Raw genomic sequence first — 228602 nt, 5'->3', positions numbered from 1 at the left:
GCATTGGAGCCTTTCCATGGTCAGCATTACTTCAGTTTCGATCAATCAGACCGTCACGACACCCACCAGTAAAACCGCAATCAGCGACGTCGGTGACGAGACCTCGACCACGGCAGCCGCCAGCACTGGCGTGAAAGCGGACACCAGCAAAGTGGCTGCGGGCGGTGGTGCGGCACCCGCGGGTGACAGCGATTCCAGCAGTGAAGAATCGGATTCGGTGAAGGAACTGCGCAAGCAGATTGCCGAACTGCAGAAGCAATTGCAGGAGGAGCAGCAAGCGTTGCAAGCGGCGCAGGCGAAGCAGGAAAGTTCTGATGCCAAGGCTGCCGAAGTAGCCGCTGCGCAAGCGCAGATCACCGCTACCTCGGCGTCCCTGTCAACCGCTACCGCCTCACTGTTGCAGGCGTTGCAGGATTCCGATTCGAGCACCTCGGGTTCGCTGGTCAGCACCTCGGCGTGATGCCCTTTTCCCTCACCCTAGCCCTCTCCCAAGGGAGAGGGAACTGACCGTGGTGACTATTTGAGGTACGCCGACCTGAAATATCGAGGCGCATTCAGGTCTTGAGTAACCCCCGATCGGCTCCCTTTCCCCCTCGCCCCCTTTGGGGGCGGTCCGACGTTTCGGGAGGGCTGGGGTGAGGGGGAGAAAATCTCACTGGCAACACATCAACCAAGCCAAACACCAGACACAAAAAAAGCCGCACGATCTTTCAATCGTGCGGCTTTTGGTGGTGCGTTCAATCAAGTGTCTTGCTTGTTGCTCAGCACTTTGCCGGTAGTTGCATCAAAGTCCACATCGAACTCTTTGCCATCAGCAGTTTTCAATTCAACTTCATACTCATAACCGTTGAAGTGGTTATCCAGGTCGGTGTCAGTAATCGTCGCACCCGGATGCAGTTTCAGCGCTTCGGCGTTCATCGACTCCAGCGCCTTGATTTTGCCCGACTTAACCAGTTCAGGAATCTGGTCAACGCGAACATCAGCCTGGGCCAGGCCAGCGGTAAGAGTCAGGGCAGCGGCGGTAAACAGGGCAGTCAAAGTTTTCATCGGTTCGTTCCTTGGGGTGATTCGTTTAAGTGGCTTCAGGTTAACCAGTGCAACTTAACTCACCCTTAAAATCCCAAAGCCAAACAAAACGGGCAAGCCATGCACCTGCACAGAACCTGTGGGAGCGTGGCTTGCCCGCGATGAAAACGCCTTGATTTAAGATCAGAAGCCGTTGTTCTTCAGCACCTGATCAACACTGCCGGCCGCCGGGCGTTTATAGAACTTCAACAGTTCGCTGGCACGGTTGGTGAAGATGCCGTCGACACCGGCCGCCATGACTTTCTCGAAGTCCACCGGCTCGTCGACGGTGTAGACGTGCACCAGCATGCCCTGGTCGTGGGTGTATTTATTCATCCACGGTTGCACCAGATCCGAATAGCTCTGATCGCCACCCTTGGTCAGCTTCGCCGACGGGCCGGTACCGATTGCGCCTTGGGCCTTGGCGTAATCCACCCATTGTTTGAATTCGGCTTCGGACTTCGGCTCTTGTTTGCCGTAGAAAACGTTTTTGTCTTTCTCGCCGGATTCGGCAAACGTCACTTTCGATTTTGGCTCGATGCTGCCTTCGCCCACCCACAACAGGAGGATTTTCGGCACTTGCGGCATCTCTTTTTCCAGCAGTTCGAGGCTGTTTTTCTCGAACGTTTGCAGGATCACTTTGCCCCTGCCTTGACCCACACCCAGCGCACTTTTTGCCAGTTTCGAACCGGCCGGGCTCAGCCAGCCGCGATCCTGCAGTTTCTCTTTCAGGTCTTTCTCGATCCCGGGAAACAGTTGCGGCTCTTTGGTCTCGATGTACAGGCCCGGCTTGTGTTGCGGATTGGCTTGGGCGATGTCGATGATTTCATCAAGGGTCAGAATTTTCAGCCCGGCGTAAGTCGGGCGCGCGCGATCCGGGTACTTGGTGTTGAACCAGCTGCCGGCGTCGAGTGTTTTCAGTTCGGCCATGGTGAACGCGGTGGCCGAGGCGTCTTTGCGCTCCGGAAATTTGGTCGCAACGTCAGTGGTGCGTTGCAGGTTGTCGTCGTGCAGGGCGAACAGCACGCCGTCCTTGCTGCGCTGCAGGTCCATTTCCAGGTAATCGGCGCCAAGATCGCGGGCCAGTTTGTAGGACGCCGCAGTGGATTCCGGTGCATCGAAAGACGCGCCACGGTGGGCGATCACCGCCGGGTGCGGGATGCCGTTGGTGGCAGCGATCGCTTTCGGATCAGTCTGGCTGGCGGCGTGCGCCTGACCGAGGCCGAGCAGCAGGCTCAGGACCAGGGCGCTTTTGGTGAAAGTGGCGGGCATGTTCGAGTTCCTTTCGCAGGGCAATTTCAAAGACGTACCTTTTAACAACTGAATCGCTCGGGTGCTATCGCAGGACCGACATAAACGTATTAAAAGCGATTTTTCCTGCACTTTTGTGGCGCGGTTTGCAGTACGCTTGCCCTCGGCAGACGTCCCGGCAGAGGGCGCGCCGCTCAGTTGCCCTGCGTGTAAACCATCGATCAACTTTCGTGAGGTTTACCATGCGCATCACCTCCCAACTCATCTGCCAGGCCGCCGACGATCTCAAGGGCTTTGTCGGCCTCAATCGCAAAACCGGTCAGTACATCGTCAGATTCAGCGAAGATTCGTTCGGTATGGACGTGGCCGATGACGGCATTATTCCTGTGAGCGAATTCGTCTGGGCGCCGGCGACAGCGCAGACCATGACGCTTAAACGCGAGTTGATTCAGTTGTTGCTGGATCAGAATATTGATGAGCGGATCAACATCACCGAGCCGTTGCGCGTTTATATGAGCAAGGTTGAAGTGCCGGAGATTGTTGCGGTGCGCAGTCTGGTGCGCGGCTGATATTTTTTAGTGGCTGTACCGGCCCCATCGCTGGCAAACCAGCTCCCACAAATACGGTGTGATCTTCAGAACAGCGCATAACCTGTGGGAGCTGGCTTGCCAGCGATGGGGCCGGTGAGCTCACCACCAACATCACAGTCTGAACCGATACTCGCGTTCGACTTTGCACACCCGCGTCTGAAACGACGAATACCATTCCGAGCGCCCACGCACTTGAATCAGCCGATGCTCAGGGTTCTGCCGCCACGCCAGAATCGCCGCTTCGCTCTGCCAATACGACACCGTAATCCCGACGCCATCCGCTCCTCGAACCGACTCCACCCCGAGAAACCCCGGCTGTTCACGCACCAACAAATCCATGCGCTCAGCCGCCTCGGCATAGCCGTTGTCACCCTCGGTGCGAGTCGAGGTGAAAATCACCGCAAAGCAGGCCGTCATCAACGTGCCTCCGCGCAAGCTTCAACAAACGCGTGCACCAGCGGCGGCATCTGCCCTTTGAGCGCGGCACGTTCTGGCTGGAACAGCGTCGCCACAAAGAATGGATGATCCTTGAGTTCAATCGCGCGCAAATCCCCTGACGAATCATGACCGACAGCTTGTAGCCGATCGTTCAACAGTTGCCGTTCGAACAGCGGATTCACACCGAAGCGGCAGCGATAACCTTCACGAATTTGCGACGTTTCGTACGCACTGGCGATCAACGAGCCGGGCACCAGGTGAATGCTGTCCACCGCTTCGACCAGCGAACAGGTCAACGGCGTGAGCACCGCGCATTCAGAGTCGGGCGATGTCTCGCCATGCTCGGCATCGGTCCAGCCCAACACGTTGCGGGAAAATTCCAGCACCGCATGCTGAAAACCGCCGCAGGTGCCAAGGAAAGGGCGCTGTTGTTCACGGGCAAAACGGATCGCTCGCAGTGCGCCGGCTTCACTTTTGTAAGGGCTGCCGGGGACGCACCAAAAACCGTTGAACTCGCCGAGTCGCGTATCGGCGTGGATCTGCTCGGTGGGCAACCATTCGAATTGCACGTTGCGGTCGAGGTGTTCGGCGACCAGACCGAGGGCGACGGGAATGGCTTGGTGGGCGGTGACTTGCGGGTCGTGATCGCCAATCAGGGCGATACGGATGGCGCTGTTTTCCATGGGGGTTCCCTGCGCTTGTTGATTGATGGCACTCACTATAGATTGGCGTTCACGCACTCAATATGGGCGTTTAGCCAAGTGATTAATGCAGCGACGCACTATCAACTCGACTATCCCGATCTGGCCCTGATCCTCGCCTTGGTGCGTGGCGGCTCGCTGGCCCGGGCCGCGCAGTTGTTGAAAGTCGACGTGTCGACGGTATTCCGCGCCGTGCGTCGTCTCGAAGCCGCACTGGGTCAGCAGTTGTTCGAAAAAAGCCGCTCCGGCTATTTACCGACAACTCTCGCGCAGACGTTGGCCGAGCAAGCCGAACGCGCCGAACAGGCACTGGAAGCCGCACGTATCGGCGTGGAGCAGGGCGGGGAAGTGGTCAGCGGTACGGTGCGCCTGACCTGCACCGATTCGGTATTGCAGGGTTTGCTGCTGCCGGCGCTGGCGCAGTTCATGCCCAATTACCCAGCGCTGACCATAGAACTGAGCACCTCCAACGATTTCGCCAACCTCAGCCGCCGCGATGCCGACATCGCCCTGCGCCTGACGCGTACACCTCCGGAGCATCTGGTCGGACGGCAACTGGCGAAGATTTCCTACCGGGTCTGCGCCAGTGCGCGCTATCTGCAAAACGTCGATGCGACGGATCTGGCCGCGCTGAACTGGATCGCCCCGGATGACTTTTTGCCCGATCATCCGACCATCGCCTGGCGTCGCCAGCACTTGCCCGGCGTCACTCCGGGATATCGCTGCAACAGTATGTTGTCGGTGACGGAGTTGGTTCGTGCTGGCCTCGGCGTGGCGGCGTTACCGGACTTTCTGATCACCGACGGTTTGCAACCATTGAGCGAGCCGTTGCACGGTTACGACACCGCGTTATGGCTGCTGACTCGCCCGGATTGCCGAGCTTTGCGCTCGGTGGTGACGTTGTTCGATGAGCTCGGGCGGGCGTTACGGTTGCCGTGATCAGCGCTGCGGATTCTGGCGCATGTGATCGTGCAGCTCGCTGGTCAGGCTGGCGATGCGTTCGGTGAGGTTTTTGGTCATCTCGGTGAGGCGGGTGTTCTGCTCCAGCAGTTCAAGCAGTTGCGCGGTGTTCTTCGCGGCTTGGGCCTGACGCTCGGTATTGGCCTGTGCCAGCGCTTCACGGTGTAGCGCATCGGCATCGGCTTGTGCCTTGTCGCGCGCGGCCTGGCGTGTTTGTGCGAGCAGAATCAGCGGCGCGGCGTAGGCCGATTGCAGACTGAAGGCGAGGTTCAACAGGATGAACGGGTAAACGTCGAAAGTGGTCACGCCAAACACGTTCAGGCAGACCCACAACAGCACAATCAGGGTTTGCGCGCCGAGGAACATTGGCGTGCCGAAGAACCGCGCAAACGCCTCGGCGCGCAGGGCGAAGGTGTCGTTGCCGAAAGTCGTGTTGAGGTGGGCGTTGGGGCGGTGGAAGCGCAGGTGATCGACGGGAGCTGTATCAGGTGTGGCGGGTTTTTCAGTGGTCATGATGCACTCGGCAGGACTTGAGACTGAAGCTCACTATAGTCCTGCATTGCGGCTCATGACCTCTTCGCGAGCAGGCTCGCTCCCACATTGGAATGCATTTTCCCTGTGGGAGCGAGCTTGCTCGCGAAGGCAACGACGCGGTCTACCTGCCTTTAACCCGGCACCCGCTCATTGGCAAACATGCTCACCGCATCCACCGCCTCACTGGCGCCATCACGAATCTGCAAGATCACCGTGCCCGCCTGATTCGCCAACTCGACCCCTTCAGCCGCGCGACCCCGGGTGCCTTCCATGCTCTTGATGGCCTGGCGAGTTTCGCTCTGGATCAAACCGATCATGGTGGATATCTCCGCCGTTGAGCCACTGGTACGTGCCGCCAGTTGGCGTACTTCATCGGCAACCACGGCAAATCCGCGACCCTGCTCACCGGCGCGCGCGGCCTCAATGGCGGCATTGAGCGCCAGCAGATTGGTCTGGTCGGCAATCGCGCGGATCGTGTTGACGATGGCGGTGATCTGCTCAGAGCGCTCGCCCAGTTGCGCAATCAACGTCGACGATTGGGCAATGTCTTCGGCGATTTCACGCATTTCACTGGCGGCCTGCTGGATCACCTGCGTACCTTGCTCGGCGACTTTTCGCGTCGCCACCGAGATGTGATACGCCGCACTGGCACTGCGCGCATCCTGTTCGTGTTGCTCGACCCGGGCGGTGACGTCGGAGGCGAATTTCACCACTTTGCACAAGCGCCCGGCAGCGTCATAAACCGGGTTGTAATTGGCTTCGAGCCAGACGATTTGCCCGCGTTTATCCACGCGTTCGAACTGCCCCTGGAAAAGCTCGCCCTGATTCAAGCGCCGCCAGAAATCCTCATAGGCGCTGCTGTTGACCAGTTCCGGCGTGCAGAACAAACGGTGATGTTTGCCTTTCAGCTCGGCGAGGGTGTAACCCATGCGCGTCAGAAAATTCTGATTGGCCGTAAGAATGCTGCCGTCGAGGTTGAATTCGATGACCGCCATTGCCCGGTCAATCGCCTGCAACTTGGCGTTGGCCTCACTTTCCTGCTGCACCTTGGCGGTCACGTCCATGGCGTACTTGACCACTTTCACCACGCGACCCGAGGCATCCTTGATCGGGTTGTAGCTGGCTTCAAGCCAGATAGGCTGACCTTTGCTGTTGACGCGTTCAAATGTACCGGACTGAAACTGGCCGTTTTTCAGGCGTGACCACAAATCAGTGTATTGAGCGCTACGCCCGAATTCTGCTGTGCAAAAGCGCCGGTGCGGTTGGCCGATCGCTTGTTCGGCGGTGTAACCCATGGTCTGGAGAAAGTTGTCATTGGCACGCAACACCACGCCATCGAGGTCGAACTCGATCACCGCCATCGAGCGATTGATCGCATCGAGCAGGCCGGCTTGTTCGGTGAGGGTGCGCTGAAGATCGTCGACGACGGCTTTGTGGCGATTGAAGAACATGTTCGCAGTACTCTGGAAGTGGGGAAGATCGAGGATTCAGTCCCTATTTCCGCGCCGGCAGACCGAATGCGCGGACGGCATTCGGCGATGACTGCTCAATGCCAGCATTCCATAGCTGGCAGATGGCTACTTATACAAAACTTCATAAAGTTGTACAAGGAAGTAATTATTTGTAAGTTTGTATAACTTTTTAGGCGCTGGCGTTGTCTGTCGCGGCACGGCTCAAGGCCACGCTAATGGTGTTGCGACCCGTGTGTTTAGCGGTGTAGAGCGCTTTGTCGGCATCGTCCAGCCAGTCCAGTGGATCCTTGTACAAGGATTGATAGCGCGCCAAACCGATACTCAGGCCCACTCGCAACTCTGGCACGTGCGGATGACGATACTGCTGCAATGCCTCGCGCAATTGCTCCATCAGGGCTTCGGCCTTGTGCAGTGGCAGGGTCGGCAGGATTACGCAGAACTCGTCACCGCCGTAGCGCCCGGCCAATTCGTACTGATCCAGCAGGCGCTTGAGCTCTTTACTCAATTGCCGCAGCACCTCATCGCCGACGATGTGCCCGAAGCTGTCGTTGATCTCCTTGAAATGGTCGATGTCGATCAATGCCAGCGTGGCTTGGGAGTTGTGTTGGCGGCACTGTTTGAATTTCAGGTGCAGCAGGTCTTTCCAGGCCCCGTGGTTGAGCAGGCCGGTGAGGCTGTCAGTACGGCTGAGGGCGCTCAGTGCGCGTTTGTGTTGGGAGAGTTTGATCGCCAGGCGATAACAGACCATGCCCAGCGCCAACGGATACAGGGTGAGCATTGGCAGGCAGGCCCAGACCTGAGGCTGCGTCATCGTCAGACTGAATTTGACGCCGAAAATCGCCCAGCCCAGCAGAACACCGGCGAGTTGCGCGAGGGCGCCGAACACGAACAGACGTTGGCCGCCGGCGGCAACATTGTTCATGGTCATCATCGACAGGATGGTCACGGTGGTTAGCGGGTTGAACTGAAAGCACGCCGCCCAGAAACCGCCGAACATCGAGTCGTATAACAAATTGCGCCGTTCAGCCTGATACGGGAACGCCGAGCGCGTGGAGATCTGGTAAGCGAAGTGCGGCCAGGCGAAGCCGTTGAATAACAACAGCGCCCACAGCCAGCCGGGTATGTTCAGCGGATACAGCGCCGCAGCGACGCTGAAGAATCCCACGCCCAGACCAATGGCCCTGGGCAGGTAAATGCGCCGGGCGAATGACAAGCCTTTGCCGCGTTGGTTTTCCATGATGCCCTGCGCGAAATTCATCCTGAAATACTTTGCAGTATTTTCTCAGGCTAACCGTTCGTCGGTCGATTGTCGGACATTGTCATTTATTCCAACGGGAATAATCAGTGTCCTTCCGAGCCATTTAATCAGTGACTCGCGCAGGAGAAGGGCGATTTAGAGCTGATAGCAGGCCAGAAACATCTCCAGCGCCGATTCGGCGACGGTGTTCTGCATGTCGACATCGAGGGCGGCGCGGCCCATCGACATCTGCGGCCAGAAGCCGAAGGTCTTGAGCAAGCCTTGTACTTGATGGGCGGCAAACTCCGGGTCGACCGGTTTCAATCGGCCGTCGGCCTGCGCGGCGCGAATCCATACGGTCAGGCCTTCCTCGCGCTCGCCCATGCGCTCGATCATGTTCTGCGCGCGCTCCGGCGAGTGAATGGTGGCGGCAATCGCCACCCGAGCCAAGGTCAGGAAATTCTCGTCAGCCATCAACTGCACCTTGGCCTGGAGCATCTGCCGTAATTGCTCGCGCAACGGCTGATCACGGTTATACACGACCGATTGTTCTGCGCTGATTCGTGCCCACAACTGGTTGAGAATTTCGGCGAACAACTCTTCTTTGCTGGGGAAATGGTTGTACACCGTACGCTTCGACACACCGGCGGTGGCAGCAATCTTGTCCATGCTGGTGATCTCGAAACCGTTCGCGCGGAATTCGGCAATTGCCGCCTGAATAATGGCTTCGCGTTTACGGTCGGTGAGGCGCTGTGGAGCTGTCATAAGTACGCTTCGGCAGAGAAAAGATGAAATTACACTTGGCAGTTTACTTGTCATCCGCTTTGATGCAACCTAGAAACTACACCGAGCAGTGTAATGTTGCGTTAATCCTCGCAACCTAAAAAACAGCAGTTCGGCCTATGCGTGCAGCTTTGGCCATTTATCGTCCCACCGTGGAAAAACCGCGAATTGCGCGGTTTTTCTGGAGTCACTCAGTCATGGCCAATCCAGTTTCGATCCCGGATCACACATCCACGCCTGAAGCCTCGCGGCAGCATCAGGGGCTGTTTCGCAATCACGCACCCGTGCAACGCGAAGGTGTGCGCAAAATGCTGCGGATCATGTGGAACATGATTTTCCACAAACCGCGCAACACCCGGCCCGCAGCGCCGATCCCGGTGCAAGCGTTGACCCGGGAAGAACTGCTGGCAGCGCCCAATCACAGCGTCTATCGCCTCGGTCACTCGACCCTTTTGCTGAAGCTGCGCGACAAATTCTTCATCACCGACCCGGTCTTCGCCGAGCGCGCATCGCCGGTGCAGTGGGCCGGGCCGAAACGCTTCCATCAGCCACCGATCAGCATCGACCAGTTGCCGCCGATCGAAGCGGTGATTCTGTCGCACAACCATTACGACCACCTCGATTACCAGGCCGTGCTTAGACTGGCCGCCAAGACCAACCTGTTCCTGACCCCGCTCGGCGTCGGCGACACGCTGATCAAATGGGGCATCGATGCCAGCAAAGTCCGCCAGTACGATTGGTGGCAGGGCGCCGAGATTGCCGGCATCCGTTTCGTCGCCACACCGTCTCAGCACTTTTCCGGCCGTGGCCTGTTCGATGGCAACAGCTCCCTGTGGGCGTCCTGGGTGATGATCGACGGTGACACGCGGATCTTCTTCAGCGGCGACAGCGGCTACTTCGACGGCTTCAAACGCATCGGCGAACAGTACGGCCCGTTCGACCTGACCCTGATGGAAACCGGCGCCTACAACGTCGAATGGCCGCATGTGCACATGCAGCCCGAAGAAACCCTGCAAGCGCACATCGACCTCAAGGGCCGCTGGCTCTTCCCGATCCACAACGGCACCTTCGACCTGGCCATGCACGCCTGGCACGAACCATTTGACCGGATTCTGGCACTGGCGTGGGAACGCAGTATTTCCATTACCACGCCGCAGATGGGCGAGGCGTTTAACATCGCTCAACCGCAACGCGGGGAGGCGTGGTGGTTGACGGTTGAAGGGGAGAGTGAGGCGGTGGTGCAAAGCGCTTGATAGCTCGCCCAGTTCGCCCCTTCGGGGGCGATTGTCTTACTCAGCCATCGCAAAATCCCCACGCCCCGCCGATTCCAATGGCGCACCCTGAAAACTCGCACTACGCCCCGGCGTAAACCCGGGAAAGAACACCAGCCCCTGCGCCTCGAACCGGTAAGCCAACGCCAGTCGCGCCGCATCCGCGACATCCTGCTGCGCTTCAAAGCGTTGAATGTCTTCAACCGAAACCTCTGCCTCCCGCGATAGCTGGTCCACGCTCCAGCCCAGCATCGCTCGGGCCTGGACGCAGTGCGTCGGGGTGAACTGGAAAAGGGCAATGCGTTCGAGGATGTGGTTCATCGCAAGAGAGGCCATGGTGTGCTCCGGGCTCAAGAGTGCTGATTGAAAATGTACTGTGTTTTTGTACAGTTGTTTTCGGCCGGGATCAAACGCATTTTTTGATTTGCGCTAATTCGCCGCCTCCAACCAGACGGACGGTGCCTGCCCGAGGATCCGCCGGAACATCGTCGAGAACGCCGCCGGGCTTTCATAACCGAAGTCCAGGGCGATGCGTGTCACCGCTTCACCCGAGGCCAAGCGCGCCAGCGCCAGGACCACGCATGCCTGCTGCCGCCATTGTCTGAAGCTCAGCCCGGTTTGTTGGCGAAACAGTCTGTTGAAGGTACGCAAGCTTATGTGTAATTGGTCAGCCCAATGCTGTGGCGATTGGTGGGCGTACGGCTGATGCAGAAAGTTCTGACACAGAGAGAGGAGCTTTCCGTCAGTCGGTAGCGGGATGTGCAACGGCAGCGGCGCACTGCGCGTCAATTCATGCAGCAACAGATCAATCAACACGCCGTCGCGGCCGACCAAGTCATAGGCCAGCGGCACCTCCACCGCCTCCATCAGCAAATGCCGCATCAACGGCGACACACTGATCACCTGACAGCGCTCCCCCAAATCCACCGCACCGGGTTCGATGTACAAGCTGCGAGTGCTGACCCCAAGCATCAACACCTCATGCGCCACCCCCGGTGGAATCCACACCGCCCGCTGCGGCGGCACCACCCAGTTGCCATCATAGGTGCTGACCTGCATCACGCCGGTCGCGCCGTACAACAACTGCGCCCGTCGATGCGTATGAAAAGGCAGCAAGTGACCGTGGGAATAATCCGTACCGATCGCCACCACCGCGCGCGACGTGTCATCCAGCAGATTGATCGAAACATTGCGCATCAGGCGTTTTCCAGTGGTTGGCGTAAACGCAAACATTATTGGCTGACTTGCTGAAGCAGGCCAAGCGCTGCCGCTCTATCGTCGACCGCTCTCCTACCACGGAAGCCTCGACATGTTCTATTTACTGCTGACCCTCTTCGGCTGCCTGACCGGCATCACCGCCGTGCTGTTCGGCTTCGGCGGCGGCTTCGTCGTGGTGCCGCTGCTGTATCGCCTGCTCACCGCCAGCCACGGCGCCGACGACCCGATCGGCCCGATCGGCCAATCGGCGATGCACATCGCCGTCGCCACCTCGACCTGCGTGATGATCGTCAACGCCCTGATAGCCACCGACAAACATCGCCGCGCCGGCAACCTGATCCGTCATTACCTGTGGCCGTTGGGTGGGTTTATCGGGATGGGTGCGGTCGTTGGCGCAATAGCGGCGGTGTGGGTCAGCGGCGACGTGATTCGCTACGCATTCATCGGCTACCTCGGCGTGACCATTGTCGATTGCCTGCTGCGACGCGGCTTTCTCACTCAGAACGCAGACGTCATCCCACGCCGACTTGGCGCTACGGAAACTTCCGCAGGTGGTGTAGGCATTGGCGCCATCGCGACGTTTCTCGGTGTAGGAGGCAGCGTCATGACCGTGCCGCTGCTGCGCCGTTGTGGATTGAGCATGTCGCAAGCGACGTCCATGGCCAATCCGTTGAGTGTGCCGGTGGCATTGGCCGGGACGCTGACGTACATGGCGTTAGCCGGTTTCAGTCAGGCTGACATGGGCGCGTGGTTTGTCGGGTATGTGGATTTGCTGGCGTTTGCGCTGCTGACGGTTGGCTCGCTCATCGGGATTCGCTTGGCCGCGCCATGGATTGGGCGGATACCGGATCGGGTGCATGCGCGTGTGTACATCGGGCTGTTGCTGATGGTGATGATCAGCATGTGTTTGAGCTGAGCGCGACGGCGCTCGATTCCCCCGCGCAACCTCGACATAATCCGCAACGTTTTCTCATGGGCAAAAGCCCAGTCACTCAAGGATGAAAGATGTATCGCGGACTGTTGCGAATCTCCGGCATGTTGATGCTCGCCGGTTTAGTGCTCTCAACCCGGATATGGGCCGAAGACAACAAACAGGTGTACGCCGGCACCCTGGGCAAAGCCGCGATCGTTGTGGAAATCGACACTCGCTACAGCGAGGGTCGTTACTTCTACAAAAAATACCGAAAAGACTTGGCGCTGGACATCAGCAAAGAAGACGATGCGCTGGTGATGGCCGAAGGCGCGGCGATGGATGGCCATTCGCGCCCGACTCTGCGCTTGCAGCCAAAACTCGACGGCTGGAGCGGCGAATGGAGCAACCCGGACGGGAAGATCCTGAAGGTCGAATTACAGCCCACCAAGCTCCCCGATGTTCCCGTCGGTGCCTTGCCGTATTTCACCGAACTGCATGACAAGAACCCGTACGAGTACCTACGGTTGCAGGGTCTGCAACTTGTAAAAGGCAAAACCGAAACCTTCATGGGCTACACGCTGCAATGGTGGAGCGAGGCGAAGTCGGGGGCTTCGCTGTTTGAAGTGGTATCGGGTTATTCGCCGCAAGCGCGGGAGCGCATCAATCAATATTTAATGGCACGCTTGTGGGGCGAGGTAGACGCACACTTCAGCTGTGCGGGGAGTTACTCGCAATCCAGTCAGCCGCTATGGTTGTCGTCTTCGGTTATGAGTGCGCGCATTTCTACCGAATATTATTGTGGCGGTGCCTATCCGGATCAGAACAATGAATCGCTCAACTTTGATGCGCAAACAGGGAAGTTGCTGACCCTTGAGGATGTTCTGTGGGTGGGGCAGGGCAAGCCCTTTCATTATGTGGAGGGATTGGAAGGCGCCTCTACTGTGTCCTCCGCTGACTATTACAACTACCGCTCCAAAGAATTCTCACCCTGGCTCGTCGCGCAGCTACTAAAGCTTTATTCCAGGGAAATGACCGTCGTTGCGGAAGGCGAAAACGAATGCGGGTACGACGAGCAAGAACCTTGGGCATTCCCATCGTGGTACTTCAGCGCAAACGGCATCACTGTCACGCCGTCGTATCCACATGTCGCCGCCGTGTGCGGATACGTCGAATGGGGCGTGCTGCCTTATGACCTGATCAAACAGCACCCCGGCGGCGTTCCATTGCAATTGCCCTGAGTAAAACTGGATTAGTGCGTCGAAGGGGGTTGGAATCAGTCAGCGTGTTCGCAAGAATATGTTTCTTTTCTGTAGAAATCACATGGGGCCTAGCATGCTGATCTTTAACTGCACCGAAGCCGCCAGCAAATTCTTCAGCCGTGTCCACAAGGGCAAAAAGATCACGCCGGTGGATGCTAAACCGCCGTCCCCAATCATTGAAGATGATGAGTCGAACGGCGCTGACGAGCAGTGGCTGGTGCACGCGATAACGGTACAACGCAAGCATGTGTTGCTGGTCATTCACGTTCAAACCCGCTATTGCCTGATTTTCGCTGATGCGAAAAAGGCTGACACAGAAGACTTTGTTGATCGATTCGTGGATCGTTGGGTCAAGGGGATAGTGATCAACGCACATCATCATGACCTCGGGCAGTGGCTTAACCCTGAGTTGATGTTGGCGCGGCTGAAACAGACTTGTGAGCATCAACGGTTCTATCGACGTAGTCATCGCAGCGCGCAAAAACACATTGATGAGATTGCATGGATGTTTCAGGACAAGGTCGCCCATACGGGATCTTTGCCGCCGGATGAAATCACAGCGATGGTTTTTGACGAGCAAATGAATGACACGCCCAGGAACAGCAAGGGCGCCAAGTCTTACTACTTTCCGGATGAGGAAATGGCGCTTCACTGGCTGCGTCACTACTGCTTTCTCGATGACGTCCAGCTTCATGCTGCCAAGGAACGTCGCCAACAGATGGCTCGGGAAATTGCGGCCCTTGAGCACGAAGCCTGGCTTAAAAAGTACGAGCAAGAAAACTCGAATAGTTAAGTGGCCCCCGCCATAATCCGCAGCGTATTTTTCAGCGCCGGCGCCTGTGTGCCGACGCGTTCTCCGACTCCTTCAAGGATTGATTCATGCTCAAGGGACTGATGCGCCTGGCGCCATATGCCGCGGCGCTGTTCACACTGATTTCCACTGCCCATGCCGAAGATGGCCGGCGCGTATTTACCGGTACGCTGGGTAAGACACCGATTGTCGTGGAGCTCAACACCACGCAGCCGGACGAAGTGACTGGTCGCTATTTCTACGAGAAGTATCATCGCGATTTACCTCTCAGCGGTTTGTTTCAGGGCAGCACACTGAGCCTGACCGAGGGCAACAATCGTTACGGTGATGAAAAGCCGCTGCCTACGCTGAAGCTGGAAGAGACCGGCGATGGCTGGCAGGGCGAGTGGCAAAGTCCGAAGGGCAAGAAGTTGCCGGTGAAACTTGCCGAAGCCAAAACTCCGACGCCCACCGCTAACACGCTGCCAATCATCGCCGCGCTGCCGAGCGGTGAGTTGTACGAATACTTGCGAGTGCAGGGGCTCAATCTCAAAGCCACGAAGAAAGAGACCTTCATGGGCTACACCCTGCAATGGTGGACGGAGCCCGACTCGAAAATTGCCCTGTTCAGTGTGGAATCCGGTTTGCCGAAAGATGATCTGCAGCGGGTCAATCAACAATTGCTGGGGCGGCTCTGGCTTGAAGTGATCCGCTATCACAGTTGCCAATTGAGTGGCGGAGAGAACGTCGACTTCATGCAGCAGGCAGAACCGAAAATGATCTCGCCAGCGGTAGTCAGCCTGAACATCTCGACCAGCTATTACTGCGGCGGCGCGCATCCTGATTTTGGCGATTCACCCCTCAACATTGATGTAAAAACCGGCCACCCATTGTCACTCGAAGATGTCTTTTGGGTAGGTAAGGGCACGCCGATTTTGCATGCCGAGCGCGACAGCCTGGGCGACAAACCGCTGAGCGAGGCCGAAAGTAACGCGCGCTATCAGTACGTAAGCAAAGAGTTGGTACCTTGGGTAATCAAGCAATTCACCGCCCTGTACCCCACAGAAATGAAGACACCGACGGGAGATGACGACTGCAACTTCCAGGATGAGAGCATCTGGGGCACTTCACCTTGGTACTTCACCGAGAAGGGCTTGTACCTCGGCGCCTACTTCGCTCGCGTGCAACGCTCTTGCGATAGACCCGACTGGTCGATCCTGCCGTACTCACTCGTCAAACAACACCCCGGCGCCGTCAACCTGCAACTACCCCAAGGCTAACCGTCACTCCAGCCCCGGCGCTTCACGAATAATGAAGTGATCCAGGTTCTCGATATTGGCATTGAAGACCTCGAAAGGCTTTTCGGGGTTCTTCTTGCCGGGCACCTGCTTCAACTCCGGCGTCACCCCATAGAAGAAACAGAACAACGCCTTGTCGCTATCCACCGCGTGCTTGATCTCTTCCAGAAACGCCTTGCGCTTGCGGTAGTTGTCGATCAGCTTCTTGTTCAGATAAACGCTGACCGGATACGGCTTCTTCTTACTGTCCTCGGGCTTCTTGAACCAGACCTTGTCTTCGAAATCGATACGAAAACTGGCACTGTGGAAGTCCTCGATCTTCTTGATCCGCCCCCAGTAAATCAGCCCCTTGTTGTCCGTCAGATACTCAACCTTCTTGAAGAACGAACTGTACGGCGCCGTATGCTCACCAACCTTCAACGGCATCCGCTTAAGCAACTCCTTGTCGGCGAAGTTGGAAACAAAACACTCCACCGGATGCGCAAACACACTGGTCTTGTCCGGCGCCGACTCGCGCCCCGCCGACTCTTTACCACTGTCCGCCGCCGCCCGCACCGGATCATCGCGCAACACATCCTCCGCCCCTGCTGGCGCGACAGGCTTGCGCACATACTCACGCCGGGTCAGTAACAACTCCGATGGAAAGTGTTCCTCACGCCCGTCATCCACCTCGCCATCCGCCGTCTCAACGCCAGATGCTGAAGCCTTCAAACTCACATACGGACAACCCGCCACATGCTGCGTGGTGGGCAGATTCTTGAAGTGCGGCGTGCGCACGTAATTCACGTTCTTGGCGTTGAACGTGCCCAACTCGTTGGAAGCCTCGAACGCCGAACGACAGGCATCGTTGGGGCACTGGAAGTGCTCCTTCGCAGAGTCAAACGCCACCGTCTCATCGAAATTGAGATCGCGAACATCATAGATCGACAACTTGTCGTCGAGGCTGAGGCAGTAGGCGAGATCGAATTTCATGGTGGGGCTCGGATCCTTGAGTGGGGGAGGGGTATTAATAGCGGGAGGCGGCGCGGGTTGCACTGATTGTTTTCAGGATGATGCGGGATTTGTGGGAGCCAGAGTGCTGGCGATTTTCGGCATCAACCAGATTTCAATATTCACACCGACATTGCAGGCCACGCATCACCCTGTGGCGAGGGAGCTTGCTCCCGCTTGGCTGCGGAGCAGCCCCAAGTATTTTGAGGCACAAAAAATCCGCTGCTTGGAAACTCAAACAGCGGATTCTGAAACCATCAGCTTCCACGCAACAATCGTGAAGCCTTGCGCCACCAGGACTCATGACGATTAAACGGATCATTCGCCAACAAACAAGGCATATCCCGCAAGCGAATCCACGGCTCATCCTGCCAGTGCAACGTACTCAGCGACATCTGCGGCCAACTCAAAACACTCAACGTCGGACGCTCCACAGATCGCGACGGTCGAGCATCACGCAGCGTTGGCACAACCTGAAGCGTCACCCACTCACGAAGCTGTCGGTACTCAGGACAGTAGTGATAGATCAGCAAGGCGTACACGCCGGACTCACTCACCATCCACTGTTCTTCGGTTTCGCCGAAAAGCTCCACCCACATCAACTGACGCTGATCAGCATCGAGTTTGCGTAGCTGGCGCTCATCAAGATGTTTGCCCATCAATCGGCCCAGCTCATGGACACAGAACCACGCCTGGTTCTCCACCAGAACGGCATGCAGGTGTGTTTTGTTGCGAGTAAATCGAGTCGGTAAAAGTGGCTCAGACATGACAGGCCTCCGGAGTCGGAAGCGGCGAGGGCGTTCTATGGGTACAGCGATTCACCTTCATCATGAAGGTTTGATATCCAGGCATTTCCATTTACCTCTGGCTGCTTTCTTAGGGCATTCGTTAGGGTGTCGGGAGCTAAGAAACCCACCAGAGACGGGCCGGACATATTTCCCTTTCGGGTCTTGTATTCGCCCACTCCCGACATAACGGGATTTTTCGCAGGCGTAGGGAAACCGCAGACGAAAAAAAGCCGCATGACTGTCGGGTGCGGAGTACCGCTCTGGTTTAAGGCGTTTCTTAGGCGCCGAGTTGTGAGCCTAGGGGCTCAGCGCTGCATGGTCAAGCCCTCAAAAACGCCAATTATTTTGAGGTGAAGAGGCATGTAGTCCTTAGGCTTCAATGTTGAATGCGTTTTGGATTTCAACGCGTAGGAGATCTCTGTTTTTTGTGTGGCACTCCCAGATAGTTACCACCCGCCATCCCAGATCGATCAGAGCCTGTTGGGCATGGAGATCCCTTTCAACATTTTTCGTAAATTTGGTTTGCCAAAAATCGACCCTGCTCTTTGGCATATATGCATATTTACACTCGGGATGGCGGTGCCAAAAACAGCCGTGAACGAACATACATAAGCGATATTTCGGGAACACCAGATCAGGTGTTCCCGGCAGGTCTCTTCTGTGCAGGCGGAATCGGAGCCCCATCTGGTGACATAGTGAACGCACGACCATTTCTGGTTTTGTGTTCTTTCCCCGAATCTTGGACATGATCCTGGAGCGGTGCTCTGGAGGAACAATGTCAGCATTCATTTGATGATTGTCTTCCGAATGTAATTTAAAGCTCTTAAGAGTTTAGGCCAGATAAACTATCCCGGGCCGGGACTGATGACCCCTAAGTTTGAAAAGTAGGTCGTTCAGTATTTGCTCTCGCATTCTGTAAAGAACTCCGTTTGTGGGTAGCCTGCTGTAAGGCAATACAATCATAGCGCCGGAGTTGAATAGAAGCTTTTTTATTTGCCCATTTATGAAGAATTCAGGAGATTGCCAAAGAGAGTCGGGAACATCCATATCTCCATCGGCGGGATTTCTAATGGCAGATGGGCACGCTTCTAGACCTAAGAAAAAAGTGAGGGTTTGCGGTTTTCTTTGTGCGTAATCACAAGCAGCTTGCCCTTGGAGTAAAACCCATCTTGATCCCTCAAACTGCTTTAAACTTTTAATCGCAAAACATCTTGTGATAATTTCACCAATTCTGAGATCGAAAAGGTCTTGAAGAAATGCATCGATGTTTGCTTCTACCAACTCAAGCGGTGTGATTGCGCCTCTATCTCTGGGTAGTGTGTTTCCTACAGATTCGGATATATTAATAAAACGATTGATTCTAGAGCGCTGAGTAGGGTCGATTCCTTCAGCATCCCTTACGGAAAAAGCCTGGTCCCATATGTCTCTTTCATCGTCTGTATCACTTGTTAGTGATAACCGATCAGATAGTATGGGTAGTAATACTTCGTTCAAGGCATAGGACTTATCTTGGTCTACGTTTTTTCGTCCAACTGCTGCCATTGACAGAGATGCCATGACACTTTTAAGTTGTTCTGGACGTCCACCTGAAAGATCAATAACTTGGGAAACTGTACTGGAGGCGGCCGATAGTATGCTCTTTTCCCAGGTGAGTAGAGCCTTGGCTTGCGCGTGTCCTGAAAGTAGTGTTTCTATTTCTCGACGCAATTTGTCAGGATCTGTTACACAAAGCCCATTGTCAGTTCGAGTTATATGCTCTACCTTATTTAGCTTCAAAACTCCATATGGTCGTGGGATGTTAGCGGCTAAGCGCTGAGTGAGGTACTCTTGTAGTCCTTCCCCCTCATCGCTTGCATCGGCTTCGTGAGCCTGTTGGCTCCATACAATAATTACATATGGGCCTTGTGGGCCAATTTGTTCAAGGCAGGTTAAAATTTGATTGAAGTGAGAGCTTTTTGATCCTATCGCATCCCCTAATAAATGCAGGTCAAAAAATATCACCCGTACATCTGGAAAGGACGCAGTAAATCCTTCCTCTACATCATATTTTATACCTAAACAAGAAACGCCTATTTTTGCTAAGGATCCCGTAAGAGCATCCAGTTCTGGCTGTTTGTCATCGATGGCTATAATACGTGGTGTTGGTAGCATTATTTTACTTCCTTGAAAATAAGGGCAACAACAGCCCCATCGATCTCTTTCGGCAATTCTATTTCACCTTTATCCGGGAATGCTAAAAGTCCACCGTTTAGTTCCATTGCTAGATTGGCGTAATATAACCCTAAGCCCATCCCGGAAGGCCTTCTGGTAAAAAACGGGCGAACCATGTTCTCCGGGTCGTCCTGAAAGCCTGGGCCGTTATCCCCAATTATTATTGCGGGGCCCAACTCAAAGTCGTAAGAAATGCCGATGTAAAGTTTTCGTTGCTTTGCATCAGTTTCAGGCCAACGTACCTGTAGCCAGTAAAGCGCATTGTCAATGATGTTGACTAAAGCATTAAGCACTAGTCCGAAAGAAAAAAAGGAGTTGAATCCCTTCTCACCTGTTTCTAGGAAAGGACACATTAATGCAGCTTGATGAAAGCGCAGTCGGGAGGAAGTTAGTTCGCGAGCACGAAGGATGAGTTTCCTGGCCTCGTGTGCTTTCTGGTCGTCACGTCGAAGCAGGCCTGAAAAACCATCTAGTAATTTAGTCAAATCTCTAGCTTGAAGTGCGGCATTTTTTATATCTGCACCATCTTCGATTGCTCGATGAAGTGTTCTTACTCCGCGCTCAACTTCATGAAATATTACAGCAAGGTTTAAACCCGACATCCCAGCAGTGAGGAGGGTTTCTTGCATGGATTGATAATCCTCCTCTAGTTTTTTGATGTATGGTTCAAATGTTTCTAAAACACCATGCTTTCGCATAGCGCTTTTAAGCGACTCTATTGGTCGCTGAATGTTGGCGGCAACTGGGTCTATACTTTGCTGGATTATTTTTCTGATTCTATCTTTGTCGAGATCTCGCTCGGTCTCAAATATAGCAAGGCCTGACAGTACTAGATTTTTTAAGCGTTCCAGTGCGTCATTGTCCACAAAGCCTTCTCGGCTTGTTTTTTCAATAAGATTGTTTGAGAGTTCAAGAGATAAATGGATGACGCCAATTATTAAGTTGTTACTTATTTTTCTCGTTGGTCTATTGACCCTGCGAAGGTCTAGTCCTAGCCAGTCAACACCCGGTTCACCATAATTATAAACCCTGATACCATCACGATATATCCGTATGCCGCCGTTCTCATCAAGATATTCAGTGAGCATTTGCACGTCGGACATGAGTTTTAATATTTCCCTGTCTCGATCGTAAACGTAAAACTCACCTACGATTTCGCCAATTCCTGATAGGTAATTTGCGTCTGCCAGTAACCTCTTGCTGTTCCCCTCTTTGGGTAAGAGAAGACCGCCTCCTTTTTTTTCTACTCGACGCCCTTCGAGTTTTACTCCAGGGACTGGAGTAAATTTATAATCCCAAGAGATGGTGCCATTGGTGTCGATTGTAAATTTATACCGCCAGGGAGCTCTATCCAGTATAGATTGTGGACTTAATAAATCGTTGATCCAATTTTCATGCCCAGGTACAAGCATTGTTGCATAAAAAGATTCTGGGGCGTCAAAAGGCGAACAAATGGATGTGATCTGCTTATGGAGGCTTCTAACTTCGCGGCGTGTCCATGACTTGTTTCGGAGATCGAAGATTTCTACTAGAGTACCCGTCTGATCTCCAAGGAATATTTCCGGCTTCCGTTCTTTTATAGTAATTGGCGCGTCATCTAGGAATGGCTTGTTTATAAGCTCTGACCAGTCAATTTCAACAACGCATTCAAGTTGATTATCTGCTCGAGTGGTGAGGCGTATTTTTTCGCCGAGTTTATGGACAGCAAAGCGCCCCAGACCTTTTTCCCCCAAAGGAAGTCTGAGGTGCTTCTTCGTTCTTATTTTTTTTTCGCGCTGCTCCTTCCTATGGTCGTTGCCAGGGACGAGCCAGATCTCTTGTATAGTTTTAAGTGACATTCCATCGCCGTCATCTATTACTATAATTTCAGGAGCATTTGGATTCGAGAGATCGAGAGTTACTGAAACTTCATTTGCGTCCGCATCATAGGCGTTTTTGACTAATTCAAAAACAGCTAATCTAGGGCTGCCAATAAGTTCGTCGCCCAGTAGCTGAAGTATACGAGCCCGAGGGCGAAAAGATTGTTTGTGCTCTATTTCAGAATTGGTCACTCGTATTCACCTGTTTTAAAAGTTGAAAGAGTGGGTGGGTGGATTTAAGCGCTTTTCGGTTGGAAATGTCATAAAGAAACATCCTTGTAGTGGCCAAATGAAATTAGGCTGCCTCGTTCGAGTGCTTGGTGTCAAGCTGCCTTTTTTTCAGCATCTTAACGATGGCCTCCATAACCGGAGAACAGACCGCATTTCCCATGAGCTTGACGCGTTCTCTTCTTGAAACGTCAGGAAATCTATAGTGATCTGGAAACCCCATAGCCTTACGAAGCTCTTCGGGTTGGAGCATTCGCATCATATGGCCATTTTCAGTCGGCGTTACGAAGGCGAAACGGTCTACCGTTGTAATTGTTCGAAGGGGGCATCCATGCGTTGCCAACCTCCGCTTCCATCGCTGCCGTAATAAACAATGATGAATGACTCATTAGGCCCAAGTTCTTTGATTGCCCGATCAGCTCTCGCTAGAGTTCCTGCAGCCCGGCGAGGGGTGCGCAGAGGGGTCATTTTGTATTTTCCTGAACGATCTAGAATGCTCCATACCGTTTTTATCTCTACATCCGGAGGTAGGATAAGTGGTGGTTCTTCGATCAGATCAGCGATCATGAACAATCGTTTCCGCCGCTGTGCTACGCCATAATATGAGGCGTCAATAATTTGCTCGCGAACTTTGTAGTTTAGGCGTGCTAATTCAGCTTTAAGCTCCCCGTAACGCGCCCAAGGCTTCATGTGAACAACATTTTCTAGAGTGATCCAGCGAGGCTTCATGACTTCGGCGTACCGGATGACCTGAAAAGCAGTGTCTTTGCTTTCCTCCGAACGTGGCTTGCTACCACGAGCGCAAGTGTGGTGCGTACATTCTGGAGAGGAAATCAAGAGGTCAATTTTTCCAGTTTTAGCTATGACCTCTTCAGGGGTAAGCGCTCGAAGATCTTGTTCAAATACATGGGCATCAGGGAAGTTGAGCCGAAAAGAGTCGACTGCCGGCCCCCATAAATCTACCCCTCCAACGATTGTGGCTCCGCCCTCTCTGGCCCCCAGGCTAGCGCCGCCAGCCCCGCAGAACATGTCAAAAGCACGTATAGAATCCATCTGAAAATTCCGTTAAACGATGCGGCCAGGTTACTAGCTTCGCGGTTCTATTCAAGTTCTGGGGACAAAAATATGCAGATATTTGATGGTTGCCTAACTCCCGAAGGCCGCCTTTGCTGAATCTCCTCGAATTCTTTTGTTTGGCAATCTGCTCTCGCCGAGCAAAAATGAGTCGAGGTAGCGACTGAAGGTGGTTTAGGAGAGGAAGTATCCATCTATCGATCCGATCCTCTGTCGAGCTTTTTGGGTAAGTAAAAATGCATAAAGCCACCAAATGGTGGCTTTATGTGAGTGCTGGATGAAATATTAATCCCAGCTCAGAGCACCACCAGTCTGATACTCAATAACTCTCGTCTCAAAGAAATTCTTCTCTTTCTTCAAGTCCATAATCTCGCTCATCCAAGGGAACGGGTTAGTCGTCCCTGGATATTCCTCTTTAAGGCCAATCTGCGACAACCGACGGTTAGCGATGAACTTCAGGTAGTCCTCCATCATCGCCGCGTTCATACCCAACACCCCGCGAGGCATGGTGTCACGTGCGTATTCGATCTCCAGCTGCGTACCCTGCAGAATCATCTGGGTCGCTTCTTCCTTCATTTCGGCATCCCACAGGTGTGGGTTTTCGATTTTGATCTGGTTGATCACGTCGATGCCGAAGTTCAGGTGCATGGATTCGTCGCGCAGGATGTATTGGAACTGCTCGGCGACGCCGGTCATTTTGTTGCGGCGGCCCATGGAGAGGATTTGGGTGAAGCCGCAGTAGAAGAAGATGCCTTCCAGAACGCAGTAGTAGGCGATCAGGTTGCGCAGCAACTCTTTGTCGGTGTCCGGGGTGCCGGTTTCGAACTTCGGATCGGAGATCGAACGGGTGTACTTCAGGCCCCAGGCTGCTTTTTTCGCGACCGATGGGATCTCGTGGTACATGTTGAAGATTTCGCCTTCATCCATGGCCAGCGATTCGATGCAGTACTGGTAGGCGTGGGTGTGGATCGCCTCTTCGAACGCCTGGCGCAGGATGTACTGGCGGCATTCCGGGTTGGTGATCAGGCGGTACACGGCCAGGACCAGGTTGTTGGCAACCAGGGAGTCGGCGGTGGAGAAGAAGCCGAGGTTGCGCATGACGATGCGGCGCTCGTCGTCGGTCAGGCCTTCCGGGTTTTTCCAGAGGGCGATGTCGGCGGTCATGTTGACTTCTTGCGGCATCCAGTGGTTTGCGCAACCGTCCAGGTACTTCTGCCAGGCCCAGTCGTACTTGAATGGCACGAGTTGGTTGAGGTCGGCGCGGCAGTTGATCATGCGCTTTTCGTCAACGGCGACACGGGCGGAGGCGCCTTCGAGTTCGGCGAGGCCTTCGGCGACGTCGAGGGAGTTCAGTGCAGCCTTGGCGCGAGCGACAGCGGCCGAGTCGTCGGCGGTAACGGCGCGGGCTTCCAGCGCTGCGGCGCCGCCGGCGTTGTCCAGGCGGTCCATGTTGGCTTCAGTAGCGTGGCCGGCGTTGGCGCCTTTCACTGCTGCTACTTCACTGTCTTCTTTGTCGAATTCGTCCCAGCTCAGCATGACGTGTCGTCTCCTGCGTGAGGGCCTGTCGCCCGTGTGAAACCTGATTGGTTGGTTTTTCACACGGTCGTACAGACCGCGTTGGATCTTAAGGAATCGTTTTTTGCAGCAGCTAAGGCAGGCAATAAAACAGAATTTTGTACGGGTTTCCGAGAGCCTCTGACGGGCGCAGATCACGTTGAACGCGACTGCGGGGCTTCAGAATGGCTTTGATCCCTGTAAGGGAATATTGCTGACCCGATTAGGGCGGCATTATAGGGAAAAAAACACGCGCGTGGGGGAGGCGAATCAGCACAGGGCGGTCGATCAGGAGGGGTATTTCAGTCGGAGCGAGGGTTTACAGGGCTTTCGCGGATGTTGGCCGGTGAGAATTTTTTTTGATTAATTTTTTCGTCGGGCTTTGGTTGCTCAAGAAATGAGCAAAAAACCGCGTTTTTCACTATATCTTGTGTTTTGCAACCATTTTCAACGACTCCAGACACAACTGAGCCCGACCGAAGTCGGGCTGGAATCGACCCTCAATGAAGCGCTGAGAGATCCAATTCGGTGCAGTCTCAAATCATCAATTGGTGCAGCCGTTGCCCATGATGCTGTAACGCAGGATGTGACGCTGACCTTTGGAGTCGTCGTATTCCATTTTGGCCGGAACCACTTCGCAGACATTCGGAACTTCGCTCATGGAAACAACTTTGGCGATGTCCAGGTGCGTGGAGTAAGTGTATTCCTCGATAACCGGTTGTTGCTGCGCGACATCAGTCGGAACCTCATCTGCCATGGCGGTTGCGCACAGACTGCTGAGGGCCAGAACCAATAAAGCTTTCATTCGGATTTACCTTTTTGAGGTCGAGTGGGGTCACGCAACCTTTTTAGGGTTGCGTGTGGAACTTCATCATTTGCGGTTGTTACTTGAGAGCTGGATTAACGGCCTTCGTGGGGGCTGTAACGTTGTTAATCGCGTTTGCCTTGTCGGCGAGGTGAATTTTAGGGAGATGGGGCGGGGGTAAACAGAGCGGGTTTTGATAAACACCTTTGGCAGATTTGGTAACAATCCCTTGAAATGGGGTAGAGGCTGGATTGGTAACCGGGTGTTTTGTCTGTGGGACCGAGTTGTCTGAATCGCTGGCAAGCCAGCTCCCACAGGGTTTGGGGGTGTTTTAGAGGTTGGTGTCTGGCTTGCAAACGGGGTAGGTGGAGGATTTGTAGGGGCTTGTTACTACCATCGTCGAATGGTTCTATGGCCCCCGCCCCGTTACAACAGGGTCATACAAAAACAACTATTACACCGAGGTAGGAAAGATGAGTGCGGCTTCTCTGTATCCCGTTCGTCCCGAGGTTCTGGCTAACACGCTGACTGACGAGGCGACCTACAAAGCCATGTACCAGCAGTCGGTCGTCAACCCTGACGGCTTCTGGCGCGAGCAAGCCAAGCGTCTCGACTGGATCAAGCCTTTCACCACGGTGAAGCAGACGTCGTTCGACGATCACCATGTCGATATCAAGTGGTTTGCCGACGGCACCCTGAACGTTTCCTACAACTGCCTCGACCGTCACCTGGCCGAGCGCGGCGATCAAGTCGCGATCATCTGGGAAGGCGACGATCCTTCCGAGAGCCGCAACATCACCTACCGCGAACTGCACGAACAAGTGTGCAAACTGGCCAACGCCCTGCGTGGTCAGGACGTGCACCGTGGCGACGTGGTGACCATTTACATGCCGATGATTCCCGAAGCCGTGGTCGCCATGCTGGCCTGCACCCGGATCGGCGCGATTCACTCGGTGGTGTTCGGCGGTTTCTCGCCGGAAGCCCTGGCCGGTCGCATCATCGACTGCAAATCGAAAGTGGTGATCACCGCTGACGAAGGCATCCGTGCCGGCAAGAAGATTTCCCTGAAAGCCAACGTCGACGACGCGCTGACCAACCCGGAAACCAGCAGCATCCAGAAAGTCATCGTGTGCAAGCGCACCGGCGGCGACATCAAGTGGAACCAGCATCGCGACATCTGGTACGAAGACCTGATGAAAGTGGCGGGCACTGTTTGCGCGCCGAAAGAGATGGGCGCGGAAGAAGCGCTGTTCATCCTTTATACCTCCGGCTCGACCGGCAAGCCGAAGGGCGTGCAACACACCACTGGCGGTTACTTGCTGTATGCGGCGATGACCCACGAGCGCGTATTCGATTACCGTCCGGGCGAAGTCTACTGGTGCACCGCCGACGTCGGCTGGGTCACCGGCCACAGCTACATCGTCTACGGCCCGCTGGCTAATGGCGCGACCACGCTGCTGTTCGAAGGCGTGCCGAACTATCCGGACATCACCCGGGTGGCGAAGATCGTCGACAAGCACAAGGTCAACATCCTCTACACCGCACCGACCGCGATTCGCGCGATGATGGCCTCGGGTCAGGCTGCGGTTGAGGGCGCTGATGGCAGCAGTCTGCGTCTGCTTGGTTCGGTCGGCGAGCCGATCAACCCGGAAGCGTGGGACTGGTACTACAAGAATGTCGGCAAGTCGCGTTGCCCGATCGTTGATACCTGGTGGCAGACCGAAACCGGCGGCAACATGATGAGCCCGTTGCCGGGTGCTCACGCGCTGAAGCCGGGTTCGGCAGCACGTCCGTTCTTTGGTGTGGTGCCGGCGCTGGTCGACAACCTCGGTAACATCATCGAGGGCGAGGCTGAGGGCAATCTGGTGATTCTTGATTCGTGGCCAGGTCAGGCGCGCACGCTGTACGGCGATCACGATCGTTTCGTTGATACCTACTTCAAGACCTTCCGTGGCATGTACTTCACCGGTGACGGTGCGCGTCGTGATGCCGACGGTTACTACTGGATCACCGGGCGTGTCGATGACGTGCTCAATGTGTCCGGCCACCGTATGGGTACGGCCGAAATCGAGAGCGCGATGGTTGCGCATCCGAAAGTCGCTGAAGCAGCGGTGGTCGGTGTGCCGCATGACATCAAGGGGCAAGGCATTTATGTCTATGTCACGTTGAAAAATGGCGAGGAGCCGACCGAGCAATTGCGTCTGGAACTGAAGAACTGGGTGCGTAAAGAGATCGGCCCGATCGCTTCGCCGGATGTGATTCAGTGGGCGCCGGGGCTGCCGAAGACGCGTTCGGGCAAGATCATGCGCCGCATTCTGCGCAAGATTGCCACGGCGGAATATGACGGGTTGGGGGATATCTCGACGCTGGCGGATCCGGGTGTGGTGCAGCATTTGATTGATACGCACAAGACGATGAATGTTGCTTAAGTAGTAGATTGATGTGCTGAAAAGCCCTGTTCGGTGTAGGCCGGACAGGGCTTTTTTGTGTCTGAGGTTTTGTGATGGTAGGACTGGCCTAATCGCTGGCAAGCCAGCTCCCACAGGTTTTGTGGTGCGTTGGAGATTTTGGTTCCAGCGCATATTGGGGTGGCTGCTCTGGCCTAATCGCTGGCAAGCCAGCTCCCACAGGTTTTGTGGTGCGTTGGAGATTTTGGTTCCAGCGCATATTGGGGTGGCTGCTCTGGCCTAATCGCTGGCAAGCCAGCTCCCACAGGTTTTGTGGTGTGTTGGATATTTTGGTTCCAGCGCATATTGGGGGTGGCTGCTCTGGCCTAATCGCTGGCAAGCCAGCTCCCACAGGTTTTGTGGTGTGTTGGATATTTTGGTTCCAGCGCATATTGGGGGTGGCTGCTCTGGCCTAATCGCTGGCAAGCCAGCTCCCACAGGTTTTGTGGTGTGTTGGATATTTTGGTTCCAGCGCATATTGGGGGTGGCTGCTCTGGCCTAATCGCTGGCAAGCCAGCTCCCACAGGTTTTGTGGTGTGTTGGATATTTTGGTTCCAGCGCATATTGGGGGTGGCTGCTCTGGCCTCATCGCTGGCAAGCCAGCTCCCACAGAGTTTGTGGTGTGTCGGAAATTTCAGCTTCGCCGCATATCCCTGTGGGAGCTGGCTTGCCAGCGATAGCAATCTGTCAGGCAACTGTGTAGTCGACTGTCGGAACACAAGAACACCCAACCAATAATTATCGATCTGCGCCGTAAGACATTTCCCGCTGTTACCCGCCGCCTTCCACGTAACCGAATGTGTAACCGCCCGCCCCGGAGCGGGGCAAAGGGAAACGCATCGCCCCGTTTTAGAGCCTCGAAACCCCCGGTGAAAAATAAGACACAACGCTGCGCTTGCCGGATTAGAAGGGTTTGCGAATAATAGGCCCGCAATTTGCAGCATAGATCGGTTCACTGTCTTTCGCTCTTGCATGAAATTGCAGGGCTGTCAATGTGCCAAAGTCGCTTTCTCTGTGCATCTGTAATTAGTTGTCGCATTGAAGAAATATCGGCTTCGGGCCTGTCGTTAGAATGCCGATCACTCGCTCATCGTGGCTGACGTTGAAATCTCTGACGGTTTCAATGGGAAATTTCCCACCGATGCAGCAACCGATTTCCCGATTCACCCATTCGCATATTGGGCTGTCGCTCACTCTGCCGTTTTTGCCCTTTACCGATGGAGTCCCAAGATGAAGAAACTTGTGCTGCTTGGCGCCCTGGCACTGTCCGTGCTGTCGATGAACGCCTTCGCTGACGAAAAACCTCTGAAGATCGGTATCGAAGCGGCTTACCCTCCGTTCGCCTCGAAAGCACCGGATGGCAGCATCGTCGGTTTCGACTACGACATCGGCAACGCTCTGTGCGAGCAGATGCAGGTCAAGTGTGTGTGGGTCGAGCAAGAGTTCGACGGTCTGATCCCGGCACTGAAAGTGCGCAAGATCGACGCGATTCTGTCGTCGATGTCGATCACTGAAGATCGCAAGAAGTCGGTCGACTTCACCAACAAGTACTACAACACCCCGGCACGTCTGGTCATGAAGTCCGGTACTCAGGTCAGCGAAGGTCTGGCTGAGCTGAAGGGCAAGAACATCGGCGTACAACGTGGTTCGATCCACGAGCGTTTTGCTCGTGAAGTCCTGGCGCCACTGGGTGCCGAGATCAAGCCGTACGGCTCGCAGAACGAAATCTACCTCGACGTGGCTGCCGGTCGCCTCGACGGTACCGTGGCTGACGCCACCCTGCTGCAAGATGGCTTCCTCAACACCGACGCCGGCAAAGGCTTCGCGTTCGCAGGCCCGGCGTTCACCGACGTCAAATACTTCGGCGACGGCGTAGGCATCGCAGTTCGTAAGGGCGACGCCCTGAAAGACAAGATCAACGCTGCCATCGCGGCCATCCGCGAAAACGGTAAATACAAAGCAATCCAGGACAAGTACTTCGCCTTCGATATCTACGGCAAGTAACACGTCTCTGCGACAAGTCCGAAATGGCGCAAGCAACAGGATCTCTGCGGTTTGCGCCATTTTTTCATCCCAACTTTCGAGGACCTGAATCATGTTGAAAGGCTACGGGGCTGTCATCCTCGATGGCGCATGGCTGACGCTTCAGCTCGCCTTGTCGTCCATGGCTCTGGCCATCGTTCTCGGGCTGATCGGTGTCGCGTTGCGCCTGTCGCCGGTGCGCTGGCTGGCCTGGCTGGGCGATCTGTATTCCACGGTGATCCGCGGGATTCCCGATCTGGTGCTGATCCTGCTGATCTTCTACGGCGGCCAGGATTTGCTCAACCGCGTCGCACCGATGCTCGGTTATGACGACTACATCGACCTGAATCCGCTGGCCGCCGGTATCGGCACCCTCGGTTTCATTTTCGGTGCGTACCTGTCGGAAACCTTCCGTGGCGCGTTCATGGCCATTCCCAAAGGTCAGGCCGAAGCGGGCATGGCGTACGGCATGAGCAGTTTTCAGGTGTTCTTCCGGGTGATGGTGCCGCAGATGATTCGCCTGGCGATTCCGGGCTTCACCAACAACTGGCTGGTATTGACCAAGGCTACCGCGCTGATCTCCGTGGTCGGTCTGCAAGACATGATGTTCAAGGCCAAGCAGGCGGCAGATGCCACCCGTGAGCCTTTCACCTTCTTCCTCGCAGTGGCAGCGATGTACCTGGTGATCACCAGTGTTTCGTTGCTGATCCTGCGTCAACTTGAGAAGCGCTACTCGGTAGGCGTAAGGGCGGCTGATCTATGATCTTCGACTACAACGTCATTTGGGAGGCCATGCCGCTGTACCTCGGCGGCCTGCTGACCACCCTCAAACTGCTCGCGCTGTCGCTGTTTTTCGGTCTGCTCGCGGCCCTGCCGCTGGGGCTGATGCGCGTCTCGAAGAACCCGGTCGTCAACGGCGCCGCGTGGCTGTACACCTACGTGATCCGGGGCACGCCGATGCTGGTGCAACTGTTCCTGATCTACTACGGTCTGGCGCAGTTTGAAGCGGTCCGCGAAAGCTTCCTCTGGCCGTGGCTGTCCAGTGCAACGTTCTGCGCGTGTCTGGCCTTTGCGGTCAACACCAGCGCCTACACCGCTGAAATCATTGCTGGCAGCCTCAAGGCTACGCCAAACGGTGAAATCGAAGCGGCCAAGGCCATGGGCATGTCGCGCTTTAAACTGTACAAGCGCATCCTGCTGCCATCGGCCCTGCGCCGGGCACTGCCGCAGTACAGCAACGAAGTGATCATGATGCTGCAGACCACCAGTCTGGCCTCCATCGTGACCTTGATCGACATCACTGGCGCGGCGCGTACCGTCAACGCGCAGTTCTATCTGCCGTTCGAGGCGTACATCACCGCCGGCGTGTTCTACCTGTGCCTGACGTTCATTCTGGTCAAGCTGTTCAAACTGGCCGAGCGTCGCTGGTTGAGCTACCTGGCCCCGCGGAAGCACTGATATGGAACGCATCGACCACGTATTGCCGTGGAGCCATTTGGGCAGCGAGCGCAAGATTTCGGTTTTCCGCTTCGGCCACGGCGAGCGCAAGGCCTACATTCAGGCCAGCCTCCATGCTGATGAATTGCCGGGAATGCGCACCGCTTGGGAGCTGAAAAAGCGCCTCGGCGAACTCGAAGCCAAAGGCTTGCTCAACGGTGTCATCGAGCTGGTGCCGGTCGCTAACCCGTTGGGTCTTGGTCAGTTGCTGCAAGGCAATCACCAAGGCCGTTTCGAGGCCGGTAGCGGCAAGAATTTCAACCGTGATTTCGTCGAGCTCAGCGCGCCGGTTGCGGCCGCTTTGGCTGAAAGCCTCGGTGATGATCCGCACGCCAATGTGCGTCTGATCCGTCAGGCCATGGCCGATCATCTGGCGGCATTGCCAGAGGCGAGCAGCCAGTTGCAAGGCATGCAGCGGGTGTTGCTCAGCCACGCTTGCACCGCTGATGTGGTGCTTGATTTGCACTGCGATGCTGAAGCCGCGCTGCACATGTACGCGTTGCCGCAACACTGGCCGCAGTGGCGTTCGCTGGCCGCGCACCTGAATGTGAAGGTCGGATTGCTGGCGGAAGATTCCGGCGGCAGCTCGTTCGATGAAGCCTGTTCGTTGCCATGGTTGCGTCTGTCGCGGCAGTTCCCTGATGCGCAGATTCCGCTGGCGTGTCTGGCGACGACCATTGAGCTGGGCGGTCAGGCCGATACCGGTCGCGCCGAAGCGCAGGCGTATGCTGAAGGCATTCTTGCGTTCCTCGCCGAGCAAGGCCTGATCACCGGCGAGTGGCCGAACCCAGCACACGAAGCCTGTGAAGGCATGCCGTTCGAAGGCACCGAGTTGCTGTTCGCACCGCATCCGGGCGTGGTGAGTTTTCTGCGCAAGCCCGGCGAATGGGTCGAGGCCGGCGACGAGATTTTTGAAGTGATTGATCCTCTGTCCGATCGGGTCAGCACGGTATGTGCTGGTACCTCCGGGGTGCTGTTTGCCATTGAACGGCTGCGTTATGCCCAACCCGGTTTCTGGCTGGCCAAGGTGGCGGGGCGCGAAGCGCTACGTCACGGGCGCTTGCTCAACGACTGACTGACTGTTTTTGTGAGAACCGACCGCATGTACAAACTTGAAGTCCAAGACCTGCATAAACGCTATGGCAGTCACGAAGTGCTCAAGGGCGTGTCCCTGAAAGCGGCAGCCGGCGATGTGATCAGCATCATCGGCTCCAGTGGCTCCGGCAAAAGTACTTTCCTGCGCTGCATCAACCTGCTCGAGCAGCCGCACGCGGGCAAGATTCTGCTCAACAACGAAGAGCTGAAACTGGTGGCGAACAAGGACGGCGCGCTGAAAGCCGCTGATCCGAAGCAGCTGCAACGCATGCGTTCGCGCCTGTCGATGGTGTTCCAGCATTTCAACCTGTGGTCGCACATGACCGCGATTGAAAACATCATGGAAGCGCCGGTTCACGTGCTCGGCGTACCCAAGTACGAAGCGCGCGAAAAAGCCGAGTACTACCTGAACAAGGTCGGCGTGGCCCATCGTAAAGATGCGTTTCCGGGGCACATGTCCGGTGGCGAGCAGCAGCGCGTGGCGATTGCCCGTGCGCTGGCGATGGAGCCAGAGGTGATGCTGTTCGACGAACCGACTTCGGCCCTCGACCCGGAACTGGTGGGCGACGTGCTGAAAGTCATGCAAGCGCTGGCGCAGGAAGGTCGCACCATGGTTGTGGTTACGCACGAAATGGGTTTTGCCCGTGAAGTGTCGAACCAGTTGGTGTTCCTGCACAAAGGTGTGGTGGAAGAGAGCGGCAACCCGCGCGAAGTGCTGGTGAATCCGCAATCGGAACGTTTGCAGCAATTCCTCTCGGGCAGCCTCAAGTAATCGCTGCCGTTATGCACCAAATCAGGTCATGCTTCGCGACCTGAAGGTTGGCTCCAATCCACTGTAGGAGCTGCCGAAGGCTGCGATCTTTTGATCTGTTTTTGAAGATCAAAAGATCGCAGCCTCGTTCCACTCGACAGCTCCTACATGGGAATGGAATTCCAGTCCCGATGGTGGATCTGCGTCAGGCTCAAGATTTGTGTTCATTTACGGGCTAGCATTGGCCCATGCCTTCATCACTGTTCCTCGTTTCGGATTGCCCGCCCATGACTGCCCATCGAATTGGTTTCCTGATTTGGCCCAGCACTAAAGCGTTGACGCTGGCGCTGGCGGAGGAAGCCTTGCGTGTTGCTCAGCGGGTGCACCCGGATGTGGTTTACGAACTGTCGTTCCTGCAAGCCGAGCCACCCGCCGAAGGTGCCTGGCAATTACCCGGCGAAGCGTGGGCCGGCAAACTCGAAAATTTCCAGAAACTGTTCCTGCTCGCTGACGAGCCACCGACCACGTTGGCGCCGGCTCTCAGCAGTGCACTGAAGCAATTGGTGCGTGCCGGCACGGTCATCGGCGGTCTGTCCGCGGGTGTGTACCCGCTGGCGCAACTCGGTTTGCTCGACGGTTATCGCGCTGCCGTGCACTGGCGCTGGCAGGACGATTTCGCCGAGCGTTTTCCGAAAGTCATCGCCACCAGTCACTTGTTCGACTGGGATCGCGATCGCCTGACCGCCTGCGGTGGCATGTCCGTGCTCGATCTGTTGCTGGCGGTGCTGGCCCGCGATCACGGTGCGGAATTGGCCGGTGCAGTCTCGGAAGAACTGGTGGTTGAACGCATTCGTGAAGGCGGCGAGCGTCAGCGCATCCCGCTGCAGAACCGTCTCGGCTCCAGCCATCCGAAGCTCACTCAAGCGGTGTTGCTGATGGAAGCCAACATCGAAGAGCCACTGACCACCGACGAAATCGCCCAACACGTGTGCGTGTCGCGTCGCCAACTGGAGCGCATCTTCAAGCAATACCTCAACCGTGTGCCGAGCCAGTACTACCTGGAATTGCGCCTGAACAAGGCCCGGCAGATGTTGATGCAAACCAGCAAGTCGATCATCCAGATCGGCCTTTCGTGTGGCTTCTCCTCGGGGCCGCATTTCTCCAGCGCCTATCGCAACTTCTTCGGCGCCACGCCGCGGGAAGATCGCAACCAGCGGCGCAGCAGCAGTCCGTTCGAATTGTCGTCAGTGCCGCCAGAGCGCGGTTAGGTCTCGGCGTACGTCTGGCTCAATCGGAAAACGACATATCCCTGAAGTTGTCCAGCGCTTGGTAAGCGCTGGCCAGCCATTCTCGCTCCTCCTGCAGTCGCGTTTCATTGGTCGCATTGTAAATAGTCAAACGCTGCTGACTCTCCAGGCTTAGTGGATTGTTGCTGAAGTCATAGGTGGCACCTCTACCGTCAGCAGGAGAGGGCAGTGGGTCGGGGAGTTCGATGATGGCGTTGGCGGAAAGATCTGCATACGTCAGCTGCGGCATCGCAAAAAGGCCGGCCGGTACGTCGGTCAGTCCCGTGTTGCTCAATCGCAGAGAGCGACACGCGTTGAAGTTTCTCAGGTCCGGTGTCAGCCCCAACGGATTGTGGCTCAAGTCAAGAATGCGCAGGTTTTCCATCGCCGCCAGTGCATTCACGGTTTGCTCAGTCAGTACGATGCGGCAATGGGGCAGTTCCAGGCTGGTCAGATTGCTCATGCGCAAGATTGAGGCGGGAATCTCGTTGAGTTGATAGGCGCGAATATCCAGTTTTTTGAGTGACGGGAACAGCTCAAGCAATCGGTCAACCCGAGGGTGCACGTTGGCAGTACTTGTCAGTGTCAGTTTGCTGGTCTGCTCGAAACGCCCGCTCAGTTTCGGCAACTCGCCATGGAAAGACAGATCAAGGGCTACCTCAGAAGAGGCCAGGCCTCCCGGCGCTACGCGCAAGCTTTGTTCCAGGCCATCCCTGAACCAGCTGCGTCTGGCGTTTTCCTGGCGTAGCGCTTCGTCGCCCATGTTAGCGCCTGTGAGCGGATCACGCGGAACCTCCCGCGCCCACACCTCAAGCTCGCGCAGTAGCGTGGCGAGGTCGCTCTGGCGACGCAGCAATTCGATGCGTCCTTCGGCCATTGTCCCGGGCAGGCCATAGACCAGATGATTGGCATCGGCTTCACTGATGGCGGGATACAGGTCTCGCGCCAGGGCAATGTCAGCCTGCTCAGCCAAAACACCCAAGTTCTGATAACTGAGTTGGTAGAAGGCCTTTATCCGGTTTTTTGAGGCTGTGGACAGTGGATTGGCCCTCAGGACAACCCCGTTGGTGCCAAAGCCAGTCAAGTCTTCCGGCAATTCGACAATGGCGTTTTCGCTGAGGAACGTGTCACGCAGGCGAGGTAACTGCCCCACGCCGGCGGGCACCTGAGTAATACCGGTGCGGGAAAGATCCAGGGCCGACAGCGCGCGTAATGCTCGGACATCCGGCGCAGTGCCCAGAGGGTTGTTGTACAAGTCCAGTCCTTTCAACCCGCTCATCGCGCTAAGCGTGGCCTGGCCCATGGCGTCGAGTACCACACCACAACTGTTCAGCATCAGTGTTTCGAGGGACGGCATGAGTGCCAGCGCCCGTGGCATGCGGCCCAGCTTGAAGCCGCGCAGCTCCATGGCTTGCAATCCCTTGAAGCACATCAGGAAACTGTCCGGGGCATTTAGCGTTTCATTACCCTGAATGGACAAGCGGACGACGTGGCTGAAGTCGGCAGACAGCGACGGCAGTTCCCCCGCAAAGTGAGCAACGATATCTAGCGTATTGAGCCTCAGTTCGGGCTTGTCGGTGTTTCTGGCGCGCCAGAACTGTTCCAGATTTTGACTGAACTCTCTCCTCTTGAATTGTTCTTCCACGCGCTCAGGTACGCTCAGGATTTCGCCGGTTATGGGATTGCGCAACGGTATGCGTTCGGACCAAGCGCTCAAGTCGCTGATCATCTGTCTGATTTCCGCTTCCCAGCGCAGCAGTTGCTCAGTGCCCGCCCGCAGCGTGCCGGGCAAGTGATAGATCATGTGACTGGCATCGTCGATGTCCATCCATGGATACAACCTTTGTGCGCTGGCCAGGTCGCCGACATCCGGCATCACGTCAAAATGGCGTCCGTGCTCGACATAGTAGGTTTTGATGCGCTCGCGAGTGGGCAGGGACAGTGGATTGCTGGCCAGATTGGTGCCGTCGGCGAGGTCCAGATCGAGGCTGAAAAAAGTTTCGGGCAGATTGGTGATGCGGTTGCCGTTCAACAAGGCGTTTTTCAGGTTCGGGTGATCGGCGAAGCCATTGGGCAGTGCCGTAATGCCGGAGTTCGAAAGCAGAATGTCACGCATGGCAGGCAGCGGCTGCAGGTCGGGTATCGCCGCCAGTGGATTGTGACTCAGGTCCAGCAGTTCAAGGTCGCTCAGTGTCGCGAGGGTGTTCTGGTCGGCGGGGCTGAGTGTCACGCCGCAGTCTCTCAATGTCAGTTCCGTGAGCTTCGGCAGGTGGGTCACGGACTGCGGTATTTCACCCAGTGGAAACTGTTGCAGGTCCAGCTCGCGTGTGTTGACGAACAAATCGATGAACGCGTCGGGGGCACCGATAGCGGCATTGCCCTTGAGCTTCACACCAACGACATGAGAGAAGTCCGTTGTCAGTTGCGGCGGGTCACCGATGAACCTCAAGTCGGACTCAAAAAAATCCGCACGCATGCCTGATTCGACCGACCGGCGACGCCAGAAGCGTTCCAGCTGTTGGCCAAATTCGGCGCGGGCGGCGTATTGGTCAAACAGTTCAATGGCCGTGAGAACTTCACCCGTCAAGGGATGAACGCTGGGAACTTGCGGTGCCCAAGCGGTCAGGTCCGAAGTCAGCTGATTAAGCTCGGCCCGCCACCTGACGAGCTGAATCCTGCTATCGGCCAGGGTTCCGGGCAAGTCGTAGATCACATCGCTGGCCTCCTGTTCATCCAGGGACGGAAACAGATCTCGCATGAGGGCGATATCGCTGGTCTCTGCGCGCACATCGAAGTCTTGTCCGGTGCGTCTGTAATAGGTTTTCACTTTATTGCGTGTGGCCACCGACAGCGGGTTGTCGGAAAAGTCGAAGCCGTCACTCTGATTGGCCGACAGCTCGAACACTGCATCGGGGATTTCGCTGATGCGGTTACCGCTGATAATTGCAGTGCGCAGATTCGGATGACTGGCCAGCCCGTCAGGCGTCACGTTGAGGCCGCAGTTGGACAAGTCGAGGTAGGTCAGTTCGGGGAGCAGGTTCAGCTCGGGGAAAGTCCCCAGGGGATTGTTGCTCAGGTCCAGCGTATGCAGGTTGTTCAGGGAAACCAGTGTCGCCTGATTTTCAGGGGTCAGCACCACGCCGCAATCGTTGAGTTCCAATACGCTGAGGCGAGGCATCCTGATCTGCGAAAGGGCAATCGGCTCCAGGTCGAAGGCGTGCAATTCCAGTGTGGTCAGATTCTCAAAGCGCTGAATGAACGGCAGTACTGCCGTGAGGTTTTTATTGCCCGTCAGTGTCAGTCGCGAGACATGCTCGAAATTGGCACTCAAGGCCGGCAGGTCGCCCATGAAATCAAGCGTTGCGGTCAGCTCGCTTTCTCTGAGAGACGCTGATCGGGTGCGCCAGAAACGCTCCAGTTTTTGCCGAAACTCATCCCGTGCACTGCGCTCCAGTGCTTGCTCATCCAGCGTCAAAGGTCGATTGAAAACGGGGTCGAGCGCAGGTGTCTGGTTGGCCCATTCGCCGAGTTCAGTCTTCAACGTTGCGAGCTCGGCCTCCCAACTGGCGAGCTGAGCCTGGCTGTCAGTCAATGTGCCGGGAAGCCGATACAACAATTCACTGGCCTGGTCGGCGTTCAGATCAGGAAACAACGTGGTGGTGCGCAAAATATCGGCTGGATCCGGGCGTACTCCGAAATGTTTGCCTGTGTGGTTATAGTACGTTTTCACTTTCTCTCGGGTGGCGGCCGACAGCGGGTTGTCGGCAAAACCGAAGCCGTCACTGAGTGAGCTGGTCAGGTTGAAAAAAACGTCCGGTATGTCGCTGATCTGGTTGCCATCGAAATTGCCGGTGATCAGTCTCGGGTGATCGAGCAGGTTGGCCGGCAGTGAGGAGATGTCTGTCTTGGTCAGATTGAGATAACGCAACGAAGGCATCGCGCTGACGTCGGGAGGCGTGCCCAATGGATTGCCCCGCAGATCCAGCAGCGAAAGGTTGGGTAACGATGCAAGCACTGCCTGATTGGTTGCCGAGTGGGTGATGCCGCAGTCGCGCAAGATCAGCTGGCGCAGGTTGGGCATTGCGGTGAACGATTGGGGCAGGCTCGGCAGATCGAGGTTTTGCGCATCCAGATACAGCAGACCTGTGAAGCGTTGCATAAAGGTGTCCACTGCCCTGGTATTGGCGCTGCCATTGATGGAGAGCATGACGACGTGGCTGAAGTCCGCTTCCAGTGCGGGTAGTTCCCCCAGTACGGGTTGCGCAATCTGCAACATGTACCCAGCGGGACCCCGGGTTTGCCTGCGCCAGCAACGCAGTAGCGCTTCTCGGAACTGCGCGCGATTCTGCAGGGCTGCCCGGCGTTCGATATAGGTCAACGGCAGGCCGCTGACAGGGTCATTGGCGGGGACGTCGATTTCCCAGTTACGCAGGTCATTACTGAGCTTGAAGTATTCGTTGCGGCGCCTGGCCAGTTCCGCGTTGAACTCAACCGAGTTGTTCTGGAAAACCGCAACGAAATTACGCGCCTCTTCGTTGGACATGCCTCGATAGATCGCCTGCACGCGCTCCTCGGGACTAACGATTCGCTGGCCTGTGGTCACCAGGTTGTCCTGGTTTTCGATGCCGATCGCACCGAGTTCACCCGCTTCAAAAAAATCGGCATTTTCAAGGCTTCTGGGTGCGTTCAGTCGATCATTGCCGAAGCCTGCCAGGCGCAGCGTGTCCACGGCCGGTTGGCTGATCGGCGCTTCGAACAGCACGGTGCGTAGCTCCTCGCGTTCAAGTGATCGCTGACGAACTGCGGCACTCAACGCGTCGCCCTGGCCGATCTGCAGGTTCAGATTCTGACGTTCGCCGTCCGGTAATGCGTACAACAGACTGGAGTAAAAATCCGTGGCCGAATGCAGCTCCTGGCCGCGGTCGTCGTAAGGTTGATAGCGGCCGTCCTGTTGGCGAACCAGTACTTTCCGAGCGGGCGCATCTTCGCGTCCGATGCTGTCGAGTACCGCGCCTTCGTAACGTCCGTCGCGGATTTCGAGGCGCACATCGCCGCTCCAGCCTGGCAGCAGCTTGAGGCTGTGCAGCGCAAGGGAATCGGAATCGGCATTGCTCAAGGCGTTCAGTTCCAGGCCTTCGTAAGCGCGGGTAACACGCACTTCCTGATTGGCCAGTTGCATGAATTCCTGTTGGCGCGGCGGCAGTTCTCCGTTGCTTATCTGTATCAATTCACTACCGCTGGCGCTGTCGAGCAGTTCACGGACGAGGCTGGCCGGCAGTGTCGGATCGTGGTCGATGATTGTTTGGGCCAATGGATCGTCAATGTGCTGAAGGACCTGATAGCGCGATTCGAACAGCGAGCTTCGCTGGCGTCGGGCGAGATGGGCCAGTTGCTTGCGCAGCATCTGACTGCGAACTTCCAGCGAGGGCGTCGGCCCGCTGAAAGGTTCTGCGAGCAACGCTTTGATTTGCTGCTCGTCGAGAGAAGCCAGCAGGGTCTTGAGCAGGTCGCCATCGATCAGGCTGTCCTGGCGAAGCTCGGTCATTGGCAAGGTTGCGTCCGCCGAGGATTGCCAGAGCAGTTCGCCTCGTTGATCAACCAGACGCAGGCGTTGGTTGCTCGGCCAGCGGCCGTGTTGCGTCAGCAGTTGCAGTTGTGTCGCCGGATCGGCACGCAGGTATTGCTCAGCCACGTTGCTGTCGAGTTGATCGATAAAGCGTTGCAGTTGTTGATCGATCTTGAACCGCTGAATGCTGTCGGCCAACAGGGGAGGTGGAGTTTGTTGATCGACATGCATCTTGCGTACGGCATCTTCATTGACGCCACTGACACGCAGGATCGTCTCGCGCTCTGGAGGCGAGAATGTCTCGATGGAAGGATTGATTCGCCGCAGCGCCGTGTCGGTGTCCCATTCCAGTGGTTGTTCCAGTTCGGTGTGCCAGGCACCGGCGCCATTGTGGCGCACCGTCGGTTGGTAGGCGTCGGGCCGAGTGGGATGTTCGATCGTGTATTGGCCGGGAATCGCACCTTCGCTCACGGCAAAATGAGCGTCTTCCAGTGGCAGCAGTTGCTTGCCTTGATGCGGGTACAGGCCCAGTTCATTGGGCGTTGAACCGGCATCGGGCACTGCCGTGTGCTGGTAGCGGGCCAGATCGGGATCCCAGTAGCGGGTTTTGCCATTGGCCAGTTGTACAGGCTTGAAGCGGTCGATGAAGGCGACCACTTCCTTGGGCAAGACCTTGCGAAACTCGCCGGCACCAATCGCGCCGCCCATGCCGAAGATACCCAGTTGGATCAGCGATTCGACGGTGCCCATCAGGTGTTCGAACGCTTCGCTCGTGCGTCCCTGTCCCCATTCGATGATGCCCTCGAAAGCTTCATCGAGCATTTGATACGCCATGTACGCCATCATCGCTTCACCCAGGACCGGCACGAACGGCGCGACGATCAGCGCGGCGGCCTGGACGATGCTCGAGATGATGTTGCTCACCGAATCCCAGAAAGCCCAGCGTGCTTTTTGGTCCACCATGGCGGTGGGCACGGCGATCACCCGGGCATCGTTGAAGATCTTGTTCAGTTTCGATTGATAGAGGTGTTGCCACAGATCGACCTGGAACGGTGTCAGTGTGGTTTGCAGATCCGGTCGTTCTACGGGTGTTTCGCGCCAAGCGGGCAGTGAGCTGCCGGACTCCGGCGGATGCCATGTCATTTGGCTCAAGCGGCTGTTGAGGGTGCTGAAGAAAAAGCCGCGATGTTCGTGGTTCACGAAGCGGCTGAAAAACTGCTGATAGTCTTTCGAACGCAGCTGGCGCGTCAGTTCGACAAACAGTTCGTAGGTCGATGCGTATTCCTTGAAAGGGTGCTCGGGATCATCCGGGACGTAGGCCACCACCCGCGCTGGGGTGCGCGATGCATACAGGTCGGGGGCAAAGACGACGATACCGGTGAGCGGCGCGCACAGCATCCCCATGTCATGGCACCGCACGGGCGCGCCACCGATATACAGCCCTCTCATGCCGTCGAGCACGGCGTCGATCAAGCGAAAATAACTTTCCGACACATCGCGGTTCATCCGCGCCCATTGCAGGGCCGCTTTCATCGCGGCCTTCTGACTGTCGTCCAGTTTGCTGCGCAGTACGGACGCCACCATCGGATCGGTATAGCCGAGGTTGTCTTCGAGATGGGCTTTGTACTGAGCACCGAGATCCAGCCTTCGGCACAGCTGGGTGAAGGCGGCAATGCTCAGTTTGGCCTTGATCGACGGCAGGGTCATGAACTGGCCGGTGGTGGAGGGCCGGGTGACGAAGGTCGAGTCAACGTCGAAGGCGTCGTCACGGGTTTCCGCTTCCTCGAAGTTGTGCAGCGCGGCTTCCAGTAACGAGACCGTCCAGGCGCGCGTGCCCGTTCTGATCGGGAGCCACGGGGTGGTTGCGGGGATGTACAGGCGCACAAAGGTATTGCGCACATCCAGATCCAGTCCGAAGGATTTGTTCAGTTCCTGTTTGAGCAAGGGCTCGGCAAAAGCGCTGGCGTCTTGCAGGTGTTCGAGGCTTTGATCGACTTGGCTTTGCGCGGCCCAGTGCGCGGCGTTGAGGGTTTTCATCTGTTGATGCTGTTCGGCGGGGACCGATTGGAGTGAAGTGGACAGACGGGGCAGGCTGTCCTGGAGCGCCTGGCGGCGGGTCGATGAAGCGTTGCCGAGCCAGTCGGGTACGGCGTTTTTCAGTGGCAGGTAGTGGTCGTCGTGATGCTGCGCGTCGCTCGCGGCAGTCGAGACTGGCGGTGGTGGCTGAGTCAGGTGCATGGGCCAATCCTTGGCGTTGAAAAGAACGCGCAGCAAATCAGGAAGAGACCCCTCTTGTGCGGAACATATTTATATCTTTGTCGCGGGGTGGAGTTGGTATTCTCTGCAGCCTGCCGCAAATCGGCGGCGCCCGTTAAACTGCGCCTTTGCGACGCTATATGTCGCATTGCCGTAAACCCGTGAAAATCCGGGGTTTGCGCTATAAGAAGTTGTCGCTTGGCGACAAGGCCGGGCTGAAAACTGTCCTTACAATCCTCACCAAGCTCGCCAGTTTCAGGCGAGTGTTTCTCATCAGGAGACTCCGATGTCCGTTGAGCACGCTGCGGTACAACGCGCCGATTTCGACCAGGTAATGGTTCCCAACTACGCGCCTGCCGCTTTCATTCCAGTGCGTGGCGCCGGTTCCCGCGTCTGGGATCAGGCCGGCCGCGAGCTGATCGACTTCGCCGGCGGCATCGCCGTCAACGTATTGGGCCACGCGCACCCGGCGCTGGTCGGTGCACTGACCGAGCAAGCGAACAAGCTGTGGCACGTGTCCAACGTGTTCACCAACGAGCCAGCCCTGCGCCTGGCGCACAAGCTGATCGATGCCACGTTCGCCGAGCGCGTGTTCTTCTGCAACTCCGGTGCCGAGGCCAACGAAGCCGCCTTCAAGCTGGCCCGTCGTGTGGCGTTCGACCGTTTCGGCACTGAGAAGTACGAAATCATCGCCGCGCTGAACAGCTTCCACGGCCGTACCCTGTTCACCGTCAACGTCGGTGGCCAGTCGAAGTACTCCGACGGTTTCGGCCCGAAAATCACCGGCATTACCCACGTCCCTTACAACGATCTGGCCGCGCTGAAAGCGGCGGTGTCCGACAAGACCTGTGCGGTCGTGCTGGAACCGATCCAGGGCGAAGGCGGCGTGCTGCCGGCCGAACTGGCTTACCTGCAAGGTGCCCGCGAACTGTGCGACGCGAACAACGCGCTGCTGGTGTTCGACGAAGTGCAGACCGGCATGGGCCGCAGCGGCAAGCTGTTCGCCTACCAGCATTACGGCGTGACTCCGGACATCCTCACCAGCGCCAAGAGCCTGGGCGGCGGTTTCCCGATCGCGGCCATGCTGACCACCGAAGCGCTGGCCAAGCATCTGGTCGTCGGTACTCACGGCACCACTTACGGCGGCAACCCGCTGGCGTGCGCGGTCGCGGAAGCGGTGATCGACGTGATCAACACGCCAGAAGTGCTGAACGGCGTGAACGCCAAGCACGACAAATTCAAGGCGCGCCTTGAGCAGATCGGCGAGAAGTACGGCCTGTTCACTCAGGTGCGTGGCCTCGGTCTGTTGATCGGTTGCGTGCTGAGCGATGCCTGGAAAGGCAAGGCCAAAGACATCTTCAACGCCGCTGAAAAAGAAGGCCTGATGATTCTGCAAGCCGGCCCGGACGTGATCCGTTTCGCGCCGAGCCTGGTGGTGGAAGACGCCGATATCGATGCCGGTCTCGACCGCTTCGAACGCGCTGCCGCAGCACTGACGCAAGCCTGATAGACCCTTCGACGCCTGGAGCTTTTCAGGCGTCGATCAAAATTTTATGCCGGACCAGATCAACTGTAGGAGTGAGCCTGCTCGCGATTGCGGTCTGTCAGTCGACTCATTGGTTTCTGACAGACCGCAATCGCGAGCAGGCTCACTCCTACATTGATCTCCATGTAGGCCCGGTTATTTTTTCTGTGAATTTATAAGAGAAAGGAGTGACACCATGCTGGTGATGCGCCCCGCGCAAATGGCTGATCTGGGCGAGGTACAGCGTCTGGCTGCGGACAGCCCGATTGGTGTCACTTCCTTGCCGGATGACGTGGAACGTCTGAGCGACAAGATCGCCGCGAGCGAAGCTTCGTTCGCTGCCGAAGTGAGCTTCAACGGTGAAGAAAGCTATTTCTTCGTCCTCGAAGATTCCACCACCGGCAAGCTGGTCGGCTGCTCGGCCATCGTCGCTTCGGCCGGTTATTCGGAGCCGTTCTACAGCTTCCGTAACGAGACCTTCGTGCACGCCTCGCGCGAGTTGAAGATCCACAACAAGATCCACGTGCTCTCGCAGTGCCACGACCTGACCGGCAACAGTTTGTTGACCAGTTTCTACGTGCAGCGCGAGCTGGTCGGTTCACCGTGGTCCGAGCTCAACTCCCGCGGCCGTCTGTTGTTCGTTGCCAGCCACCCGGAGCGTTTCGCCGATTCGGTGGTGACCGAGATCGTCGGGTACAGCGACGAGAACGGCGACTCGCCATTCTGGGATGCGATCGGTCGCAACTTCTTCGACCTCAACTACGCCGAAGCCGAGCGTCTGTGCGGGCTGAAAAGCCGCACGTTCCTCGCCGAACTGATGCCGCATTACCCGATCTACGTGCCGCTGCTGCCGGACTCCGCCCAAGAGGCGATGGGCCAGGTTCACCCGCGTGCGCAGATCACCTTCGACATCCTGATGCGCGAAGGCTTCGAGACCGATCACTACATCGACATTTTCGACGGTGGCCCGACCCTGCATGCGCGTGTTTCGGGGATCCGTTCGATCGCCCAGAGCCGCGTGGTGCCGGTGAAGATCGGCGAGCCGGTGAAAGGTGCCGGGCGCCAGTATCTGGTGGCCAACGCGCAGTTGCAGGATTACCGCGCGGTGCTGCTGGAACTGGATTACGCGCCGGGCAAACCGGTGACTCTGGATCTGGAAGCAGCCGAAGCCCTGGGCGTCGGTGAAGGTGCCAGCGTGCGCCTGGTGGCGGTTTAACGCCTTAGCGAGTTTCACGGGTGGCGAAGGCGGCCCGTTTGAGGAGATAGCATGATTGTTCGTCCCGTACGCAGCAGCGATTTATCCGCTCTGATCGACCTGGCCCGCAGCACCGGCACCGGCCTCACCACGTTGCCGGCCAACGAAGAGCGTCTGGCCCACCGGGTCGGCTGGGCCGAGAAGACCTTTCGCGGTGAAGCCGGTCGTGGTGATGCGGACTACCTGTTCGTGCTCGAAGACGATGACGGCCGCGTGGTGGGGATTTCCGCCATTGCCGGTGCGGTCGGTATGCGTGAGCCTTGGTACAACTTCCGTGTCGGCCTGACCGTCAGTGCTTCGCAAGAGCTGAACATCTATCGCGAGATTCCGACGCTGTTTCTGGCTAACGACCTGACCGGCAATTCCGAGCTGTGCTCGTTGTTCCTGCACGCCGATTACCGCAGCGGTCTTAACGGTCGCATGCTGTCGAAGGCGCGGATGCTGTTCATCGCTGAGTTCCCGGAACTGTTCGGCAACAAGATCATCGCCGAAATGCGCGGTGTCTCCGATGACGCCGGTCGTTCGCCATTCTGGGAAAGCCTCGGTCGGCACTTCTTCAAAATGGAATTCAGCCAGGCCGATTACCTGACTGGTGTCGGCAATAAAGCTTTCATCGCCGAGCTGATGCCGAAATTTCCGCTGTACACCTGCTTTCTGTCCGAAGGCGCACGTAACGTCATCGGTCAGGTGCACCCGGACACCGAGCCGGCCCTGGCGATGCTCAAGGGCGAAGGGTTCAGCTATCAGGGTTACGTCGACATCTTCGACGCCGGCCCGGCCATCGAATGCGAAACCGGCAAGATCCGCGCGGTGCGTGACAGTGAAGCGCTGGTGCTGGCTGTTGGCACACCGGGCGAAGACGCCACGCCGTTCATCATCCATAACCGCAAACGCGAAGACTGCCGCATCACTGCTGCGCCGGCGCGTCTGGCTGCCGGCACCCTGGTGGTCGATCCGCAGACCGCCAAACGTCTTCAACTCAACGCTGGCGATCAAGTGCGCGCCGTGGCGTTGTCCGCTGCACGGGAGTCGAAATAATGAATTCGCTATACATCGCAGGTGAGTGGCTGGCCGGTCAGGGCGAAGCTTTTCAATCGCTGAACCCGGTGACTCAGCAAGTGCTGTGGTCGGGGGAGGGCGCAACCACCGCTCAAGTCGAGTCGGCGGTGCAGGCTGCACGTCAGGCGTTTCCGGGCTGGGCGCGGCGTTCGCTGGACGAGCGCATCACTGTGCTGGAGGCGTTCGCCGCCGCGCTGAAAAGCCACGCTGACGAACTGGCCCGCACCATCGGTGAGGAAACCGGTAAGCCGTTGTGGGAAGCCGCGACCGAAGTCACCAGCATGGTCAACAAGATCGCGATCTCGGTGCAGAGCTACCGCGAGCGTACCGGCGAGAAGAGCGGCCCGTTGGGCGACGCCACCGCCGTACTGCGCCACAAGCCGCACGGTGTGGTCGCGGTGTTCGGTCCTTACAACTTCCCCGGTCACCTGCCGAACGGTCACATCGTTCCGGCGCTGCTGGCGGGTAACAGCGTGCTGTTCAAGCCAAGCGAACTGACCCCGAAAGTCGCCGAGCTGACAGTCAAGTGCTGGATCGAAGCCGGCCTGCCGGCAGGCGTTTTGAACCTGCTGCAAGGCGCTCGCGAAACCGGTATCGCGCTGGCGGCGAATCCGGGCATCGATGGTCTGTTTTTCACCGGTTCGAGCCGCACCGGCAATCATCTGCATCAGCAATTTGCCGGGCGTCCGGACAAGATTCTGGCGTTGGAAATGGGCGGCAACAACCCGTTGGTGGTCGACCAGGTCGCCGATCTCGATGCGGCTGTTTACACGATCATTCAGTCGGCGTTCATTTCTGCCGGTCAGCGTTGCACGTGTGCGCGCCGCTTGCTGGTACCGCAAGGCGCCTGGGGCGACAGCCTGCTCAAGCGTTTGGTTGAAGTCAGCTCGACGATTGAGGTCGGTGCATTCGATCAGCAACCGGCGCCGTTCATGGGCTCAGTGATTTCCCTCGGCGCGGCGAAAGCGCTGATGGACGCTCAAGAACATCTGTTGGCTAACGGCGCCGTGTCGTTGCTGGCAATGACGCAGCCGCAGGCACAAGCCGCGCTGCTGACCCCGGGCATTCTCGATGTGAGCGCTGTTGCCGAGCGTCCGGACGAAGAATTGTTCGGCCCGTTGTTGCAAGTGATTCGCTACGTTGATTTTGAAGCGGCGATCGCTGAGGCGAATGACACTGCTTATGGTCTGGCCGCCGGTTTGCTGTCGGATTCCGAAGCACGTTATCAGCAGTTCTGGCTGGAAAGCCGTGCCGGTATCGTCAACTGGAACAAACAACTGACCGGTGCGGCGAGCAGCGCGCCGTTTGGCGGTGTCGGTGCCTCGGGCAACCATCGCGCCAGCGCCTATTACGCAGCGGATTACTGCGCGTATCCGGTGGCGTCGCTGGAAACCCCAAGTCTGGTGTTGCCTGCCGCCCTGACGCCTGGCGTGAAAATGGCGTGATGCCCAATCGCTGGCAAGCCAGCTCCCACAGGGGCGGAGGCGTCCACACATTTTGTGTACGACGCGGTCACTGTGGGAGCTGGCTTGCCAGCGATGGCCGCACCGCGGTGTTAAAGAATAGTTACTGAAGCCTATAACAACAGATTCTCGTGGAGCCTCGCTGATGAAATCCTATGAAGTCAATTTTGACGGTCTAGTGGGGCCGACCCATAACTACGGTGGTCTGTCCTACGGCAACGTTGCCTCCCAGAGCAACAGCCAGCAATCTTCGAACCCGAAGGAAGCGGCGCTGCAAGGTCTGGCGAAGATGAAAGCGCTGATGGAAATGGGCTTTCAGCAAGGCGTGCTGGCGCCACAGGAACGTCCGGACGTGGCCGCTTTGCGCCGTCTGGGTTTCAGCGGCACTGACGCGCAAGTGATCGAGCGCGCCGCCAAGGAAGCCATGCCGCTGCTGGTCGCCAGTTGCTCGGCATCGAGCATGTGGGTGGCCAACGCTGCCACCGTCAGCCCGAGCGCCGACACCGCAGACGGTCGCGTGCATTTCACCGCCGCCAACCTCAACTGCAAATACCACCGCAGCATCGAGCACCCGACCACCAGCCGCGTGCTCGGTGCGATGTTCGCCAATCAGCAGCACTTCGCTCATCACGCCGCTCTGCCGGCGGTGGCACAGTTCGGTGACGAGGGCGCGGCCAACCACACGCGTTTCTGCCGTGAGTATGGCGAGGCCGGCGTCGAGTTCTTCGTATTCGGTCGCAGCGCGTTCGACAACCGTTTCCCGGCGCCGCAGAAGTACCCGGCCCGTCAAACCCTCGAAGCGTCGCAAGCGGTTGCGCGTCTGCACGGGCTGCGTGACGAAGGTGTGGTCTACGCCCAACAGAACCCGAACGTGATCGATCAGGGCGTGTTCCATAACGACGTGATCGCGGTGGGTAACGGCGAGGTGCTGTTCTATCACGAGGACGCGTTCCTCGACACCGACTCGATGCTGGCCGAGCTGCAAAGCAAATTCGCCAAAGCCGGCGGCAACTTCCAGTCTGTGTGTGTGCCGCGTTCGGCGGTCACCGTAGATGACGCGGTGCGCTCGTACCTGTTCAACAGCCAGTTGCTGTCGCGTCCTGATGGCTCGATGTTGCTGATCGTGCCGCAAGAGTGCCAGGCCAACGAACGCGTCTGGACTTACCTGCAAGAACTGACCAGTTCCGGCGGCCTGATCCGCGAAGTGAAAGTCTTCGATCTCAAGCAAAGCATGCAGAACGGCGGTGGCCCGGCGTGCCTGCGTCTGCGCGTCGCGCTTAACGAAACCGAACTGGCGGCGGTCAATCCAGGGGTTATCATGACGCCACCGTTGTACGGTTCGTTGACCGCATGGGTTGAAAAGCACTACCGCGACCGCCTGAGCGAAACCGATCTGGCGGATCCGCAATTGCTGCTTGAATGCCGGACGGCACTGGATGAACTGACGCAAATCCTTAAACTGGGCGCGGTTTATCCATTCCAGATCAATTGATGGCCAGCGCGTCGCCTGAACGCGGCGCCCGGCTTGTCTCACCTAGAGAGTAAAAACATGAGCGATTCCCTGCAGCTGATCCTTGAAGACACCGACGGCACGCAACTGGAGACCTCCTGCACCCGCGTCGCGGTCATGTGGCAAGGCAAAGAGCTGTGGATCCAGCAGGACGGCCGTGGCCAACTGCTGATCGGCGTGGACGTTGAAGAAGGTGACGCCGAGTACGCCAACCTGCTGCTGCGCCCATTGGCGACTAATCTGGTAAGTCTGCAACTGGAAATGGAACCGGCCGACGTCGGCGACGACGAAGACCACGTGCACGGCCCGGATTGCAACCACGACCACTAAGGAAACCGCTCTATGCTCGCCCTCGGCAAACTGCTTGAACTGACCCTCGCCGGCCGCGAACCGGCGGAGAAGACTCAACTGACTGTCGAAGGCGTGCGTATGCGCTGGTTGAGCGAAGGTGCGCTGGAAGTCCGGCCACCCGAAGCGCGCGACAATGGCCTGGATCTGCTGCTTTCGGCAGGCATCCACGGCAACGAAACAGCGCCGATCGAGCTGCTTGATCGGTTGCTGCACGACATCGCTCGCGGCGATTTGAAGCCGCGCGCACGCATTCTGTTCCTGTTCGGCAACCCGGAAGCGATTCGCAAAGGCGAGCGTTTCGTCGAGCAGGACGTCAATCGGCTGTTCAACGGCCGCCATGAACAAAGCAGTGGTTCGGAAGCGCTGCGAGCTTGTGAGCTGGAACGTCTGGCGGCGAGTTTCTTCAGCCTGCCGGATCGCCAGCGCCTGCACTACGACCTGCACACGGCGATTCGCGGTTCGAAGATCGAACAGTTCGCACTCTATCCGTGGAAAGAAGGTCGCCAGCATTCGCGTCTGGAGCTGGCACGTCTGCGTGCTGCCGGGATGGAAGCGGTGCTGTTGCAGAACAAACCGTCGATCGTCTTCAGCTCCTACACCTACGACAAGCTCGGTGCCGAGGCGTTTACGCTGGAACTGGGCAAGGCGCGGCCATTCGGGCAGAACGACGGGGTTAACGTCTCGCTGCTGGAAACCCGTCTGAAGCAGATCATCGAAGGCACTGAGCCGGAGATGGCTGAACCAGGGCTGGATGGTTTGCAACTGTTCAGCGTCGCGCGAGAAATCATCAAGCACAGCGATGCGTTCCGCCTGAACCTGCCGCAGGACATCGAAAACTTTTCAGAGTTGGAGGTGGGTTACGTGCTGGCCGAGGATCTGGCCAATACCCGCTGGATCATTGAGGAGGAGGGCGCACGCATCATCTTCCCTAATCCCAAGGTCAAGAACGGCTTGCGCGCAGGCATCCTGATCGTCCCGACCACCGACGAAAACCTCGCCTGACGTGATGATCGTTCCCACGCTCCGCGTGGGAATGCAGCCCGGGACGCTCCGCGTCCCAAAGCGGACGCAGAGCGGTCCATTGAGGCATTCCCACGCAGAGCATGGGAACGATCGTTGGAGGCTTAGACGGCTACAGCATGCGGCTCTGTACGGCGCAGTGCGCGAACCTTGCGCAGCGTATCCGCGCAAGTCCGCGCTGCTTCCTGACCCTTGTGCACAAAGTGCTCGAAGAAGAACTTCTGATGCTCGTCGCCGGCATGGAAGTGATGCGGGGTCAGCGACACCGAGAATACCGGCACTTCGGTTTCCAGTTGCACCTGCATCAGGCCGCTGACCACCGACTGGGCGACGAACTCGTGACGGTAGATGCCGCCGTCAACCACCAGAGCAGCGGCGACGATGCCGGCATAACGGCCGGTTTTGGCCAGCAACTTGGCGTGCAGGGGCATTTCAAAGGCGCCGCCGACTTCGAAGATATCGATGTCCGACTCCTGATAACCCAGGGCAATCATTTCGGCGACGAAGCCTTTTCGGCTCTGGTCGACGATTTCCTTGTGCCAGCAGGCCTGGATGAACGCGACGCGCTCGCCGTGAGGGTGTTTGCTTTTGCTGTCGATAGCGGTGGGTTGCATGTTCTGACTCCTGTTTGTGTGAAAAACAGGGCGTTATGAATCGAAAGGGATTCAAGGGTGCGCACACGCACAACATCATCGCGCGGACGGCCCTTTGGCGTTAATCCCGTTCTCTCTTCATCCGGACTATGACCGTCGGCCCCGGAATCACACCGGGTCTGCTGACCTTGCCGCCGATCTCAACCGAAGTCGTGTTCGTCGCCAAGCGCTCGCGGGCTATGCGCATTGCGCGCAATTACCGCCGGTGGGGAATTGCACCCCGCCCTGAGAACGTTTTTGCCGCCCTTTCTGGGGCGGCGCAGCGTTTTTAACACAGATTGTGTGTCTGTGCATTGCGCCTTTCTGATGATTGTCATCGAATTTTTTGCAGGCTCGAAACGACTTTTCCTTGCCCAAGGCTTGATTAATCCACGCGATGACCGCAGTAATTCCACTTCGTAAAGGGATTTCCCCTGCTGATTTGAGGCCAGGTTCATGAGCGTTATCGATCTTCGCAGCGACACTGTCACCCAACCGACTCCCGCCATGCTCGACGCGATGACTGCGGCGGACACCGGTGATGACGTGTACGGCGAAGATCCGACGGTCAATCGCCTGGAAGCCGAATTGGCCCAACGCTTGGGTTTTGCCGCCGCTTTATTTGTGCCGACCGGCACCATGAGCAACCTGCTGGGTTTGATGGCGCACTGCGAGCGCGGCGACGAATACGTCGTTGGCCAGCAGGCGCACACCTACAAATACGAGGGCGGTGGCGCGGCGGTGCTCGGTTCGATCCAGCCGCAGCCGCTGGAAGTGCAAGCCGATGGTTCACTGGATCTGGATCAAGTCGCCGCCGCGATCAAACCGGACGACTTCCATTTCGCCCGGACTCGTTTGCTGGCGCTGGAAAACACCATGCAGGGCAAAGTGCTGCCGCTGGAGTACCTGGCCCGCGCACGCCGCTTCACTCAGGAAAAAGGCTTGCAACTGCACCTCGACGGCGCGCGCCTGTACAACGCGGCGGTCAAGCTGGGTGTTGATGCCCGGGAAATCACCCAGCATTTCGACTCAGTGTCGGTGTGCTTGTCCAAAGGGCTCGGCGCGCCGGTGGGTTCGGTGTTGTGCGGTTCGGCCGAGTTGATCGGCAAGGCTCGCCGTCTGCGCAAAATGGTCGGCGGTGGCATGCGTCAGTCCGGGTTGCTGGCAGCGGCGGGGCTGTACGCGCTGGATCACAACGTCGAGCGTCTGGCCGACGACCACGCCAATGCGCAACTGCTGGCCGACGGTCTGCGTGAAGCAGGTTTCATCGTCGAACCGGTGCAAACCAACATGGTTTATGTGCAAATGGGCGACAAAGCCGAAGCGATCAAGGCCTTTGCTGCCGAACGCGGGATCAAGTTGAGCGCCGCCGCACGCCTGCGTATGGTCACGCACATGGACGTCAATCGCTCGCAAATCGAGCAAGTGATCGCGACATTCGTCGAGTTTTCGCGCAAGTGACAGCGTTAGCCGTCCAATTGACCGTTTCTATCGTATAAACACGCTGTACCCCGCGCGCAGGGCCGATATAATGCGGCCCTTTGCCGTCGCTTCGTCTGTTGACGTTTCGAACAGGCCTTTGGCCGCAGCCTCCGTGGAAGAACCTAATGAAAAGCGCAGAAATCCGTGAAGCCTTCCTTCGCTTCTTCGAAGAGCAAGGCCACACCCGTGTAGCCTCCAGCTCTTTGATTCCGGGCAACGACCCAACCCTGCTGTTCACTAACGCGGGGATGAACCAGTTCAAGGACTGCTTCCTGGGCCAGGAAAAACGTGCGTACACCCGTGCGACCAGCAGCCAGAAGTGCGTGCGTGCCGGTGGCAAGAACAGCGACCTGGAAAACGTCGGTTATACCGCTCGTCACCACACATTCTTTGAAATGCTCGGTAACTTCAGCTTCGGTGACTATTTCAAGAAGGACGCGATTACCTACGCGTGGACCTTCCTGACCGGCGTTCTGCAACTGCCGAAGGAAAAACTCTGGGTCACCGTCTACGCCTCCGACGACGAAGCGTATGACATCTGGACCAAAGAAATCGGTGTGCCGGTCGAGCGCATGATCCGCATCGGCGACAACAAAGGCGCGCCGTACGCTTCCGACAACTTCTGGACCATGGGCGATACCGGCCCGTGCGGCCCGTGCACCGAGATTTTCTACGATCACGGCGACCACATCTGGGGCGGCCCACCGGGCTCGCCGGAAGAAGACGGTGACCGTTACATCGAAATCTGGAACAACGTGTTCATGCAGTTCAACCGCACCGCCGATGGCGTGTTGCATCCGTTGCCAGCGCCGTCGGTCGACACCGGCATGGGTCTGGAGCGGATCAGTGCGGTGATGCAGCACGTCAATTCCAACTACGACATTGACCTGTTCAAGAACCTGCTGAAGGCCTCGGCTGAAGCGATCGGTTGCGAAAACGGCGATCAGTCGTCGCTGAAAGTAGTGTCCGACCACATTCGTTCGTGCGGCTTCCTGATCGCCGACGGCGTGCTGCCGTCCAACGAGGGTCGCGGTTATGTGCTGCGCCGGATCATCCGTCGCGCCTGCCGTCACGGTAACAAGCTGGGCGCCACCGGCAGCTTCTTCTACAAGATCGTCGCGGCGCTGGTTGCCGAGATGGGCGAAGCCTTCCCGGAACTGAAGAAGCAGCAGAGCAACATTGAGCGCGTGCTCAAGGCCGAGGAAGAGCAGTTCTCCAAGACGCTTGAGCACGGCCTGAAGATTCTCGAGCAGGATCTGCTGGAACTCAAAGGCACCGTGGTGCCGGGCGACGTAGTCTTCAAACTCTACGACACCTACGGTTTCCCGATGGACCTGACCGCCGACATCGCCCGCGAGCGCAGCCTGACAGTCGACGAAGCCGGTTTTGAGCGTGAGATGGAAGCCCAGCGTGTTCGTGCGCGTTCGGCCAGCTCGTTCGGTCTGGACTACAACACCTTGGTCAAGGTTGATGTGGCCACCGAGTTCACCGGTTACAAAGACACCAGCGGTTCGGCAAAAATCGTTGCTATCTATAAAGATGGCCAGTCGGTCGACGTCTTGAATGAAGGCGAAGAGGCGGTGATCGTGCTGAACCAGACGCCGTTCTACGCTGAATCCGGCGGCCAGATCGGCGACTGCGGTTATCTGCAGGCGGGCAGCGCACGTTTCGACGTTCGCGACACCACCAAGACTGGCGGCGCATTCCTGCACCACGGTGTACTGGATTCGGGCAGCCTGACCATCGGCGCGCCAGTGGAAACTCATGTCGATGCCGAGGTGCGTCACGCTACCTCGCTGAACCACTCGGCCACGCACTTGCTGCACGCTGCTTTGCGTCAGGTGCTGGGCGAGCACGTTCAGCAGAAAGGTTCGTTGGTGGATAGCCAGCGTCTGCGTTTCGACTTCAGCCACTTTGAAGCGATCAAGCCTGAGCAAATTAAAGCGCTGGAAGACATCGTCAACGCCGAAATTCGCAAGAACTCAGCCGTTGAAACCGAAGAAACCGACATCGAAACCGCGAAGAACAAAGGCGCCATGGCGCTGTTTGGCGAGAAGTACGGCGACAACGTGCGTGTGCTGAGCATGGGCGGCGATTTCTCCGTCGAGCTGTGCGGCGGTATCCACGCCAACCGTACCGGCGACATCGGCCTGCTGAAAATCATCAGCGAAGGCGGTGTGGCTTCGGGTGTACGTCGTATCGAGGCAGTTACCGGTGCGCAAGCACTGGCTTACTTGAACGCGGCAGAAGAACAACTCAAGGAAGCGGCCAGCCTGGTCAAGGGCAGCCGCGACAACCTGATCGACAAGCTGTCGGCTGTGCTGGAGCGCAATCGCCAACTGGAGAAGCAACTCGAGCAGTTGCAAGCCAAGGCTGCCAGTGCTGCGGGCGACGATCTGTCTTCCTCGGCGCTGGACGTCAAAGGCGTGAAGGTTCTGGCTGCACGTCTGGATGGTCAGGACGCCAAGGCGCTGCTGGCGCTGGTTGATCAGTTGAAGAACAAACTCGGTCGCGCAGTGATCCTGCTCGGCAGTGTCCATGAGGAAAAGGTCGTACTGGTTGCAGGTGTAACCAAGGACCTGACTGGCCAACTCAAAGCCGGTGATTTGATGAAGCAGGCTGCTGCGGCAGTGGGCGGGAAGGGCGGTGGTCGTCCGGATATGGCGCAGGGCGGCGGTGTCGACGCCGGCGCACTGGATGGCGCACTGGCGCTGACCGTTCCATTCGTCGAGCAGGGTTTATAAGACGGCCCGTCGGGCCCGCAGTCTAGTGGCGGGCCCGGCGGCTGTTCGAGTGATTATTGGGCGCCCTTCATGGGCAGAGGCGGCTTTGAAATGGCTTTGATCGTACAGAAATTTGGAGGCACCTCGGTCGGTACCGTCGAGAGAATCGAGCAGGTCGCCGACAAGGTTAAGAAATTCCGCGATGCCGGCGATGACCTGGTGGTTGTGCTGTCTGCAATGAGCGGCGAAACCAACCGTCTGATCGATCTGGCCAAGCAAATCAGTGGCGACACTCAACCGGTTCCGCGTGAGCTGGACGTGATTGTTTCCACCGGTGAGCAGGTGACGATTGCTCTGCTGGCGATGGCGCTGATCAAGCGCGGTGTGCCGGCGGTGTCGTACACCGGTAATCAGGTGCGGATCCTGACCGACAGTGCGCACAATAAAGCGCGTATCTTGCAGATTGATGACCAAAAGATTCGCGGTGATCTGAAAGCAGGTCGCGTGGTGGTTGTCGCCGGTTTCCAGGGCGTCGACGAGCACGGCAACATCACCACCCTTGGTCGTGGCGGTTCCGACACGACCGGCGTGGCTTTGGCTGCCGCGTTGAAGGCTGACGAGTGCCAGATCTACACCGACGTGGATGGTGTCTACACCACCGACCCGCGCGTTGTGCCGGTCGCTCAGCGCCTGGACAAGATCACCTTTGAAGAGATGCTGGAAATGGCCAGCCTCGGTTCCAAGGTGTTGCAGATCCGTGCGGTGGAATTCGCCGGCAAGTACAACGTTCCGCTGCGCGTACTGCACAGCTTCAAGGAGGGTCCGGGCACCCTCATTACTATTGATGAAGAGGAAACCATGGAACAGCCGATCATTTCCGGCATCGCTTTCAACCGCGATGAAGCCAAGCTGACCATCCGTGGCGTGCCAGACACCCCGGGCGTGGCGTTCAAGATTCTCGGCCCGATCAGTGCCGCGAACATCGAAGTCGACATGATCGTGCAGAACGTTGCGCACGATAACACCACCGACTTCACCTTCACCGTGCACCGCAACGACTACCAGGCCGCACAGACCGTGCTGGAAAACACCGCTCGTGAGATCGGTGCCCGTGAAGTGGTTGGCGACACCAAGATTGCCAAGGTCTCTATCGTCGGCGTCGGCATGCGTTCCCACGCAGGCGTGGCCAGCCGCATGTTCGAATCCCTGGCGAAAGAAAGCATCAACATCCAGATGATCTCGACTTCGGAAATCAAGGTTTCCGTGGTGATTGAAGAGAAGTACCTGGAACTGGCTGTGCGCGCCCTGCACACGGCTTTCGAACTGGATGCTCCGGCCCGTCAAGGCGAGTAATTCCGTTTCTTGAAGGGCGCGGTCTGACCGCGCCCTTTATTTTTTGAATGGCGCGAGCCCTGAACTGTTCTTTTGCTCGCGCTGGTCAATACTCAGGCATGTAGGGCTACGATCGCTCCGGTTGTAGGTCGGGTGCCTTTTTTTTGCAGACTGTTGTCCCTGAACTGAATTGCGTAAGGAGAAAGGTATGCTGATTCTGACTCGTCGGTGCGCAGAAAGCCTGATTATCGGTGATGGCGAAATCACCGTGACCGTGCTCGGCGTTAAAGGAAATCAAGTGCGTATCGGCGTCAATGCCCCGAAAGAGGTTGCCGTGCACCGTGAGGAAATTTACCTGCGTATAAAGAAAGAGAAGGACGAAGAACCAAGCCATTAATTTTTATCGATTTTTATGTTTGCAAACGGGGAAAAGGTTGGTTAAGATACGCCCCGTGTTGCGGAGAGCTGGCCGAGTGGCCGAAGGCGCTCCCCTGCTAAGGGAGTACACCTCAAAAGGGTGTCGGGGGTTCGAATCCCCCGTTCTCCGCCATTATTTGCTTAGTACGTCGTAATCTGGCTTTTTCTGTAAGTTGTTGAAATTAATAGAAAAAGTGGTTGGAATAGAGATTAGACGGGCTATAATGCGGCGCAACAAATGCACTCGTAGCTCAGCTGGATAGAGTACTCGGCTACGAACCGAGCGGTCACAGGTTCGAATCCTGTCGAGTGCACCATTTAAGAGTTAGTTACAGCAATGTAAATAGCTCGGCTTCAACCAGATGTGATCTGGTCTAAAAACACAAATGCACTCGTAGCTCAGCTGGATAGAGTACTCGGCTACGAACCGAGCGGTCACAGGTTCGAATCCTGTCGAGTGCACCATTTAAGAGTTAGTTGCAGCAATGTGAATAACTTGGTTTCAGCCAGTTGTGGTCTGGTCTAAAAACACAAATTGCACTCGTAGCTCAGCTGGATAGAGTACTCGGCTACGAACCGAGCGGTCACAGGTTCGAATCCTGTCGAGTGCACCATATACCGAAAAGCCCGCGTTTAACGCGGGCTTTTTGCTGTCCGGGATTTGGTTTTTGCCTTCACGCATCCCCTCTCATCAAAATCTATTTGAGCCGAACGGCCTCGCTTGAGGTCATAGCGATAGCTGGTCGCCGATGTTCGAATATTCACCTTGTCCGGTTTGCCTAACGCGCTTTCGACGTCTTGCTGACTCATGCCGGCAATGACTCGGCGATTGATGATCGCTTCGCGACGTTGTCTCGCGTCGATCAGATTTCCGCATTTGTCTTCAGTGTGGCCAACGATGCCCGGTTCTCGGCCTGCGGTTGTCATGCCGAAAGTTTCTTTATGGTTGTGTTCTGGCATCACGGCCACAACTGATCCGGGCGAGTAGGGGTGAACTTCCTGTGCCGAGCGCCGTTCACCTTGCGCACAGCTCATCGAGGTGAAGGTGATGCTGCCATCGGCGGCTTCGCAGCGATGGAGGGTGAGGGCGGCCCCGGTCGGCGGCAGGCAGAACAGGCTGGTGAGTACAAGGTGGGATGGTTTCAATGGCATTCGACGTCCTCCATGACGATCTACGCTCAAGGGTAGTCGCTACATTTTCCAGTGCCGGTGTGTTTTCTTTTCAGGATGAGTCGTCGCATGTGCAGGGATCAGGACAGTGCTCAGGATTGTTTCGCAAGCGCTTGTTTCGACCGCGATTTTTTAACGTTTTAAACCGTCAGGCGGTGTATCATTGCGCCCGTCAGCCCCGCCGGGGCTTGTGGAAAACCTCCATGGACTTACCCAGTAGTTACTCAGTACCCCGTTTCACCAATCATGAACTGACTGATTGATCCTTCCGGCGTGCCCCGCTGCTGGGAGTGGAGTTCGCCTATGTCTGAAATCGAAGTAAAGAAAACACAAGAAAGCCTGCAGGATCGCCTGGCTCAGGTTGTCGAGTTGCTGCAGCGTCAGCGCGTCGTCGAAGACCTGACTCATCGCCAGGAAGGCGCGCATCACGATCGCGTCGAAAACCTGGTTCATCGACAAAATCTCGTCGAGCTGCAACGCAAGCTTGATGATCTGCACTCTGCCGACGTCGCCTACATCCTTGAAGCCTTGCCGCTGGACGATCGTCTGACGCTCTGGCAATTGGTCAAGGCTGATCGCGACGGCGATATCCTTCTCGAAGTATCCGACTCTGTTCGTGAAACGCTGATCGCCGACATGGACGATCACGAGCTCCTGGCCGCGGCCAAGGACATGGACGCCGACGAACTTGCTGACCTGGCTTCCGAGCTGCCGCGAGACGTCGTCCACGAGCTGATGGAGAGTCTGGATAACCAGCAACGTGAATGCGTGCGGTCGGCCCTGTCTTACGACGAGGAGCAGGTCGGTGCGTTGATGGACTTCGAGATGGTGACTATCCGTGAGGATGTCAGTCTCGAAGTGGTTCTGCGCTATCTGCGTCGCCTCAAAGAGCTTCCAGGTCATACCGACAAGCTCTTTGTCGTTGATTACGATGGTGTGCTCAAGGGTGTACTGCCGATCAAGCGCCTTTTGGTCAATGACCCGGACAAACAAGTTGCCGAGGTGATGGCCAGTGATCCGGTGAGCTTCCACCCGGACGAAGATGCCTACGACGCCGCACAGGCCTTCGAGCGTTACGACTTGATCTCCGCCCCGGTAGTCGATAAGAACGGCAAGTTGATCGGCCGTCTGACGATCGACGAAATGGTCGATCTGATTCGTGAGGAAAGCGAGAACGAAGTCCTCAACATGGCCGGTCTGCGTGAAGAGGAGGATATCTTCGCTTCGGTATGGAAGTCTCTGCGTAACCGTTGGGCGTGGCTGGCGATCAACTTGATCACTGCGTTTGTCGCGTCGCGAGTGATCGGTCTGTTCGAGGGTTCGATTGAGAAGCTGGTAGCACTGGCGGCACTCATGCCGATCGTGGCGGGTATTGGTGGTAATTCCGGTAACCAGACGATCACCATGATCGTTCGCGCCATGGCGCTCGATCAGGTCAGTACCGGTAATACTTCGCGCCTGATGCGCAAGGAGTTGGCGGTAGGCTTGATCAATGGCTTGGTCTGGGGAGGTGTGATCGGTGTTGTTGCCTATCTGCTCTACGGGAGTTGGTCCCTGGGCGTGGTAATGACCGCGGCAATGACACTTAACCTGTTACTGGCTGCATTGATGGGCGTTTTGATCCCTATGACCCTGGCGAAGATGGGGCGAGATCCGGCAATGGGAGCCAGCGTGATGATCACTGCGATGACCGACAGTGGTGGCTTCTTCATATTCCTGGGGTTGGCGACAATCTTCCTGCTCTAACCGGCAGCATTGAAACAGCCCGCCAATTGGCGGGCTTTTTTGTGCCTGCGATTACCCAAAATCCGCGCGAAAAAAAGCCAGCAATTAAGCTGGCTTGAGATGTTCGGTATGGCTCAGGACGCGTCTGCTGCCATTTCTGCATCGTGGGCAATCAAGGACACCAGAGCATTTTGTTGACGGTGAGACAGCTGGCGGAAACGTTGCAACAGCTCGCGCTCGTGCAACGACAGCTCCGGGCTGTCCAGGCGCATGCTCAGCTCTTCGCCCAGTGCACCTTCCTGAATAAGACTCTGCTCAAGGCGCGCAATGATTTCGGAGTTCATGCTGCGATGATGATTGCGAGCCACCTCGGCAATGCGTTCCCGCATTCCGTCTGGCAGACGTACGACGAACTTGTCAGCCGTACGGCTGGAATAAATTGCCTGTTTCAATGGGCGCATATATTTAACCGGTTAGTTCAGGGGAGCGGTTCTCGGGATTGGCCGCAGGATGTGTGGTAGGACAAGCATCCGCGCCAAATGGTTCAACCTGAATTGTTAAGAGGCCCGCATCATGCCTCAAAATTGCCAGATCATTGGCGTCAATTCTGTGACAAATATTGAGCTGGGTAAAGGCGTAATGCCAGCACCAATTATCAGAAATGCGGACTGGTTTGAAATCTTCGCCACTGTCCGCATCCTTGTTCGGTTCCTGCCGCACATCAATTGATGTCCGAAGGCATCAGAACGTGCATTCTATGCGGGTTCTAAATCCTTGTTCCTTACCTGTACAGGATAGTGGCAAATTGCCGATTTACTAGTGGCATACCCTGCTGGAGGGTGTTTTCAGGATGGATGGCAAGCTAATTTATTTGATGGGGCCGTCCGGTTCGGGAAAGGACAGTTTGATTGAAGCTGCGCGGGTGCCATTGCGTGCGTTGAACTGCGAGGTGATGCGTCGGGTGATCACGCGATCCGCTGAATCGGTAGGAGAGGATGCCATTGGGGTGACACCGGAGGAGTTCGAGCGACGCGAGCGCGCTGGCGACTTCTCGCTGGCCTGGCGCGCCAATGGTCTTGCCTATGGAATTACGGTGGAAATGGATCAGCGACTGAAAGCTGGTCAGCATGTGTTGGTCAACGGTTCCCGCGCCAATCTGCGCCAGGCATTGGAGCGCTATCCGGCGCTGCTGCCGGTTTTGCTTACGGTCAGGAATGAAGTTTTGCGAGAACGTCTGCTCAGACGTGGTCGAGAGACGCTTGAGCAGATTGAAGAACGACTGGCTCGCAATGCGTTGTTCAAGGATCGCAGGTCAAGTGATGGGCCGGTATATCACATCGATAATTCCGGAAATCTGGCGGAGGCCGTCAATGATCTTCTGCGCCTGATCGGGATCAACGTAAAACCGGATCAAATTTGATTTTCCGTCCGGCAGCCATTGCAAGCACAAACAGCACTGTAAACACACCGCAGCCAACCAGTGGCAGGGTGATTTCGGTACCCTCGAACAACGATAAATGCACAACGCCGCTCAATAAAGCGAGGATCAGAAATCCTGCAGCTGATTTGGACATTTTGTACTCCTGAAGATATTTCAAAAAACCAGATGTTCTGAAGTCAGTGCTGGCAGCGTCTGCCCGGAAATACTGACGGCTTGTGAGGGGGGGTTGACCTGATCGCTCAGCACCGCCAGTTGCGGCGTTCTCTGTACCTGCAGGTAATGTGGTATACGCTGAACCAATGGCTCTGGTGCGGAACTCTCGGGGATAAATTGGGAGCTCACCAAAACCACTAGAGCAATTGCGTTCGCAAGCAAAAGAGTGCTGTTCATGGGGCGTGGCTCCGAATGTTCTTCTATAGAACAGATAAAGCAGCCGTCGTGCCAACAGTTTAACCTCTGTTAAGTCCTTTAAAAACAAGCATTTGAGAGGCTTTTTCGGCTTGCTTGGATTGCAATCTGCAATGAAGGCGTTAGGGAGGGGTGCAAAATGCACGGTAATTCTTCCCGCGATATGGCAGGGCGGCTACCTACACTTAAAAAGCCCTACGGACGACATGACAAATCCGGGTGCGGTGGTTAACATGCACGCCGTCCGTCATGCAGCGTCTGCTGCGACAAGCGTGTGTCCCAGTAGCTCAATTGGATAGAGCATCCCCCTCCTGAAGGGGAAGGTTGGCAGTTCGAACCTGCCCTGGGACACCATCTATTTGTTGAAACTCCTCTCCTTTGATATTCGCTGACCTCGTGCTCAAGCTTTGCTACGAGCCAGGGTGGGTTTGCCTATGCTTTCTGGCTGAAGGCTTGATTCCAGGTAAGGCTTAGGTGAGCGCCTCTATATAGAAGGCTTTTCCTTGCTTCGATAGAAAAGCGCAATTAACGCTTGACGACAGATTTCAGATGTCTATAATTCGCCCCACTTCCGGCGCAGTCGAAACGGAAAACTCCTTGAGATTCAATGAGTTATGTAGGTTTCGGCAGTGAGTTGCTTCAGTTTATCGAAGCCGAAAGGAAGTTGAAAAAGAGGTGTTGACAGCAGCGTGTAACGCTGTAGAATTCGCCTCCCGCTGACGAGAGATCTGAAGCGCAAGTGGTTGAAGTTGTTGAAGAATTCTTCGAAAACTTCTGAAAATAATCACTTGACAGCAAATGAGGCTGCTGTAGAATGCGCGCCTCGGTTGAGACGAAAGATCTTAACCAACCGCTCTTTAACAACTGAATCAAGCAATTCGTGTGGGTGCTTGTGGAGTCAGACTGATAGTCAACAAGATTATCAGCATCACAAGTTACTCCGCGAGAAATCAAAGATGTAACCAACGATTGCTGAGCCAAGTTTAGGGTTTCTTAAAAACCCAAAGATGTTTGAACTGAAGAGTTTGATCATGGCTCAGATTGAACGCTGGCGGCAGGCCTAACACATGCAAGTCGAGCGGATGAGAGGAGCTTGCTCCTGGATTCAGCGGCGGACGGGTGAGTAATGCCTAGGAATCTGCCTGGTAGTGGGGGACAACGTTTCGAAAGGAACGCTAATACCGCATACGTCCTACGGGAGAAAGCAGGGGACCTTCGGGCCTTGCGCTATCAGATGAGCCTAGGTCGGATTAGCTAGTTGGTGAGGTAATGGCTCACCAAGGCGACGATCCGTAACTGGTCTGAGAGGATGATCAGTCACACTGGAACTGAGACACGGTCCAGACTCCTACGGGAGGCAGCAGTGGGGAATATTGGACAATGGGCGAAAGCCTGATCCAGCCATGCCGCGTGTGTGAAGAAGGTCTTCGGATTGTAAAGCACTTTAAGTTGGGAGGAAGGGCAGTAAATTAATACTTTGCTGTTTTGACGTTACCGACAGAATAAGCACCGGCTAACTCTGTGCCAGCAGCCGCGGTAATACAGAGGGTGCAAGCGTTAATCGGAATTACTGGGCGTAAAGCGCGCGTAGGTGGTTCGTTAAGTTGGATGTGAAATCCCCGGGCTCAACCTGGGAACTGCATTCAAAACTGTCGAGCTAGAGTATGGTAGAGGGTGGTGGAATTTCCTGTGTAGCGGTGAAATGCGTAGATATAGGAAGGAACACCAGTGGCGAAGGCGACCACCTGGACTGATACTGACACTGAGGTGCGAAAGCGTGGGGAGCAAACAGGATTAGATACCCTGGTAGTCCACGCCGTAAACGATGTCAACTAGCCGTTGGGAGCCTTGAGCTCTTAGTGGCGCAGCTAACGCATTAAGTTGACCGCCTGGGGAGTACGGCCGCAAGGTTAAAACTCAAATGAATTGACGGGGGCCCGCACAAGCGGTGGAGCATGTGGTTTAATTCGAAGCAACGCGAAGAACCTTACCAGGCCTTGACATCCAATGAACTTTCCAGAGATGGATTGGTGCCTTCGGGAACATTGAGACAGGTGCTGCATGGCTGTCGTCAGCTCGTGTCGTGAGATGTTGGGTTAAGTCCCGTAACGAGCGCAACCCTTGTCCTTAGTTACCAGCACGTTATGGTGGGCACTCTAAGGAGACTGCCGGTGACAAACCGGAGGAAGGTGGGGATGACGTCAAGTCATCATGGCCCTTACGGCCTGGGCTACACACGTGCTACAATGGTCGGTACAAAGGGTTGCCAAGCCGCGAGGTGGAGCTAATCCCATAAAACCGATCGTAGTCCGGATCGCAGTCTGCAACTCGACTGCGTGAAGTCGGAATCGCTAGTAATCGTGAATCAGAATGTCACGGTGAATACGTTCCCGGGCCTTGTACACACCGCCCGTCACACCATGGGAGTGGGTTGCACCAGAAGTAGCTAGTCTAACCTTCGGGAGGACGGTTACCACGGTGTGATTCATGACTGGGGTGAAGTCGTAACAAGGTAGCCGTAGGGGAACCTGCGGCTGGATCACCTCCTTAATCGACGACATCAGCTGCTCCATAAGTTCCCACACGAATTGCTTGATTCATTGAAGAAGACGAAAGAAGCAGCCTGTATCGGTTTGTAGCTGAGTTGGTTAGAGCGTACCCCATGCTTTGTGGTTAAGAGCAGGGTGAGGTCGGCCTTAGTAGCTCGAAATTGGGTCTGTAGCTCAGTTGGTTAGAGCGCACCCCTGATAAGGGTGAGGTCGGCAGTTCGAATCTGCCCAGACCCACCAATTTTGTGTGGGAAACGCCTGTAGAAATACGGGGCCATAGCTCAGCTGGGAGAGCGCCTGCCTTGCACGCAGGAGGTCAGCGGTTCGATCCCGCTTGGCTCCACCATATAACTGCTTCTGAAAGCTTAGAAATGAGTATTCCTTGAGAATATTGATTTCTAGTCTTTTGATTAGATCGTTCTTTAAAAATTTGGGTATGTGATAGAAAGATAGACTGAACGTTACTTTCACTGGTAACGGATCAGGCTAAGGTAAAATTTGTGAGTTCTCTTAGTTGAGAAATTCGAATTTTCGGCGAATGTCGTCTTCACAGTATAACCAGATTGCTTGGGGTTATATGGTCAAGTGAAGAAGCGCATACGGTGGATGCCTTCGGCAGTCAGAGGCGATGAAAGACGTGGTAGCCTGCGAAAAGCTTCGGGGAGTCGGCAAACAGACTTTGATCCGGAGATGTCTGAATGGGGGAACCCAGCCATCATAAGATGGTTATCTTGTACTGAATACATAGGTGCAAGAGGCGAACCAGGGGAACTGAAACATCTAAGTACCCTGAGGAAAAGAAATCAACCGAGATTCCCTTAGTAGTGGCGAGCGAACGGGGACTAGCCCTTAAGTGGCTTTGAGATTAGCGGAACGCTCTGGAAAGTGCGGCCATAGTGGGTGATAGCCCTGTACGCGAAAATCTCTTAGTCATGAAATCGAGTAGGACGGAGCACGAGAAACTTTGTCTGAATATGGGGGGACCATCCTCCAAGGCTAAATACTACTGACTGACCGATAGTGAACTAGTACCGTGAGGGAAAGGCGAAAAGAACCCCGGAGAGGGGAGTGAAATAGATCCTGAAACCGTATGCGTACAAGCAGTGGGAGCCCACTTTGTTGGGTGACTGCGTACCTTTTGTATAATGGGTCAGCGACTTATTTTCAGTGGCGAGCTTAACCGAATAGGGGAGGCGTAGCGAAAGCGAGTCTTAATAGGGCGTCTAGTCGCTGGGAATAGACCCGAAACCGGGCGATCTATCCATGGGCAGGTTGAAGGTTGGGTAACACTAACTGGAGGACCGAACCGACTACCGTTGAAAAGTTAGCGGATGACCTGTGGATCGGAGTGAAAGGCTAATCAAGCTCGGAGATAGCTGGTTCTCCTCGAAAGCTATTTAGGTAGCGCCTCATGTATCACTGTAGGGGGTAGAGCACTGTTTCGGCTAGGGGGTCATCCCGACTTACCAAACCGATGCAAACTCCGAATACCTACAAGTGCCGAGCATGGGAGACACACGGCGGGTGCTAACGTCCGTCGTGAAAAGGGAAACAACCCAGACCGTCAGCTAAGGTCCCAAAGTTATGGTTAAGTGGGAAGCGATGTGGGAAGGCTTAGACAGCTAGGAGGTTGGCTTAGAAGCAGCCACCCTTTAAAGAAAGCGTAATAGCTCACTAGTCGAGTCGGCCTGCGCGGAAGATGTAACGGGGCTCAAACCATACACCGAAGCTACGGGTATCACCTTCGGGTGATGCGGTAGAGGAGCGTTCTGTAAGCCTGTGAAGGTGAGTTGAGAAGCTGCTGGAGGTATCAGAAGTGCGAATGCTGACATGAGTAACGACAATGGGTGTGAAAAACACCCACGCCGAAAGACCAAGGTTTCCTGCGCAACGTTAATCGACGCAGGGTTAGTCGGTCCCTAAGGCGAGGCTGAAAAGCGTAGTCGATGGAAAACAGGTTAATATTCCTGTACTTTCTGGTTATTGCGATGGAGGGACGGAGAAGGCTAGGCCAGCTTGGCGTTGGTTGTCCAAGTTTAAGGTGGATAGGCTGAGATCTTAGGTAAATCCGGGATCTTAAGGCCGAGAGCTGATGACGAGTGTTTGCTTTTAGAACACGAAGTGGTTGATGCCATGCTTCCAAGAAAAGCTTCTAAGCTTCAGGTAACGAGGAACCGTACCCCAAACCGACACAGGTGGTTGGGTCAGAGAATGCCAAGGCGCTTGAGAGAACCTCGGGTGAAGGAACTAGGCAAAATGGCACCGTAACTTCGGGAGAAGGTGCGCCGGTGAGGGTGAGAGGACTTGCTACCGTAAGCTCATGCCGGTCGAAGATACCAGGCCGCTGCGACTGTTTACTAAAAACACGGCGCTCTGCAAACACGAAAGTGGACGTATAGGGTGTGACGCCTGCCCGGTGCCGGAAGGTTTAATTGATGGGGTTAGCTAACGCGAAGCTCTTGATCGAAGCCCCGGTAAACGGCGGCCGTAACTATAACGGTCCTAAGGTAGCGAAGTTCGGCTCGTCGGGTAAGTTCCGACCTGCACGAATGGCGTAACGATGGCGGCGCTGTCTCCGCCCGAGACTCAGTGAAATTGAGATCGCTGTGAAGATGCAGTGTATCCGCGGCTTAGACGGAAAGACCCCGTGAACCTTTACTATAGCTTTGCACTGGACTTTGAATTTGCTTGTGTACGAGATAGGTGGGAGGCTTTGAAGCGTGGACGCCAGTTCGCGTGGAGCCATCCTTGAAATACCACCCTGGCAACTTTGAGGTTCTAACTCAGGTCCGTTATCCGGATCGAGGACAGTGTATCGTCGGTAGTTTCGACTGGGGCTGGTCTCCTCCTAGAGAGTAACGAGGAAGAAACCGAAGGTGCACGCTCAAGCAGGTCGGCAACTGAGCTCGTAGAGTATAAAGGCGAAAGCGCGCTTGACTGCGAGACAGACACGTCGAGCAGGTACGAAAGTAGGTCTTAGTGATCCGGTGGTTCTGTATGGAAGGGCCATCGCTCAACGGATAAAAGGTACTCCGGGGATAACAGGCTGATACCGCCCAAGAGTTCATATCGACGGCGGTGTTTGGCACCTCGATGTCGGCTCATCACATCCTGGGGCTGAAGCCGGTCCCAAGGGTATGGCTGTTCGCCATTTAAAGTGGTACGCGAGCTGGGTTTAGAACGTCGTGAGACAGTTCGGTCCCTATCTGCCGTGGACGTTTGAGATTTGAGAGGGGCTGCTCCTAGTACGAGAGGACCGGAGTGGACGAACCTCTCGGTGTTCCGGTTGTCACGCCAGTGGCATTGCCGGGTAGCTATGTTCGGGAAAGATAACCGCTGAAAGCATCTAAGCGGGAAACTTGCCTCAAGATGAGATCTCACTGGAACCTTGAGTTCCCTGAAGGGCCGTCGAAGACTACGACGTTGATAGGTTGGGTGTGTAAGCGCTGTGAGGCGTTGAGCTAACCAATACTAATTGCCCGTGAGGCTTGACCATATAACACCCAAGCAATTTGCGTCGAAGAGACCAGATTGCGGTGTGTGAAGACGAAACGAACCGAAAGTTCGAAAGACTCACAAAACACCAGCTGTCACATACCCAATTTGCTGAAGCGAGGCCATCAGGCCACGACTCAGTACCCCGAATTTCTTGACGACCATAGAGCGTTGGAACCACCTGATCCCATCCCGAACTCAGCAGTGAAACGATGCATCGCCGATGGTAGTGTGGGGTTTCCCCATGTGAGAGTAGGTCATCGTCAAGATTAAATTCCGAAACCCCAATTGCGAAAGCAGTTGGGGTTTTGTTTTGCCTGTAGAAAAGTTTATCCGGGATAAAAGTTCGGGCAGACTATGAAGTTCAAATTCAAAGCCCCGTCGCAATGGAAATTGCGACGGGGCTTTTGCAGTACCGTCAGCCGACGAATTGCCACGGCGAGCCGCGACTACATCATTGATTGTGAACATTAGACGGGGTGCGCGGTTAACCTTCGTTCAGCTCAATTTTACCCATTGAGGTACTGACTTCGGTTATGTGTCGGCGACCGTAGACTTCGTATGTGCGGCTGCCGTCATCGCTTTCCGGTTTACGCAATGCCAGTTGCGCGAACAAACCATTCTTTTCGCTGTAACTGCCGAACCAGTCGATCAAAGCACCGATGTAACAATCATTGCCAATGAAGACCGGCAGGTCGGCGACTTTTTCAATGCTGTAATGCGCCGGGCCAAAGCTGTAGTAATCGTTTTCACCGGCGCCGGTAGCCGGAATAGGGCAGAGCGGTTCTTTTGAAGGGATAGCGGCGGTTTCATTTACTTTCGCCACTGCCAGATTGAGCGCTCGGTGCAGATCGGGTTCGAGTTCAAACGTGCTGTTGCCGTCATCTTTGTGTTGAAGAACGGGCACTTCGAGGTCGTAGCGATAACGGATCGTCATCGTAGGCACCTGGACGTTGATTTTCAGCGGGTTGAGCAAGTAGATCCGATCAGCGCCGTACTCGCTGTTTCGATAAGCCGCGTAAGTTTTGCCACGCAGGCTTATCCAGTCCACTGACTGATTGGCGCCGCGATCATTGGTGTAGAACAGCGAACTTTCAGGCTCAACAGAACGTTTGACGAACCGTTCTCCGTCGCGACGCCAGGTTTCCACATAGGTGAACAGACCGGTGCCCCCGGCGTAGGTATTCACAATTAGATCACGCTGCCCGTCGCCATCCAGATCCTGCAAGGTGTAAGAGGTCAGGCCGGTTTCGGCAGCGTCAGTGATCCGCGAAGCGGTCAACGCTCGCCATTCATTGGCAGTAACGCCTTTGGGCTGCGCTGTCGGAAAGTACGTTATCGAAGAGTCATCTTCATTGGCATCGCCATGAAAACCGACGGCAGTCGTTTTGACGGCGAGCGCGGCGAGTGCCCGGTCCAGCGCAAATTCGGGATCATCTTTACTGGCGGCTTGAATGCGTTTTTGCAGATCGTCCAGCGCCTGTTCATCGAGGTCATCCGGTTGATAGGCAACCGCTGCCTGCCACTGCGCGCGTAACGCTTGCAGGCGCTCTTGATAGTGCTGGCTCAGGCACGAAACGTCTTCGGCGCATTCATTGCGGGCTTTTAACCACAGCCTTTGAGTGCGCTTGAGTTCAGCTTGTGCGGGAGCAGAGGCTTTGAATAAATCCCGATAAACCACACCCATCTGCGCATCCAGTTCATACAACTGATTGTTCGCGCAAACAGTGTTTTCGACGGCATTCGCCGCTTTTGTGCAATCCATTCCAGCCGCCATTGCCTGCTGAACAAACAGCAGAGCGCAGGCGGAAGCGATGTAGCGTCCTTTGATGTACACGATCTAAGCCTTGTAGTGGGAGGGTGTCCTAGTGCGCAGGGTAAAGGCTGGGTGAGGAATCTTGAAGCATCCGCTTCAGGGAACCGCACTTCTGGCCGATAACCCATTCGGTGACTTCAAAGTCGCGCGAAATCACTTGATAGCATTTGGCCGCCAGCTATCATCTGCGCGCCTGAAATTGCCCTCACTTCAATTGCCTGGAAATCTTCGATGCTGTCGTATCACCAAAAGAGTTTTCTGATCGTCGATGATTTCTCCGATTTCCGCAGTTCCGTTCGTTCGATGTTGCGTGAGCTCGGGGTCAAGGACGTCGATACCGCCGACACCGGTGAGCAGGCGCTGAAGATGTGCGCGCAGAAGTCTTACGATTTCATTCTGCAGGATTTCCATCTTGGCGACGGTAAGAAAAACGGCCAGCAGGTACTCGAAGACCTGATGCTGGAAAAGCTCATCAGCCATGAAGCGGTGTTTGTCATGGTCACCGCCGAAACCAGCCAGGCGATGGTACTCAGTGCCCTGGAGCACGAGCCGGATGCGTACCTGACCAAACCGTTCAACCGTTCCGGCCTCGCCCAGCGCCTGGAGCGTCTGGAGCAGCGCAAGACGTTGCTCAAACCGATTCTGCAGGCCCTCGACCGTGGCAAACCGGTCGAGGTGCTAAACGCTTGTATCGCCTTGTGTAAGCAGGACATCCGTTATTCGCCACTGTGCCTGCGCTACCGCGCTGATGCGCTGCGCGACCTGAACCAGAACGAAGCGCTGGAGCGCCTCTACGACAGCATCATTGCTGACCGCCCATTGCCGTGGGCATTTGCCGGATTGGGCAAGTTGCTGTTCAAGCGAGGTCAGGTCGCACAGGCTAAAGGCGTTTATGAGAAAGCGCTCAAGGTGTTCCCGATGATGCCGTCGCTGTATGACGGTATGGCCGATGTGCTGGTATCGGAGGGCGATACCAAAGGCGCGCAGCAGGTGCTCGAAGAGGCCATTCGTCTTTCGCCATTGGCGGTGCGCCGACAGGCATTGCTGGGCAAACTGGCGATGGCCAACGAGGATTTCGACACCGCTTCGCGTGCTTATCGTCAGGCAGTGTCGCAAGGTGCGCAATCGCGGTTCAAGGACCCGGAAAGTAACCTAGGTCTCGCTCACGCGTTGATCAGCAAGGGCAGCGAGCGCGGTCTCGACACGCGCACGCGTCTTGAGATCAACACCACCCTCAGCGCCGTGGCCAAAGAAAACCCGACCGATCCGGGCCTGCAGATTCGTGCACGTCTGATGAAAGCCACCAGCCTGCTCCTCAACGATGCCGAAACCGCCGACAAACTCACCGAGCAAGCGCTGATGCGTCTCGACGGCATGGAGCAGTTCATGAGTCCGGAAGCGGCGCTGCTGGTCGCCAAGCAATTGCAGATGCTCGGTCAGGCCGAGGCGGGCACCTCGATGCTCAAAAGCTGTGCGGAGATCTACGGTGACGACCCGGCGGTAATGAAAGACATCGCCAAGCTGACCGATGACCCGACTATTCTCAACTCCAGTAACGCTGCTGCCGACCTCAATCGTCAGGGCGTGCGAGTGTACAAGACCGGTAATCTGGTGGAGGCCCGCGAGGTCTTCCGCAAGGCGCTGAAGATGCAACCGAAGAACATCAGTATCGCCCTGAACATGGCCCAGTCGCTGCTCCACGGCACCGACACCAGTGTGCCGTCGGCGGAGCTGGAAGAATGTCGGGCCTGCCTGAAAATGGTCGGCCTGATGCCCGACACCGACGCGCGTTTTGCGCGTTATCAGAAGCTGAAAAGCAAGGCGTTTGGCGAATGAACCAAGACGAGCAGGCTCTGGATTTTTCCACGGTGATCGCCTCCACCGTCCACGACATGAAGAACTCGCTGGCCATGCTCATGCAGGCCCATAGCCAATGGCTGGCGCGCTTGCCTGAGGCGCAGCGCCAAGGCTCGGAGCAGGGTGTGATCGACTTCGAGTTCGCCCACCTCAATGGCATGCTGGTGCAGTTGCTCGGGCTGTATAAGCTCGGCGTCAACCAGATGCCGCTGCAACCGGCGTATCACGAACTGGACGACTTCATCGAGGCACAACTGGCGGCGCATCAAGAGGTGTTTGCCAGTCGCGGCATTATCGCCACCTATGAAGTCGACCCGCTAAGCCCGTTGGGTTTCTTCGACCGCGAACTGGTTGCCTCGGTGCTGGGTAACTGCATCAACAATGCGATTCGTTATGCCCGGGAATCCCTGCTGATTACCGTCAGCGACGAGGCCGGGCAACTGGTGCTGAGCATCAACGACGACGGCCACGGTTACCCGGTCGAGATGCTCGAGCGTCAGGCCGATTATGTGCAAGGCATCAACCACAGCAGCGGCAGCACCGGCCTCGGGTTGTATTTCGCCAATCGCATCGCGGCGCTGCATCAGCGCAACGGTGTCGAAGGTCGCACCGAAATCCGCAATGGCGGGCCATTGGGCGGCGGCGTCTTCAGCCTCTACCTACCCTGAACGCAAATCCCCTTGCAGGTGCTGCCGAAGGGAGCATTCGCGTTGTCTGTTTTTTTGTTTGACGCTGCTTGATATTCCGAACAGCCGAAGCCTATTTTGTACGGGTCGCCGTTCGCGGCTCGCACAATAACAAGGATTGCGTCATGACAACCGATGGCCAGCGTTCACTCGCGCAGCGATTGACGGGCATTGATGAGATTGAATGTGTCACGCCGGATTTGAACGGCGTACCACGGGGTAAAGTGATGACCGCCGAGGGTTTCCTCGAAGGGCGGCGTTTGCAGCTGGCGCGGGGAGTGCTGCTGCAATGCATCATGGGCGGTTACCCGGCAGCGCGTTTTTATGGCAGCGATGACGGAGACTTGGCGCTGGTCGCCGAGCCGACCCAGATCCATCGTTTGCCATGGAGCGACGACCCGCGAGCCCTGGCTATTTGCGACGCCGATGAACTGACCGGCGAAAGCTCCAATCTGTCGACCCGTGGCCAGTTGAAAAAAGTCATTGCCCGTTACGCCGAGCGCGGCCTGGCGCCGGTGGTGGCGACCGAGCTGGAATTCTTTGTCTTCGCGCCGAACACCGATCCGACCCAACCATTCCGGCCTCCCGTCGGTCTCGACGGTCGCCGCGAGGATGGCCAATCCGCGTTCAGCATCAGCTCCAATAACGGTCTGCGGCCATTCTTCAACGAAGTCTATAAATGCATGGCCGCCCTCGGTCTGCCGCGCGATACCTTCATGCACGAGATGGGCGTCAGCCAGTTCGAGATCAATCTGCTGCACGGCGATCCGCTGTTACTCGCCGACCAGACGTTCCTGTTCAAGCACCTGCTCAAGGAAGTCGCGCTCAAGCATGGCCTGACCGTGGTCTGCATGGCCAAACCGCTGGCCCACACGCCGGGCAGTTCGATGCACATTCATCAGAGCATCGTCGAGATCGCCAGCGGCAAGAATGTCTTCAGTGATGCGCACGGTGAACCGACCGCGATGTTCCGCCACTTCATCGGCGGTCAACAGGCGGGCATGGCCGATTTCACCGCACTGTTTGCACCCAATGTGAATTCCTATCAGCGCCTTTGCCATCCCTATGCATCGCCGAACAACGCGTGCTGGTCCCACGACAACCGTGCGGCCGGCCTGCGGATTCCGGCGAGTGCGGCGGTCGCTCGTCGGGTGGAAAATCGTTTGCCGGGAGCCGATGCCAATCCGTATCTGGCGATCGCCGCCAGTCTGGCTGCCGGTTTGCATGGTATCGAGCACGAGCTGGAACCGAGCGAAGCCATTCAGGGCGAGTTCGAGGTGCCGGATAATCTCTCGCTGCCGTGTACTTTGCATGCCGCACTCGAACGTCTGAAACGTAGCCAATTGGCGAGGGAACTGTTCGGACAGGAGTTCATCGAAGGCTACATCGCTTCGAAGACCATGGAGTTGACCAGCTTCTTTGATGAAATCACTCCCTGGGAACGGCGTGTTCTAGCAGCCCAGGCCTGACGAACTGTCGCCACCGGGCTATCGTTTTGATAGTCCGGTCTTTACTGCAAGGAGCCGCTCGGAACGCCGATGCGCCAAATCTGGAAATCCTTTCGAGCGTTGTATTTCGCCTCGCTGATGATGTTGATCGGCTCGGGCCTTCTATCCACTTATCTGGCCTTGCGTCTGGCCGCTGACAATGTCGATGGGCTGTGGGTCGGTGCGCTGATGGCGGCCAACTATTTCGGTCTGGTGCTGGGCGGCAAGATCGGTCACCGACTGATTGCCCGGGTCGGGCATATCCGCGCTTATTCTGCGTGTGCCGGGATTGTCGGGGCGGCGGTGCTGGGCCATGGGCTGGTCGATTGGCTGCCGGCGTGGCTGGTGCTGCGGACCATCGTCGGTCTGGGCATGATGTGCCAGTACATGGTGATCGAGAGCTGGCTCAACGAGCAGGCGGATGCCAATCAGCGAGGTCTGGTGTTCAGCGGTTACATGATCGCTTCGTACCTGGGCCTGGTGCTCGGTCAACTGATTCTGGTCATGCATCCGGGCTTGGGCCTGGAACTGCTGATGCTGGTCGCGCTGTGCTTTGCGCTGTGTCTGGTACCGGTGACGTTGACTCGGCGGATTCACCCGGCGCCCCTGCATCCGGCACCGATGGAACCGCGCTTCTTTATCAAGCGCGTGCCGCAGTCGTTGAGTACGGTCCTGGGTGCCGGTTTGATCATCGGTTCGTTCTATGGTCTGGCGCCGCTGTATGCCTCGCAACAAGGCCTGTCGACCGAGCAAGTCGGTCTGTTCATGGGTAGCTGCATTTTTGCTGGTTTGTTGGTGCAGTGGCCGTTGGGCTGGTTGTCCGATCGTTATGACCGGGCGCTGCTGATTCGCTGCTTTGCCGGGTTCCTGGCGGTGGCGGCGTTGCCGTTGGCGGTGCTGCCGCAGGTGCCGCTGGAGGTGCTGTTCGGGGTTGGCTTCCTGTGCTCACTGGTGCAGTTCTGCCTGTATCCGCTGGCGGTGGCGTTCTCCAATGACCATGTGGAAGGTGATCGGCGGGTGTCGCTGACGGCGATGCTGTTGGTGACTTACGGTGTTGGTGCGAGCATCGGACCGTTGCTGGCGGGCGTGCTGATGAAACTGTTCGGCAGTCAGAGCCTGTATGCGTTCTTCAGCTTTTTCGCGCTGGTGCTGGTGTGGCGGATCCGGCCGAAAGCCGTGACCAATCTGCATCAGGTCGACGACGCGCCGCTGCATCACGTGGCCATGCCCGACAGTATGTCCAGCTCGCCGCTGGTGGCGGCCCTCGACCCTCGAGTAGACGAGCAGGTGGTGCAGGAGCAGATGGTGCAGGACCCTTTGCAGGCGCCGACAACGCCTGAGCCTGAGCCTGAGCCTGAAGCCGATGCGCAGCCAGAGCTTGCAGCAGAAGCGGAGCCTGATAGTGGCAGTGACAAGCCTGCTCCGGATCTCAGTGGCGGCAGACCTTGAACTGAACAAAACGCATGGCGCATAAAAAAGGGCAGCCCTGGGCTGCCCTTTTTATTGGCCGGACGAATCAGAGATCGTCTTTGTCGAAACGGCGTGCCTCACGTTGCAGCTGATACACAAAACGCTCAACGTTGCGCGCGGCCTGACCACTGATGTTGTGGAAACGCAGGCCGGCGAAGGTGATGTTGAGTTTTTCTTCGAAGTGCAGATAACGCAGTTCAACGGAGGTCGGCTGGTTGCCGAACAGCGGCGGGGCAATCAGGCGGTCATAGACCTGGCCCAGTTGCAGGCGATCAGTGATATCGCCTTCGAAACGCAGCTTGCAGCCGGTCGCGGAGATATCCAGCAGTTTGCCGTTGATCGGCGCCTTGAGCTTTTCACCGCCCAATTCAACGCTGACCAGATCAGTCAGTTTCAGTGCGGCGCGGAAAGCATTGCGGCGCTGGTGGTAAACCACTTCGGTCGGTAGCTCGCCGGTGTAGAAGCGATCACCGTCGGATTCCTCGATATTCAACGTGCCGGTGCATTCCCAGGCAATGCGCACACCGTCATGAAAGCCTTCGACCTTGAACGGCTCGCCGGCCAGCAGGAAGCGTTCGCCGTCACGCGGGATCATCTCGTCCAGCGCGATCGAAGCGCTGTCGCGGTCGACTTTGATCAGATAGCTCTGGAAGCGCTGGCTGCGCTCATGAAAGGTAATGATCAGCGGATCGTGGCTTTCTTGCAGTTGGCGCAGGTTGCTGGAGATTTCCAGTGGCGTGGTGAGCACCTTAGGGGGCTGCGGAGCATCATCCGCGCTGAGGGCGTTGGACACGGTTAATCAATCTCCAGACAAAATATGACGACTAGCCAGCGATTTTGCCAGCATGTTCCGCGGGTTGATAGAGCTGGCGCATCAACGGCTCATGCCTGGCTGAGCGGACGCGGTATGGCGGGTTTGGCAAAGGTGCCACTGGCGTTATAAAGCGCTGGCGCTTCACCGCCGGTGAGGATCTTCAGCTGATTGGCCGTGGCGGCCTGCTGGATCTGAATGGACTGGCCATTCTTGACGTTGGCGGCCTGGCATTGAGCGATCAGATCGGTCAATGCATCGCCTTGCGTCAACAGCTGCTCGCCAATGCTCGACTGGCTGGCCAGTTGCACAAGGCCTGTACGATCAGTCGGCAGGTTGAGGCTGGCGAGGATTTCGCTGCGTTTGCGGCCATGCTGTTCAAGCAGAATGATCAATGCCTGTTTGTGCGCCAGAATTTCTTCCAGCAGTGGCATGTCGCGACCGTGCAACGCGAGAGATTCGGTTTGCAGCAACTCCAGCAATTGTTGAGCTGGAGCAAAGTCGTCGTTGATCAGTTGCAATAAATTAGTGTCGTGCATGGCTGGCCTTGGGTATTAAGCGTCCAAAAGCCTCGCGCCGGCAAAGGCCTAGCGCTGGGCTTCGAAGTTGAGCAGTTTGCTGGCTACACGGTTGCTGTCGACTTTATAGCTGCCATCGGCAATCGCGGCTTTCAACTCGGCCACACGGGCTTTGTCGACAGCAGGTTGATCGCGCAGCTTGTCAGTGACCTTCTGCAACTGTTGAGCCTCATTACTGAGGTGTACCGATTCCCCGCTTTTTGCGGTACTGGCCGTTTCGGCCTGGGTATTCAGCGGCGCGGAGGTGCCGGTTTCGGCGGTTTCCTTGGCGTTGCTGGTACGTGTACTGCCCGTAAGTGACGAGGAGCTGTTCAAACGGCTGAAATCGATGACCATGATAAAAAACCTCTGGGAATTTGGACGCTTGCCATGTTTTCGGCCATCCCCTGGAAAACTTTAGGCACATTTACAATGAGCCTTGCATGCGCCGGCGCGTGTCCTGCTGCGGCACAGTTTAGGGAACAGCCGGGGCTAGCGCCAGTTTTCTACATCGCCACTTCCACTTGGCCCGGCGCGGTGACTTGCGCCTTGATGACCCGTTGCGAGTTGAGGTTTTTCACCCGGATCTGTTCTTTCAAACCGCCATTGGCCAGCGCTTCACCGGGCATGCGCACGGCGAGCGTGCCGCTGCGCGCAGTGATGACCACTTGATCGCCCTTGCGAATGACTTCGGCCTGTTCCAGATGAACCAGGGTAATGACCTGATCGGCTACCGTTGGTCGGGTCAATTTCTGCCCGATCGCTTCGTCTACCGAGGTCAGAAAGCCTTGGTTGATCGTGCTCACGTCGCGCTCTCGCAGGGTCACGTCCTGTGGCTCGATAATCCCTGCGCGTTTCAGCGGCCGCGTGGTGGTCACAATCTCGCGAAACAGGCGGACTTGAGCGGGCACGAACACGGTCCAGGGCGAGGCGCCCTCACAGCGGACCTTCACGGTAACCCGGCCCAACGGACGTGCCGGGCTCTCCAGAGTCGCTGTCAATTCCTTGTCGCACATAGGCATGCGCATACGCGGGTCGAGCTTGTTGACTTCGATTTCATAGCGGCCTTCCGTTTGACTGGTAGCCAGATAGTCTTCTACGGTGAATTCAAGAAAGCCCTGAGTGACGCCGATAAGCATGTCAGGCAAGGTAACCGCATCAGCAATGGCAGGGCTGCCAGCAAAAGAGCAGCAAATGGCGCACGCGACACAAAGCCCTCTGCGAAGAGGTGATGTCAGGCGTCGGAAAAATGTCGTTTGAGCGTTCATACGAGTTAAAAAGCAAGCGCCGTGCCGTTTAGCAATGAATGTGCGTCGCAACAACACTTGGCGTTGGTGTAGGAGTCTGGGCATGGCTGGTGTAATGGATTCGGTGAACCAGCGCACGCAACTGGTAGGGCAGAATCGCCTGGAGCTGTTGTTGTTCCGTCTCGACGGTCAGCAGCTCTATGGAATCAACGTGTTCAAGGTGCGGGAAGTGTTGCAGTGCCCGTCGCTGACGTTGATGCCCAAGTCCAGTCCTGTCGTGTGCGGGGTGGCAAATATCCGGGGGGCGACCATTCCGATCCTTGATCTGGCAATGGCCACCGGTTCCGGAGCGTTGAAAGACAAGAACAACCCGTTCGTGATCATCACGGAGTACAACACCAAGACCCAGGGTTTCCTGGTCCGCTCGGTGGAGCGCATCGTCAACATGAACTGGGAAGAGATTCATCCACCACCCAAGGGCACGGGTCGCGATCATTACTTGACCGCTGTGACTCGGGTGGACAATCAGTTAGTCGAAATCATCGACGTCGAGAAAGTGCTGGCGGAAGTTGCGCCGACACCGGAAGCGATTTCGGTGGGCGTGGTCGATGTCGAGACCCAGACCAAAGCACTGTCGTTGCGTGTCTTGACGGTCGATGACTCGTCGGTGGCGCGCAAGCAGGTCACGCGTTGTCTGCAGACCATCGGTGTCGAAGTGGTGGCGCTGAACGACGGCAAGCAGGCGCTGGATTACCTGCGCAAGCTGGTCGATGAGGGCAAGAAGCCGGAAGAAGAGTTCCTGATGATGATTTCCGACATCGAGATGCCGGAGATGGACGGGTACACCCTGACGGCGGAAATCCGCGGCGACGCACGCATGCAAAAGCTTCATATCATCCTGCATACTTCGTTGTCGGGGGTATTCAATCAGGCGATGGTCAAGAAAGTCGGTGCCGATGACTTTTTGGCCAAATTCCGCCCTGATGACCTCGCATCCCGGGTAGTCGACCGGATCAAAGCAGCAGATATCAGCTAGGGGCGTTTTGTCCCTGGCGGTCAACACGATTTAAGAGGCGGCATCATTGTCTACGGGTAATTTGGATTTCGAACAGTTCCGGGTCTTCCTGGAAAAAGCCTGTGGCATTCTGCTCGGTGAAAACAAGCAGTACCTGGTCTCGAGCCGTCTCAACAAACTGATGGAGCAGCAAGGCATCAAATCCCTGGGTGAGCTGGTTCAGCGCATCCAGACCCAGCCGCGCAGCGGTTTGCGCGAGCAAGTGGTCGATGCCATGACGACTAACGAAACCCTGTGGTTTCGTGACACCTATCCGTTTGAAGTCTTGAAGAACAAGGTGCTGCCTGAAGCAATCAAGGCCAGCCCCAACCAGCGTCTGCGGATCTGGTCGGCAGCGTGCTCGTCGGGTCAGGAACCGTACTCGCTGTCGATGTCGATCGACGAGTTCGAGCGGTCCAACCTTGGCCAGTTGAAGATGGGCGTGCAGATTGTTGCGACCGACCTGTCCGGCCTCATGCTGACCAACTGCAAGACTGGCGAGTACGACAGCCTGGCCATCGGTCGCGGTTTGTCGCCGGAACGTCTGCAGCGTTACTTCGACCCGAAAGGGCCGGGGCGCTGGGTAATCAAGGCGCCGATCAAGAACCGCGTGGAGTTCCGCTCGTTCAACCTGCTCGACAGCTATGCCGCGCTGGGCAAGTTCGACATCGTGTTCTGCCGCAACGTGTTGATCTACTTCTCTGCCGAAGTGAAGAAAGACATTCTGTTGCGCATTCACAGCACGTTGAAGCCGGGTGGTTATCTGTTCCTTGGCGCTTCCGAAGCGCTGAACGGTTTGCCGGACCATTACCAGATGGTGCAGTGCAGCCCGGGGATCATTTACCAGGCGAAGTGAAGCATGCGGAAAAAAGGGAGCCCTCAAGGGCTCCTTTTTTTTGCCGCATGCTTCACGTAGGAGCTGCCGAAGGCTGCGATCTTTTGATTTTGTTTTTTAAGAACAAGATCAAAAGATCGTCCGATCGCGGCCCGAGCCTTCGGCAGCTCCTACAGGGGGAGGTGTTAACAGGAAGAAGCGGCAGAAAAGCGGCATCCGGCGGAAACCGGTTGCCGCTTTTCTGGCATTGCCGCTTTGCCGACTCCCGGCAAAGCCCCGGTTTATGTGGGTTTTGTGGTTTGGCACGGCGCTTGCTAAAGCTCAGTTACGAAAAACCGGTCACCTGAAGGTTCCCGACATGAGCATCAGCTTCGATAAAGCGCTCGGCATTCACGAAAAGGCATTGGGCTTCCGCGCCCAGCGTGCCGAAGTGCTGGCCAACAACATCGCCAACGCCGATACCCCGAACTACAAGGCGCGGGATCTGGACTTCTCCAAAGTGCTTGAAGCACAGACCCAGAAAAATGCGAACGGCACCATCGCCCTGAACATGACCAACAGCCGTCACATCGAAGCTGAAGGCCTGGGCAACGGCGACGAATCGCTGATGTATCGCACGCCGATGCAACCGTCGATCGACCAGAACACCGTGGACGCCCAACTGGAACAGTCGAACTACGCGGAAAACGCCGTCGGCTTCCAGGCCAGCTTCACCCTGCTCAACAGCAAATTCAAAGGGCTGGTGTCAGCCCTGCGCGGAGAGTAATCCATGTCCCTGTCCAGCGTTTTCAACATTGCCGGCAGCGGCATGAGCGCACAGACCACGCGTCTGAACACCGTGGCCTCGAACATCGCCAACGCCGAAACCGTCTCCTCGAGCATCGATCAGACCTATCGCGCCCGTCACCCGGTGTTCGCCACCATGTTCCAGGGCGGCCAGAACAGCGGCAGCAACTCGCTGTTCCAGAGCCAGGACGCGGCCGGTCAAGGCGTACAGGTGCTCGGCGTGGTCGAAGACCAGAGCAACCTCGAAGCGCGCTACGAGCCGAATCATCCGGCAGCCGACGCCAAAGGCTACGTCTACTACCCGAACGTCAACGTGGTGGAAGAAATGGCTGACATGATTTCCGCGAGCCGGTCCTTCCAGACCAACGCCGAAATGATGAACACCGCCAAAACCATGATGCAGAAAGTACTGACCCTCGGTCAGTAATAAGGGGCGACGGCCATGAGTGTTTCCGATACCACCAGCAGCTTGAGCATGAATGACATCCTGGCGAACTCGTCGAAAAAGACCAGTTCGACCACCGGTGGCATTGCTTCGGCCACTAACAGCGCCACCGGCGGCCAGGCCCTGGGCAAGGACGCGTTCCTGCAATTGCTGGTCACCCAGCTGAAAAACCAGAACCCGCTTGATCCGCAGGACAACAGCGCCTTCGTTGCGCAGTTGGCGCAGTTCAGCAGCCTGGAAGGCATCACCACGCTGAACAGCACGGTCAGTTCGCTGGCCGGCAACTACAACTCCTCGCAAGCCTTGCAGGCTTCGTCGCTGGTGGGTCGCAATGTGATCGTGCAGACCAACTCGGTTCAGCTCGACGATCCGAGCAAAGGCATGACCGGTTCGGTCACCGTTCCGTCGTCGATTGCCGGCGGCACCGTGAGCATCACCGACAGCAGCGGCGCGGTGGTTCGCACCATCGATCTGGGCAGTCGCGCCGCAGGCGCCGCGAGCTTCACTTGGGACGGCAAGGATAAGGACGGCAATCTGGTCAAGACCGGTACCTATACCGTCAAGGCCAACGCATCGATCAATGGTACCTCGACCGATATGGCGACCTACCTGCCGGCCACCGTCACCAGCGTGACGATCAGCCAGACCGGCGGCGAGCTGATGCTCAACCTGTCCGGCAAGGGCACCGTTGCCCTGTCCAAAGTACAAACCATTGGTATATAGAGCCGATTAACCCGGCACAAAGGAGTGGAATATGTCTTTCAATATCGGCCTTAGCGGTCTCTATGCAGCCAACAAACAACTGGACGTGACCGGCAACAACATCGCCAACGTTGCGACCGCCGGTTTCAAATCGTCCCGTGCAGAATTCGAAGACGTCTACTCGGCCACTCGCCTGGGTAGCGGCAGCAAAGTGATCGGCAACGGCGTGCGCCTGGCCAACGTTTCCCAGCAGTTCACCCAGGGTGACATCAACAACACCGGTAACGTGCTGGACATGGGCATCAACGGTTCGGGCTTCTTCACCATGAGCAACAACGGCTCGGTGTCCTACACCCGTGCCGGTACGTTCAAGGTCGACAACGCCGGTTACATCACCAACACCGACTACACCTCGCGCCTGCAGGGTTACGGTGTGGACGCCAACGGCAAGATCATCAACGGCGTTTTGACCGACCTGAAGATCGATACGTCGAACCTGGCGCCGAAATCGACTTCGTTGGTGACGTCGAGCATCAACTTGAACTCGACTGCGTCGGTGATCGTTGATACCGGCACCAACGCCGTCAAGTTCGACCCAAGCAAGCTTGAGACGTACACGAAGAGCTTTAGCACTCCGATCTATGACACGCAGGGCAACTCGCATGTTATGGACCAGTACGTGGTTAAAACTGGCGAGAACACCTGGAAGGTGTACACTCTGGTCGATGGCCGTAACCCGGATGCAGCCGGTAGCGATCCAACCAAGGTCGATCCGGTTGCTTCGACGCTGACGTTTGACAGCTCTGGCAATTTGACTCAGGTCAGCACGCCGAGCACTCTGCCGCCACCGAACCCGAACCCGATCATCAGCAGCGACTTGAAACTGACCGGCTGGAAGCCGGGCACAGTGGTCAACGGTACGTTCACGCCTAACGGTGCGTCTGCCAACCCGGCCGGTATTACCATTTCGATGGCCAAGACCACTCAGTACAACGCTGACACCGCGCGTTCGATTCCGACTCAGGACGGTTACGCCACTGGCCAGATCACCAACCTGACCATCGACGGCACCGGTACGCTGTTTGCCAACTTCAGCAACAACCAGAGCAAGGCCATCGGCCAGGTTGCACTGGCCAGCTTCACCAACGAACAAGGCCTGCAGGCTATCGGTGGCACCAGCTGGAAAGAGACGTTTGCTTCGGGTATCCCGGGCTACGATGCACCGGAAACCGGTACCTTGGGTTCGGTTGTTTCCAACTCGCTGGAAGAGTCGAACGTTAACCTGACCAACGAGCTGGTAGACCTGATCAAAGGCCAGAGCAACTATCAGGCGAACGCCAAGACTATTTCCACTCAGAGCACCATCATGCAGACCATCATTCAGATGACTTGATGTGATTCGATAGCTGCATTGAAAACCGACGCCTTGAGCGTCGGTTTTTTTATGCGTGTCACTAAATTTACATTCACCAATTAACCGTTTGTCTGAATTTATGGTGTGGAAGTTGCAGTCCTGCCTGGCAAAGGACCTTGGCGTCAAAACTTCGCACGACCTGCTTCATTGGGCCATGACACTGGATGGCGATATGGAAGTCAGGAAGCTTCTACCTGGTTTTTCAACCGTAGTTTCCAACACAAAAACACAAGGACGATGTAATGGCGATAATCAACGGGACCGCTGGTGCCGATAATCTGCTCGGTACTGCGGGCGATGATCAGATACGCGGTTTGGCGGGTAATGATGTCTTGAATGGTGGGGCAGGTAATGATCTGTTGATCGGCGGCGATGGCGCCGATCAACTGATTGGCGGTGCCGGCTTCGACACCGTCAGCTATGAAGATGTACCCAACAGCGTGGCGGTGTCCCTGAACCTGAAAACCGGTGTGCATACCGGGTATGCAGCGGGCGATACCTTTGTCGGGATTGAGAGTTTCCGTGGTTCAAATTATGACGATACGTTCTATGCCAGCGCTGCTGCCGACAACCTTGATGGTTACAACGGTAATGACCGACTGAGCTACGCGCAGTCGGAGCAAGGCGTCAACATCACCATGACCGCCGCGCGTGTGGGCACCGGTCTGGGCGGCGACGCGCAAGGTGACACGTTCTCGGATTTCGAAACCATTATTGGCTCGAACTACAACGACGTATTCACCGCCTCGCTGGGTACCACGACCTTCTACGGCGGTGCCGGCAATGACGTGTACATCATCAACGGTTCGGCCAGCCAGAATGTGGTGGAAATGGCCGGCGGCGGTGATGATGAAGTGCGCACCACACTGAACACCATCACCCTGGCCAGTGAAGTCGAGCGTCTGACCTTTACCGGTACCGGCAACTTCATTGCTCGTGGCAATGCCTCGGACAACGTCATTACCGGCGGTGCCGGCAATGACATCCTGATGGGAGGCGCAGGTGCCGACCAACTGATTGGCGGCGCAGGTTTCGATATCGTCAGCTATGAAGACGTACCCAGCAGCGTGGCGGTGTCCCTGAACCTGAAAACCGGTGTGCATACCGGGTATGCAGCGGGCGATACCTTTGTCGGGATTGAGAGTTTCCGTGGTTCAAATTATGACGATACGTTCTATGCCAGCGCTGCTGCCGACAACCTTGATGGTTACAACGGTAACGACCGGCTGAGCTATGCGCAGTCGGAGCAAGGCGTCAACATCACCATGACCGCCGCGCGTGTGGGCACCGGTCTGGGCGGCGACGCGCAAGGTGACACGTTCTCGGATTTCGAAACCATCATTGGCTCGAACTACAACGACGTATTCACCGCCTCGCTGGGTACCACGACCTTCTACGGCGGTGCCGGCAATGACGTGTACATCATCAACGGTTCGGCTAGCCAGAATGTGGTGGAAATGGCCGGCGGCGGTGATGATGAAGTGCGCACCACACTGAACACCATCACCCTGGCCAGTGAAGTCGAGCGTCTGACCTTTACCGGTACCGGCAACTTCATTGCTCGTGGCAATGCCTCGGACAACGTCATTACCGGCGGTGCCGGCAATGACATCCTGATGGGAGGCGCAGGCGCCGACCAACTGATTGGCGGCGCAGGTTTCGATATCGTCAGCTATGAAGACGTACCCAACAGCGTGGCGGTGTCCCTGAACCTGAAAACCGGTGTGCATACCGGGTATGCAGCGGGCGATACCTTTGTCGGGATTGAGAGTTTCCGTGGTTCAAATTATGACGATACATTCTATGCCAGCGCTGCTGCCGACAACCTTGATGGTTACAACGGTAACGACCGGCTGAGCTATGCGCAGTCGGAGCAAGGCGTCAACATCACCATGACCGCCGCGCGTGTGGGCACCGGTCTGGGCGGCGACGCGCAAGGTGACACGTTCTCGGATTTCGAAACCATTATTGGCTCGAACTACAACGACGTATTCACCGCCTCGCTGGGTACCACGACCTTCTACGGCGGTGCCGGCAATGACGTGTACATCATCAACGGTTCGGCCAGCCAGAATGTGGTGGAAATGGCCGGCGGCGGTGATGATGAAGTGCGCACCACACTGAACACCATCACCCTGGCCAGTGAAGTCGAGCGTCTGACCTTTACCGGTACCGGCAACTTCATTGCTCGTGGCAATGCCTCGGACAACGTCATTACCGGCGGTGCCGGCAATGACATCCTGATGGGAGGCGCAGGTGCCGACCAACTGATTGGCGGCGCAGGTTTCGATATCGTCAGCTATGAAGACGTACCCAGCAGCGTGGCGGTGTCCCTGAACCTGAAAACCGGTGTGCATACCGGGTATGCAGCGGGCGATACCTTTGTCGGGATTGAGAGTTTCCGTGGTTCAAATTATGACGATACGTTCTATGCCAGCGCTGCTGCCGACAACCTTGATGGTTACAACGGTAACGACCGGCTGAGCTATGCGCAGTCGGAGCAAGGCGTCAACATCACCATGACCGCCGCGCGTGTGGGCACCGGTCTGGGCGGCGACGCGCAAGGTGACACGTTCTCGGATTTCGAAACCATCATTGGCTCGAACTACAACGACGTATTCACCGCCTCGCTGGGTACCACGACCTTCTACGGCGGTGCCGGCAATGACGTGTACATCATCAACGGTTCGGCTAGCCAGAATGTGGTGGAAATGGCCGGCGGCGGTGATGATGAAGTGCGCACCACACTGAACACCATCACCCTGGCCAGTGAAGTCGAGCGTCTGACCTTTACCGGTACCGGCAACTTCATTGCTCGTGGCAATGCCTCGGACAACGTCATTACCGGCGGTGCCGGCAATGACATCCTGATGGGAGGCGCAGGTGCCGACCAACTGATTGGCGGCGCAGGTTTCGATATCGTCAGCTATGAAGACGTACCCAGCAGCGTGGCGGTGTCCCTGAACCTGAAAACCGGTGTGCATACCGGGTATGCAGCGGGCGATACCTTTGTCGGGATTGAGAGTTTCCGTGGTTCAAATTATGACGATACGTTCTATGCCAGCGCTGCTGCCGACAATCTTGATGGTTACAACGGTAACGACCGGCTGAGCTATGCGCAGTCGGAGCAAGGCGTCAACATCACCATGACCGCCGCGCGTGTGGGCACCGGTCTGGGCGGCGACGCGCAAGGTGACACGTTCTCGGATTTCGAAACCATCATTGGCTCGAACTACAACGACGTATTCACCGCCTCGCTGGGTACCACGACCTTCTACGGCGGTGCCGGCAATGACGTGTACATCATCAACGGTTCGGCTAGCCAGAATGTGGTGGAAATGGCCGGCGGCGGTGATGATGAAGTGCGCACCACACTGAACACCATCACCCTGGCCAGTGAAGTCGAGCGTCTGACCTTTACCGGTACCGGCAACTTCATTGCTCGTGGCAATGCCTCGGACAACGTCATCACGGGTGGGGCTGGTAATGACACGCTGTTCGGTGGCGCAGGGGCAGACCAACTCAACGGTGGAGAGGGTTTTGATACGGTCAGTTATGGCGATGCCGACAAGGGCGTGACCCTCAATACCAAAACCGGGATACACACCGGAATTGCCGCCGGCGATGTTTACAGCAGTATCGAAGCGATCTTGGGTTCTGACTTCAGTGATGCGTTTGTCGGGGATGCGGGCATCAACCGATTCGACGGTGGTTTCGGTATGGATATGGTGAGCTTTGCCGACGAAGCTGGCGGTGTCACCCTGGATCTGGGCGCACCTGTTTTGACTGGCGCGGCCGCCGGCGATATCTATACGTCGATCGAAGTATTCCAGGGTACGACACAGGCCGACAGCTTTACGGGCAGTGGCGCTGCGGCGGAGAATTTTGTCGGTGGCGCTGGCGCCGATCTGCTGACGGGTGTTGGTCGAGGTGATGGCGCCTGGTACTTGACCAGCACTGGCAGCGTTCAGATCAATTTGCTGGAGGGCACTGCCGCAGGCGGCGACGCTCAAGGTGACGTGCTGATTAACATCGATAACCTGATGGGATCGGCATTCAATGACATGCTGACTGGCAACGCCTACTCGAACAAGCTTGAGGGCGGGGCGGGTAACGACCTCATCTATGGTGGTGAGGGGGATGACTTTATCTATGGCGGCACCGCCACTGATACCGGTGCATTCGGACCACTGACTATTAGCGGCGTCCAGGCCGATACGCTTTACGGTGGTAACGGCAATGACACCATGCGCAGTGCCGATGACGATGCCGGCAGCATTCTTTATGGTGAATCTGGCAACGACAACATCACCGTGTCGGCAGGAATTGCCTATGGTGGTGACGGTAACGATACCTTGACGGGTACCGGTTACGGCTATGAACTCCAGGGTGGTGCAGGTGTTGATACGTTGAACTTGCGCGGATCGGGTGATGCCTTGGGCGGAGAGAGCGGTGACGCCTATATTGTGTTCTCGAAAACCATGGTAGGCATCCAGGACACAGGCACATCCGGGATCGACACTGTCACCCTCAAGAACATTCAGAGTGTCAGTGATGTGCGGATTGTCCAGAACGACCTTGGCGCCTACATCTTCAATGCTGCCGATCTGCAAAGCGGCAACCTGGATTCCGGTGTGTTCCTGAAGGACTGGTACAAGGGCGGGAATACCATCGAAACGTTCTACACCAACAACGGTCAATCCTTCACCATTCCTGTCGTAGGGCAGGCAATGACCGAGTCATTCGCGGTCTGACAAAAGCCGTTGTACGAATAAAAACGGCGAAGCCTGCATTCAGGTTTCGCCGTTTTTTTTTACTTCGATTTTTACTCCAGACAAAAGAAAACCCCCGACAACCAGAAGTCTGTCGGGGGTTTCTTTTGCCCGGAGAGTATCAGGCGTCTCGCAACGCCTGATTCAGCTCAGCTTATTGGCAAGCTTCGCAATCCGGCTCGTCGATCGCGCAAGCCTTTGGCACTGGAGCAGGACCGGCAGGTGCTGCCAGAACCGAATCGTCGCCGTGGTTGCCGCCGCTGGAAACAGCGTTCAGCTTGCCGGTGTTGATGGTCGACTTCTCGGTGCTGGTCGCGGCCAGGGCACGGAGGTAGTAAGTGGTTTTCAGACCACGGTACCAGGCCATGCGGTAGGTCACGTCGAGCTTCTTGCCCGATGCGCCGGCGATGTACAGGTTCAGCGACTGGGCCTGGTCGATCCACTTCTGACGACGGCTGGCGGCGTCAACGATCCACTTGGTGTCCACTTCGAACGCGGTCGCGTAGAGCTCTTTGAGTTCTTGCGGGATGCGCTCGATCTGCTGAACCGAACCGTCGTAGTACTTCAGGTCGTTGATCATGACCGAGTCCCACAGACCGCGAGCCTTGAGGTCGCGAACCAGGTACGGGTTGATCACGGTGAATTCGCCCGACAGGTTCGATTTCACATACAGGTTCTGGTAGGTCGGTTCGATCGACTGCGATACGCCAGTGATGTTGGCGATGGTCGCGGTCGGTGCGATGGCCATGATGTTGGAGTTACGAATGCCTTTCTGTACACGGGCGCGAACCGGTGCCCAGTCGAGGGTTTCGTTCAGGTCGACATCGATGTACTTCTGGCCACGGGCTTCGATCAGGATCTGTTGCGAATCCAGTGGCAGGATGCCTTTGGACCACAGCGAACCCTGGAACGTCTCGTATGCGCCGCGCTCGTCAGCCAGGTCGCAGGAAGCCTGGATCGCGTAGTAGCTGACCGCTTCCATCGACTTGTCGGCGAACTCGACGGCAGCGTCGGAACCGTAAGGAATGTGCTGCAGGTACAAAGCGTCCTGGAAGCCCATGATGCCCAGACCGACCGGACGGTGCTTGAAGTTGGAGTTCTTCGCTTGTGGCACCGAGTAGTAGTTGATGTCGATAACGTTATCGAGCATGCGTACAGCGGTGTTCACGGTGCGTTCCAGCTTGGCGGTGTCCAGCTTGCCGTTGACGATGTGGTTCGGCAGGTTGATCGAGCCCAGGTTGCAAACGGCGATCTCGTCCTTGTTGGTGTTCAAGGTGATCTCGGTGCACAGGTTCGAGCTGTGAACCACGCCGACGTGCTGCTGCGGGCTACGCAGGTTGCACGGGTCTTTGAAAGTCAGCCATGGGTGGCCGGTTTCAAACAGCATGGAGAGCATTTTGCGCCACAGGTCTTTGGCCTGGATGGTCTTGAACAGTTTGACCTTGCCTGGGTATTCGGTCAGCGCTTCGTAGTACTCGTAGCGCTCTTCGAAGGCTTTACCGGTCAGGTCGTGCAGGTCCGGCACTTCGGATGGCGAGAACAGGGTCCACTTGCCGTCATCGAAGACACGCTTCATGAACAGGTCAGGGATCCAGTTGGCGGTATTCATGTCGTGGGTACGACGACGATCATCACCGGTGTTCTTGCGCAGTTCGATGAACTCTTCGATGTCCATGTGCCAGGTTTCCAGGTAGGCACACACAGCGCCTTTGCGCTTGCCACCCTGGTTAACGGCCACAGCGGTGTCGTTCACCACTTTCAGGAACGGAACCACGCCTTGCGACTTGCCGTTGGTGCCCTTGATGTACGAACCCAGTGCACGCACCGGCGTCCAGTCGTTGCCCAGGCCGCCAGCAAATTTCGACAACATGGCGTTGTCGTGGATCGCGTGGTAGATGCCCGACAAGTCATCCGGCACGGTGGTCAGGTAGCAGCTCGACAGCTGTGGACGCAGGGTACCGGCGTTGAACAGGGTCGGGGTCGACGACATGTAGTCGAAGGACGACAGCAGGTTGTAGAACTCGATCGCACGGTCTTCTTTCTGCTTCTCTTCGATCGCCAGGCCCATGGCCACGCGCATGAAGAAGATCTGCGGCAGTTCGAAACGCACGCCATCCTTGTGGATGAAGTAACGGTCGTACAGGGTTTGCAGGCCCAGGTAGGTGAATTGCTGATCACGCTCGTGGTTGATCGCCTTGCCCAGTTTTTCCAGGTCGAAGGAGGCCAGCACAGGGTTCAGCAGTTCGAACTCGATACCTTTGGCGATGTAAGCCGGCAGTGCCTTGGCGTACAGGTCGACCATTTCGTGGTGAGTGGCGCTTTCGGCCACACCGAGGAACCCCAGGCCTTCGGCACGCAGGGTGTCCATCAGCAGGCGGGCGGTGACGAACGAGTAGTTCGGCTCACGCTCGACCAGGGTACGGGCGGTCATCACCAGCGCGGTGTTGACGTCGGTCAGGGCCACGCCGTCGTAGAGGTTTTTCAGGGTTTCGCGCTGGATCAGGTCGCCGTCGACTTCTTCCAGACCTTCGCAGGCTTCGGTGACGATGGTGTTCAGACGACCCATGTCCAGCGGCGCCAGGCTACCGTCGGCACGGGTGATGCGGATCGACGGGTGAGCGTTGACCGCTTCTTCGGCCGGTGCGTGGGCAGCGCGCTCTTTCGAACGACCGTCACGGTAGATCACGTAGTCGCGAGCGACTTTCTGCTCGCCGGCACGCATCAGGGCCAGTTCGACCTGGTCCTGGATTTCTTCGATGTGGATGGTGCCGCCCGATGGCATGCGACGCTTGAAGGTTGCAGTGACCTGTTCGGTCAGGCGCGCAACAGTGTCGTGGATTCGCGACGAAGCGGCAGCGGTGCCGCCTTCAACTGCGAGGAACGCTTTGGTGATAGCGACGGTGATCTTGTCATCGGTGTAAGGAACGACAGTGCCATTGCGCTTGATCACGCGCAGTTGACCAGGCGCGGTGGCTGCCAGATCCGAATTCGAATCGGCGGCCTGCGGCAAGGTGCCCTGCGGGTTCTCGCGAGTTGTGTCGGTTTGCATGGGTGTCTCCACGTTCTCTATGTTTGTTTGGGCACCATCACGGTGCCCACCGTTCCGTCCTGAAGCACTACAACCGGCACGCGCCGGGCATAACGACTTCGGGACAGTTCAGGAAGAGGGCCTTGTGAGCGCCGCTTCCATGCCGAAGTCTTCGGTTCACGCGATACGCGTATCACCGCATTCCTTTCGGGGAGCAGTTTCGCCACTGCAACACCCGTACCGTAAACACCGTGATCGGCGCAAAAACGGTAGCCATCCGCAGGCGCGGTTTGGGCTTTCGAAAATACGTTTGGTTCAACCAGACAATGGCAATAAAAAGCCTTGAATTCACTGCCGGGTTTGTGTTTGGTTTTTTAGCGTCAAACCCTACATGTAGGGTTTTTTTGCGCTCGGGCTACAAGATAATGCGTTTCAGGGGGGGATTGCAACGTACTACCTGTGGATAAGCCTGTGCGTAAATTGTGTAAGAAACTTCGAAAATGCGTGTAGGCCGCGAACCTGCTGAGCTAGACCGTCTGTCACTGTTTTTTCACCGGGAAAAACGCTTCAGCGGATTTTTAAGGGCGCGAACCCTATCACAAAAAACCGCCTTGTCCGAACGCATTTACCGACTTGTGTTCTGGCTGTACGCCGTTTATACAATCGGCTCATGCGCAGGCATTGTTATCCTCCAGAAACATGACAAAAGGACGGGAGGATCACGCTGAATATCGCGTACCCCTGTAGGAGCTGCCGAAGGCTGCGATCTTTTGATCCTGATCTTGAAAAGCAAGATCAAAAGATCGCAGCCTCGTTTCACTCGACAGCTCCTACAGGGGATTGTGTGTCCGGGCAATCGCCTTCCTTTTATTAATAACAATAGAAAGTAGAGGTCACCGGTGGAGCAACAAGCCTTTCAGGTATTGATCGTCGAGGATGACCAGCGATTGGCCGAACTGACGCGCGACTACCTGCAAGCCAATGGACTGCGCGTGGACATCGAAGGTAACGGTGCGTTGGCGGCGGCGCGGATCATCAAGGAGCAGCCGGATCTGGTGATCCTCGACCTGATGCTGCCCGGCGAAGATGGCCTGAGCATTTGCCGCAAGGTGCGTAATCAGTATGACGGGCCGATTCTGATGCTCACTGCGCGCACCGACGATGCCGATCAGATCCAGGGGCTTGACCTCGGTGCCGACGATTACGTGTGCAAACCGGTGCGCCCACGGCTGTTGCTGGCGCGAATCCAGGCGTTGCTGCGCCGCAGCGACACACCCGAACCGGTCGCCGAGAAATCCCGTCGTCTGCAATTTGGTCCGTTGGTGGTCGACGACGCCTTGCGCGAGGCGTGGCTTAGCGACAATGGCATCGAACTGACCAGCGCCGAATTCGATCTGCTCTGGCTGCTGGTGTCCAACGCCGGGCGCATTCTGTCGCGCGAAGAAATTTTCACCGCACTGCGCGGCATCGGCTATGACGGTCAGGACCGTTCGATCGATGTGCGCATTTCGCGCATTCGCCCGAAAATCGGTGACGACCCCGACCATCCGCGCCTGATCAAGACCATCCGCAGCAAAGGTTATCTGTTCGTGCCTGAAGCCTGCGTAGATCTGCCGCTGTGAACTCGATCTTCCTGCGCATCTACGGCGGCATGTGCGCAGCGATCATTCTGGTGGCGGTGCTCGGCGTGCTGGCGCTCAACCTGCTTAATCAGGTGCGCAGCGAGCAATATCGCGAGCGGCTGGCCCACGGCACGTTCTCGCTGATGGCCGGCAATCTGCAACCGATGAACGAAACCGAGCGCCATCGCGCGTTGCTGGTGTGGGAGCGGTTGCTGGGGATTCCGCTGGCGCTGAAGAAGTTTGCCGAGACCGATCTCGATCTGTCCCAGCGCACCCGCGTACAGCGTGGTCAGGCGCTGGTCGAGCAGACCGGGCCGCACGCGGCGAAAGTCTATCGAATGGTCAGCGACAAAGAGCAACTGGTGCTGGTGGGGGAAGTGCAGCAGATCAGCGAACAACTGGCCCGCGCGACCATTTACCTGCTGGCCGATGAATTGGTGCGCGTGCCGGTCGCCGAACAGCCCAAGCGCCTCGCGCAGATAAAGGAAGAAAAGGGTTTCGGTTTCGATCTGCGCCTGGTCACGGTGAATGATGCCGACATGGACGAAGACCAGAGCCGCCGCGTGGCCGAAGGCGACACCGTCATGGCGCTGGGCAAGGGCGGCGATTCGATCCGCGTCTTTGCCGGCATGGTCGGCACGCCGTGGGTGCTGGAGATCGGCCCGCTGTATCAGATGAACCCGTATCCGCCGGAATGGCTGGTGCTGATTGCTGCACTCGGCCTGACCCTGATCGGTCTTATCGTTTATTTGTTGGTGCGTCAGCTCGAACGCCGTTTGCGTGGCCTCGAAGCGGCGGCCACGCGGATTGCCAAGGGCAGCCTGGAAACCCGTGTGCCAGCGCGCGGTGCTGACTCGGTCGGGCGTCTGGCGTCGGCGTTTAATGGCATGGCTGAGCACTTGCAACAGCTGCTGGCGATTCAGCGCGAACTGGTGCGCGCGGTGTCCCATGAATTGCGCACACCGGTGGCACGCCTGCGTTTCGGCCTGGAGATGATCGGTTCGGCAACCACGCCGCAAGCGCTGGAAAAGTACCGTGAAGGCATGGATCACGACATCGAAGACCTCGATAAGCTGGTCGATGAAATGCTCACCTATGCGCGGCTGGAACAGGGTTCGCCGGCGCTGACCTTCCAGCGCATCGATCTCGATGCACTGGTCAATCAGGTGATTGAGGAACTGGCGCCGTTACGCGCCGAGGTCACGGTGCAGCGTGGTTTGTGCCTGTCTGCTGCGGATAACGATGATGCCTGGGTCGAAGCCGAGCCGCGCTATCTGCACCGGGCGCTGCAGAATCTGGTGAGCAACGCGATGCGCCACGCCCGTTCGAACGTGACGGTGAGTTATCAGGTCGGGCAATTGCGCTGTCGCGTCGACGTCGAGGACGACGGCCCGGGTGTGCCGGAGGTCGCGTGGGAGCGGATTTTTACCCCGTTTCTGCGTCTGGACGACAGCCGTACGCGGGCGTCGGGCGGGCATGGTCTGGGCTTGTCGATTGTGCGGCGGATCATTCACTGGCATGACGGCCGGGCGATCATTGGCAAGAGCAAGAGTCTGGGTGGGGCGTGTTTCAGCCTGAGTTGGCCGAGGAATCAGGAGCGCCGCTAGGTATTTGCGGTGATTGTGCTGGCCCCATCGCTGGCAAGCCAGCTCCCACAGTGAACGTGGTGAGCACGGATTTAAGGTCCACTCAGAAACCCGTGGGAGCTGGCTTGCCAGCGATGAGGCCCGGACAGGCGCTAAAGATTTCAGGCGTGGATACTGACCAGACTCAACAACTGCCCATCCTGCACCCCGAACTGCGCCTCCAGTTCAGTGCCGTTGCGCCACTCGGCAGACAAGTCCGTCAACAACCGCAACCGGACTTCACCGGCCTCAGTCCACTCCAGCACTTCAGCATGCTCGAAATAAAAGCGCTGCTGCACGATCGGATACAGCGCCTTGAACAGACTTTCTTTCACCGAAAACGTCAGTGTCACCAGCAACGCCAACTGATCTCGCGAGGCGGCCGTCATGCGCTGCATTTCAGGTGGCGTCAGAATCTCCCCGGCCAGACGCTCGGCACGTTCGGTACTCAGCAGATTTTCCAGATCCATTCCCAGCCCGCGCCAGTGTCGTTTGTTGGCAACAATTGCCGCCGCACGACCGGTGCTGTGGGTGATCGAGCCGCAGATATGTGCCGGCCATATCGGCGCGCGGTCTTCACCAATCGCTGGGACAACGCTGCTGCCTTCCAATTGTCGCAACGCCGCGCGGGCGCAAATACGCCCGGCGAGGAATTCCGCCTGCCGCTTGGCCACCGAACGCTGAATGCTCGGCGGTGCTACCACGGCACTGCGCTGAAAGTCATCGCCGAGCAGTCGGGCCGGATCGAAGTGGGTGCTGAGCAGCACGGTGTCGGCCAATACCGTCGGCAACGGCCAGTGGCTGTCGAGTGCGGTGCAGCAGGCGGGCAGGGCGGGGGTGAGATTCATGGCGGGCATTTTGCCGGTTAGTCGCGGCAAGGTCGAGATCGGTGGTGCGGCTTTCGCGAGCAGGCTCGCTCCCACACTGGATCTATGCCGCCCAGAAGATCCTCTGTGGGAGCGAGCCTGCTCGCGAAGGCCGCGCCGCGGTGTTCCTGTTCAGCTAAAGATTTTCTGCAAGAACGCTTTCATGTCCGCCCAGGATTTTTCATCCGCTGCCTTGTTGTACCCGATGTCCGGGCCACCGTGCTCGCCATGGCTGAGGCGATCGGCATCCGGATTGGTAAAACCGTGCTTGGCGCCGTCGAGGCTGACAAATTTATAGTCAGCACCGGCCTTGTCCATTTCCGCTTTGAACGCCGTGACATTGTCGGCAGTGACCATGCTGTCCAGCGCACCGTGCTCGACCAGAATCTTCGCTTTCACACTGCCGGGCGTCGCCGGGGTTTTGGTCGCCAGCGCGCCGTGGAAACTCACCACGCCCGCCAACGGTTCACCTTGCCGCGCGGCGTTGAGCACCACGCCACCGCCGAAGCTGTAACCGATAGCGGCGATTTTGTTGGCGTCGGTCTGCGGCTGCTGCTTCAGCAAATTCAGCCCGGCCTCAAAGCGCTTGCTGGAAGCCGCCGCATCCTGAGTCGCTGCCTGCATGAACGCCATCGCGTCTTTTGGATGTTCGGTGTTCTTGCCTTCGCCGTACATATCGATCGCCAACGCGCTGTAGCCGAGTGCGGCGAGATCGCGTGCGCGGCGTTTGGCGTAATCGTTCAGGCCCCACCATTCGTGCACCACGACGACACCCGGACGTTTGCCTTTGATGGCGTCGTCATAGGCGTAGTAGCCGATCAGCTTTGTGCCATCGGCGCTTTGATAGGGGATTTCCTCGGTCTTGATCGCTGCCTGAGTGAGGCTGCTGACGGCCAGCAAAATGAGGGCAAGGAACAGGCGCATGGTCGGATCTCCTGACAATAAACGGTCAAATCAGCCTAGTTCATTTGGTTCAGGTCGGGTTCAGAGACGGTTCAGGGGCGGTACAGGGGAAGGTCAGTAACCTTGCGCCATACCCAAACAGCACTGTGAAAGAGGAAATACCCATGACTTTTAACAAACTGTTGCTGGCATTGACCGTAATGAGCGCCAGTATCGCGGCCCAGGCCGACACCACTTCGAACTTCGCCGGCCTGTCCTTCGGCCAGACCAGTGACAAGATCAACAAATCCAACTCGCTGAACAACAACCTCGACCACCCGAACGCCACTGGCGCCATCGACGGCAACAACACCTACGGCGTCCGCCTCGGTCAGCAAAACAGCCAGGGTCGCTACTACGCCACCTACGACAACGTGTCCGGTTCGCACAATGGCATTAAACTGCGTCAGGAAAACCTGCTGGGCAGCTACGATCTGTTCTACCCGGTGGGTGGCAGCACCAAGCTGTTCGGTGGCGCGACGGCGGGTTTGACCAAGCTGACTCAGGATTCGCCGAGCTACAGCCGCGACAGTGACATCGGTTATGCGGTTGGCGGCCAGTTCGGTGTGTTGCAGCAAGTCTCGCAGAACACCTCGGTCGAACTTGGTTACCGTTACCTGCGCAGCAACGCCAGCACTGAAATGAAAGAGAGCGGCGGCAGCAAGCAAGGCTCGCTGGATTTGACCAGCAGCGCCCAGACTTACCTGTCGGCCAACTATAATTTCTAAGGAGTTGCCAGCAGGTTCAATGTGGGAGCGAGCCTGCTCGCGAAAGCGCCGGTTCAGTCGATCAGAGGTCGACTGAGCCATTGCCTTCGCGAGCAGGCTCGCTCCCACAGGTGTGTGACTGGAGATTCTGATTTGCCCGGGAGAGTGTTATGAAACTGTTGGTCGTCGAAGATGAAGCGCTCTTGCGCCATCACCTGCAAACCCGCCTGACGGAAAGTGGCCACGTGGTCGAGTCCGTGGCCAATGCCGAGGAGGCGCTGTACCAGACCGGACAGTTCAACTTTGACCTGGCGGTGATCGATCTCGGCCTGCCGGGCATGGGCGGTCTCGACCTGATTCGCCAGTTGCGCGCGGGCGGCAAGACCTTCCCGATCCTGATCCTCACCGCGCGCGGCAACTGGCAGGACAAGGTCGAAGGCCTCGCCGCCGGCGCCGACGATTACGTGGTCAAGCCGTTCCAGTTCGAAGAACTCGACGCGCGTTTGAATGCCTTGCTGCGCCGTTCCAGCGGGTTCACTCAGTCGACCATCGTTGCCGGCCCGCTGCTGCTCGACCTCAATCGCAAACAGGCGAGCCTCGACGAACAACCTTTGGCGCTGACCGCCTACGAGTACCGCATCCTCGAATACCTCATGCGTCATCACCAGCAAGTGGTGCCCAAGGATCGCTTGATGGAGCAGCTCTATCCGGATGACGACGAGCGCGATCCGAATGTCATCGAAGTGCTGGTCGGCCGGCTGCGGCGCAAACTCGAAGGGCCGGCCGGGTTCAAGCCGATCGACACCGTGCGCGGCCTCGGCTACCTGTTCAATGAGCGCTGCACTTGATTCGTTCTCTTCGCGTTCGCTTGATGCTCGCCGCCACGACGTTGGCGGTGTTGTTCATGCTCGCTTTGCTGCCGGCGATGCAAGGCGCGTTCAGCCTGGCGCTGCAAGACTCGATCGAGCAGCGGCTGGCCTCGGACGTCACTACGCTGATTTCTGCCGCGCGCATTGAAAACGGTCGGTTGGTGATGCCGACGCAACTGCCGGATGAGCGTTTCAACCTCACCGATTTCCGTTTGCTCGGCTATATCTACGATCGCGAGGGGCATCTGGTCTGGCGCTCGAAGGCGACTCAGGAAGAGCAGATCAACTACAAACCGCGCTACGACGGACTCGGTAATGAGTTCGCGCGGATCCGCGAAAGCAATGGCCAGGAATTCTTCGTCTATGACGTCGAAGTCAAACTGCTCGGCGGCAAAAGCGCGGCGTTCAGCATCGTCGCCCTGCAACCGGTGCGCGAGTACGAAACCACCCTCGAAGGCCTGCGCGAAAATCTCTATCTAGGCTTCGGCGCGGCATTACTGGTATTGCTGGCGCTGTTGTGGATCGGCCTGACCTGGGGCCTCAAAGCGCTGCGCCGGCTCAGTCAGGAACTCGACGAAATCGAAGGCGGCACCCGTGAAAGCCTCACCGAACAACACCCGCGTGAACTGCTGCGCCTGACCGGCTCGCTTAACCGTTTGCTGCACAGCGAGCGCCAGCAGCGCAGTCGTTATCGCGATTCCCTCGATGATCTGGCGCACAGCCTGAAAACGCCGTTGGCGGTGTTGCAAGGGGTTAGCGAGGACATGGCCCAACGTCCCGAAGAACGCGATCAAGCGTGGGTGCTGCAGAGTCAGATCGAACGCATGAGCCAGCAGATCAGCTATCAACTGCAACGGGCCAGTTTGCGCAAAAGCGGACTGGTGCGACATCAGGTGCGCTTGCAACCGGTGCTGAAAAGCCTGTGCGACACCCTCGACAAGGTGTACCGCGACAAGCATGTGCGCGTGGCCTTTGATCTGCCTGAGCACTGCTATGTGCCGATCGAGCAGGGTGCCTTGCTGGAGATGATGGGCAACTTGCTGGAAAACGCTTATCGCCTGTGTCTGGGCGAAGTGCGTATCAGCGTGCGTGAGACTCTGGCCGGGATTGAACTGTGCGTCGAAGATGACGGCCCCGGTGTGCCGCCGGATCAGCGTGCGCGGATCCTCGAGCGTGGTGAACGCCTGGATGCCCAGCATCCGGGGCAAGGGATCGGGTTGGCGGTGGTCAAGGATATTATCGAAAGCTACAACGCCAAACTCGCGCTGGGGGATTCGCCGATGGGTGGGGCGGCGTTCAGGATTCATTTTCCGGCGGTGTGATTGGGAGTTGCCCTCTCCCAGAGGGAGAGGGGACTGACCGAAGTGTCTTTGGAAAATTATCGACCTGAGCGATTTGCAGCGAATATGGATTCAATAGAGAGCTTGCAGGTCGGCGTATTTACCGAGCATCCCCCAATCAGTCCCCTCTCCCCCCGGGCGGTCCGACGTTTCGGGAGGGTTAGGGTGAGGGGCTTTTGATTTGGCGCCTCACTGCTCCTGCGCCCGATACGCCCCCGGCGTCAAACCCGTCCACTTCTTGAACGCCCGATGAAACGCCGACGGTTCGGAAAACCCCAACTGCTCGGCAATCTGTTGCAACGACAGATCCGCCCGCCCCAAATGATAAATGGCGATATCCCGCCGCAACTGATCCTTCAACTCCTGAAAACTCGTGCCTTCCTCACGCAAGTGCCGGCGCAAGGTCTGCGGGCTGATGTACAAGTGCGCCGCCACCGCGTCCAGATCCGGCCAATTTGCAGTGTCACGGCTGAGCAAGCGGCGCAAACGGCTACTCAGACTGTCGCCGTCGTCCGGGCGCGAGAGCAGGTCGGCGGGGGAGCGTTCGAGGAAGTGTTTGAGCGTGCGTTCGTCCTGCAACAGCGGCATAGACAGATAGCGGCTGTGGAATAAAAGGCTGCTTTGCTCGGTGCCGAAGGTTAGCGGGCAGGGGAACAACAGGTCATATTCGGCCCCATGCTCGGGGCGCGGATAGCTGAAGCTCGCCTGTTCGAGGCGAATCCGCTGGCCGATCAGCCAACTGCCGAGGCGATGCCAGATCACCAGCAGGCTCTCGGTGAGAAAGTGATCGGGATCCCACAATTGTGAATCGTCGAGGCTCAGGCGCACCCATTCGTCTTCGCGCGCCAGGCTCAGGCGCGGGGCTTCGGGGAATAGGCTATAAAACAATAAGCCGCGTTGCAGGGCTTTTTCCAGATTGCGGCAGTGAATCGAGGCGTGGCACATCATGGCGAAACTGCCGGGTTTGCTTGGTGCGTTGCCGAAACCCAGGTATTCGTCGTCCAGCGCCAGCCACAGGTCCTGAATCAACCGGGTGAATTGTTCCGGAGCAATGCGCGCGCGAGGTTCGTCGAGCAATTCCGGGCTGATGCCCAGTTGCAGCAGCAGGCCCGAGTAATCGAAACCCACGCGGCGTGCGCCACCGAGAGCGGCACGGGCAAAATGACTGGCGATGGTGCGTTCGCGCATAAGCGGCAGATCCTTCTTCAGGCGCCGGATGGTAGCGGCGGGCTGGACGCATCGACAAGGCGGATTTCCGCCAAATTGTAGGACGAGAAGCGGTGAGTTGGCGGAAATCCGCCACGCCTGAGTCACGGGATGGTGACATCCGTAGACCCGTTACCCCTGATATCAAAAGGCTTGCTGGCAATCGCACCAAAGTGGCACGAGGTTTGCGATACAAGCCACAGAAGCGTGCGTTTGGCCCAGATGGAAAATGCTGCTCCAACAACAAATCCCTCCAGTGCAGGAGGGTTCGCAATTAAGGTTTCGCGGCCAACAGATGGATGTTGCCACGCGGGACGCTTGAGGAAACCTGCAATGACGACTCGTCAGCCACTGTACAAATCCCTGTATTTCCAGGTGATCGTTGCCATCGCCATCGGCATCCTGCTTGGTCACTTCTACCCTCAGACCGGTGTGGCCCTCAAGCCGCTGGGTGACGGGTTCATCAAACTGATCAAAATGGTCATCGCCCCGATCATCTTCTGTACCGTTGTCAGCGGCATCGCCGGCATGCAGAACATGAAATCCGTGGGCAAGACCGGCGGCTACGCGCTGCTGTACTTCGAAATCGTTTCCACCATTGCCCTGCTGATCGGTCTGATCGTGGTCAACGTTGTGCAACCGGGCGCCGGTATGCACATCGACGTCACCACCCTGGACGCCTCGAAAATCGCCACTTATGTGACGGCCAGTAAAGACCAGAGCATTGTCGGTTTCCTCCTCAATGTAATCCCGAACACCATCGTCGGCGCGTTCGCCACCGGTGACATCCTGCAAGTGCTGATGTTCTCGGTGATCTTCGGCTACGCCCTGCATCGCTTGGGTTCGTACGGTCGTCCGCTGCTGGACATGATCGATCGCTTCGCCCACGTCATGTTCAACATCATCAACATGATCATGAAACTGGCGCCGCTGGGTGCTTTCGGCGCGATGGCCTTCACCATCGGTGCCTACGGCGTCGGCTCTCTGGTGCAACTGGGCCAGTTGATGATCTGCTTCTACATCACCTGCATCCTGTTCGTGGTGGTGGTGCTGGGTGCGATCTGCCGTGCTCACGGTTTCAGCGTGTTTAAACTGGTGCGTTACATCCGTGAAGAGCTGTTGATCGTACTGGGCACGTCCTCGTCGGAATCGGCACTGCCACGCATGCTGATCAAGATGGAGCGTCTGGGCGCGAAGAAATCCGTAGTAGGTCTGGTGATCCCGACCGGTTACTCGTTCAACCTCGACGGTACTTCGATCTACCTGACCATGGCGGCCGTGTTCATCGCTCAGGCGACTGATACCCACATGGACATCACCCACCAGATCACTCTGCTGCTGGTATTGCTGCTGTCCTCCAAAGGCGCAGCCGGTGTGACCGGCTCGGGCTTCATCGTACTGGCCGCGACCCTGTCGGCGGTCGGTCACCTGCCGGTGGCCGGTCTGGCGCTGATCCTCGGTATCGACCGCTTCATGTCCGAAGCCCGCGCACTGACCAACCTGGTCGGTAACGCAGTAGCCACCATCGTGGTTGCCAAGTGGGTCAAGGAACTGGATACCGATCAGCTGCAAACCGAGCTGGCCTCGGGCGGTCGCGGTATCTCCGACGAGCGTGAAGAAGATGACTTGGGTGTGGCTGAAGGCCCAACCCCAAGCAATGTGAAGTAAGCACTGCTTGAATTGAAGAAACCCGCTTCGGCGGGTTTTTTCTTGCCTGCGATTTGAGCGTAACGGTCATACCCGCTGACATTTCCGGTGATTGCCGTACACGGCATCGCTGCCTAGGCTGAGTGCATCGCCCAAGGAGTTCGCCCATGTCCGCACCGCTGGCCTCACTGAAAATCCTCGATTTCTCGACATTGTTGCCGGGGCCGTTCGCCTCGTTGTTGCTGGCGGACATGGGTGCTGAAGTGCTGCGCATCGAATCACCAACGCGCATGGACCTGCTGCGCGTTTTGCCGCCGCATGATGGCGGAGTATCAGCGAGCCACGCTTACCTGAACCGCAACAAGCGCAGCTTGGCGCTGGATCTGAAACAGCCTGAAGCCGTGGAAGTGATCAAGCAGTTGCTGGCCGATTACGACATCGTCCTCGAGCAGTTTCGCCCGGGTGTGATGGAGCGCCTGGGTCTGGGCTATGAAGCGCTGAAGGCGATCAACCCGAAGCTTATTTACGTGTCGATTACCGGTTACGGCCAGACCGGGCCATACAAGGACCGCGCCGGGCATGACATCAACTATCTGGCGCTGGCGGGGCTGGCCAGCTACACCGGCCGCGCCGACAGCGGGCCGTTGCCGCTGGGCATGCAGGTGGCGGATGTGGCCGGAGGCTCATTACACGGAGTGATCGGCTTGTTGGCCGCGGTGATTGCGCGTCAGCAGAGCGGGCAGGGCACGCATCTGGATGTGAGCATGACCGATTGCGCGTTCAGCCTGAATGCCATGGCCGGTGCCGGCTATCTGGCTTGCGGCGAAGAACCTGCGTGGGAAGACCAGATGCTCAACGGCGGCAGCTTTTACGATTATTACCGTTCTCGCGATGGCCGCTGGATGTCGGTGGGCAGTCTGGAACCGGGGTTCATGCAGCAACTGTGTACGGCGTTGGGGCGGCCGGAGTTGGCGGCGCAGGGCTTGTCCTCAAAGCCCGAGCAGCAGCGGGCATTGAAGTACGCGCTGACGGTCGAGTTCGAAAAACACGACTTTGCTGAGTTGTGCGAGCTGTTTGCCGGGATCGATGCGTGTGTCGAGCCGGTATTGAGTCTGGGTGAGGCGGTGCGCCATCCGCAGTTGCAGGCGCGGGAACTGGTGACGCAGGTGCCGCGCGGGGATGGTTCGACGCAGGCGCAGATGGCCTGTCCGTTGAAGTTTTCCCAAGCGTTGCCGGCGCCGCGGCATGTTGGCGCGGTGTTGGGGCAGCATACGGATCAGGTGTTGGCGGAGTTGGGGTTGAGTCCTTCGAAAATTGAAGAGCTGCGCCGGGCCAAAGTCATTCTTTAGTGCCTGTTCTGGCCTCATCGCTGGCAAGCCAGCTCCCACAGTTATCGAGGTGTCCACAGATTCTGTGTAAGACACCTAAACCTGTGGGAGCTGGCTTGCCAGCGATGGGGTCAGTCAGGGCGACACAAACTGACTATTCGACGCGCATCTCACCACTGAACACCAACGTGTTGCGGCAGCGGCGACACAGGTAACGCCGCCCCTGCCGCACCAGGCTATGGCGCTGCGCCGAAAACGGGAAATCACTGTCGGCGCACGGGCATTTATAGATATAGCGGGTCACGCTGCGGCGCTTGATTGCATAGGTGTGGCAGCGATCCGGCGGCAGTTCGTAAACGCCGCGCATGATCAGTTGCCATTCCTCGCCGTGGGGCTGAATGCGCTCGCCAAACAACTGATGGGCGATCAGGTGCGCAACTTCGTGGGCCACGGTCTGCTTGAGGAAGTGCTCGGTGTTTTCCCGGTATAACTGCGGGTTGAAGCGCAGCAGGTTCTCGTGCAGATGCGCGACACCGGCCTTTTGCCCGCGCAGCTTGAGGCTGACGACAGGGCGTGGGAAGGAACGTTTGAAAAAGGATTCTGCGAGTTGGTAACAGTCTTCGACGCGGGTATTGAGTTGCTCGGGCATGCTTGATGGATCTCCAGAGACGTCGAGTATGCCGTAACGCCCCGGACTTGCGAATCGCCGAGCTGCCGAATGGTCATCCGGCAAACGACAAGGCCGCCTTGCGGCGGCCTCTGATTGGTTTGGCGAGTCAGTTCGTATAGACGGGACCAACGCCCAGCCCCCAGACGATCACGGTGAACGCCATGATGGCAACCAGCACCACCAGACCCACCGCCAGCACCGAGCTGGAAAACAGGAAGCCTTCATCCGACGGAATATTCATGAACGTCGGCAGCCCCACGTACAACAGATACACCGTGTAGCAGATGGCCGCCGTGCCGACGATCATCCCCAGCCACATGTGCGGATACAACGCCGCCAGCCCGCCGACAAACAACGGTGTTGCGGTGTAGGTGGCGAAGGCCACACAACGGGCCAGACTTGGATTGGCGTCGTAGGTGCGAGCCATCCAGTGCACAAAGGCGCCCATGACCGCGACCCCGCCGAGCATGGCCAGGTACGACATGACGGTCATCCAGATCGCGCTTTCGACGGTGAGCATGACCGGCGCGCGATTGCCGATTACCCAGCCGACCTGTGTGGTGCCGATAAAGGCCGAGACAGCGGGGATAGCCGCCAGAATCAGCGTGTGTGTCAGGTACATGTGGCTGATGCTTTCCTCTTGGTCGCCACGGATTTCCTTCCATTCCTGATCGGGGTGGGTAAAAAGTCCCACTACGTGATGGATCATGCCAGTCACTCCTCTTGTTATTGCCATCGCCCCCCAGCGGAGCGCCTACGGGCCAAGGTGGCCGAGCAAATACAGGTCTTCAGATTGTGTGCGACCTTATGTCGCAGTATAGAAAGGTCTTAACCGCACAGGTATTAGGGGCTTAGAGCAAATCGCGCTGTAAAAACAGGGCGTAATCGCCTCGGGGTCTGTAAACGTTCCATCTCCGGGCTACGACAACCTGTGCCCACAACACCGGGGTTTTTGCGTAAAATGCCGGCCTTTCGTCACACCTCACGGATTTCGCGTCATGGGCACTCTTACGGTCAACCAGAACAAACTGCAAAAGCGCCTGCGCCGCCTGGCCGGCGAAGCGGTCGCCGATTTCAACATGATTGAAGATGGCGACAAGGTCATGGTCTGCCTGTCCGGGGGCAAAGACAGCTACACCATGCTCGACGTGCTGCTGCACCTGCAGAAGGTTGCCCCGATCAAGTTCGAGATCGTCGCGGTGAACATGGACCAGAAACAGCCGGGCTTCCCCGAGCATGTGCTGCCGGCCTATTTGAAAGAACTGGGCGTTGAGTACCACATCGTCGAGAAAGACACCTACTCGGTGGTCAAGGAGCTGATCCCGGAGGGCAAGACCACCTGCTCGCTGTGCTCGCGTCTGCGTCGCGGCACGCTGTACACCTTCGCCGACGAAATCGGCGCGACCAAGATGGCCCTCGGTCACCACCGTGACGACATCGTCGAGACGTTTTTCCTCAACATGTTCTTCAACGGCAGCCTCAAGGCGATGCCGCCGAAGCTGCGCGCCGATGACGGTCGCAACGTAGTGATCCGTCCACTGGCGTACTGCAACGAGAAAGACATTCAGGCTTACTCGGATTTGAAAGAATTCCCGATCATCCCGTGCAACCTCTGCGGTTCGCAGGAAAACCTGCAGCGTCAGGTGGTCAAGGAAATGCTGCAGGACTGGGAACGCAAGACCCCGGGCCGAACCGAAAGCATCTTCCGCAGTCTGCAGAACGTGATCCCGTCGCAACTGGCCGACCGCAACCTGTTCGACTTCACCAGCCTGAAGATCGACGAGACCGCCGCTTCGCGCTTCGTCAACGTCGTCAACTTGTAAACACATTTCAAATGTGGGAGCGAGCCTGCTCGCGAAAGCGGTGTGTCATTCAACTGATTTGTTGACTGAGACTCCCACTTCGCGAGCAGGCTCGCTCCCACATTGGTTTCTTCGCTTCATTCAATAGGAGAGGGCATGCGCGATTACAAGTGGCTGCACGAATACTGTCTGAACCGCTTCGGTTCGGCGGCTGAACTGGAAGCCCATCTGCCCGTTCCCAAGACCCCGGCGCAACTGCGCAAGATCAGCGACGACCGCTACCTCTCGACCATGGCCCTGCGTGTGTTCCGCGCCGGCCTCAAGCACAGTCTGGTCGACGCCAAGTGGCCAGCCTTCGAAGAAGTGTTCTTCAAGTTCGACCCGGAAAAAGTCGTGCTGATGAGCGCCGAACACCTTGAGCGTTTAATGCAGGATGCGCGGATCATCCGTCACCTGGGCAAGCTCAAGAGCGTGCCGCGCAATGCGCAGTTCATTCTTGATGTAGAGAAAGACAAGGGCAGTTTCGGTGCGTTGATCGCCGACTGGCCGGTGACCGATATCGTCGGTCTGTGGACCTACCTGAAAAAGCACGGTCATCAACTGGGTGGGCTGTCGGCGCCACGGTTTTTGCGCATGGTCGGCAAGGACACGTTTGTACCGAGCTACGACGTGGTCGCCGCGCTGAATGCACAGAAGATCGTCGACAAGGTGCCGACCAGTCTGCGCGATCTGGCGATTGTGCAGGATGCGTTCAATCAATGGCACGAGCAGAGCGGCGGGCGGGCGATGAGCCAGATTTCGATGATGCTCGCGTACACAGTGAATCATTGATACCGAGTTGCCCCAATCGCTGGCAAGCCAGCTCCCACAGTTTTTTGTATTGATCACAATATTGTGTTTCAACACAGACCCTGTGGTAGCTGGCTTGCCAGCGATGGCGATCTGTCAGGCGACGGAGATCTCGCCCTCGCCAGCCAGCTTGCGATTCAACTGATACCGCCACCGCACATACAGCAGCGCCGAGCAGAACACCGCCAGACTCGCGACCATCTCCAGCACACCAAACAACTGCCGGTTCGGGTCATACGCCGCCAGTGCGCCCTTGATGAAATACAGATTCACCACAAAACACATCCACGAATGCCCGCGGGCGCTGCCCATGATCATTGCCGGGGCGAGCACGATCCATGGGATCAACTCGACCAGCAGAATCACCCACGGCCGCGCGCCGTGCAGATCGGCGAACAGCAGATAGTAGGCCGCCAGCAGGCCGGCGAGGGCGAAGAAGCTCAGCAGGCTAATCACCCGCATCGCCTTCACTCGTGGCTCCAGCCACTCGACACTCGGCAGAATCTTCGGCTTCTTCGCCATATCAGCCCACCAGTTTCTGAGCGGTTTTCGCCAGCCGCAGACCCAGCGCGCGACACAACGTCACTTCATGCTGATCGAGAGCACTTTTGCCGTCAGCCCCAGCGTGATGACTGGCACCGTAAGGCGTACCGCCGCCCTGGGTTTCGAGCAACGCCGATTCGCTGTACGGCAGGCCGGTGATGAGCATGCCGTGGTGCAGCAGTGGCAACATCATCGACAGCAAGGTGGTTTCCTGACCGCCGTGCAGGCTGGCGGTGGAGGTGAATACACCCGCCGGTTTGCCGACGAGGGCGCCGGTCAGCCAGAGGTTGCTGGTGCCATCGAGGAAGTATTTCAGCGGCGCGGCCATGTTGCCAAAGCGTGTCGGACTGCCGAGGGCCAGACCTGCGCAGTTCTTCAGGTCATCGAGCGTGGCATACAACGCGCCTTCGTCCGGGATGTCCGGCGACACCGCTTCGCACTCGGTGGAAATGGCTGGCACCGTACGCAGGCGTGCTTCGAGGCCGGCCTGCTCGACACCGCGGGCAATCTGCCGGGCCATCTCATTGGTCGAGCCGTTGCGGCTGTAATACAGCACCAGAATGTACGGCGCGCTCACGGCAACAACTCCAGCACATTTTCCGGCGGACGACCGATCACGGCTTTGTCGCCGACTTCGAGAATCGGCCGCTCCATCAGTTTCGGGTGCTGAGCGATGGCGTCGATCAATTGCGCTTCGCTGAGGCTTTCGTCAGCCAGCTGAAGCATTTTGTATTCATCTTCCCCGGTGCGCAGCAACTGACGCGCGCTGATCCCGAGCTTGCCGAGCAGGGCCTTGATTTGCGCGGCATTCAGCGGGGTTTCGAGGTAACGCACGACGTTCGGGGTCAGGCCGCGGGCTTCAAGAAGCTCCAGCGCGCCGCGGGATTTCGAGCAGCGCGGATTGTGATAAAGCGTCAGATCGGTCATGGCGGGTCGCTTCTGGCGTAAAGTGGCGGCTATTCTAACTGTGCAGCGCGCAATCCAGAACCTTCGGAGGCAATGGGTCGCAGGCGCCTTCAAATTTTCACAAGGAACACGACATGACACGGCGATTGGCAGCGGCATTGACGATAATCGGGGCGTTGATGCTGGGGGGCTGCGGCAATGATTACGGTATCGACCAGAACGGCCAGAAGGTTGCGTCGGAGCGTCTGGACAAACAATGGGTAGTGCTGAACTACTGGGCCGAATGGTGTGGTCCGTGCCGGACCGAGATCCCGGAACTCAATCATTTGGCGGATGAGCTGAAGAGCAAGAACGTTGGCGTGTTCGGGGTAAACTTCGACAATGTGCAGGGCGTGGAGCTGAAAGACGCCAGCGAAAAGCTGGGCATCAAGTTCACCGTGCTGGCGCAGGATCCGGCGGAACTGTTCGAGTTGCCGCGCAGTGAAGCGCTGCCGGTGACGTACATCATCGACAACAAGGGTAAGGTGCGGGAACAGTTGATGGGCGAGCAGACGGCGGCGGGGGTGATGGCCAAGCTTGAGGCGTTGCAGGCGACCAAGTGAGTTGCCGCTAAAGAGCAATCCTCACCCCAGCCCTCTCCCAGAGGGAGAGGGGGCCGACCGAGGTGTCTGGCGAGGTACATCGACCTGAGAGATCGAGTCGATTGTAGATTCGCCAAAGCAAGACCCAGTCGATTATGGATTCAGTTGCACTCGTTCAAGTCGGCGTACCTCTCCAATATCCCCCAATCAGTCCCCTCTCCCTCTGGGAGAGGGCTAGGCGGGCGGCGTTCCGATGAGGGTATCGGCGGTCTAGCCAATCAACCCTCTTCCAGCCACCAACGCAACGGCTTGCCTTCCGCCGGCCAGAAGCGCATCTGCTCGATCGGCGAAATGTCCCAGCGCTCGACATGCTCCAGCGCCTGCAGGAAGCGTTGTTCCTGCTCCATCAGCGCTGGTGCACAAAGCTTGCGGGTCTTGCCGATCTTGCCGAAAGTCAGCTTGTCACCGTCCAGCGTGTACGGCGCGAACCAATGGTTGCAGCCACCGTTTCCGTAGGCGCGGCCATCATCGCCAAGGGTCACGGTCAGATGGCTGTAATCCATCAACGGCCGCTCACCGATCCACTCCAGAATGTAGCTGCGGTTCTGTTGCAGTTGCACAGGTTCTGCGGCACAGCCCACCAGGCCGGCACCGACCAGCGCGGTCAGGGCAAGGCGTTTGATCATGCCGACACCTGGCATTTCGGGCACAAATGCTTGTCGCCAACGGCTTTCCAGCCCAGCTCGGCGATGCGCGCGGTGGCTGCCGGTTTTTCTGCGGTTTTACCGAGTTTGGCGTCCACGGCGAATTCGAAGCTCAGCTCTTTGGCGCAGTTGTCGCAGTTGACCTGCCAGGTGTGGATCGCCAGTTCACCGAACACCGGGCCCGTGGTCATCGCGGTCCATTGGCCCGGCGGATTGATCAGGTGGCGGACGGTTTCAACGGTCAGGCGCATGGACAAGTCCTTGCTGCCTTTGAGGGTGACCAACAGCGCGTCACCGATGCGAATCGAGCCACCATTGCCGGTGACCTGATAGCGGCCCGGAACGAGGGCGCGGCATTCGGTGAGAGTGTGTTGCGGGTTCATCAGGGTGTAGCGGAAATCGTGTTCGACCATGGGTCCTCCAAATATGCGCGACATGCTAGCACGGGCTTGATTGCAGAATGATGCGCGCGTGCGACCTTCGATCCGGTTCAAATGCCGCGACACTCATGGCAAACTGCCGGCCTCGAATCTGAAGGAACGGAACATGGCGCTGATCGAATGTTATGAATGCAAGAAGAGCATCAGCTCCGAAGCCAACGCGTGCATTCATTGCGGGGCTCCAATGGCGGAGCAAGCAGTACACGCGCAAACCGTAGCCGCGCCTGTTCAGGCTGCGACAATCTCGTTCGGCAGTCTGCCGCGTAACAAGGCTGTGCCCGAAGTCAGTGCTCCAGCGCCTGAGCCGCAACCTTTGCCGAAAGTGATGCCGGCCGCTGCGCGGCGTCGGCGCCAGCAGCCCACCGAGCAACCGGCCACTGAGCAGACCAATGCCGACGGCAGTCGCCCGGTGGAAGGCTGGCTGAAGATCATGATCTTCCTGCTGCCGATGTTTTTCGTCTGGTTCCTGCTGCGCTACGGCCACTCGATGAAACAGCGCTTTTTTGGCTTCGGCTGGCTGGCGATGCTGATTCTGGCGACTTCGCTTTCACCCAAGTAAGCGGGAAAAATTTCAACCCTCGACCTGGTTCTGTGGCGTTCCCGCCACCCAGGTCGCGATGTTGTGCAGGGTGGTTGCAGCAATCGCACCCAGTGCTTCGCGGGTCAGAAACGCCTGATGCGCGGTGATGATCACGTTGGGAAAGGTCAGCAGGCGCGCCAGCACATCGTCCTGCAGGGGCAGGTCGGAGCGATCCTCGAAAAACAGTTGTGCCTCTTCCTCATAAACATCCAGCCCCAGATAGCCGAGCTGGCCGTCCTTCAATGCATCGATCAGTGCCGGTGTGTCGACCAGACCACCACGGCCGGTATTGATCAGCATGGCGCCGGCCTGCATGTGCGCCAGCGAGTCGCGGTTGATCAGGTGTTTGCTCTGCTCGTTGAGCGGGCAGTGCAGGCTGATGATCCGCGACTGCGCGAGCAATTCCGGCAGGCTCAGATAACGCGCACCCAACGCCAGCACCTCCGGGTTGGGGAAAGGATCGTAAGCCAGCAGCTCACAGCCGAAGCCGTGCATGATTTTGGCGAACGTGGCGCCGATCTGGCCGGTGCCGACAATTCCCACGGTTTTGCCGACCAGGTCGAAACCGGTCAGGCCATGCAGGCTGAAATCGCCTTCACGGGTGCGGTTATAGGCACGGTGCAGACGACGGTTGAGGGCCAGGATCAGCGCCACGGCGTGTTCGGCCACCGCATGCGGCGAGTAGGCCGGCACGCGCACCACGGCCAGTCCGAGACGTTTCGCCGCGGCCAGATCAACATGGTTGTAACCCGCCGAGCGTAGGGCAATCAGGCGCGTGCCGCCCGCGGCCAGACGTTCCAGCACTGCAGCGCTGAGATCATCATTGATGAACGCACAGACCACTTGGTGTTTGTCGGCCAGTGCTGCCGTATCGAGGCTGAGCCGGGCCGGTTGAAAGTGCAGCTCGATACCCGCCGGGCAATCGGCGGCGAGGAAGCTGTCGCGGTCGTAGGTCTGGCTACTGAAAACGAGCGTGCGCATGAAATCCTCCTGGAACATCGACACGGATTGAATCACCCGATCCCACTTTAGCGCTGCCGGTGTTGGCCGGCATTGCTGTGGATCAGGCGCTGATCTTCGCTTGCGCCGCTAGCCGGTTGATCGCGCGCTCCAGTTCTTCCAGCGCAGCCACAGCCTTGGGGTCGTCCTGCTTGAGCAGGGTTTCGCTGCGCTGGCAGGCCGCGCGCAATTGCGGTACGCCGCAATAACGGGTGGCACCGTGCAGGCGATGGACGCGCTCGATCAATGCGTTCTGGTCGCGGTTTTCGCACGCCGCGCGGATGGCTTCGCGGTCGGCTTCCAGTGAGGCGAGCAACATGGCCAGCATGTCCGCCGCCAAGTCAGCCTTGCCGGCAGCCAGGCGCAAGCCTTCCTCGTGATCAAGCACCGGCAGTTCGTTATTGCCCGCCGCGCTGTCGCTGATCCGTTCCGGCCCTTGATTGCGCAAGGCCAGGCCGGTCCACTTCAGCACCACCTGCGCCAGTTGCCGCTCGCTGATCGGCTTGGTCAGGTAGTCATCCATGCCGCTTTGCAGCAGCGCGCGTTTTTCGTTGGCCATGGCGTGGGCGGTGAGGGCGACGATCGGCAGCGGCGTGCAATGTCGCTCGCTTTCCCACTGGCGAATGGTTTCGGTGCTCTGGCGGCCGTCCATGCCTGGCATCTGCACGTCCATCAACACCAGATCGAACGATTCGCTCTGCACCGCTTTGACCGCCGCGTAGCCGCTTTCCACCGCAAGTACCTTGGCGCCCATGTCTTCGAGCAGGGTTTGCACCAGCAGCAGGTTGGCCGGGTTGTCGTCGACACAGAGCACTTTCGGCGCGCGGCTCGACAGCGGTTCGCCTGGCTCATTGCGCGGCTGGCGCGGGTTGACCAGATCGGCCAGTGCTCGCCGCAATTTACGTGTGCAGGCCGGTTTCGCTTGCAGTTGGCTGTGCGGGTTCGGCACCGACAGATGGAACAGCGTCTGTTCGGTGGTCGGGCACAGCACCAGCACTTTGCAGCCGAGGTGTTCGAGGTCCCAGATGTGCTGATTCAAACGCTCGGGCAGCATGTCGTTGCTGGTGATGCCGATGACCGCCAGATCGATCGCCTGATCGGTCTGGTGCGCGCCGGTGACGCCGTTGGTCAAACTTTCGAGGGTGTTGAACGGCGTGACATCGAGGCCACAGTCTTCCAGTTGGTGCTGCAAGGCCTGACGTGCCAGTTCGTGATTTTCCAGCACCGCCACGCGGCGCCCGAGCAACGGCGCGGCCGGCAAATCTTCGGCGTCGTCACGGGTTTTCGGCAGGCTCAGGCTGATCCAGAATTCCGAGCCTTCGCCCGGCGTGCTGTCGACGCCGATTTCGCCGCCCATCTGTTCGATCAGGCGTTTGGAAATCACCAGCCCCAGACCGGTGCCACCCGGTTGCCGCGACAGCGAGTTGTCGGCCTGACTGAACGCCTGGAACAACGCGCGCACATCCTGATTCGACAGGCCGATGCCAGTGTCCTGGATGCTGATGCGCAGTTGCACGCTGTCTTCGTGTTCCTCTTCAAGCATCGCCCTGGCGACGATGGTGCCTTCGCGGGTGAACTTGATGGCGTTGCTGACCAGGTTGGTGAGGATCTGCTTCAGACGCAGCGGGTCACCGACCAGCGACAGCGGCGTGTCGCGATAGACCAGACTGACCAGCTCCAACTGCTTGGCGTGTGCGGCCGGGGCGAGGATGGTCAGGGTGTCCTGTAGCAGGTCGCGCAGGTTGAACGGAATGTGGTCGAGTACCAGTTTGCCGGCCTCGATTTTCGAGAAGTCGAGGATCTCGTTGATGATCCCCAGCAGGCTGTCGGCAGACTTTTCGATGGTGCCCAGATAATCGAGCTGGCGCGGGGTCAGTTCACTTTTCTGCAACAGGTGGGTGAAGCCGAGAATGCCATTGAGCGGCGTGCGGATCTCGTGGCTCATGTTGGCGAGGAATTCGGATTTGATCCGGCTGGCTTCCAGCGCTTCTTTGCGCGCCAGGTCCAGTTCGATGTTCTGGATCTCGATGGTTTCCAGATTCTGCCGGACGTCTTCGGTGGCCTGATCGACACTGTGCTGCAGTTCTTCGCGGGCGTTTTGCAGGGTGCCGGCCATGCGGTTGATGCCCGACGCCAGTTCGTCCAGCTCCTGACTGCCGAGCGGCGGCAAACGCGTTTCCAGATGGCCGTCCTTGAGTTGCGCGACGGCTTGCTTGATCTGGCTCAGCGGACGGTTGATGGTGCGGCCCATGCGTAACGCCAGCAATGCCGCGCCCGCCAGACCGGCGGCAATCAGCAACAGGCTGGCGAACAGGCTGCGATAACCGCGCAGCAGCATGCCGTTGTGCGACAGCTCCAATTCGACCCAGCCGAGCAGTCGGTCGGATTCGTCCGGGATCAGTTCACCGGCGAGGTTGCGGTGTTTGCCGAACACCGGCATCAGGTAACGCGTCGCGTCATTGCCGCTGCGCCGTTGCAAATGCGAGCTGTCGCCGCTCGGCGCCTGATTGAGCATGGTCGGCCCGGCATGGGCCAGCGGCGAGCGGTCCGGGGCGAGGAAGGTCACCGCGCGCACGTCCGGTTGTTCAAGAGACTGGGTGGCGATGCGTTCAAGCAGATCGCTATTGCCGTGCCCCATGGCGGGTGCCACCAGCGGCGCCAGTTGCTCGGCGATCATTTCGCCGCGTTGCATCAATTGGCTCTGCAAGTCGGACTGCTGCGTCCAGGTGAAATAACCACCCAGCACCAGCGCCATCAGGCTGGTCGGCAACAAGGTCAGCAACAACACGCGACCTTTGATTCCCAGTTTCTTGAGCACGCCTATCTCCTGCATCCCGCTGATCTGTTGACTCATGCGTGCATCCGGCACGCGGCATGGGCGCAGTGTAGCGATTTGCTCGCAGGCAATCTCCGGAAAAATGCTGTCAGGGTGGGTCAGGGCGCCGGTGCTCGTTTGTCAGAAAGGGCAGCCTTGTGTTGCCCGCTGTCCGACAATCTTGAATAATCGCGCTCAACTGAGAATTACTTGCAGATACTCATGACTCCTGTTTCCGCTGGCCAGCCACGCATTCTCTCCATCGAAGACGATCCGGTGCTCGGCGCCTATGTTCACGAACATCTGGGCCGCAGCGGCTTTCAGGTGACCTGGTGTCAGAACGGTCAGGAAGGCCTGAGCATCGCCAAACGCCAGCCGTTCGACGTGGTGCTGATGGATATCCTGTTGCCAGGCATGGACGGTTTGAATGTGTTGACGCAATTGCGCCAGAGCCATTCGACGCCGGTGCTGCTGATGTCGGCCCTCGGCGCCGAGGCGGATCGTATCAGTGGTTTCCGTCTGGGGGCCGACGACTATTTGCCCAAACCGTTCAGCATGGCCGAGTTGCATGTGCGCATCGAAGCGATCCTGCGCCGGGTTGCCCTGGATCGGCGCCCGGCCGCCCCCGCGGTGCCCGTGGCGGCCGGTACGCTGCGGTTCGACGACGAACAGTGCGATGTGTTTTTCCGCGAGCAAGCCGCCGGGCTGACCCGCAGCGAATACCGTTTGCTGGAAACCCTCAACCGCAATGACGAGGAAGTGCTGAGCAAAGCCTTCCTTTATCAGCACGTTTTGCAACGCGGCTACGCGGCCCACGACCGCAGTCTTGATATGCACATCAGCCAGATCCGCCGCAAACTGAAAGCCATCGGTTACACCGAGCGTGAAGTGCGGACTGTCTGGGGCAAGGGCTACGTATTGAGCGCCGCCGATGAAACGCTCTGAACTGCCGGGGCGGCATTCGCTGTTCTGGAAACTGGCGTTTCTGCTGGTGGCCTTCTGTCTGCTGATGATCTGGCTGAGCTGGTCGTGGGGGCGTTACATGGAGGAGCGCAACCAGTTCCTCTCCGACGAAGCGCGCGGCACGCTCACTCGTTATGCCGCGCAAGCGGAACAGGCGTGGCAGCATGGTGGACGCAGCGGTGTTGATGACTGGTTGCAGAGCATGGAATTGCGCGAAGCCAGTTGGGTCGGCGTGATCGGCGGCAATTTGCAGTCGCTGAGCAATGATCCGCTCAATGATCAGGAATTGCAGCGCCTGACCTTCCTGCGCGGTCTCGACTGGCCGATTCACAAACAGGGGCGGCCGTGGTTGCGCATTCCTTTCCCCAAAGAGCCGTCTGCCGGCAGCCTGGTGATCGAGTTGCCCGAACGATTTGTTCCGGGCAAGTACCGGGTGTTCTGGCGCGTTATCACTAACGGCGTGATTCCCGGGCTGTTCACGTTATTGCTGTGTGTCGGTCTGTACCGCTTGCTGGTCGTGCCGCTGAACAACCTGCGCGAACAGGCCAACGCCTGGCGCGCCGACCAGTTGAATGTACGGCTGTCGAGCGGCATCACCCAACGGCCGGACGAACTCGGCGAGCTGGCGCGGGCATTCGACTCGATGTCCGAACGCCTGCAATCGACCGTCGCCTTGCAACAGCAACTGCTGCGTGATCTGTCCCACGAATTGCGCACACCGTTGAGCCGCTTGCGGGTCGCCAGTGAAAGCGAACAAGGTCTGCTGCAACTGCGTGAGCGCATAGGTCGTGAAGTCGACGGTATGCAACGCTTGGTCGAAGACACCCTGCAACTGGCTTGGCTCGATACCGACCGCACGCCGCTGCCGGATGAAGCCATTCAAATTCAGGCCCTGTGGGAAATGCTCACCGACAATGCCTGTTATGAAAGCGGCTGGCCGAGTCTGCAATTGCAGTGTTCGGTCGAGGCCTCTTGCTGGGTGCGTGGCAACCTGAATACGCTGGCGCAGGCGTTGGAGAACATTTTGCGTAACGCGATTCGGCATTCGCCGCCGAGCGGGATCGTGCGTCTTGATGGACGGCGCGATGGTGATTACTGGCATCTGTGGCTGGAAGATCAGGGCGGCGGCGTAGCGGAAGGGGATCTGCAACGGATCTTTTCACCGTTCACCCGCCTCGACGGCTCGCGGCCCGGGGACGGTGGATTTGGCTTGGGGCTGAGCATCGCGCGCAATGCCGTGCAGCGTCAGGGCGGAAGTATTTGGGCGGAGAACAGCGGGGCGGGGTTGCGGTTGAATTTGCGGTTGGTCGCTGAGGGTGATTTCGCGCCGCCTGACGCCTTCGCGAGCAGGCTCGCTCCCACATTGGAACTCGGTTCGCCGCAGATCGTGTGATCAACAGTTAATAGTGTCATCACTGCTGACACTATTCTGCGAATGACACTACTCCCTGTGGGAGCGAGCCTGCTCGCGAAGAGTCTCTGCGCATCACCACCAATGAAAATGGCTCAACACAAAAGTCGCACCACTGGTGCGACTTTTATCGCTTACTCCCATCCCATAGGGAGTGTGTTTTACCCGCAGATTGTTTGAGCAATACAAGACAGTGTCAGCACTGCTGACATTATTAATAGAGCAACACGGGTCACTGTGGGAGCTGGCTTGCCAGCGATGAGGCCATTTGCATCACCGCAAACAAAGATGACCCAGCGTAAAAGTCTCACCAGTGGTGAGACTATTGCTGCTTATTCCCATAAACCATAAGCACCGCACTTTGCGTGATATGGCCTGCGCGGGTTTGCCGGTATGATAGGCGCCCCCGCACGTCTGGATTGCGAATACGCCATGACCTTGCAGTACCCAACCATCGCCGATTGCGTCGGCAACACGCCGCTGGTGCGTTTGCAGCGCCTGCCCGGTGCTACCAGCAACACCCTATTGCTCAAGCTCGAAGGGAATAACCCGGCGGGTTCGGTCAAGGACCGTCCGGCGTTGTCGATGATCACTCGCGCCGAGTTGCGCGGGCAGATTCATGCCGGTGATACGCTGATCGAAGCGACCTCGGGTAACACCGGGATCGCGCTGGCCATGGCGGCCGCGATCAAGGGTTACAAAATGATCCTGATCATGCCGGACAACTCCAGCGCCGAACGTAAAGCGGCAATGACCGCGTACGGTGCCGAGCTGATTCTGGTCAGCCAGGAAGAAGGCATGGAAGGCGCCCGCGACCTCGCCCAGCGTATGGAAGCCGAAGGCCGTGGCAAGGTGCTCGATCAGTTCGCCAATGGCGACAATCCTGAAGCGCATTACACCACCACAGGTCCGGAAATCTGGCGTCAGACCCAGGGCACCATCACCCATTTCGTCAGCTCGATGGGCACCACCGGCACCATCATGGGCGTGTCGCGCTACTTGAAAGAGCAGAGCGACAAGGTGCAGATCGTCGGACTGCAACCGATGGAAGGCTCGGCCATTCCGGGCATCCGTCGCTGGCCGCAGGAATACCTGCCGAAGATCTATCAGGCCGATCGCGTTGACCGTATCGTCGACATGGCGCAAAGCGAAGCCGAGGACGTCACCCGGCGTCTGGCCCGCGAAGAAGGCATCTTCTGCGGCGTGTCCTCGGGCGGTGCGGTGGCAGCGATGCTGCGCCTGTCCAAAGAAGTTGAAAACGCGGTGATCGTCGCGATCATCTGCGACCGTGGCGACCGTTACCTGTCGACCGGCATTTTCGACGCGCCCAACTGATGGCCAAGCACGAGAGAGGCCTGCGCTTCCAGCCCACGGGCGGCAGCAAGGCCGCGCAAATCCCGACCGGTAAAAAGCAGCGCTTGAGCATCGAGCGCCTGGCCAATGACGGTCGCGGCATCGCGTTTTTCGAAGGCAAGACCTGGTTCGTCCTCGGCGCCCTTGCCGGTGAAGAGGTCGAAGCGCGGGTGCTCGGCGCCCACGGCAAAGTGGTCGAAGCGCGCACCGAACGCGTGTTCAAGGCCAGCGAGCTGCGCCGCCCGGCACCCTGCCAGCACGCCGGCCGTTGCGGCGGTTGCAGCGTCCAGCATTTGCCTCACAACGAACAGCTTGCCCTGAAACAGCGCATGCTCGCCGAGCAATTGTCGCGTGTCGCCGGTGTCGAACCTGAAGAATGGGCAGCACCGCTGACCGGACCTGAATTCGGCTATCGCCGTCGCGCCCGCATCGCCGTGCGCTGGGACATGAAGGCGAAGAAACTCGAAGTCGGTTTCCGCGCCGCCGGCAGTCAGGACATCGTCGCGATCAGCGAATGTCCGGTGCTGGTACAGCCCTTGCAACCGATCATGACCCGTTTGCCGGAGATGCTTCGTCGTTTGAGCAAACCGCAGGCGCTGGGGCATGTCGAGTTGTTCAGTGGCTCGTCACTGGCGGTGTTGCTGCGGCACATGGCGCCGTTGTCCGAAGCGGATCTGACCATCCTCAAGGACTTCTGCCAATTCCATGAAGCGCAGTTGTGGCTGCATGGCGAAGGCGAGCCGCAACCGGTCGATGCGACCCAGTCGCTGGGCTATCGCCTGGAACAGTGGGATCTGGATCTGGCTTACCGGCCGGGCGACTTCGTCCAGGTCAACGCTGGCGTCAACGAAGCGATGGTGGCGCAAGCGCTGGACTGGCTGAAACCGGGTTGCGATGAACGTGTGCTGGATCTGTTCTGCGGCTTGGGCAACTTCGCTTTGCCGCTGGCCAAAGCCGTGCGCGAAGTGGTGGCAGTCGAAGGTGTGCAGACCATGGTTGATCGCGCCGAAGCCAACGCCGCTAGTAACAATTTGCATAACACAAAGTTTTTTCAAGCCGATTTATCCCAGCCTTTGACCGATGCCCAGTGGATCGGAAACGGCTTTTCTGCGGTACTCTTGGACCCACCGCGTGACGGTGCTTTCGAGGTGGTTCGCAAGCTGGCGACCCTGGGTGCCAAACGGTTGGTGTATGTGTCGTGCAACCCTGCAACTCTGGCGCGCGACACGGTCGAATTGATCAAGCAGGGCTACCGGTTAAAACGTGCCGGGATTCTCGATATGTTTCCTCAGACGGCACATGTCGAGGCCATGGCGTTATTTGAAGCGAGCCAGGATGGCTCGTCTGAATCCGTCTGACCTGTCCGCGCAGCGCTCGCTTTAGCCCCGCGAGCGCGAATGGGCACTGAAGGTCAGCGATTTGACGCATTGAATCTGCGTCGTAGGGAAGGTAAAGCAACATGGTACAGGTGAGAGCACACCAGCCGATCAACACTGACGGCAGTATCAATCTCGAGGCTTGGCTCGATCACGCGGTCAGTGTCGATCTGGCACTGGATCGCGAAGCCTTGAAAGAAGCCTGCGAGTTCGCTCGCGAGGCCGAACAACAGTCCAATGCCAAGAAGAATCTGTGGGCCGAAGGCTCCGGTAGTTTCAGTACCGGCCTGGAAATCGCCGAGATTCTCGCCGACCTCAAGCTCGATCAGGATTCGCTGGTCGCGGCGGTCCTGTATCGCGGCGTGCGCGAAGGCCAGATCGAACTCGCGGCCGTCGGCCAGCGCTTCGGCCCGGTGGTGGCCAAACTGATCGACGGCGTGCAGCGCATGGCCGCTATCAGCGCCAGCCTCAGTCCGCGTCAGTCGATGGTCATGGGCACGCAGGGGCAGGTGGAAAACCTGCGCAAGATGCTCGTGGCGATGGTCGACGATGTCCGTGTTGCGCTGATCAAACTGGCCGAACGAACCTGCGCCATTCGCGCGGTGAAAACCGCCGACGATGAAAAACGTAACCGTGTCGCCCGCGAAGTGTTCGATATCTATGCGCCGCTCGCGCACCGCCTCGGCATCGGTCATATCAAATGGGAACTGGAGGACTTGTCCTTCCGCTATCTCGAACCTGATCAATACAAACAGATTGCCAAGTTGCTCCACGAGCGACGGCTTGATCGCGAGCGTTTCATCGCCGACGTGATGACCCAGCTCAAGGATGAATTGCAGGCCACCGGCGTCGATGCCGACATCAGCGGCCGGGCCAAACACATCTATTCGATCTGGCGCAAAATGCAGCGCAAGGGTCTGGAATTCAGCCAGATCTACGACGTGCGCGCGGTGCGCGTGCTGGTCCCGGAAATGCGCGACTGCTACACCGCGCTGGGTATCGTCCACACCTTGTGGCGGCACATCCCGAAAGAGTTCGACGACTATATCGCCAACCCGAAAGAGAACGGCTACCGCTCGTTGCACACGGCGGTGATCGGCCCTGAGGGTAAAGTGCTTGAGGTGCAGATCCGTACGCATTCGATGCACGAAGAAGCCGAACTCGGCGTCTGCGCGCACTGGCGTTACAAAGGCACCGACGTCAAATCCGGCTCGAACCATTACGAAGAGAAAATCTCCTGGCTGCGTCAGGTCCTCGAGTGGCATGAAGAACTGGGTGACATCGGTGGCCTGGCCGAACAGCTGCGCGTCGACATCGAGCCGGACCGAGTCTACATCTTCACCCCCGACGGTCACGCCATCGACTTGCCAAAAGGCGCGACGCCGCTGGACTTCGCTTACCGCGTGCACACCGAAATAGGCCACAACTGCCGTGGCGCGAAGATCAACGGGCGCATCGTGCCGCTCAACTACAGCCTGCAGACCGGTGAGCAGGTCGAGATCATCACCAGCAAGCACGGTACGCCGAGCCGCGACTGGCTGAACTCCAACCTCGGGTACGTCACCACCTCGCGGGCGCGGGCGAAGATCGTTCACTGGTTCAAGCTACAGGCGCGCGACCAGAACGTTGCCGCCGGTAAAACCCTGATCGAACGCGAACTGACGCGCCTCGGTCTGCCTGCGGTGGACTTCGACAAGCTGGCCGACAAGGCCAACATGAAAACTGCCGAAGACATGTTCGCCGCCCTCGGTGCCGGCGACCTGCGTCTGGCGCAACTGGTCAACCTGGCGCAGCAACTGGTCGAGCCGGAACGCGGTAACGAACAGCTGGAACTGATTCCGCGCAAAGCCACCGGCTACAAACCGGGCAAACGCGGCGACATTCAGATCCAGGGCGTCGGCAACCTGATGACGCAGATGGCCGGCTGCTGCCAGCCACTGCCGGGCGACGCGATCGTCGGTTACATCACCCAGGGCCGTGGCGTGAGCATTCACCGTCAGGACTGCGCCTCGGTGCTGCAACTGGGCGGGCGCGAGCCGGAGCGGATCATTCAGGTCAGCTGGGGCCCGGTGCCGGTGCTCACCTACCCGGTGGACATCGTCATTCGTGCCTACGACCGTTCCGGTCTGCTGCGTGACGTCTCGCAGGTGCTGCTCAACGAGCGGATCAACGTGCTCGCGGTCAATACCCGCTCGAACAAGGAAGACAACACCGCGCTGATGTCCCTGACGATCGAGATCCCGGGGCTGGATGCGCTGGGGCGCTTGCTCGGGCGCATATCGCAGTTGCCGAACATCATCGAAACGCGGCGTAACCGCACTCCGTGAAGATGGCTTCGATTGATCGTTCCCACGCTCTGCGTGGGAATGCCTCTAGGGACGCTCTGCGTCCAGTGACGCGGAGCGTCACGGGCTGCATTCCCACGCCGTGGGAACGATCAAGATCGCAGAAAGAGTTGAGTGAGAGTTTGTATGTACAGCCTTGAAGACCTGCTCCACCTCATGAACCGTCTGCGCGATCCTCAGTACGGTTGCCCGTGGGACATCAAGCAAACCTACGCGACCATCGTTCCGCACACCCTCGAAGAAGCCTACGAAGTGGCCGATGCCATCGAACGTGGCGACTTCGATCATTTGCAGGGCGAGTTGGGCGATCTGCTGTTCCAGGTGGTGTATTACAGCCAGTTGGCCAAGGAAGAAGGGCGCTTCGAATTTGCCGGGGTGATCGACAGCATCACCCGCAAGCTGATTCGTCGTCATCCTCATGTCTTTCCAACGGGCGATCTGTATGCACCGCTCGACGTGCCGCGCTTGAGCGAGGAACAGGTCAAACAGCGCTGGGAAGAGATCAAGGCAGAGGAGCGTGCGGAGAAATCTGCCGCGCCCGAGCAACTGTCATTGCTTGATGATGTGCCGGCCACGTTGCCGGCATTGTCGCGTTCGGCAAAGTTGCAGAAGCGCGCAGGGCAGGTCGGTTTCGACTGGTCGGACGCCTTGCCGGTGCTCGACAAGGTGCGCGAAGAACTCGACGAAGTCCTCGAAGCCATGTCCGAAAACGATCCCGTCGCCGTGGCTGACGAGATCGGCGACTTGCTGTTTTCCGTGGTCAACCTGGCCCGGCACTTGAAGGTTGACCCGGAAACCGCGCTGCGTGGCGCCAACGGCAAGTTCGAAAGACGTTTCCGATTTATCGAACAGGCATTGCGCGACACCCATCGTCCCATAGAAGATTGCACCCTCGAAGAGTTGGACGCCCTGTGGGGTGAAGCCAAACGTCAGGAAAAGAATTTGCCCGGCTGCGGCTGAGCCACTGCCCAAGTGAGTAAGCACCATGAGTATTTCCCTTCGCGACCAGTTGCTCAAAGCAGGATTGGTCAATCAAAAGCAGGCCAAACAGGTCAGCAAAGACAAGCAGAAGCAGCAGCGCCTGGCGCACAAAGGCCAGATCGAACTGGATGACTCGCAGCAGCGCGCGGCTCAGGAAGCCATGGCCGAGAAGGTCAAGCGTGACCAGGAGTTGAACCGCCAGCAGAAAGAGAAAGCCGAGGCCAAGGCGCGTGCAGCGCAGGTCAAGCAACTGATCGAAGTCTCGCGTCTGCCGAAGCTGACCACCGAGGATTACTACAACTTCGTCGACGACAAGAAGGTCAAGCGCATCTCGGTCAACACGCTGATGCGCAACAAGCTCAGCAGCGGTTCGCTGGCGATCGTGCACCATGCCGGCGGCTACGAAGTCATCCCGCGTGAAGCGGCCCTGAAGATCCAGGAGCGCGATCCGCAGCGTATCGTCCAGCTCAACGTGCAGACTGAAGAGGTCAGCACCGAGGACGATCCTTACGCGGCGTATCAGATCCCTGATGATCTGATGTGGTAAATCGATAAAGCTGTAACAACGACAAACCCCGCTCATGGCGGGGTTTGTCGTTTTCAATGCTGTGGTTGAATCAGGCGGATTTCAGATCCCGCTGCTGTTCTTGCACTTCCAGTTCGGCCTTGTAGTTGTGGGCATCGATCTCGTTGTGGAACATGCCGACCAGCAAGTCTTGTTGATGCACATCCCAGATGCGGATACCGGCGGCTACGCCTTCGTGGGACATGTGTGAATCGTCGCGTTCAGTTACTTTTACAGTCATCTGCTAGCTCCAAATCTCAAGTTATCTGCAGCAAGGCGTGTGCAGGACTCTGTTATAGAATTTGTTAGCCTGCTAAGTAAACGGCTGATTTGTGCAAGGTGTTGTTGCGTTTTTTGCAACAGTGCTGCAGTCCGCGTAATCCGCGACATTCGGTCGCAGGGCGGTAAGTTTCATGACAGAAGTTTCATTTTCAGAACGCTCTGGATCCCTGTCTTTTGATCGTTCCCACGCTCCGCGTGGGGAATGCCTCTGAGGACGCTCCGCGTCCAGTGACGCGGAGCGTCACGGCTGCATTCCCACGCAGAGCGTGGGAGCGATCAACAACACGGACCGGTAGTGTCCCGGCTATTTTCTGCAGGCGAAAAAAAACGCCCCGAACCAGTCGGGGCGTTTTTGTGTGTGGCTCAAGCGGGGGGAATTACTTGCCTTCCCAGCGCTTCAGTACCAGCGTGGCGTTGGTGCCGCCGAAGCCGAAGCTGTTGCTCATCACGGTGTTGATGGTGGCGTTCTCGCGGGTCTTGGTCAGCACCGGCAGATCGGCCACTTCAGGGTCCAGCTCGTCGATGTTGGCGGAACCGGCAATGAAGTTGCCTTCCATCATCAGCATGCAGTAGATCGCTTCGTGAACGCCGGCAGCGCCCAGGGAGTGACCGGACAGGCTCTTGGTGGAGCTGATCGCAGGCGCCTTGTCGCCGAACACTTCACGCACACCTTTCATTTCCGCGACGTCGCCGACCGGAGTCGAAGTGCCGTGGGTGTTGAGGTAGTCGATCGGGGTATCAACGGTGGACATCGCCATCTGCATGCAGCGGATCGCGCCTTCGCCACTTGGGGCAACCATGTCGTAGCCGTCGGACGTGGCGCCGTAGCCAACGATTTCCGCGTAGATCTTGGCGCCACGGGCCAGAGCGTGTTCCAGCTCTTCAACCACGACCATGCCGCCACCGCCAGCGATGACGAAACCGTCACGGTCAGCGTCGTAGGCACGGGAAGCCTGTTCCGGGGTGTCGTTACGCTTGCTGGACAGCGCGCCCATGGCGTCGAACAGGAACGATTGGCTCCAGTGCTCTTCTTCACCGCCACCGGCGAAGACGATGTCCTGCTTGCCCATCTGGATCTGTTCCATGGCCGTACCGATGCAGTGAGCACTGGTGGCGCAGGCAGAAGCGATGGAGTAGTTCAGGCCCTTGATCTTGAATGGCGTGGCCAGGCAAGCGGAAACGGTGCTGCTCATGGTCCGCGTTACACGGTATGGGCCAACGCGTTTCACGCCTTTCTCGCGCAGGATGTCCAGCGCTTCCATCTGGTTCAGCGTGGAAGCACCACCGGAACCAGCGATCAGGCCGGTACGCGGGTTGGACACTTGCTCTTCGGTCAGGCCGGAGTCAGCGATAGCGTCTTTCATGGCCAGGTAAGCGTAAGCCGCTGCGTGGCCGACGAAGCGATAGATCTTGCGATCGATCAGCTCTTCAAGGTTGAGGTCGATGGAGCCGGAAACCTGGCTACGCAGACCCATTTCGGCATATTCCGGGTTGAACCGGATGCCAGGGCGGCTTGCACGCAGGTTAGCGGAGACGGTCTCTTTGTCATTGCCCAGGCACGAAACAATGCCCAGACCAGTGATAACGACGCGGCGCATGCGAATAACCCTTAGAAGTTGTCAGTGGAGGTGAACACGCCGACGCGAAGGCCTTCGGCGGTGTAGATTTCGCGACCGTCGACAGTCACCGAACCATCGGCGATGGCCAGGTTCAGCTTGCCCTTGAGGACGCGTTTGATATGAATGTTGTAGGTGACTTTCTTGGCGGTCGGCAGCACTTGACCGAAGAATTTCACTTCGCCCGAACCCAGCGCACGGCCACGGCCCGGCAGACCTTGCCAGCCCAGGAAGAAACCGACCAGTTGCCACATGGCGTCCAGACCCAGGCAGCCCGGCATCACCGGATCACCTTCGAAATGGCACGCGAAGAACCACAGGTCAGGGTTGATATCCAGCTCGGCGACCAATTCACCTTTGCCGTACTTGCCACCTTCTTCGCTGATCAGGGTGATGCGATCGACCATCAGCATGTTCGGGGCGGGCAGTTGCGCGTTACCTGGGCCGAACAGCTCACCGCGACTGCAGCGCAGCAGATCTTCCCGAGTAAAGGCGTTTTGTTTGGTCATGCGAGCTCCTCAATAATCCCATGCGGCAGGTGGGGCAAATCTTCCCGACCGTTCGAAGCGTTCATGCCTCGAACCGGCAGCCTACTCATAGACTATTGCGTTGTGGTGAAAGTCACAGCACCAAGGACATGAATGTACACTTGTGCACTGAAATTTTTATTCAAGCCCCTTTTGAGGCTCGTTCGGGTGCCTAAGACTGCCGCACTTTCGCTTTTCATGCCAGTCGCAGATGGTCGAAAGGCCCACACTACGACACCCAGCGCTGCAGAATCTGCTGCAGATCATTACGTTTGAACGGCTTCGCCAAATAATCGTTCATGCCCGCCGACAGACAGGTTTCGCGGTCACCCTGCAAGGCGTTGGCCGTCAGGGCGATGATCGGCACATCGCTGCGACCCGGCAGAAGACGGATCTGCCGTGTCGCTTCGTAGCCATCGATAATCGGCAAGCGGCAATCCATCAGAATCACTTCGAAGTCGCTGCCCTCGGCGCTGCGCACCGCTTGTGCGCCATCGCTGGCAACACTGACAGTAAAGCCCAGACTGCGCAGCATCGCTTCAATCACGGTCTGATTCACCGGGTTGTCTTCGACCAGCAAGACATTGCGCCCTTCGCCATGGCCCTTGCCGTTCAGTGCTCGAGGCGCGGTCAGTGCCGGCAGCGCCTGCTTATACAGGGCCAGCGGAATTTCCAGGGTGAACACCGAGCCACGACCTTCTTCGCTCTGCGCGCGCAAGGTGCCACCCATGCGTTCGGCCAGTGTACGGGCGATCGGCAAACCGAGACCGGTGCCGCCGTAACGCCGCGAAATCGAGCTGTCGGCCTGCTGAAAGGCGTTGAACATCAGCTCCAGGCTTTCTGACGAAATACCGATGCCGCTGTCGCGCACCGAGCAGGTGAACCACAACAATTCGTGATCCAGCGACTGCCACTGCGCCTCGATGCTGACGCGACCCTGCTCGGTAAACTTCAGCGCATTGCCGACGAGGTTGACCAGAATCTGCCGGATCCGCGTCGGATCGCCCTGCACCTGCAAACCGCGCATGTCGTCCGGGATGCGCAGATTCAAAGCCAGGCCGCGTTGCACTGCGCTGTGCTGGAACGACTGCGCGCAGGCGCCGATCAGTTCAGCGAGGTTGAACGGGATGTGCTCCAGTTCCAGCTCGGAACGTTCGATGCGCGAGAAGTCGAGAATATCGTTGATGACTTTCAGCAGGTGTTCGGTGGACTCCGAGGCGAGGGCGGCGTACTCGACCTGCTCCTCGGTCATCTCGGTGGTTTCCAGCAATTGCAGCATGCCCAGCACACCGTTCATGGGGGTGCGCAGTTCATGGCTCATCATCGCCAGAAAGTCGGACTTGGCGTTGTTGGCCTTTTCCGCTTCCTCGCGGGTCTGGATCAGTTGCGCCATGGCTTGATGTTGCTCACGGCTGGCTTGTTCCAGCGCCTGGGCGAGGTTGTTGATGTGCTGCGACAGCGCGCCGAGTTCGGTGTCATCGACGATCGGCAGCGGCGTTTTGTAGTCGCCGTCCTGAATGGCCTTCACCGCGTCACCGATATCGCGGATCGGCTGCGACAAGCTGCCGGCCAGGCGCCGCGCCAACACAAACGTGAAGAGCAGGGCGAACAGCGCGAGGATTGCGGCCTTGAACAGGATTTCCTGCTGGCGCTGACTGAAGGCATCGTTGGACAGACCGACGATCACCCGGCCCAGATAATCTTCGCTGGCCCCGCTATTGCTGACCTTGCCGTCCTGGAAGAAATCGTTGTGCAGGGCGATGCGTTGCAGGCGCACCGGTGCCTGAAATACTTCGACCTGATGCGGTCGACCGTGCGCCGCCGCGGGTTGTTCGACGTAGACCAGAATCCGGTTGGCGCTGTCCTGCACTTCAAGAAAACGCACATTGGGCGTGGCCAGTGTGGCCTTGAGCAGGCTTTCCAGCACTTCGTTGTTGCCGGAAATCACCCCGTATTCGGTGGCGGGTGCCAGTTGGTTGGCGATCAGTTGGCCGGTGTGGTTCAACTCCTGACGCAAATCCTGAATGCGCACGAAGGTGAAAAAACTGATCAACAGCAGGGTCAGCAACAACGCCGGGCCCAGGCTGATCAGCTGGGTGCGGGTATTGATGTCCCAACGGCGACGGAAACTCATGGGCGGTGTTCTCCTTCAGCCAGCGCGCTGGCGACAGACGCTTCATTCAACGGTTCGATACCCAGTGAACGAGCGACCTGCGCATTACTTGAGACTTTGAAACGTGCGGGGTAGAGGGTTCGCGGCCAAGTGGCCGGCGGTTGGTCGAGCAATTGATCGAGCATCGCCAGCCAGTCGTTCTGATCGCTGTACGTACTGGCCAGGCTGCCGGCGCGAACGAACGCGACGTTGGGGCCGACCAGTGCGACTTGCCGTGAGTAACTGCTGAGCAGCAGGTTTTTCGCGGTTTTCGGGTTGTACAGATCGGGGTCGTCGAGCCCGAGCAGCACGTCGCTGTTTTTCAGCACGGTTTGCAGCGGGCGGCTGTCGTGGGTGTTGTCCCAGCGCTGGCTGACGACTTGCAGGTTCAGCGGCGCGGCGGCGAGATTCAGTTCCTTGAGGAGGAATTCACTGTGCTGATCGAACAGCACGCCGATCCGCCGGGCCTGGGGCAAAATGCGCCGGATCAACTGCAACTGTCGGCTCAGCGGCGGATCACTCCAGAGCAAACTCAGATGCGCCGGTTGCGCGTTGCCCAGGCGCTGGCGAGCTTGCAGGCGACTGATGCGCAGCACCAGTGTCGCCGGGCCTTGTGGTTCTTGCAGACGCCAGTCGAGACTCGGCAGGTCGAGCAGAATCAGGCGCAGGCTGGCGGGCAGTTTTCCCGGTGCCGGCAGACTGGCCAGTGGCTGGAAACGCACGTTGTCGGTCGGGCGCAATTCGCTGAGTGCCTGCACGAACGCTTGCACGCCAGGACTTTCCTCGGCGCCGGTCAACAGAATATCGGCCGCCTGCACTGCCACGCCATGCAGCCATGCGGTCAGAAACAGACACACCCCGGCCAGCCAGTGGCCAAAGGTTGGCAGCTTCCGTGACGGCCCGTAGTGCATCCTAGAACTCCAGCTCGGCGCTGAAATACATCACCCGGCGTTCGTCGTAATTGTTGTCGACGAAAGTGGTCGGCTCATGATCGAGGCGCTGTTGCAGCACCCCGGCCAGTTGCAGTTGGGCTTTGCCCAGCGCAATGCGTTTGGCGATGCGCGTGTCGACGCGTTCGAAACGGTAGCCGTTGAGCGCGTTGTCGCCGTAATAGAAGAGGGCGCTGTTCCAGCCGTGGCCCCAATCGCGCAGCCAGCCGGCCGAACCGCTGTTGCGCGAGGTGAATTGCTGATCCAGTGGGTTACTCGCCTCGGCATCGACAAAGGCGTAGGTGAAGCGCAGGCGATCGGCGAGGCTCACGCGCCAGTCGAGCTGGGTTTCCGTACCGCGAAACCGTGAGCTGTTGGCGTTGCTCGCGATGTATTGGTTGTTGCGCAGCGGCTCACTGATCATTCCGGTGATCTCGTCGTAGAACAGCTTCACATCCAGGGCCAGGCCCAACTCGGCGAAATAGCCGTTGTAACCCAGTTCGCGCGAGCGCATGTGTTCCTGATCGAGATCGCCCGGGCCACGCGTTTTGACAAAGTAGCGCGCCGACGACTGGCCGTAGGCCGAGGGCCGCAGGTTGCTGACCTGATAGCTCCAGTTGACGTTGTTCTCGAACATGTCCGGCGAGCGGATAGCCTCCGAGTACACCGCACGCAGGCCGTGGCGCGGGTTGATCAGGTAATTGACGGCAAATCGCGGGGTCAGCGAACTGCCAGTCAGTTGCGTGTTTTCAAACATCGCGCCGCCCTGCAACAGCCAGTGTTCCGTGGCGCGCCATTCCAGTTGGCCGAACGCGCGCCAGGTGGTGTCATCCAGCGTGCCATTGAAGTAAGTCTCGGAGTCGGCGCGGTCGTAACGATAGTTCATGCCGCTGACCAGTCGCAGGCTGTCGGACAGGCTGAGGGTGTCCTGCAATTCGAGGTCGTAACGCGATTCGCGGGCGCTCTGGTCGATGTCGCCGCACAGGGTCCGGCTGGCACCGTTGCGCCATTGATCAAGCACCTGATTGGCCAGGGCCATTTCCTGCGGGGTGCCGGGCGCTGCGCCGGGGCCGGTGAAACGGGTGATGTTGCGCGCCAGACGTTCGGTGTAATTCGGGTTGAGTTGCCACAACTGCGTCAGTTCGGGGCTGAACGATACCTCGGCATCGCAGGCGCGCCAGGTTTGCTGACGATCCCAGTGTTGCGCCGAGCCTTGTATATAAAGGCTGTGTTCGGGATTGATGTCGAGGTTCCAGCGCACCGAGCCGGCGTAATCCTTGGCGACCACGTCGGAATTGTTCCCAGCGGCGGTAATCCCGGAGAAAACCGGGCGGTAGGTATAGGGCCGCTGGTTGCTGCCGTCCTTGGCGTTGACCTGCCAATCGAGGCTCTGGTTGTCGCTGAGGGTGTGACTGACCGCGAGACTGAAACGGTTCAAGCGGCGGCTGTCACGGTAATCGGCTCCGCTGCGATCGCTGTCGAAGCCGTCGTCTTCCTGCCCGGACAACGACAGGCGCAAGTCACCGCCATTCCAGCCGGTGCCCTGGCTGGCATAAAAGTCATTGATGCCGCGCTGGCCACGGGTGTACTTCAACCGTGTGCCGTGGCTGTCGGCCGGGTGGCGGGTGATGATGTTGACCACCGCCATCAGCGCATTGGCGCCGTAGCTGACGGTGTTCGGGCCGCGAAAGACTTCGATGCGCTCGATGTCTTCCATGGCCACCGGAATATCGCTCCAGTCCACCGTGGACAAGCCTGCGCGATAGACCGAACGGCCGTCGATCAGCACTTGCATGCGCCGTGCTTCGCTGGCGTTGGTGCCGTGGTAATTGACCGCCGCCTGATTGCCGCTGATGTTGCCGACCATCATCCCTGGCACCAGCCGCAGCAGTTCACTGATGTCGCGCGCGCCGCTGGCGTTGATCAATTCGCTGTCGATGACGGTCATGCTCCCCGGCACTTCTGCCGGCGTCTGTTTCAGGCGCGTGGCCGTCAGCACCTGCGGCAGTGCTTCGTTGTCCAGGAACAGGTCGTCCGCCAGCACTACCGGGCTGAACAACAGCGCCAGTAAAACGGACGAACGCGGGGACGCAGAGCCAAAAGACACGACACAACCTTGATAGCGAAGAATTGGCGCGCATGTTAACCGAGGACAGCGACTTTTCCAGTCACGTTGCAGGCATTTTCCTAGGTTTTGTTGGTCTTCTTCCTACAAGTGTCGGTAATTGATGCAGGGGCTGGCCGCGCGTGGGCTGCCCCGTATAATGCCGGCATCGCCACTGGTATGGATTAACGGATTGCATATGACTGAACAGCGCCCGATTGCGGTCCTGGGAGGCGGAAGTTTTGGTACCGCCGTGGCCAACCTTTTGGCCGAGAACGGCCATCAAGTCCGGCAGTGGATGCGTGACCCCGAGCAGGCCGAGGCCATCCGGGTCAATCGCGAAAACCCGCGTTACCTCAAAGGCATCAAGATTCTGCCGGGGGTGACCGCCGTCACCGACCTGCAGGCAACCCTCGACGCCTGCGATTTGTGTTTTGTCGCGCTGCCATCCAGCGCACTGCGCACGGTGCTCGCCGCCCACGCCGAGCGGTTGAGCGGCAAGATGCTGGTCAGCCTGACCAAAGGCATCGAAGCGCAGACTTTCAAACTGATGAGCCAGATTCTCGAAGAGATCGCCCCGCAGGCGCGCATCGGCGTGTTGTCCGGGCCGAACCTGGCGCGCGAGATTGCCGAGCACGCGCTGACCGCCACCGTCGTCGCCAGCGAAGACGAAGAACTCTGTAAATCCGTGCAAGCCGCGCTGCACGGTCGCACCTTCCGCGTGTATGCCAGCGCCGACCGTTTCGGCGTCGAGTTGGGCGGGGCGTTGAAAAACGTTTACGCGATCATCGCCGGCATGGCGGTGGCGCTGGAGATGGGCGAGAACACCAAGAGCATGCTGATCACCCGCGCGCTGGCCGAGATGACCCGCTTTGCCGTGAATCAGGGCGCCAACCCGATGACCTTTCTCGGTCTGGCCGGTGTTGGTGATCTGATCGTGACCTGCTCATCGCCAAAAAGTCGCAACTATCAAGTCGGTTTCGCGCTGGGTCAGGGCTTGAGCCTCGACGAAGCCGTGTCGCGCCTCGGTGAAGTTGCTGAAGGCGTCAACACGCTGAAAGTGCTCAAGGCCAAATCCCAGGAAGTCGGCGTGTACATGCCGCTGGTCGCCGGGCTGCACGCGATCCTGTTCGAAGGACGCACGCTGGAGCAGGTGATCGGTCTACTGATGCGAGCCGAACCGAAAACCGACGTCGATTTTATTTCCACCAGCGGTTTCAACTGATTGAGCCGGGAGTAGCAAGCCATGAACGATCCGAAAACCGAAGCCAAGTACGAATCCATCCTCCTGCGCGTGTTGTGGATGATCGTCTACGTGCTGGTCTGGCAAGTGGCGCAGTTCATCCTCGGTGCGGTGGTGCTGGTGCAACTGATCTATCGTTTGATCTATGGCGCGCCGAGCGCCAGCCTGATGAATTTCGGCGACAGCCTGAGCCAGTTTCTGGCGCAGATCGGGCGTTTCGGCAGTTTCCACAGCGACCAGAAACCCTGGCCGTTCGCCGACTGGCCAACGCCGCGTACCCCGGAAGGTGAAGCGCCACACGCCGTTGCCCCGGCGCCACATCCGGTCCGAGATGAGGAACCCAAGCTATGAAACTCTGGGTATTGCGTCACGGCGAGGCCGTGCCTTACGGCTCGTGCCCCGACTCCGAGCGTGAACTGACCGAGCACGGTCGCAAAGAGGCCTTGAGCAGCGCCGCCCGTTTGATCGGCCAGCCGCTGACCGCGATTTACGCCAGCCCTTATTTACGCGCGCAACAGACTGCGCAGATTGTTCGTGAAGCGCTGGGTTTCGAGCCGGAAATTCGCACGGTCGAGTGGCTGACGCCGGAGGTTGATCCGGACAAGGTCACCGATCAACTGGTGTCGGTGAGCAACGTGCTGCTGGTCAGCCACAACCCGTTGGTGGGCAACTTGCTGAGCTATTTGCAGCATGGCGCCGGGTATCCGCCGGAGAAGGTCAGCACCGCCGGCCTGGCAGAGCTGGAAAGCCCAGAGTTGCTGATCGGCTCGATGACCCTCAACAGCCTCAAGCACCCGTAACGCTGATCCCTTGTGGGAGCGAGCCTGCTCGCGAAAGCGGCGTGTCATTCACCCTTTATGTGTCTGACAGACTGCATTCGCGAGCAGGCTCGCTCCCACATTGGTTTCTGCGTACACCATGAAATTATTTGTTTGAATTTTCCAACCAAGCACTTGCTTGGTTGACTACGCTTGCTCCAGACCCAAAAAACAGGAGCGAGTCGCATGTCTGCCGCCTTCCGTTTGCCGCTGGACGTGTTCTACGAGCGTGAAGCCCGCCATCCGCGCCAGCGCTTTCTCGTGCAGCCCATCGGCGGCGGCCAGGTCGAGACGCTGAGTTGGGCCGACGTCGGCCATCAGGCCCGCTGCGCCGCACATTGGTTGCGCGCCCGCGAGTTGCCACAAGGCAGCCACATCGCCCTGATCTCGAAAAACTGTGCACACTGGATCATCGCCGACCTGGCGATCTGGATGGCCGGGCACGCCTCCGTCCCGTTGTACCCCAACCTGACCGCCGACTCCGTCGCGCAAGTACTCAATCACTCGGAAAGTGTCCTCGCCTTCATCGGTAAACTTGACGATTGGCCGGGCATGTCCAAAGGCGTGCCGGCCGATCTGCCGACCATCAGCCTGCCGCTGCATCCGCCCGGGGAGTTCGATTTCAGTTGGGCAGACTTGCAGCGCAGCTCACCGATTCAGGACGATCCGCGCCCGGCTGCCGAGCAACTGGCGACGATCATCTATACCTCCGGCACCACTGGCCTGCCCAAAGGGGTGATGCACAGTTTCGCCAATCTCGGCTTCGCCACGACGCGTGGCACGCAACTGTTTGGTCTCAACGAGAACGACCGGCTGCTGTCGTACCTGCCGCTGTGCCACGTTGCCGAGCGGATGTTCGTTGAGCTGGCCTCGATCTATACCGGGCAAACGGTGTTCTTTGCCGAAAGCCTTGAGACCTTTATTACCGATCTGCAGCGAGCTCGGCCAACCGCGATGTTCGGCGTGCCGCGCATCTGGACCAAATTCCAGATGGGCGTGTACAGCAAGATCCCGGCGAAGCGTCTGGATTTTCTCCTCGGCCTGCCGTTCATTGGCAAACGTGTCGGGCACAAAGTGCTGGCGGGACTGGGGCTGGATGCCTTGCGTGTGGCGCTGTCCGGCGCCGCGCCAGTGCCGCAGACGTTGCTCGCCTGGTATCGCAAACTTGGCCTTGATGTGCTGGAGGTCTATGGCATGACCGAGGGCTGCGGTTACTCGCACATCTGCCTGCCGGGGCAATACAAACAGGGCTGGATCGGCAAACCGTGCCCGGAAGTCGAGGTGCGCATTGATGAGTCGGGCGAGGTGCAGGTGCGCAGTCAGGCGAACATGCTCGGCTACTTCAAGGAGCCGCAGAAGACCGCCGAGACCCTGACCGAGGATGGCTTTCTGCGCACCGGCGACAAGGGCGAGCAGGATGCCGAAGGGCGCCTGCGCCTGACTGGCCGCCTCAAGGAAATTTTCAAGACCAGCAAAGGCAAATACGTCGCCCCGGCGCCGATCGAAAACCGCTTGGCCGTGCATTCACGGATTGAACAGGTGTGCGTGGTGGGAGACGGCTTGAGCGCGCCGTTGGGTTTGTGTGTGCTGTCGAGCGTCAATCAGGAGGAGGGCCGGGCGAGCCTGCATTCGAGTCTGGAAAAACTCTTGGAAGAGGTCAACGCCGTGCTCGACAAGCATGAACGCCTGCGCCGATTGGTGGTGGTCAAGGACAGTTGGGCGGTGGAAAACGGCTTCCTCACGCCGACGCTGAAGATCAAGCGCAACGTCATCGAAGACACCTATGGCGCGCGTTTCGAAGAATGGAGCGAGCGCAGCGAGGCGGTGCTGTGGCAGGATTGAGCGACCACTAAAACAACAAAGGAAGTCTGCGATGAGCTTGTGGCGTACTACCCCCAACATCGAGCAGTTGAACGCGATCCAGAAAAACACCATCGGCGAAGTGCTGGACATCCGCTTCGAAGCGTTCGACGAGGAATCGCTGACCGCGAGCATGGTCATCGACCATCGCACCCATCAGCCCTACGGCTTACTGCACGGTGGCGCATCGGTGGTGCTGGCGGAAACCGTCGGTTCGATGGCCAGCTATCTGTGCATCGACGCCAGCAAGTTTTATTGCGTCGGCCTCGAGATCAACGCCAACCATTTGCGCGGCTTGCGCAGTGGCCGGGTGACGGCGGTGGCCAAACCGATTCACATTGGTCGCACCACCCATGTATGGGATATCCGTTTGACCAGCGATGAAGGCAAGGCCAGTTGTGTGTCGCGGCTGACCATGGCCGTGGTACCGCTGGGTGAGCAGCCGCCGGCACGTTGATGGCGATGGCTGCTCTCAACCGCGCTAACGCGCTCAGAAGTTCAGTTGTGATCGGGAGTATTTTCGTTGTCCCGGCCCCGTTTCACTGACGAAATGCAAGACTTCAGTGGCGGCGGGGTCAAAATCTGCATTGCTCGAAATCGGCGGACTTTCTCGACGGATGTCGGCGCCGACCTGATTCCTCTCAAGGTCCCAGGAGGTTCGGCCCAGTTCTGCGCTTAAACCGGGCGTTGCAATTGTGACAAACGTCGAGCGTATATCGCCGACGGCGCTCATGACTGCCCGGTTCACCGCTGTTCGAGTGTGTACGTCCAGGGCGTCGTATCCGGGAATTTGTGCAACCGCCAGGTTGGCGATTTGCCCTAGAGACATGAAGAAGTGGCGGGTGCTGAAGCCTATCAAAGCGTTGTCGGGGTTGAAGGTTGGATCGCTGTTGTTCGAAGGCCTGGCCGGCGTGCCGCGCATCCCTCTTGCAACAGAGGCGCCGGCAGCGCTGGTGGCCGTCACCGCCGAGACAGAAAGAATCGACTGCAGAACGTTTCCAGTCACATCCGTGCCTAACAGCACTGAACCTGCGAAACCGGTGGCGCCTGCTGCCAACCCTGCTGCCCCGACACTGGCCGCTCCCGTGGCCAGGTCGACACGGCCGATGGAGGGATTGCTTTGGCCGACATTGGCGAGGTACTGGGCCGACATCTCACGAAACACCGTACCGAATGCGCTGCCAATCTGATTGGCAGCCGCAGTATTGCCTCTTGGATCGAGTATGCCGAGCAAGGAAGGCGCGGCACCCAACGCCGCACCCAATGCGGCGCCACCGATTTTTGCCGCCAGCGGCCCCCAGCTTCCCGGGTCGTCGATGGACATTGAACTTTGCGCCCAGTTGGACCCGGCGTAGCCACTGATGCCGCCCGAAATGGCGCCGGCCACCGCACCGCCAATCGTCACCGCCATGTTCGCCGCCGGCAAGAAGCCCACGAAAGCCGCCTGGACAGCCGAGCCAACGGCTGCGCTGAAAAACTCTCGAGCGGCTGTCGCGCCCGCTGCCCTGGCGGTATCGACCCCCGCCAGTCCCTGTCTGTCGACGAACCTGACAGGATTGCCGCGGACCATCAAAAACAGGTTCAGACCATCGGCGATACCGGCCGGATCGGGACTGATCCAGCGCATCAACCAAGGTGCGTAGAAGCGTTGTCCATAGTAATAAAGTCCTGTGGCATCGCGCTCCTGGCCTGCGTAGCGACGGGTCTTGTAGCTTGCTTGAACCTGATCGGGGCCCGCCCACCAGGAAGTACCACCGTAGGGGAAATAGTGTTCCTCGCTGACGGTGTCTCCCTGATGGTCCAACACCAGCATGCTCGAGCCCAGATGATTGCTGAAGCTGTAGTGGTATTGATTGGCTGCCACACCTTTGCCGGGCCAATGCAGAACCTCAACCGCACAGCGTCCCACCTGCACTGAAATGACATGCAGGGCTTCGTCGGGCGACTCGCGTATTTCCAGCTCTGGCAAGTAGCGCGTTTGATGCCGTTGCGCGATGCCCTCCATGTATACGAGACGAACCTTGCGCTTGCGCTGGCCGGCACCGTTGTACACGTAGCGTTCGCAGTCGTTCGCAGCATGTTGGCGTATGACTTGATCAACCTGACTCAATCGCCTGCCAGCGTTCCACTGCAATAGCTGCCCGGGCTGCAGAGTTTTGCGGTTGCCATTGGCATCAAATGCGGCGGCGATTTCAGGCTCGTCGGGCAGCGTTCCATCGTCGGATTGTTCAAGTCCCCGATTGCTGTACCGCGAGATCGCCGTACGCTGTGTCCAGCTCTGGCTGACCGCGTTGTGCACCAGCATCGTGAGATTGCCGGCAGCATCGTACGTGTACGTCTCACAGTAGTTTTCCAGTTGCGCGGAGTCTGGCGGGGAGGTGAAGACGGGGGCTGCGGGGCCATTCGACGTGTTGCTTCGTTGCCAGCCAGTGGCTGAAATCAATTGGTACAGGCTGTCGTAAGTAAAGGTACTGAGCGGTTCGATCTTCTGGTTGCGAAAGAAGCGCGTGCGTTGTGCCATGTCCTGGATGCTGAGGATATTGCCCACCGGATCATAGCGATAAACCAGTTTTTGCAGATTGGGCCTGGCGAATGTCTCGGCACTGATTTGCTCGAGTCGACCATTTTGCGGATCGTAAAGGTTCTGACTGATCACGCCGTTGGCGGCCACTTGGCGCACAATCTGATTGTCGGGGTTGTACTGGATGTCGAGCAGTAATAAGTGGTCTTGCGTATCTCCCGCGATTTTCAGACTGATCTGTTTCAGTTGTCCGGCAATGTTCAGTTGTAGCCGCTTCAGATTGCCCATTGCGTCTTGCTGGCTGATCACCTCCCCCAACGCGTTGAGGCTGAAATGGGTTGCCGCGCCGTGACCGGTTTCATGTAGCAGGTCTCTCTGTGGCTCGGTTTCCGGCCAGTGAGGTTCATCGAGTTGGCCAAGGAAATGTTGAACACACGCGATCGGGACACCGCTCAGGGCGTAGTGCGGAAAGAATTCAGTACCGGCACTGTCGTCATGGCGGACAACTCGCCCACACTGGTTGCGCCCTGCAGTCGCTGGCGTACTGTCACCGTAAGTGAAAAATGTGCTGTTTCTGGCATTCCCCCCACAGGTCTGTTCGATGGCACTGACCGGACGCAGCATCAAGTCGTAGCGGGTCTGCGTTTGGGTCAGCAGGCCGTCCCAGTCGATCAGGCGTTGACCGGCTGCCCCTGGCAAGGTCAGTTGACTAGTCCCGTCAACACATTCGCTGCCAAGGAGCGCTCCAGTGAGGCTGGAACGCAGTTTCATGTTCGGTGCAGCATTTGGCTCGCGCGCTTGTAGGGCGTGCAAGCGAGGATCGCAGACATCAGTCAGACGAGCGACAGCGTCGTAGCGCTGGCGGTAGATTCGCGCTTCGACCACCGCAGCGTGTGTGTCACGGCAATAGGACACCGTAGCAATGTTCAGCCTGCGTGGATCCGTCACAGAAACGGTCGGCGTGTAAGCGTGCATGAATGTCACATTCCGTAGCCAGTGAACCGGACTCAGTTATTCGGCAACGGGGCCGAACGGTCAACTGTCAGAAATTACAGTTGAGCGAAGTTTGCGACGACTGGTGCAATCTGCGCTTATGAATAAAACAACATCGCCACCATTCCTGGCAGTTACGGTCATTGCTCCTGGACGCGGTCTTACGGACAATCAACGCCACGTTTCCCGCTCATGGATTTACCCAGCATGTCGCAACCGATCTTTTTCGCCCACGCCAACGGATTTCCCTCAGGCACCTATGGCAAGTTGTTCGCGGCGCTGGCGCCTGAGTACCGGGTTGCGCATCTGGAGCAGCATGCCCATGACCCGCGTTTCCCGGCGGACGACAACTGGTACAACCTTGTCGATGAGTTGATCCACCATTTGCAGCAACAGGATCAACCAGTGTGGGGCGTTGGCCACTCCTTTGGCGGGGTGTTGCACCTGCACGCGGCGCTGCGCTGCCCTGAGTTGTATCGCGGTGTGGTGATGCTTGATTCACCGGTGTTGACTCGCACTGATCAGTGGGTGATCCGTGCCGCCAAGCGTTTTGGTTTCATCGACAGACTGACCCCAGCGGGCCGCACCCTGGGCCGGCGGGAAGAGTTCGCCGACCTCGACAGTGCGCGCAGCTATTTTGCTGGCAAGACACTGTTCCGTGGTTTCGATCCGGAATGCTTCGATGCCTACCTGCAGCACGGTTTGCACCAGGTCGGCGACAAGCTGCGCCTGCGCTTCGATCCGGCGACCGAAATCAGCATCTATCGCGGCGTGCCCCACACCAGCCCCGGTCGCACCCGACAATTACAGGTACCGCTGGCGGTGGTGCGCGGGCACAAGAGTCGTGTGGTCATGCGTCATCACACCCGTTTCGTTTCGCGTCTGGCCCAAGGCGAGGCGTTGAGCATGCCCGGCGGGCACATGTTCCCGCTTGAGCGCCCGCAGGACACCGCACGGTTGTTGAAGAACCTGTTTACCCGTTGGGAAAAACGCCAGGACAAGGATTGCGCATGAGCCCGCCCTTCGAAGAAGTCCGCCTGAGCCTGCCGCATATCGAACTGGCCGCGCATTTGTTCGGGCCCGAGGACGGTGTGCCGGTGATCGCGCTGCATGGCTGGCTCGACAACGCCAACAGCTTTGCCCGTCTGGCGCCGAAGCTCAAAGGCTTGCGCATCATCGCGCTGGACATGGCCGGGCACGGGCATTCCGGGCATCGACCCAACGGCGCCGGCTATGCCCTGTGGGATTACGCCCATGACGTGCTGCAGGTCGCCGAGCAACTTGGTTGGAAGCGATTCGGCCTGCTCGGGCATTCGATGGGCGCCATTGTCTCGATGGTGTTGGCGGGTTCGTTACCGGAACGCATCAGTCATCTGGCACTGATTGACGGCGTGATTCCTCCTACAGACAAAGGCGAAAACGCCGCCGAACGCATGGGCATGGCCCTGCAAGCGCAACTGGATCTGCGCGAGAAGCGCAAACCGGTCTACAACACCCTTGATCGTGCGATCGAAGCGCGCATGAAAGGTCTGGTGGCGGTCAGTCGTGAGGCGGCTGAATTGTTGGCTCAGCGCGGTTTGATGCCAGTGCCCGGCGGCTACACTTGGCGCACCGACAATCGCCTGACCTTGCCATCGCCGCTGCGCCTGACCGAGGAACAGGCGATGGCTTTCGCGCTTCGAGTCAGTTGCCCGGCGCATTTGGTGGTCGCGGCTGACGGCATGCTGGCTAAACATCCCGAGTTGCTGGAGCGTCTACCCTTCAGACGGGAACAGTTGGCGGGCGGGCACCATTTGCACCTGAACGATGAGGCCGGGGCCGACCTTGTCGCAGACTGTTTCAATCGGTTCTTCGCCATTCCTTGACTTGCTGCGGGCAACTGTCGAGGCTGGGCGGGTTGAAATGGGAGACAACCACGATGGATTTCTACACCGCTGCGACCTCGAATCATCCAGCATTACCGATCCGATGAGCCTGACTATACGGTCACTCAGTCTGTTGGCACTGTGCTGTTTCAGTACCGTTTCGTTCGCCGCCGATGTGCCGGGCAGCCAGGATCTGCAGATCGTGCCGCGTCTGGCCGATGCGCAGATCGTCGACTACCGCCCGCCCGTGGAGCTTGAGCGGATCTATCCGCTGGGCTCGATCCGCAAGATCAGCGGGCAACTGCGCTTCGACGGCCAGGTCACCGCTCGTGGCCAGATCACGTCGGTGACTTACGAGTTGCCCCCCGAACACTCCGCCACCGAAGCCTTCACCGCCGCCCGCGAGGCCCTGCAAAAGCAGGACGCAGAATTGCTGTTCTGGTGTCAGGCGCGTGATTGCGGCGAAAGCAGCCTCTGGGCCAACGAGGTGTTCGGTAACTCCAAGTTGTACGGCGCTGACGAACAACAGGCGTATCTGTTGTTGAGGCTGGCCGCACCGCGCGACAACACGCTGGTGGCGCTTTACAGCATCACCCGTGGCAATCGCAAAGCCTATCTGCATGTCGAACAGTTCGAGGCGGTTGCACCGCTGGGTGAGTTGCTGCCGACCTCGGCGACGCTGTTGCGTCAGTTGAAAAGCACCGGTGAGCTGGATTTTCCTGATCGCGTGAATGACCCGGATGACACCTGGCTACGCCTGATTTCCCGTGGCCTTAATCTCGACACGACGTTGCGTGTAACGGTGTCAGGGCCAAAGGCCGAGGCCTGGCGCCAGGCGCTGATCAATCAGGGGGTGCGGGCGGCACGCATGGAAACCGGCAGTGTCGAAGGCTCTGGCCTGCGCATCGATCTGTTGCGGTAAGCTGTTTTTGGCGAGCACGAGCCGTGTGTTCGCCTACTCTTTGCCTGACTGACTTTTTCGAGACCTTACATGCTCAATAATGATCGCCTGCTGGTGCAGATCCTGCTGCTGGTGTTGTTTGGTGCCAGCCTCTGGGTGATGGCGCCATTCTGGTCGGCGCTGTTCTGGGGCGCGGTGCTGGCGTTTGCCAGTTGGCCGTTGATGCGCCTGCTGACCCGTTGGCTCAATGGCCGTGAATCCTTGGCTGCGGCGATTCTGACGTTGGGCTGGATGTTGCTCGTGGCCGCGCCGCTGGTGTGGCTGGGGTTCAACCTGGCGGATCATGTGCGCGATGCCACGGCGTTTATCAAGGATGTGCAGGTCGACGGTCTGCCGGAAGCGCCGGTGTGGCTGGGGACTCTGCCGTTTGTGGGCGAGCGTCTGGTCGGGCTGTGGAACAGCATCGATCAGCAGGGCGCCGCTCTGATGGTGTCGATCAAACCTTATCTGGGGCAGGTCGGTAACTGGCTGCTGGCGCGCAGTGCGCAGATCGGCGGCGGGATTCTCGAGCTGACCCTGAGCATTGTCTTTGTGTTCTTTTTCTATCGTGACGGGCCGCGACTGGCGGCGTTTGTACACAGTCTGCTGCAGCGGCTGATCGGTGATCGGGCGGGGTATTACATCGACTTGGTGGCCGGCACGGTGCAGCGGGTGGTCAACGGGGTGATCGGCACGGCGGCGGCGCAGGCAGTTCTGGCGTTGATCGGCTTTTTGATTGCCGGGGTGCCGGGGGCGCTGGTGCTGGGGATTGTCACCTTCCTGCTGAGTCTGATTCCGATGGGGCCGCCGTTGGTGTGGGTGCCGGCGACGGCCTGGCTGGCGTGGAAAGGTGAGTATGGGATGGCGGTGTTTCTCGGGATCTGGGGGACGTTCATCATCAGTGGCGTGGACAACGTGCTCAAGCCGTATCTGATCAGTCGCGGGGGGAATTTGCCGTTGGTGATTGTGTTGCTTGGGGTGTTTGGCGGGTTGATTGCGTTTGGGTTTATCGGGTTGTTTATCGGGCCTACGTTGTTGGCGGTGGCTTATAGTTTGTTGACGGATTGGAGCAAGAGTCAGGGGCGGGTTGAGGAGCGGCGCTAGGGGTTTTGGGTTTTGGGTTTTGGGTGAATATCCGTTGCTGCGGTAACGGCGGCTTAGGGTTCCGCCCTTACGGCGGGTCACCTTTTCCAAACGCCGAAAAGGTAACCCAAAAGGCTTGCTCCTACGTGCGGCCCGCTCGCTGGGGCTCGGGGTTCCTTCGCTGCGGGATCGATCCGGGCGCAGCGTCTCCGGTTTGCTTCGCTGCACCTACTCCCGCTGTGTTTGGCTGCGCCAAACGGTCGCTGCGCTCCCACGCCCGGATCAATCCCTCCACTCAGCCTTCCGACGTCGCCCGTGGATCAAGATCAAAAGCAGGCGAGCGGACACTCGGCCTATTGAGTGGTGAAGAGCGTGGGGTGTTCGGCTTTTGATGTGTTTCAGAATCTGAGTTCAACTCGGTATTTCACGTCGGTGTAACTCGTCCAAACACCTCAGATCAGTCCCCTCTCCCTCTGGGAGAGGGCTAGGGTGAGGGGATTTTGATCTGTTTCAGAATCTGAGTACGACTCGGTGTTTCACGTCGGCGTAGCTCTCCCAAACACCTCGATCAGTCCCCTCTCCCACGGGAGAGGGCTAGGGTGAGGGGCTTTTGATTGTCCGTGGCAAATAATGGCGTCGACTCAAGTCGCCACATTCAAATACTTGCCCACCGACGCCGTTTTTTCCAGCGAGTACTGTTTGCTCAGATTGGCAATCATGCGGTTCAGCGCTTCAGTGGTGCTCTGGGTCGAAGCGGTCTGTTCTTCCTCCGGTCGTTCTCTCCCAGCCTGTAACGCCGCTTTCAGTTCATCACTGCTCACGCCGCCGCTGCTGTCGCTATCGAGCACCTTGAGCAGCGCGGCGCTGGTGTCGGTGCTGGTCGTTGCGGTGCTGTTGTTGCTGGTTTGCAATGCGCTGTTCAGTTCTGTCGCGGTCACGCTGCCGTCGCCATCGGCGTCGAGTTGGCTGAACAGTTCGTCGCTGTTGATTTGTGGTGGCGGAGGCGGCGGAGGGGTCAGGCTGGCGGTGAGTTCGTCCTGGCTGACGGTGCCGTCCTTGTTCTTGTCCAGGGCGGAGAAGATTTCGTTGCTGTCGGCGCTGCTGCCGGCGCTGGTCAGGCCGCTGCTCAGTTCGTCGCTGCTGATGGCGCCGTCGCCATCGGTGTCGAGGGCGCTGATCAGGGCGTCGGCGAGATCGGTGTCCGGAGCTTGATCGTGTGGCGGTGGCGGAGGCGGCGCCATGGCGGTCATTTCTTCGGCGCTGAGGCTGCCGCTGGCGTCGCTGTCCAGATCACCGAACTGTTTGCTCAGGTTGACCAGCAGGCCGTCGTCGGACTTCTGCGACAGGGCGCTTTTCAGTTCGTCCTGATCCACTGCGCCGTCGCTGTTGCTGTCGAGTTTGGCGAACAGTTCTTTTTGCAGTTGCTGGCTGCGCGCGTTTTGCGTGGAGGTACTGCTGGTGCTGGTATAGCTTGTGTAGTTGCTGACGCTACCGATCATCGGACTCACTCCCTGGAATGGCAAACCGGTGGGTGTACCGGCTTATGCAGCCTCAGGGCACAAGTTGTCGGGGGTATGTGGGGTTTGTACCGGTGGGTACACACGGCAGAATGAACACCGCCGAACTCTGTGGGAGCGAGCCTGCTCGCGAAGAGGCCGGTACATCCAAAAGAGATGTTGGATCAGATGACGCCTTCGCGAGCAGGCTCGCTCCCACATTGGATGGTGGTGTTTTCAGGGGCGCGGCAGGCGAATGATGGCGGTAAGGCCGCCGCCCGGGGTTTCTTCGAGATTGAGCTGCCCACCCAAACGCTGCGCTGCCTCGCGGGCAATGGTCATGCCCAGCCCCACACCGCCGGAGTTACGATTGCGCGAACCTTCCAGCCGATAAAACGGCTCGAACACCGCTTCACGTTTGTCCTCGGCAATCCCCGGGCCATGGTCGATCACGTGGATCAGCAGTTGCTCGCGTTGATCTTGTAACTCGATGCGCGCCTGGCCGGCATAACGCAGGGCGTTGTCCATGAGGTTGTTGATGCACGAACGCAGCGCCATCGGCTGCACCGGCAACGGCGCGCAGTGGCCGCTGACCTGCACGTCGGCGCCCTGGTCCTGAGCGTTTTCGCACAGCGATTCGACCAGCGCCTGCACATCCATCAACTGCAAGGCTTCGCTGGTGCGCTGTTCGTGCAGGTAGGTGAGGGTGGCGTCGAGCATGCCGATCATGTCGTCCAGGTCCTGACGCATCTGGCCTTGCAGCTTTTCATCGCTGATGTTTTCCAGGCGCAGTTTCAGGCGTGACAGCGGTGTGCGCAGATCGTGGGACACGGCGCCGAGCATTCGTGCGCGCTGCTGCACCTGTTCGCGAATGCGCCGCTGCATCAGGTTGAAGGTGTAGGCGGCTTGTCGTGCTTCCCGTGGGCCGGACTCGTCGAGTGGCGGGCTGTCGAGGTCTTCGCTGAGGCGTTCGGCGGCGTCGCTCAGGCGCTGGATCGGGCGACTGAGCAGTTTGGCGCCGTACCAGGCCGCGATCATCAGCGTGATGAACTGAAAGGTCAGCGGCACCACCGGGCCACCGAACCACGGACGCGGTGGCCGTGGCGGGTAGCGCGGGTCTTGCGCCATTGCTTGGCCGTTGGCGCCCTGGGAGAACTCCGGAGGCGGCGGAGGCGGAGGCGGAGGCGGGCCGTAGAGACGGAACCAGGTGAAAGCCAGCAGGTGCGCGAGGACGATCGCCACGAACAGCACGCCAAACAGGCGCCCGAACAGCGTGTCGAAGCGCGCCCGCATCAGCCGATGTCTCGCGCGTCGAACAGGTAACCCTCACCGCGCACGGTTTTGATCAACTGTGGGGCTTTCGGGTCATCGCCGAGTTTCTGCCGCAGGCGCGAGACCAGCAAATCAATGCTGCGGTCGAAGGCTTCGATCGAGCGACCCCGGGCTGCGTCGAGCAATTGCTCGCGGCTGAGCACTCGGCGCGGACGTTCGATAAACACCCACAGCAGGCGAAATTCGGCGTTGGACAGCGGCACCACCAGACCATCGTCGGCGATCAATTGGCGCAGGACGCTGTTCAGGCGCCAGTTGTCGAAACGAATGTTGGCGCGTTGTTCGGTGCGGTCGTCACGCACCCGGCGCAGAATGGTCTGGATGCGCGCGACGAGTTCGCGCGGTTCGAACGGTTTGGCCATGTAGTCGTCTGCGCCCAGTTCCAGGCCGATGATGCGGTCGGTCGGTTCGCAGCGAGCGGTGAGCATCAGGATCGGGATGTCCGATTCAGCGCGCAGCCAGCGGCACAGCGACAAGCCGTCTTCACCGGGCAGCATCAGGTCCAGCACGACGACATCGAAATGCTCGGCCAGCAGCGCCTGACGCATCGCCGCACCGTCGGTGACGCCGCTGGCGTGGATGTTGAAGCGGGCGAGGTAATCGATCATCAGCTCGCGAATCGGCACGTCATCGTCGACGATCAGCGCGCGAATGCTCCAGCGCTTGTCGTCTTTAGGCTCATCCGTCGCGGTCATTTGGGTGTTGTGCATGAGGCTGTTCATCTGCCAGTAGGCCGCCAACCACAAAAGATGGGCTGCGAGGTGGTGGTTTCAGCATAGGCGTCCAGCCGCGAGGCGGGAAGTGCTGATGTAAGGACGTGTTGCGGCTGGCGAGGCTAGCGCGGATGCTTGTTGCTGGCGTGTCGGCTGTGTATCGGAGTCGACACAATAGCAGCGAGCGCTATGCTGATCACGGTTGGTGCGACGATTTACCGATCATCGGGTGCCGCGCCGCTGCCGGTTCCGCTACAATGCGCGCCGATTTCGACCTGCCTGAGAGCCCATTCATGTCCGCCTGCCAGACTCCTATCATCGTCGCCCTGGATTTCCCTACCCGTGACGCCGCACTGAAGCTGGCCGACCAGTTGGACCCGAAACTGTGCCGGGTCAAAGTGGGCAAGGAACTGTTCACCAGTTGCGCCGCCGAAATTGTCGGCACCCTGCGTGACAAGGGTTTTGAAGTATTCCTCGACCTGAAATTCCATGACATTCCCAACACCACCGCGATGGCCGTGAAAGCCGCCGCCGAGATGGGCGTGTGGATGGTCAACGTGCATTGCTCCGGTGGTATGCGCATGATGGCCGCTTGCCGTGAAGAGCTGGACAAGCGCAGCGGCCCGCAGCCGTTGCTGATCGGCGTGACCGTGCTGACCAGCATGGAGCGTGAAGACCTGGCCGGTATCGGTCTGGATATCGAACCGCAGGAACAAGTGCTGCGTCTGGCTGCACTGGCCGAGAAGGCTGGCATGGACGGTCTGGTGTGCTCGGCGCTGGAAGCCACGGCACTGAAAACCGCGCATCCGTCGCTGCAACTGGTGACCCCGGGGATTCGTCCGGCGGGCAGCGCGCAGGACGATCAGCGCCGCATTCTGACCCCGCGTCAGGCGCTGGATGCCGGTTCCGATTATCTGGTGATTGGCCGTCCGATCAGCCAGGCGGCGGATCCGGCCAAGGCGTTGGCTTCGGTTGTAGCCGAAATCGCCTGATCAGGCACCGCGAAACCCTGTAGGAGTTAGCCTGCTCGCGATAGCGGTGTGTCAAACAACGTTAATGTTGACTGACACACCGCTATCGCGAGCAGGCTCACTCCTACCTTTGTTTTGTGGTGGGCTTAAACCTTCAACACCAACTTGCCGAAGTTCTCGCCGCTGAACAATTTCATCAGCGTCTCCGGGAACGTCTCCAGGCCTTCGACGATATCTTCCTTGCTCTTGAGCTGCCCCTTGGCCATCCAGCCGGCCATTTCCTGCGCGGCGCTGGCGTATTGCGCGGCATAGTCCATCACCACAAAACCTTCCATCCGCGCGCGATTGACCAGCAGCGACAGGTAGTTGGCCGGGCCTTTGACCGCTTCCTTGTTGTTGTACTGGCTGATCGCGCCGCAGATCACCACGCGCGCTTTCATGTTAAGCCGACTCAACACCGCATCGAGGATGTCGCCGCCAACGTTGTCGAAATAGACGTCGACGCCTTTCGGGCATTCGCGTTTAAGCCCGGCTACAACGTCTTCGGACTTGTAGTCGATGGCGCCGTCGAAGCCCAGTTCATCAATGAGGAATTTGCACTTGTCGGCACCGCCGGCAATGCCAACCACTCGGCAACCTTTGATCTTGGCGATCTGCCCGGCAATGCTGCCCACTGCGCCCGCCGCACCGGACAGCACAACGGTGTCGCCGGCCTTCGGTGCACCGACATCCAGCAGGGCGAAATAGGCGGTCATGCCAGTCATGCCCAGTGCCGACAGATACACCGGCAGCGGTGCCAGTTTCGGATCGACTTTGTAGAAACCTCTTGGCTCACCGAGGAAATAATCCTGCACGCCAATGGCGCCGTTGACGTAGTCCCCGACGGCGAATCCCGGATTGTTCGAAGCAACGACTTTGCCTACACCCAACGCGCGCATGACTTCGCCGATACCGACCGGCGGGATGTAGGACTTGCCTTCGTTCATCCAGCCACGCATGGCCGGGTCGAGGGACAGGTATTCGTTCTTGACCAGAATCTGCCCCGCCGCCGGTTCACCCACCGGGACTTCCTGATAGGTGAAGGTCTCGCGGGTTGCCGCGCCCACCGGGCGTTTGGCGAGCAGGAACTGGCGATTGGTCTGGTTGGTCATGACAGGCACTCGAACGGAATGAAGCTTTGTTGATAGACCTTCGCCGGCATTGGCGCAAGGTTGGCTGATGCGGCGAATGCACGCCGATCCAGTGCAGTGATGATCACCGGGTTGGTTTTATCACTGCAACGCATGGGCACATAAACAGCCATTGGATAGTGCTGACGCTCGGCAGACCTCAATGGCTATGCTGCCATTCCACACATCCCCTGCATCCATCCCTTCGAGGACATAACAATGAGCATGACGTTTTCCGGTCAGGTTGCCGTAGTCACCGGCGCCGCCAACGGCATCGGCCGTGCAACCGCGCAGGCGTTCGCTGCCGAAGGCCTGAAAGTGGTGGTCGCCGACCTGGACGCGGCAGGGGGCGAGGGCACCGTTGCGCTGATTCGTACCGCTGGCGGCGAAGCGACCTTCGTGCGTTGCAACGTGACCGTCGAAAGCGAAGTGAAGAATCTGATGGACGAGGTGATCAATACCTACGGTCGTCTGGACTACGCCTTCAATAATGCCGGTATCGAAATCGAAAAAGGCAAACTCGCTGAAGGCTCGATGGATGAGTTCGACGCAATCATGGGCGTCAACGTCAAAGGCGTCTGGCTGTGCATGAAGTATCAACTGCCATTGTTGCTGGCGCAGGGCGGCGGGGCGATCGTCAATACCGCCTCGGTGGCGGGACTGGGCGCGGCGCCGAAGATGAGCATCTACGCGGCGTCCAAGCATGCGGTGATTGGCTTGACCAAATCGGCAGCCATTGAGTACGCGAAAAAGAAAATCCGCGTCAACGCTGTGTGTCCGGCGGTGATCGATACCGACATGTTTCGCCGCGCTTATGAGGCTGATCCGAAGAAGGGCGAATTCGCCAACGCGATGCACCCGGTCGGTCGCATCGGCAAGGTCGAGGAAATTGCCAGCGCTGTGTTGTACCTGTGCAGCGACGGTGCCGCCTTCACCACGGGCCACTCTCTGGCAGTGGATGGCGGCGTCACCGCTTTCTGAATAAAGCGCCAGAAAAAACAGCCCGCATTCATTGCGGGCTTTTTTGTGGGTCACGGTCAGTTCCGTGAAGTACCTTAAACAATGTGTATCAAACGGTTAGAACGGTCGCTTTTGGCGGCGTTGTCGCACAGCCTGTCCGGCGCGGCTGTGATTTACTGCCGCCAGCAAAACGGACAGGAGTTTGCTTGCTCATGGAATTGAGAATTGATCGACAGGCAATGGTGCCGGTCGTGCAGCAGATTGTTGACGGACTGACCGAGTGGATCCTGCAAAATGGCGTACCGCCGGCCACTCGTTTGCCCTCCGTGAGGCAAATCGCCCGGGGTAATCTGCTCAGCCAGTCGTGTGTGGTCGAGGCCTGTGAGCGTCTGGTATCGCAGGGCGTTCTAAGCACCTGCCAAGGCACCGGATTCATCGTCGCCGCCTCGCCGTCGACACTGGGCGCAGAGGATGAACTGGCGCTGTTCGGGGGGCGGTATGCTTGGTGCGATGCAGTGTGCGAGACGGCCGGTGGCTTGAAGCTGGGTGCTGGTGGTCTGCCGCAAAGCTGGCGCGAGCCTGACGACCTCAGCTATGCGCTGCGCGAGGTGGCGCGCACCGATATGGCCAGTCTGTTCAACTACAGCACACCCTTTGGGCTTCCAGCGTTGCGCGAGCAGATCGTCAAGCGCCTGAAGCTGCTCAATATCGAGGCCCGCAGTGCGCAGTTGCTGAGTACCTGCGGTGCCAGCCATGCGCTGGATCTGATCGTGCGTACCTTGTTCAAGTCAGGAGACTGCGTGGTGGTCGAAACGCCCGGTTACGCGCCGCTGTTTGATCTGCTGCGTCTGCATGGCGTGCACATGCTCGAGGTGCGTCGTACCCCGAACGGGCCGGATATCGAAGCGCTCGAGGCTGTGCTGCAACAGTTTCGCCCCGGCGCATTGTTCATCAACAGCCATCATCACAACCCTACCGGTACTTGCCTGTCGCCGAGCGTTGCGCAACGCATCCTGCAACTGAGCAAGACCTACGATCTGCGCGTGATTGAAGACGACGTCTATGCGGACTTGCACACGGACAACGGCACACGACTGGCGGCGCAGGACCATGAGGGGCGGGTCATTTACGTGGGCAGCTTTTCCAAGACACTGAGCAGCTCGTTGCGGGTCGGGTTCGTCTTCGCCGACAGCGAAATCGTCAGGCGGCTGGCGCAGGTCAAGATGATCAGTGGTTTGGGGGTGTCGAGGTTTTCCGAAGCGGTGCTGGCCAGTCTGATGGTCAGTGGCGCTTACCGCAAACTGGTGCAGCGTCAGCGTCAACGTTTGAATGCCGATCGCGCCGCCGCGCTGCAGGCGCTGGAGGACGCTGATTGGGAGGTGTTCGGCAAACCTGCGGGTGGGCTTTTCATTTGGGCGCGCTCGCGCATGACCGATCAGGTTCGAGTGCGTCGTCATGCTCAACGCTGCGGCGTGCTGCTGTCAGCGCCTGACGCGTTCAGTCCCAGTGGTGAGTCGGGCGACTGGCTGCGCATCAACGTTACCTATGCATGCGATCCACGCGCTCGGCAGTTTTTCCGCCACACCGGTTCGGATCGACCTCAAGTGTTCTGAAAACGACGCGGGCGTAGCTTTTTGCCATTATTCCGACGCCAGAGACTTGTGTCGGTGGATGGCCGTTGCGACTCTTCGCTCTACTGACAATGGCAGGGGACTACGCGCAATGATTTCGGCCATGCAAGGACGTTTTGCCAACCTCGGTATGGCGAAAAAACTGGGTATCGGGTTTGTGCTGGTTTTGCTCCTGACTGCGCTGGTGGCGGCCATTGGCGTCTGGTCCCTGCAAACCATCAGTCAGCGTTTCGACGGGCTGAAACAGATGTCCTCGCTCAACAGTGGCCTGCTCAACGTGCGCCTGCTCGAGCAGGAATACGCTTTGCGAGGCAATCCGAAGACCGCCGATGCGCTGCGTAAGGGCGTCGACGAACTGGTCGTTCTGGCTGATCAGCTCAAGACGCAGTCGGCGGCGAATGTGCCGGTCATGAATGATGTGCAGCAGTCGCTGGGAGCCTATCGAAAGGCGTTCGATGAATTTGTGTCGTTGACTCAGGCCAAGGACCTGGCACTGGAAATGGCCAGTTGGTCGGTGTCCAGTGTGGCCAACAACCTCGACGTATTGCAGGCCGGGCTTGCCGACGACGGTGCATATACCTTGAAGGACACCGAGGGCAAGGACGGCGCGCAATTCATCGAGCAGGCCAGTCAGGTCAGTCAGGTCTCCCGGCTGATGCTGCAAGCGATGAACGAAGCGCGGATTCGTTTGGATCAAAGCCGCAAGGGTGATGCCGACGGTGCCGGCAAGGGCAATATCGAACAGGCCGCACAGGCCCAGGCCCAGGCCGAAGAACTGAAAACCACGGTCAAGGACGAAGGCTATCTGACCGTGCTCAACGAAGTCTCCGGGCATATCGCCGGTTTCAACGACAAGCTCGCCGAATACACCGGATTGCTCGCGCAGGAAAAAACCGTCTACGAGCAATTGCACCAGCGTGCCGACCAAGTGGTCGAGCGGGTCAACCAGGCGTATGTCGCTGAAGACGGTGCGATGCAGGCGGAACTGAAGAAAAATTCGCTGCTGATCATTGGTTCATCGGCGCTGGCGTTGTTGGTCGGCTTGTTCGCGGCGTGGCTGATCACCCGACTGATTGTCGCGCCATTGCGCAGCGTGATTCAGGTCGCGCAACAGATTGCCGCCGGCGACTTGAGTGCGACCGTGCAAGTGACCCGCCGTGACGAGATCGGCCAGTTGATGCTGGCGATGCAACAGATGGGGGCGGGGCTGAGCACGATTGTCAGCGGCTTGCAGGCTGGGATCGAACAATTGGCCAGTTCGGCGCAATCGTTGTCGGCGGTCACCGAGCAGACCAACCTTGAGGTCAGCAGCCAGAAGGAAGAAACCGAGCAGGTCGCCACGGCGATGAACCAGATGACCGCCACTGTGCATGACGTTGCACGCAATGCCGAAGAGGCGGCGGTGGCCGCGCAAACGGCGGATGACAAGGTCGAAAGCGGGCAGCAAGTGGTGCGCCAGAGCATGGCGCGCATCGAGCAATTGGCTGATTCGGCGACGTCGGCCAGTTCCAGCATCGAAAGCCTCAGTGCGGAAATCCAGAATATCGGCACGGTGCTGGAGGTGATCAAGAGTGTCGCCGAACAGACCAATCTATTGGCGTTGAATGCCGCGATCGAGGCGGCGCGGGCCGGGGAGCAGGGCAGGGGCTTTGCGGTGGTGGCCGATGAGGTGCGTGCTTTGGCTCGGCGCACGCAGCAATCGACCGAGGAAATCGAGCGACTGGTGAGTGCATTGCGCTCGGCGGCGCATTCGTCGGTGCAGCAGATTCAGAGCAGCGGGGAGTTGGTGAAGCTGGCGGTGAGTGATGCTTTGCAGACCGAGAGTGCGCTGGGGAGTATTGCGGCGGCGGTGTCGTTGATTCAGCAGATGAATCAGCAGATTGCGGCGGCGGCCGAGGAGCAGAGTTCGGTGGCGGAGGAGATCAATCGCAGTGTGACGAGTATTCGTGCGAGTGCGGATCAGTCGTCGATCGCGATGCGCGGGAATGCGGCTTCGAGTGTTGAGCTGGCGCAGTTGGGGAGTGAGTTGCGCGGGATGGTTGGGCATTTTCGGCTTTGACGCTTTGGGCTTGGCGGCCTTTGGGCCGACCAGGCTCTTGGGGTTTTTGGGGGATATCCGTTGTTGCGGGTGTTGCTGATTAGGGTTCCGCCCTTACGGCGGGTCACTTTTGGCAAACGCCCCAAAAGTAACCAAAAGGTCTGCGCCCTGACGTTCGGCCCGCTCGCTGGGGCTCGGGGTTCCTTCGTTCCGGGATCGATCCGGGGGCATCGCCTACGGTTTGCTTCGCTGCACCTCCTCTCGATGTGTTCGACTTCGTCGAACGGTCGCTGCGCTCCCACCCCCGGATCAATCCCTCCACTCAGCCTGCCGACGGGCTTTAAGATCAAGAGCTGCAGCCGAGCTAACGCTCATCCTGTTGAGTGGTGAGAAGCGACGCGGTGCGAGGTGGGCGCTGTTTTGCTTTTCTGTAGGAGTGAGCCTGCTCGCGATCGCGGTCTGGCAGCCAACCCATTTCTGCCGGATGTACTTAAACCCTGTGGGAGCTGGCTTGCCAGCGATGGCGGCCTGACAGCCGACCAATCTCTGTCTGAATGCACGCAGTTCAAACTGTAGGAGTGAGCCTGCTCGCGATCGCGGTCTTGCAGCCAACTCATCTCTGCCGGATGTACCCAAACCCTGTGGGAGCTGGCTTGCCAGCGATGGCGGCCTGACAGCGAGCCAATCCCTGTCAGATGTACTCAATCCCATTGTAGGAGTGAGCCTGCTCGCGATCGGGGTCTGGCAGCCAACCCATTTCTGCCGGATGTACTCAAACCCTGTGGGAGCTGGCTTGCCAGCGATGGCGGCCTGACAGCCGGCCAATCCCTGTCAGATGTACTCAATCCCATTGTAGGAGTGAGCCTGCTCGCGATCGCGGTCTGGCAGCCAACCCATTTCTGCCGGATGTACTTAAATCCTGTGGGAGCTGGCTTGCCAGCGATGGCGGCCTGACAGCCGGCCAATCTCTGTCAGATGTACTCAATCCCTTGTAGGAGTGAGCCTGCTCGCGATCGCGGTCTTGCAGCCAACTCATCTCTGCCGGATGTACCCAAACCCTGTGGGAGCTGGCTTGCCAGCGATGGCGGCCTGACAGCCGGCCAATCTCTGTCAGATGAACTCAATCCCATTGTAGGAGTGAGCCTGCTCGCGATCGCGGTCTTGCAGCCAACTCATCTCTGCCGGATGTACTTAAACCCTGTGGGAGCTGGCTTGCCAGCGATGGCGGCCTGACAGCCGACCAATCTCTGTCAGATGTACTCAATCCCATTGTAGGAGTGAGCCTGCTCGCGATCGCGGTCTGGCAGCCAACCCATTTCTGCCGGATGTACTCAAACCCTGTGGGAGCTGGCTTGCCAGCGATGGCGGCCTGACAGCCGGCCAATCTCTGTCAGATGAACTCAATCCCATTGTAGGAGTGAGCCTGCTCGCGATCGCGGTCTGGCAGCCAACCCATTTCTGCCGGATGTACTCAAACCCTGTGGGAGCTGGCTTGCCAGCGATGGCGGCCTGACAGCCGACCAATCTCTGTCTGAATGCACGCAGTTCAAACTGTAGGAGTGAGCCTGCTCGCGATCGCGGTCTGGCAGCCAACTCATCTCTGCCGGATGTACTCAAACCCTGTGGGAGCTGGCTTGCCAGCGATGGCGGCCTGACAGCCGGCCAATCTCTGTCAGATGTACTCAATCCCCTTGTAGGAGTGAGCCTGCTCGCGATCGCGGTCTTGCAGCCAACTCATCTCTGCCGGATGTACTCAAACCCTGTGGGAGCTGGCTTGCCAGCGATGGCGGCCTGACAGCCGACCAATCTCTGTCTGAATGCACGCAGTTCAAACTGTAGGAGTGAGCCTGCTCGCGATCGCGGTCTGGCAGCCAACCCATTTCTGCCGGATGTACTCAAACCCTGTGGGAGCTGGCTTGCCAGCGATGGCGGCCTGACAGCCGGCCAATCTCTGTCAGATGTACTCAATCCCATTGTAGGAGTGAGCCTGCTCGCGATCGCGGTCTGGCAGCCAACTCATCTCTGCCGGATGTACTTAAATCCTGTGGGAGCTGGCTTGCCAGCGATGGCGGCCTGACAGCCGACCAATCTCTGTCTGAATGCACGCAGTTCAAACTGTGGGAGCGAGCCAGCTCGCGAAAGCGTTCTCACATTCACCGGTTTTCTTTCGGATTCACTCCCGCGAGCCCACAAAAAAAGCCACCTCTCGGTGGCTTCTCTTTCAACATCTGCAATCAGTCGTAAATCACTTTCTTTTTCCAGTCGGCATCGGCCTCTACATCTTTTAGGCCGGCGGTCAGTTGGTTCTCCTCACCTTCAACCGGTGCAATTTTGTCCATGACCTGGGCGTTGGCGCGGGCCAGCAGTTTTTCCAGATATTGCAGTTGTTCTGCATACACTTGCGGATCCTGCTGTTTGCGCAAGTATTGCACGCCGCGTTCGAAGGCGAGGCGGGCCTGGCCGGGCTGGTTTTGTTGCAGGGACTGTTGGCCGAGGTTGTTGAAGAATTCGATGTGCAGCAGCACCAGTATGTGGCGGACCTCGCGGATCCAGTGTTTAGCTTCGTTCGGTGGCAGGAAGCCGTCGTGGGCGGCGCGGGTGATCTGGCCGTGGAGGGCTTCGAGCAGGAAGCGCACGTCTTTGGCTTTGGCTTCGGTCAGGATCGGCGCCGGAGGGTTGTTGACCGGGATCGATTCGCCTTGGGCGACCAATGCGCTCAGTTCGGTGATGCGCGCTTTGGTGGTGGCGCTGGTTTTTTCCAGGTTCAGCAGGCGCTGGCAGACATTCAGCTCCAGGCGGGTCAGCAGCAGCTTGAGGGCCGGGGTCATGAACTGGCCCGGAAAGGTCTCGGTCAGTTCGCCGCAACGGCGCAGGCGGTCGTTCAGTTCGACCTTGGTACGGGCTTTCTCCAGTTTGTTGTTTTCCACCACATGGTTCATGTAGCCAATGGCGATCAGAATTGCGATCCCGGCTATGACTAGCAGGGTGATCATGAGTGGTGTCACCGGTAAGACCTCTTTATAGGGTTCGCATGCGAGTGTAGTGGCTGGGCATTTAGCCGCCTAGCGCCGCTCGACGAGTTGGATCGGCAGGTTCAATCTGTATCGGCCGCACGCTGCTTATATGAATGCTGGCGATGCATGTGCAGATTGCCATCACTGTCCGGTGGACTATAACGTCTTGGCGAGTGGCGGAATATAGGCGTCAATCGTCGGGCGACGGAAAAGCCCGGTTGCCGCCGTAAAGCAGGTCGAAGTCATTGATTTAAATAAATTTATATCAAGGGGTTGACGACCTCTCAATCCATCCATAGAATGCGCGCCACTTGCAGCGTAAAGCACACAGCGAAGCGCGGCAGGGAGTGAATGTTGTAGCGTGTCCCCTTCGTCTAGTGGCCTAGGACACCGCCCTTTCACGGCGGTAACAGGGGTTCGAGTCCCCTAGGGGACGCCAATGCGGGAATAGCTCAGTTGGTAGAGCACGACCTTGCCAAGGTCGGGGTCGCGAGTTCGAGTCTCGTTTCCCGCTCCAATTTTAAACAGCAGTGCTTTCGGGCGGTGCTGAGTGAAACCAGAACCAAGTCTTCGGACAAGGATCTGGACACCGAAACACACACCATGTGTTCCGGGTAGCGTGTCCCCTTCGTCTAGTGGCCTAGGACACCGCCCTTTCACGGCGGTAACAGGGGTTCGAGTCCCCTAGGGGACGCCATTTGCGGGAATAGCTCAGTTGGTAGAGCACGACCTTGCCAAGGTCGGGGTCGCGAGTTCGAGTCTCGTTTCCCGCTCCAAATTCTAAAGACGCCGCTCAGTGAGCGGCGTTTTTATTAGTGAAAGTTGTAGCCTGTGTCCCCTTCGTCTAGTGGCCTAGGACACCGCCCTTTCACGGCGGTAACAGGGGTTCGAGTCCCCTAGGGGACGCCATTGCGGGAATAGCTCAGTTGGTAGAGCACGACCTTGCCAAGGTCGGGGTCGCGAGTTCGAGTCTCGTTTCCCGCTCCATATTCACAAAAACGCCGCTCAACTGAGCGGCGTTTTTGTATGCGCACGATTTGTAGTTGAGTCATCAGTCATGAAAAAGGCCCGCCGAAGCGATTCGGCGGGCCTTTTGCGTTATGCGTCGGCTTACCAGGACAGCATCAGGCGACCGGCAAACAGAATCAGCACCACGCCCATCGTGCGTTCAAACCAATGGCCCATGCGCATGAACAGCAAGCGAACCCGATTGCTTGAGAAAAACAGCGCGACCACAACAAACCACAGCGCATTCACAAAGCACATCCACAGCCCGTAAAAGGCCTGGATCTGCAGGGGCGTGCTGGCGCTGATGATCGTGGTGAAGATGGCCAGGAAAAACAGCGTGGCCTTGGGGTTGGTCGCATTGGTCAGAAAACCGGTGCTGAAGGCCTTGAACAACGTCTGTTCAACCACCGGCTCCTCGCTGGTCTTTTCACCTTCAAGGGACGATTTCGGTTTGCTGCGCAACAGGCTGACACCCAGATACAGGATATAAGCCCCGCCAATCACTTTGGCCACGGTCAGCAACCACGGTGTGGTGTGCATCAGCGCCCCGACTCCCAGCAGCGTGTACAGCACGTGCACGGAAATCCCCGCGCCGATCCCCAGCGCCGTACAGATTCCCACCAGTCGGCCGAAGCGTACGCTCTGGCGAATAGTGACTGCGAAGTCCGGGCCGGGAGCAACCACGGCCAGAAAGTGAATGGTAGCCAGCGCCAAAAACTCGCCCAGATAATTCGAATACATCTCAGCTCCAGTAGGTCAGGGGTGAAGCATTGCCGCGATAGCCGACAAAAAAGGAAAGACTCAAGCGCGGGTCTGCCACGCCCGGGGTCACCGAGTGCATGCGACGCGAATTGAACATGATGAAATCGCCGGGTTGCGGTCTCACTTCGAGGGCCGGCGGGCCGAGCAGCGCCGGTTCGATGCCATAGCTGTCACCCCGCATTTCGTCGAATTGATCGGGGCTGATGTCGTCGTCCCACATCTGCAACGCGCCGCCTTCGGTCGGCATGTTCAGGTAGACGTTGCAGGCAAACTGCGCCTCAAGGCTGCGGGCCTGGAAGCTGTCCGGGGCGTCCTTGGCGAAGATGTCGTGGTGGGCGAGGAAGCACACCCCCGGTTTCACCACTCGCGATAGGCCAACATACATTTTCCGGCCGTAAAGGTTTTCCAGGTGCGCGCCGGCTGGCCAGGATTCGTCGAGCATGCAGCGCAAGGTGTCGATCGGTGAAGAGTAGGGCGCGCAGCGATTGCGCAGTTCGGCGATGTTGCTGGTGGCGCGTTCGAAGTAGTCCTCAATCAGCAACGGTTGATTTTCCGCCTCATAAAAGGCCATGCCGATGCGGCCGATACTCGGTGCGTTGATGTAACCCTCAAAGCCTGGAGCGAGAATCTTGTCGCCAATCTGAATGGCCAGCGGCTCAGGCAAAAAGCCTTTGACGCGGATGGCGAGGACTTCTTCGTTGGCCAGTTTTTTTATGCACGTCTCATCGAGACGCTCGACGTCTAGCATCATTTTTTTAGGTCCATCTATCGATAGTCAACGGAACCTGCGAATGCGGTTCCCCGGCGTCGGACGTTGCGTGAGGCCGCGTCCGAAATGCTCAATCCACGCTGTAGTGGACGGACAACGTGCCTTTCTTCTGCGAAAGGGACGCGATCGTGACAGTGCCCAGATCCTTCAGGCTACGTACATGGGTGCCGCCACAGCCATAGGCGGGCAGTTCACCGAAACCGATTTCTCGCGCACCTTCGCGCAGCGAGGTCAGGCGCGGCAGATCGTGCTCGATCCACTGGGCGATTCCGTGTTGAACGGTCTCTGCATCGACTTCCTGCGCACCATCGCCGGGTTTGAATTGCACTCGACCTTCGTCCGGCCAGTGGTGTGCCTTGATCGGCATCCAGCCCAACGCCTGAACGAAATGCCCGATCAAGTGGCCGGCTGAATGCATGCGTGTATTGAAGTTTCGGCGCTGTTCGTCGATGCGGATACAGGTCATGCCGAGCGCCACCGGGCGATCGACAAAATGGATGATCCGGTCCGGCTCCTGTACCACGCGCAGCACCTGGCTTTCACCGATCCAGCCGGTATCACAGGGCTGGCCGCCGCCCTGCGGGTGAAACAGCGTGGCGCGTAATACCACGGCGAATTCGTGCTCTTGGGGCGTGCAGTCGAGGACTTCCACATTGGCCTTGAGGTCATCACTATGGAAAAAGAGGCGAAGCGTCATATTCCATGCCCTTATTAAAGTTTCTTTTTTTATTATATGAATCGTGCAATAACGTGATAATCCGTTCAAACATCAAAGGACTTGTGCGCTGTGAGCATCAATCTGCCGCTACCGCTGCTCGGTGAAATGGCGATTTTCGTCAAAGTCGTGGAGACCGGCAGCTTCTCTGAGGCCGCTCGGCAGCTGGGGTCATCGCCGTCAGCGGTGAGCCGCAGTATCTCGCGCCTGGAAAAAGCCTTGGCCACACGATTGCTGCAGCGCACCACGCGCAAACTGCGTTTGAGTGATGGCGGCGAGGAGGTATTCAAGCGCTGTCAGGAAATGGTCAGCGCAGCCAAATCGGTCATGGAGATCAGTGGCCAGTTCACCCATGAAGCGGAAGGACTGGTGCGGGTCAGCGTACCGAAAGCGGTAGGGCGCTTTGTGATTCATCCGCACATGCCCGAGTTTCTGCGGCGTTATCCCAAGGTCGATGTCGAGCTGTTGCTGGAGGATCGCCAGGTCGATTTGATCGACGACCATGTCGATCTGGCGATTCGCATCACCGATCGACCACCGGCCGGGCTGGTCGGGCGGCAATTGCTGACCATTGACCACTTGCTCTGTGCCACGCCGCAATACCTGGCCGAGCACGGCACACCGACTCACCCGCATGATTTGCTCAATCACAGTTGTATCTATCTGGGCGAAACCCCGAGCGATGCGCGCTGGAAATTCAAGAAAGGCAGCAAAGCGGTAACGGTGGGTGTGCGCGGTCGCTATGCCGCCAATCACACCGGCGTTCGATTGGGCGCGGTGTTGCAACACATCGGCATTGGTAGCCTGCCATATTTCACTGCCCGCTATGCGCTGGAGCAAAAGTTGGTGGTCCAGGTGCTGCCGGATTGGACCTTCCTTGCGTCCTATCACGGCGGATTGTGGTTGCTGCACTCGCCGACGCGTTATCTACCACCCAAATTGCGGGTGTTTATCGACTATCTGGTGGAATGCCTGCAGAAAGAACCGACCTTGAGCAAGCCGGGCAAATCAGTGGGGGAGAGCAACGCCGCGATGGCCTATGAATTGCCCGAAAGCGAAGGGTTGTTGTAACGCAAAAACAAAAGATCGCAGCCTGCGGCAGCGCCTACAGAGGATTGCGTGTATCCGTTATGACGGGCGTACACAGTCAATGTAGGAGCTGCCGAAGGCGGCGATCTTTTGACCTTCAACCAAACAGTTAAATCAGTGCTTGCTGTCCTGAGCGGACATCGCCAGCAGCTGTTTTTCCTGGTTCCAGTCGAACGGTTCATCGTTCTGTTCGGCTTCGTAACGGCGTTCTTCCAGTGCCTGATACATGTCGATCTCTTCATCGGCCAGGTAGTGCAGGCAGTCACCAGCGAAGAACCACAGCAGATCGCGCGGGATCAGGTGGGCGATTTGCGGGTAACGGGTAATCACTTGAGTCAGGATGTCCTGGCCCAGGTACTGGCTTTCGATCGGATCGATCGGCAGCGATGCCAGCAGTTCGTCGAAACGCTCCAGGAACAGGGCATGGCTTTCTTCGGGAACCTGTTCGGCCTCACCTACGGCGACCAGGATACTGCGCAGGTGGTCGAGCAAAACAAGATGATCGGCAACGACGTTGGACACGAGATAAGTCCTCAAGAGCAAAACGGGCGCGGGAGTATAAAGCTCCTGCGCCCTGTTGGACATGCTTGTCAGGATCAGCGGACTTTGCCCTCTGCCAGCGCCAGCTCCTCTTTGTCGAAATCATCGACGTCGATCACCTTGCGTCGCGCCGCTTCGGCATCGCGCAGACTCTGCGCTTCCACTGGTTGCAATACTCCAGCTTCAAGCGCGGCATCGATGGTGTGTTCACCTGCGACCGGTTTGACCTGACCGCTTTTCAGCGAGGTGTGCAGTTTTTTGTGCAACGGCTGCGCAGCATTGAGCAGATCGCTGGCGTGTTGCAGCGCGCCGACGGCATCGTCTGCCGACTGTGGGCGATAGCAACCGGCAAGCAGTTCTTCCAGCGCCGGATCGCCCTTGGCGCGACCAATGACCCCAGCCACTTCGGCACCGAGTTTGTCCGACGGGCCTTTGTGACGACGACCGAACGGAAACACGATGACTCGCAACAGACAACCGAACACTTTGTTCGGGAAGTTGCGCAGCAATTCATCCAGCGCCCGTTCCGATTGGCCGAGGCTTTCTTCCATCGCCCAACGGAACAGCGGTTCCATGTAAGCCGGCGAATCCAGATCGTGGTAACGCTTAAGCGCAGCCGAGGCCAGATACAAGTTGCTCAATACATCACCCAAACGTGCCGACAGACGCTCACGACGCTTCAGTTCGCCGCCGAGCAGCATCATGCTGAAGTCGGCGAGCATGGCAAATGCCGCTGCCTGGCGATTGAGTGCGCGGAAGTAACCCTGACTGATCTTGTCGCCCGGCGCATGTTCGAAGTGGCCGAAACCGAGGTTCAGCACCAGCGTGCTGGCCGCGTTGCTTACGGCGAAACCGATGTGTTTGAGCAGCAGGCCATCGAACTCTTTCAACGCCTGATCCTTGTCTTCGCGGCCGGCCAGAGCCATCTCCTTCAGTACAAACGGATGGCAGCGAATCGCGCCCTGACCGAAGATCATCAGGTTGCGCGAAAGGATGTTTGCGCCCTCCACGGTGATGAAGATCGGCGCACCGTTCCAGCTGCGCCCGAGGTAGTTGTTCGGCCCCATGATGATCGCCTTGCCGCCGTGCACATCCATCGCATGGCTGATGCACTCGCGGCCGCGTTCGGTGAGGTGGTACTTGAGGATCGCCGACAGCACCGAAGGTTTTTCGCCCAGGTCCACCGCGTTGGCGGTGAGCATGCGTGCCGCGTCCATCATCCACGCGTTGCCGCCGATGCGCGCCATGGCCTCCTGAATGCCCTCGAACGCCGACAGCGGCACGTTGAACTGCTCGCGAATCTGCGCGTACTGACCCGTGACCAGACTGGTGAATTTGGCCGCGCCGGTCCCGACGGCCGGCAACGAGATCGAACGGCCGACCGACAGGCAGTTCATTAGCATCATCCAGCCCTTGCCGAGCATTTCCTGACCGCCGATCAGGAAGTCCAGCGGGATAAACACGTCCTTGCCGGAGTTCGGGCCGTTCATGAACGCCGCGCCCAGCGGCAGGTGACGACGACCGATTTCCACGCCGGCGGTGTCGGTCGGGATCAGTGCCAGGCTGATGCCAAGGTCTTCCTTGTCGCCCAGCAGATGTTCCGGGTCATAGGCCTTGAAAGCCAGGCCGAGCAGGGTGGCCACGGGGCCAAGAGTGATGTAACGCTTTTCCCAGTTCAGGCGCAGGCCGATGACTTCCTGACCTTCCCACTGACCTTTGCAGATGATCCCGGTGTCGGGCATCGCGCCGGCATCGGAACCCGCGAGCGGGCCGGTGAGGGCAAAGCACGGAATGTCATCGCCCCGGGCCAGACGCGGCAGGTAGTGATTGCGTTGTTCGTCGGTGCCGTAATGCAGCAGCAGTTCGGCCGGGCCGAGTGAGTTCGGCACCATGACAGTGGAGGCGAGGTCACCGCTGCGGGTGGCCAGTTTCATCGCCACTTGCGAGTGCGCGTATGCAGAGAAGCCTTTGCCGCCGAATTCTTTCGGAATGATCAGGGCAAAAAAGCCGTGTTCCTTGATGTGCGTCCAGGCTTCGGCCGGTAGGTCCATCGACTGGCCGATCTGCCAGTCAGTGACCATCGCGCAAAGCTCTTCGGTCGGGCCGTCGATGAACGCCTGTTCTTCTTCGCTCAATTGCGCCTTGGGATAGGCCAGCAGCTTGTCCCAGTCCGGGCGGCCGCTGAACAGCTCGCCGTCCCACCACACGGTGCCGGCGTCGATCGCGTCGCGTTCGGTCTGCGACATCGGCGGCAGGGTTTTCTGGAACCAGCTGAACAGCGGCGCAGTGAAATGTTTGCGGCGCAGGTCAGGCAGCAGCAGCGGTGCGGCGACCACCGCCAGCAAGATCCACAACACCGCCAATAACCAGCCCGGCGCATGACTGAAAATGCCCATCGCCAGCAGGTAGACGGCAACGATGCCCAACGCAGGCAGAGGGGAAATACGCCGGTGGGCGAGATACGCCACGCCAACGATCAAAACCAGTATCCACAACAACAGCATATTCAGTCCTCCGTGAACCAAGGCAAATCGACCCTCCAGAGCTTAGACGGCATCTGTAAAAGCGGGTGGTCAGACCAAGGTGATTGAAATCGTGGGAAACCCCGGATGGTGTTCGTAGGTTCGGTGGGCAACACCTGTGGGAAATCGTTCGCTGATCCCGCGTCTTTGCGTGCAAGTTTGGCCGAAACGTCGTTATCTCTGTGCTGAAGGTATCGCTAGACTCGGGGCTCACCCAGGAGATTGTCGTCATGCACGAGTATCTGAGTCCCGGCCGCTTCATCGATAGTGACCACCCGGCGGTGGTGGAGTTCGCCGAACTGCATCGGGGCATCAGTCGCGATCCGCTCGAGCAGTCGATCAGTCTTTATTACGCCGTGCGTGAGGCGGTGCGCTACAACCCCTACACCTTCAGCCGCGATCCGCAGACCTTGTGCGGCAGTTATGCGCTGGCGAGGGGGGAGAGTTATTGCGTACCGAAAGCCACGCTGCTCGCCGGTTGTGCGCGACATTGCGGGATTGCGGCGCGGATCGGTCTGGCCGATGTGCGCAATCATCTGTCGACCCCGCGCCTGCTCGAATTGTTGAAGAGCGATATGTTCGCCATGCACGGCTATACAGAGTTGTTTCTCAATGATCGCTGGGTGAAAGCCACGCCGGCGTTCAATCAGCAACTCTGCGAGTTGTTTAACGTCGCGCCGCTGGAGTTCGACGGCATCAACGACAGCGTTTTCCATCCGTTCAACCGTGACGGTGCGCAGTTGATGGAGTATCTGGTCGACCACGGGCAATTTTCCGATGTGCCGGAAACGTTCTTCTTCGAGCATCTGCAAAAGTGCTATCCGCATCTGTTCACTGATCAGCAGCCGCAACTGCTCGGTGATATGCAGAGTGATTTGAGCCGTACCTGATCCGGCGTATGCTGCCTGCCCACTCATTTGAAAAGAGGCAGTCATGCTGAAGATCTGGGGACGGAAAAACTCATCGAATGTCAGAAAGCCATTGTGGGCTGCTGAAGAGCTTGGCCTGGCTTACGAGGCGATTGATGCCGGCGGCGCATTCGGCGTGGTCGACACACCCGAGTACCGGGCGATGAACCCGAACGGCCGGGTACCGGTGATCGAGGACGACGGTTTTGTGTTGTGGGAGTCCAACGCCATCGTCCGCTATCTGCTGGCCAGACATGCGCCCGACAGCCATTGGTATTCGGCAGATCCGCAGGCGCGCGCCGTCGCTGACAAGTGGATGGACTGGACCACTTCGAGTTTTGCCGGTCCTTTCCGCACGGTGTTCTGGGGTGTGCTGCGCACGCCGGCGGACAAGCAGGACTGGACGGCAATCAACGCCGCGATCAAGGAATGCAACGAGTTGCTGGGCATGGCCGACAGTGCCTTGGCCAGTCAGCCATATCTTTCCGGCAATGACATCGGCATGGGCGATATCCCGCTGGGCAGTTTCATTTATGCCTGGTTCGAGATGCCCATCGAACGCGCCCCGCAACCCCATCTGCAAGCCTGGTACGAGCGCCTGAAGCAGCGTTCGGCCTACCAGAAAGCGGTTATGACCGCGTTGACTTAATACCTACTATCGACACACTTGACTGTACTTGTACGGCGGCGGCAAGCACCATTGCGCACTTGCGCTGCGGTTCGATCCTTCGCCGCCGTCTCCTTTTTCCCTTCAATGGTGCGTAAATCAGATATGAGTTCCGCTCTGTCCATCCGGCAGCTAACCAAAACCTACGGCAACGGGTTCCAGGCCTTGAGTGGTATCGATCTGGACGTCGCCGAAGGTGACTTTTTCGCCTTGCTCGGCCCCAACGGTGCCGGCAAATCCACGACCATCGGCATTCTCTCGACACTGGTGAACAAGACCAGCGGCACGGTGAATATCTTCGGTCATGACCTGGACAAAAATCCTGCGCAGCTCAAGCGCTCGATCGGCGTCGTGCCCCAGGAATTCAACTTCAACCAGTTTGAAAAGACCTTCGACATCGTCGTGACCCAGGCCGGTTACTACGGCATTCCGGCGAAGATCGCCAAGGAGCGCGCCGAGCAGTACCTGACCCAGTTGGGCCTGTGGGACAAGCGCGATGTGCCGTCGCGTTCGCTGTCGGGCGGTATGAAGCGGCGCTTGATGATTGCCCGCGCACTGGTGCACGAACCGCGTCTGCTGATCCTCGATGAACCGACCGCAGGTGTTGATATCGAGCTGCGCCGTTCGATGTGGACGTTCCTCACCGAACTGAACCAGAAAGGCATCACCATCATCCTCACCACGCACTATCTGGAGGAGGCCGAGCAGTTGTGTCGCAACATCGGCATCATCGACCACGGCACCATCGTCGAGAACACCAGCATGAAACAATTGCTGGGCCAGTTGCACGTGGAAACCTTCCTGCTGGACCTGAAAAACGACTTGAACGCTGCGCCGCAATTGCTCGGCTACCCCGCCCGATTGCTCGACAGCCATACCCTTGAAGTCCAGGTCGACAAGTCCATGGGCATCACGGCGTTGTTCACCCAGTTGGCGCAGCAGAACATCGAAGTATTGAGCCTGCGTAACAAAACCAATCGCCTCGAGGAGCTGTTCGTGTCCCTGGTCGAGAAAAATCTGTCGAAGGTGGCGGTATGAGTTCCGAATTCCGTCCCAACCTCGTCGCCCTGCAGACCATTGTTTACCGCGAGGTCAAACGCTTCACGCGGATCTGGCCGCAAACGCTGCTGCCGCCGGCGATCACCATGGTTCTGTACTTCGTGATCTTCGGCAATCTGATCGGTCGCCAGATCGGTGACATGGGTGGCTTCACGTACATGGAGTACATCGTGCCGGGGCTGATCATGATGTCGGTGATCACCAACTCTTACGGCAACGTGGTGTCGAGTTTTTTCGGCAGCAAGTTCCAGCGTTCCATCGAGGAACTGATGGTGTCGCCGGTATCGCCGCACACGATTCTGATCGGCTTCACCATTGGCGGCGTGTTGCGTGGTCTGATGGTTGGCGTGATCGTGACCATTCTGTCGCTGTTCTTCACCCATTTGCAGGTGCATCACCTCGGCGTGACCATCCTCGTGGTGGTACTGACGGCGACGATCTTCTCGCTGCTGGGCTTCATCAACGCAGTGTTTGCGCGCAACTTCGATGATATTTCGATCATCCCGACCTTTGTGCTGACGCCGCTGACGTACCTGGGTGGGGTGTTCTACTCGATCACGCTGCTGCCGCCGTTCTGGCAGACCGTGTCGCTGGCCAACCCGGTGCTGCACATGGTCAACGCTTTCCGTTACGGCATTCTGGGTGTGTCGGATATCCGCATCGGCATCGCGATCACCTTTATGCTGGTGGCGACGGTGGTGTTGTATCTCGGTTGTGCGCGGTTGCTGGTGAGTGGGCGCGGGATGCGTACCTGACTCCAGACCGAGTCGTGGCCATCGCGAGCAGGCTCACTCCTACAGGGGAACGAATTCCAATGTAGGAGTGAGCCTGCTCGCGAATGCAGACGCCACAAACCAGAACGGCCTCCCATTGTGGAGGCCGTTTTGCATTCAGCGCATGCGGCTTTTCTTGCGCCGCGCCCATTGCCGCGCGACCCACCAGCGCCAATACATCATCACCAGACAGTAGGCGAGGGCGCCAAGCACCAGCCCTACCACCACCGAACCGAGCAGAAACGGCTGCCACAGCGTCGACAACTCGCCGCTGATCCATTCCCAGGTCAGCTCATCCGGCAGATGCCGGGCGGGCACGTCCATCAAAAACGCCCCGGCCTGATAAGTGCAGAAAAACACGGCCGGCATGGTGATCGGATTGGTCAGCCACACCAGACTGACCGCAATCGGCATATTCCCTCGCACCATGACGGCGAGGGCAGCCGCCACCAGCATCTGCGCCGGAATCGGCAGGAATGCGGCGAACAGGCCGACGGCCATCGCTCGGGCGACCGAGTGGCGATTGAGGTGCCAGAGGTTCGGGTCATGCAGCAACTTGCCGAGAAAGCGTAAGGATTTGTGTTCCCTGATGCTCGTCGGGTCGGGCATGTAACGTTTGAATAAGCGCCGGGGCATAAGGCTTCTCGGTCGGTTAAGGCGGCAAGTATGTCTGGATTCTACGAAGCGCCCATTCAGACTTTGTGACAATTGTTGACGACGCTTGTGCCCGACACCCGCTATGCCTAAAAGCGGGACTCTCAAGGACGGGCTTATGCGCACAGGGATGATGGCGCTCGCAGTCGGTCTGCTGGCCCCGGTTTTTATGCCGGCACTACCGCCGGTCTGGTTGATGCTGCTGTTGCCGGTCGTGGCTTTGATGCTGCTGCCGTTTCGCAGCTACCCCTTGGCGTTTTTGCTGTTTGGCTTCACGTGGGCCAGCGTCGGTGCGCAGTGGGCGCTGAATGATCGCTTGCCGATCGGGCTGGATGGCGAAACCCGGTGGGTTGAAGGGCGGGTCGTCGGTTTGCCGCAGAACAGCGACGGCGTGGTGCGCTTCGAATTGGCCGATGCACACTCACGGCATGAAAAACTGCCGGCGCTGATGCGACTCGCCTGGTACGCCGGCCCGCCGGTCAACAGTGGCGAGCGTTGGCGATTAGCGGTCAAGCTCAAGCGTCCGGGTGGATTGCTCAATCCGCACGCTTTCGATTACGAAGCGTGGCTGCTGGCGCAACGCATCGGCGCCACCGGCACGATCAAGGATGGCCAGCGCCTGAGCGAAGCACGCTGGGCCTGGCGCGACAGTATTCGTCAGCGTTTGCTCGAGGTGGACGCACAGGGACGGGGCGGGGCACTGGCGGCGCTGGTGCTGGGCGATGGCTCGGGACTCAGTCGCGAGGACTGGCAGATTTTGCAGGACACCGGCACCGTGCACTTGCTGGTGATTTCCGGTCAGCACATTGGCTTGCTGGCGGCAGTGATGTACATGCTGGTCAGCGGATTGGCCCGTTTTGGCCTGTGGCCGCTGCGCTGGCCCTGGTTGCCGTGGGCCTGTGGTCTGGCATTTGCGGCGGCGCTCGGTTATGGCCTGCTCGCAGGATTCGACGTGCCGGTACAGCGCGCCTGTGTGATGGTCGGTCTGGTGCTGTTGTGGCGCCTGCGTTTTCGTCATCTTGGTGCATGGTGGCCGTTGTTGCTGGCGTTCAATGCGGTGCTTTTGCTCGATCCCCTGGCCAGTCTGCGCCCCGGTTTCTGGCTGTCCTTTACCGCTGTTGCCGTGTTGATCTTCACCTTTGGCGGTCGGCTGGGCGCGTGGCGTTGGTGGCAAACCTGGACGCGGGCGCAGTGGTTGATTGCCATCGGTCTGTGTCCGGTGTTGCTGGCACTGAATCTGCCGATCAGTCTTAGCGGACCACTGGCGAACCTGTTGGCAGTGCCTTGGGTCAGCCTGGTTGTATTGCCGCCAGCACTGCTCGGCACGTTAATGTTGCCGGTGCCGTATGTCGGTGAAGGTCTTTTGTGGCTGGCCGGCGGTTTGATCGATGCGCTGTTTCGTACTTTGGCCGTGATCGCCGGGCAGTGGCCGGCATGGACAGCCGCCGCTGTGCCGGGTTGGGTCTGGTTGCTCGGCAGCCTCGGTGCCGTGTTGTTGCTGTTGCCGCGCGGCGTGCCGATGCGTGCACTGGGCTGGCCATTGCTATTGCTGCTGGTCGTGCCGCCCCGCGAGCGTCTGGATGAAGGGCTGGCCGATGTCTGGCAACTCGATGTCGGCCAAGGCCTGGCCATCTTGATTCGTACTCGTCATCACGCGTTGCTCTATGACGCTGGGCCACGCTTTGGCGATTTCGATCTCGGCGAACGGGTGGTACTGCCCGCATTGCGCAAGCTTAGTGTGGAGAAACTTGACCGGATGCTGCTTAGCCATGCGGACGCCGATCACGCGGGTGGCGCTCTGGCGATCATGCGCGGTTTGACCGTCGCTCATGTGCTCAGCGGCGATCCGGCGGCACTGCCCGCGCAATTGGGCGCCGAAGCCTGTGCAAGCGGCCAGCAATGGCAATGGGACGGCGTGCGTTTTCAGCTCTGGCAGTGGGCGGAGGCTCACGACAGCAATCAGCGTTCCTGCGTAATGCAGATCGAGGCCAATGGCGAGCGCTTGCTGCTGACCGGCGACATCGACAGCCATGCCGAGCGCTTGCTGCTCGACAGTCCGCTGGCCGTGCCGACGCAATGGCTGCAATCGCCGCACCATGGCAGCCGCAGTTCATCGTCCATGGCGCTGCTCAAAGTCTTGCAGCCTGAGTCCGTGCTGATCTCGCGAGGCCATGGCAACTCTTTCGGCCATCCGCACCCGACCGTGCTGGCGCGTTATCGCAAATTGAATCTGCACATTTACGACAGCGCCGAGCAGGGCGCCATTCATCTGCAACTGGGTACCTTCAAGGCGCCACGCACAATGCGTCAGCAACGGCGTTTCTGGCGTGATCCGCCCGCACTGGCCCGTTGATCGGGGCGTGGGCGAATGGGGCATCACGGTCGTCGGGGCGGCGGGTCTTAATCGTGAATCGGTATGGTAAAGTGGCGCACTTTTTCGAGGGGACTGTCACTGTGTGGGAATTGGTCAAATCCGGCGGCTGGATGATGTTGCCGATCATTCTGAGCTCCATCGCGGCCATGGCGATCGTCGCCGAACGCCTGTGGACCCTGCGCGCCAGTCGCGTCACCCCCGAGCATCTGCTGGGCCAGGTCTGGGTGTGGATCAAGGACAAGCAGCTCAATAAAGAAAAGCTCAAGGAATTGCGCGCCAATTCGCCGCTGGGAGAAATCCTCGCCGCCGGTCTGGCCAACTCCAAGCATGGTCGCGAGATCATGAAAGAGTGCATTGAAGAAGCCGCCGCCCGCGTTATTCACGAGCTCGAACGCTACGTCAATGCGCTGGGCACGATTGCCGCCATGTCGCCGCTGCTGGGCCTGCTGGGCACGGTGTTGGGCATGATCGACATTTTCAGTGCCTTCACCGGTTCAGGTATGACCACCAATGCCTCGGTATTGGCCGGCGGTATCTCGAAAGCGCTGATCACCACGGCGGCGGGCTTGATGGTCGGTATTCCGGCAGTGTTCTTCCACCGGTTCCTGCAGCGCCGCATCGATGAACTGGTCGTCGGTATGGAGCAGGAAGCGATCAAACTGGTTGAAGTGGTGCAGGGCGACCGTGACGTCGATCTGACCGAGGGCCGCGCGTGAAATTCCGTCGCAAGCCTCGGGAAACCATCGACATCAACCTCGCATCGCTGATCGATGTGGTGTTTATCCTGCTGCTGTTTTTCGTCGTGACCACCACGTTTACCCGTGAAACCCAGTTGCGCGTCGACCTGCCGGAAGCGGTCAGCGGCTCACCGGCCGAAGACCAGCAGCTCAAGCAGATTGATGTGGCTATCAGCGCTGAGGGCGTGTTTTCGGTGAACAACAAGATTTTGCCGAAAAATGATCTGGCGACCCTGATGGAAGCCATGCAGAAAGAGTCCAACGGCGACACCAACATGCCGTTGTCGATCAGTGCCGATGGCAAGACTCAGCATCAATCTGTGATCACCGCCATGGACGCGGCCGGCAAGCTCGGTTTCAGCCATCTGCGCATGACCACGGTCGAGGCGGCGCCGAAATCCTGATGAGTCTGTCCGATCGTTTGCTAGCCGCGTGGTATCAGGGGCACCCGGCCCTGACGTTGCTGCGGCCGTTGGAGTTGTTGTACCGCCGCGTGGTGGTCAAAAAACGCCAGCGCTTTCTCGACGGCGAGGGCGAGATCTATCAGCCACCGGTGCCGTTAATCGTCGTCGGCAACATCACCGTGGGTGGCACCGGCAAGACACCGATGATTCTCTGGCTGATCGAGCACTGTCGGCGCAGCGGCTTGCGCGTCGGCGTGGTCAGCCGTGGTTACGGTGCCAAACCGCCGCAGCTGCCGTGGCGGGTTGAGGCCGATCAAGCCGCCGACATTGCCGGAGACGAACCGCTGCTGATCGTCCAGCGCACCGGCGTACCGTTGATGATTGACCCCAATCGCAGCGCCGCCGTCAAAGCCTTGCTCGCCAGCGAACCGCTGGATCTGATCCTGTCGGATGACGGCATGCAGCATTACCGTCTGGCGCGAGATCTGGAACTGGTGCTCATCGATGCCGCCCGTGGTCTGGGCAACAAGCGTTGTCTGCCGGCCGGACCGTTGCGGGAGCCGATCGAGCGCCTGCAAAGCGTCGACGGCGTGCTGTTCAATGGTGCCACTGAAGACCGAGACGACGGTTTTGCTTTCCGTCTGCAACCCACCGCGCTGGTCAATCTGCGCAGTGGCGAGCGCAAGTCGCTCGATCATTTCCCGTCCGGCCAGGCCGTGCACGCGGTCGCCGGGATCGGCAATCCGCAACGTTTCTTCAATACCCTCGAAGCGCTAGACTGGCGCGCAGTGCCCACGCGTTTGCCGATCACGCCGAATACAGCGTGCAGGCCTTGAATTTCACACCGTCATTGCCGTTGGTGATGACCGAAAAGGACGCGGTGAAGTGCCGTGCCTTCGCTACAGCCGACTGGTGGTATCTGGCGGTCGATGCCGTGCCGTCGCCGGCCTTCGTGGCCTGGTTTGACACGCAGCTGATGCGCCTGTTGCCCGATCGGCTTTTGCCTTAACTCTTTACTCAGGGAATGTTCATGGACACCAAATTGCTCGATATCCTCGCGTGCCCGATCTGCAAAGGCCCGCTCAAGCTCAGCGCCGACAAGACCGAGTTGATCAGCAAGGGCGCCGGTCTGGCATACCCGATCCGCGACGGCATCCCGGTGATGCTCGAAAGCGAAGCCCGTACCCTGACCACCGACGAGCGTCTGGATAAATGACCACTGCCTTCACCGTTGTCATCCCGTCACGTTTCGCCTCGACCCGTCTGCCGGGCAAACCGCTGCTGGACATCGCCGGCAAGCCGATGATCCAGCACGTCTGGGAACAGGCGAGCAAAAGCAGCGCCAGCCGCGTGGTGGTTGCGACTGACGATGCGCGCATCGTCGAGGCCTGCAAGGCCTTTGGCGCCGAAGTGGTGCTGACCCGTGAAGACCATAATTCCGGCACCGACCGTCTGGCCGAAGTCGCGGCGAAACTGGGCCTCGAGCCTGACGCGATCGTGGTCAACGTGCAGGGTGACGAGCCGCTGATTCCACCGAGCGTGATCGATCAGGTCGCCGCCAACCTCGCCGCCCACACCGAAGCGCGCATGGCCACGCTGGCCGAGCCGATCGAGGACGTGGAAACCCTGTTCAATCCGAACGTGGTCAAGGTCGTCAGTGACATCAACGGTCTGGCGCTGACCTTCAGCCGCGCGACCTTGCCGTGGGCACGCGATGCGTTTGCCAAGAGCCGCGAGCAACTGCCGGAAGGCGTGCCGTACCGTCGCCACATCGGCATTTATGCCTACCGCGCCGGTTTCCTTCAGGATTTCGTCAACTGGGGGCCGTGCTGGCTGGAAAACACTGAATCCCTCGAGCAACTGCGTGCCCTGTGGCACGGCGTGCGCATTCATGTTGCTGACGCGTTGATCGCGCCACCGACCGGAGTTGACACCGTCGAAGACCTTGAGCGCGTTCGTCGCCTGCTGGAGGCCTGATGCGCGTTCTGTTTGTGTGCCTGGGCAATATTTGCCGTCCGCCCACCGCTGAAGGCGTGTTGCGCCACAAACTGCGTGAAGCGGGGCTGGCGGATCAGGTTGAAGTGGCCTCCGCCGGCACCGGTGACTGGCACGTCGGCAATCCGCCAGACAAACGCAGCCAGGCCGCCGCCAAAGTGCGCGGTTATGACTTGTCGGCGCAACGCGCGCAGCAGGTCAGCCGTGCTGACTTCGCCAGTTACGATCTGATTCTGGCCATGGATAACAGCAACCTGCGCAACCTCAAAGCCTTGCAACCATCCACCGGCAAGGCTGAACTGGATTTGTTCCTGCGCCGTTATGCCGGGCTGGTCGATGAAGTGCCGGATCCGTATTACGACGGTGATCAGGGTTTCGAGCAGGTATTGGATCTGATCGAAGCGGCATGTGACCAACTGCTGATCGAAGTGAAGGGCCGGTTATGAGTTTGCAGGTGCAACCGCAGGTTTCCCTGAAACCGTTCAACAGTTTTGGCGTAGATGTTCGCGCGCAACTGTTCGCCGAGGCCCATAGCGACGCCGATGTCCGTGAGGCGTTGGCTTATGCGAAAACACATGACGTGCCAATGCTGGTGATCGGCGGTGGCAGCAACTTGCTGCTGACCGCAGATATCCCGGCGCTGGTGCTGCGCATGGCGACGCGGGGGATCCGCGTGGTCAGTGATGACGGCAATCGTGTGGTGATCGAAGCTGAAGCCGGCGAGCCTTGGCATCCCTTTGTGCAATACACGCTGGCGCAGGGTTTTTCCGGACTGGAAAACCTCAGCCTGATTCCCGGCACCGTCGGCGCTGCGCCAATGCAGAACATCGGTGCCTACGGTGTCGAGATCAAGGATGTGTTTGCCGGATTGACCGCGCTGGATCGCCAGACCGGCGAGCTGCGCGACTTCAGCCTCGAAGAGTGCAACTTTGCCTACCGCGACAGCCTGTTCAAGCAGCAGCCTGGGCGTTGGTTGATTCTGCGCGTGCGCTTCAAACTGGATCGCGTCGCGCATCTGCATCTGGAATACGGCCCGGTGCGTCAGCGCCTGACCGAGCAGGGTATCGAGCAGCCGACGCCAAGTGACGTCAGTCGCGCCATCTGCAGCATCCGCAGTGAAAAACTGCCGGACCCGGCGGTGCTTGGCAATGCCGGCAGCTTCTTCAAGAATCCGCTGGTGTCGGCGGCCGTCGTCGCGCAAATCAAAACGCAGCACCCGGACGTGGTGGCTTACGCGCAACCGGACGGGCAGATGAAACTGGCGGCGGGTTGGCTGATCGAGCGTGCCGGCTGGAAAGGTTTCCGTGAGGCCGATGCCGGCGTGCATAAATTGCAGGCGCTGGTGCTGGTCAACTACGGCGCGGCAACCGGTTTGCAACTGCTCGACCTCGCGCAACGCATCCAGAAAGACATTGCCGAACGTTTCGATGTCGAGCTGGAGATGGAGCCTAACCGCTATTGAGGCTACGCTTTCAAAAGCGCCACCCAAAGCCCTGCACTGATAAAAAAGTGCAGGGCTTTTTTGTTAACGCTGGGTTAACTTAGCGAGCTAACGATAACCGTCATTTGCTCCACCAAAGGCCCGGTGCAGACGTTCCCGTCGGCACGAGAGAGCCTGATTAGCCTGAGTCGATCTGCGTGAACCACACCGCTGATTTTCCGGCGGCAGATTGCTCGACCCCATAACCACTAAAAATATGCGGGCGTGCCCATGATTACCCTGAAACTCAATGGTCAAGACCATCCCCTCGATGTCACCGAAGACATGCCGCTGTTGTGGGCGATTCGTGATGTCGCCGGTTACAACGGCACCAAATTCGGCTGCGGCATGGGCCTGTGTGGCGCGTGCACCATTCATATCGATGGCTTGCCCGCGCGCAGTTGCATCACGCCGATCGGCTCGGTGGTCGGACAGAACGTCACCACCATCGATAACCTGCATGCCGACCCGGTGGGTCAGGTCGTCCAGCAAGCCTGGCTGGACACCGCTGTAGCCCAATGCGGTTTCTGTCAGGGCGGGCAAATCATGTCGGCCACCGCGTTGCTCAAGACCAACCCGAACCCGAGCGACGAGCAGATCGAAGAAGCCATGGTCGGCAATATTTGTCGCTGCGGCACCTACAACCGAATCAAAACCGCTATTCGTCAGGCCTCCACTCACTTGAAGGAGGCCAAGGCATGAGCCGTCTTCCGAATGATTTCGCCCTGAGCAATCTCAGCCGTCGCGGTTTTCTCAAAGGCGTTGGCGCTACCGGTGCGCTGGTACTCGCCGCCAGTTGGGGTTGGCAAGATGCGTTGGCTGAAGACAAACCGAAGCAATTCGGCGCCGATGGCATGCCTAATGGCTGGATCGATGATCCGAAGGTCTACGTCAGCATCGCCGCTGACGGCACCGTCACCGTGGTCTGCAACCGTTCGGAAATGGGCCAGGGCGTGCGCACCAGTCTGACCATGGTCGTTGCCGACGAGTTGGAAGCCGACTGGGCGCACGTCAAAGTGCAACAGGCGCCGGGCGATGAAGTGCGTTTCGGTAACCAGGACACTGACGGTTCGCGCAGCATGCGTCATTGGTACGAGCCGATGCGTCGTTGTGGTGCGGCGGCGCGGACCATGCTCGAGCAAGCTGCCGCTGCGCAGTGGAAAGTGCCGGTCGGCGAATGCCACGCGCAGTTGCATAAAGTGCTGCACAAACCGTCCGGCCGTGAGCTGGGCTATGGCGAACTCGCCGCTGCCGCCAGTGCGTTGCCAGTGCCGGCGCGTGACAGTCTGCGCCTCAAGCAACCGTCGGAATTTCGCTACATCGGCAAGGAAGGCAGCAAAGCCATCGACGGTGACGACATCGTCAACGGTCGTGCCGTGTACGGCGCCGATGTGCATTTCGATGGCATGTTGTACGCGACCATCGCCCGTCCGGCGGTGTACGGCGGCAAGGTCAAATCGCTGGATGACAGCGCCGCGCTGAAAGTCCCTGGCGTACTCAAAGTGCTGCAGATCGAAAGTCGCCCGTTGCCTTCGGAATTCCAACCGTTGGGCGGTGTGGCCGTGGTGGCCAGCAATACCTGGGCAGCGATCAAGGGCCGCGAGGCGCTGAAAATCGAATGGGACGATGGGCCGAACGCCAGTTATGACTCGATCGCCTATCGCAAGGAACTGGAAGCTGCGTCGCTGAAGCCTGGCAAAGTGGTGCGCAACACCGGCGATATCGACAAGGCCCTGAGCGGCGCCGCGAGTACGCTCGAAGCTTCGTATTACCTGCCGCACTTGGCGCAGGCACCGATGGAGCCCATGGTCGCCATCGCCCGTTACAAGGATGGCGTTTGCGAAGCGTGGGCGCCGAGTCAGGCGCCACAAGTCACCCGCGAACGCATCGCCGAGCGTCTTGGGCTGCCGTTCGACAACGTCACGTTCAATGTCACGCTGCTTGGCGGCGGTTTCGGCCGCAAGTCGAAACCGGACTTCGTCGTTGAAGCAGCGATTCTCGCCAAAGAGTTTCCCGGTAAAGCTGTGCGGGTGCAGTGGACGCGTGAAGATGACATCCACAACTCGTATTTCCACACTGTGTCTGCTGAGTACCTCAAGGCGGGCGTGGCCAAGGACGGTATGCCGTCCGGTTGGCTGCATCGCACCGTGGCACCGAGCATCACTGCGTTGTTCGCGCCGGGCATGAACCATGAAGCGGCATTCGAACTGGGTATGGGCTTCACCAACATGGCCTACGCGATTCCCAATGTGCGTCTGGAAAACCCCGAAGCCACCGTGCACACGCGAGTCGGCTGGTATCGCTCGGTGTCGAACATTCCCCATGGTTTCGCGATCCAGAGTTTCGTCGATGAGCTGGCGCACAAGGCCGGCGAAGATCCGCTCAAATACCAGATCAAACTGCTCGGCCCGGATCGCCAGATCGACCCGCGCACCTTGAGCGAAGAGTGGAACTACGGCGAATCGCCCGAGCGTTATCCAATCGATACCGGGCGCATGCGCACCGTGCTGGAAACCGCCGCGAAAGCAGCCGGTTGGGGACGCAAACTGCCGAAGGGCCGTGGTCTGGGTCTGGCGGTGCATTACAGCTTCGTCACCTATGTGGCGGCGGTGATTGAGGTTGAAGTAAAAGACGACGGTACGCTGATCGTGCACAAGGCTGATATTGCCGTGGACTGCGGGCCGCAGATCAACCCCGAGCGCATTCGTTCGCAGTTCGAAGGCGCTTGCGTGATGGGCTTGGGCAACGCGGTGCTGGGCGAAATCAGTTTCAAGGACGGCAAGGTGCAGCAGGACAACTTCCACATGTACGAAGTGGCGCGCATGTCGCTGGCGCCGAAGGAAGTCGCCGTGCATCTGGTGACACCGCCGGGCGACGTGCCGTTGGGCGGCGTTGGCGAACCGGGCGTGCCACCGATTGCGCCGGCACTGTGCAACGCGATCTTCGCCGCCACCGGCAAGCGCATCCGCAATCTGCCGGTGCGTTATCAGTTGCAGGGCTGGCAGAAGGCAGAGGCGTAATGGACAGCGTCGACCTCAATGTCCTGCGCAGCGTCCTCGAATGGCGCCGCGCCGGGCAGCGGGTGGTGCTGTTCAGCGTGGTGCAGACCTGGGGCACTGCGCCGCGGGCGCCCGGCGCCATGCTCGCCTTGCGCGAGGATGGCGTGGTGATTGGTTCGGTGTCGGGCGGCTGCGTCGAGGATGACTTGATCGCCCGCCTGCACGATGGACGGATCGCCACCGATGGGCCGCCGGTGCAGTTGATTACTTATGGCGTCACGCGTGAAGAGGCGGCGCGCTTTGGCTTGCCTTGCGGCGGCACGTTGCGCCTGACCGAAGAGCGCGTCGGCGACCCTGCCTGGGTTGCCGAATTGCTGGCCCGTTGTGAGGCTCACGAGATCGTTGCTCGCGAACTGAACATCGAAACCGGCGAAGTGCTTCTGTCACCGGCGAGCAAAAGCGATGCGCTGGAATTCGATGGCAAAACCCTGCGCGCCATTTACGGTCCGCGCTGGCGTCTGCTGTTGATCGGCGCCGGCCAGTTGTCCCGCTACGTCGCGGACATGGCTCGACTGCTGGATTTCGAGGTATTGATCTGCGATCCGCGCACCGAGTTTGTCTACGGTTGGGAGGAGCATCACGGGCGTTTCGTCCCGGGCATGCCAGATGACGCGGTGCTGAGCATCCAGACCGATGAGCGCACGGCGATTGTCGCGCTGACTCACGATCCGCGTCTGGATGACATGGCATTGCTGACGGCGCTGGATTCGCCAGCCTTCTATGTTGGCGCGCTCGGCTCGCGGGTCAACAGTCAGAAACGTCGGGAGAATCTCGCTCAGCTAGGCTTGTCGGTAAAGGCGATCAATCGACTGCACGGGCCGATCGGCTTGCACATCGGCAGTCATTCGCCGGCGGAAATTGCCTTGTCGTTGTTGGCGGAAATCGTCGCAATCAAGAACGGCGTCGAACTGAAGCAGAAAAAAAACCTGGAGGGCACATGAGTCGATCCATTGCAGTGATTGTGCTGGCGGCGGGCGAGGGCAGTCGCTTTCGCCAGGTGGCGGGTGCCGACAAGGACAAGTTACTGGCGGACTGCACCGGGCGGGATGGTGCGGTGCGTTCGGTGATCGAGCAGGTGCTGGTGAATCTGCCGGCCAGTCTGGACAAGCGCGTGCTGGTGACGACCGAGGCACGGCCGCAGGTGATGCGCATGGCGCAGGCTTATGGTTGTGACGTGGTCTCGATCGAATCGACCGGGATGGGGGACAGTATTGCCGCTGGCATTGCCGCGTGCCCGGATGCTGATGGCTGGTTGATTGTGCTGGGGGATATGCCGTTTATCTTGCCGTCGAGTATTGAGCGTGTGGTTGCGGCGATTGCTGACGATGCGGTGAGTGTGCCGGTGCAGGATGGCGAGTTTGGTCACCCTGTGGGGTTTGGGCGTTCGTTTGGCGCGGGGTTGCAGGCGTTGAGCGGTGATCGTGGGGCCAGGCCGTTGTTCACGCAGGGCAGGGTGGTGGAGATTGCTGTCGATGATCCAGGCGTTCTGTGGGATATCGATGTGCCTGAGGCTTTGGTTTTTGCCTCGTCTTGAGATCTGTGTGAATTCCTTAGAGGCCCTCACCCTAACCCTCCCGAAACGTCGGACCGCCCAGAGGGAGAGGGGACTGACCGACGTGTTCTTTCGAGGTGCACCGACCCAAACTTCGAGTCGAGCACCGGCCTTGAAGTACACGGAGATCGGCTCCCTTTCCCCCTCGCCCCCTGGGGGCGGTCCGACGTTCGGGAGGGCTGGGGTGAGGGGGAAATCTAGAATCCACCACAAAAAATCGATGCATAAAAAAGCCCCGCCTGAATAATCAGGCGGGGCTTTTTAACGGCTTTGGGAATTACACGAGAGGTTTAGGCTCGTGCTCTTTTTCCTCGGCCTCTTGGTGTTGCTCGACCGCGTCCTGAACGGAGCGTGGTGCTTCAGCGATCACCGCTTCAACTACCGCTTCTTCAGCGACCGGGGCAGGAGCTGCCTCGACCACGGCAGCGACTGGAGCAGCTGCGGCAGCCAGTTCGGCTTCCTTCTGCAGACGCTCTTCTTCACGCTTGCGACGACGCACTTCACGTGGATCGTTCGGCGCGCGGCCGCTTGGCGTCAGGGCGCTGACCGGAGCCGGTGCTTCAACCACCGGGGCTGGCGCTTCGGCAACCACTGGCGCTTCGACAACGGGCGCTGGTTCAGCAACGACCACTGGCTCGGCAACCTTGGTTTCTTCAACTACTGGCGCTTCGAACACTGGCGCTTCAACAACCGGTGCTTCAACCACAGGCGCAGGCGTTTCAGCGGTTGCTGGTTCGGCAACCCAGTTGAAAGCGGTCTGCTCTTCGCGAACTTCACGCACGGTTTCAGTCACGGTTTCAGCGACGGTTTCAACCACCGGCTCGGCAACCACGGCTGGAGCTGGCTCTACCTGAGGCAAGGTTTCCTGAACCGGTGCCACTTCGACTTCCGGAGCAGCAACCACTTCTACCGGAGTGGTCGCTTCAACTACCGGCGCTTCCACTGGAGCGGTTTCCTGAACAGCAGCGGTGGCGCGTTCGGCTTGCTCGTGAGCTTGTGCTTCAGCCGGGGCGCTGATCACGGTGCTGGCAACAGCGGCGGTCACCGCCAGGCCAGCAGCCAGATCGGCAGTGCCTGGGCCTTCGCCGTTTTCGCCGGCTTCGGATTCTTCCGAACCTTCGATCACGTTGCCGTTGGCATCACGCTGACGCTCACGACGGTTGCTGCGACGACGCTGACCGCGCGAACGACGACGTGGACGATCGCCTTCGGCGTTCTCCGAACCGTCTTCCGGCAGTTGCTCTTCGTTGCTGTTCACTTCTTCTTCAGCGACGGCAGCAGCGGCCTGTTCGGCGCGTGGCTGACGCTCTTCACGCGGCGGACGCGGTGCGCGCTCTTCACGTGGCTGACGGGCCGGGCGCTCTTCAGCGGTAACAACTGCGGTGTCTGCAGTCACTGGAGCGGCGTCCAGTGGCTCGCGCAGTTCACGTACACGCTCTTCGCGCTCGCCACGTGGCTTGCGGTCTTCGCGCGGTGCACGTGGCGCACGTTCTTCACGCGGAGCACGTGGTGCGCGCTCTTCGCGGGCAACTGGTGCTTCGGTGCGGGCTTCACGAGGCTCGCGGACTTCACGGGCTTCGCGTGGCGCACGCTCTTCGCGCGGTTCACGTGGGGCGCGTTCTTCACGCGGTGCACGTTCTTCACGCGGTTTGCGCTCTTCATCGCGGCGACCATTACGGTTGCGGCTCTGCTGACGACCGTTGCGACGTTCTTCGTTACGGGCCGGGCGCTCGGTGGCTGGTTTTTCAACCACAACCGGAGCGGCAGGCTCTTCTTTGGTGGCGAACAGGCTGACCAGCGATTTCACCAGGCCTTTGAACAGGCTTGGCTCTGGCGCGGCAACTGGCGCCGGTGCCGGAGCAACAGGCGCGGCGGCTTCGGTCGGAACCGGAGCGTTGGCGCGGGCCGGAGCAGTCTTGACCGCAGCTTCCTGGCGAACCAGGGTGCGGGTCGCAGCGGCTGGCTGAACTTCTTCGACTTCAGCAGCGGCAGCAGCGATTTCGTAGCTGGACTGGTTGGTCGCGGCTTCCGGGCTGTCGTCACGCAGACGCTGAACTTCGAAGTGCGGCGTTTCGAGGTGATCGTTCGGCAGGATGACGATACGAGCGCGGGTGCGCAGTTCGATCTTGGTGATCGAGTTGCGTTTTTCGTTGAGCAGGAACGCGGCGACCGGGATCGGCACCTGAGCGCGCACTTCGGCAGTGCGGTCTTTCAGAGCTTCTTCTTCGATCAGGCGCAGGATCGCCAGCGACAGCGATTCAACGTCACGGATGATGCCGGTGCCGTTGCAACGCGGGCAGACGATGCCGCTGCTTTCGCCCAGGGATGGACGCAGGCGCTGACGGGACATTTCCAGCAGGCCGAAGCGCGAGATGCGGCCGATCTGCACGCGAGCGCGGTCGGCTTCCAGGCATTCGCGGACTTTCTCTTCCACGGCGCGCTGGTTCTTGGCAGGGGTCATGTCGATGAAGTCGATGACGATCAGGCCGCCGATGTCACGCAGGCGCAACTGACGGGCGATTTCTTCGGCGGCTTCAAGGTTGGTCTGCAGAGCGGTTTCTTCGATGTCGCTGCCTTTGGTGGCGCGCGCCGAGTTGATGTCGATGGACACCAGAGCTTCGGTCGGATCGATAACGATGGAGCCGCCGGAAGGCAGTTCAACGACGCGCTGGAAAGCGGTCTCGATCTGGCTTTCGATCTGGAAACGGTTGAACAGCGGCACGCTGTCTTCGTACAGCTTGATCTTGCTGGCGTACTGCGGCATCACCTGGCGGATGAAGGTCAGGGCTTCGTCCTGGGCTTCAACGCTGTCGATCAGCACTTCGCCGATGTCCTGGCGCAGGTAATCGCGGATGGCGCGGATGATCACGTTGCTTTCCTGGTAGATCAGGAAAGGCGCGGAGCGATCCAGCGAGGCTTCTTTGATGGCGGTCCACAGTTGCAGCAGGTAATCGAGGTCCCACTGCATTTCTTCGCTGCTGCGGCCCAGGCCGGCAGTGCGCACGATCAGACCCATGTCGGCTGGCGCAACCAGACCGTTCAGCGCTTCACGCAGTTCGTTGCGCTCTTCGCCTTCGATGCGACGGGAGATGCCGCCGGCACGCGGGTTGTTCGGCATCAGCACGAGGTAACGACCGGCCAGGCTGATGAAGGTGGTCAGGGCTGCGCCCTTGTTGCCACGTTCTTCTTTTTCGACCTGAACGATGACTTCCTGGCCTTCGCTCAGGACGTCCTTGATGTTGACGCGGCCTTCAGGGGCTTTCTTGAAGTACTCGCGGGAGATTTCTTTGAGGGGCAGGAAGCCGTGGCGCTCGGAGCCGAAATCGACAAAGGCAGCCTCAAGGCTTGGTTCGATGCGAGTGATGCGGCCTTTATAGATGTTGGCCTTCTTCTGCTCGCGTGCACCGGATTCGATGTCCAGGTCGTAGAGGCGTTGGCCATCTACCAGTGCAACACGCAACTCTTCGGGTTGAGTTGCGTTAATCAGCATTCTTTTCATGTAGTACCGTCGGTTTCCGGGCTGCCGGAAACGGCGTTCGGCACACACGACTTCTCACGGTCGGTGTCAGGTGCGTCGGGAGTGGTTGGCCATTCCCGTGTCCAGCGATATGCGGCCAATTGGGCCGATATAGCGACGTACGCGTCCTGCTTGCTGTGGCTACTTAAGCACTCAGTCAGGAGGAGGAATCAACCAGCGGCTGTGGACGAGATGAAGCGTCTTGATAAAGCCTATTGCTACACAGTCCGGCGGTTGTGCATCTCCACCCTACACGTATCCCTGATAATTCGGGTGCTGCCGCGCGCAGAATCCGCAGCGGGTTGGCATTTACCGTGAGCTCCGATAGGGGAGGTCACGCATCATGGCTAATTCAGGCGTTGTTTCCGAAGCATTCGCTCGGGGTCATCTGCAGCTGACTGCACTTTGTGAACTGGCCTTGAATGTGTGCCTGCCAGGCGAGTAAAAACTCTGCTCGGCGGTGTAATTCAGGCCTCATGTCACCTGCGCTTGTTACAACTGCAAACTCCACCGTTACGTAGCGAAAGCCCCGTAGGACGGCCTCGCGTCCTGGTGAATTGCGTTGGTCAGGGCCGGTTTTTGACCGTGGTTCCTCTGTCCAGGCCGCTTTTGGCGGCGTTCGCGACTATAGCAGCAATGATTAAGTGCTTCAATTCCATAAAAATTGTTATCATCCGCGGCATGACAACTACTGCCCCTTCGACTCCAGGCGTTCAATTGCTTGAAGTCTCGCCGGAGTATGCCGGCCAACGAATCGACAACTTTCTCCTCGCCCGGCTCAAAGGCGTGCCCAAGACCTTGATTTACCGCATTTTGCGTAAAGGCGAAGTGCGCGTGAACAAAGGTCGGATCAAGCCCGAATACAAGCTGCAGGCCGGTGATATCGTGCGCGTGCCGCCCGTTCGCGTGCCTGAGCGTGACGAACCGGTGCCACTTGCACAGGGTTTGCTGCAGCGCCTGGAAGCCTCGATTGTCTTCGAAGACAAAGCCCTGATCGTGATCAACAAGCCCGCCGGCATTGCGGTTCACGGTGGCAGCGGCCTGAACTTCGGCGTGATCGAAGCCTTTCGTCAGTTGCGCCCCGATGCCAAGGAATTGGAACTGGTTCACCGTCTCGACCGTGACACCTCCGGCCTACTGATGATCGCGAAAAAGCGCAGCATGTTGCGTCACTTGCATGAGCAGTTGCGCGGCGATGGCGTCGACAAGCGGTACATGGCGCTGGTACGCGGCAACTGGGCGACTTCGATCAAGAAAGTCAGTGCGCCATTGCTCAAGAGCAATCTGCGTTCCGGCGAGCGCATGGTCGAAGTCAATGACGAGGGCAAAGAAGCCCTGACCATGTTCAAGGTGCTGCGCCGTTTCGGTGATTTCGCCACCATGGTCGAGGCTAAACCGGTTACCGGTCGTACTCACCAGATTCGCGTGCACACCTTGCATGCCGGCCATTGCATTGCTGGCGACAGCAAGTACGGCGATGAGGATTTCACCAAGGAAATCCGCGATCTGGGCGGCAAGCGCCTGTTCCTGCACGCCTACATGCTGACCGTGCCGCTGCCCGATGGCGGCAAGCTGACCTTGCAGGCGCCGGTCGATGAAATGTGGGCCAAGACCGTGGAGCGATTGAGTGCGCCCATCTGATTACAAACTGCTGATTTTCGATTGGGACGGCACGCTGGCCGACTCCATTCACCGGATTGTCGAGGCGATGCACTCGGCGTCCGGGCGCTCCGGTTTCGAGTTGCGCGATGACTTTGCCGTCAAAGGCATCATCGGTCTGGGTTTGCCCGAGGCGATTCGCACGCTGTATCCCGAGATCAGCGATGCCGAAATGACCTTGTTTCGCGAGTATTACGCCGATCACTACATCGCCGCGGAAGCCGTGCCTTCGCCGTTGTTCGAAGGCGTTGTCGAGTCGATGGCGTCCTTTCGCGAGCAGGGTTATCACCTGGCCGTCGCCACCGGCAAGAATCGTCGCGGGCTGGATCGGGTGCTCAAGGCCAATGGCTGGGAAGATTATTTCGATATCACCCGTGCTGCCGATGAAACTGCGAGCAAGCCGCATCCTCTGATGCTGGAGCAGATCCTTGCTCACTGCGGTGTGCGTGCGGAGCAGGCGCTGATGGTCGGCGATTCGTCCTTCGATCTGCTGATGGCGCGTAACGCAGGGATGGACTCGGTGGCGGTCAGTTATGGCGCGCAATCGATCGAATCGCTGCAGCAGTTCGAGCCGCGTCTGTCGATCGACCGTTTTTGTGAATTGCATGCCTGGCTGGAACAGCAGGCTTAATACGTTTTTGCTGGGGTGGATGGCATGACCGACGAATGGAAAGCACCGGCCAAGGCAAGTGCCGACGGCGGTGACGAGAAAAGCTGGAAGCTGTTGGAAAAGACCATGCTGGCCGGTGTGCAGGAACAGCGTCGTTCGCGGCGTTGGGGGATTTTCTTCAAGCTGCTGACGTTTGTTTATCTGTTTGTGGCGCTGATTCTGTTCACGCCACTGATGGACATGGAAAAAAGCGCCACGCGCGGGTCGAACTACACCGCGCTGATCGACGTCACTGGCATGATTGCCGATAAAGAGCCGGCCAGCGCCGACAACATCGTCGGCAGTCTGCGGGCGGCGTTCGAGGACAAGAAGGTCAAGGGCGTGATCCTGCGGATCAACAGTCCTGGCGGCAGTCCGGTGCAGTCGGGTTATGTATATGACGAGATCAAACGTCTGCGCGGTCTGCACCCGGAGATCAAGGTGTATGCGGTGATTTCCGATCTGGGTGCGTCCGGTGCTTATTACATCGCCAGTGCGGCGGACCAGATCTACGCCGACAAGGCGAGTCTGGTTGGCTCCATTGGTGTGACGGCGGCGGGTTACGGCTTTGTCGGCACCATGGAGAAACTTGGCGTCGAGCGTCGCACGTACACCTCGGGCGAGCACAAATCGTTCCTTGACCCGTTCCAGCCGCAGAAGCCTGAAGAAACGGCGTTCTGGCAAGGCGTGTTGGATACCACGCACAAGCAGTTCATCAACAGCGTCAAGCTGGGTCGTGGCGATCGTCTGAAAGACAAAGAACATCCGGAGCTGTTTTCCGGGTTGGTCTGGTCGGGCGAGCAGGCGCTGCCACTGGGTTTGATTGACGGTCTGGGCAATGCCAGTTCGGTGGCGCGGGATGTGATTGGTGAGAAGGAGTTGGTGGACTTCACTGTTCAGGAGTCGCCGTTCGATCGCTTCTCGAAGAAGCTCGGTGCCAGTGTGGCTGAGCAGTTGGCGATGTGGATGGGTTTCCACGGGCCTTCGTTGCGTTAACAAATCACTGCATGAAAAAACCGGCCTTGATGGCCGGTTTTTTGTGGGTCAGGGAATCTGCACGCCTTCATCCAAAAGCATGTCGATCAGGCGAATCAGCGGCAAGCCGATCAGGCTGGTGGCATCCGGGCCTTCTGTGGACTGGAACAGGCTCACGCCGAGGCCTTCAGCCTTGAAACTGCCCGCGCAGTCGTAGGGCTGCTCGATGCGCAGATAGCGTTCAACGCGCGCCTGATCGAGTTGGCGCATATGGACAGTGAATGGCACACAATCGACCTGGCACTCGCCCGTCTGGCTATTGAGCAAGGCCAGGCCGGTCAGAAATGTCACGCTGGCGCCGCTGGCGGCCATTAGTTGTTCGCGGGCTTTCTCGAACGTGTGCGGCTTGCCGATAATCTGCTCGCCAAGCACGGCAACCTGGTCTGAGCCAATAATCAGGTGAGCGGGGTGGCTGTCGGCCAGTGCCCGGGCTTTTTGTTCGGCGAGGCGCTTGACCAGTTCGATGGCTGACTCGCCCGGGCGATGGCTTTCATCGATATCCGGCGAGCTGCAGACGAACGGCAGGTGCAGGCGGGCGAGCAATTCACGACGATAAGTCGAGCTTGAAGCGAGTAATAAAGGCAGCATTCGCGTCTCCTGAGGCAGGTGCGAATTCTAGCGGAGGCACGCAAGTGACGGACAGGGCACAATTTCCTTTGACATGGGTGGGTGCATCCCTATAATGCTGCGCCTATGTTGAATGACCCGATTCCACCTCACGTTGACCCGCGCAAATTGGCTGATCGTGGCACCACCCTTCAAGGTGAAATGCTGCTGGCCGATTTGGAGAGACTCTGCGACCCGCTTTCCGACAATGTCGGTACGGTGCAGGCGAAATTCGTTTTTGAACGAGATGAACGTAAATCTGTGGTAATCCACAGCTTTATCGACACCGAGGTCAAAATGGTTTGCCAGCGTTGTCTTGAGCTGGTCACCCTGCCGATCCACAGCGAATGCAGTTATGCTGTGGTGAAAGAGGGTGCGAATACCCAGTCGTTGCCGAAAGGTTATGACGTGCTGGAACTGGGCGAAGATCCATTGGATCTGCAGTCACTGATCGAGGAGGAGCTTCTGCTCGCCTTGCCCATTGTGCCTGCTCATCATCCGGAAGAATGCCAGCAGCCGGCGGGTCTCGATGAGCCCGAACCGAGCGAGGACGAGTCAACGCGGTCCAACCCGTTCAGTGTATTGGCGCAGTTAAAGCGTGACCCAAACGTTTAGGAGTTAATCAATTATGGCTGTTCAGCAGAACAAAAAATCCCGCTCTGCCCGTGACATGCGCCGTTCGCACGACGCTCTCGAGGCTAGCACTCTGTCTGTAGAAAAAACCACTGGTGAAGTTCACCTGCGTCACCACGTATCGCCAGAAGGCGTATACCGTGGCCGTAAAGTGATCGACAAGGGCGCTGACGAGTAATCACTTGTCCGCTCAAGTCATCGCGATTGACGCAATGGGCGGGGACTTCGGTCCCCGCAGCATTGTTCAGGCCAGCCTTGCTTGCCTGTCTGCTACGCCCTCGCTGCACCTGACCCTCGTCGGTCAACCCTCCCTTCTTGAAGAATTGATCAACGGCCAATCGGCTGCCGATCGCGCGCGCCTGACGATTGTTGCGGCCAGCGAAGTCATCACCATGGACGAAAAACCGACCCAGGCCTTGCGCGGCAAGCCGGATTCGTCGATGCGTGTTGCTCTCGAACTGGTGCGTGACGGCAAGGCTCAAGCGTGTGTCAGTGCCGGTAATACCGGTGCGTTGATGGCGCTGTCGCGGTTCGTTCTGAAAACGTTACCGGGTATTGACCGTCCGGCCATGGTTGCCGCGATTCCGACGCAGAAGGGTTTTTGCCAGTTGCTCGATCTGGGCGCCAATGTCGATTGCAGTGCCGAGCATTTGCTGCAGTTTGCGGTGATGGGCTCGGTGGCGGCGCAGACGCTGGGCATCCATCGCCCGCGTGTCGCGCTGCTGAACATCGGCACCGAAGACATCAAGGGCAATCAGCAGGTCAAACTGGCTGCGACACTGCTGCAAGCTGCTCGCGGTATCAACTACATCGGTTTTATCGAAGGCGACGGGTTGTATCGCGGAGAGGCTGACGTGGTGGTTTGCGATGGTTTTGTCGGCAATATCCTGCTGAAGTCCAGCGAAGGCCTGGCGACGATGATTGCTGCACGTATTGAAGCGTTGTTCAAAAAGAATCTGGCTTCCCGTGCGGTAGGGGCTTTGGCGTTGCCACTGATGAAGCGCTTGCAGGCGGATCTGGCGCCGGCGCGACATAACGGCGCAAGCTTTCTCGGTTTGCAGGGTATCGTCGTGAAAAGTCACGGTTCGGCCGGGGTCCAGGGCTTTCAGAGCGCGATTCAGCGCGCGCTGATCGAGATTCAGGAGAATCTTCCCGAACGCCTCCACGGTCGTCTGGAGGATTTGTTGTCTTAGGCGTTTTCGTCGGACAATGCTTAAATGTGACCGCCCGGTTCAAAGGGCCATCCAACTGTCAGTTTCTTGCGTCCCCCAGCGGGGCGTCATTTTCCGACGACAAGATCATTAGGGGCTTGTTACATGTCTGCTTCCCTCGCATTCGTCTTTCCAGGACAGGGTTCGCAGTCCCTCGGCATGTTGGCCGAGCTGGGCGCGGAATATCCGTTGATCCTCGAAACGTTCAAAGAAGCTTCTGAGGCTCTGGGCTATGACCTGTGGGCACTGACCCAACAGGGCCCGGAAGAGCTGCTCAATCAAACCGATAAAACCCAACCGGCCATTCTGACCGCTTCGATCGCCCTGTGGCGTCTGTGGCTGTCTGAAGGCGGAGCGCGTCCGGCATTTGTTGCCGGTCACAGCCTGGGCGAATACAGCGCGCTGGTCGCTGCCGGCAGCCTGACACTGGCTGACGCGGTCAAGCTCGTTGAGCGTCGCGGTCAGTTGATGCAGGAAGCGGTTCCGGCCGGGCAGGGCGGCATGGCTGCCATTCTTGGTCTGGAAGATGCCGACGTGCTGGCAGCCTGCGCAGAAGCTGCGCAAGGCGAAGTCGTCAGCGCCGTCAACTTCAATTCGCCAGGCCAGGTGGTAATCGCCGGGGCCAAGGCTGCTGTCGAGCGCGCCATCGAAGGCTGCAAGGCGCGTGGTGCCAAGCGCGCCATGCCGTTGCCAGTGAGCGTGCCTTCGCACTGTGAACTGATGCGTCCGGCTGCCGAGCGCTTTGCTGAATCCATCGCCGCCATCGACTGGCAGGCGCCGCAGATCCCGGTCGTACAGAACGTCAGCGCGCAAGTGCCGGCCGATCTGGAAACCCTCAAGCGCGATCTGCTCGAACAACTCTATAAGCCAGTACGCTGGGTCGAGTCGGTACAGACTCTGGCCGCCAAGGGCGCGACCAATCTGGTCGAATGCGGCCCGGGCAAAGTGCTGGCCGGTCTGAACAAACGTTGCGCCGAAGGCGTCGCGACTTCCAACCTCAATACCCCAGACGCTTTCGCTGCCGCCCGTACAGCGCAAGCCTGAATCAGGAGAAACTTGCATGAGTCTGCAAGGTAAAGTTGCACTGGTTACCGGTGCAAGCCGCGGCATTGGTCAGGCTATCGCGCTGGAACTGGGTCGTCAGGGCGCCATTGTCATTGGCACCGCGACCTCCGCTTCGGGCGCTGAGCGTATTGCTGCCACCCTGAAGGAAAACGGTATCCAGGGCACGGGCCTTGAGCTGAACGTCACCAGCGATGAATCGGTCAGCGCGGTGCTGGCAAGCATTCAGGAACAGTTTGGTGCGCCAGTGGCGATCCTGGTCAATAATGCTGGCATCACCCGCGATAACCTGATGATGCGCATGAAAGACGACGAGTGGTACGACGTGATCGATACCAACCTGAACAGTCTGTTCCGCCTGTCCAAGGGCGTTCTGCGCGGAATGACCAAGGCGCGTTGGGGCCGAATTATCAGTATTGGCTCGGTAGTGGGTGCCATGGGCAACGCAGGCCAAGTAAACTATGCAGCCGCCAAGGCCGGTCTGGAAGGTTTCAGCCGTGCGATGGCGCGTGAAGTCGGTTCGCGTTCGATTACAGTCAACTCGGTAACCCCTGGGTTTATCGACACCGATATGACGCGCGAGCTGCCTGAAGCACAGCGTGAAGCCTTGCAGACGCAGATTCCGCTGGGTCGTCTGGGACAAGCTCAAGAGATCGCGTCTGTGGTCGCTTTTCTTGCATCCGACGGTGCGGCATACGTCACTGGGGCTACAATCCCGGTGAACGGTGGGATGTACATGTAAGTAAAATGTGACGGATTGCTTCAAAAAAATGTCATACGAGCTGTCTAAAATCCGTTATAAAGCTGCAATCTATTTATAGGCAGAGGGCCGCAGGGTTTGAGGAGTGAAGCTTTCAGTTGAAAAGCTGAAAAGTCTTTCTATACACTTACCCACTGGCCAGCTGCCTGAATTTGTCCATTAGGAGTGAAAACAAGGTATGAGCACCATCGAAGAGCGCGTCAAGAAAATCGTTGCCGAGCAACTGGGTGTTAAAGAAGAAGAAGTGGTCAACACTGCTTCCTTCGTTGAAGACCTGGGTGCCGACTCCCTTGACACCGTTGAGCTGGTGATGGCTCTGGAAGAGGAATTCGAGACCGAAATCCCTGACGAAGAAGCTGAAAAGATCACTACTGTACAAGCTGCAATCGACTACGTTACTAGCCACCAGGCGTAATAGTTTGTAATCGTTGTTTGCTGTCATGGAAAAACCGCACTGCCATCATGGCGTGCGGTTTTTTCTTTAGGCCTGATGCAAAATCGTCATTTGAAAAAGGAGAGTGCTGTGTCGCGTAGACGCGTCGTAGTCACCGGTATGGGTATGTTGTCGCCACTGGGCACGGATGTGCCGAGCAGTTGGCAGGGCATTCTGGCTGGCCGCAGTGGCATTGGTCTGATCGAACACACCGACCTTTCTGCCTATTCCACCCGCTTTGGCGGCTCGGTAAAGGGCTTCAATGTCGAGGAATACCTGTCGGTCAAGGAAGCGCGCAAGCTCGACCTGTTCATTCAGTACGGCCTCGCCGCAGGCTTTCAAGCCGTGCGCAACGCCGGTCTGGAAGTCACCGACGCCAACCGTGAACGCATTGGCGTGGCCATGGGTTCGGGTATCGGCGGTCTGACCAACATCGAAGAAACCAGCCGTACTCTGCATGAGACGGGTCCGCGTCGAATCTCGCCATTCTTCGTGCCAGGCTCGATCATCAATATGATTTCCGGTTTCCTGTCCATCCACCTGGGCGCACAGGGACCTAACTACGCCATCGCCACGGCGTGTACCACCGGTACGCACTGCATCGGCATGGCGGCGCGCAACATCATGTACGACGAAGCCGACGTGATGATCGCCGGCGGTGCCGAAATGGCTGCATGCGGTCTGGGCATGGGCGGCTTCGGCGCGTCCCGTGCACTGTCGACCCGCAACGACGAGCCAACCCGTGCCAGCCGTCCATGGGACAAGGGCCGTGATGGCTTCGTCCTTTCCGACGGTGCCGGTGCACTGGTTCTCGAAGAACTGGAGCACGCCAAGGCGCGTGGCGCGACCATCTACGCCGAGCTGATCGGCTTCGGCACCAGTGGCGATGCGTTCCACATGACTTCGCCACCCGCCGACGGTGCCGGTGCGGCACGCTGCATCACCAATGCGTTGCGCGATGCGAAGATCAACGTCGATCAAGTGCAGTACATCAACGCCCACGGCACTTCGACCCCGGCCGGCGACCTCGCCGAAGCCAACGCGATCAAGTCGGTGTTCGGTGACCACGCCTATAAGCTGGCAGTCAGCTCGACCAAATCGATGACCGGTCACCTGTTGGGTGCGGCGGGCGCAGTCGAGGCGATCTTCAGCGTGCTGGCGATCAACAGCCAGGTCGCACCGCCGACCATCAACCTCGATGAGCCGGATGAAGGCTGCGATCTCGATTTTGTGCCGCACACCGCGCGCAACATGGACATCGATGTCGTGCTGTCCAACTCCTTCGGTTTTGGCGGCACCAATGGCACCTTGGCATTCCGCCGGTTCGCAGGCTGATGGACAGTTGGGTCGACGGTCAACCGGCTGACGCTCTGTCGCTGAAAGATCGCGGCCTGGCTTACGGTGATGGTCTGTTCGAGACTATCGCTGTGCGTAGCGGCCAGCCGATCCTGCTGGATCGGCACCTGACGCGTCTGGCCGATGGCTGTTCGCGTCTGGCCATTGCGGCCGATATCGAGCTGATTCGCCATGAGCTGCTGAGTTATGCAGCAGCGATGGGTGAGGGTGTGCTCAAGCTCATCCTCAGCCGTGGCGACGGTTTGCGCGGTTATGCGCCCGACCCGGCGGCGCCGGGCCGACGCATTCTGCAAGGCAATCCTGCGGCGACTTATCCGGCTGTGCATGCTGAACAAGGCGTTCGCCTGTTTCCCTGCAACACGCGACTGTCCAAACAGCCGCTTCTCGCCGGACTCAAACATCTCAATCGATTGGAGCAGGTTCTCGCCCGTGCCGAATGGCAGGACAGCGAGCACGCCGAAGGCTTGATGCTGGATCAGGTCGGTCGAGTGATCGAGGGCGTGTTCAGCAATCTGTTTCTGGTAAGCGACGGTGTGCTGATAACGCCGGACCTCAAGCGTTGCGGTGTCGCCGGGGTGATGCGCGCCGAAATATTGTTTCAGGCCGAGTCATTGGCCATCCCCACGCAAATCGCCGATATCAGCCTCGAACAGCTGCAATGGGCTGATGAAGTGTTTGTCTGCAACAGTGTTTATGGTGTCTGGCCGGTACGCGCCTGTGCTGCACTGAGCTGGCCGGTTGGCCCGCTCACCCGTAAACTGCAAACCATTGCCCGCGCCCTATTGGATGCCTGATTTTGAGACGTAAACTTTTGCTGCTGCTGGAAACCGGACTGGTTCTGGCAGGGCTGTTGCTGGGCGCTAGCGCCTGGAAGATTCACTCCGCACTGGAGCAGCCGCTGAACATCACGCAGGAAGAGCTGCTGGATGTGCCGAAAGGCTCGACACCGACCCGTACTTTCCTTTCACTTGAAACCGATGGCGTCATCAAGGATGCGTTCTGGCTGCGGGTTTACTGGCGCTTCAATCTCGCGGGCACGCCGATTCACAGCGGTGAGTACCGTATGCAACCGGGCATGACCGTCAATGGTCTGATCGACTTGTGGAAGCGTGGTGAAGTGGTGCAGTACAGCCTGACGCTGGTCGAGGGCTGGAATTTCCATCAGGTGCGCGCGGCGTTGGCCAAGGATGACAAGGTCGAGCAGACCCTGGACGGTTTGAGCGACAGCGACGTCATGGCGAAGATTGGTCATAAAGGGTTGTTCCCGGAAGGCCGTTTCTTCCCTGATACCTACCGCTTTGTGCGCGGCATGTCCGATGCTGAGTTGTTGAAGAAAGCCTTTGATCGCCTTGATGAAGTGCTGGCGAAAGAATGGGAAAGTCGTTCTGCCGATGTGCCGTACACCGAACCTTATCAAGCGCTGATCATGGCGTCGCTGGTCGAGAAGGAAACCGGCGTGCCGCAGGAGCGTGGGCAGATTGCCGGTGTCTTTGTGCGTCGCTTGGCCTTGGGCATGCAACTGCAGACCGATCCGACCGTCATCTATGGTCTGGGCGATCGCTATACCGGTAAGTTGACCCGCGCGCATCTGAAAGAGCCGACGGCGTATAACACTTACGTGATCCCCGGCTTGCCGCCGACGCCGATCGCGATGGTTGGCCGCGAAGCGATTCACGCCGCATTGAACCCGGTAGACGGTACCAGCCTGTACTTTGTTGCGCGTGGTGACGGTAGTCATGTGTTCTCTGACGATCTCGATGCACATAACAATGCGGTGCGTGAGTACCAGCTCAAGCGCCGTGCCGATTACCGCTCCAGCCCTGCGCCGGCGCAAACGCCTGAAGCGGCTCCCGCTGCCGAGGATGCGATTCCTGCGGCATCTCCGGATGTAACACCGGAGTCGGTGCCACAGGTGGCACCACAGGAGCCAGCGCCGACTCCAGAAGCCGCCGCCCCACAAAACACGCAATGACTTTGATTAAGGACTGCCTGTGACTGGCTTGTTTATTACCCTGGAAGGCCCGGAAGGCGCCGGCAAAAGCACCAACCGCGAATACCTCGCCGAGCGCCTGCGCGCCGCCGGTATCGAAGTGGTGCTGACCCGTGAGCCCGGTGGCACGCCGCTGGCCGAGCGAATTCGCGAGGTGCTGCTGGCGCCGGCTGACGAAGTCATGAATCCGGATGCCGAACTGTTGCTGGTATTCGCCGCACGTGCCCAGCATCTGGCCGAAGTGATTCGCCCGGCCATGGCCCGAGGCGCGGTGGTCCTGTGCGATCGCTTTACCGATTCCACTTACGCCTATCAGGGCGGCGGTCGCGGCTTGTCACTGGAGCGCATCGCCGCGCTGGAAACCTTTGTGCAAGGTGATCTGCGCCCGGACCTGACGCTGATTTTTGATCTGCCGGTGGAAATCGGTCTGGCCCGCGCCAATGCCCGCGGTCGTCTGGATCGTTTTGAATTGGAAGGTCGGGCTTTTTTCGAGGCCGTGCGTAGCGCTTTCCTCAAACGTGCCGAAGCCGATCCTGCGCGCTATGTGCGCATCGATGCCGGTCAGCCATTGGCCAAGGTTCAACAATCGCTGGATACCCTGATTCCGAATCTGCTGGAGCTGGCCCGTGGCTGAGGCCTACCCGTGGCAGGACAGCCTCTGGCAGCAACTGGCCGGGCGTAAGCAGCACGCACACGCCTATCTGCTGCATGGCCCGGCCGGCATCGGCAAGCGCGCGTTGGCCGAACGCTTGATGGCCAGCCTGTTGTGCCAGCGGCCGACGCCGGAAGCTTGCGGCGAGTGCAAATCCTGCCTGCTGCTCAAGGCCGGTAGTCACCCGGATAATTACATCCTCGAACCGGAAGAAGCCGACAAGGCCATCAAGGTTGATCAGGTGCGTGATCTGGTCAGCTTCGTGGTGCAGACCGCACAGCTTGGCGGGCGCAAAGTGGTGCTGATCGAGCCAGTCGAGGCGATGAACATCAACGCTGCCAACGCCTTGCTCAAGAGCCTTGAAGAACCGTCCGGCGATACCGTGTTGCTGTTGGTCAGCCATCAGACCAGCCGTTTGCTGCCGACGATCAAGAGCCGCTGCGTGCAACAGGCCTGTCCGCTGCCCGGCGAAGCGATGAGCCTGCAATGGCTGGCTCAGGCGTTGCCGGATTGCTCCGAAGACGAACGTGTCGAATTGCTGACGCTGGCGGCCGGCTCGCCGTTGATGGCGGTCAGTCTGCAGTCTCAGGGCGTGCGCGAGCAGCGTGCACAAGTAGTCGAAGGCGTGAAAAAACTGCTCAAGCAGCAGCAGTCGCCGACGCAACTGGCCGAAGAATGGAAAAGCATTCCGATGCTGCGTCTGTTCGACTGGTTCTGCGATTGGTCGAGTCTGATCCTGCGTTATCAGCTGACTCAGGATGAAGCCGGCCTCGGCCTGACCGACATGCGCAAGGTCGTACAGTACCTGGCGCAGAAAAGTGCGCAAGGTAAAGTCCTCGATATTCAGGACTGGATCCTCGCCCAGCGCCAGAAAGTCCTGAGCAAGGCCAACCTCAATCCGGCCTTGCTGCTGGAAGCGTTGTTGGTGCAATGGGCGGGATTGCCTGGTCAAAGATAAGAATGTGTACCTAGACTCTGAACATCAGCAGTGGAGGTCAACATGAATGAACCCGTCAGCCCGGGGCCGCGCAACGGCATTTTGTCCCTGACCATCAAGGACAAGTCAGTGCTCTACGCCGCCTACATGCCGTTCATCAAGAACGGTGGCTTGTTCATCCCGACCAACAAGAGTTACAGGCTGGGCGATGAGGTGTTCATGCTGCTCAACCTGATGGACGAGGCCGAGAAGATCCCGGTGGCTGGCAAGGTCGCGTGGATCACCCCGAAAGGGGCGCAAGGCAATCGCGCTGCCGGCGTCGGCGTACAGTTCAACGATGGCGACAATACCGCGCGCAGTCGCATCGAAACCCATCTGGCCGGAGCGCTTAAATCCGACCGTCCCACTCATACGATGTAAGTAGCCGTTTTTTTATGCTTGTAGATTCCCATTGTCACCTTGATCGCCTTGACCTCGCCGCCCATGACGGCTCGCTGGATGCCGCACTGGATGCGGCCCGTGGGCGCGGAGTAGGGCACTTCCTGTGTATCGGCGTGAGTGCGGACAACGCCGCTGACGTCAAAGCCCTGGCTGAGCGTTATGACGACGTTGATTGTTCGGTTGGCGTGCATCCGCTCGATGTGCAACCCGGCGCAGCCCCAGCGCTGGACTGGCTGCTGCACGAACTCAACCACCCGAAAGTGGTGGCGATCGGTGAAACCGGTCTGGATTATCACTACGAGCCGGAAGCGGCCGAGCTGCAGCAAGAGTCATTCCGTCTGCACCTGCAAGCGGCGCAGCACACCGGCAAACCGGTGATCATCCACACCCGTGGCGCCCGTGCCGACACCCTTGAGTTGCTGCGCGAAGCGGCGTTGCCGCAGGCCGGTGTGCTGCATTGCTTCACCGAAGACTGGGACATGGCCAAAACGGCGCTGGACATGGGTTATTACATTTCCCTGTCGGGCATTGTCACGTTCCGCAATGCCGATGCGTTGCGCGACGTCGCGAGCAAGGTCCCGGCCGATCGTTTGCTGGTGGAAACCGACTCGCCTTATCTGGCGCCGATCCCTTATCGCGGCAAGCCCAATCTGCCGCAGTATGTGCGCGAAGTGGCGGAATTCCTGGCCATGCTGCGCGGGAAAACTACGAGCGTTTTGCCGAGCAGACCACCGAGAACTTCAAGCATCTGTTCCCGCTGGCCTCCGTTAAATCTGCCGTGTAGGAGCTGCCGAAGGCTGCGATCTTTTGATCTTGATTTTGACAGGCAAAGGCAAAAGATCGCAGCCTGCGGCAGCTCCTACAGTTGTGATGTGCAGGTAGCTGCGCCAAGCGTTAAATCGCAGGCAAAAAAAACCCGGGTTCTGGGGGGTGAATCCGGGTTAAGACCATTAGGAGTAAAACAAAGGCACGCGGTCCCTTGGTACCTTTACCGGCGCGACACTTGGGGGAGATGTCGCCCGACAGTTCAAGTATTGATCAGTCTGGCGTGCAGTCCAGTTAGCCGGTCGGGGTTTTTAAACAAATTTGGAATACGTTCGCTTCAGTTGAGTTCTCATTGCGCCCAAAACGTTCTCAAAATGAACAAGAAACACAGATATGGTCGGATGATCCGTGCATTTTTGCGCAAGTTAGGCATAATACGCGGCTTCGAATTTTGACCCTTCAGACCTTTTCTTATGCACAAAGAACCTCGTAAGGTCCGTGAGTTTCGTCGCCGCGAGCAAGAAATTCTCGATACCGCGCTCAAGCTGTTCCTCGACCAAGGTGAAGACAGTGTCACCGTCGAGATGATTGCTGATGCCGTGGGTATCGGCAAAGGCACGATCTACAAGCACTTCAAATCCAAGGCCGAGATCTATCTGCGCCTGATGCTCGATTACGAGCGTGATTTGAACGAGCTGCTGCATTCGGCCGATGTCGACAAGGACAAGGAAGCGCTGTCCCGCGCCTACTTCGAATTCCGCATGCGCGACCCGCAGCGCTATCGCCTGTTCGACCGTCTCGAAGAGAAGGTCGTAAAAGGCAATCAGGTGCCGGAAATGGTCGAGGAGCTGCACAAGATTCGTGCCTCGAACTTCGAACGCCTGACCCTGCTGATCAAAGGGCGCATCAGCGAAGGCAAGCTCGAAGACGTGCCGCCGTACTTCCACTACTGCGCGTCCTGGGCGCTGGTGCACGGCGCTGTCGCGCTGTATCACTCGCCGTTCTGGAGCAATGTGCTGGAAGATCAGGAAGGTTTCTTCCAGTTCCTGATGGACATCGGCGTGCGCATGGGCAACAAGCGCAAGCGTGATCCGGAAACCCCAAGCAGCTGAGCCATTCAGCTGCCTTATTGCGCCATGATTTAGCTACATGACGCAGTACCGCAGGAATATACTCAGGCATAGGGCTTGCTAAAACTTGATTTGTGAGTCAAGTTTTAGCGGCTCGAAATTCTTTCGCCGGAGTGATCATGATCGTTGACCGTCAAGGCAGGCGTTTTCGCAATTTGCGGATCAGCCTGACCTCAGCCTGCAATTACGCGTGTACCTACTGCGTGCCTAACGGCAAGCGGCTGGTGGCTGCGCAGGATGAGCTGTCGGCTGAAGCCATGGCCCGCGGCGTGGCGTATCTGATCGAAGCCGCCGGTATCGAGCGTCTGCGCATCACTGGCGGCGAGCCGCTGGTCAGTCCCAAGCTCGAATCGTTCATGACCGCTGTCGGCAAGATGGGCCTGGAAGACATCAGCCTGACGACCAACGGTCAACTCCTCGCGAAGAAACTCCCGTTGCTGGTAGATGCCGGTCTGCGTCGGATCAACGTGTCCCTCGATACCCTCGACGCCGGTGCTTTCCGCAGCATCGCCCGTGGCGGCGATCTGGCCACCGTGCTGGATGGCATGGATCAGGCGAAAGCGGCGGGGATGAAGATCAAGGTCAACATGGTGCCGTTGCGCGGGCAGAACCTCGATCAGGTCATGCCGCTGCTCGATTACTGCCTGGAACGCGGATACGAACTGCGCTTCATCGAATTGATGCGCATGGGCCACCTAGCCAAGGACAACAATGCGTTCCTGCAACAGTTTGTCAGTCTGCAGCAGCTGTTGGAGCTGATTGGCGAACGTTATGAGTACGCACAAACCGATGCGCCCGTAGACGCCACCGCCGTGCGTTACGCAATTCCCGGTCTTGGCAACTTTGGTGTGATCGCCAACGAAAGCGTGCCGTTCTGCCGGACGTGCTCGCGGTTGCGCTTGTCGTCGACCGGTTGGCTGCATGGCTGTCTGTCGTCGAGCAACCGCCACTATGTTGGTGATCTGCTCGACAAGCCGCGTCATCAGGCACTGCCGGCGCTTCAGCGTTTGCTGGTCAAAGCGTTGGGCGATAAACAGGAAGTGGCGTTCTCGGGCGGTGCTACCGTCATGAAGATTATCGGCGGCTGAACTTCCCTCATCGCTAGCAGGCTAGCTCCCACAGGTTGAACGCATTCCAAATGTGGGAGTGAGCTTGCTCGCGAAGGCGATCCATCATTCGCCAAAAATCCCGAGCTGGCGCAAAAGCTGCATCCAACGGCCATTCGCCGGTTTTCCGTCACCGGCCTCTGGAGGAATAGGATGCGTAGCCTGGTTTTGCTGCTGGCCGTTTTGGCGCTTGGCGGCTGTATGACTGTCAGCGATATGGCCGAAGGCACTCGCTACCAAATGAGCGACGCAGGCTTGCTGGACCACAGCGATAGCCGCCGCGTGAACAACTTCCGCATTCAGCCGGACTCGTTTATCTACATCGCTCAAGGCGCGTTCGCACCGCCGGGTGGTTCTTACCCACGGCCGAACGTTGTGGCTGAAGAAGCCTTCAAAGGCTTCGTCGAATACTTCCCGATGGTCCGCCGTGCCCGTGCGCCGGAAGGCCTCGATCAGGCGATGGGCGAAGCTCGCGATGCTGGCGCGCACTATCTGCTGTACACCCGCTTCGCCAAGGCTGACGACCGCATCGGCAACTCCGATGAATGGCTCGATGAAGAAGCGGTTGATCGTCTCGGCATCGACGGCGGCGTGATTCAGATCATGTTGATCGAGACCAGCACCCAGTATTTGATTGATACTGCACGGATCAAGAGTCGTGGCGGTTTACTGACGTTCCACGACAGCAAGCCCGAAGACCTGATCGGCCCGCCGCTGGCCCAGTACGCGCGCAGTCTGTTGGGAGTCGGCGACCAATAATTCAAGGAGAACGCCATGAGTGGCCCGCAAAAAGCCAATGACCTGTTGGGACAGATCCCGAAAACCAAAGGCCTGCCGCCGGTGCACTTGTGGAACCCGGACTTCTGCGGCGACATCGACATGCGCATCGCTCGCGACGGCACCTGGTATTACCTGGGCACTCCGATCGGGCGTAAGCCGATGGTCAAATTGTTCTCCACGATCATGCGCCGCGATGGCGATGATTATTTCCTGATCACGCCGGTCGAGAAGGTCGGGATCAAGGTTGATGATGCGCCGTTCGTGGCGATTGCGGTCGAGGTTGAAGGCGAGGGCGAGGCGCAGCTGTTGCGCTTCACCACTAACGTCGATGAAACCGCCGAGGCCGGGCCGGAGCATCCGATCCGCGTCGAGATTGATCCGACAACGCAAGAACCCGCGCCTTACGTGCATGTGCGTACCAACCTTGAAGCGCTGATCCACCGAAATGTGTTCTATCAACTGGTGGAAATGGCGGTCAGCCGCGAAATCGACGGGCAGCGTTGGCTCGGTGTGTGGAGTGGCGGCGAGTTCTTCCGCATCGGCCTCGAACCTTAAAAGATCGCAGCCTTCGGCAGCTCCTACATGGCGTACATCTGTAGGAGCTGCCGAAGGCTGCGATCTTTTTTTGTCGTTGACACCTAATCATATGATGATTAGCTTAATCACCCATCGCGATCCGCTTTGAGGTGTTCATGTCCAGCAGCTTTCACGCGTCGACGGTCGACTGGCTCGGCAGCTGGATCGCCGCTGGCCAAGTCAAACCCGGGCAGACCATCAAGGTCGAGGCCGATCTGGGCGAACAGCTCGGTGTCAGCCGCACCGTGATCCGCGAAGCAATCAAAACCCTCGTCGCCAAAGGCATGCTCGAAGTCGGGCCGAAAGTCGGCACCCGCGTGCTGCCGGTGCGGCGCTGGAACCTGTTCGATCCGCAAGTCGTCGGTTGGCTGTCGCGCAACGGGCTACCGGAAAACTTTGTCGATGACTTGCTCGACCTGCGCCGCACTATCGAACCCATGGCTGTGCGCTGGGCGTGTGAGCGGGCGACGCTGGACCAGATCGAAGCGGTGCAACTGGCCTATAACGCCCTTGAGCGCGCGGTCGACAGCGGCACCGATTACAACCGCGCCGACCAGTTCTTCCACGAATGCATTCTCGCCGCCAGCCACAATCAATTCATCGAACAAATGGTCCCGGCCCTCGGCGCATTGCTGGCGGTGTCGTTCGAAGTCTCCGCCGCTGACCCGGATGAACTGCGCCGTACGCTACCCATCCACAAGGACATGGCCGATGCCATCGCCGCCCGCGATTCTGCGCGCGGCGTGTGGGCGTGCATGACCCTGATCGACAACGCGGACTTGGCGATCAAACGCTTCTACCCGAAAGTCATGGCCGACAAAAAAGCCAGCTGAATACACAGATCCACTGTAGGAGTGAGCCTGCTCGCGATAGCGTCGTATCAGGCAAAGTAGCTTCGACTGGTCCACCGCGATCGCGAGCAGGCTCACTCCTGCAGTTAAAACAAGAACAATGGAGACCGTTATATGCCGTGGACCGCCCTGACCCAACACCGCGCTCAACTCGGTGAAGGCCCGTTCTGGGACGCGCCGACCCAGGCGTTGTACTGGGTCGATATCGCCGGCAAACAGGCGCTGCGCTTGATCGGTCAGAACGTACAGATCTGGCAGATGCCTGAACACGTTTCCGCGTTCATCCCCTGCGCCAGCGGTGACGCACTGGTGACCCTGAGTAGCGGCGTCTATCGCCTCGATCTCGACTCCCCAGGCCTCGAACCGCGACTGACGCTGTTCTGCGTCGCCGACCCGCAACCCGGCAATCGCCCCAACGAAGCGCGCTGCGATGGCCAGGGTCGTTTGTGGCTCGGCACTATGCAAAACAACATCGGCGAGAACGGCGAAGATCTGCCGATCACCCGTCGTTCCGGTGGCCTGTTCCGCATTGATCCGGATAAACGTGTCACGCCATTGCTGCGCGGCCTGGGCATTCCCAACACGCTGCTGTGGAGCGACGACGGCACCACAGTCCTGTTCGGTGACAGTCTCGATGACACGCTGTATCGCTATTTTATTCACGCCGACGGCAACCTTGATGCTGCGCAAGTCTGGTATGGCCCCGACCAGCAGGGTGGCCCGGACGGTTCTGCGATGGACGCCGAAGGCTACATCTGGAATGCCCGTTGGGACGGCAGTTGCCTGCTGCGGCTGACACCTGATGGCAAGGTCGAGCGCAAAATCGATCTGCCTGTCAGCCGCCCGACCAGTTGTGTATTCGGCGGTGAAGACCTGAAAACCCTGTTCATCACCAGCGCCCAGAGCCCGCACAACCATCCATTGGATGGCGCAGTTCTGTCGATGCGCGTGGATGTTGCAGGAAAACTCTGTACGCGGTTTGCGGATTAAATCCCAAAATATGGGATGCAAAATTATATATTGAGATTATTCTGCGGTCGGGTTTATAGTCGGCTCCAGCAGTAACACGCACTCACACTTAAAAAGAACAAAACAGGTGAAGTGATGCAGCGAATGTCTATCGCACTCCCGCGTGGAGTCCGCGTCTCGCAACGGCTCGATGCCGTCGGCCGCGCCTGCCTGTTTCGTTCAAACCGCCTTCCAGACCGGACACCGGCAGATGCCCGGTTTTTTTGTGCCTGCGAAACAGGAGTCCTGATCCATGGCTGAACCTCTTTCCCTGCCGCCGGTGCCCGCACCGCCGAAGGGCGAGCGTCTGAAAAACAAGGTCGTGCTGCTGACCGGCGCCGCGCAAGGTATCGGCGAAGCCATCGTCGCGGCCTTCGCTTCGCAGCAAGCGAAACTGGTTATCAGCGATATCCAGGCCGAGAAAGTCGAGCAGGTTGCCGGCCATTGGCGTGAGCAGGGTTACGATGTGCAAGCGCTGAAGGCGGATGTCTCGCATCAGCCTGATCTGCACGCCATGGCCAAACGCGCCGTTGCGCTACACGGACGCATCGATGTGCTGGTCAACTGCGCCGGTGTCAATGTGTTCCGCGATCCGCTGCAAATGACCGAAGAAGACTGGCATCGTTGTTTCGCCATCGATCTGGACGGTGCCTGGTTCGGTTGTAAAGCGGTACTGCCGCAGATGATCGAACAGGGCATTGGCAGCATCATCAATATCGCGTCGACCCATTCCAGCCACATCATTCCCGGCTGCTTCCCGTACCCGGTGGCCAAACACGGTTTGCTCGGCCTGACCCGCGCACTTGGCATCGAGTACGCCGCGAAAGGCATTCGCGTCAACGCCATCGCCCCGGGCTATATCGAAACGCAACTGAACGTCGATTACTGGAACGGTTTCGCCAACCCGCACGCCGAGCGTCAGCGCGCCTTCGATCTGCACCCGCCGAAACGCATCGGTCAGCCGCTCGAAGTGGCGATGACGGCGGTGTTTCTGGCCAGCGATGAAGCACCGTTCATCAATGCGTCATGCATCACCATCGATGGTGGTCGCTCGGTGATGTACCACGACTGAGCACAGTGGCTTTCACGCGGGTAAATCCGTTTGCAATCCAATCATCATACGATATGACTATTGTCAGAAGATTTTGCAGGAACACGCTTTAACGTTTTTCAAACATTGCTCAAAAAAAATAACAAGGAGTCAGCTTATGAAACGTCGTTTCGGGATTCGTACCCTGTGCAGTACCGCTCTGGCGGTCACCGCGTTCAGCCTGAGCAGTGCGCTGCTCGCTGCCGATACTGTGAAAATCGGTTTTCTGGTGAAACAGGCTGAAGAACCGTGGTTCCAGACCGAGTGGGCCTTCGCCGAGAAAGCCGCCAAGGACAAGGGCTTCGAACTGATCAAGATCGCCGTGCCGGATGGCGAGAAGACCCTCTCGGCGATCGACAGTCTGGCGGCCAACGGCGCCAAAGGCTTCGTGATCTGCCCGCCGGATGTCTCGCTCGGCCCGGCGATCATGGCCAAAGCCAAACTCAATGACCTGAAAGTGATTGCCGTCGATGACCGTTTCGTCGACGCCAACGGCAAGTTCATGGAAGACGTGCCGTACCTCGGCATGGCCGCGTTCGAAGTTGGCCAGAAGCAGGGCAATGCCATGGTCGCCGAAGCGAAGAAGCGTAACTGGGACTGGAAAGACACCTACGCGGTGGTCAACACCTACAACGAACTCGACACCGGCAAGAAACGCACCGACGGCTCGGTGAAATCCCTTGAAGACGCCGGCATGCCGAAAGATCACATTCTGTTCGCCGCACTGAAAACCCTCGACGTACCGGGCAGCATGGACGCCACCAACTCGGCTTTGGTGAAACTGCCGAGCGGCGCAAAAAACCTGATCATCGGCGGCATGAACGACAACACCGTGCTCGGCGGTGTGCGCGCCACTGAAGCGGCCGGTTTCGCCGCCGCCAACGTGATCGGCATCGGCATCAACGGCACCGACGCCATCGGCGAGCTGAAAAAGCCTAACAGCGGTTTCTTTGGCTCGATGCTGCCAAGCCCGCACATCGAAGGCTACAAAACCGCAGAGATGATGTTCGAGTGGGTCACCACCGGCAAAGAACCGCCGAAGTACACCGCCATGGACGACGTCACCCTGATCACCCGCGAGAACTTCAAGCAAGAGCTGGAAAAAATCGGCTTGTGGAACTGATGCAGCGACGGCCCGGGCAGCCGGGCCGTTTTTCGGTGTGAAGAGGTGGCTTTATGCACGCGCAAGTACAAACACAACAACACAGCTCCGGCGGCAGCCTGCGCTTCAACGGGATCGGCAAAACCTTTCCTGGCGTGAAAGCGCTGGACGCAATCAGCTTTGTCGCCCATCCCGGCCAGGTTCATGCCTTGATGGGCGAGAACGGCGCCGGCAAATCGACCCTGCTGAAAATCCTCGGCGGCGCTTACATCCCGAGCAGTGGCGAGTTGCAGATCGGCGAGCAGACCATGGCGTTCAAGTCGACGGCTGACAGTATCGGCAGCGGCGTCGCGGTGATTCACCAGGAGCTGCATCTGGTGCCGGAAATGACCGTCGCCGAAAACCTGTTTCTCGGCCATCTGCCGGCCAGTTTCGGTTTCATCAATCGCGGTGCCCTGCGCCAGCAAGCGTTGAATTGCCTGAAAGGTCTGGCGGATGAAATCGATCCGCAAACCAAGGTCGGACGCTTGTCCCTCGGCCAGCGACAACTGGTGGAAATCGCCAAAGCGCTGTCGCGCGGCGCCCATGTGATCGCTTTCGACGAACCGACCAGCAGCCTCTCGGCCCGTGAGATCGACCGCTTGATGGCGATCATCGGGCGCCTGCGTGACGAAGGCAAAGTCGTGCTTTACGTCTCGCATCGCATGGAAGAAGTGTTCCGCATCTGCGACGCGGTGACGGTGTTCAAGGACGGTCGCTACGTGCGCACCTTCGACGACATGAGCCAGTTGACCCACGATCAACTGGTGACCTGCATGGTCGGGCGCGACATTCAGGACATCTACGATTACCGCCATCGTCCACGCGGCGCCGTCGCGCTGAAGGTCGCCGGCCTGCTCGGCCCGGGCCTGCGCGAGCCGATCAGTTTCGAGGCGCACAAAGGCGAAATCCTTGGCTTGTTCGGACTGGTCGGGGCAGGGCGCACCGAGCTGTTTCGCCTGCTCAGTGGCCTTGAGCGCATGACGGCCGGACGCCTCGAACTGCGAGGTCACGAACTGAAGTTGCGCTCACCGCGCGATGCGATTGCCGCCGGGGTTCTGCTGTGTCCGGAAGATCGCAAGAAGGAGGGCATCATCCCGCTCGCCAGCGTTGCCGAGAACATCAACATCAGTGCCCGCGGCGCCAACTCTGGCCTCGGTTGCCTGATTCGCGGTTTGTGGGAAAAGGGCAACGCCGACAAACAGATCAAGGCGCTGAAGGTGAAAACCCCGCATGCCGGTCAGCAGATCAAATTTCTGTCCGGCGGCAATCAGCAGAAGGCCATTCTCGGTCGCTGGCTGTCGATGCCGATGAAGGTCCTGTTGCTCGACGAACCGACGCGCGGCATCGATATCGGTGCGAAAGCGGAGATCTACCAGATCATCCATAACCTCGCTGCCGAGGGCATTTCAGTGATCGTGGTGTCCAGCGACCTGATGGAAGTGATGGGCATTTCCGACCGCATTCTGGTGCTCTGTGAAGGCGCTCTGCGCGGCGAAATCAGCCGTGACCAGGCCAATGAATCCAACCTGCTGCAAATGGCTTTGCCGCGCCACCGCGCTGACGGCGTGGCGAACTGAGAGGTGACTATGATGACAACCCAAAACGAAACCCTGCCCAAAGAGCGCAAACCTTTGGACATGCGCCGCTTCCTCGATGACTGGGTCATGCTGCTGGCGGCGATCGGCATTTTCATTGCCTGCACGCTGCTGATCGACAACTTCCTTTCGCCGCTGAACATGCGTGGCCTGGGCCTGGCGATTTCCACCACCGGGATCGCCGCGTGCACGATGTTGTACTGCCTGGCGTCGGGGCATTTCGACTTGTCGGTGGGCTCGGTGATTGCCTGCGCCGGCGTGGTCGCGGCGGTGGTGATGCGCGACACCAACAGCGTGTTTCTCGGTGTCAGCGCGGCGTTGGTAATGGGCCTGATTGTCGGGCTGATCAACGGGATCGTGATCGCCAAGTTGCGGGTCAACGCCTTGATCACGACGTTGGCGACCATGCAGATTGTTCGCGGTCTGGCGTACATTTTTGCCAACGGCAAAGCGGTGGGCGTGTCGCAGGAATCATTCTTCGTCTTCGGTAACGGCCAGCTGTTTGGCGTGCCGGTGCCGATTCTGATCACCATCGTCTGCTTTCTGTTTTTTGGCTGGCTGCTGAATTACACCACCTACGGACGTAACACCATGGCCATCGGTGGCAACCAGGAAGCGGCGTTGCTCGCGGGTGTGAATGTTGATCGGACCAAGATCATTATCTTCGCCGTGCATGGGGTGATTGGTGCGTTGGCCGGGGTGATTCTGGCGTCGCGGATGACCTCGGGGCAGCCGATGATTGGTCAGGGTTTTGAGCTGACGGTGATCTCGGCTTGCGTGTTGGGCGGGGTGTCGTTGAGCGGCGGGATCGGCATGATCCGGCATGTGATTGCCGGGGTGTTGATTTTGGCGATCATCGAGAATGCGATGAACCTGAAGAACATTGATACCTTCTACCAATATGTTATCCGTGGTTCGATCCTTTTGCTGGCGGTGGTGATCGACCGCCTCAAACAACGCTAAAAATCAAGAGCCCCTCACCCCAGCCCTCTCCCAGAGGGAGAGGGGGCCGACCGAGGTGTCTTGCGTAATCCGTCGACCTGAAAGTTCTCGTCGACTATGGATTCGGAAAAGCACTTTCGGGTGGATTGTGGATTCGGCAAAGCACTTTCAGGTCGGCGTACCTCTTGAGCATCCCCCATTCAGTCCCCTCTCCCTCCGGGAGAGGGCTAGGGTGAGGGGCTTTTGATTCTCCCGCCTTTCGTCACTATCCCCAAATTTTCCTTGCCCGCCCGCACCCGTTTCGGGTATCAATTTGTACATGATTAGACAGGTACGATTTGACAAGAAACAACGGGTGGTCGACGAACTCGTCCGGCGCATCGAGAGCGGCCTCATGGAGGACGGCTTTCTGTTGCCCGGCGAGCATCAGTTGGCTCAAGAATTCCAAGTCAGCCGAGGCACGCTGCGCGAAGCGCTGGCCGAACTGAAACGGCGCAATTACATCGCCACGCAAAGCGGAGTCGGCTCAATCGTCACCTTCGATGGTGTCGCGCTCGACCAGCGCAGCGGCTGGGCACAGGCCTTGGCCGATAGCGGGGCGATGATCAACACCGAAGTGCTGCGCCTGGAAGCTGTGACCCGGCCAGACCTGCTATCGCGGTTTGGCACTGACCAATTCATCACCCTCGACCGTCGCCGCCGCTCCAACGAAGGTACGCTGGTGTCCCTCGAACGCTCTTTGATGCCAGCGACTGGCGGCCTGGAAAGCCTGCCGCGCGTCGGCCTGATCGACAACTCCCTGACCATCACCCTGGCCGCGTACGGCTACATCGGCGAGCGCGGCGATCAATGGATCGGCGCCGAGCCGCTGAATGCCGAAGATGCTGAACTGCTCGGGCGCCCGGTCGGCACCGTTTTCCTCAAAGCGCTGCGCACTACCTACGACCGCCAGAACCGTTTCATGGAGCTGGTCGAAAGCCTGCTCGACCCGGTGCATTTCCGTTTGCACCTGCAATTTGGAGAATCGAAATGACCGCGCTCAACCGTGCCCTCGGCGCTTTCTATGGCCTGGCCCTCGGTGATGCGCTGGGCATGCCGACGCAATCGCTGAACCGCGAAACCATCAAGACCCGTTTCGGCCAGATCACCGATCTGCAGGACGCCGGTCCGTTGCAACCGATCGCCGCGAACATGCCCAAAGGTTCGATCACCGACGACACCGAACAGGCGATTCTGGTCGGCGAGTTGCTGATCGAAGGCAAGGGCCGCATCGAGCCGGCGATCCTCGCGCAACGCTTGATCGAGTGGGAGGCCGAGATGCAGGCCAAGGGCTCGCAGGATTTGCTCGGGCCGTCGACCAAGCGCGCCATTGAAATGATTCTCGCCGGCCATTCGCCGGAAGAAGCCGGACGTTACGGCACCACCAACGGCGCGGCGATGCGCATCACGCCGGTTGGGATCGCGGCAGATGTTGCCGATCCTGAGCGCTTTATTGCGGCAGTGGTACAAGCTTGCCAAGTCACTCACAACACCACGCTGGGGATTTCCAGTGCGGCGGCGGTAGCGGCGGTAGTGTCTGCTGGCATCAATGGCGTGGACTTGGGCGAGGCGCTCAACCTCGGCCAGCAAATCGCTCAGCAAGCCGAGGCGCACGGGCACTGGGTCGCCGGTGGGCGTATTGCCTCGCGGATCAGTTGGGCGCGCACCATCAGTGTTGATAGCGACAAGGCTTTACTGGCCGATCTGCTCTACGACGTGATCGGCACTTCGGTGGCGTCGCAGGAGTCGGTGGTGGTCTCGTTCGCACTGGCGCAGCAAGTGGCGGTCGGTGAGATGAGTGCGTTCGATGCGCTGTGCATGGCGGCGAGTCTGGGCGGCGACACTGACACCATCGCGGCGATTCTCGGGGCGATGCTGGGGGCCTGCCTGGGTCTTGAGTGTTGGCCTGGCGCGATGATCGAGACGGTGAAGGCCGTTAATCATCTGGAGCTTGAGCCGTTGGTGCAGGGGCTGTTGGCTTTGCGCTGATTGAACTGACGGCATCGCTGGCAAGCCAGCTCCCACAGGTTTTTGCTGTGAACACACTTTTGTGTACACCCCCGATCCCTGTGGGAGCTGGCTTGCCAGCGATAGGCGCAGCGCAATTTTCGAATTTTCAACCCGCAATGGATCGCGCAGACAGGCCGAGGAAGGCCGCGATGTCTTGTCGTTTTGCATCATTGCCACAACCACAAAAAAGGCAAACAGGAGCACCTTCATGAGTTCATCATCCGCCGGGCAAAGCGCCGGGCAACTGGAAACCCGCGGCATCGAACCGGTGCCGGAAGCCGAGTGCAACGGCCATCCGCTGCAACTGTTCTGGGTCTGGTTCGCTGCCAACATCTCCATCCTCGGTCTGCCGCTGGGTGCCACGCTGGTCGCGTTTCGCGGGCTGGCGATCTGGCAGGCAATCATCGTCGCGATCATCGGTGCCGCCGGTTCGTTTGCCGTGGTCGGGATCATCTCGATTGCCGGCCGTCGTGGCCGCGCACCGAGCCTGACGTTGTCGCGAGCGATCTTCGGCGTGCGCGGCAATATCGGCCCGACACTGGTCTCGCTGATGTCGCGTCTGGGCTGGGAAACGGTCAACACCACCACCGCTGCATTCGTGCTGCTGTCGTTGTGCTCGATCCTGTTCGGCTCGCCGGTCGAAGCGAAAAGCGCGCCGATACTGACGCTGATCTTCATCGCCATTTTCGTTCTGCTGACCCTGTCGGTGTCCGGCCTCGGCCATGCGACCTTGCTGGTGATTCAGAAGTGGGCGACCTACGTGTTCGGCGCGCTGAACATTCTGGTTGGCGGCTTCCTCTGCGCAACCATCGACTGGAGCGCGGTGTTCAACGCCACGCCAGCGCCGATGAGCGCAATGATCATCGGTATCGGTACCATGGCTGCCGGCACTGGCATTGGTTGGGCCAACGCGGGCGCCGACATGTCGCGCTATCAGCACCGCAGCGTCAAGGCTGTGCGTCTGGTTGCGTCCGCTGCATTCGGTGCGGGGATTCCGCTGGTGTTGCTGATCACCCTCGGCGGTTTGCTGTCGGTGGGCAATAACGATCTTGCTTCGGCGACTGACCCGATCGTGGCAATCCGCGACATGCTGCCAACCTGGATGGCGGTGCCGTACCTGATCACCGCATTCGGTGGCCTGTTGCTGTCGAACAACCTGTCGGTGTATTCCGCCGGTCTGACCACGCTGACTCTCGGCCTGAAGGTCAAACGCGTCTACGCGGTGGTGGTCGACATCGTTGCGATCTTCGCCGGTTCGATCTACTTCATGCTGATCGCCGACAGCTTCTACGGCCCGTTTATCACGTTCATTTCCCTGCTGGCGGTGCCGATCACCGCGTGGGTCGGGATCTTTGTCGTCGACTTGATTCACCGTCACTACTACAGCCCGAAAGACCTGCTCGACGTCAGCCCGAGCAGCGCTTATTGGTATCGCGGCGGCATCGAGTGGCGTGCATTCGGCGCCTGGGCGATTGCCATCGTCCTCGGCTTCAGCTTCACCACCATCGGCACCACTGCCGAGAACGTCTGGTTCAAAGGCTTTCTGTCTGATTCGTGGCTGGGCCACAACGGCCTCGGCTGGATTGTGACCTTCGTCGTCGCTGGTGGGATTTACTGTGTACTGGGCGGGGCGAAAGATCGCCGCGCCACGCCAACCGAGAATGCTCATGCCTAAGATGTTGCACACCGGCCAGGTCATCATCGACCTGGTCATGGCCGTGGATAAACTGCCGCAGATTGGCGGTGACGTGCTCGCGCAGTCGGCCGGTTTCGAAGCCGGTGGCGGTTTCAATGTAATGGCAGCGGCGGTACGTAATGGCTTGCCGGTGGTTTATCTTGGCCGGCATGGCACCGGACGTTTCGGCGATCTGGCGCGTCAGGCGATGAATGCCGAGGGGATTCACATCGGCATCACCGAACCCGCAATGAAAGACACCGGTTTGTGTGTGGCGCTGACCGATGCGTCGGCCGAGCGCAGCTTTATTTCCTATATCGGCGCTGAAGGTGAAGTGACTGAAGAGGATTTGAACAGCGTCGCGACCGAGGCGGGCGATTACGTTTATCTGAGCGGCTACAGCCTGCTCCACGAGGGTAAGGCGCAGGCGTTGCTCGATTGGACATTGGCGTTGCCGGCGACAATCAACGTGGTGTTCGATCCGGGCCCGCTGGTTGAATCACCGGACTCGCCGCTGATGAAAGCGTTGCTGCCACGCATCGATGTGTGGACCAGCAACAGTGTCGAAGCACTGCGGTTTACCGGCGCTGAGGATATTGGCGTGGCACTGGATCGTCTCGCTGAGCATCTGCCCAACGAGGTGTTGATGGTTGTGCGTGACGGGCCGCAGGGTTGCTGGATTCAACAGGCCAACGAGCGTCGGCATGTGCCGGGGTTTGCTGTGAAAGCGGTGGACAGCAATGGCGCCGGTGATGCCCATGCCGGGGTGTTCGTCGCCGGATTGGCGCAGGGCTTGTCTGCCCATGAAGCAGCGCGGCGGGCGAATGCTGCAGCGGCGCTGGCGGTGACGCGCTGGGGGCCGGCGACTTCACCGGGTGCGACTGAAGTGGATGCGTTTTTCCGCGAGTCCGGCGGCGCCTGATCTACCGCCATCGCTGGCAAGCCAGCTCCCACAAGTTTTTTTGGTGAACACACATTTGTGTACACCCCGGTTCCTGTGGGAGCTGGCTTGCCAGCGATTAGGCCATCAGCCTCAAGTCAAAACTTGAATTGGCCGCTCGCCGCATCGGCAACGAGCGACCGCAGGACTACTGCAGATCCAGCTTGCGCGCCGCCTCAACGCCGGCGGCACTGAGCTTGATCGGCAGGTTCAACGAATGCTCGCCAGCCTCGTTGCAGGTCACATGACCATGGTGAATCAATCCGCGATCCTGCAGGGCGGCGAGGGCGCTGGCCACGACTTTCTCGCCCCGGTAATTGTCCAGCACCTCCTTGCCCAGACCACTCGGATGGGCATGCAGCAGGCGGGTGAGGACTTCTTTTTCCAGGTTTTTATCGACGTTCATGGGTACCTCTTCATGGATGTGAATAGGACGCTCGCGTCGGCGAACTACTGACCGGAGCCTTCGGAACCGGAGCCACCGGTGGTGGTTTTGGAACCGACGCCGGGGCCCGCGTTGTCTGGCGTGGCGGGGGCGTCGGGGGTGTTCATGCCGCCCTGACGACCCGGGTCACTGCCCTGAGTGCGCGGATCGGTGCCGGTGGCGGGCGGTTGATTGATCAACGGCACGCCCGAGCCATCGGTGTTCATGCCGGGGGCACTGTTGATGGCGGGTGCGCGGGGTGGGGTAGGATCGGTAGGGCCGGTGCCCGCAGCGGTGGCGGATGCGGCGAAAACCGCAGGGCAGAGCAGGGCGCTGAATACGAAAGCAGTCAACCTTGACGGGATCATAGGGCATCTCCAGTGATTGGAATCCTTACCTGTCGTTGGTCTGCCTGCTGATCGAATTGGTGCCTGATGAACGACGAACGGTCTGGATTGCCTGCGCCGATTTCAGACTGATCCGTCGCCAGAGCAAGCGGCCAAGGGTGATCAGCCAGTTGGCCAACGCGACGAGCAATACCGTCAAAAGCAGCGTGCTCATGCCGTGCTCGACGATGATTTTCCCGGCCAATAACGGGAAGCCGAATACGCCGATGAAGTACGAAAGACTGAACAGCAACAACGCCTGCGATGTGGTGCCGGCCGGTGCTTCGTTGGCGGCGAGGCCGTTGATCACCGAATAGGTCAGGCCATAACCGACGCCGAGCATCAGCGCCGCCAACAGATAGCTGAATCCGCTGTGCACACCGAACGCGAACAGCGCAATCGAACCCAGCATCAGTCCCGACAGCAGGCACGATGCGCGTAATGGATCACGCTTGACGACATATCCCGAGATCAGCATCCGACTGCTGATCGCGGCACTCATGAAACCGAGAAAGAACAACGAATAATCCAGCGAAAGGGCGGCGGCATAACTTGTCTGAAAACTCGACAGGCCACCGAATACGCAACCGCCGAGACCGACCATGATGATCGGAAACAGGGCGCGTGAACCGAGCACTTGAGTGGTCGTCTGCCAGGTGATTCTTGCCGCGGTTGTGGCTTGGGTACTTTTCAGTTTTGCGCCAAGCTGCCAGAGCAGCAGCACCCCGATCAGGCTTGCCAGCGCCGCCAGATAAAATGCCGAGGTCACCGGCAACCCCAATGCACTCGCCGCACGACCCAGTAATGGCCCACTGCCGATGCCGGTCATCATGCTGCCGGACAGCAAGGCGAAATATTTGGCCCGCTGCGCCGGCGTCACCAGACTGGCAACGATAATCGGTCCCAAGGTGTAAAAAACGCCCCAGCCCAATCCCAACAACAAACCGAAAAACAGCAGCAAATGACCGAACCCCGGCGTCAGCGCAAAACCCAGGCTCGCCGCCACCAGCAACAGCCCGAACACTGCAATCGAACGCGCCGCCCCGAGCCAGTCCGACAAATGCCCGGACACCAGCACCGCGACAAACGTACTGAGCATCGCCGCCGAAATCACACTCCCCGCATCGTGTTCATTACCGCCGCGAGAGCCGATCAACAGCGACAGCAAAAACGTCGAGCCGTAGGACAGCGATAGCAGATAACTGGCGAGGCAGAACAGGCCGAACAACTTGCTCGATACCGTGGGTGTTGCTTGCGACATGACGCGGTTCCTTGACCGGAAAAATTCAGCGTCATCTGTTTAGCACGGCGGGCCGGCGGATTAGGTCTGAGGTTGGCGAAGTCAGGATCGCTGCGCGCCGGAGTAACGCTCAGGCAATGCCGATCTCTTCCTTGAATTGTTCCATGAAACCTTTCAGGCGTTGATGACGGACCTGCGCCAGACGCTGGCCAGCGTCTGTCTGGAAACCGTCCGCGAGGTGCAGCAGCTTGGTCTGGAAATGATCGAGGCAAAAACGCGTGTCATCGTAACTGCGTTGTTTCGCTTCGGGATCCTGCGGGTCGTACAGCGCCGAACCCATGCGTCCGGCGATGTAAAAGGTTCGGGCGACACCGAGCATGCCCAGTGAGTCGAGGCGGTCGGCGTCCTGGACGATTTTCGCTTCGAGGGTGCGCGGAGTGATGTTGGCGGAGAAACTGTGGGCTTCGATGGCGTGGGCGACGGCCGTGATTTTTTCGCTGGGCCAGGTCATTTCGGCGAGCACCGATGAAGCCTTTTCTGCCGCCAGACGCGAGGCTTGCGCGCGCAGTGGCGAGTTTTTCTCGACAGCCACGCAATCGTGCAGGAGCACCGCAGCGAGTAGCACCTCCAGATCACCGCCTTCTTCTTCATGCAGCGTACGCACGTTGTGCCAGACGCGCTGCAAGTGGGCGAGGTCGTGGGCGCCGTCGTCGGACGGCTCCAATGCGTACGGCAGTAACTCTGCTGCCAGTGCCGCCACGGGCGTAAAACTATCTAAGTTCATAAGCATCCTTTCAGATTGTCTCAGTTCCTGTGGGAGCGAGCCTGCTCGCGAAGAGGCAGTATCAGTCACCGCAATGTCACTGACAGTCCGCTTTCGCGAGCAGGCTCGCTCCCACAGGGAACTGCAGTGTTTGCAACATTGCGCAGGGTAGTGTGTGTTTTGCCATGTGACGAGCGCCGCTCACCACCTTAGTATGGCGTTTTCCTTTTTCCGACAAGGCCCGTCCATGACGATCGAAATCCGCCCGGCGACCCCCAGCGATGCCCCGCAAATCCTCGCCTTCATCACTGAACTCGCCGATTTCGAAAAGGCCCGCCACGAAGTCATCGCCAGCGTTGCCGACATCGAGCGCAGCCTGTTCGGCGAAGGCGCCACCGCCCACGGTCTGATCTGCCTGCGCGACGGGCTGCCGATCGGTTTCGCCGTGTTCTTCTTCAGCTACTCGACCTGGCTGGGCAGCAACTGCCTGTACCTCGAAGACCTCTACATCACCCCCGAACAACGCGGCGGCGGTGCTGGCAAAACCTTGTTGCGTCACTTGGCGAAAATCGCCTGCGACAACGACTGCGGCCGCTTCGAATGGAGCGTGCTCGACTGGAACACGCCGGCGATCGAATTCTACAAATCCCTCGGCGCGCAACCTCAGGAAGAGTGGGTGCGCTACCGCATGGATGGCCAGGTCCTGCGTGAGTTTGCTGAAGGCTGATCGCAATGATGGCAATCCAGCAGTAATTCGATTGTCGTCAGCGCTCTAGTCCGGCATTCTACGCGCCATTTTTGCGCACTCACGGACGACACCTGCAATGCCTCTGGCACAATTTCTCCACGCCCGTGGAGCCTTCGCTGCGTCAACGAGTGACCGGCGATGAGCGGACTACGGGCGTCAATGCGTCTGTATGGCCTGGTGAAGAACTCAGGCTCAAGCGACAACCCCCAGCGTCAACCGGTCGATATTCTCTGTACGACGAACAGCACGGGTGGCACTGCCATTCGTGCGTTCGTGTCACGCCTTGATGCCGAGTTGATGAGCCGCAGTGCCGGGCTCGCCGATTACCGCGTGATACCGCTGCGCACCTTCGATCCGACGGCGTTTATCGACGCTCATCAAGGCTGGCTGACGCTGCACGTCTGTTGCGGTTTCGTCGCCCCTGTCGGGCATTCGCTGCTCAAGGACCGCGGGTTGATGCCGATGGGCTGGTACGTCTATTCCGAGATCGGCCAGTGGACGGCCCAGCATCATCTCGACCTCGGCGCACAAATGGCTGAACTGCTGCAATCGACTTACGAGCGTAATCACCTGCGCCACTACAACGCCTGGCTCAACGAACTCGACGACGCCTCGCCGGCTGAACTGGCATGGCAAACCGACGAAGCCTGGCGACACCTGCAAACCGCCGCATCACCCGACAGCCGTGAGCATTGCCACGCCCTGTTCGACCCCGTCGACAACCGCTGGCGCTTCGCCGCGACCGACATCGATATTCATCAGCTGCACCCGGAACCCCTGAAGCAAGGAGCTTTGAATTGAGTGGTAAACCCGCTGCACGCGTCACCGACCCGACCGCCTGCCCATTGCCAGGCCATGGCACCAACCCGATTGTTTCCGGCTCGCCCGACGTCTTCTTCGACGGCCTCGCCGCTGCGCGCATGACCGATAAATCGGCGTGCGGCAGCCCGATTACCGGGGCCGTTTCCGGCACGGTTTTCATCAACGGCCTGAATGCCGCCACGCTCGATAGCACTGGAGGTCACGGCAATGTCGTGGTCGGTGGTTCGGGGACGGTGATTATTGGCCAGAGCGGCGGCGGGGCGGCTTTTAGCGGGTTGTTGCCGATGCCAGTGCATTTTACGGACAGGTTGCAAGTGGTTAATGAAGCAACTGGCGAGCCCGTGCCCGATCATCCCTATGTGATTCAACGGGGCGATGGCAGCATGGAACATGGGATCACCAATGAGCAGGGCTTTACTCATATGGTCAGCTCTCATTTGGCCGAAACCATAAAACTGTTTGTAGAGTGATCGAAATGGAAGTCGCAAACCCTGCACTCAAAGATTGCAAAAACGAGGTGGTGAGTCATGAGTTGACTTGCAAAACCGACCAGACTGTAAAAGCTGTGGCAATCAAAATCAAAAAAATCGTCGTGTTTTTCATCGGCGGTGCTGGAGACAAGGAACCGTATTATCAAGATCAACCACCTCACGGTAACGTAACCAGTGCGCAGGTTTTATTGCCTAAAAAATTCAGCGACGCGCAAATTGGAAAAATAAAGTCGGTGTACCTTAGTTATAAGGATGTGCGCGGCAAGAAAGACATAGAAAAGTATGTGCTGAGTTATCTGAAAGGTGATAAATCAATTTATATAAGTATCGTCGGTCACAGTCTGGGAGGATGGAACGGCGCTCATCTGGCAGCCATACTCAAAGAACAGGGATTTACGGTGAAGTCCTTGGTCACGCTTGATCCAGTGGGCGGCGGACTGGGTGTCTGGCTGATTTCAGACATTTACGCCACCACCCCGAAGCCTGGTGCAGAGTACTGGATCAATATATTGGCTGCACCGGCGAAACCCAATCAGTCCGATGATGTCGCCGAGATGGGAGAACGCTGGGTCATGAGCTCGGGTCCTGATATCAATAAAGCGGTAGACACCAACCACGAAGATGCAGGCGTAATGTTCAAGGCGAGGATTCTTGGCGAACAGTCCGCATGTGATCTCATCGCTGAAAAAATGATCAAATATCTGGAGTCTTGACATGCGAGTGTTGCTTGCAATTCTAGTTCTTTGTTTGTGTGCTTCGTGCGCAAAAAGAGTGCCATTACCAGAGACCGAAATTGAATTTGTTTCTGTTACCAAGTCTGGACACAGTGCTCTTCTGGATGTTCGCTTCAGTTCAATGACTGATCTGTTGCGATTCTTCGAGATCAATGCCGGCCAACATCAGGTCGGCAATGCCTTGATCTGTTCAATGGATGAGAGTGGCTTCTTCGAAACAAAACAGGACCTGACCCGGTATCTCGAAGGGGAGGTCGTCGCGGTATTAAATGAATCTGCTGCGGGGCCATATGTGTATTCGGCTGAGGTCTCTGCGGTGCATACACCGGACGGTGGAACGCTGAGTACGTACTTCAATAAAAAACAACTGTTGATGGTATTGAGCGCGCGTCAGGTCGTGGCATGTAAATTCAGGACTGCTGCCTACGCTTACGGTCCGTATTACTCAAAATCAATGAATATTCCTGCCAGTGTTTTCGTTCAGGCGATAGAGCGTCAGTAGTGATATTGATAACGGTGAATCACGGATCTGTTCGAGGAGAGTGGGTAGACGTGATCATCCCAAAATATGGGATGCAAAATTACATATTGAGATTTAGCGCCTGAGAGGTCTATAGTCCGTCGCACTCACTGCCAAAAACAAAACAGGTGAAGCGATGCTGGCGCAATTGATCGCGCTCGACTGGGGGACGACCTCATTACGTGCTTACAAACTCGCGGCGGGCGGTGTGGTGCTGGAGCAGCGCGCGCTGTCGTCCGGGATCATGCAACTGCCAAAGACTCCGCGAGCCATCAACGGTCGCGAATGCGCCGATGGTTTCGAACTGGCCTTCGATGAAGCGTGCGGCGACTGGCTCGATGCGCAGCCGGATCTGCCGGTAATTGCCTGCGGCATGGTCGGCAGTGCGCAGGGCTGGCGTGAAGCAGCCTACTGCGAGACGCCGGCGAACGTCGCCAATCTCGGAAACTCCCTACAAACAGTTGTCAGTTTGCGCAGCACCGTTGTGCATATCGTGCCGGGCGTGATTCAGCGATCGCGTCTGCCGAATGTGATGCGTGGCGAAGAAACCCAAGTGCTCGGTGTGCTGCAGAATCTGCCGATTGAGGCGGGTGCCGATCTGTTGATCGGTCTGCCGGGCAGTCACTCGAAATGGGTCGACGTGGTCGATGGCTGCATCACCCATTTCGATACGTTCATGACCGGCGAAGTATTCGCCGTGCTCAGTGAATACAGCATTCTCGGCCGAACCCAACAGCACAGTGCGACGTTCGATGCTCAGGCGTTTGACCGTGGCGTGCAGGTTGCGCAGTCGGCAGATGGCGAGCTCGGCGTGCTGTCGACCTTGTTCAGCGCCCGTACCCTGGGCCTGACCGGCGAACTCAGCCCGACCGCGCAGGCGGATTATCTGTCCGGCCTGATGATCGGCCATGAACTGGCGGCGCTCGCCAGCGCTCAACGTCGCCGTCGCAACAACCGGAATCTCCCTTCGATCATCCTCATCGGCAACGCGCAACTCTGCGCGCGCTACAGCCGTGCCCTCGATGCCTGCGGTTTCGCCAACGTGACGCTGGCCGAGCAGGCCACCGAGCGTGGCCTGTGGCAACTGGCGCTGGCCGCCGGACTGATCGATTCCTCATCCCGTTAACCCTGACTGGAGGCCTGACATGCTCAAGCAAGCATTGGCGCAAAACGGTCTGATCGCGATTCTGCGTGGCCTGCACCCACAGGAAGCTGCCGCTGTCGGAGAAGTCCTGTATGCGGCCGGATTTCGCGTCATCGAAGTACCGCTCAATTCCCCGTCGCCGTACGAAAGTATCCGCATCCTGCGCACGACCTTGCCCGCCGATTGCCTGATTGGTGCCGGCACGGTGCTGACGCCGGAGCAGGTCGAACTCGTGAAAGAGGCCGGCGGGCAAGTGATCGTTATGCCGCACAGCGACGCCAAGGTCTTGCGTGCGGCGAAGGCGGCAGGGCTGTTCCTGTCGCCGGGCGTTGCCACGCCGACCGAAGCCTTCGCGGCGCTGGAGGAGGGCGCGGACATTCTCAAGCTGTTCCCCGCCGAGCAGATGGGCCCAGCGGTCGTCAAAGCCTGGCTTGCGGTGTTGCCGGCGGGGACGGTGCTGGCGCCGGTCGGCGGTATCACGCCGGACAACATGCAGGCGTTTATCGACGCTGGCGTGAAGGGTTTCGGTCTCGGCTCCGGTCTGTTCAAACCAGGCATGACGGCGGAGCAGGTGGCGGTGAATGCCAAGGCCTACGTGGCCGCGTGGAAGGCCCTTCGCTAAGACTTTTTTGGCGCTGCGTGCGCTACATCTATAAGAGAGACAAAAAGATGAAAATCACCAAACTCACCACCTTCATCGTCCCGCCGCGCTGGTGCTTTCTCAAGGTCGAAACCGATGAGGGCGTGACCGGTTGGGGCGAGCCTGTGGTCGAAGGCCGCGCCCACACAGTAGCCGCTGCCGTCGAAGAATTGTCCGACTACCTGATCGGCAAAGACCCACGCAATATCGAAGACATCTGGACCGTGCTTTATCGCGGTGGCTTCTACCGTGGCGGCGCCATCCACATGAGCGCACTGGCCGGTATCGATCAGGCACTGTGGGACATCAAGGGCAAGGCCCTCGGGGTGTCGGTGAGTGATCTGCTCGGTGGTCAGGTGCGCGACAAGATTCGTGTGTATTCATGGATCGGTGGTGACCGTCCAGCCGATACCGCGCGTGCGGCGAAAGATGCGGTGAGCCGCGGTTTCACTGCGGTGAAAATGAACGGCACCGAAGAACTGCAATTCCTCGATACCTTCGAGAAAGTCGATCTGGCGCTGGCTAACGTTGCCGCCGTGCGTGACGCGGTCGGGCCGAACGTCGGTATCGGCGTCGACTTCCATGGCCGCGTGCACAAACCGATGGCCAAGGTGCTGATGAAGGAACTCGATCCGTACAAACTGATGTTCATCGAAGAGCCGGTGCTCAGCGAAAACTACGAAGCGTTGAAAGAGCTGGCGCCGCTGACCAGCACGCCGATTGCTCTCGGTGAGCGGCTGTTCTCGCGTTGGGACTTTAAACGCGTGTTGAGCGAAGGCTACGTCGACATCATCCAGCCGGATGCTTCCCACGCCGGCGGCATCACCGAAACCCGCAAGATCGCCAACATGGCTGAAGCCTACGACGTCGCGCTGGCGCTGCATTGCCCGCTGGGGCCGATTGCGCTGGCGGCGTGTTTGCAACTGGACGCGGCTTGTTACAACGCGTTTATCCAGGAGCAGAGCCTGGGCATCCATTACAACGAGAGCAATGACTTGCTCGACTACGTGAAGGATCCGCGGGTGTTCGATTACGACAAAGGTTTTGTGAAGATTCCGAACGGACCGGGCCTGGGTATCGAGATCAACGAGGAATACGTGATCGAGCGCGCGGCGGTCGGCCACCGCTGGCGCAACCCGATCTGGCGTCATGCCGATGGCAGCTTTGCCGAGTGGTGAGTACTGCCTGACACACCCGATGAGATCGTCCCCACGCTCTGCGTGGGAATGCCTCAATGGACGTTCTGCGTCCGCTTTTGGGACGCAGAGCGTCCCGGGCTGCATTCCCACGCAGAGCGTGGGAACGATCAGGCCTCAGGCCGACCTCAATAAACATAAAAAGAGGCTCTCCCCATGCAACCGCAAACCCTCACCGGGCAGGCGTCTTTAGTCACGCCTAGCCGTAAGCGGTTTTTCATCATGGTGTTGCTGTTTATCACCGTGGTCATCAACTACCTCGACCGCAGCAACCTGTCGATTGCCGCCCCCGCGCTGACCAGTGATCTGGGTATCGACCCGATTCACGTCGGCCTGATTTTCTCCGCGTTCGGCTGGACCTACGCTGCCATGCAGATCCCCGGCGGCTGGCTGGTTGATCGTGTGCCGCCGCGCATTCTTTACAGCGTCGCATTGCTGCTTTGGTCGATTGCTACGGTGATGCTCGGTTTCGCCGCCAGTTTCATTGCTTTGTTCGTATTGCGCATGGCGGTCGGAGCGCTGGAAGCGCCGGCCTATCCGATCAACAGCCGCGTGGTGACGACCTGGTTTCCCGAGCGGGAACGCGCAACGGCGATTGGTTTTTACACGTCGGGGCAGTTCGTTGGTCTGGCATTCCTCACCCCGGTGCTGGCTTGGCTGCAACATGAATTCGGCTGGCACATGGTCTTCGTTGCAACCGGCGCGGTAGGCATCATCTGGGCAGCAATCTGGTACGCGGTGTATCGCGAGCCGCGGGATTTCAAAGGCGCCAACGAAGCGGAAATCGACTTGATCCGCGAGGGCGGTGGCCTCGTTGATATTCAGCAGGAAACGGCCAAGGTCAAAGCCAAATTCAGCTGGACCGATTTGGGCATCGTTCTGACCAAGCGCAAGTTGTGGGGCATCTACCTCGGCCAGTTCTGCCTGAACTCAACGTTGTGGTTTTTCCTGACGTGGTTCCCGACTTATCTGGTGAAGTATCGCGGCATGGACTTCATCAAGTCAGGCCTGTTGGCGTCGCTACCGTTTCTCGCCGCGTTCGTTGGCGTGTTGTGTTCGGGGTTCTTTTCCGACTTCCTGATTCGTCGCGGCTACACGGTCGGTTTTGCGCGCAAGTTGCCGATCATTGGCGGGCTGCTGATTTCCACCTCGATCATCGGTGCCAACTTCGTTGAGTCGACACCACTGGTGATTGCCTTTCTGGCGCTGGCCTTTTTTGGCAACGGCCTGGCTTCGATCACTTGGTCGCTGGTCTCGACGTTGGCACCGGCGCGTTTGCTCGGGCTGACCGGAGGAGTGTTCAACTTCATCGGCAACCTGTCGGCAATTGCCACGCCGATCGTCATCGGCTTCCTCGCCAGCGGCGATTCGTTCGCGCCGGCGATCACCTACATCGCGGTTCTCGCATTGATCGGTGCCTTGTCCTACGTGTTGCTGGTCGGCAAGGTCGAGCGTATCGAGTTGTAGTGGTCTGCGTCGGGCGACCATAATGCCGCCCGTTCCCTCGCTCAACGGTAAAAGGCTGGATATGCAGGAAGACGCTCCGGAAAAAACCAAGGACGCCGCGCCCACCGGCACGCAGACGCTGTTGCGTGGCTTGGGAGTGGTGCAAGCGGTGGCCAGTGGCGCCCGCGATCTCAAGGAGATTGCCCGGCTGATCGGCACCACGCGCAGCACCACCCATCGTCTGGCCAGTTGTCTGGTCGACGAGCGCTATCTGCGCGTGGTGCCGCAAGTCGGTTATCTGCTCGGGCCGAAGCTGATCGAGCTGGGTTTCCAGGCTCGCGAAGAGTTGCCGCTGGTGACCTTGGCCGGGCCGTATCTGGACGAGTTGTCGGCGCTGACCGGCGACACCGTGCACCTAGGGATTCGTGAAGGCGATGAAGTGCTGTATCTGCTGAAGAATCCGGGGCGCAATGGCCCGGAAATGCGTTCGCGGGTCGGCCATCGCATGCCGCTGGCGCGCACGGGGATCGGTAAGGCGTTGATGCTTGATGACTCGCCGAAAGATTGGCAGCGTCTGTACGACATCAGCCTGCCGGCGGGTGGGAAAAGTCAGTTCTGGCCGCAGCATCCCCAGCAGTCCTGGGAACAGCTGGAGCAGCGCATGACCGAGTACGTCGCCGGCGGCTACGCCTTCGATCTGGAGGACAACGAACCGTCGATCCGCTGCGTGGCGGCGCCGATTCGCGATGCGAGCAAGGGCATCGTGGCGGCGATCAGTATCGCCAGCACCGTGCCATACATGCCGCTGGAAAAAATGGCCGAGCTGATTCCCCTGATCAAAGGGGTCACAGCCCGGCTTTCGGCGGAACTCGGTCTAAAGATTTAAACCTTGAGCGTCGCCATGTCGATCACGAAACGGTACTTCACGTCGCCGGCGATCATCCGCGCGTAAGCCTCGTTGATCTGGCGGATGTCGAGCATTTCGATATCGCAGGTGATGTTGTGTTCGGCGCAGAAATCCAGCACTTCCTGGGTTTCAGCGACGCCACCGATCAACGAGCCGGCCAATACGCGACGGCTCATCACCAGTTTGCCGGCGTGTACCGGTGGATCAATCGGCTCGATCAGACCGACCAGAATGTGCACGCCGTCGAAGCGCAGGGTGTCGAGGTACGGGTTGAGATCGTGCTGCACCGGAATGGTATCGAGCAGGAAGTCGAAGTAACCGGCAGCGGCTTTCATCTGTTCGGCATCGGTGGAAACGATCACGTGATCGGCACCCTGACGACGACCTTCTTCTGCCTTGCTCGCCGAGCGGGTGAACAGCGTCACTTCAGCGCCCATGGCCTTGGCGAACTTGATGCCCATGTGGCCCAGACCGCCCATGCCGAGAATCCCGACCTTGTCGCCAGCCTTGACGCCGTAGTGCTTGAGCGGCGAGTAGGTGGTGATGCCGGCGCAGAGGATCGGCGCGGCGCTGGCCAATGCGAGTTTTTCCGGGATGCGCACAACGAAGTGTTCACTGACGACGATGCTGTCGGAATAACCGCCCATGGTGTTGCTGCCATCGACCCGATCCGGGGTGGCGTAGGTCATGGTCGGGCCTTCGAGGCAATATTGCTCAAGGTTCGACTGGCACGCTTCGCAGGTACGGCAAGAGTCGACCATGCAGCCAACGCCGACCAGATCGCCGACTTTGTGTTGGGTGACATTCGCACCGATCGCGGTGACTTTTCCGACGATCTCGTGGCCCGGCATCAACGGGTAAACGGCGATGCCCCATTCGTTGCGCGCCTGGTGGATGTCGGAGTGGCAGACGCCGCAGTAGAGAATCTCGATCGCTACGTCGTCGGCGCGCGGGCTGCGACGTTCGAACTTCATCGGGGCGAGGGGGGTGGTGGCCGATTGGGCGGCATAGCCGATGGCGGTGTACATGTGAAACCTCGCAAAAGCAGGAACAAGTGAGGCGGCGCATTTTGGGCGTCGACTGACCGGTCGGCCATGACGATTCCTCCGGGTCTCATGCCTAATCCTCCGGCATACGGGTTTGATCGGTCGCATTGGCAAAAGGATCTGCCATGATGTTTTCATCCCCCTGTTTTCGTGATTTTTTGTGAAGAACAATTCGATGCAATTGACCCGTCATCTTGATGCCAATGCGCGCCTGGTTTCGCTGATCGAACCGCTGGCGCTGCGCGATGGTTATTCGCCGACCGGATTGCCCGGTGTGCAAGTGTTGCGCGCCAGTTGTGACGTCGCCCGTGGCCCGCACATTTACGAGCCGAGCCTGATGATCATCGCCCAGGGCAGCAAACTGGCGTTTCTCGGGCCGCGCACCATGGAGTACGGCGCCGGGCACTATCTGATTCAGGCACTGCCGGTGCCGTTCGAGTGCGAGACGTTTGCCTTGCCGGATGCGCCGTTGCTCGGCGTGTCGGTGGCGATTGATCGGGTGTTGCTCGGTGAGCTGGTGCTGGCCATGGGGCTGGCGCCGGGCCGGCATATCCCGGCGCAGACGCCGGAGTCGATGACCTCGGTGGTGCTCGACGATGCCATGCGCGGCTGCGTCGAGCGCTTGCTCAGTTGCCTGCACGATCCGCTGGAATGCCAGATTCTCGGGCCGGCGCGGGTGCGCGAGTTGTTGTTCGCTGCATTGCGCGGGCCGCAGGCTGATGTATTGCGCGCGCTGGTCGAGCAGCAGGGGCAGTTCGCGCGGGTGGCGGCGTCGATCAGCCATCTGCATGCGCATTACACCGAGCCACTGAATGTCGAGACCCTGGCCGGTTGCGCGAACATGAGCGTGTCGACCTTTCATGAGCACTTCAAACGCAGCACGTTGTTGTCGCCGGTGCAGTATTTGAAGCGCTTGCGTTTGTTGAAGGCGCAGACGTTGTTGGTCGCCGAAGGGCTGGGTGTGGCGCAGGTGGCGCATCGGGTGGGGTATCAGAGTACGTCGCAGTTCAGCCGTGAGTACAAACGCTACTTTGAGCGCAGCCCGGGCGACGAGCGCGCTGCCTGAGGATTGACACAATCCCTGTGGGAGCTGGCTTGCCAGCGATGAGGCCGGCACATTCAACATAGATGTCGCCTGATCCACCGCCATCGCTGGCAAGCCAGCTCCCACAGGGGGTGATGCGATGCACTAAATTTTGGGCAACAAAAAGGCCCCCAGATCGGGAGCCTTGATGTTCAGCGGGTCGACTTACATGTTCGGATAAGTCGGGCCACCAGCGCCTTCCGGCGTGACCCAGGTGATGTTCTGCGCAGGGTCCTTGATGTCACAGGTCTTGCAGTGCACGCAGTTCTGCGCATTGATCTGGAAGCGCTTCTCGCCGTCTTCCTTGGTGATTACTTCGTACACACCGGCCGGGCAGTAGCGCTGTGCCGGTTCGTCGTACAGCGGCAGGTTCTTGCTGATCGGGATGCTCGGGTCGGTCAGCTTCAAGTGGCAAGGTTGTTCTTCTTCATGGTTGGTACCGGAGATGAACACCGAGCTGAGCTTGTCGAAGCTGAGTTTACCGTCCGGCTTCGGATAATCGATCTTCTTGCAGTCGGCCGCGAGCTTGAGGCAAGCGTAATCCGGCTTGGTGTCGTGCAGGGTGAACGGCAGTTTGCCGCCGAAGATGTTTTGATCGAGCCAGTTGAAACCGCCGCCAACGATGGCGCCGAATTTGTGGATCGCCGGGCCGAAGTTACGGCTGGCGAACAGTTCGTCGTAGAGCCAGCTCTTCTTGAACGCGTCGACGTAAGTGGTCAGCTCTTCAGTGCCGTCCTTTTCCGCGAACAGCGCGTCAGCCACCGATTCGGCGGCGAGCATGCCGGACTTCATCGCAGTGTGGCTACCTTTGATCTTGGCGAAGTTCAGGGTGCCGAGGTCGCAACCGATCAGCGCGCCACCCTTGAAGACCATTTTCGGCAGCGAGTTCAGGCCACCTTTGCAGATCGCGCGGGCGCCGTAGCTGATGCGCTTGCCGCCTTCCAGGTACTGCGCCAGCACCGGGTGATGCTTGAGGCGCTGGAACTCGTCGAACGGCGACAGGTAGGTGTTGCTGTAGGAAAGATCGACGATCAGACCAACCACCACTTGGTTGTTTTCCAGGTGATAGAGGAACGAACCGCCGGTGTTCTCGGTGCCCATGATGTCCAGCGGCCAACCGGCGGTGTGCACCACCAGGCCTGGCTGGTGTTTGGCCGGGTCGATCTCCCAGATTTCTTTCAGGCCGATGCCGTAGTGCTGAGCGTCGGCATCGCTGTCGAGGTTGTAGCGCTTGATCAGCTGCTTGCCGATGTGGCCACGGCAACCTTCGGCGAACAGCGTGTATTTGCCACGCAGTTCCATGCCCGGGGTGTACAGGCCTTCTTTCGGATTGCCTTCGCGGTCGACGCCCAGATCACCGGTGATGATCCCGCGCACCACGCCTTGCTCGTCGATCAGTGCTTCCTGAGCGGCGAAGCCCGGGTAGATTTCTACGCCGAGGTTCTCGGCCTGCTGGGCGAGCCAGCGGCACAGGTTGCCGAGGGAAATAATGTAGTTGCCTTCGTTGTGCATGGTCTTGGGCACAAAGAAGTCAGGAATTTTCTGCGCGCTTTCGGCGTTTTTCAGGACAAAAATATCGTCGCGGGTGACCGGAGTGTTCAGCGGCGCGCCGAGTTCTTTCCAGTCCGGGAACAACTCGTTCAGAGCGCGTGGTTCGAACACGGCACCGGAGAGGATGTGTGCGCCGACTTCGGAGCCTTTTTCGACCACGCAGACGCTGATTTCCTTACCGGCTTCGGCGGCCTTCTGCTTCAGACGGCAGGCGGCGGACAGGCCAGCGGGGCCGGCACCGACGATGACCACGTCGAATTCCATGTATTCGCGTTCCACAGGCTATCTCCTACTCAAGGCTCAACAGTTTTTTTTCTAATTTGGAGGTTTGATGTCGCATCCGCTATTCCTTTACGTTAACGTCAAGGGGAATATTGGAGAACAGACCTTTCTCTCTAGGCGGCGCATTATATCTACACCACTCCGAGCGTCCAATACAAACGTTTGTTTGAATCGGCTCCAGCCCAGAGAAATCAAAGAAGCGCGGCTTATGAATGGTCATTTTGCTGTATTGACCGGAATAGGCGTTCCGGTCAAGATACGGTCGGTTTTGCGCTCGTCGTAGGCAGACTGGCGGTTTCAAGAGCACGTCTAAAGGCAGGGCACAGGTGGTCGAGAGTGCTGCGCAGCGCAGTCTGGCGCGCAGTTTACACAGCGTGAGGATCAATGACTTGTCGGTCACCACTGACGAACGGTCGCACCCCCTTCACATCGTGGAATCACTTCGCACCCCGGTCGGCGTTTTTAGAGGTGCCCTTTTAGCCTGATGAGCATCAACCGCCAGGTTCGCCTAGGCGACTTTCTTTTCACCGGAGAGTAACGAGGAATCCATGAAGGTTCTTGTAGCTGTCAAACGCGTTGTGGATTACAACGTCAAGGTTCGCGTCAAGGCGGACAATTCCGGCGTCGATCTCGCCAACGTCAAGATGTCGATGAACCCGTTCTGCGAAATCGCAGTGGAAGAAGCCGTACGCCTGAAAGAGAAAGGTGTTGCGACTGAAATCGTCGTCGTCTCCATCGGCCCGACCACCGCTCAGGAGCAGCTGCGTACCGCACTGGCTCTGGGTGCCGACCGTGCCATCCTCGTCGAATCCGCTGAAGATCTGACCTCGCTCGCCGTGGCCAAGCTGCTCAAGGCTGTGGTCGACAAGGAACAGCCGCAACTGGTGATCCTTGGCAAACAGGCCATCGACAGCGACAACAACCAGACCGGCCAGATGCTCGCTGCACTGAGCGGCTACGGTCAGGGCACGTTCGCCTCGAAAGTCGAAGTCTCCGGCGACAGCGTTGCCGTGACTCGCGAAATCGACGGCGGCGCGCAGACTGTTTCGCTGAAACTGCCGGCAATCGTCACCACCGACCTGCGTTTGAACGAGCCGCGCTACGCGTCCCTGCCAAACATCATGAAAGCCAAGAAGAAGCCTCTCGAAGTGCTGACTCCGGACGCTTTGGGCGTTTCCACCGCCTCCACCAACAAGACCCTGAAAGTCGAAGCGCCGGCTGCACGCAGCGCAGGTATCAAGGTCAAGTCGGTGGCTGAACTGGTCGAGAAACTGAAAAACGAAGCGAAGGTAATCTAAATGACTATCTTGGTTATTGCTGAACACGACAACAAAGTGCTGGCCCCGGCCACACTGAACACCGTGGCTGCTGCGGCCAAAATCGGCGGCGACATCCACGTTCTGGTTGCCGGCCAAGGCGCTGGCGCCGTGGCTGAAGCCGCTGCGAAAATCGCAGGCGTGAGCAAAGTCCTCAACGCTGATAACGCCGCTTACGCGCATCAGCTGCCGGAAAACGTTGCTCCACTGGTAGCTGAGCTTGGCGCTGGTTACAGCCACATCCTGGCTGCCGCTACCTCCAACGGCAAAAACATCCTGCCGCGCGTTGCTGCGCAGCTCGACGTTGACCAGATCTCCGAGATCATCTCGGTTGAAAGCGCTGATACCTTCAAGCGTCCGATCTACGCCGGTAACGCCATCGCTACCGTGCAGTCCACCGCTGCGATCAAAGTGATCACCGTGCGTGCTACCGGTTTCGATCCGGTAGCTGCTGAAGGTGGTTCGGCTGCTGTTGAAGCCGTTGGCGCTGCACACGACGCGGGCACTTCGAGCTTCGTTGGCGAAGAACTGGCCAAATCCGATCGTCCAGAGCTGACCGCAGCCAAGATCGTCGTTTCCGGCGGCCGCGGCATGCAGAACGGCGACAACTTCAAACACCTGTACGCCCTGGCCGACAAGCTGGGCGCTGCGGTGGGTGCTTCGCGCGCCGCCGTCGACGCAGGTTTCGTACCGAACGACATGCAGGTCGGTCAGACCGGCAAGATCGTTGCGCCACAGCTGTACATCGCCGTCGGTATCTCCGGCGCGATCCAGCACCTGGCCGGTATGAAAGACTCCAAAGTGATCGTTGCGATCAACAAGGACGAAGAAGCGCCGATCTTCCAGGTGGCCGATTACGGCCTGGTGGCGGATCTGTTCGAAGCCGTACCTGAGCTGGAGAAGCTGGTCTAATCCAGCGGCTTCACTTATAAAGAGCCCGACCTTTTGGTCGGGCTTTTTTTTGTTTCGGATTTGAGTGGGAGCTTTTTGCCATGGATCTGCGCTGCGGATTGCATTACTCGGTATTGCTGGGATTGGCCCTGTTGTCAGGTTTGGCCACGGCCGCGGGCAAGTGCGAGCGCCTCGTCGTCACCGGCAGCCCGGATGCGCCGCCGTACCTGTGGCAGGACCCGCAGAATCCCAAGCAGTTGATCGGCGCCAGTGCCGACCTGTTGCAA

Annotated in this window: 198 protein-coding genes, 13 tRNA genes, 3 rRNA genes, 5 pseudogenes and 1 riboswitch (1 of these 220 only partly in view); of the genes and pseudogenes, 148 read left to right on the top strand and 71 right to left on the bottom strand. The window is 58.6% G+C overall.

Going from position 1 to position 228602, the window contains the following annotated elements; all coding sequences use genetic code 11:
- Nucleotides 1-16: 16 nt before the first annotated feature.
- Nucleotides 17-460, top strand: a complete 444-nt coding sequence (locus ACZZ0A_RS18395; protein ID WP_007917761.1) for a hypothetical protein — start codon at nt 17-19, stop codon at nt 458-460.
- 281 nt (nt 461-741) lie between these two features.
- On the opposite strand, the gene ACZZ0A_RS18390 is transcribed toward ACZZ0A_RS18395, so the two are convergent.
- Both ACZZ0A_RS18390 and ACZZ0A_RS18385 read right to left on the bottom strand, forming a co-directional pair.
- Nucleotides 742-1047: a PepSY domain-containing protein gene (locus ACZZ0A_RS18390; RefSeq protein ID WP_463543557.1), complete on the bottom strand. Its 306-nt coding sequence runs from the start codon at nt 1045-1047 to the stop codon at nt 742-744.
- A 162-nt stretch (nt 1048-1209) separates the two neighbouring features.
- On the bottom strand, nt 1210-2337 hold the full coding sequence (locus tag ACZZ0A_RS18385) for a glycerophosphodiester phosphodiesterase (protein WP_463543556.1): 1128 nt from the start codon (nt 2335-2337) through the stop codon (nt 1210-1212).
- Nucleotides 2338-2558: 221 nt separating this feature from the next.
- On the opposite strand from ACZZ0A_RS18385, the gene ACZZ0A_RS18380 reads away from it, so the two are divergent.
- Nucleotides 2559-2885 carry a DUF2025 family protein gene (locus tag ACZZ0A_RS18380; protein ID WP_095126167.1) on the top strand — a complete coding sequence of 109 codons (327 nt, stop codon included), beginning with the start codon at nt 2559-2561 and terminating at the stop codon, nt 2883-2885.
- Between the two features lie 132 nt (nt 2886-3017).
- On the opposite strand, the gene ACZZ0A_RS18375 is transcribed toward ACZZ0A_RS18380, so the two are convergent.
- Nucleotides 3018-3323, bottom strand: a complete 306-nt coding sequence (locus tag ACZZ0A_RS18375; protein WP_463543555.1) for an antibiotic biosynthesis monooxygenase family protein — start codon at nt 3321-3323, stop codon at nt 3018-3020.
- Nucleotides 3323-4027, bottom strand: a complete 705-nt coding sequence (locus ACZZ0A_RS18370; RefSeq protein WP_463543554.1) for a CTP synthase C-terminal region-related (seleno)protein — start codon at nt 4025-4027, stop codon at nt 3323-3325. Before ACZZ0A_RS18370 ends, ACZZ0A_RS18375 begins: the two co-directional genes overlap by 1 nt.
- A gap of 15 nt (nt 4028-4042) precedes the next feature.
- Between ACZZ0A_RS18370 and ACZZ0A_RS18365 the strand changes: the two genes are divergently transcribed.
- The gene (locus ACZZ0A_RS18365) at nt 4043-4984 is read left to right on the top strand and encodes a LysR family transcriptional regulator (RefSeq protein ID WP_095112231.1); all 942 of its coding nucleotides are present in this window, start codon (nt 4043-4045) and stop codon (nt 4982-4984) included.
- Here ACZZ0A_RS18365 and ACZZ0A_RS18360 read toward each other — a convergent pair whose 3' ends face one another.
- The 5 genes and pseudogenes from ACZZ0A_RS18360 to ACZZ0A_RS18340 form a co-directional block, all read right to left on the bottom strand.
- The gene (locus ACZZ0A_RS18360; protein ID WP_463543553.1) at nt 4985-5518 is read right to left on the bottom strand and encodes a DUF1003 domain-containing protein; all 534 of its coding nucleotides are present in this window, start codon (nt 5516-5518) and stop codon (nt 4985-4987) included.
- A 152-nt stretch (nt 5519-5670) separates the two neighbouring features.
- Nucleotides 5671-6108 (bottom strand): annotated as a pseudogene (locus ACZZ0A_RS18355) (methyl-accepting chemotaxis protein); the annotation flags it as partial.
- 108 nt (nt 6109-6216) lie between these two features.
- Nucleotides 6217-6900, bottom strand: a pseudogene (locus tag ACZZ0A_RS18350) (PAS domain-containing protein); the annotation flags it as partial.
- A gap of 280 nt (nt 6901-7180) precedes the next feature.
- On the bottom strand, nt 7181-8248 hold the full coding sequence (locus ACZZ0A_RS18345; RefSeq protein WP_095112430.1) for a diguanylate cyclase: 1068 nt from the start codon (nt 8246-8248) through the stop codon (nt 7181-7183).
- 156 nt (nt 8249-8404) lie between these two features.
- Entirely contained in the window at nt 8405-9013 is a 609-nt protein-coding gene (locus ACZZ0A_RS18340; RefSeq protein ID WP_095112228.1) for a TetR/AcrR family transcriptional regulator, read from the bottom strand.
- Nucleotides 9014-9228: 215 nt separating this feature from the next.
- Between ACZZ0A_RS18340 and ACZZ0A_RS18335 the strand changes: the two genes are divergently transcribed.
- Nucleotides 9229-10284 carry an MBL fold metallo-hydrolase gene (locus tag ACZZ0A_RS18335; RefSeq protein ID WP_123376425.1) on the top strand — a complete coding sequence of 352 codons (1056 nt, stop codon included), beginning with the start codon at nt 9229-9231 and terminating at the stop codon, nt 10282-10284.
- Nucleotides 10285-10320: 36 nt separating this feature from the next.
- Here ACZZ0A_RS18335 and ACZZ0A_RS18330 read toward each other — a convergent pair whose 3' ends face one another.
- Nucleotides 10321-10638 carry a helix-turn-helix domain-containing protein gene (locus ACZZ0A_RS18330; RefSeq protein ID WP_007912671.1) on the bottom strand — a complete coding sequence of 106 codons (318 nt, stop codon included), beginning with the start codon at nt 10636-10638 and terminating at the stop codon, nt 10321-10323.
- Nucleotides 10639-10731: 93 nt separating this feature from the next.
- Complete coding sequence (locus ACZZ0A_RS18325; protein ID WP_463543552.1) at nt 10732-11499, bottom strand: AraC family transcriptional regulator; 768 nt, start codon at nt 11497-11499, stop codon at nt 10732-10734.
- A gap of 112 nt (nt 11500-11611) precedes the next feature.
- On the opposite strand from ACZZ0A_RS18325, the gene ACZZ0A_RS18320 reads away from it, so the two are divergent.
- The 4 genes from ACZZ0A_RS18320 (at nt 11612) to ACZZ0A_RS18305 (ending at nt 15762) form a co-directional block, all read left to right on the top strand.
- On the top strand, nt 11612-12436 hold the full coding sequence (locus tag ACZZ0A_RS18320; RefSeq protein WP_463543551.1) for a sulfite exporter TauE/SafE family protein: 825 nt from the start codon (nt 11612-11614) through the stop codon (nt 12434-12436).
- 89 nt (nt 12437-12525) lie between these two features.
- On the top strand, nt 12526-13671 hold the full coding sequence (locus tag ACZZ0A_RS18315; protein ID WP_463543550.1) for a hypothetical protein: 1146 nt from the start codon (nt 12526-12528) through the stop codon (nt 13669-13671).
- A 94-nt stretch (nt 13672-13765) separates the two neighbouring features.
- The gene (locus ACZZ0A_RS18310; protein WP_414893929.1) at nt 13766-14485 is read left to right on the top strand and encodes a DUF6933 domain-containing protein; all 720 of its coding nucleotides are present in this window, start codon (nt 13766-13768) and stop codon (nt 14483-14485) included.
- Nucleotides 14486-14571: 86 nt separating this feature from the next.
- Nucleotides 14572-15762, top strand: a complete 1191-nt coding sequence (locus ACZZ0A_RS18305) for a hypothetical protein (protein WP_463543549.1) — start codon at nt 14572-14574, stop codon at nt 15760-15762.
- Between the two features lie 3 nt (nt 15763-15765).
- On the opposite strand, the gene ACZZ0A_RS18300 is transcribed toward ACZZ0A_RS18305, so the two are convergent.
- The 9 genes from ACZZ0A_RS18300 to ACZZ0A_RS18260 all read right to left on the bottom strand — a co-directional run bounded on the left by ACZZ0A_RS18300 (nt 15766) and on the right by ACZZ0A_RS18260 (nt 25289).
- Nucleotides 15766-16752, bottom strand: a complete 987-nt coding sequence (locus tag ACZZ0A_RS18300; protein WP_463543548.1) for a hypothetical protein — start codon at nt 16750-16752, stop codon at nt 15766-15768.
- Nucleotides 16753-17027: 275 nt separating this feature from the next.
- On the bottom strand, nt 17028-17537 hold the full coding sequence (locus ACZZ0A_RS18295; RefSeq protein WP_463543547.1) for a BRO-N domain-containing protein: 510 nt from the start codon (nt 17535-17537) through the stop codon (nt 17028-17030).
- 390 nt (nt 17538-17927) lie between these two features.
- On the bottom strand, nt 17928-18347 hold the full coding sequence (locus tag ACZZ0A_RS18290) for a very short patch repair endonuclease (RefSeq protein WP_463543546.1): 420 nt from the start codon (nt 18345-18347) through the stop codon (nt 17928-17930).
- 42 nt (nt 18348-18389) lie between these two features.
- A complete protein-coding gene (locus tag ACZZ0A_RS18285; protein WP_463543545.1) occupies nt 18390-19709 on the bottom strand; it encodes a hypothetical protein in 1320 nt (439 codons plus the stop codon).
- Nucleotides 19709-21820, bottom strand: a complete 2112-nt coding sequence (locus tag ACZZ0A_RS18280; RefSeq protein WP_463543544.1) for an ATP-binding protein — start codon at nt 21818-21820, stop codon at nt 19709-19711. The genes ACZZ0A_RS18285 and ACZZ0A_RS18280 overlap by 1 nt, the downstream gene beginning before the upstream one ends.
- A 103-nt stretch (nt 21821-21923) precedes the next feature.
- On the bottom strand, nt 21924-22109 hold the full coding sequence (locus tag ACZZ0A_RS18275; protein WP_463543543.1) for a DNA cytosine methyltransferase: 186 nt from the start codon (nt 22107-22109) through the stop codon (nt 21924-21926).
- 47 nt (nt 22110-22156) lie between these two features.
- Nucleotides 22157-22909 (bottom strand): DNA cytosine methyltransferase, encoded by a 753-nt coding sequence (locus tag ACZZ0A_RS18270; RefSeq protein WP_463543542.1) that lies wholly within the window; start codon nt 22907-22909, stop codon nt 22157-22159.
- Nucleotides 22910-23215: 306 nt separating this feature from the next.
- Nucleotides 23216-24466: a ribonucleotide-diphosphate reductase subunit beta gene (locus tag ACZZ0A_RS18265; RefSeq protein ID WP_047599662.1), complete on the bottom strand. Its 1251-nt coding sequence runs from the start codon at nt 24464-24466 to the stop codon at nt 23216-23218.
- A 562-nt stretch (nt 24467-25028) separates the two neighbouring features.
- A complete protein-coding gene (locus ACZZ0A_RS18260; RefSeq protein ID WP_007912695.1) occupies nt 25029-25289 on the bottom strand; it encodes a DUF2790 domain-containing protein in 261 nt (86 codons plus the stop codon).
- Between the two features lie 473 nt (nt 25290-25762).
- Between ACZZ0A_RS18260 and acs the strand changes: the two genes are divergently transcribed.
- From acs to argR, 7 genes are all read left to right on the top strand, one after another.
- Nucleotides 25763-27718: an acetate--CoA ligase gene (gene acs, locus ACZZ0A_RS18255; protein WP_007912698.1), complete on the top strand. Its 1956-nt coding sequence runs from the start codon at nt 25763-25765 to the stop codon at nt 27716-27718.
- A 1248-nt stretch (nt 27719-28966) separates the two neighbouring features.
- Nucleotides 28967-29740, top strand: a complete 774-nt coding sequence (locus ACZZ0A_RS18250; RefSeq protein ID WP_007912701.1) for an ABC transporter substrate-binding protein — start codon at nt 28967-28969, stop codon at nt 29738-29740.
- A gap of 91 nt (nt 29741-29831) precedes the next feature.
- Nucleotides 29832-30521 (top strand): ABC transporter permease, encoded by a 690-nt coding sequence (locus ACZZ0A_RS18245; protein WP_007912702.1) that lies wholly within the window; start codon nt 29832-29834, stop codon nt 30519-30521.
- Nucleotides 30518-31216: an ABC transporter permease gene (locus ACZZ0A_RS18240; RefSeq protein ID WP_007912703.1), complete on the top strand. Its 699-nt coding sequence runs from the start codon at nt 30518-30520 to the stop codon at nt 31214-31216. The genes ACZZ0A_RS18245 and ACZZ0A_RS18240 overlap by 4 nt, the downstream gene beginning before the upstream one ends.
- A gap of 1 nt (nt 31217) precedes the next feature.
- Nucleotides 31218-32330, top strand: a complete 1113-nt coding sequence (locus ACZZ0A_RS18235) for a M14 family metallopeptidase (RefSeq protein WP_463543541.1) — start codon at nt 31218-31220, stop codon at nt 32328-32330.
- 27 nt (nt 32331-32357) lie between these two features.
- Nucleotides 32358-33122, top strand: a complete 765-nt coding sequence (locus tag ACZZ0A_RS18230; RefSeq protein ID WP_007912705.1) for an ABC transporter ATP-binding protein — start codon at nt 32358-32360, stop codon at nt 33120-33122.
- Between the two features lie 266 nt (nt 33123-33388).
- Nucleotides 33389-34369 (top strand): transcriptional regulator ArgR, encoded by a 981-nt coding sequence (argR, locus tag ACZZ0A_RS18225; protein ID WP_007912706.1) that lies wholly within the window; start codon nt 33389-33391, stop codon nt 34367-34369.
- Nucleotides 34370-34388: 19 nt separating this feature from the next.
- On the opposite strand, the gene ACZZ0A_RS18220 is transcribed toward argR, so the two are convergent.
- Entirely contained in the window at nt 34389-42191 is a 7803-nt protein-coding gene (locus ACZZ0A_RS18220) for a dermonecrotic toxin domain-containing protein (RefSeq protein WP_463543540.1), read from the bottom strand.
- Between the two features lie 304 nt (nt 42192-42495).
- Between ACZZ0A_RS18220 and ACZZ0A_RS18215 the strand changes: the two genes are divergently transcribed.
- From ACZZ0A_RS18215 to astE, 7 genes are all read left to right on the top strand, one after another.
- Complete coding sequence (locus tag ACZZ0A_RS18215; RefSeq protein ID WP_008077923.1) at nt 42496-43716, top strand: aspartate aminotransferase family protein; 1221 nt, start codon at nt 42496-42498, stop codon at nt 43714-43716.
- Nucleotides 43717-43930: 214 nt separating this feature from the next.
- The gene (aruF, locus tag ACZZ0A_RS18210; RefSeq protein WP_007919353.1) at nt 43931-44950 is read left to right on the top strand and encodes an arginine/ornithine succinyltransferase subunit alpha; all 1020 of its coding nucleotides are present in this window, start codon (nt 43931-43933) and stop codon (nt 44948-44950) included.
- 51 nt (nt 44951-45001) lie between these two features.
- Nucleotides 45002-46027: an arginine N-succinyltransferase gene (astA, locus tag ACZZ0A_RS18205; RefSeq protein ID WP_007919351.1), complete on the top strand. Its 1026-nt coding sequence runs from the start codon at nt 45002-45004 to the stop codon at nt 46025-46027.
- Nucleotides 46024-47493, top strand: coding sequence for a succinylglutamate-semialdehyde dehydrogenase (gene astD / locus ACZZ0A_RS18200; RefSeq protein ID WP_176472305.1), 1470 nt, complete (start codon nt 46024-46026; stop codon nt 47491-47493). The genes astA and astD overlap by 4 nt, the downstream gene beginning before the upstream one ends.
- Nucleotides 47494-47656: 163 nt before the next feature.
- Complete coding sequence (astB, locus tag ACZZ0A_RS18195; RefSeq protein ID WP_463543539.1) at nt 47657-49003, top strand: N-succinylarginine dihydrolase; 1347 nt, start codon at nt 47657-47659, stop codon at nt 49001-49003.
- A gap of 57 nt (nt 49004-49060) precedes the next feature.
- On the top strand, nt 49061-49351 hold the full coding sequence (locus ACZZ0A_RS18190) for a hypothetical protein (protein ID WP_007919345.1): 291 nt from the start codon (nt 49061-49063) through the stop codon (nt 49349-49351).
- A gap of 12 nt (nt 49352-49363) precedes the next feature.
- Nucleotides 49364-50374, top strand: a complete 1011-nt coding sequence (astE, locus tag ACZZ0A_RS18185) for a succinylglutamate desuccinylase (protein WP_123376415.1) — start codon at nt 49364-49366, stop codon at nt 50372-50374.
- 122 nt (nt 50375-50496) lie between these two features.
- Here the strand turns inward: astE and ACZZ0A_RS18180 are convergent, their stop codons facing one another.
- Nucleotides 50497-51006: a 6,7-dimethyl-8-ribityllumazine synthase gene (locus ACZZ0A_RS18180; RefSeq protein ID WP_007919335.1), complete on the bottom strand. Its 510-nt coding sequence runs from the start codon at nt 51004-51006 to the stop codon at nt 50497-50499.
- Nucleotides 51007-51110: 104 nt separating this feature from the next.
- Nucleotides 51111-51282, bottom strand: a riboswitch (FMN riboswitch).
- 198 nt (nt 51283-51480) lie between these two features.
- Here ACZZ0A_RS18180 and ltaE point away from each other — a divergent pair.
- The 8 genes from ltaE (at nt 51481) to ACZZ0A_RS18140 (ending at nt 57592) form a co-directional block, all read left to right on the top strand.
- On the top strand, nt 51481-52485 hold the full coding sequence (gene ltaE, locus ACZZ0A_RS18175; protein WP_095112211.1) for a low-specificity L-threonine aldolase: 1005 nt from the start codon (nt 51481-51483) through the stop codon (nt 52483-52485).
- Between the two features lie 146 nt (nt 52486-52631).
- A complete protein-coding gene (gene alaS, locus ACZZ0A_RS18170) occupies nt 52632-55250 on the top strand; it encodes an alanine--tRNA ligase (RefSeq protein WP_007919333.1) in 2619 nt (872 codons plus the stop codon).
- A gap of 90 nt (nt 55251-55340) precedes the next feature.
- The gene (locus ACZZ0A_RS18165) at nt 55341-56582 is read left to right on the top strand and encodes an aspartate kinase (protein ID WP_007919332.1); all 1242 of its coding nucleotides are present in this window, start codon (nt 55341-55343) and stop codon (nt 56580-56582) included.
- A gap of 187 nt (nt 56583-56769) precedes the next feature.
- Nucleotides 56770-56958, top strand: coding sequence for a carbon storage regulator CsrA (gene csrA / locus ACZZ0A_RS18160; protein WP_002554426.1), 189 nt, complete (start codon nt 56770-56772; stop codon nt 56956-56958).
- Nucleotides 56959-57020: 62 nt separating this feature from the next.
- A tRNA-Ser gene (locus tag ACZZ0A_RS18155) sits at nt 57021-57111 on the top strand.
- A 107-nt stretch (nt 57112-57218) separates the two neighbouring features.
- Nucleotides 57219-57295: transfer RNA gene (locus ACZZ0A_RS18150), tRNA-Arg, on the top strand.
- Between the two features lie 71 nt (nt 57296-57366).
- Nucleotides 57367-57443, top strand: a tRNA-Arg gene (locus ACZZ0A_RS18145).
- A gap of 72 nt (nt 57444-57515) precedes the next feature.
- Nucleotides 57516-57592, top strand: a tRNA-Arg gene (locus ACZZ0A_RS18140).
- Nucleotides 57593-57611: 19 nt separating this feature from the next.
- On the opposite strand, the gene ACZZ0A_RS18135 is transcribed toward ACZZ0A_RS18140, so the two are convergent.
- A complete protein-coding gene (locus ACZZ0A_RS18135) occupies nt 57612-58130 on the bottom strand; it encodes a cell envelope protein SmpA (protein ID WP_414915538.1) in 519 nt (172 codons plus the stop codon).
- A gap of 321 nt (nt 58131-58451) precedes the next feature.
- Here ACZZ0A_RS18135 and mgtE point away from each other — a divergent pair, with 321 nt between their 5' ends.
- The gene (gene mgtE, locus ACZZ0A_RS18130; RefSeq protein WP_463543538.1) at nt 58452-59894 is read left to right on the top strand and encodes a magnesium transporter; all 1443 of its coding nucleotides are present in this window, start codon (nt 58452-58454) and stop codon (nt 59892-59894) included.
- Nucleotides 59895-60007: 113 nt separating this feature from the next.
- Here mgtE and ACZZ0A_RS18125 read toward each other — a convergent pair whose 3' ends face one another.
- Nucleotides 60008-60334, bottom strand: coding sequence for an Arc family DNA-binding protein (locus ACZZ0A_RS18125; protein ID WP_003178899.1), 327 nt, complete (start codon nt 60332-60334; stop codon nt 60008-60010).
- Nucleotides 60335-60723: 389 nt separating this feature from the next.
- Here ACZZ0A_RS18125 and phnN point away from each other — a divergent pair, with 389 nt between their 5' ends.
- On the top strand, nt 60724-61293 hold the full coding sequence (phnN, locus tag ACZZ0A_RS18120) for a phosphonate metabolism protein/1,5-bisphosphokinase (PRPP-forming) PhnN (protein ID WP_095112209.1): 570 nt from the start codon (nt 60724-60726) through the stop codon (nt 61291-61293).
- Here the strand turns inward: phnN and ACZZ0A_RS18115 are convergent.
- Together ACZZ0A_RS18115 and ACZZ0A_RS18110 are read right to left on the bottom strand one after the other, a co-directional pair.
- A complete protein-coding gene (locus ACZZ0A_RS18115) occupies nt 61268-61447 on the bottom strand; it encodes a PA3371 family protein (protein WP_463543537.1) in 180 nt (59 codons plus the stop codon). The two genes, phnN and ACZZ0A_RS18115, sit on opposite strands and share 26 nt — an antisense overlap.
- Before the next feature lie 20 nt (nt 61448-61467).
- The gene (locus ACZZ0A_RS18110) at nt 61468-61704 is read right to left on the bottom strand and encodes a hypothetical protein (protein ID WP_463543536.1); all 237 of its coding nucleotides are present in this window, start codon (nt 61702-61704) and stop codon (nt 61468-61470) included.
- 294 nt (nt 61705-61998) lie between these two features.
- Here ACZZ0A_RS18110 and ACZZ0A_RS18105 point away from each other — a divergent pair.
- The 6 genes from ACZZ0A_RS18105 (at nt 61999) to rrf (ending at nt 68035) form a co-directional block, all read left to right on the top strand.
- Nucleotides 61999-62076: transfer RNA gene (locus ACZZ0A_RS18105), tRNA-Arg, on the top strand.
- Nucleotides 62077-62735: 659 nt separating this feature from the next.
- Nucleotides 62736-64272: ribosomal RNA gene (locus ACZZ0A_RS18100) — 16S ribosomal RNA — on the top strand.
- A gap of 162 nt (nt 64273-64434) precedes the next feature.
- Nucleotides 64435-64511, top strand: a tRNA-Ile gene (locus ACZZ0A_RS18095).
- Nucleotides 64512-64541: 30 nt separating this feature from the next.
- Nucleotides 64542-64617, top strand: a tRNA-Ala gene (locus ACZZ0A_RS18090).
- A 233-nt stretch (nt 64618-64850) separates the two neighbouring features.
- A 23S ribosomal RNA gene (locus ACZZ0A_RS18085) occupies nt 64851-67767 on the top strand.
- Nucleotides 67768-67919: 152 nt separating this feature from the next.
- A 5S ribosomal RNA gene (gene rrf, locus ACZZ0A_RS18080) occupies nt 67920-68035 on the top strand.
- The 16S, 23S and 5S rRNA genes sit together here with 2 tRNA genes alongside, the layout of an rRNA operon.
- Before the next feature lie 218 nt (nt 68036-68253).
- Here the strand turns inward: rrf and ACZZ0A_RS18075 are convergent.
- On the bottom strand, nt 68254-69531 hold the full coding sequence (locus ACZZ0A_RS18075) for a lysozyme inhibitor LprI family protein (RefSeq protein ID WP_414916492.1): 1278 nt from the start codon (nt 69529-69531) through the stop codon (nt 68254-68256).
- 282 nt (nt 69532-69813) lie between these two features.
- Between ACZZ0A_RS18075 and ACZZ0A_RS18070 the strand changes: the two genes are divergently transcribed.
- The 4 genes from ACZZ0A_RS18070 (at nt 69814) to ACZZ0A_RS18055 (ending at nt 75061) form a co-directional block, all read left to right on the top strand.
- Nucleotides 69814-71418 (top strand): response regulator, encoded by a 1605-nt coding sequence (locus ACZZ0A_RS18070; protein WP_414893964.1) that lies wholly within the window; start codon nt 69814-69816, stop codon nt 71416-71418.
- Nucleotides 71415-72107, top strand: coding sequence for a sensor histidine kinase (locus ACZZ0A_RS18065; RefSeq protein WP_463543535.1), 693 nt, complete (start codon nt 71415-71417; stop codon nt 72105-72107). The genes ACZZ0A_RS18070 and ACZZ0A_RS18065 overlap by 4 nt, the downstream gene beginning before the upstream one ends.
- Nucleotides 72108-72352: 245 nt before the next feature.
- Entirely contained in the window at nt 72353-73594 is a 1242-nt protein-coding gene (locus ACZZ0A_RS18060) for a glutamine synthetase family protein (protein ID WP_463544103.1), read from the top strand.
- Nucleotides 73595-73663: 69 nt separating this feature from the next.
- Nucleotides 73664-75061 (top strand): MFS transporter, encoded by a 1398-nt coding sequence (locus ACZZ0A_RS18055; protein WP_095114526.1) that lies wholly within the window; start codon nt 73664-73666, stop codon nt 75059-75061.
- A gap of 67 nt (nt 75062-75128) precedes the next feature.
- Here the strand turns inward: ACZZ0A_RS18055 and ACZZ0A_RS18050 are convergent, their stop codons facing one another.
- The 4 genes from ACZZ0A_RS18050 to flgA form a co-directional block, all read right to left on the bottom strand.
- Complete coding sequence (locus ACZZ0A_RS18050; RefSeq protein WP_007917600.1) at nt 75129-75875, bottom strand: flagellar brake protein; 747 nt, start codon at nt 75873-75875, stop codon at nt 75129-75131.
- 89 nt (nt 75876-75964) lie between these two features.
- A complete protein-coding gene (locus ACZZ0A_RS18045) occupies nt 75965-76432 on the bottom strand; it encodes a flagella synthesis protein FlgN (protein WP_007917598.1) in 468 nt (155 codons plus the stop codon).
- A gap of 48 nt (nt 76433-76480) precedes the next feature.
- Nucleotides 76481-76807 (bottom strand): flagellar biosynthesis anti-sigma factor FlgM, encoded by a 327-nt coding sequence (flgM, locus tag ACZZ0A_RS18040; protein WP_123376398.1) that lies wholly within the window; start codon nt 76805-76807, stop codon nt 76481-76483.
- 149 nt (nt 76808-76956) lie between these two features.
- Nucleotides 76957-77718 carry a flagellar basal body P-ring formation chaperone FlgA gene (flgA, locus tag ACZZ0A_RS18035; RefSeq protein WP_463544102.1) on the bottom strand — a complete coding sequence of 254 codons (762 nt, stop codon included), beginning with the start codon at nt 77716-77718 and terminating at the stop codon, nt 76957-76959.
- 82 nt (nt 77719-77800) lie between these two features.
- Between flgA and ACZZ0A_RS18030 the strand changes: the two genes are divergently transcribed.
- The 7 genes from ACZZ0A_RS18030 (at nt 77801) to ACZZ0A_RS18000 (ending at nt 87687) form a co-directional block, all read left to right on the top strand.
- On the top strand, nt 77801-78733 hold the full coding sequence (locus tag ACZZ0A_RS18030) for a chemotaxis protein CheV (RefSeq protein WP_007917585.1): 933 nt from the start codon (nt 77801-77803) through the stop codon (nt 78731-78733).
- A gap of 46 nt (nt 78734-78779) precedes the next feature.
- Nucleotides 78780-79607, top strand: a complete 828-nt coding sequence (gene cheR, locus ACZZ0A_RS18025) for a protein-glutamate O-methyltransferase CheR (protein WP_007917583.1) — start codon at nt 78780-78782, stop codon at nt 79605-79607.
- 337 nt (nt 79608-79944) lie between these two features.
- Nucleotides 79945-80352 carry a flagellar basal body rod protein FlgB gene (flgB, locus tag ACZZ0A_RS18020; RefSeq protein ID WP_007917581.1) on the top strand — a complete coding sequence of 136 codons (408 nt, stop codon included), beginning with the start codon at nt 79945-79947 and terminating at the stop codon, nt 80350-80352.
- A gap of 3 nt (nt 80353-80355) precedes the next feature.
- On the top strand, nt 80356-80799 hold the full coding sequence (gene flgC, locus ACZZ0A_RS18015) for a flagellar basal body rod protein FlgC (protein WP_003227217.1): 444 nt from the start codon (nt 80356-80358) through the stop codon (nt 80797-80799).
- A gap of 15 nt (nt 80800-80814) precedes the next feature.
- Complete coding sequence (gene flgD / locus ACZZ0A_RS18010) at nt 80815-81540, top strand: flagellar hook assembly protein FlgD (RefSeq protein WP_007917578.1); 726 nt, start codon at nt 80815-80817, stop codon at nt 81538-81540.
- Nucleotides 81541-81571: 31 nt separating this feature from the next.
- Nucleotides 81572-82912: a flagellar hook protein FlgE gene (gene flgE, locus ACZZ0A_RS18005; protein ID WP_123376396.1), complete on the top strand. Its 1341-nt coding sequence runs from the start codon at nt 81572-81574 to the stop codon at nt 82910-82912.
- Between the two features lie 263 nt (nt 82913-83175).
- Nucleotides 83176-87687, top strand: a complete 4512-nt coding sequence (locus ACZZ0A_RS18000) for a beta strand repeat-containing protein (protein ID WP_463543534.1) — start codon at nt 83176-83178, stop codon at nt 87685-87687.
- A gap of 172 nt (nt 87688-87859) precedes the next feature.
- Here ACZZ0A_RS18000 and ACZZ0A_RS17995 read toward each other — a convergent pair whose 3' ends face one another.
- Nucleotides 87860-90754 (bottom strand): ribonucleoside-diphosphate reductase subunit alpha, encoded by a 2895-nt coding sequence (locus ACZZ0A_RS17995; RefSeq protein ID WP_095114529.1) that lies wholly within the window; start codon nt 90752-90754, stop codon nt 87860-87862.
- 878 nt (nt 90755-91632) lie between these two features.
- Between ACZZ0A_RS17995 and ACZZ0A_RS17990 the strand changes: the two genes are divergently transcribed.
- Both ACZZ0A_RS17990 and ACZZ0A_RS17985 read left to right on the top strand, forming a co-directional pair.
- The gene (locus ACZZ0A_RS17990) at nt 91633-92355 is read left to right on the top strand and encodes a response regulator (protein WP_007917532.1); all 723 of its coding nucleotides are present in this window, start codon (nt 91633-91635) and stop codon (nt 92353-92355) included.
- A complete protein-coding gene (locus ACZZ0A_RS17985; protein ID WP_123376393.1) occupies nt 92352-93962 on the top strand; it encodes an ATP-binding protein in 1611 nt (536 codons plus the stop codon). The genes ACZZ0A_RS17990 and ACZZ0A_RS17985 overlap by 4 nt, the downstream gene beginning before the upstream one ends.
- Nucleotides 93963-94102: 140 nt before the next feature.
- Here ACZZ0A_RS17985 and ACZZ0A_RS17980 read toward each other — a convergent pair whose 3' ends face one another.
- Together ACZZ0A_RS17980 and ACZZ0A_RS17975 are read right to left on the bottom strand one after the other, a co-directional pair.
- The gene (locus ACZZ0A_RS17980) at nt 94103-94828 is read right to left on the bottom strand and encodes a 4'-phosphopantetheinyl transferase family protein (RefSeq protein WP_007917528.1); all 726 of its coding nucleotides are present in this window, start codon (nt 94826-94828) and stop codon (nt 94103-94105) included.
- Nucleotides 94829-94978: 150 nt separating this feature from the next.
- Nucleotides 94979-95770, bottom strand: a complete 792-nt coding sequence (locus ACZZ0A_RS17975) for a dienelactone hydrolase family protein (protein ID WP_463543533.1) — start codon at nt 95768-95770, stop codon at nt 94979-94981.
- Nucleotides 95771-95913: 143 nt separating this feature from the next.
- Between ACZZ0A_RS17975 and ACZZ0A_RS17970 the strand changes: the two genes are divergently transcribed.
- The 3 genes from ACZZ0A_RS17970 to ACZZ0A_RS17960 all read left to right on the top strand — a co-directional run bounded on the left by ACZZ0A_RS17970 (nt 95914) and on the right by ACZZ0A_RS17960 (nt 98686).
- Nucleotides 95914-96516: a membrane protein gene (locus ACZZ0A_RS17970; protein WP_007917526.1), complete on the top strand. Its 603-nt coding sequence runs from the start codon at nt 95914-95916 to the stop codon at nt 96514-96516.
- Nucleotides 96517-96665: 149 nt separating this feature from the next.
- Entirely contained in the window at nt 96666-97343 is a 678-nt protein-coding gene (locus tag ACZZ0A_RS17965) for a response regulator transcription factor (protein WP_007917525.1), read from the top strand.
- Entirely contained in the window at nt 97340-98686 is a 1347-nt protein-coding gene (locus ACZZ0A_RS17960; RefSeq protein ID WP_038367433.1) for an ATP-binding protein, read from the top strand. Before ACZZ0A_RS17965 ends, ACZZ0A_RS17960 begins: the two co-directional genes overlap by 4 nt.
- A 207-nt stretch (nt 98687-98893) precedes the next feature.
- Here the strand turns inward: ACZZ0A_RS17960 and ACZZ0A_RS17955 are convergent, their stop codons facing one another.
- Nucleotides 98894-99892, bottom strand: a complete 999-nt coding sequence (locus tag ACZZ0A_RS17955) for an AraC family transcriptional regulator (RefSeq protein WP_463543532.1) — start codon at nt 99890-99892, stop codon at nt 98894-98896.
- Nucleotides 99893-100243: 351 nt separating this feature from the next.
- On the opposite strand from ACZZ0A_RS17955, the gene ACZZ0A_RS17950 reads away from it, so the two are divergent.
- Both ACZZ0A_RS17950 and ACZZ0A_RS17945 read left to right on the top strand, forming a co-directional pair.
- A complete protein-coding gene (locus ACZZ0A_RS17950) occupies nt 100244-101578 on the top strand; it encodes a dicarboxylate/amino acid:cation symporter (RefSeq protein WP_007917521.1) in 1335 nt (444 codons plus the stop codon).
- 146 nt (nt 101579-101724) lie between these two features.
- Nucleotides 101725-102906 (top strand): CaiB/BaiF CoA transferase family protein, encoded by a 1182-nt coding sequence (locus ACZZ0A_RS17945; RefSeq protein ID WP_463543531.1) that lies wholly within the window; start codon nt 101725-101727, stop codon nt 102904-102906.
- Nucleotides 102907-103039: 133 nt separating this feature from the next.
- Here the strand turns inward: ACZZ0A_RS17945 and ACZZ0A_RS17940 are convergent, their stop codons facing one another.
- Nucleotides 103040-103534 (bottom strand): SprT family zinc-dependent metalloprotease, encoded by a 495-nt coding sequence (locus ACZZ0A_RS17940; RefSeq protein WP_007917517.1) that lies wholly within the window; start codon nt 103532-103534, stop codon nt 103040-103042.
- A 127-nt stretch (nt 103535-103661) separates the two neighbouring features.
- On the bottom strand, nt 103662-104264 hold the full coding sequence (locus ACZZ0A_RS17935; protein WP_007917515.1) for a Yip1 family protein: 603 nt from the start codon (nt 104262-104264) through the stop codon (nt 103662-103664).
- Nucleotides 104265-104553: 289 nt separating this feature from the next.
- Between ACZZ0A_RS17935 and ttcA the strand changes: the two genes are divergently transcribed.
- The gene (ttcA, locus tag ACZZ0A_RS17930; RefSeq protein WP_007917513.1) at nt 104554-105378 is read left to right on the top strand and encodes a tRNA 2-thiocytidine(32) synthetase TtcA; all 825 of its coding nucleotides are present in this window, start codon (nt 104554-104556) and stop codon (nt 105376-105378) included.
- A 135-nt stretch (nt 105379-105513) separates the two neighbouring features.
- On the top strand, nt 105514-106188 hold the full coding sequence (locus tag ACZZ0A_RS17925; protein ID WP_007917512.1) for a DNA-3-methyladenine glycosylase I: 675 nt from the start codon (nt 105514-105516) through the stop codon (nt 106186-106188).
- Between the two features lie 114 nt (nt 106189-106302).
- Here ACZZ0A_RS17925 and ACZZ0A_RS17920 read toward each other — a convergent pair whose 3' ends face one another.
- The 3 genes from ACZZ0A_RS17920 to arsC are packed head-to-tail and all read right to left on the bottom strand — an operon-like array spanning nt 106303 to nt 107676.
- Nucleotides 106303-106728 carry a DUF2069 domain-containing protein gene (locus tag ACZZ0A_RS17920; RefSeq protein WP_007917509.1) on the bottom strand — a complete coding sequence of 142 codons (426 nt, stop codon included), beginning with the start codon at nt 106726-106728 and terminating at the stop codon, nt 106303-106305.
- A gap of 1 nt (nt 106729) precedes the next feature.
- Nucleotides 106730-107326 carry an NAD(P)H:quinone oxidoreductase gene (gene wrbA / locus ACZZ0A_RS17915; protein WP_414916264.1) on the bottom strand — a complete coding sequence of 199 codons (597 nt, stop codon included), beginning with the start codon at nt 107324-107326 and terminating at the stop codon, nt 106730-106732.
- The gene (arsC, locus tag ACZZ0A_RS17910; protein ID WP_007968707.1) at nt 107323-107676 is read right to left on the bottom strand and encodes an arsenate reductase (glutaredoxin); all 354 of its coding nucleotides are present in this window, start codon (nt 107674-107676) and stop codon (nt 107323-107325) included. The genes wrbA and arsC overlap by 4 nt, the downstream gene beginning before the upstream one ends.
- Nucleotides 107677-107789: 113 nt before the next feature.
- On the opposite strand from arsC, the gene ACZZ0A_RS17905 reads away from it, so the two are divergent.
- On the top strand, nt 107790-108257 hold the full coding sequence (locus tag ACZZ0A_RS17905; RefSeq protein WP_007917494.1) for a TlpA disulfide reductase family protein: 468 nt from the start codon (nt 107790-107792) through the stop codon (nt 108255-108257).
- 257 nt (nt 108258-108514) lie between these two features.
- On the opposite strand, the gene ACZZ0A_RS17900 is transcribed toward ACZZ0A_RS17905, so the two are convergent.
- A complete protein-coding gene (locus ACZZ0A_RS17900; protein WP_042705045.1) occupies nt 108515-108919 on the bottom strand; it encodes an META domain-containing protein in 405 nt (134 codons plus the stop codon).
- The gene (locus ACZZ0A_RS17895; RefSeq protein ID WP_463543530.1) at nt 108919-109353 is read right to left on the bottom strand and encodes a hypothetical protein; all 435 of its coding nucleotides are present in this window, start codon (nt 109351-109353) and stop codon (nt 108919-108921) included. The genes ACZZ0A_RS17900 and ACZZ0A_RS17895 overlap by 1 nt, the downstream gene beginning before the upstream one ends.
- A gap of 133 nt (nt 109354-109486) precedes the next feature.
- Here ACZZ0A_RS17895 and ACZZ0A_RS17890 point away from each other — a divergent pair, with 133 nt between their 5' ends.
- On the top strand, nt 109487-109939 hold the full coding sequence (locus ACZZ0A_RS17890; RefSeq protein WP_007917490.1) for a hypothetical protein: 453 nt from the start codon (nt 109487-109489) through the stop codon (nt 109937-109939).
- Between the two features lie 12 nt (nt 109940-109951).
- Here ACZZ0A_RS17890 and ACZZ0A_RS17885 read toward each other — a convergent pair whose 3' ends face one another.
- Entirely contained in the window at nt 109952-110941 is a 990-nt protein-coding gene (locus tag ACZZ0A_RS17885; protein WP_007917488.1) for a 2-hydroxyacid dehydrogenase, read from the bottom strand.
- Between the two features lie 82 nt (nt 110942-111023).
- Complete coding sequence (locus ACZZ0A_RS17880) at nt 111024-113777, bottom strand: response regulator (protein ID WP_042705046.1); 2754 nt, start codon at nt 113775-113777, stop codon at nt 111024-111026.
- Nucleotides 113778-113996: 219 nt separating this feature from the next.
- On the opposite strand from ACZZ0A_RS17880, the gene ACZZ0A_RS17875 reads away from it, so the two are divergent.
- The 7 genes from ACZZ0A_RS17875 to ACZZ0A_RS17845 all read left to right on the top strand — a co-directional run bounded on the left by ACZZ0A_RS17875 (nt 113997) and on the right by ACZZ0A_RS17845 (nt 122750).
- Nucleotides 113997-114719, top strand: coding sequence for a response regulator transcription factor (locus ACZZ0A_RS17875; protein WP_414894745.1), 723 nt, complete (start codon nt 113997-113999; stop codon nt 114717-114719).
- Nucleotides 114706-116130 carry a histidine kinase sensor domain-containing protein gene (locus ACZZ0A_RS17870; protein ID WP_463543529.1) on the top strand — a complete coding sequence of 475 codons (1425 nt, stop codon included), beginning with the start codon at nt 114706-114708 and terminating at the stop codon, nt 116128-116130. The genes ACZZ0A_RS17875 and ACZZ0A_RS17870 overlap by 14 nt, the downstream gene beginning before the upstream one ends.
- A 450-nt stretch (nt 116131-116580) precedes the next feature.
- Entirely contained in the window at nt 116581-117483 is a 903-nt protein-coding gene (gene cysM, locus ACZZ0A_RS17865) for a cysteine synthase CysM (protein ID WP_042705044.1), read from the top strand.
- On the top strand, nt 117483-118859 hold the full coding sequence (gene rlmD / locus ACZZ0A_RS17860) for a 23S rRNA (uracil(1939)-C(5))-methyltransferase RlmD (RefSeq protein ID WP_095114427.1): 1377 nt from the start codon (nt 117483-117485) through the stop codon (nt 118857-118859). Before cysM ends, rlmD begins: the two co-directional genes overlap by 1 nt.
- Nucleotides 118860-118960: 101 nt before the next feature.
- Complete coding sequence (relA, locus tag ACZZ0A_RS17855; protein WP_007917476.1) at nt 118961-121204, top strand: GTP diphosphokinase; 2244 nt, start codon at nt 118961-118963, stop codon at nt 121202-121204.
- 144 nt (nt 121205-121348) lie between these two features.
- On the top strand, nt 121349-122182 hold the full coding sequence (gene mazG, locus ACZZ0A_RS17850; protein WP_463543528.1) for a nucleoside triphosphate pyrophosphohydrolase: 834 nt from the start codon (nt 121349-121351) through the stop codon (nt 122180-122182).
- A gap of 25 nt (nt 122183-122207) precedes the next feature.
- Nucleotides 122208-122750, top strand: coding sequence for a DUF2058 domain-containing protein (locus ACZZ0A_RS17845; RefSeq protein WP_016987455.1), 543 nt, complete (start codon nt 122208-122210; stop codon nt 122748-122750).
- Between the two features lie 70 nt (nt 122751-122820).
- Here ACZZ0A_RS17845 and ACZZ0A_RS17840 read toward each other — a convergent pair whose 3' ends face one another.
- The 6 genes from ACZZ0A_RS17840 to ACZZ0A_RS17815 all read right to left on the bottom strand — a co-directional run bounded on the left by ACZZ0A_RS17840 (nt 122821) and on the right by ACZZ0A_RS17815 (nt 130381).
- The gene (locus ACZZ0A_RS17840) at nt 122821-123009 is read right to left on the bottom strand and encodes a hypothetical protein (RefSeq protein ID WP_007917473.1); all 189 of its coding nucleotides are present in this window, start codon (nt 123007-123009) and stop codon (nt 122821-122823) included.
- 418 nt (nt 123010-123427) lie between these two features.
- Complete coding sequence (fabB, locus tag ACZZ0A_RS17835; RefSeq protein WP_003227152.1) at nt 123428-124648, bottom strand: beta-ketoacyl-ACP synthase I; 1221 nt, start codon at nt 124646-124648, stop codon at nt 123428-123430.
- Nucleotides 124649-124659: 11 nt separating this feature from the next.
- Nucleotides 124660-125175 carry a 3-hydroxyacyl-[acyl-carrier-protein] dehydratase FabA gene (fabA, locus tag ACZZ0A_RS17830; RefSeq protein WP_003227150.1) on the bottom strand — a complete coding sequence of 172 codons (516 nt, stop codon included), beginning with the start codon at nt 125173-125175 and terminating at the stop codon, nt 124660-124662.
- A gap of 247 nt (nt 125176-125422) precedes the next feature.
- Nucleotides 125423-127327 (bottom strand): ATP-binding protein, encoded by a 1905-nt coding sequence (locus ACZZ0A_RS17825; protein ID WP_007917472.1) that lies wholly within the window; start codon nt 127325-127327, stop codon nt 125423-125425.
- Nucleotides 127324-128256 (bottom strand): ABC transporter substrate-binding protein, encoded by a 933-nt coding sequence (locus tag ACZZ0A_RS17820; protein ID WP_007917470.1) that lies wholly within the window; start codon nt 128254-128256, stop codon nt 127324-127326. The genes ACZZ0A_RS17825 and ACZZ0A_RS17820 overlap by 4 nt, the downstream gene beginning before the upstream one ends.
- 1 nt (nt 128257) lies before the next feature.
- Complete coding sequence (locus ACZZ0A_RS17815) at nt 128258-130381, bottom strand: TonB-dependent receptor plug domain-containing protein (protein WP_007917469.1); 2124 nt, start codon at nt 130379-130381, stop codon at nt 128258-128260.
- A gap of 196 nt (nt 130382-130577) precedes the next feature.
- Here ACZZ0A_RS17815 and ACZZ0A_RS17810 point away from each other — a divergent pair, with 196 nt between their 5' ends.
- From ACZZ0A_RS17810 to ACZZ0A_RS17790, 5 genes are all read left to right on the top strand, one after another.
- The gene (locus ACZZ0A_RS17810; protein ID WP_463543527.1) at nt 130578-131603 is read left to right on the top strand and encodes an NAD(P)H-dependent glycerol-3-phosphate dehydrogenase; all 1026 of its coding nucleotides are present in this window, start codon (nt 130578-130580) and stop codon (nt 131601-131603) included.
- Nucleotides 131604-131624: 21 nt separating this feature from the next.
- Nucleotides 131625-131972, top strand: coding sequence for a DUF4389 domain-containing protein (locus tag ACZZ0A_RS17805; RefSeq protein ID WP_008087808.1), 348 nt, complete (start codon nt 131625-131627; stop codon nt 131970-131972).
- Nucleotides 131969-132421 carry a phosphohistidine phosphatase SixA gene (gene sixA, locus ACZZ0A_RS17800; protein WP_007917466.1) on the top strand — a complete coding sequence of 151 codons (453 nt, stop codon included), beginning with the start codon at nt 131969-131971 and terminating at the stop codon, nt 132419-132421. Before ACZZ0A_RS17805 ends, sixA begins: the two co-directional genes overlap by 4 nt.
- Nucleotides 132422-132625: 204 nt before the next feature.
- Nucleotides 132626-134281: an AMP-binding protein gene (locus ACZZ0A_RS17795; protein ID WP_463543526.1), complete on the top strand. Its 1656-nt coding sequence runs from the start codon at nt 132626-132628 to the stop codon at nt 134279-134281.
- A gap of 31 nt (nt 134282-134312) precedes the next feature.
- On the top strand, nt 134313-134756 hold the full coding sequence (locus tag ACZZ0A_RS17790) for a hotdog fold thioesterase (RefSeq protein WP_042560476.1): 444 nt from the start codon (nt 134313-134315) through the stop codon (nt 134754-134756).
- 33 nt (nt 134757-134789) lie between these two features.
- Here the strand turns inward: ACZZ0A_RS17790 and ACZZ0A_RS17785 are convergent, their stop codons facing one another.
- Nucleotides 134790-137795: an RHS repeat domain-containing protein gene (locus ACZZ0A_RS17785; protein WP_463543525.1), complete on the bottom strand. Its 3006-nt coding sequence runs from the start codon at nt 137793-137795 to the stop codon at nt 134790-134792.
- A gap of 225 nt (nt 137796-138020) precedes the next feature.
- On the opposite strand from ACZZ0A_RS17785, the gene ACZZ0A_RS17780 reads away from it, so the two are divergent.
- The 4 genes from ACZZ0A_RS17780 to ACZZ0A_RS17765 all read left to right on the top strand — a co-directional run bounded on the left by ACZZ0A_RS17780 (nt 138021) and on the right by ACZZ0A_RS17765 (nt 141722).
- A complete protein-coding gene (locus ACZZ0A_RS17780) occupies nt 138021-138827 on the top strand; it encodes an alpha/beta fold hydrolase (RefSeq protein ID WP_007917459.1) in 807 nt (268 codons plus the stop codon).
- A complete protein-coding gene (locus tag ACZZ0A_RS17775; RefSeq protein WP_463543524.1) occupies nt 138824-139678 on the top strand; it encodes an alpha/beta hydrolase in 855 nt (284 codons plus the stop codon). Before ACZZ0A_RS17780 ends, ACZZ0A_RS17775 begins: the two co-directional genes overlap by 4 nt.
- A gap of 115 nt (nt 139679-139793) precedes the next feature.
- On the top strand, nt 139794-140600 hold the full coding sequence (locus ACZZ0A_RS17770) for a DUF4892 domain-containing protein (RefSeq protein ID WP_095114439.1): 807 nt from the start codon (nt 139794-139796) through the stop codon (nt 140598-140600).
- Nucleotides 140601-140669: 69 nt separating this feature from the next.
- Nucleotides 140670-141722, top strand: coding sequence for an AI-2E family transporter (locus ACZZ0A_RS17765; protein WP_095114421.1), 1053 nt, complete (start codon nt 140670-140672; stop codon nt 141720-141722).
- A gap of 620 nt (nt 141723-142342) precedes the next feature.
- On the opposite strand, the gene xopAW is transcribed toward ACZZ0A_RS17765, so the two are convergent.
- From xopAW to ACZZ0A_RS17750, 3 genes are all read right to left on the bottom strand, one after another.
- On the bottom strand, nt 142343-143200 hold the full coding sequence (xopAW, locus tag ACZZ0A_RS17760; protein WP_447786714.1) for a XopAW family type III secretion system calcium-binding effector: 858 nt from the start codon (nt 143198-143200) through the stop codon (nt 142343-142345).
- A 234-nt stretch (nt 143201-143434) separates the two neighbouring features.
- Nucleotides 143435-144490: a sensor histidine kinase gene (locus ACZZ0A_RS17755; RefSeq protein ID WP_463543523.1), complete on the bottom strand. Its 1056-nt coding sequence runs from the start codon at nt 144488-144490 to the stop codon at nt 143435-143437.
- On the bottom strand, nt 144490-145239 hold the full coding sequence (locus ACZZ0A_RS17750) for a response regulator (RefSeq protein ID WP_016983639.1): 750 nt from the start codon (nt 145237-145239) through the stop codon (nt 144490-144492). Before ACZZ0A_RS17750 ends, ACZZ0A_RS17755 begins: the two co-directional genes overlap by 1 nt.
- Before the next feature lie 296 nt (nt 145240-145535).
- On the opposite strand from ACZZ0A_RS17750, the gene pyrF reads away from it, so the two are divergent.
- Complete coding sequence (pyrF, locus tag ACZZ0A_RS17745) at nt 145536-146234, top strand: orotidine-5'-phosphate decarboxylase (protein WP_161986598.1); 699 nt, start codon at nt 145536-145538, stop codon at nt 146232-146234.
- A 125-nt stretch (nt 146235-146359) separates the two neighbouring features.
- On the opposite strand, the gene ACZZ0A_RS17740 is transcribed toward pyrF, so the two are convergent.
- Both ACZZ0A_RS17740 and ACZZ0A_RS17735 read right to left on the bottom strand, forming a co-directional pair.
- Complete coding sequence (locus tag ACZZ0A_RS17740; RefSeq protein ID WP_277758849.1) at nt 146360-147364, bottom strand: NADP-dependent oxidoreductase; 1005 nt, start codon at nt 147362-147364, stop codon at nt 146360-146362.
- Nucleotides 147361-147498, bottom strand: a complete 138-nt coding sequence (locus ACZZ0A_RS17735; protein WP_157279740.1) for a hypothetical protein — start codon at nt 147496-147498, stop codon at nt 147361-147363. The genes ACZZ0A_RS17740 and ACZZ0A_RS17735 overlap by 4 nt, the downstream gene beginning before the upstream one ends.
- 103 nt (nt 147499-147601) lie before the next feature.
- Between ACZZ0A_RS17735 and ACZZ0A_RS17730 the strand changes: the two genes are divergently transcribed.
- From ACZZ0A_RS17730 to ACZZ0A_RS17715, 4 genes and pseudogenes are all read left to right on the top strand, one after another.
- Nucleotides 147602-148363: an SDR family oxidoreductase gene (locus ACZZ0A_RS17730; RefSeq protein WP_007917441.1), complete on the top strand. Its 762-nt coding sequence runs from the start codon at nt 147602-147604 to the stop codon at nt 148361-148363.
- A 191-nt stretch (nt 148364-148554) separates the two neighbouring features.
- Nucleotides 148555-149955, top strand: coding sequence for an aminotransferase-like domain-containing protein (locus tag ACZZ0A_RS17725; protein WP_123376405.1), 1401 nt, complete (start codon nt 148555-148557; stop codon nt 149953-149955).
- Nucleotides 149888-151171, top strand: a pseudogene (locus tag ACZZ0A_RS17720) (HAMP domain-containing protein); the annotation flags it as partial. The gene ACZZ0A_RS17725 and the pseudogene ACZZ0A_RS17720, both read left to right, overlap by 68 nt.
- Nucleotides 151151-152032 carry a methyl-accepting chemotaxis protein gene (locus tag ACZZ0A_RS17715; protein ID WP_414916883.1) on the top strand — a complete coding sequence of 294 codons (882 nt, stop codon included), beginning with the start codon at nt 151151-151153 and terminating at the stop codon, nt 152030-152032. The pseudogene ACZZ0A_RS17720 and the gene ACZZ0A_RS17715, both read left to right, overlap by 21 nt.
- A gap of 2213 nt (nt 152033-154245) precedes the next feature.
- Here ACZZ0A_RS17715 and ACZZ0A_RS17710 read toward each other — a convergent pair.
- Complete coding sequence (locus ACZZ0A_RS17710) at nt 154246-155004, bottom strand: hypothetical protein (RefSeq protein ID WP_042705064.1); 759 nt, start codon at nt 155002-155004, stop codon at nt 154246-154248.
- Between the two features lie 384 nt (nt 155005-155388).
- On the opposite strand from ACZZ0A_RS17710, the gene ACZZ0A_RS17705 reads away from it, so the two are divergent.
- The 6 genes from ACZZ0A_RS17705 (at nt 155389) to ACZZ0A_RS17680 (ending at nt 156012) form a co-directional block, all read left to right on the top strand.
- A tRNA-Glu gene (locus ACZZ0A_RS17705) sits at nt 155389-155464 on the top strand.
- Nucleotides 155465-155466: 2 nt separating this feature from the next.
- Nucleotides 155467-155542: transfer RNA gene (locus tag ACZZ0A_RS17700), tRNA-Gly, on the top strand.
- A gap of 104 nt (nt 155543-155646) precedes the next feature.
- Nucleotides 155647-155722 (top strand) — tRNA-Glu (locus ACZZ0A_RS17695).
- A 3-nt stretch (nt 155723-155725) separates the two neighbouring features.
- Nucleotides 155726-155801: transfer RNA gene (locus tag ACZZ0A_RS17690), tRNA-Gly, on the top strand.
- Between the two features lie 57 nt (nt 155802-155858).
- Nucleotides 155859-155934: transfer RNA gene (locus ACZZ0A_RS17685), tRNA-Glu, on the top strand.
- A 2-nt stretch (nt 155935-155936) separates the two neighbouring features.
- Nucleotides 155937-156012, top strand: a tRNA-Gly gene (locus ACZZ0A_RS17680).
- Nucleotides 156013-156135: 123 nt separating this feature from the next.
- On the opposite strand, the gene ACZZ0A_RS17675 is transcribed toward ACZZ0A_RS17680, so the two are convergent.
- The 3 genes from ACZZ0A_RS17675 to ACZZ0A_RS17665 form a co-directional block, all read right to left on the bottom strand.
- Complete coding sequence (locus ACZZ0A_RS17675) at nt 156136-156774, bottom strand: LysE family translocator (protein ID WP_095112868.1); 639 nt, start codon at nt 156772-156774, stop codon at nt 156136-156138.
- A 1-nt stretch (nt 156775) separates the two neighbouring features.
- Nucleotides 156776-157546 carry a 2OG-Fe(II) oxygenase gene (locus ACZZ0A_RS17670; protein WP_007908184.1) on the bottom strand — a complete coding sequence of 257 codons (771 nt, stop codon included), beginning with the start codon at nt 157544-157546 and terminating at the stop codon, nt 156776-156778.
- Between the two features lie 88 nt (nt 157547-157634).
- Complete coding sequence (locus ACZZ0A_RS17665; protein ID WP_007908185.1) at nt 157635-158261, bottom strand: alanyl-tRNA editing protein; 627 nt, start codon at nt 158259-158261, stop codon at nt 157635-157637.
- A gap of 90 nt (nt 158262-158351) precedes the next feature.
- On the opposite strand from ACZZ0A_RS17665, the gene ACZZ0A_RS17660 reads away from it, so the two are divergent.
- On the top strand, nt 158352-159350 hold the full coding sequence (locus ACZZ0A_RS17660; RefSeq protein ID WP_134178203.1) for a LysR family transcriptional regulator: 999 nt from the start codon (nt 158352-158354) through the stop codon (nt 159348-159350).
- 132 nt (nt 159351-159482) lie between these two features.
- On the opposite strand, the gene ACZZ0A_RS17655 is transcribed toward ACZZ0A_RS17660, so the two are convergent.
- Together ACZZ0A_RS17655 and ACZZ0A_RS17650 are read right to left on the bottom strand one after the other, a co-directional pair.
- Entirely contained in the window at nt 159483-159890 is a 408-nt protein-coding gene (locus ACZZ0A_RS17655) for a PA2817 family protein (protein WP_007908190.1), read from the bottom strand.
- Nucleotides 159891-159964: 74 nt separating this feature from the next.
- On the bottom strand, nt 159965-162412 hold the full coding sequence (locus ACZZ0A_RS17650; RefSeq protein WP_463543522.1) for an acyl-CoA dehydrogenase: 2448 nt from the start codon (nt 162410-162412) through the stop codon (nt 159965-159967).
- Nucleotides 162413-162660: 248 nt separating this feature from the next.
- On the opposite strand from ACZZ0A_RS17650, the gene ACZZ0A_RS17645 reads away from it, so the two are divergent.
- The 4 genes from ACZZ0A_RS17645 to ACZZ0A_RS17630 all read left to right on the top strand — a co-directional run bounded on the left by ACZZ0A_RS17645 (nt 162661) and on the right by ACZZ0A_RS17630 (nt 165819).
- A complete protein-coding gene (locus ACZZ0A_RS17645; protein ID WP_463543521.1) occupies nt 162661-163320 on the top strand; it encodes a transglutaminase-like domain-containing protein in 660 nt (219 codons plus the stop codon).
- 43 nt (nt 163321-163363) lie between these two features.
- Entirely contained in the window at nt 163364-163987 is a 624-nt protein-coding gene (locus ACZZ0A_RS17640) for a glutathione S-transferase family protein (RefSeq protein ID WP_463543520.1), read from the top strand.
- 123 nt (nt 163988-164110) lie between these two features.
- Nucleotides 164111-165043 (top strand): ABC transporter ATP-binding protein, encoded by a 933-nt coding sequence (locus ACZZ0A_RS17635; RefSeq protein WP_007949873.1) that lies wholly within the window; start codon nt 164111-164113, stop codon nt 165041-165043.
- On the top strand, nt 165040-165819 hold the full coding sequence (locus ACZZ0A_RS17630) for an ABC transporter permease (RefSeq protein WP_007908200.1): 780 nt from the start codon (nt 165040-165042) through the stop codon (nt 165817-165819). Before ACZZ0A_RS17635 ends, ACZZ0A_RS17630 begins: the two co-directional genes overlap by 4 nt.
- A gap of 135 nt (nt 165820-165954) precedes the next feature.
- On the opposite strand, the gene ACZZ0A_RS17625 is transcribed toward ACZZ0A_RS17630, so the two are convergent.
- Nucleotides 165955-166473: a DUF2062 domain-containing protein gene (locus tag ACZZ0A_RS17625; protein WP_007908202.1), complete on the bottom strand. Its 519-nt coding sequence runs from the start codon at nt 166471-166473 to the stop codon at nt 165955-165957.
- A 136-nt stretch (nt 166474-166609) separates the two neighbouring features.
- On the opposite strand from ACZZ0A_RS17625, the gene ACZZ0A_RS17620 reads away from it, so the two are divergent.
- The 12 genes and pseudogenes from ACZZ0A_RS17620 to ACZZ0A_RS17565 all read left to right on the top strand — a co-directional run bounded on the left by ACZZ0A_RS17620 (nt 166610) and on the right by ACZZ0A_RS17565 (nt 178074).
- Entirely contained in the window at nt 166610-168844 is a 2235-nt protein-coding gene (locus ACZZ0A_RS17620; RefSeq protein ID WP_463543519.1) for a DNA internalization-related competence protein ComEC/Rec2, read from the top strand.
- A gap of 101 nt (nt 168845-168945) precedes the next feature.
- The gene (locus tag ACZZ0A_RS17615) at nt 168946-169581 is read left to right on the top strand and encodes a MotA/TolQ/ExbB proton channel family protein (protein WP_414894828.1); all 636 of its coding nucleotides are present in this window, start codon (nt 168946-168948) and stop codon (nt 169579-169581) included.
- Nucleotides 169578-170006 (top strand): ExbD/TolR family protein, encoded by a 429-nt coding sequence (locus tag ACZZ0A_RS17610; RefSeq protein WP_007908223.1) that lies wholly within the window; start codon nt 169578-169580, stop codon nt 170004-170006. The genes ACZZ0A_RS17615 and ACZZ0A_RS17610 overlap by 4 nt, the downstream gene beginning before the upstream one ends.
- Nucleotides 170006-171015: pseudogene (gene lpxK, locus ACZZ0A_RS17605) on the top strand (tetraacyldisaccharide 4'-kinase). The gene ACZZ0A_RS17610 and the pseudogene lpxK overlap by 1 nt, the downstream one beginning before the upstream one ends.
- A gap of 21 nt (nt 171016-171036) precedes the next feature.
- Nucleotides 171037-171222, top strand: coding sequence for a Trm112 family protein (locus tag ACZZ0A_RS17600; protein WP_003174668.1), 186 nt, complete (start codon nt 171037-171039; stop codon nt 171220-171222).
- The gene (gene kdsB / locus ACZZ0A_RS17595; RefSeq protein ID WP_007908227.1) at nt 171219-171983 is read left to right on the top strand and encodes a 3-deoxy-manno-octulosonate cytidylyltransferase; all 765 of its coding nucleotides are present in this window, start codon (nt 171219-171221) and stop codon (nt 171981-171983) included. Before ACZZ0A_RS17600 ends, kdsB begins: the two co-directional genes overlap by 4 nt.
- The gene (locus ACZZ0A_RS17590) at nt 171983-172447 is read left to right on the top strand and encodes a low molecular weight protein-tyrosine-phosphatase (RefSeq protein WP_463543518.1); all 465 of its coding nucleotides are present in this window, start codon (nt 171983-171985) and stop codon (nt 172445-172447) included. The genes kdsB and ACZZ0A_RS17590 overlap by 1 nt, the downstream gene beginning before the upstream one ends.
- On the top strand, nt 172444-173463 hold the full coding sequence (gene murB / locus ACZZ0A_RS17585; protein ID WP_414916876.1) for a UDP-N-acetylmuramate dehydrogenase: 1020 nt from the start codon (nt 172444-172446) through the stop codon (nt 173461-173463). Before ACZZ0A_RS17590 ends, murB begins: the two co-directional genes overlap by 4 nt.
- Before the next feature lie 249 nt (nt 173464-173712).
- Nucleotides 173713-174183: a (2Fe-2S)-binding protein gene (locus ACZZ0A_RS17580; RefSeq protein WP_095048621.1), complete on the top strand. Its 471-nt coding sequence runs from the start codon at nt 173713-173715 to the stop codon at nt 174181-174183.
- Nucleotides 174180-176501 (top strand): xanthine dehydrogenase family protein molybdopterin-binding subunit, encoded by a 2322-nt coding sequence (locus ACZZ0A_RS17575; protein WP_463543517.1) that lies wholly within the window; start codon nt 174180-174182, stop codon nt 176499-176501. The genes ACZZ0A_RS17580 and ACZZ0A_RS17575 overlap by 4 nt, the downstream gene beginning before the upstream one ends.
- Nucleotides 176501-177481 (top strand): XdhC family protein, encoded by a 981-nt coding sequence (locus ACZZ0A_RS17570; RefSeq protein ID WP_007908235.1) that lies wholly within the window; start codon nt 176501-176503, stop codon nt 177479-177481. The genes ACZZ0A_RS17575 and ACZZ0A_RS17570 overlap by 1 nt, the downstream gene beginning before the upstream one ends.
- Nucleotides 177478-178074, top strand: a complete 597-nt coding sequence (locus tag ACZZ0A_RS17565) for a nucleotidyltransferase family protein (protein WP_463543516.1) — start codon at nt 177478-177480, stop codon at nt 178072-178074. The genes ACZZ0A_RS17570 and ACZZ0A_RS17565 overlap by 4 nt, the downstream gene beginning before the upstream one ends.
- Before the next feature lie 295 nt (nt 178075-178369).
- Here the strand turns inward: ACZZ0A_RS17565 and rne are convergent, their stop codons facing one another.
- A complete protein-coding gene (gene rne / locus ACZZ0A_RS17560; protein WP_007908237.1) occupies nt 178370-181591 on the bottom strand; it encodes a ribonuclease E in 3222 nt (1073 codons plus the stop codon).
- Between the two features lie 699 nt (nt 181592-182290).
- Here rne and rluC point away from each other — a divergent pair.
- From rluC to ACZZ0A_RS17545, 3 genes are read left to right on the top strand one after another with little or no spacing between them, the layout of a single operon-like run.
- Nucleotides 182291-183250 carry a 23S rRNA pseudouridine(955/2504/2580) synthase RluC gene (gene rluC, locus ACZZ0A_RS17555; protein WP_034155359.1) on the top strand — a complete coding sequence of 320 codons (960 nt, stop codon included), beginning with the start codon at nt 182291-182293 and terminating at the stop codon, nt 183248-183250.
- Entirely contained in the window at nt 183237-183899 is a 663-nt protein-coding gene (locus tag ACZZ0A_RS17550) for an HAD-IA family hydrolase (RefSeq protein ID WP_007908241.1), read from the top strand. The genes rluC and ACZZ0A_RS17550 overlap by 14 nt, the downstream gene beginning before the upstream one ends.
- 24 nt (nt 183900-183923) lie before the next feature.
- A complete protein-coding gene (locus ACZZ0A_RS17545) occupies nt 183924-184913 on the top strand; it encodes a S49 family peptidase (protein WP_463543515.1) in 990 nt (329 codons plus the stop codon).
- Between the two features lie 48 nt (nt 184914-184961).
- Here the strand turns inward: ACZZ0A_RS17545 and ACZZ0A_RS17540 are convergent, their stop codons facing one another.
- On the bottom strand, nt 184962-185540 hold the full coding sequence (locus ACZZ0A_RS17540) for a Maf family protein (protein WP_150694117.1): 579 nt from the start codon (nt 185538-185540) through the stop codon (nt 184962-184964).
- Nucleotides 185541-185645: 105 nt separating this feature from the next.
- Here ACZZ0A_RS17540 and ACZZ0A_RS17535 point away from each other — a divergent pair, with 105 nt between their 5' ends.
- The 27 genes and pseudogenes from ACZZ0A_RS17535 to ACZZ0A_RS17405 all read left to right on the top strand — a co-directional run bounded on the left by ACZZ0A_RS17535 (nt 185646) and on the right by ACZZ0A_RS17405 (nt 210666).
- Entirely contained in the window at nt 185646-186173 is a 528-nt protein-coding gene (locus ACZZ0A_RS17535) for a YceD family protein (protein WP_007908248.1), read from the top strand.
- Nucleotides 186174-186186: 13 nt separating this feature from the next.
- Nucleotides 186187-186369, top strand: a complete 183-nt coding sequence (gene rpmF, locus ACZZ0A_RS17530; protein ID WP_003179396.1) for a 50S ribosomal protein L32 — start codon at nt 186187-186189, stop codon at nt 186367-186369.
- A gap of 4 nt (nt 186370-186373) precedes the next feature.
- The gene (gene plsX / locus ACZZ0A_RS17525) at nt 186374-187384 is read left to right on the top strand and encodes a phosphate acyltransferase PlsX (protein WP_081498723.1); all 1011 of its coding nucleotides are present in this window, start codon (nt 186374-186376) and stop codon (nt 187382-187384) included.
- A gap of 123 nt (nt 187385-187507) precedes the next feature.
- Nucleotides 187508-188446: an ACP S-malonyltransferase gene (gene fabD, locus ACZZ0A_RS17520; RefSeq protein WP_463543514.1), complete on the top strand. Its 939-nt coding sequence runs from the start codon at nt 187508-187510 to the stop codon at nt 188444-188446.
- Nucleotides 188447-188462: 16 nt separating this feature from the next.
- Nucleotides 188463-189206 carry a 3-oxoacyl-ACP reductase FabG gene (fabG, locus tag ACZZ0A_RS17515; RefSeq protein WP_007908254.1) on the top strand — a complete coding sequence of 248 codons (744 nt, stop codon included), beginning with the start codon at nt 188463-188465 and terminating at the stop codon, nt 189204-189206.
- 196 nt (nt 189207-189402) lie between these two features.
- On the top strand, nt 189403-189639 hold the full coding sequence (acpP, locus tag ACZZ0A_RS17510) for an acyl carrier protein (protein WP_003175607.1): 237 nt from the start codon (nt 189403-189405) through the stop codon (nt 189637-189639).
- Nucleotides 189640-189747: 108 nt separating this feature from the next.
- Nucleotides 189748-190992, top strand: a complete 1245-nt coding sequence (fabF, locus tag ACZZ0A_RS17505; RefSeq protein ID WP_007908259.1) for a beta-ketoacyl-ACP synthase II — start codon at nt 189748-189750, stop codon at nt 190990-190992.
- On the top strand, nt 190992-191807 hold the full coding sequence (gene pabC / locus ACZZ0A_RS17500) for an aminodeoxychorismate lyase (RefSeq protein WP_007908266.1): 816 nt from the start codon (nt 190992-190994) through the stop codon (nt 191805-191807). Before fabF ends, pabC begins: the two co-directional genes overlap by 1 nt.
- A 2-nt stretch (nt 191808-191809) precedes the next feature.
- Nucleotides 191810-192985 carry an endolytic transglycosylase MltG gene (gene mltG, locus ACZZ0A_RS17495; protein ID WP_042704950.1) on the top strand — a complete coding sequence of 392 codons (1176 nt, stop codon included), beginning with the start codon at nt 191810-191812 and terminating at the stop codon, nt 192983-192985.
- Nucleotides 192986-193004: 19 nt separating this feature from the next.
- On the top strand, nt 193005-193637 hold the full coding sequence (gene tmk / locus ACZZ0A_RS17490) for a dTMP kinase (protein ID WP_463543512.1): 633 nt from the start codon (nt 193005-193007) through the stop codon (nt 193635-193637).
- Nucleotides 193630-194613: a DNA polymerase III subunit delta' gene (locus ACZZ0A_RS17485; RefSeq protein ID WP_463543511.1), complete on the top strand. Its 984-nt coding sequence runs from the start codon at nt 193630-193632 to the stop codon at nt 194611-194613. The genes tmk and ACZZ0A_RS17485 overlap by 8 nt, the downstream gene beginning before the upstream one ends.
- A gap of 42 nt (nt 194614-194655) precedes the next feature.
- Nucleotides 194656-195012 carry a PilZ domain-containing protein gene (locus tag ACZZ0A_RS17480; protein ID WP_007908272.1) on the top strand — a complete coding sequence of 119 codons (357 nt, stop codon included), beginning with the start codon at nt 194656-194658 and terminating at the stop codon, nt 195010-195012.
- Nucleotides 195013-195026: 14 nt separating this feature from the next.
- A pseudogene (locus ACZZ0A_RS17475) lies at nt 195027-195817 on the top strand (TatD family hydrolase).
- Between the two features lie 454 nt (nt 195818-196271).
- Nucleotides 196272-196910 (top strand): TetR/AcrR family transcriptional regulator, encoded by a 639-nt coding sequence (locus ACZZ0A_RS17470; RefSeq protein WP_007908276.1) that lies wholly within the window; start codon nt 196272-196274, stop codon nt 196908-196910.
- Between the two features lie 137 nt (nt 196911-197047).
- A complete protein-coding gene (locus tag ACZZ0A_RS17465; RefSeq protein ID WP_007908278.1) occupies nt 197048-198016 on the top strand; it encodes a GTP 3',8-cyclase MoaA in 969 nt (322 codons plus the stop codon).
- Between the two features lie 171 nt (nt 198017-198187).
- On the top strand, nt 198188-198793 hold the full coding sequence (locus tag ACZZ0A_RS17460) for a DUF4823 domain-containing protein (RefSeq protein WP_007908280.1): 606 nt from the start codon (nt 198188-198190) through the stop codon (nt 198791-198793).
- 15 nt (nt 198794-198808) lie between these two features.
- Complete coding sequence (locus ACZZ0A_RS17455) at nt 198809-199369, top strand: DUF1285 domain-containing protein (protein WP_007908283.1); 561 nt, start codon at nt 198809-198811, stop codon at nt 199367-199369.
- A gap of 137 nt (nt 199370-199506) precedes the next feature.
- Nucleotides 199507-200223, top strand: coding sequence for a FadR/GntR family transcriptional regulator (locus ACZZ0A_RS17450; RefSeq protein ID WP_007908284.1), 717 nt, complete (start codon nt 199507-199509; stop codon nt 200221-200223).
- Between the two features lie 132 nt (nt 200224-200355).
- Nucleotides 200356-201231: an SMP-30/gluconolactonase/LRE family protein gene (locus ACZZ0A_RS17445; protein WP_007908286.1), complete on the top strand. Its 876-nt coding sequence runs from the start codon at nt 200356-200358 to the stop codon at nt 201229-201231.
- Between the two features lie 271 nt (nt 201232-201502).
- Complete coding sequence (locus tag ACZZ0A_RS17440) at nt 201503-202321, top strand: SDR family oxidoreductase (protein ID WP_007908288.1); 819 nt, start codon at nt 201503-201505, stop codon at nt 202319-202321.
- Between the two features lie 136 nt (nt 202322-202457).
- Nucleotides 202458-203462, top strand: coding sequence for a substrate-binding domain-containing protein (locus ACZZ0A_RS17435; protein ID WP_007908290.1), 1005 nt, complete (start codon nt 202458-202460; stop codon nt 203460-203462).
- A 53-nt stretch (nt 203463-203515) separates the two neighbouring features.
- Entirely contained in the window at nt 203516-205060 is a 1545-nt protein-coding gene (araG, locus tag ACZZ0A_RS17430) for an L-arabinose ABC transporter ATP-binding protein AraG (RefSeq protein ID WP_463543510.1), read from the top strand.
- Between the two features lie 12 nt (nt 205061-205072).
- Nucleotides 205073-206041 carry an L-arabinose ABC transporter permease AraH gene (gene araH, locus ACZZ0A_RS17425; RefSeq protein ID WP_042704903.1) on the top strand — a complete coding sequence of 323 codons (969 nt, stop codon included), beginning with the start codon at nt 205073-205075 and terminating at the stop codon, nt 206039-206041.
- Nucleotides 206042-206339: 298 nt separating this feature from the next.
- Nucleotides 206340-207053, top strand: a complete 714-nt coding sequence (locus tag ACZZ0A_RS17420) for a GntR family transcriptional regulator (protein ID WP_007908297.1) — start codon at nt 206340-206342, stop codon at nt 207051-207053.
- On the top strand, nt 207050-208048 hold the full coding sequence (locus ACZZ0A_RS17415; RefSeq protein ID WP_414916862.1) for an ADP-ribosylglycohydrolase family protein: 999 nt from the start codon (nt 207050-207052) through the stop codon (nt 208046-208048). The genes ACZZ0A_RS17420 and ACZZ0A_RS17415 overlap by 4 nt, the downstream gene beginning before the upstream one ends.
- A 229-nt stretch (nt 208049-208277) precedes the next feature.
- Nucleotides 208278-209744 carry a purine-cytosine permease family protein gene (locus ACZZ0A_RS17410; RefSeq protein WP_463543509.1) on the top strand — a complete coding sequence of 489 codons (1467 nt, stop codon included), beginning with the start codon at nt 208278-208280 and terminating at the stop codon, nt 209742-209744.
- The gene (locus ACZZ0A_RS17405; RefSeq protein WP_463543508.1) at nt 209737-210666 is read left to right on the top strand and encodes a PfkB family carbohydrate kinase; all 930 of its coding nucleotides are present in this window, start codon (nt 209737-209739) and stop codon (nt 210664-210666) included. Before ACZZ0A_RS17410 ends, ACZZ0A_RS17405 begins: the two co-directional genes overlap by 8 nt.
- A gap of 166 nt (nt 210667-210832) precedes the next feature.
- Here the strand turns inward: ACZZ0A_RS17405 and ACZZ0A_RS17400 are convergent, their stop codons facing one another.
- From ACZZ0A_RS17400 to ACZZ0A_RS17385, 4 genes are all read right to left on the bottom strand, one after another.
- Nucleotides 210833-211090, bottom strand: a complete 258-nt coding sequence (locus ACZZ0A_RS17400; RefSeq protein WP_016986009.1) for a hypothetical protein — start codon at nt 211088-211090, stop codon at nt 210833-210835.
- 44 nt (nt 211091-211134) lie between these two features.
- On the bottom strand, nt 211135-211476 hold the full coding sequence (locus ACZZ0A_RS17395; RefSeq protein WP_007908306.1) for a hypothetical protein: 342 nt from the start codon (nt 211474-211476) through the stop codon (nt 211135-211137).
- A 25-nt stretch (nt 211477-211501) separates the two neighbouring features.
- Nucleotides 211502-212755, bottom strand: coding sequence for an MFS transporter (locus ACZZ0A_RS17390; RefSeq protein ID WP_463543507.1), 1254 nt, complete (start codon nt 212753-212755; stop codon nt 211502-211504).
- 109 nt (nt 212756-212864) lie between these two features.
- Nucleotides 212865-213518, bottom strand: coding sequence for an HD domain-containing protein (locus tag ACZZ0A_RS17385; RefSeq protein WP_463543506.1), 654 nt, complete (start codon nt 213516-213518; stop codon nt 212865-212867).
- A gap of 226 nt (nt 213519-213744) precedes the next feature.
- Between ACZZ0A_RS17385 and ACZZ0A_RS17380 the strand changes: the two genes are divergently transcribed.
- The 10 genes from ACZZ0A_RS17380 (at nt 213745) to ACZZ0A_RS17335 (ending at nt 222124) form a co-directional block, all read left to right on the top strand.
- Nucleotides 213745-214224, top strand: a complete 480-nt coding sequence (locus ACZZ0A_RS17380) for a GNAT family N-acetyltransferase (RefSeq protein WP_007908312.1) — start codon at nt 213745-213747, stop codon at nt 214222-214224.
- Between the two features lie 159 nt (nt 214225-214383).
- Nucleotides 214384-215046, top strand: a complete 663-nt coding sequence (locus tag ACZZ0A_RS17375; RefSeq protein WP_463543505.1) for a hypothetical protein — start codon at nt 214384-214386, stop codon at nt 215044-215046.
- On the top strand, nt 215043-215537 hold the full coding sequence (locus ACZZ0A_RS17370) for a PAAR domain-containing protein (RefSeq protein WP_007908317.1): 495 nt from the start codon (nt 215043-215045) through the stop codon (nt 215535-215537). Before ACZZ0A_RS17375 ends, ACZZ0A_RS17370 begins: the two co-directional genes overlap by 4 nt.
- Nucleotides 215538-215542: 5 nt before the next feature.
- Nucleotides 215543-216271: an alpha/beta hydrolase family protein gene (locus tag ACZZ0A_RS17365; protein WP_007908319.1), complete on the top strand. Its 729-nt coding sequence runs from the start codon at nt 215543-215545 to the stop codon at nt 216269-216271.
- A 1-nt stretch (nt 216272) separates the two neighbouring features.
- Complete coding sequence (locus tag ACZZ0A_RS17360; protein ID WP_007908321.1) at nt 216273-216794, top strand: hypothetical protein; 522 nt, start codon at nt 216273-216275, stop codon at nt 216792-216794.
- Nucleotides 216795-216948: 154 nt separating this feature from the next.
- Nucleotides 216949-217938: a 2-dehydro-3-deoxygalactonokinase gene (locus ACZZ0A_RS17355; RefSeq protein ID WP_463543504.1), complete on the top strand. Its 990-nt coding sequence runs from the start codon at nt 216949-216951 to the stop codon at nt 217936-217938.
- Nucleotides 217939-217957: 19 nt separating this feature from the next.
- Nucleotides 217958-218578, top strand: a complete 621-nt coding sequence (locus ACZZ0A_RS17350; protein WP_463543503.1) for a 2-dehydro-3-deoxy-6-phosphogalactonate aldolase — start codon at nt 217958-217960, stop codon at nt 218576-218578.
- A gap of 47 nt (nt 218579-218625) precedes the next feature.
- Nucleotides 218626-219774 (top strand): galactonate dehydratase, encoded by a 1149-nt coding sequence (dgoD, locus tag ACZZ0A_RS17345; RefSeq protein ID WP_150706516.1) that lies wholly within the window; start codon nt 218626-218628, stop codon nt 219772-219774.
- Nucleotides 219775-219948: 174 nt separating this feature from the next.
- Nucleotides 219949-221259, top strand: a complete 1311-nt coding sequence (locus tag ACZZ0A_RS17340) for an MFS transporter (protein WP_007908328.1) — start codon at nt 219949-219951, stop codon at nt 221257-221259.
- Nucleotides 221260-221320: 61 nt separating this feature from the next.
- Nucleotides 221321-222124 carry an IclR family transcriptional regulator gene (locus ACZZ0A_RS17335; RefSeq protein ID WP_007908330.1) on the top strand — a complete coding sequence of 268 codons (804 nt, stop codon included), beginning with the start codon at nt 221321-221323 and terminating at the stop codon, nt 222122-222124.
- Here ACZZ0A_RS17335 and ACZZ0A_RS17330 read toward each other — a convergent pair.
- Complete coding sequence (locus tag ACZZ0A_RS17330; RefSeq protein ID WP_007908332.1) at nt 222121-223173, bottom strand: NAD(P)-dependent alcohol dehydrogenase; 1053 nt, start codon at nt 223171-223173, stop codon at nt 222121-222123. The genes ACZZ0A_RS17335 and ACZZ0A_RS17330 overlap by 4 nt on opposite strands.
- Nucleotides 223174-223366: 193 nt before the next feature.
- Here ACZZ0A_RS17330 and ACZZ0A_RS17325 point away from each other — a divergent pair, with 193 nt between their 5' ends.
- The gene (locus tag ACZZ0A_RS17325; RefSeq protein WP_463543502.1) at nt 223367-224257 is read left to right on the top strand and encodes an AraC family transcriptional regulator; all 891 of its coding nucleotides are present in this window, start codon (nt 223367-223369) and stop codon (nt 224255-224257) included.
- Between the two features lie 183 nt (nt 224258-224440).
- Here the strand turns inward: ACZZ0A_RS17325 and ACZZ0A_RS17320 are convergent, their stop codons facing one another.
- Nucleotides 224441-226105 (bottom strand): electron transfer flavoprotein-ubiquinone oxidoreductase, encoded by a 1665-nt coding sequence (locus ACZZ0A_RS17320; RefSeq protein ID WP_007908336.1) that lies wholly within the window; start codon nt 226103-226105, stop codon nt 224441-224443.
- 551 nt (nt 226106-226656) lie between these two features.
- Here ACZZ0A_RS17320 and ACZZ0A_RS17315 point away from each other — a divergent pair.
- The 3 genes from ACZZ0A_RS17315 to ACZZ0A_RS17305 all read left to right on the top strand — a co-directional run.
- Entirely contained in the window at nt 226657-227406 is a 750-nt protein-coding gene (locus ACZZ0A_RS17315; RefSeq protein WP_007908338.1) for an electron transfer flavoprotein subunit beta/FixA family protein, read from the top strand.
- Complete coding sequence (locus tag ACZZ0A_RS17310) at nt 227407-228336, top strand: electron transfer flavoprotein subunit alpha/FixB family protein (RefSeq protein ID WP_007908340.1); 930 nt, start codon at nt 227407-227409, stop codon at nt 228334-228336.
- An 80-nt stretch (nt 228337-228416) separates the two neighbouring features.
- On the top strand, nt 228417-228602 hold the start of the coding sequence (locus ACZZ0A_RS17305; protein WP_007908342.1) for a substrate-binding periplasmic protein. 648 nt of this gene lie beyond the right edge of the window; only the first 186 of its 834 coding nucleotides appear in the window; its start codon is at nt 228417-228419; its stop codon lies off the right edge, out of view.

The sequence above is a fragment of the Pseudomonas sp. AC242 genome, from assembly GCF_979258655.1.
Note: the sequence above shows the minus strand (reverse complement) of the source record. Positions and strands in the feature narration are given on the sequence as shown.

What these genes read in the sequence shown, in the direction of transcription:
- mazG (WP_463543528.1), top strand. Translation starts at nt 121,349, where the DNA reads ATGTACAGCCTTGAAGACCTGCTCCACCTCATGAACCGTCTGCGCGAT.
- ACZZ0A_RS17575 (WP_463543517.1), top strand. Translation starts at nt 174,180, where the DNA reads ATGAGCCGTCTTCCGAATGATTTCGCCCTGAGCAATCTCAGCCGTCGC.
- ACZZ0A_RS18270 (WP_463543542.1), bottom strand. Translation starts at nt 22,909, where the DNA reads ATGGATTCTATACGTGCTTTTGACATGTTCTGCGGGGCTGGCGGCGCT.
- flgB (WP_007917581.1), top strand. Translation starts at nt 79,945, where the DNA reads ATGAGCATCAGCTTCGATAAAGCGCTCGGCATTCACGAAAAGGCATTG.
- arsC (WP_007968707.1), bottom strand. Translation starts at nt 107,676, where the DNA reads ATGACCGATCTGACGCTTTATCACAATCCGCGCTGCTCGAAATCCCGC.
- ACZZ0A_RS18250 (WP_007912701.1), top strand. Translation starts at nt 28,967, where the DNA reads ATGAAGAAACTTGTGCTGCTTGGCGCCCTGGCACTGTCCGTGCTGTCG.
- flgC (WP_003227217.1), top strand. Translation starts at nt 80,356, where the DNA reads ATGTCCCTGTCCAGCGTTTTCAACATTGCCGGCAGCGGCATGAGCGCA.
- ACZZ0A_RS18070 (WP_414893964.1), top strand. Translation starts at nt 69,814, where the DNA reads ATGCTGTCGTATCACCAAAAGAGTTTTCTGATCGTCGATGATTTCTCC.
- ACZZ0A_RS18180 (WP_007919335.1), bottom strand. Translation starts at nt 51,006, where the DNA reads ATGCAACCCACCGCTATCGACAGCAAAAGCAAACACCCTCACGGCGAG.
- ACZZ0A_RS17895 (WP_463543530.1), bottom strand. Translation starts at nt 109,353, where the DNA reads ATGGTCGAACACGATTTCCGCTACACCCTGATGAACCCGCAACACACT.
- csrA (WP_002554426.1), top strand. Translation starts at nt 56,770, where the DNA reads ATGCTGATTCTGACTCGTCGGTGCGCAGAAAGCCTGATTATCGGTGAT.
- ACZZ0A_RS18335 (WP_123376425.1), top strand. Translation starts at nt 9,229, where the DNA reads ATGGCCAATCCAGTTTCGATCCCGGATCACACATCCACGCCTGAAGCC.
- mgtE (WP_463543538.1), top strand. Translation starts at nt 58,452, where the DNA reads ATGTCTGAAATCGAAGTAAAGAAAACACAAGAAAGCCTGCAGGATCGC.
- argR (WP_007912706.1), top strand. Translation starts at nt 33,389, where the DNA reads ATGACTGCCCATCGAATTGGTTTCCTGATTTGGCCCAGCACTAAAGCG.
- ACZZ0A_RS17450 (WP_007908284.1), top strand. Translation starts at nt 199,507, where the DNA reads ATGTCCAGCAGCTTTCACGCGTCGACGGTCGACTGGCTCGGCAGCTGG.
- ACZZ0A_RS18055 (WP_095114526.1), top strand. Translation starts at nt 73,664, where the DNA reads ATGCGCCAAATCTGGAAATCCTTTCGAGCGTTGTATTTCGCCTCGCTG.
- ACZZ0A_RS18370 (WP_463543554.1), bottom strand. Translation starts at nt 4,027, where the DNA reads ATGGAAAACAGCGCCATCCGTATCGCCCTGATTGGCGATCACGACCCG.
- ACZZ0A_RS17935 (WP_007917515.1), bottom strand. Translation starts at nt 104,264, where the DNA reads ATGATCCATCACGTAGTGGGACTTTTTACCCACCCCGATCAGGAATGG.
- ACZZ0A_RS17630 (WP_007908200.1), top strand. Translation starts at nt 165,040, where the DNA reads ATGAGTTCCGAATTCCGTCCCAACCTCGTCGCCCTGCAGACCATTGTT.
- ACZZ0A_RS17840 (WP_007917473.1), bottom strand. Translation starts at nt 123,009, where the DNA reads ATGACTGTAAAAGTAACTGAACGCGACGATTCACACATGTCCCACGAA.
- sixA (WP_007917466.1), top strand. Translation starts at nt 131,969, where the DNA reads ATGAAACTCTGGGTATTGCGTCACGGCGAGGCCGTGCCTTACGGCTCG.
- flgM (WP_123376398.1), bottom strand. Translation starts at nt 76,807, where the DNA reads ATGGTCATCGATTTCAGCCGTTTGAACAGCTCCTCGTCACTTACGGGC.
- ACZZ0A_RS17540 (WP_150694117.1), bottom strand. Translation starts at nt 185,540, where the DNA reads ATGCTGCCTTTATTACTCGCTTCAAGCTCGACTTATCGTCGTGAATTG.
- ACZZ0A_RS17885 (WP_007917488.1), bottom strand. Translation starts at nt 110,941, where the DNA reads ATGCGCACGCTCGTTTTCAGTAGCCAGACCTACGACCGCGACAGCTTC.
- xopAW (WP_447786714.1), bottom strand. Translation starts at nt 143,200, where the DNA reads ATGATCGGTAGCGTCAGCAACTACACAAGCTATACCAGCACCAGCAGT.
- ACZZ0A_RS18065 (WP_463543535.1), top strand. Translation starts at nt 71,415, where the DNA reads ATGAACCAAGACGAGCAGGCTCTGGATTTTTCCACGGTGATCGCCTCC.
- ACZZ0A_RS17590 (WP_463543518.1), top strand. Translation starts at nt 171,983, where the DNA reads ATGCGCGTTCTGTTTGTGTGCCTGGGCAATATTTGCCGTCCGCCCACC.
- ACZZ0A_RS18265 (WP_047599662.1), bottom strand. Translation starts at nt 24,466, where the DNA reads ATGCTGAGCTGGGACGAATTCGACAAAGAAGACAGTGAAGTAGCAGCA.
- ACZZ0A_RS17905 (WP_007917494.1), top strand. Translation starts at nt 107,790, where the DNA reads ATGACACGGCGATTGGCAGCGGCATTGACGATAATCGGGGCGTTGATG.
- dgoD (WP_150706516.1), top strand. Translation starts at nt 218,626, where the DNA reads ATGAAAATCACCAAACTCACCACCTTCATCGTCCCGCCGCGCTGGTGC.
- ACZZ0A_RS17730 (WP_007917441.1), top strand. Translation starts at nt 147,602, where the DNA reads ATGAGCATGACGTTTTCCGGTCAGGTTGCCGTAGTCACCGGCGCCGCC.
- pabC (WP_007908266.1), top strand. Translation starts at nt 190,992, where the DNA reads ATGGACAGTTGGGTCGACGGTCAACCGGCTGACGCTCTGTCGCTGAAA.
- ACZZ0A_RS17780 (WP_007917459.1), top strand. Translation starts at nt 138,021, where the DNA reads ATGTCGCAACCGATCTTTTTCGCCCACGCCAACGGATTTCCCTCAGGC.
- ACZZ0A_RS17765 (WP_095114421.1), top strand. Translation starts at nt 140,670, where the DNA reads ATGCTCAATAATGATCGCCTGCTGGTGCAGATCCTGCTGCTGGTGTTG.
- ACZZ0A_RS17365 (WP_007908319.1), top strand. Translation starts at nt 215,543, where the DNA reads ATGGAAGTCGCAAACCCTGCACTCAAAGATTGCAAAAACGAGGTGGTG.
- flgD (WP_007917578.1), top strand. Translation starts at nt 80,815, where the DNA reads ATGAGTGTTTCCGATACCACCAGCAGCTTGAGCATGAATGACATCCTG.
- ACZZ0A_RS17875 (WP_414894745.1), top strand. Translation starts at nt 113,997, where the DNA reads ATGACTCCTGTTTCCGCTGGCCAGCCACGCATTCTCTCCATCGAAGAC.
- fabD (WP_463543514.1), top strand. Translation starts at nt 187,508, where the DNA reads ATGTCTGCTTCCCTCGCATTCGTCTTTCCAGGACAGGGTTCGCAGTCC.
- ACZZ0A_RS17710 (WP_042705064.1), bottom strand. Translation starts at nt 155,004, where the DNA reads ATGATCACCCTGCTAGTCATAGCCGGGATCGCAATTCTGATCGCCATT.
- ACZZ0A_RS17995 (WP_095114529.1), bottom strand. Translation starts at nt 90,754, where the DNA reads ATGCAAACCGACACAACTCGCGAGAACCCGCAGGGCACCTTGCCGCAG.
- ACZZ0A_RS17820 (WP_007917470.1), bottom strand. Translation starts at nt 128,256, where the DNA reads ATGCACTACGGGCCGTCACGGAAGCTGCCAACCTTTGGCCACTGGCTG.
- ACZZ0A_RS17670 (WP_007908184.1), bottom strand. Translation starts at nt 157,546, where the DNA reads ATGATGCTAGACGTCGAGCGTCTCGATGAGACGTGCATAAAAAAACTG.
- ACZZ0A_RS17735 (WP_157279740.1), bottom strand. Translation starts at nt 147,498, where the DNA reads ATGCGTTGCAGTGATAAAACCAACCCGGTGATCATCACTGCACTGGAT.
- ACZZ0A_RS17790 (WP_042560476.1), top strand. Translation starts at nt 134,313, where the DNA reads ATGAGCTTGTGGCGTACTACCCCCAACATCGAGCAGTTGAACGCGATC.
- cysM (WP_042705044.1), top strand. Translation starts at nt 116,581, where the DNA reads ATGACCTTGCAGTACCCAACCATCGCCGATTGCGTCGGCAACACGCCG.
- ACZZ0A_RS17725 (WP_123376405.1), top strand. Translation starts at nt 148,555, where the DNA reads ATGGAATTGAGAATTGATCGACAGGCAATGGTGCCGGTCGTGCAGCAG.
- ACZZ0A_RS17405 (WP_463543508.1), top strand. Translation starts at nt 209,737, where the DNA reads ATGCCTAAGATGTTGCACACCGGCCAGGTCATCATCGACCTGGTCATG.
- ACZZ0A_RS17980 (WP_007917528.1), bottom strand. Translation starts at nt 94,828, where the DNA reads ATGAATCTCACCCCCGCCCTGCCCGCCTGCTGCACCGCACTCGACAGC.
- pyrF (WP_161986598.1), top strand. Translation starts at nt 145,536, where the DNA reads ATGTCCGCCTGCCAGACTCCTATCATCGTCGCCCTGGATTTCCCTACC.
- ACZZ0A_RS17410 (WP_463543509.1), top strand. Translation starts at nt 208,278, where the DNA reads ATGAGTTCATCATCCGCCGGGCAAAGCGCCGGGCAACTGGAAACCCGC.
- ACZZ0A_RS18135 (WP_414915538.1), bottom strand. Translation starts at nt 58,130, where the DNA reads ATGCCATTGAAACCATCCCACCTTGTACTCACCAGCCTGTTCTGCCTG.
- ACZZ0A_RS17825 (WP_007917472.1), bottom strand. Translation starts at nt 127,327, where the DNA reads ATGAGTTTCCGTCGCCGTTGGGACATCAATACCCGCACCCAGCTGATC.
- ACZZ0A_RS17925 (WP_007917512.1), top strand. Translation starts at nt 105,514, where the DNA reads ATGCGCGATTACAAGTGGCTGCACGAATACTGTCTGAACCGCTTCGGT.
- ACZZ0A_RS17400 (WP_016986009.1), bottom strand. Translation starts at nt 211,090, where the DNA reads ATGAACGTCGATAAAAACCTGGAAAAAGAAGTCCTCACCCGCCTGCTG.
- ACZZ0A_RS18320 (WP_463543551.1), top strand. Translation starts at nt 11,612, where the DNA reads ATGTTCTATTTACTGCTGACCCTCTTCGGCTGCCTGACCGGCATCACC.
- ACZZ0A_RS17360 (WP_007908321.1), top strand. Translation starts at nt 216,273, where the DNA reads ATGCGAGTGTTGCTTGCAATTCTAGTTCTTTGTTTGTGTGCTTCGTGC.
- ACZZ0A_RS17845 (WP_016987455.1), top strand. Translation starts at nt 122,208, where the DNA reads ATGAGTATTTCCCTTCGCGACCAGTTGCTCAAAGCAGGATTGGTCAAT.
- ACZZ0A_RS18260 (WP_007912695.1), bottom strand. Translation starts at nt 25,289, where the DNA reads ATGAAAGCTTTATTGGTTCTGGCCCTCAGCAGTCTGTGCGCAACCGCC.
- ACZZ0A_RS17810 (WP_463543527.1), top strand. Translation starts at nt 130,578, where the DNA reads ATGACTGAACAGCGCCCGATTGCGGTCCTGGGAGGCGGAAGTTTTGGT.
- ACZZ0A_RS18220 (WP_463543540.1), bottom strand. Translation starts at nt 42,191, where the DNA reads ATGCACCTGACTCAGCCACCACCGCCAGTCTCGACTGCCGCGAGCGAC.
- ACZZ0A_RS17385 (WP_463543506.1), bottom strand. Translation starts at nt 213,518, where the DNA reads ATGAACTTAGATAGTTTTACGCCCGTGGCGGCACTGGCAGCAGAGTTA.
- ACZZ0A_RS17465 (WP_007908278.1), top strand. Translation starts at nt 197,048, where the DNA reads ATGATCGTTGACCGTCAAGGCAGGCGTTTTCGCAATTTGCGGATCAGC.
- ACZZ0A_RS18395 (WP_007917761.1), top strand. Translation starts at nt 17, where the DNA reads ATGGTCAGCATTACTTCAGTTTCGATCAATCAGACCGTCACGACACCC.
- ACZZ0A_RS17380 (WP_007908312.1), top strand. Translation starts at nt 213,745, where the DNA reads ATGACGATCGAAATCCGCCCGGCGACCCCCAGCGATGCCCCGCAAATC.
- astB (WP_463543539.1), top strand. Translation starts at nt 47,657, where the DNA reads ATGAAATCCTATGAAGTCAATTTTGACGGTCTAGTGGGGCCGACCCAT.
- ACZZ0A_RS18230 (WP_007912705.1), top strand. Translation starts at nt 32,358, where the DNA reads ATGTACAAACTTGAAGTCCAAGACCTGCATAAACGCTATGGCAGTCAC.
- ACZZ0A_RS18190 (WP_007919345.1), top strand. Translation starts at nt 49,061, where the DNA reads ATGAGCGATTCCCTGCAGCTGATCCTTGAAGACACCGACGGCACGCAA.
- ACZZ0A_RS17350 (WP_463543503.1), top strand. Translation starts at nt 217,958, where the DNA reads ATGCTCAAGCAAGCATTGGCGCAAAACGGTCTGATCGCGATTCTGCGT.
- fabB (WP_003227152.1), bottom strand. Translation starts at nt 124,648, where the DNA reads ATGCGCCGCGTCGTTATCACTGGTCTGGGCATTGTTTCGTGCCTGGGC.
- ACZZ0A_RS17750 (WP_016983639.1), bottom strand. Translation starts at nt 145,239, where the DNA reads ATGCACAACACCCAAATGACCGCGACGGATGAGCCTAAAGACGACAAG.
- acs (WP_007912698.1), top strand. Translation starts at nt 25,763, where the DNA reads ATGAGTGCGGCTTCTCTGTATCCCGTTCGTCCCGAGGTTCTGGCTAAC.
- ACZZ0A_RS18325 (WP_463543552.1), bottom strand. Translation starts at nt 11,499, where the DNA reads ATGCGCAATGTTTCGATCAATCTGCTGGATGACACGTCGCGCGCGGTG.
- rpmF (WP_003179396.1), top strand. Translation starts at nt 186,187, where the DNA reads ATGGCTGTTCAGCAGAACAAAAAATCCCGCTCTGCCCGTGACATGCGC.
- araG (WP_463543510.1), top strand. Translation starts at nt 203,516, where the DNA reads ATGCACGCGCAAGTACAAACACAACAACACAGCTCCGGCGGCAGCCTG.
- ACZZ0A_RS17440 (WP_007908288.1), top strand. Translation starts at nt 201,503, where the DNA reads ATGGCTGAACCTCTTTCCCTGCCGCCGGTGCCCGCACCGCCGAAGGGC.
- ACZZ0A_RS17945 (WP_463543531.1), top strand. Translation starts at nt 101,725, where the DNA reads ATGTCCGCACCGCTGGCCTCACTGAAAATCCTCGATTTCTCGACATTG.
- ACZZ0A_RS17570 (WP_007908235.1), top strand. Translation starts at nt 176,501, where the DNA reads ATGGACAGCGTCGACCTCAATGTCCTGCGCAGCGTCCTCGAATGGCGC.
- ACZZ0A_RS17545 (WP_463543515.1), top strand. Translation starts at nt 183,924, where the DNA reads ATGACCGACGAATGGAAAGCACCGGCCAAGGCAAGTGCCGACGGCGGT.
- araH (WP_042704903.1), top strand. Translation starts at nt 205,073, where the DNA reads ATGACAACCCAAAACGAAACCCTGCCCAAAGAGCGCAAACCTTTGGAC.
- ACZZ0A_RS18340 (WP_095112228.1), bottom strand. Translation starts at nt 9,013, where the DNA reads ATGACAGCTCCACAGCGCCTCACCGACCGTAAACGCGAAGCCATTATT.
- ltaE (WP_095112211.1), top strand. Translation starts at nt 51,481, where the DNA reads ATGAGCGTTATCGATCTTCGCAGCGACACTGTCACCCAACCGACTCCC.
- ACZZ0A_RS18375 (WP_463543555.1), bottom strand. Translation starts at nt 3,323, where the DNA reads ATGACGGCCTGCTTTGCGGTGATTTTCACCTCGACTCGCACCGAGGGT.
- aruF (WP_007919353.1), top strand. Translation starts at nt 43,931, where the DNA reads ATGCTGGTGATGCGCCCCGCGCAAATGGCTGATCTGGGCGAGGTACAG.
- ACZZ0A_RS17965 (WP_007917525.1), top strand. Translation starts at nt 96,666, where the DNA reads ATGAAACTGTTGGTCGTCGAAGATGAAGCGCTCTTGCGCCATCACCTG.
- fabA (WP_003227150.1), bottom strand. Translation starts at nt 125,175, where the DNA reads ATGACCAAACAAAACGCCTTTACTCGGGAAGATCTGCTGCGCTGCAGT.
- ACZZ0A_RS18125 (WP_003178899.1), bottom strand. Translation starts at nt 60,334, where the DNA reads ATGCGCCCATTGAAACAGGCAATTTATTCCAGCCGTACGGCTGACAAG.
- ACZZ0A_RS18315 (WP_463543550.1), top strand. Translation starts at nt 12,526, where the DNA reads ATGTATCGCGGACTGTTGCGAATCTCCGGCATGTTGATGCTCGCCGGT.
- ACZZ0A_RS17955 (WP_463543532.1), bottom strand. Translation starts at nt 99,892, where the DNA reads ATGCGCGAACGCACCATCGCCAGTCATTTTGCCCGTGCCGCTCTCGGT.
- ACZZ0A_RS17785 (WP_463543525.1), bottom strand. Translation starts at nt 137,795, where the DNA reads ATGCACGCTTACACGCCGACCGTTTCTGTGACGGATCCACGCAGGCTG.
- ACZZ0A_RS18235 (WP_463543541.1), top strand. Translation starts at nt 31,218, where the DNA reads ATGGAACGCATCGACCACGTATTGCCGTGGAGCCATTTGGGCAGCGAG.
- ACZZ0A_RS17415 (WP_414916862.1), top strand. Translation starts at nt 207,050, where the DNA reads ATGACCGCGCTCAACCGTGCCCTCGGCGCTTTCTATGGCCTGGCCCTC.
- ACZZ0A_RS18245 (WP_007912702.1), top strand. Translation starts at nt 29,832, where the DNA reads ATGTTGAAAGGCTACGGGGCTGTCATCCTCGATGGCGCATGGCTGACG.
- ACZZ0A_RS17535 (WP_007908248.1), top strand. Translation starts at nt 185,646, where the DNA reads ATGTTGAATGACCCGATTCCACCTCACGTTGACCCGCGCAAATTGGCT.
- ACZZ0A_RS18045 (WP_007917598.1), bottom strand. Translation starts at nt 76,432, where the DNA reads ATGCACGACACTAATTTATTGCAACTGATCAACGACGACTTTGCTCCA.
- ACZZ0A_RS18000 (WP_463543534.1), top strand. Translation starts at nt 83,176, where the DNA reads ATGGCGATAATCAACGGGACCGCTGGTGCCGATAATCTGCTCGGTACT.
- ACZZ0A_RS17740 (WP_277758849.1), bottom strand. Translation starts at nt 147,364, where the DNA reads ATGACCAACCAGACCAATCGCCAGTTCCTGCTCGCCAAACGCCCGGTG.
- ACZZ0A_RS17870 (WP_463543529.1), top strand. Translation starts at nt 114,706, where the DNA reads ATGAAACGCTCTGAACTGCCGGGGCGGCATTCGCTGTTCTGGAAACTG.
- rne (WP_007908237.1), bottom strand. Translation starts at nt 181,591, where the DNA reads ATGAAAAGAATGCTGATTAACGCAACTCAACCCGAAGAGTTGCGTGTT.
- ACZZ0A_RS17940 (WP_007917517.1), bottom strand. Translation starts at nt 103,534, where the DNA reads ATGCCCGAGCAACTCAATACCCGCGTCGAAGACTGTTACCAACTCGCA.
- fabG (WP_007908254.1), top strand. Translation starts at nt 188,463, where the DNA reads ATGAGTCTGCAAGGTAAAGTTGCACTGGTTACCGGTGCAAGCCGCGGC.
- ACZZ0A_RS18165 (WP_007919332.1), top strand. Translation starts at nt 55,341, where the DNA reads ATGGCTTTGATCGTACAGAAATTTGGAGGCACCTCGGTCGGTACCGTC.
- ACZZ0A_RS17675 (WP_095112868.1), bottom strand. Translation starts at nt 156,774, where the DNA reads ATGTATTCGAATTATCTGGGCGAGTTTTTGGCGCTGGCTACCATTCAC.
- ACZZ0A_RS17665 (WP_007908185.1), bottom strand. Translation starts at nt 158,261, where the DNA reads ATGACGCTTCGCCTCTTTTTCCATAGTGATGACCTCAAGGCCAATGTG.
- ACZZ0A_RS17715 (WP_414916883.1), top strand. Translation starts at nt 151,151, where the DNA reads ATGCTGGCGATGCAACAGATGGGGGCGGGGCTGAGCACGATTGTCAGC.
- ACZZ0A_RS17435 (WP_007908290.1), top strand. Translation starts at nt 202,458, where the DNA reads ATGAAACGTCGTTTCGGGATTCGTACCCTGTGCAGTACCGCTCTGGCG.
- ACZZ0A_RS17455 (WP_007908283.1), top strand. Translation starts at nt 198,809, where the DNA reads ATGAGTGGCCCGCAAAAAGCCAATGACCTGTTGGGACAGATCCCGAAA.
- ACZZ0A_RS17445 (WP_007908286.1), top strand. Translation starts at nt 200,356, where the DNA reads ATGCCGTGGACCGCCCTGACCCAACACCGCGCTCAACTCGGTGAAGGC.
- ACZZ0A_RS17335 (WP_007908330.1), top strand. Translation starts at nt 221,321, where the DNA reads ATGCAGGAAGACGCTCCGGAAAAAACCAAGGACGCCGCGCCCACCGGC.
- ACZZ0A_RS17480 (WP_007908272.1), top strand. Translation starts at nt 194,656, where the DNA reads ATGAATGAACCCGTCAGCCCGGGGCCGCGCAACGGCATTTTGTCCCTG.
- ACZZ0A_RS17890 (WP_007917490.1), top strand. Translation starts at nt 109,487, where the DNA reads ATGGCGCTGATCGAATGTTATGAATGCAAGAAGAGCATCAGCTCCGAA.
- ACZZ0A_RS18385 (WP_463543556.1), bottom strand. Translation starts at nt 2,337, where the DNA reads ATGCCCGCCACTTTCACCAAAAGCGCCCTGGTCCTGAGCCTGCTGCTC.
- ACZZ0A_RS18300 (WP_463543548.1), bottom strand. Translation starts at nt 16,752, where the DNA reads ATGAAATTCGATCTCGCCTACTGCCTCAGCCTCGACGACAAGTTGTCG.
- ACZZ0A_RS17330 (WP_007908332.1), bottom strand. Translation starts at nt 223,173, where the DNA reads ATGTACACCGCCATCGGCTATGCCGCCCAATCGGCCACCACCCCCCTC.
- ACZZ0A_RS18295 (WP_463543547.1), bottom strand. Translation starts at nt 17,537, where the DNA reads ATGTCTGAGCCACTTTTACCGACTCGATTTACTCGCAACAAAACACAC.
- ACZZ0A_RS17375 (WP_463543505.1), top strand. Translation starts at nt 214,384, where the DNA reads ATGAGCGGACTACGGGCGTCAATGCGTCTGTATGGCCTGGTGAAGAAC.
- ACZZ0A_RS17565 (WP_463543516.1), top strand. Translation starts at nt 177,478, where the DNA reads ATGAGTCGATCCATTGCAGTGATTGTGCTGGCGGCGGGCGAGGGCAGT.
- murB (WP_414916876.1), top strand. Translation starts at nt 172,444, where the DNA reads ATGAGTTTGCAGGTGCAACCGCAGGTTTCCCTGAAACCGTTCAACAGT.
- ACZZ0A_RS17390 (WP_463543507.1), bottom strand. Translation starts at nt 212,755, where the DNA reads ATGTCGCAAGCAACACCCACGGTATCGAGCAAGTTGTTCGGCCTGTTC.
- ACZZ0A_RS17325 (WP_463543502.1), top strand. Translation starts at nt 223,367, where the DNA reads ATGCAATTGACCCGTCATCTTGATGCCAATGCGCGCCTGGTTTCGCTG.
- ACZZ0A_RS17310 (WP_007908340.1), top strand. Translation starts at nt 227,407, where the DNA reads ATGACTATCTTGGTTATTGCTGAACACGACAACAAAGTGCTGGCCCCG.
- ACZZ0A_RS17920 (WP_007917509.1), bottom strand. Translation starts at nt 106,728, where the DNA reads ATGGCGAAGAAGCCGAAGATTCTGCCGAGTGTCGAGTGGCTGGAGCCA.
- ACZZ0A_RS17600 (WP_003174668.1), top strand. Translation starts at nt 171,037, where the DNA reads ATGGACACCAAATTGCTCGATATCCTCGCGTGCCCGATCTGCAAAGGC.
- alaS (WP_007919333.1), top strand. Translation starts at nt 52,632, where the DNA reads ATGAAAAGCGCAGAAATCCGTGAAGCCTTCCTTCGCTTCTTCGAAGAG.
- acpP (WP_003175607.1), top strand. Translation starts at nt 189,403, where the DNA reads ATGAGCACCATCGAAGAGCGCGTCAAGAAAATCGTTGCCGAGCAACTG.
- ACZZ0A_RS17355 (WP_463543504.1), top strand. Translation starts at nt 216,949, where the DNA reads ATGCTGGCGCAATTGATCGCGCTCGACTGGGGGACGACCTCATTACGT.
- ACZZ0A_RS18115 (WP_463543537.1), bottom strand. Translation starts at nt 61,447, where the DNA reads ATGTCCAAATCAGCTGCAGGATTTCTGATCCTCGCTTTATTGAGCGGC.
- ACZZ0A_RS18110 (WP_463543536.1), bottom strand. Translation starts at nt 61,704, where the DNA reads ATGAACAGCACTCTTTTGCTTGCGAACGCAATTGCTCTAGTGGTTTTG.
- flgA (WP_463544102.1), bottom strand. Translation starts at nt 77,718, where the DNA reads ATGAACGCTCAAACGACATTTTTCCGACGCCTGACATCACCTCTTCGC.
- ACZZ0A_RS17970 (WP_007917526.1), top strand. Translation starts at nt 95,914, where the DNA reads ATGACTTTTAACAAACTGTTGCTGGCATTGACCGTAATGAGCGCCAGT.
- ttcA (WP_007917513.1), top strand. Translation starts at nt 104,554, where the DNA reads ATGGGCACTCTTACGGTCAACCAGAACAAACTGCAAAAGCGCCTGCGC.
- ACZZ0A_RS18215 (WP_008077923.1), top strand. Translation starts at nt 42,496, where the DNA reads ATGTCCGTTGAGCACGCTGCGGTACAACGCGCCGATTTCGACCAGGTA.
- ACZZ0A_RS18240 (WP_007912703.1), top strand. Translation starts at nt 30,518, where the DNA reads ATGATCTTCGACTACAACGTCATTTGGGAGGCCATGCCGCTGTACCTC.
- ACZZ0A_RS17625 (WP_007908202.1), bottom strand. Translation starts at nt 166,473, where the DNA reads ATGCCCCGGCGCTTATTCAAACGTTACATGCCCGACCCGACGAGCATC.
- ACZZ0A_RS18345 (WP_095112430.1), bottom strand. Translation starts at nt 8,248, where the DNA reads ATGGAAAACCAACGCGGCAAAGGCTTGTCATTCGCCCGGCGCATTTAC.
- ACZZ0A_RS18030 (WP_007917585.1), top strand. Translation starts at nt 77,801, where the DNA reads ATGGCTGGTGTAATGGATTCGGTGAACCAGCGCACGCAACTGGTAGGG.
- ACZZ0A_RS18285 (WP_463543545.1), bottom strand. Translation starts at nt 19,709, where the DNA reads ATGCTACCAACACCACGTATTATAGCCATCGATGACAAACAGCCAGAA.
- ACZZ0A_RS17645 (WP_463543521.1), top strand. Translation starts at nt 162,661, where the DNA reads ATGCACGAGTATCTGAGTCCCGGCCGCTTCATCGATAGTGACCACCCG.
- ACZZ0A_RS18275 (WP_463543543.1), bottom strand. Translation starts at nt 22,109, where the DNA reads ATGCTCCAACCCGAAGAGCTTCGTAAGGCTATGGGGTTTCCAGATCAC.
- ACZZ0A_RS17950 (WP_007917521.1), top strand. Translation starts at nt 100,244, where the DNA reads ATGACGACTCGTCAGCCACTGTACAAATCCCTGTATTTCCAGGTGATC.
- ACZZ0A_RS18075 (WP_414916492.1), bottom strand. Translation starts at nt 69,531, where the DNA reads ATGGATTGCACAAAAGCGGCGAATGCCGTCGAAAACACTGTTTGCGCG.
- ACZZ0A_RS18360 (WP_463543553.1), bottom strand. Translation starts at nt 5,518, where the DNA reads ATGACCACTGAAAAACCCGCCACACCTGATACAGCTCCCGTCGATCAC.
- ACZZ0A_RS17395 (WP_007908306.1), bottom strand. Translation starts at nt 211,476, where the DNA reads ATGATCCCGTCAAGGTTGACTGCTTTCGTATTCAGCGCCCTGCTCTGC.
- ACZZ0A_RS17755 (WP_463543523.1), bottom strand. Translation starts at nt 144,490, where the DNA reads ATGCGGGCGCGCTTCGACACGCTGTTCGGGCGCCTGTTTGGCGTGCTG.
- kdsB (WP_007908227.1), top strand. Translation starts at nt 171,219, where the DNA reads ATGACCACTGCCTTCACCGTTGTCATCCCGTCACGTTTCGCCTCGACC.
- rlmD (WP_095114427.1), top strand. Translation starts at nt 117,483, where the DNA reads ATGGCCAAGCACGAGAGAGGCCTGCGCTTCCAGCCCACGGGCGGCAGC.
- flgE (WP_123376396.1), top strand. Translation starts at nt 81,572, where the DNA reads ATGTCTTTCAATATCGGCCTTAGCGGTCTCTATGCAGCCAACAAACAA.
- rluC (WP_034155359.1), top strand. Translation starts at nt 182,291, where the DNA reads ATGACAACTACTGCCCCTTCGACTCCAGGCGTTCAATTGCTTGAAGTC.
- ACZZ0A_RS18380 (WP_095126167.1), top strand. Translation starts at nt 2,559, where the DNA reads ATGCGCATCACCTCCCAACTCATCTGCCAGGCCGCCGACGATCTCAAG.
- phnN (WP_095112209.1), top strand. Translation starts at nt 60,724, where the DNA reads ATGGATGGCAAGCTAATTTATTTGATGGGGCCGTCCGGTTCGGGAAAG.
- ACZZ0A_RS17340 (WP_007908328.1), top strand. Translation starts at nt 219,949, where the DNA reads ATGCAACCGCAAACCCTCACCGGGCAGGCGTCTTTAGTCACGCCTAGC.
- ACZZ0A_RS17795 (WP_463543526.1), top strand. Translation starts at nt 132,626, where the DNA reads ATGTCTGCCGCCTTCCGTTTGCCGCTGGACGTGTTCTACGAGCGTGAA.
- ACZZ0A_RS17640 (WP_463543520.1), top strand. Translation starts at nt 163,364, where the DNA reads ATGCTGAAGATCTGGGGACGGAAAAACTCATCGAATGTCAGAAAGCCA.
- relA (WP_007917476.1), top strand. Translation starts at nt 118,961, where the DNA reads ATGGTACAGGTGAGAGCACACCAGCCGATCAACACTGACGGCAGTATC.
- ACZZ0A_RS18310 (WP_414893929.1), top strand. Translation starts at nt 13,766, where the DNA reads ATGCTGATCTTTAACTGCACCGAAGCCGCCAGCAAATTCTTCAGCCGT.
- ACZZ0A_RS18060 (WP_463544103.1), top strand. Translation starts at nt 72,353, where the DNA reads ATGACCGCCGAGGGTTTCCTCGAAGGGCGGCGTTTGCAGCTGGCGCGG.
- ACZZ0A_RS17420 (WP_007908297.1), top strand. Translation starts at nt 206,340, where the DNA reads ATGATTAGACAGGTACGATTTGACAAGAAACAACGGGTGGTCGACGAA.
- ACZZ0A_RS17620 (WP_463543519.1), top strand. Translation starts at nt 166,610, where the DNA reads ATGCGCACAGGGATGATGGCGCTCGCAGTCGGTCTGCTGGCCCCGGTT.
- ACZZ0A_RS17315 (WP_007908338.1), top strand. Translation starts at nt 226,657, where the DNA reads ATGAAGGTTCTTGTAGCTGTCAAACGCGTTGTGGATTACAACGTCAAG.
- astA (WP_007919351.1), top strand. Translation starts at nt 45,002, where the DNA reads ATGATTGTTCGTCCCGTACGCAGCAGCGATTTATCCGCTCTGATCGAC.
- ACZZ0A_RS17470 (WP_007908276.1), top strand. Translation starts at nt 196,272, where the DNA reads ATGCACAAAGAACCTCGTAAGGTCCGTGAGTTTCGTCGCCGCGAGCAA.
- astE (WP_123376415.1), top strand. Translation starts at nt 49,364, where the DNA reads ATGCTCGCCCTCGGCAAACTGCTTGAACTGACCCTCGCCGGCCGCGAA.
- ACZZ0A_RS17775 (WP_463543524.1), top strand. Translation starts at nt 138,824, where the DNA reads ATGAGCCCGCCCTTCGAAGAAGTCCGCCTGAGCCTGCCGCATATCGAA.
- ACZZ0A_RS18390 (WP_463543557.1), bottom strand. Translation starts at nt 1,047, where the DNA reads ATGAAAACTTTGACTGCCCTGTTTACCGCCGCTGCCCTGACTCTTACC.
- ACZZ0A_RS18305 (WP_463543549.1), top strand. Translation starts at nt 14,572, where the DNA reads ATGCTCAAGGGACTGATGCGCCTGGCGCCATATGCCGCGGCGCTGTTC.
- ACZZ0A_RS18330 (WP_007912671.1), bottom strand. Translation starts at nt 10,638, where the DNA reads ATGGCCTCTCTTGCGATGAACCACATCCTCGAACGCATTGCCCTTTTC.
- ACZZ0A_RS17650 (WP_463543522.1), bottom strand. Translation starts at nt 162,412, where the DNA reads ATGCTGTTGTTGTGGATACTGGTTTTGATCGTTGGCGTGGCGTATCTC.
- ACZZ0A_RS18290 (WP_463543546.1), bottom strand. Translation starts at nt 18,347, where the DNA reads ATGAATGCTGACATTGTTCCTCCAGAGCACCGCTCCAGGATCATGTCC.
- ACZZ0A_RS17975 (WP_463543533.1), bottom strand. Translation starts at nt 95,770, where the DNA reads ATGCGCCTGTTCCTTGCCCTCATTTTGCTGGCCGTCAGCAGCCTCACT.
- ACZZ0A_RS17635 (WP_007949873.1), top strand. Translation starts at nt 164,111, where the DNA reads ATGAGTTCCGCTCTGTCCATCCGGCAGCTAACCAAAACCTACGGCAAC.
- ACZZ0A_RS17460 (WP_007908280.1), top strand. Translation starts at nt 198,188, where the DNA reads ATGCGTAGCCTGGTTTTGCTGCTGGCCGTTTTGGCGCTTGGCGGCTGT.
- ACZZ0A_RS17580 (WP_095048621.1), top strand. Translation starts at nt 173,713, where the DNA reads ATGATTACCCTGAAACTCAATGGTCAAGACCATCCCCTCGATGTCACC.
- ACZZ0A_RS17805 (WP_008087808.1), top strand. Translation starts at nt 131,625, where the DNA reads ATGAACGATCCGAAAACCGAAGCCAAGTACGAATCCATCCTCCTGCGC.